Annotated in this window: 220 protein-coding genes, 1 tRNA gene, 1 other RNA gene and 1 riboswitch (2 of these 223 only partly in view); of the genes, 104 read left to right on the forward strand and 118 right to left on the reverse strand. The window is 59.4% G+C overall.

Annotation, left to right across the window (positions count from 1 at the left end; translation table 11 throughout):
* From ACP15S_RS14250 to ACP15S_RS14260, 3 genes are all read left to right on the forward strand, one after another.
* Positions 1–25, forward strand: the 3' portion of a protein-coding gene (locus tag ACP15S_RS14250; protein WP_425040305.1) for a VOC family protein. The gene continues 419 nt to the left of window position 1, outside the view; the window shows 25 of its 444 coding nt (coding positions 420–444); the start codon falls outside the window, past its left edge; its stop codon occupies positions 23–25.
* 122 nt (positions 26–147) lie between these two features.
* On the forward strand, positions 148–1,170 hold the full coding sequence (locus ACP15S_RS14255; protein WP_425040306.1) for a DMT family transporter: 1,023 nt from the start codon (positions 148–150) through the stop codon (positions 1,168–1,170).
* Between the two features lie 45 nt (positions 1,171–1,215).
* Positions 1,216–1,292: transfer RNA gene (locus ACP15S_RS14260), tRNA-Pro, on the forward strand.
* 256 nt (positions 1,293–1,548) lie between these two features.
* On the opposite strand, the gene ACP15S_RS14265 is transcribed toward ACP15S_RS14260, so the two are convergent.
* Positions 1,549–2,472, reverse strand: a complete 924-nt coding sequence (locus ACP15S_RS14265) for a LysR family transcriptional regulator (RefSeq protein WP_425040307.1) — start codon at positions 2,470–2,472, stop codon at positions 1,549–1,551.
* Between the two features lie 89 nt (positions 2,473–2,561).
* Between ACP15S_RS14265 and ACP15S_RS14270 the strand changes: the two genes are divergently transcribed.
* Together ACP15S_RS14270 and ACP15S_RS14275 are read left to right on the forward strand one after the other, a co-directional pair.
* Positions 2,562–3,035 carry an ester cyclase gene (locus ACP15S_RS14270; protein ID WP_425040308.1) on the forward strand — a complete coding sequence of 158 codons (474 nt, stop codon included), beginning with the start codon at positions 2,562–2,564 and terminating at the stop codon, positions 3,033–3,035.
* Between the two features lie 449 nt (positions 3,036–3,484).
* Complete coding sequence (locus ACP15S_RS14275) at positions 3,485–4,114, forward strand: LysE family translocator (RefSeq protein WP_425040309.1); 630 nt, start codon at positions 3,485–3,487, stop codon at positions 4,112–4,114.
* Here ACP15S_RS14275 and ACP15S_RS14280 read toward each other — a convergent pair.
* Genes ACP15S_RS14280 through ACP15S_RS14295 form a run of 4 tightly spaced genes read right to left on the reverse strand, consistent with a single transcriptional unit; the run spans position 4,106 to position 8,280 of the window.
* Positions 4,106–5,110: a glycosyltransferase gene (locus tag ACP15S_RS14280; RefSeq protein WP_425040310.1), complete on the reverse strand. Its 1,005-nt coding sequence runs from the start codon at positions 5,108–5,110 to the stop codon at positions 4,106–4,108. The genes ACP15S_RS14275 and ACP15S_RS14280 overlap by 9 nt on opposite strands.
* Positions 5,111–5,134: 24 nt before the next feature.
* Positions 5,135–6,109, reverse strand: coding sequence for a glycosyltransferase family 2 protein (locus ACP15S_RS14285; protein WP_425040311.1), 975 nt, complete (start codon positions 6,107–6,109; stop codon positions 5,135–5,137).
* Positions 6,110–6,133: 24 nt separating this feature from the next.
* The gene (locus ACP15S_RS14290) at positions 6,134–7,048 is read right to left on the reverse strand and encodes a glycosyltransferase family 2 protein (RefSeq protein WP_425040312.1); all 915 of its coding nucleotides are present in this window, start codon (positions 7,046–7,048) and stop codon (positions 6,134–6,136) included.
* Positions 7,048–8,280, reverse strand: a complete 1,233-nt coding sequence (locus ACP15S_RS14295) for an oligosaccharide flippase family protein (protein ID WP_425040313.1) — start codon at positions 8,278–8,280, stop codon at positions 7,048–7,050. The genes ACP15S_RS14290 and ACP15S_RS14295 overlap by 1 nt, the downstream gene beginning before the upstream one ends.
* Positions 8,281–8,479: 199 nt before the next feature.
* On the opposite strand from ACP15S_RS14295, the gene ACP15S_RS14300 reads away from it, so the two are divergent.
* Positions 8,480–9,739 carry a polysaccharide biosynthesis/export family protein gene (locus ACP15S_RS14300; protein WP_425040314.1) on the forward strand — a complete coding sequence of 420 codons (1,260 nt, stop codon included), beginning with the start codon at positions 8,480–8,482 and terminating at the stop codon, positions 9,737–9,739.
* A 9-nt stretch (positions 9,740–9,748) separates the two neighbouring features.
* Here ACP15S_RS14300 and ACP15S_RS14305 read toward each other — a convergent pair whose 3' ends face one another.
* The 4 genes from ACP15S_RS14305 to ACP15S_RS14320 form a co-directional block, all read right to left on the reverse strand.
* A complete protein-coding gene (locus tag ACP15S_RS14305) occupies positions 9,749–12,292 on the reverse strand; it encodes an ATP-binding protein (RefSeq protein WP_425040315.1) in 2,544 nt (847 codons plus the stop codon).
* 30 nt (positions 12,293–12,322) lie between these two features.
* On the reverse strand, positions 12,323–12,838 hold the full coding sequence (locus tag ACP15S_RS14310) for a molybdopterin-dependent oxidoreductase (protein WP_425040316.1): 516 nt from the start codon (positions 12,836–12,838) through the stop codon (positions 12,323–12,325).
* 98 nt (positions 12,839–12,936) lie between these two features.
* Complete coding sequence (locus ACP15S_RS14315) at positions 12,937–13,815, reverse strand: UTP--glucose-1-phosphate uridylyltransferase (RefSeq protein ID WP_425040317.1); 879 nt, start codon at positions 13,813–13,815, stop codon at positions 12,937–12,939.
* A 62-nt stretch (positions 13,816–13,877) separates the two neighbouring features.
* On the reverse strand, positions 13,878–15,269 hold the full coding sequence (locus ACP15S_RS14320; protein WP_425040318.1) for a WecB/TagA/CpsF family glycosyltransferase: 1,392 nt from the start codon (positions 15,267–15,269) through the stop codon (positions 13,878–13,880).
* A 254-nt stretch (positions 15,270–15,523) separates the two neighbouring features.
* On the opposite strand from ACP15S_RS14320, the gene ACP15S_RS14325 reads away from it, so the two are divergent.
* From ACP15S_RS14325 to ACP15S_RS14335, 3 genes are all read left to right on the forward strand, one after another.
* On the forward strand, positions 15,524–16,138 hold the full coding sequence (locus tag ACP15S_RS14325) for a response regulator (protein WP_425040319.1): 615 nt from the start codon (positions 15,524–15,526) through the stop codon (positions 16,136–16,138).
* Between the two features lie 129 nt (positions 16,139–16,267).
* Positions 16,268–17,761: a GumC family protein gene (locus ACP15S_RS14330; protein WP_425040320.1), complete on the forward strand. Its 1,494-nt coding sequence runs from the start codon at positions 16,268–16,270 to the stop codon at positions 17,759–17,761.
* A gap of 2 nt (positions 17,762–17,763) precedes the next feature.
* Positions 17,764–19,041: an O-antigen ligase domain-containing protein gene (locus ACP15S_RS14335; RefSeq protein ID WP_425040911.1), complete on the forward strand. Its 1,278-nt coding sequence runs from the start codon at positions 17,764–17,766 to the stop codon at positions 19,039–19,041.
* 3 nt (positions 19,042–19,044) lie between these two features.
* On the opposite strand, the gene ACP15S_RS14340 is transcribed toward ACP15S_RS14335, so the two are convergent.
* From ACP15S_RS14340 to ACP15S_RS14355, 4 genes are all read right to left on the reverse strand, one after another.
* Positions 19,045–19,905 carry a GNAT family N-acetyltransferase gene (locus tag ACP15S_RS14340; protein ID WP_425040321.1) on the reverse strand — a complete coding sequence of 287 codons (861 nt, stop codon included), beginning with the start codon at positions 19,903–19,905 and terminating at the stop codon, positions 19,045–19,047.
* Between the two features lie 16 nt (positions 19,906–19,921).
* Positions 19,922–21,766, reverse strand: coding sequence for a carbamoyltransferase family protein (locus ACP15S_RS14345; RefSeq protein WP_425040322.1), 1,845 nt, complete (start codon positions 21,764–21,766; stop codon positions 19,922–19,924).
* Positions 21,767–21,842: 76 nt separating this feature from the next.
* Complete coding sequence (locus tag ACP15S_RS14350; RefSeq protein ID WP_425040323.1) at positions 21,843–21,992, reverse strand: DUF5989 family protein; 150 nt, start codon at positions 21,990–21,992, stop codon at positions 21,843–21,845.
* Between the two features lie 30 nt (positions 21,993–22,022).
* Entirely contained in the window at positions 22,023–22,436 is a 414-nt protein-coding gene (locus ACP15S_RS14355) for an SxtJ family membrane protein (protein ID WP_425040324.1), read from the reverse strand.
* Between the two features lie 814 nt (positions 22,437–23,250).
* On the opposite strand from ACP15S_RS14355, the gene ACP15S_RS14360 reads away from it, so the two are divergent.
* A complete protein-coding gene (locus tag ACP15S_RS14360; protein WP_425040325.1) occupies positions 23,251–24,501 on the forward strand; it encodes an alginate O-acetyltransferase AlgX-related protein in 1,251 nt (416 codons plus the stop codon).
* 63 nt (positions 24,502–24,564) lie between these two features.
* Here the strand turns inward: ACP15S_RS14360 and ACP15S_RS14365 are convergent, their stop codons facing one another.
* Entirely contained in the window at positions 24,565–25,161 is a 597-nt protein-coding gene (locus ACP15S_RS14365; RefSeq protein WP_425040326.1) for a TetR/AcrR family transcriptional regulator, read from the reverse strand.
* Positions 25,162–25,263: 102 nt separating this feature from the next.
* Between ACP15S_RS14365 and ACP15S_RS14370 the strand changes: the two genes are divergently transcribed.
* Positions 25,264–25,689, forward strand: coding sequence for a VOC family protein (locus ACP15S_RS14370; protein ID WP_425040327.1), 426 nt, complete (start codon positions 25,264–25,266; stop codon positions 25,687–25,689).
* Positions 25,690–25,709: 20 nt separating this feature from the next.
* Here the strand turns inward: ACP15S_RS14370 and ACP15S_RS14375 are convergent, their stop codons facing one another.
* From ACP15S_RS14375 to ACP15S_RS14405, 7 genes are all read right to left on the reverse strand, one after another.
* Positions 25,710–26,087, reverse strand: coding sequence for a DUF4440 domain-containing protein (locus tag ACP15S_RS14375; RefSeq protein ID WP_425040328.1), 378 nt, complete (start codon positions 26,085–26,087; stop codon positions 25,710–25,712).
* Positions 26,088–26,095: 8 nt separating this feature from the next.
* Complete coding sequence (gene ugpC / locus ACP15S_RS14380) at positions 26,096–27,142, reverse strand: sn-glycerol-3-phosphate ABC transporter ATP-binding protein UgpC (RefSeq protein ID WP_425040329.1); 1,047 nt, start codon at positions 27,140–27,142, stop codon at positions 26,096–26,098.
* Positions 27,143–27,146: 4 nt separating this feature from the next.
* Positions 27,147–27,983, reverse strand: a complete 837-nt coding sequence (ugpE, locus tag ACP15S_RS14385; RefSeq protein ID WP_425040912.1) for a sn-glycerol-3-phosphate ABC transporter permease UgpE — start codon at positions 27,981–27,983, stop codon at positions 27,147–27,149.
* Between the two features lie 17 nt (positions 27,984–28,000).
* Entirely contained in the window at positions 28,001–28,882 is an 882-nt protein-coding gene (gene ugpA / locus ACP15S_RS14390; RefSeq protein WP_425040330.1) for a sn-glycerol-3-phosphate ABC transporter permease UgpA, read from the reverse strand.
* A gap of 10 nt (positions 28,883–28,892) precedes the next feature.
* Positions 28,893–29,297: a hypothetical protein gene (locus ACP15S_RS14395; protein ID WP_425040331.1), complete on the reverse strand. Its 405-nt coding sequence runs from the start codon at positions 29,295–29,297 to the stop codon at positions 28,893–28,895.
* 94 nt (positions 29,298–29,391) lie between these two features.
* Positions 29,392–30,702 carry a sn-glycerol-3-phosphate ABC transporter substrate-binding protein UgpB gene (gene ugpB, locus ACP15S_RS14400; RefSeq protein WP_425040332.1) on the reverse strand — a complete coding sequence of 437 codons (1,311 nt, stop codon included), beginning with the start codon at positions 30,700–30,702 and terminating at the stop codon, positions 29,392–29,394.
* A gap of 123 nt (positions 30,703–30,825) precedes the next feature.
* The gene (locus ACP15S_RS14405) at positions 30,826–31,824 is read right to left on the reverse strand and encodes an aldo/keto reductase (RefSeq protein WP_425040333.1); all 999 of its coding nucleotides are present in this window, start codon (positions 31,822–31,824) and stop codon (positions 30,826–30,828) included.
* A 138-nt stretch (positions 31,825–31,962) separates the two neighbouring features.
* On the opposite strand from ACP15S_RS14405, the gene ACP15S_RS14410 reads away from it, so the two are divergent.
* From ACP15S_RS14410 to ACP15S_RS14445, 8 genes are all read left to right on the forward strand, one after another.
* The gene (locus ACP15S_RS14410; RefSeq protein WP_425040334.1) at positions 31,963–32,382 is read left to right on the forward strand and encodes a GFA family protein; all 420 of its coding nucleotides are present in this window, start codon (positions 31,963–31,965) and stop codon (positions 32,380–32,382) included.
* A gap of 254 nt (positions 32,383–32,636) precedes the next feature.
* Positions 32,637–34,235: an alpha-amylase family glycosyl hydrolase gene (locus ACP15S_RS14415; protein WP_425040335.1), complete on the forward strand. Its 1,599-nt coding sequence runs from the start codon at positions 32,637–32,639 to the stop codon at positions 34,233–34,235.
* Between the two features lie 102 nt (positions 34,236–34,337).
* Positions 34,338–36,524: a 1,4-alpha-glucan branching protein GlgB gene (glgB, locus tag ACP15S_RS14420; RefSeq protein ID WP_425040336.1), complete on the forward strand. Its 2,187-nt coding sequence runs from the start codon at positions 34,338–34,340 to the stop codon at positions 36,522–36,524.
* 27 nt (positions 36,525–36,551) lie between these two features.
* Positions 36,552–37,811, forward strand: coding sequence for a glucose-1-phosphate adenylyltransferase (glgC, locus tag ACP15S_RS14425; RefSeq protein WP_425040337.1), 1,260 nt, complete (start codon positions 36,552–36,554; stop codon positions 37,809–37,811).
* Positions 37,808–39,253, forward strand: a complete 1,446-nt coding sequence (glgA, locus tag ACP15S_RS14430) for a glycogen synthase GlgA (protein ID WP_425040338.1) — start codon at positions 37,808–37,810, stop codon at positions 39,251–39,253. The genes glgC and glgA overlap by 4 nt, the downstream gene beginning before the upstream one ends.
* Positions 39,250–41,379, forward strand: a complete 2,130-nt coding sequence (gene glgX / locus ACP15S_RS14435; protein ID WP_425040339.1) for a glycogen debranching protein GlgX — start codon at positions 39,250–39,252, stop codon at positions 41,377–41,379. Before glgA ends, glgX begins: the two co-directional genes overlap by 4 nt.
* The gene (locus ACP15S_RS14440; protein ID WP_425040340.1) at positions 41,376–43,007 is read left to right on the forward strand and encodes an alpha-D-glucose phosphate-specific phosphoglucomutase; all 1,632 of its coding nucleotides are present in this window, start codon (positions 41,376–41,378) and stop codon (positions 43,005–43,007) included. The genes glgX and ACP15S_RS14440 overlap by 4 nt, the downstream gene beginning before the upstream one ends.
* Before the next feature lie 9 nt (positions 43,008–43,016).
* Positions 43,017–44,894, forward strand: coding sequence for an amylosucrase (locus ACP15S_RS14445; RefSeq protein WP_425040341.1), 1,878 nt, complete (start codon positions 43,017–43,019; stop codon positions 44,892–44,894).
* 131 nt (positions 44,895–45,025) lie between these two features.
* Here ACP15S_RS14445 and ACP15S_RS14450 read toward each other — a convergent pair whose 3' ends face one another.
* Genes ACP15S_RS14450 through hisD form a run of 7 tightly spaced genes read right to left on the reverse strand, consistent with a single transcriptional unit; the run spans position 45,026 to position 50,709 of the window.
* A complete protein-coding gene (locus ACP15S_RS14450; RefSeq protein ID WP_425040342.1) occupies positions 45,026–46,117 on the reverse strand; it encodes an alpha-hydroxy acid oxidase in 1,092 nt (363 codons plus the stop codon).
* A 3-nt stretch (positions 46,118–46,120) separates the two neighbouring features.
* Complete coding sequence (gene comE, locus ACP15S_RS14455; protein ID WP_425040343.1) at positions 46,121–46,675, reverse strand: sulfopyruvate decarboxylase subunit beta; 555 nt, start codon at positions 46,673–46,675, stop codon at positions 46,121–46,123.
* Positions 46,672–47,178: a sulfopyruvate decarboxylase subunit alpha gene (comD, locus tag ACP15S_RS14460; protein ID WP_425040344.1), complete on the reverse strand. Its 507-nt coding sequence runs from the start codon at positions 47,176–47,178 to the stop codon at positions 46,672–46,674. The genes comE and comD overlap by 4 nt, the downstream gene beginning before the upstream one ends.
* 53 nt (positions 47,179–47,231) lie before the next feature.
* Positions 47,232–47,642, reverse strand: coding sequence for a universal stress protein (locus ACP15S_RS14465; protein ID WP_425040345.1), 411 nt, complete (start codon positions 47,640–47,642; stop codon positions 47,232–47,234).
* A gap of 28 nt (positions 47,643–47,670) precedes the next feature.
* Positions 47,671–48,651, reverse strand: coding sequence for an alcohol dehydrogenase catalytic domain-containing protein (locus ACP15S_RS14470; protein WP_425040346.1), 981 nt, complete (start codon positions 48,649–48,651; stop codon positions 47,671–47,673).
* Positions 48,648–49,409, reverse strand: coding sequence for an SDR family NAD(P)-dependent oxidoreductase (locus ACP15S_RS14475; RefSeq protein ID WP_425040347.1), 762 nt, complete (start codon positions 49,407–49,409; stop codon positions 48,648–48,650). The genes ACP15S_RS14470 and ACP15S_RS14475 overlap by 4 nt, the downstream gene beginning before the upstream one ends.
* Entirely contained in the window at positions 49,402–50,709 is a 1,308-nt protein-coding gene (gene hisD / locus ACP15S_RS14480) for a histidinol dehydrogenase (RefSeq protein WP_425040348.1), read from the reverse strand. Before hisD ends, ACP15S_RS14475 begins: the two co-directional genes overlap by 8 nt.
* Before the next feature lie 130 nt (positions 50,710–50,839).
* On the opposite strand from hisD, the gene ACP15S_RS14485 reads away from it, so the two are divergent.
* Positions 50,840–51,865: a LacI family DNA-binding transcriptional regulator gene (locus tag ACP15S_RS14485; RefSeq protein WP_425040349.1), complete on the forward strand. Its 1,026-nt coding sequence runs from the start codon at positions 50,840–50,842 to the stop codon at positions 51,863–51,865.
* Positions 51,866–51,932: 67 nt separating this feature from the next.
* On the opposite strand, the gene ACP15S_RS14490 is transcribed toward ACP15S_RS14485, so the two are convergent.
* From ACP15S_RS14490 to ACP15S_RS14515, 6 genes are all read right to left on the reverse strand, one after another.
* Positions 51,933–52,265, reverse strand: a complete 333-nt coding sequence (locus ACP15S_RS14490; protein ID WP_425040350.1) for a nitrile hydratase accessory protein — start codon at positions 52,263–52,265, stop codon at positions 51,933–51,935.
* Complete coding sequence (nthB, locus tag ACP15S_RS14495; RefSeq protein ID WP_425040351.1) at positions 52,262–52,957, reverse strand: nitrile hydratase subunit beta; 696 nt, start codon at positions 52,955–52,957, stop codon at positions 52,262–52,264. Before nthB ends, ACP15S_RS14490 begins: the two co-directional genes overlap by 4 nt.
* Positions 52,954–53,574, reverse strand: a complete 621-nt coding sequence (gene nthA, locus ACP15S_RS14500) for a nitrile hydratase subunit alpha (protein WP_425040352.1) — start codon at positions 53,572–53,574, stop codon at positions 52,954–52,956. The genes nthB and nthA overlap by 4 nt, the downstream gene beginning before the upstream one ends.
* A 110-nt stretch (positions 53,575–53,684) precedes the next feature.
* Complete coding sequence (locus ACP15S_RS14505) at positions 53,685–55,163, reverse strand: heme biosynthesis protein HemY (protein WP_425040353.1); 1,479 nt, start codon at positions 55,161–55,163, stop codon at positions 53,685–53,687.
* A gap of 12 nt (positions 55,164–55,175) precedes the next feature.
* Complete coding sequence (locus ACP15S_RS14510; RefSeq protein ID WP_425040354.1) at positions 55,176–56,750, reverse strand: hypothetical protein; 1,575 nt, start codon at positions 56,748–56,750, stop codon at positions 55,176–55,178.
* Positions 56,751–56,797: 47 nt separating this feature from the next.
* Positions 56,798–57,520 carry a uroporphyrinogen-III synthase gene (locus tag ACP15S_RS14515; protein WP_425040355.1) on the reverse strand — a complete coding sequence of 241 codons (723 nt, stop codon included), beginning with the start codon at positions 57,518–57,520 and terminating at the stop codon, positions 56,798–56,800.
* 88 nt (positions 57,521–57,608) lie between these two features.
* Here ACP15S_RS14515 and tsaD point away from each other — a divergent pair, with 88 nt between their 5' ends.
* The 5 genes from tsaD (at position 57,609) to ACP15S_RS14540 (ending at position 60,792) form a co-directional block, all read left to right on the forward strand.
* Positions 57,609–58,694 carry a tRNA (adenosine(37)-N6)-threonylcarbamoyltransferase complex transferase subunit TsaD gene (gene tsaD, locus ACP15S_RS14520; RefSeq protein ID WP_425040356.1) on the forward strand — a complete coding sequence of 362 codons (1,086 nt, stop codon included), beginning with the start codon at positions 57,609–57,611 and terminating at the stop codon, positions 58,692–58,694.
* Positions 58,691–59,638 carry an NAD(P)H-dependent glycerol-3-phosphate dehydrogenase gene (locus ACP15S_RS14525; protein WP_425040357.1) on the forward strand — a complete coding sequence of 316 codons (948 nt, stop codon included), beginning with the start codon at positions 58,691–58,693 and terminating at the stop codon, positions 59,636–59,638. Before tsaD ends, ACP15S_RS14525 begins: the two co-directional genes overlap by 4 nt.
* Positions 59,639–59,911, forward strand: a complete 273-nt coding sequence (locus ACP15S_RS14530) for a YciI family protein (RefSeq protein ID WP_425040358.1) — start codon at positions 59,639–59,641, stop codon at positions 59,909–59,911. It abuts the gene before it with no gap.
* Positions 59,911–60,333 carry an EVE domain-containing protein gene (locus ACP15S_RS14535; RefSeq protein WP_425040359.1) on the forward strand — a complete coding sequence of 141 codons (423 nt, stop codon included), beginning with the start codon at positions 59,911–59,913 and terminating at the stop codon, positions 60,331–60,333. The genes ACP15S_RS14530 and ACP15S_RS14535 overlap by 1 nt, the downstream gene beginning before the upstream one ends.
* 63 nt (positions 60,334–60,396) lie before the next feature.
* Positions 60,397–60,792: a DUF1761 domain-containing protein gene (locus ACP15S_RS14540; RefSeq protein ID WP_425040360.1), complete on the forward strand. Its 396-nt coding sequence runs from the start codon at positions 60,397–60,399 to the stop codon at positions 60,790–60,792.
* A 314-nt stretch (positions 60,793–61,106) separates the two neighbouring features.
* On the opposite strand, the gene ACP15S_RS14545 is transcribed toward ACP15S_RS14540, so the two are convergent.
* A complete protein-coding gene (locus tag ACP15S_RS14545) occupies positions 61,107–61,448 on the reverse strand; it encodes a DUF2853 family protein (protein ID WP_425040361.1) in 342 nt (113 codons plus the stop codon).
* A 185-nt stretch (positions 61,449–61,633) separates the two neighbouring features.
* Positions 61,634–62,404 (reverse strand): transporter substrate-binding domain-containing protein, encoded by a 771-nt coding sequence (locus ACP15S_RS14550; RefSeq protein WP_425040362.1) that lies wholly within the window; start codon positions 62,402–62,404, stop codon positions 61,634–61,636.
* 116 nt (positions 62,405–62,520) lie between these two features.
* Here ACP15S_RS14550 and ACP15S_RS14555 point away from each other — a divergent pair, with 116 nt between their 5' ends.
* From ACP15S_RS14555 to ACP15S_RS14565, 3 genes are read left to right on the forward strand one after another with little or no spacing between them, the layout of a single operon-like run.
* Positions 62,521–63,249: an amino acid ABC transporter ATP-binding protein gene (locus ACP15S_RS14555; protein WP_425040363.1), complete on the forward strand. Its 729-nt coding sequence runs from the start codon at positions 62,521–62,523 to the stop codon at positions 63,247–63,249.
* Between the two features lie 8 nt (positions 63,250–63,257).
* Positions 63,258–64,016: an ABC transporter permease subunit gene (locus tag ACP15S_RS14560; RefSeq protein ID WP_425040364.1), complete on the forward strand. Its 759-nt coding sequence runs from the start codon at positions 63,258–63,260 to the stop codon at positions 64,014–64,016.
* Between the two features lie 5 nt (positions 64,017–64,021).
* Positions 64,022–64,360 (forward strand): carboxymuconolactone decarboxylase family protein, encoded by a 339-nt coding sequence (locus ACP15S_RS14565; protein ID WP_425040365.1) that lies wholly within the window; start codon positions 64,022–64,024, stop codon positions 64,358–64,360.
* 4 nt (positions 64,361–64,364) lie between these two features.
* Here ACP15S_RS14565 and ACP15S_RS14570 read toward each other — a convergent pair whose 3' ends face one another.
* The 6 genes from ACP15S_RS14570 to ACP15S_RS14595 form a co-directional block, all read right to left on the reverse strand.
* On the reverse strand, positions 64,365–66,026 hold the full coding sequence (locus ACP15S_RS14570) for a calcium-binding protein (RefSeq protein WP_425040366.1): 1,662 nt from the start codon (positions 66,024–66,026) through the stop codon (positions 64,365–64,367).
* 100 nt (positions 66,027–66,126) lie between these two features.
* Entirely contained in the window at positions 66,127–67,791 is a 1,665-nt protein-coding gene (locus tag ACP15S_RS14575) for a calcium-binding protein (protein WP_425040367.1), read from the reverse strand.
* A 325-nt stretch (positions 67,792–68,116) separates the two neighbouring features.
* Complete coding sequence (locus ACP15S_RS14580; protein ID WP_425040368.1) at positions 68,117–68,893, reverse strand: ATP-binding cassette domain-containing protein; 777 nt, start codon at positions 68,891–68,893, stop codon at positions 68,117–68,119.
* A gap of 198 nt (positions 68,894–69,091) precedes the next feature.
* Entirely contained in the window at positions 69,092–70,162 is a 1,071-nt protein-coding gene (locus tag ACP15S_RS14585; RefSeq protein ID WP_425040369.1) for an ABC transporter permease, read from the reverse strand.
* 154 nt (positions 70,163–70,316) lie between these two features.
* On the reverse strand, positions 70,317–71,336 hold the full coding sequence (locus ACP15S_RS14590) for a substrate-binding domain-containing protein (RefSeq protein ID WP_425040370.1): 1,020 nt from the start codon (positions 71,334–71,336) through the stop codon (positions 70,317–70,319).
* Between the two features lie 150 nt (positions 71,337–71,486).
* Positions 71,487–72,416 carry an SDR family oxidoreductase gene (locus ACP15S_RS14595; RefSeq protein WP_425040371.1) on the reverse strand — a complete coding sequence of 310 codons (930 nt, stop codon included), beginning with the start codon at positions 72,414–72,416 and terminating at the stop codon, positions 71,487–71,489.
* Here ACP15S_RS14595 and ACP15S_RS14600 point away from each other — a divergent pair.
* Complete coding sequence (locus tag ACP15S_RS14600) at positions 72,415–73,044, forward strand: class I SAM-dependent DNA methyltransferase (RefSeq protein ID WP_425040372.1); 630 nt, start codon at positions 72,415–72,417, stop codon at positions 73,042–73,044. The genes ACP15S_RS14595 and ACP15S_RS14600 overlap by 2 nt on opposite strands.
* Positions 73,045–73,050: 6 nt before the next feature.
* Here the strand turns inward: ACP15S_RS14600 and ACP15S_RS14605 are convergent, their stop codons facing one another.
* Complete coding sequence (locus ACP15S_RS14605) at positions 73,051–73,806, reverse strand: class II aldolase and adducin N-terminal domain-containing protein (protein WP_425040373.1); 756 nt, start codon at positions 73,804–73,806, stop codon at positions 73,051–73,053.
* Positions 73,803–74,249 (reverse strand): VOC family protein, encoded by a 447-nt coding sequence (locus ACP15S_RS14610; protein WP_425040374.1) that lies wholly within the window; start codon positions 74,247–74,249, stop codon positions 73,803–73,805. The genes ACP15S_RS14605 and ACP15S_RS14610 overlap by 4 nt, the downstream gene beginning before the upstream one ends.
* A gap of 62 nt (positions 74,250–74,311) precedes the next feature.
* On the opposite strand from ACP15S_RS14610, the gene ACP15S_RS14615 reads away from it, so the two are divergent.
* From ACP15S_RS14615 to ACP15S_RS14625, 3 genes are all read left to right on the forward strand, one after another.
* A complete protein-coding gene (locus ACP15S_RS14615; protein ID WP_425040375.1) occupies positions 74,312–75,793 on the forward strand; it encodes an AMP nucleosidase in 1,482 nt (493 codons plus the stop codon).
* A gap of 147 nt (positions 75,794–75,940) precedes the next feature.
* Positions 75,941–76,228, forward strand: coding sequence for an HU family DNA-binding protein (locus ACP15S_RS14620; protein WP_425040376.1), 288 nt, complete (start codon positions 75,941–75,943; stop codon positions 76,226–76,228).
* A 439-nt stretch (positions 76,229–76,667) separates the two neighbouring features.
* Positions 76,668–77,423, forward strand: a complete 756-nt coding sequence (locus tag ACP15S_RS14625) for a hypothetical protein (RefSeq protein ID WP_425040377.1) — start codon at positions 76,668–76,670, stop codon at positions 77,421–77,423.
* 98 nt (positions 77,424–77,521) lie between these two features.
* Here the strand turns inward: ACP15S_RS14625 and ACP15S_RS14630 are convergent, their stop codons facing one another.
* From ACP15S_RS14630 to accD, 6 genes are all read right to left on the reverse strand, one after another.
* Positions 77,522–77,677 carry a Trm112 family protein gene (locus ACP15S_RS14630; protein WP_425040913.1) on the reverse strand — a complete coding sequence of 52 codons (156 nt, stop codon included), beginning with the start codon at positions 77,675–77,677 and terminating at the stop codon, positions 77,522–77,524.
* Positions 77,678–77,700: 23 nt separating this feature from the next.
* Positions 77,701–78,342, reverse strand: coding sequence for an LON peptidase substrate-binding domain-containing protein (locus ACP15S_RS14635; RefSeq protein WP_425040378.1), 642 nt, complete (start codon positions 78,340–78,342; stop codon positions 77,701–77,703).
* 26 nt (positions 78,343–78,368) lie between these two features.
* On the reverse strand, positions 78,369–79,280 hold the full coding sequence (locus ACP15S_RS14640) for a tetratricopeptide repeat protein (RefSeq protein WP_425040379.1): 912 nt from the start codon (positions 79,278–79,280) through the stop codon (positions 78,369–78,371).
* A gap of 87 nt (positions 79,281–79,367) precedes the next feature.
* On the reverse strand, positions 79,368–80,156 hold the full coding sequence (locus tag ACP15S_RS14645; protein WP_425040380.1) for an exodeoxyribonuclease III: 789 nt from the start codon (positions 80,154–80,156) through the stop codon (positions 79,368–79,370).
* A 6-nt stretch (positions 80,157–80,162) separates the two neighbouring features.
* Positions 80,163–81,401 (reverse strand): bifunctional folylpolyglutamate synthase/dihydrofolate synthase, encoded by a 1,239-nt coding sequence (locus tag ACP15S_RS14650; protein ID WP_425040914.1) that lies wholly within the window; start codon positions 81,399–81,401, stop codon positions 80,163–80,165.
* A gap of 29 nt (positions 81,402–81,430) precedes the next feature.
* The gene (accD, locus tag ACP15S_RS14655; protein WP_425040381.1) at positions 81,431–82,399 is read right to left on the reverse strand and encodes an acetyl-CoA carboxylase, carboxyltransferase subunit beta; all 969 of its coding nucleotides are present in this window, start codon (positions 82,397–82,399) and stop codon (positions 81,431–81,433) included.
* A gap of 152 nt (positions 82,400–82,551) precedes the next feature.
* On the opposite strand from accD, the gene ilvD reads away from it, so the two are divergent.
* From ilvD to ACP15S_RS14685, 6 genes are all read left to right on the forward strand, one after another.
* Positions 82,552–84,315: a dihydroxy-acid dehydratase gene (gene ilvD, locus ACP15S_RS14660; protein ID WP_425040382.1), complete on the forward strand. Its 1,764-nt coding sequence runs from the start codon at positions 82,552–82,554 to the stop codon at positions 84,313–84,315.
* Positions 84,296–85,033: a hypothetical protein gene (locus tag ACP15S_RS14665; RefSeq protein WP_425040383.1), complete on the forward strand. Its 738-nt coding sequence runs from the start codon at positions 84,296–84,298 to the stop codon at positions 85,031–85,033. Before ilvD ends, ACP15S_RS14665 begins: the two co-directional genes overlap by 20 nt.
* A gap of 66 nt (positions 85,034–85,099) precedes the next feature.
* On the forward strand, positions 85,100–85,873 hold the full coding sequence (locus ACP15S_RS14670) for a DUF6478 family protein (RefSeq protein ID WP_425040384.1): 774 nt from the start codon (positions 85,100–85,102) through the stop codon (positions 85,871–85,873).
* Between the two features lie 10 nt (positions 85,874–85,883).
* Positions 85,884–86,252, forward strand: coding sequence for a hypothetical protein (locus tag ACP15S_RS14675; protein ID WP_425040385.1), 369 nt, complete (start codon positions 85,884–85,886; stop codon positions 86,250–86,252).
* Positions 86,253–86,263: 11 nt separating this feature from the next.
* On the forward strand, positions 86,264–86,983 hold the full coding sequence (gene arsH, locus ACP15S_RS14680; protein WP_425040386.1) for an arsenical resistance protein ArsH: 720 nt from the start codon (positions 86,264–86,266) through the stop codon (positions 86,981–86,983).
* A gap of 86 nt (positions 86,984–87,069) precedes the next feature.
* Positions 87,070–89,094 carry an FAD-dependent oxidoreductase gene (locus ACP15S_RS14685; RefSeq protein WP_425040387.1) on the forward strand — a complete coding sequence of 675 codons (2,025 nt, stop codon included), beginning with the start codon at positions 87,070–87,072 and terminating at the stop codon, positions 89,092–89,094.
* Here ACP15S_RS14685 and ACP15S_RS14690 read toward each other — a convergent pair.
* Positions 89,091–90,314 (reverse strand): sensor histidine kinase, encoded by a 1,224-nt coding sequence (locus tag ACP15S_RS14690; RefSeq protein ID WP_425040388.1) that lies wholly within the window; start codon positions 90,312–90,314, stop codon positions 89,091–89,093. The two genes, ACP15S_RS14685 and ACP15S_RS14690, sit on opposite strands and share 4 nt — an antisense overlap.
* Positions 90,315–90,505: 191 nt before the next feature.
* On the opposite strand from ACP15S_RS14690, the gene ACP15S_RS14695 reads away from it, so the two are divergent.
* Positions 90,506–91,414, forward strand: coding sequence for a LysR family transcriptional regulator (locus tag ACP15S_RS14695; RefSeq protein WP_425040389.1), 909 nt, complete (start codon positions 90,506–90,508; stop codon positions 91,412–91,414).
* Between the two features lie 59 nt (positions 91,415–91,473).
* Here the strand turns inward: ACP15S_RS14695 and ACP15S_RS14700 are convergent, their stop codons facing one another.
* Positions 91,474–91,854, reverse strand: coding sequence for an HIT domain-containing protein (locus ACP15S_RS14700; RefSeq protein ID WP_425040390.1), 381 nt, complete (start codon positions 91,852–91,854; stop codon positions 91,474–91,476).
* Between the two features lie 8 nt (positions 91,855–91,862).
* Complete coding sequence (locus ACP15S_RS14705) at positions 91,863–93,440, reverse strand: DUF5928 domain-containing protein (protein WP_425040391.1); 1,578 nt, start codon at positions 93,438–93,440, stop codon at positions 91,863–91,865.
* Between the two features lie 145 nt (positions 93,441–93,585).
* Here ACP15S_RS14705 and ACP15S_RS14710 point away from each other — a divergent pair, with 145 nt between their 5' ends.
* Both ACP15S_RS14710 and ACP15S_RS14715 read left to right on the forward strand, forming a co-directional pair.
* Entirely contained in the window at positions 93,586–94,404 is an 819-nt protein-coding gene (locus tag ACP15S_RS14710; RefSeq protein ID WP_425040392.1) for a sulfotransferase family protein, read from the forward strand.
* Between the two features lie 41 nt (positions 94,405–94,445).
* Complete coding sequence (locus ACP15S_RS14715; RefSeq protein WP_425040393.1) at positions 94,446–95,090, forward strand: pseudouridine synthase; 645 nt, start codon at positions 94,446–94,448, stop codon at positions 95,088–95,090.
* 33 nt (positions 95,091–95,123) lie between these two features.
* On the opposite strand, the gene ACP15S_RS14720 is transcribed toward ACP15S_RS14715, so the two are convergent.
* Positions 95,124–96,113, reverse strand: a complete 990-nt coding sequence (locus tag ACP15S_RS14720) for an adenosine kinase (RefSeq protein WP_425040394.1) — start codon at positions 96,111–96,113, stop codon at positions 95,124–95,126.
* A complete protein-coding gene (gene nth / locus ACP15S_RS14725) occupies positions 96,110–96,754 on the reverse strand; it encodes an endonuclease III (RefSeq protein WP_425040395.1) in 645 nt (214 codons plus the stop codon). Before nth ends, ACP15S_RS14720 begins: the two co-directional genes overlap by 4 nt.
* 162 nt (positions 96,755–96,916) lie before the next feature.
* Here nth and ACP15S_RS14730 point away from each other — a divergent pair, with 162 nt between their 5' ends.
* From ACP15S_RS14730 to ACP15S_RS14740, 3 genes are all read left to right on the forward strand, one after another.
* Complete coding sequence (locus ACP15S_RS14730; protein WP_425040396.1) at positions 96,917–97,756, forward strand: bifunctional helix-turn-helix domain-containing protein/methylated-DNA--[protein]-cysteine S-methyltransferase; 840 nt, start codon at positions 96,917–96,919, stop codon at positions 97,754–97,756.
* Positions 97,757–97,878: 122 nt separating this feature from the next.
* A complete protein-coding gene (locus tag ACP15S_RS14735) occupies positions 97,879–98,559 on the forward strand; it encodes an OmpA family protein (RefSeq protein WP_425040397.1) in 681 nt (226 codons plus the stop codon).
* 71 nt (positions 98,560–98,630) lie between these two features.
* Complete coding sequence (locus tag ACP15S_RS14740) at positions 98,631–99,182, forward strand: NADPH-dependent FMN reductase (protein ID WP_425040398.1); 552 nt, start codon at positions 98,631–98,633, stop codon at positions 99,180–99,182.
* Here the strand turns inward: ACP15S_RS14740 and ACP15S_RS14745 are convergent.
* Positions 99,179–99,571, reverse strand: coding sequence for a VOC family protein (locus tag ACP15S_RS14745; protein WP_425040399.1), 393 nt, complete (start codon positions 99,569–99,571; stop codon positions 99,179–99,181). The genes ACP15S_RS14740 and ACP15S_RS14745 overlap by 4 nt on opposite strands.
* Positions 99,572–99,638: 67 nt before the next feature.
* Positions 99,639–100,325: a sugar transferase gene (locus tag ACP15S_RS14750; protein ID WP_425040400.1), complete on the reverse strand. Its 687-nt coding sequence runs from the start codon at positions 100,323–100,325 to the stop codon at positions 99,639–99,641.
* Positions 100,326–101,121: 796 nt separating this feature from the next.
* On the opposite strand from ACP15S_RS14750, the gene ACP15S_RS14755 reads away from it, so the two are divergent.
* From ACP15S_RS14755 to ACP15S_RS14780, 6 genes are all read left to right on the forward strand, one after another.
* Positions 101,122–101,733, forward strand: a complete 612-nt coding sequence (locus ACP15S_RS14755) for a ribonuclease D (protein WP_425040401.1) — start codon at positions 101,122–101,124, stop codon at positions 101,731–101,733.
* A 120-nt stretch (positions 101,734–101,853) separates the two neighbouring features.
* Entirely contained in the window at positions 101,854–102,393 is a 540-nt protein-coding gene (gene lptC, locus ACP15S_RS14760) for an LPS export ABC transporter periplasmic protein LptC (protein WP_425040402.1), read from the forward strand.
* Between the two features lie 4 nt (positions 102,394–102,397).
* The gene (lptA, locus tag ACP15S_RS14765; RefSeq protein ID WP_425040403.1) at positions 102,398–102,898 is read left to right on the forward strand and encodes a lipopolysaccharide transport periplasmic protein LptA; all 501 of its coding nucleotides are present in this window, start codon (positions 102,398–102,400) and stop codon (positions 102,896–102,898) included.
* Positions 102,898–103,656 carry an LPS export ABC transporter ATP-binding protein gene (gene lptB / locus ACP15S_RS14770; RefSeq protein ID WP_425040404.1) on the forward strand — a complete coding sequence of 253 codons (759 nt, stop codon included), beginning with the start codon at positions 102,898–102,900 and terminating at the stop codon, positions 103,654–103,656. Before lptA ends, lptB begins: the two co-directional genes overlap by 1 nt.
* Positions 103,657–103,870: 214 nt before the next feature.
* The gene (gene hpf / locus ACP15S_RS14775) at positions 103,871–104,434 is read left to right on the forward strand and encodes a ribosome hibernation-promoting factor, HPF/YfiA family (RefSeq protein ID WP_425040405.1); all 564 of its coding nucleotides are present in this window, start codon (positions 103,871–103,873) and stop codon (positions 104,432–104,434) included.
* Between the two features lie 24 nt (positions 104,435–104,458).
* Positions 104,459–104,923, forward strand: coding sequence for a PTS sugar transporter subunit IIA (locus ACP15S_RS14780; RefSeq protein ID WP_425040406.1), 465 nt, complete (start codon positions 104,459–104,461; stop codon positions 104,921–104,923).
* 47 nt (positions 104,924–104,970) lie between these two features.
* Here ACP15S_RS14780 and ACP15S_RS14785 read toward each other — a convergent pair whose 3' ends face one another.
* The 7 genes from ACP15S_RS14785 to cysQ all read right to left on the reverse strand — a co-directional run bounded on the left by ACP15S_RS14785 (position 104,971) and on the right by cysQ (position 113,383).
* On the reverse strand, positions 104,971–106,401 hold the full coding sequence (locus ACP15S_RS14785) for a sulfotransferase family 2 domain-containing protein (RefSeq protein ID WP_425040407.1): 1,431 nt from the start codon (positions 106,399–106,401) through the stop codon (positions 104,971–104,973).
* Between the two features lie 3 nt (positions 106,402–106,404).
* The gene (locus ACP15S_RS14790; protein WP_425040408.1) at positions 106,405–108,105 is read right to left on the reverse strand and encodes a beta-1,6-N-acetylglucosaminyltransferase; all 1,701 of its coding nucleotides are present in this window, start codon (positions 108,103–108,105) and stop codon (positions 106,405–106,407) included.
* A complete protein-coding gene (locus ACP15S_RS14795) occupies positions 108,102–109,052 on the reverse strand; it encodes a glycosyltransferase family 2 protein (RefSeq protein ID WP_425040409.1) in 951 nt (316 codons plus the stop codon). The genes ACP15S_RS14790 and ACP15S_RS14795 overlap by 4 nt, the downstream gene beginning before the upstream one ends.
* Positions 109,053–109,154: 102 nt before the next feature.
* Positions 109,155–110,312: a glycosyltransferase family 4 protein gene (locus tag ACP15S_RS14800; RefSeq protein WP_425040410.1), complete on the reverse strand. Its 1,158-nt coding sequence runs from the start codon at positions 110,310–110,312 to the stop codon at positions 109,155–109,157.
* Between the two features lie 57 nt (positions 110,313–110,369).
* Positions 110,370–111,263, reverse strand: coding sequence for a UTP--glucose-1-phosphate uridylyltransferase GalU (gene galU, locus ACP15S_RS14805; protein ID WP_425040411.1), 894 nt, complete (start codon positions 111,261–111,263; stop codon positions 110,370–110,372).
* 121 nt (positions 111,264–111,384) lie between these two features.
* A complete protein-coding gene (locus tag ACP15S_RS14810) occupies positions 111,385–112,680 on the reverse strand; it encodes a glycosyltransferase family 2 protein (RefSeq protein ID WP_425040412.1) in 1,296 nt (431 codons plus the stop codon).
* On the reverse strand, positions 112,586–113,383 hold the full coding sequence (gene cysQ / locus ACP15S_RS14815) for a 3'(2'),5'-bisphosphate nucleotidase CysQ (RefSeq protein ID WP_425040413.1): 798 nt from the start codon (positions 113,381–113,383) through the stop codon (positions 112,586–112,588). Before cysQ ends, ACP15S_RS14810 begins: the two co-directional genes overlap by 95 nt.
* 127 nt (positions 113,384–113,510) lie before the next feature.
* Here cysQ and ACP15S_RS14820 point away from each other — a divergent pair, with 127 nt between their 5' ends.
* On the forward strand, positions 113,511–114,332 hold the full coding sequence (locus ACP15S_RS14820) for an ABC transporter permease (RefSeq protein WP_425040414.1): 822 nt from the start codon (positions 113,511–113,513) through the stop codon (positions 114,330–114,332).
* A gap of 82 nt (positions 114,333–114,414) precedes the next feature.
* Positions 114,415–115,680 (forward strand): lytic murein transglycosylase, encoded by a 1,266-nt coding sequence (locus ACP15S_RS14825; RefSeq protein ID WP_425040415.1) that lies wholly within the window; start codon positions 114,415–114,417, stop codon positions 115,678–115,680.
* Positions 115,681–115,684: 4 nt separating this feature from the next.
* On the opposite strand, the gene radC is transcribed toward ACP15S_RS14825, so the two are convergent.
* The 3 genes from radC to dnaK all read right to left on the reverse strand — a co-directional run bounded on the left by radC (position 115,685) and on the right by dnaK (position 119,659).
* Positions 115,685–116,431, reverse strand: a complete 747-nt coding sequence (radC, locus tag ACP15S_RS14830) for a RadC family protein (protein WP_425040416.1) — start codon at positions 116,429–116,431, stop codon at positions 115,685–115,687.
* A gap of 78 nt (positions 116,432–116,509) precedes the next feature.
* On the reverse strand, positions 116,510–117,661 hold the full coding sequence (dnaJ, locus tag ACP15S_RS14835) for a molecular chaperone DnaJ (protein ID WP_425040417.1): 1,152 nt from the start codon (positions 117,659–117,661) through the stop codon (positions 116,510–116,512).
* Between the two features lie 84 nt (positions 117,662–117,745).
* Positions 117,746–119,659, reverse strand: coding sequence for a molecular chaperone DnaK (gene dnaK, locus ACP15S_RS14840; RefSeq protein ID WP_425040418.1), 1,914 nt, complete (start codon positions 119,657–119,659; stop codon positions 117,746–117,748).
* A gap of 272 nt (positions 119,660–119,931) precedes the next feature.
* On the opposite strand from dnaK, the gene ACP15S_RS14845 reads away from it, so the two are divergent.
* Positions 119,932–120,531, forward strand: coding sequence for an alpha-ketoglutarate-dependent dioxygenase AlkB family protein (locus ACP15S_RS14845; RefSeq protein WP_425040915.1), 600 nt, complete (start codon positions 119,932–119,934; stop codon positions 120,529–120,531).
* Between the two features lie 23 nt (positions 120,532–120,554).
* Here ACP15S_RS14845 and rnr read toward each other — a convergent pair whose 3' ends face one another.
* From rnr to dapE, 3 genes are read right to left on the reverse strand one after another with little or no spacing between them, the layout of a single operon-like run.
* Entirely contained in the window at positions 120,555–122,813 is a 2,259-nt protein-coding gene (gene rnr, locus ACP15S_RS14850; protein WP_425040419.1) for a ribonuclease R, read from the reverse strand.
* Between the two features lie 41 nt (positions 122,814–122,854).
* A complete protein-coding gene (locus ACP15S_RS14855) occupies positions 122,855–123,424 on the reverse strand; it encodes a TIGR04282 family arsenosugar biosynthesis glycosyltransferase (protein ID WP_425040420.1) in 570 nt (189 codons plus the stop codon).
* 22 nt (positions 123,425–123,446) lie between these two features.
* Positions 123,447–124,607: a succinyl-diaminopimelate desuccinylase gene (gene dapE, locus ACP15S_RS14860; protein ID WP_425040421.1), complete on the reverse strand. Its 1,161-nt coding sequence runs from the start codon at positions 124,605–124,607 to the stop codon at positions 123,447–123,449.
* 268 nt (positions 124,608–124,875) lie between these two features.
* Between dapE and ACP15S_RS14865 the strand changes: the two genes are divergently transcribed.
* Both ACP15S_RS14865 and ACP15S_RS14870 read left to right on the forward strand, forming a co-directional pair.
* The gene (locus tag ACP15S_RS14865) at positions 124,876–126,453 is read left to right on the forward strand and encodes a Hint domain-containing protein (protein ID WP_425040422.1); all 1,578 of its coding nucleotides are present in this window, start codon (positions 124,876–124,878) and stop codon (positions 126,451–126,453) included.
* Between the two features lie 3 nt (positions 126,454–126,456).
* Positions 126,457–127,518, forward strand: a complete 1,062-nt coding sequence (locus ACP15S_RS14870; protein WP_425040423.1) for a Hint domain-containing protein — start codon at positions 126,457–126,459, stop codon at positions 127,516–127,518.
* A 6-nt stretch (positions 127,519–127,524) separates the two neighbouring features.
* Here the strand turns inward: ACP15S_RS14870 and ACP15S_RS14875 are convergent, their stop codons facing one another.
* From ACP15S_RS14875 to dapD, 3 genes are read right to left on the reverse strand one after another with little or no spacing between them, the layout of a single operon-like run.
* The gene (locus ACP15S_RS14875; protein WP_425040424.1) at positions 127,525–127,872 is read right to left on the reverse strand and encodes a hypothetical protein; all 348 of its coding nucleotides are present in this window, start codon (positions 127,870–127,872) and stop codon (positions 127,525–127,527) included.
* 3 nt (positions 127,873–127,875) lie between these two features.
* Complete coding sequence (locus ACP15S_RS14880) at positions 127,876–128,217, reverse strand: hypothetical protein (protein ID WP_425040425.1); 342 nt, start codon at positions 128,215–128,217, stop codon at positions 127,876–127,878.
* A complete protein-coding gene (dapD, locus tag ACP15S_RS14885; protein WP_425040426.1) occupies positions 128,217–129,044 on the reverse strand; it encodes a 2,3,4,5-tetrahydropyridine-2,6-dicarboxylate N-succinyltransferase in 828 nt (275 codons plus the stop codon). The genes ACP15S_RS14880 and dapD overlap by 1 nt, the downstream gene beginning before the upstream one ends.
* Positions 129,045–129,227: 183 nt before the next feature.
* On the opposite strand from dapD, the gene ACP15S_RS14890 reads away from it, so the two are divergent.
* Together ACP15S_RS14890 and ACP15S_RS14895 are read left to right on the forward strand one after the other, a co-directional pair.
* A complete protein-coding gene (locus tag ACP15S_RS14890; protein ID WP_425040427.1) occupies positions 129,228–129,671 on the forward strand; it encodes a DMT family transporter in 444 nt (147 codons plus the stop codon).
* A gap of 66 nt (positions 129,672–129,737) precedes the next feature.
* Positions 129,738–130,580 (forward strand): TIGR00730 family Rossman fold protein, encoded by an 843-nt coding sequence (locus ACP15S_RS14895; protein WP_425040428.1) that lies wholly within the window; start codon positions 129,738–129,740, stop codon positions 130,578–130,580.
* On the opposite strand, the gene ACP15S_RS14900 is transcribed toward ACP15S_RS14895, so the two are convergent.
* Both ACP15S_RS14900 and ACP15S_RS14905 read right to left on the reverse strand, forming a co-directional pair.
* Positions 130,577–130,792, reverse strand: coding sequence for a hypothetical protein (locus tag ACP15S_RS14900; RefSeq protein WP_425040429.1), 216 nt, complete (start codon positions 130,790–130,792; stop codon positions 130,577–130,579). The two genes, ACP15S_RS14895 and ACP15S_RS14900, sit on opposite strands and share 4 nt — an antisense overlap.
* Before the next feature lie 122 nt (positions 130,793–130,914).
* A complete protein-coding gene (locus tag ACP15S_RS14905) occupies positions 130,915–131,226 on the reverse strand; it encodes an HNH endonuclease (protein ID WP_425040430.1) in 312 nt (103 codons plus the stop codon).
* A gap of 48 nt (positions 131,227–131,274) precedes the next feature.
* Here ACP15S_RS14905 and ACP15S_RS14910 point away from each other — a divergent pair, with 48 nt between their 5' ends.
* From ACP15S_RS14910 to ACP15S_RS14930, 5 genes are all read left to right on the forward strand, one after another.
* Positions 131,275–132,606, forward strand: coding sequence for a mechanosensitive ion channel family protein (locus tag ACP15S_RS14910; RefSeq protein WP_425040431.1), 1,332 nt, complete (start codon positions 131,275–131,277; stop codon positions 132,604–132,606).
* Positions 132,603–133,793: a TIGR03862 family flavoprotein gene (locus ACP15S_RS14915; protein ID WP_425040432.1), complete on the forward strand. Its 1,191-nt coding sequence runs from the start codon at positions 132,603–132,605 to the stop codon at positions 133,791–133,793. Before ACP15S_RS14910 ends, ACP15S_RS14915 begins: the two co-directional genes overlap by 4 nt.
* Complete coding sequence (locus ACP15S_RS14920) at positions 133,784–134,959, forward strand: MFS transporter (protein ID WP_425040433.1); 1,176 nt, start codon at positions 133,784–133,786, stop codon at positions 134,957–134,959. The genes ACP15S_RS14915 and ACP15S_RS14920 overlap by 10 nt, the downstream gene beginning before the upstream one ends.
* Before the next feature lie 92 nt (positions 134,960–135,051).
* Complete coding sequence (locus ACP15S_RS14925) at positions 135,052–136,074, forward strand: aspartate-semialdehyde dehydrogenase (RefSeq protein ID WP_425040434.1); 1,023 nt, start codon at positions 135,052–135,054, stop codon at positions 136,072–136,074.
* A gap of 294 nt (positions 136,075–136,368) precedes the next feature.
* On the forward strand, positions 136,369–136,611 hold the full coding sequence (locus tag ACP15S_RS14930) for a hypothetical protein (RefSeq protein WP_425040435.1): 243 nt from the start codon (positions 136,369–136,371) through the stop codon (positions 136,609–136,611).
* A gap of 77 nt (positions 136,612–136,688) precedes the next feature.
* Here ACP15S_RS14930 and ACP15S_RS14935 read toward each other — a convergent pair whose 3' ends face one another.
* The 4 genes from ACP15S_RS14935 to ACP15S_RS14950 form a co-directional block, all read right to left on the reverse strand.
* On the reverse strand, positions 136,689–137,504 hold the full coding sequence (locus ACP15S_RS14935) for an NF038132 family protein (RefSeq protein ID WP_425040436.1): 816 nt from the start codon (positions 137,502–137,504) through the stop codon (positions 136,689–136,691).
* A gap of 127 nt (positions 137,505–137,631) precedes the next feature.
* Complete coding sequence (locus ACP15S_RS14940; protein ID WP_425040437.1) at positions 137,632–137,943, reverse strand: P-II family nitrogen regulator; 312 nt, start codon at positions 137,941–137,943, stop codon at positions 137,632–137,634.
* Positions 137,944–137,946: 3 nt separating this feature from the next.
* Positions 137,947–138,921, reverse strand: a complete 975-nt coding sequence (locus ACP15S_RS14945; protein WP_425040438.1) for a sodium-dependent bicarbonate transport family permease — start codon at positions 138,919–138,921, stop codon at positions 137,947–137,949.
* A 67-nt stretch (positions 138,922–138,988) separates the two neighbouring features.
* Positions 138,989–139,645, reverse strand: coding sequence for a carbonic anhydrase (locus tag ACP15S_RS14950; RefSeq protein WP_425040439.1), 657 nt, complete (start codon positions 139,643–139,645; stop codon positions 138,989–138,991).
* Between the two features lie 146 nt (positions 139,646–139,791).
* Here ACP15S_RS14950 and ACP15S_RS14955 point away from each other — a divergent pair, with 146 nt between their 5' ends.
* From ACP15S_RS14955 to speB, 4 genes are all read left to right on the forward strand, one after another.
* On the forward strand, positions 139,792–140,172 hold the full coding sequence (locus ACP15S_RS14955) for a hypothetical protein (RefSeq protein WP_425040440.1): 381 nt from the start codon (positions 139,792–139,794) through the stop codon (positions 140,170–140,172).
* A gap of 81 nt (positions 140,173–140,253) precedes the next feature.
* Positions 140,254–141,675: a leucyl aminopeptidase family protein gene (locus ACP15S_RS14960; protein WP_425040441.1), complete on the forward strand. Its 1,422-nt coding sequence runs from the start codon at positions 140,254–140,256 to the stop codon at positions 141,673–141,675.
* Complete coding sequence (locus ACP15S_RS14965; RefSeq protein ID WP_425040442.1) at positions 141,675–142,517, forward strand: C40 family peptidase; 843 nt, start codon at positions 141,675–141,677, stop codon at positions 142,515–142,517. The genes ACP15S_RS14960 and ACP15S_RS14965 overlap by 1 nt, the downstream gene beginning before the upstream one ends.
* Before the next feature lie 42 nt (positions 142,518–142,559).
* Positions 142,560–143,531: an agmatinase gene (speB, locus tag ACP15S_RS14970; protein ID WP_425040443.1), complete on the forward strand. Its 972-nt coding sequence runs from the start codon at positions 142,560–142,562 to the stop codon at positions 143,529–143,531.
* Here the strand turns inward: speB and ACP15S_RS14975 are convergent.
* Positions 143,528–144,019, reverse strand: a complete 492-nt coding sequence (locus ACP15S_RS14975; RefSeq protein WP_425040444.1) for a DUF3576 domain-containing protein — start codon at positions 144,017–144,019, stop codon at positions 143,528–143,530. The two genes, speB and ACP15S_RS14975, sit on opposite strands and share 4 nt — an antisense overlap.
* Before the next feature lie 256 nt (positions 144,020–144,275).
* Here ACP15S_RS14975 and ACP15S_RS14980 point away from each other — a divergent pair, with 256 nt between their 5' ends.
* The 3 genes from ACP15S_RS14980 (at position 144,276) to ACP15S_RS14990 (ending at position 147,552) form a co-directional block, all read left to right on the forward strand.
* On the forward strand, positions 144,276–145,373 hold the full coding sequence (locus tag ACP15S_RS14980) for a porin (protein ID WP_425040445.1): 1,098 nt from the start codon (positions 144,276–144,278) through the stop codon (positions 145,371–145,373).
* A 68-nt stretch (positions 145,374–145,441) separates the two neighbouring features.
* Positions 145,442–146,899 (forward strand): tetratricopeptide repeat-containing sulfotransferase family protein, encoded by a 1,458-nt coding sequence (locus ACP15S_RS14985; protein ID WP_425040446.1) that lies wholly within the window; start codon positions 145,442–145,444, stop codon positions 146,897–146,899.
* Positions 146,896–147,552, forward strand: coding sequence for a YggS family pyridoxal phosphate-dependent enzyme (locus tag ACP15S_RS14990; RefSeq protein ID WP_425040447.1), 657 nt, complete (start codon positions 146,896–146,898; stop codon positions 147,550–147,552). Before ACP15S_RS14985 ends, ACP15S_RS14990 begins: the two co-directional genes overlap by 4 nt.
* Here the strand turns inward: ACP15S_RS14990 and ACP15S_RS14995 are convergent.
* The 3 genes from ACP15S_RS14995 to xylA are packed head-to-tail and all read right to left on the reverse strand — an operon-like array spanning position 147,549 to position 150,509.
* On the reverse strand, positions 147,549–147,848 hold the full coding sequence (locus ACP15S_RS14995) for a DUF4387 family protein (RefSeq protein WP_425040448.1): 300 nt from the start codon (positions 147,846–147,848) through the stop codon (positions 147,549–147,551). The two genes, ACP15S_RS14990 and ACP15S_RS14995, sit on opposite strands and share 4 nt — an antisense overlap.
* Positions 147,845–149,209, reverse strand: coding sequence for an acyclic terpene utilization AtuA family protein (locus ACP15S_RS15000; RefSeq protein WP_425040449.1), 1,365 nt, complete (start codon positions 149,207–149,209; stop codon positions 147,845–147,847). The genes ACP15S_RS14995 and ACP15S_RS15000 overlap by 4 nt, the downstream gene beginning before the upstream one ends.
* Positions 149,202–150,509 (reverse strand): xylose isomerase, encoded by a 1,308-nt coding sequence (xylA, locus tag ACP15S_RS15005; protein WP_425040450.1) that lies wholly within the window; start codon positions 150,507–150,509, stop codon positions 149,202–149,204. Before xylA ends, ACP15S_RS15000 begins: the two co-directional genes overlap by 8 nt.
* A gap of 170 nt (positions 150,510–150,679) precedes the next feature.
* On the opposite strand from xylA, the gene ACP15S_RS15010 reads away from it, so the two are divergent.
* Positions 150,680–151,735, forward strand: coding sequence for a Gfo/Idh/MocA family protein (locus tag ACP15S_RS15010; RefSeq protein WP_425040451.1), 1,056 nt, complete (start codon positions 150,680–150,682; stop codon positions 151,733–151,735).
* On the opposite strand, the gene ACP15S_RS15015 is transcribed toward ACP15S_RS15010, so the two are convergent.
* Entirely contained in the window at positions 151,732–152,688 is a 957-nt protein-coding gene (locus ACP15S_RS15015) for a pirin family protein (protein WP_425040452.1), read from the reverse strand. The genes ACP15S_RS15010 and ACP15S_RS15015 overlap by 4 nt on opposite strands.
* 376 nt (positions 152,689–153,064) lie before the next feature.
* Between ACP15S_RS15015 and ACP15S_RS15020 the strand changes: the two genes are divergently transcribed.
* The 8 genes from ACP15S_RS15020 (at position 153,065) to ACP15S_RS15055 (ending at position 163,276) form a co-directional block, all read left to right on the forward strand.
* Positions 153,065–153,640 (forward strand): 2-oxoacid:acceptor oxidoreductase family protein, encoded by a 576-nt coding sequence (locus ACP15S_RS15020; RefSeq protein ID WP_425040453.1) that lies wholly within the window; start codon positions 153,065–153,067, stop codon positions 153,638–153,640.
* Positions 153,633–154,907, forward strand: coding sequence for a transketolase C-terminal domain-containing protein (locus ACP15S_RS15025; RefSeq protein WP_425040454.1), 1,275 nt, complete (start codon positions 153,633–153,635; stop codon positions 154,905–154,907). The genes ACP15S_RS15020 and ACP15S_RS15025 overlap by 8 nt, the downstream gene beginning before the upstream one ends.
* A gap of 12 nt (positions 154,908–154,919) precedes the next feature.
* Positions 154,920–155,969, forward strand: coding sequence for a thiamine pyrophosphate-dependent enzyme (locus ACP15S_RS15030; protein WP_425040455.1), 1,050 nt, complete (start codon positions 154,920–154,922; stop codon positions 155,967–155,969).
* Positions 155,966–157,609: an NAD(P)-binding protein gene (locus ACP15S_RS15035; protein ID WP_425040456.1), complete on the forward strand. Its 1,644-nt coding sequence runs from the start codon at positions 155,966–155,968 to the stop codon at positions 157,607–157,609. The genes ACP15S_RS15030 and ACP15S_RS15035 overlap by 4 nt, the downstream gene beginning before the upstream one ends.
* 81 nt (positions 157,610–157,690) lie before the next feature.
* Positions 157,691–158,860 (forward strand): alpha-hydroxy acid oxidase, encoded by a 1,170-nt coding sequence (locus tag ACP15S_RS15040; protein ID WP_425040457.1) that lies wholly within the window; start codon positions 157,691–157,693, stop codon positions 158,858–158,860.
* A 517-nt stretch (positions 158,861–159,377) separates the two neighbouring features.
* On the forward strand, positions 159,378–160,976 hold the full coding sequence (locus ACP15S_RS15045) for a cytochrome D1 domain-containing protein (RefSeq protein ID WP_425040458.1): 1,599 nt from the start codon (positions 159,378–159,380) through the stop codon (positions 160,974–160,976).
* A gap of 72 nt (positions 160,977–161,048) precedes the next feature.
* A complete protein-coding gene (locus tag ACP15S_RS15050; protein ID WP_425040459.1) occupies positions 161,049–162,863 on the forward strand; it encodes a NapC/NirT family cytochrome c in 1,815 nt (604 codons plus the stop codon).
* A complete protein-coding gene (locus tag ACP15S_RS15055) occupies positions 162,860–163,276 on the forward strand; it encodes a cupredoxin domain-containing protein (protein ID WP_425040460.1) in 417 nt (138 codons plus the stop codon). Before ACP15S_RS15050 ends, ACP15S_RS15055 begins: the two co-directional genes overlap by 4 nt.
* A gap of 1 nt (position 163,277) precedes the next feature.
* Here the strand turns inward: ACP15S_RS15055 and ACP15S_RS15060 are convergent, their stop codons facing one another.
* From ACP15S_RS15060 to ACP15S_RS15090, 7 genes are all read right to left on the reverse strand, one after another.
* Positions 163,278–163,523 (reverse strand): nitric oxide reductase F protein, encoded by a 246-nt coding sequence (locus ACP15S_RS15060; protein ID WP_425040461.1) that lies wholly within the window; start codon positions 163,521–163,523, stop codon positions 163,278–163,280.
* Positions 163,520–164,050 (reverse strand): cytochrome c oxidase subunit 3, encoded by a 531-nt coding sequence (locus ACP15S_RS15065; protein WP_425040462.1) that lies wholly within the window; start codon positions 164,048–164,050, stop codon positions 163,520–163,522. The genes ACP15S_RS15060 and ACP15S_RS15065 overlap by 4 nt, the downstream gene beginning before the upstream one ends.
* Complete coding sequence (locus ACP15S_RS15070) at positions 164,047–165,996, reverse strand: nitric oxide reductase activation protein NorD (RefSeq protein WP_425040463.1); 1,950 nt, start codon at positions 165,994–165,996, stop codon at positions 164,047–164,049. The genes ACP15S_RS15065 and ACP15S_RS15070 overlap by 4 nt, the downstream gene beginning before the upstream one ends.
* Positions 165,996–166,793: a CbbQ/NirQ/NorQ/GpvN family protein gene (locus tag ACP15S_RS15075; protein WP_425040464.1), complete on the reverse strand. Its 798-nt coding sequence runs from the start codon at positions 166,791–166,793 to the stop codon at positions 165,996–165,998. The genes ACP15S_RS15070 and ACP15S_RS15075 overlap by 1 nt, the downstream gene beginning before the upstream one ends.
* A gap of 11 nt (positions 166,794–166,804) precedes the next feature.
* Positions 166,805–168,175 carry a cbb3-type cytochrome c oxidase subunit I gene (locus tag ACP15S_RS15080; protein ID WP_425040465.1) on the reverse strand — a complete coding sequence of 457 codons (1,371 nt, stop codon included), beginning with the start codon at positions 168,173–168,175 and terminating at the stop codon, positions 166,805–166,807.
* Between the two features lie 13 nt (positions 168,176–168,188).
* Positions 168,189–168,641 (reverse strand): c-type cytochrome, encoded by a 453-nt coding sequence (locus ACP15S_RS15085; RefSeq protein WP_425040466.1) that lies wholly within the window; start codon positions 168,639–168,641, stop codon positions 168,189–168,191.
* Between the two features lie 118 nt (positions 168,642–168,759).
* Entirely contained in the window at positions 168,760–169,140 is a 381-nt protein-coding gene (locus tag ACP15S_RS15090) for a c-type cytochrome (protein WP_425040467.1), read from the reverse strand.
* A 381-nt stretch (positions 169,141–169,521) separates the two neighbouring features.
* Between ACP15S_RS15090 and cobA the strand changes: the two genes are divergently transcribed.
* The 10 genes from cobA (at position 169,522) to hemA (ending at position 178,021) form a co-directional block, all read left to right on the forward strand.
* Positions 169,522–170,322 carry a uroporphyrinogen-III C-methyltransferase gene (gene cobA / locus ACP15S_RS15095; RefSeq protein WP_425040468.1) on the forward strand — a complete coding sequence of 267 codons (801 nt, stop codon included), beginning with the start codon at positions 169,522–169,524 and terminating at the stop codon, positions 170,320–170,322.
* Positions 170,315–170,650, forward strand: coding sequence for a c-type cytochrome (locus tag ACP15S_RS15100; RefSeq protein WP_425040469.1), 336 nt, complete (start codon positions 170,315–170,317; stop codon positions 170,648–170,650). The genes cobA and ACP15S_RS15100 overlap by 8 nt, the downstream gene beginning before the upstream one ends.
* Positions 170,651–170,706: 56 nt before the next feature.
* Entirely contained in the window at positions 170,707–171,816 is a 1,110-nt protein-coding gene (locus ACP15S_RS15105; protein ID WP_425040916.1) for a cytochrome D1 domain-containing protein, read from the forward strand.
* Between the two features lie 11 nt (positions 171,817–171,827).
* Positions 171,828–172,811: an Lrp/AsnC family transcriptional regulator gene (locus tag ACP15S_RS15110; protein WP_425040470.1), complete on the forward strand. Its 984-nt coding sequence runs from the start codon at positions 171,828–171,830 to the stop codon at positions 172,809–172,811.
* Positions 172,808–173,257 carry an Lrp/AsnC family transcriptional regulator gene (locus ACP15S_RS15115; RefSeq protein ID WP_425040471.1) on the forward strand — a complete coding sequence of 150 codons (450 nt, stop codon included), beginning with the start codon at positions 172,808–172,810 and terminating at the stop codon, positions 173,255–173,257. Before ACP15S_RS15110 ends, ACP15S_RS15115 begins: the two co-directional genes overlap by 4 nt.
* Positions 173,254–173,742, forward strand: coding sequence for an Lrp/AsnC family transcriptional regulator (locus tag ACP15S_RS15120; RefSeq protein ID WP_425040472.1), 489 nt, complete (start codon positions 173,254–173,256; stop codon positions 173,740–173,742). Before ACP15S_RS15115 ends, ACP15S_RS15120 begins: the two co-directional genes overlap by 4 nt.
* Position 173,743: 1 nt before the next feature.
* A complete protein-coding gene (gene nirJ, locus ACP15S_RS15125; RefSeq protein ID WP_425040473.1) occupies positions 173,744–174,958 on the forward strand; it encodes a heme d1 biosynthesis radical SAM protein NirJ in 1,215 nt (404 codons plus the stop codon).
* Positions 174,933–176,477: a cytochrome D1 domain-containing protein gene (locus tag ACP15S_RS15130; protein ID WP_425040474.1), complete on the forward strand. Its 1,545-nt coding sequence runs from the start codon at positions 174,933–174,935 to the stop codon at positions 176,475–176,477. Before nirJ ends, ACP15S_RS15130 begins: the two co-directional genes overlap by 26 nt.
* 2 nt (positions 176,478–176,479) lie before the next feature.
* Complete coding sequence (locus ACP15S_RS15135; protein WP_425040475.1) at positions 176,480–176,737, forward strand: hypothetical protein; 258 nt, start codon at positions 176,480–176,482, stop codon at positions 176,735–176,737.
* A 69-nt stretch (positions 176,738–176,806) separates the two neighbouring features.
* Complete coding sequence (hemA, locus tag ACP15S_RS15140; RefSeq protein ID WP_425040476.1) at positions 176,807–178,021, forward strand: 5-aminolevulinate synthase; 1,215 nt, start codon at positions 176,807–176,809, stop codon at positions 178,019–178,021.
* A gap of 191 nt (positions 178,022–178,212) precedes the next feature.
* Here the strand turns inward: hemA and ACP15S_RS15145 are convergent, their stop codons facing one another.
* Positions 178,213–178,803, reverse strand: coding sequence for a DUF4202 domain-containing protein (locus ACP15S_RS15145; RefSeq protein WP_425040477.1), 591 nt, complete (start codon positions 178,801–178,803; stop codon positions 178,213–178,215).
* The gene (locus ACP15S_RS15150) at positions 178,800–179,477 is read right to left on the reverse strand and encodes a Crp/Fnr family transcriptional regulator (protein WP_425040478.1); all 678 of its coding nucleotides are present in this window, start codon (positions 179,475–179,477) and stop codon (positions 178,800–178,802) included. Before ACP15S_RS15150 ends, ACP15S_RS15145 begins: the two co-directional genes overlap by 4 nt.
* Positions 179,478–179,728: 251 nt before the next feature.
* Between ACP15S_RS15150 and ACP15S_RS15155 the strand changes: the two genes are divergently transcribed.
* On the forward strand, positions 179,729–180,421 hold the full coding sequence (locus ACP15S_RS15155; RefSeq protein WP_425040479.1) for a Crp/Fnr family transcriptional regulator: 693 nt from the start codon (positions 179,729–179,731) through the stop codon (positions 180,419–180,421).
* Between the two features lie 36 nt (positions 180,422–180,457).
* Here ACP15S_RS15155 and ACP15S_RS15160 read toward each other — a convergent pair whose 3' ends face one another.
* The 8 genes from ACP15S_RS15160 to ACP15S_RS15195 form a co-directional block, all read right to left on the reverse strand.
* Entirely contained in the window at positions 180,458–181,369 is a 912-nt protein-coding gene (locus tag ACP15S_RS15160) for an FAD:protein FMN transferase (protein WP_425040480.1), read from the reverse strand.
* Positions 181,366–181,881, reverse strand: coding sequence for a nitrous oxide reductase accessory protein NosL (locus tag ACP15S_RS15165; protein WP_425040481.1), 516 nt, complete (start codon positions 181,879–181,881; stop codon positions 181,366–181,368). The genes ACP15S_RS15160 and ACP15S_RS15165 overlap by 4 nt, the downstream gene beginning before the upstream one ends.
* Positions 181,878–182,699, reverse strand: coding sequence for an ABC transporter permease (locus ACP15S_RS15170; RefSeq protein ID WP_425040482.1), 822 nt, complete (start codon positions 182,697–182,699; stop codon positions 181,878–181,880). The genes ACP15S_RS15165 and ACP15S_RS15170 overlap by 4 nt, the downstream gene beginning before the upstream one ends.
* A complete protein-coding gene (locus ACP15S_RS15175) occupies positions 182,696–183,595 on the reverse strand; it encodes an ABC transporter ATP-binding protein (RefSeq protein WP_425040483.1) in 900 nt (299 codons plus the stop codon). Before ACP15S_RS15175 ends, ACP15S_RS15170 begins: the two co-directional genes overlap by 4 nt.
* The gene (locus ACP15S_RS15180) at positions 183,585–184,829 is read right to left on the reverse strand and encodes a nitrous oxide reductase family maturation protein NosD (protein WP_425040484.1); all 1,245 of its coding nucleotides are present in this window, start codon (positions 184,827–184,829) and stop codon (positions 183,585–183,587) included. Before ACP15S_RS15180 ends, ACP15S_RS15175 begins: the two co-directional genes overlap by 11 nt.
* 3 nt (positions 184,830–184,832) lie before the next feature.
* Positions 184,833–186,746, reverse strand: a complete 1,914-nt coding sequence (gene nosZ / locus ACP15S_RS15185) for a TAT-dependent nitrous-oxide reductase (protein WP_425040485.1) — start codon at positions 186,744–186,746, stop codon at positions 184,833–184,835.
* Positions 186,739–188,850, reverse strand: coding sequence for a 4Fe-4S binding protein (locus ACP15S_RS15190; RefSeq protein WP_425040486.1), 2,112 nt, complete (start codon positions 188,848–188,850; stop codon positions 186,739–186,741). The genes nosZ and ACP15S_RS15190 overlap by 8 nt, the downstream gene beginning before the upstream one ends.
* Before the next feature lie 203 nt (positions 188,851–189,053).
* Entirely contained in the window at positions 189,054–190,841 is a 1,788-nt protein-coding gene (locus ACP15S_RS15195; protein WP_425040487.1) for an L-lactate permease, read from the reverse strand.
* 530 nt (positions 190,842–191,371) lie between these two features.
* On the opposite strand from ACP15S_RS15195, the gene ACP15S_RS15200 reads away from it, so the two are divergent.
* A complete protein-coding gene (locus tag ACP15S_RS15200; RefSeq protein ID WP_425040488.1) occupies positions 191,372–191,974 on the forward strand; it encodes a FadR/GntR family transcriptional regulator in 603 nt (200 codons plus the stop codon).
* Here ACP15S_RS15200 and ACP15S_RS15205 read toward each other — a convergent pair.
* Entirely contained in the window at positions 191,971–192,396 is a 426-nt protein-coding gene (locus ACP15S_RS15205; protein ID WP_425040489.1) for a universal stress protein, read from the reverse strand. The two genes, ACP15S_RS15200 and ACP15S_RS15205, sit on opposite strands and share 4 nt — an antisense overlap.
* A gap of 12 nt (positions 192,397–192,408) precedes the next feature.
* Positions 192,409–195,027, reverse strand: coding sequence for a TRAP transporter permease (locus ACP15S_RS15210; RefSeq protein WP_425040490.1), 2,619 nt, complete (start codon positions 195,025–195,027; stop codon positions 192,409–192,411).
* A gap of 225 nt (positions 195,028–195,252) precedes the next feature.
* On the opposite strand from ACP15S_RS15210, the gene ypfJ reads away from it, so the two are divergent.
* A complete protein-coding gene (gene ypfJ, locus ACP15S_RS15215; RefSeq protein WP_425040491.1) occupies positions 195,253–196,092 on the forward strand; it encodes a KPN_02809 family neutral zinc metallopeptidase in 840 nt (279 codons plus the stop codon).
* A gap of 208 nt (positions 196,093–196,300) precedes the next feature.
* On the opposite strand, the gene ACP15S_RS15220 is transcribed toward ypfJ, so the two are convergent.
* The 3 genes from ACP15S_RS15220 to ffs all read right to left on the reverse strand — a co-directional run bounded on the left by ACP15S_RS15220 (position 196,301) and on the right by ffs (position 198,647).
* On the reverse strand, positions 196,301–196,975 hold the full coding sequence (locus ACP15S_RS15220) for a hypothetical protein (protein ID WP_425040492.1): 675 nt from the start codon (positions 196,973–196,975) through the stop codon (positions 196,301–196,303).
* A complete protein-coding gene (locus ACP15S_RS15225; protein WP_425040493.1) occupies positions 196,975–198,375 on the reverse strand; it encodes a selenium-binding protein SBP56-related protein in 1,401 nt (466 codons plus the stop codon). Before ACP15S_RS15225 ends, ACP15S_RS15220 begins: the two co-directional genes overlap by 1 nt.
* 173 nt (positions 198,376–198,548) lie before the next feature.
* Positions 198,549–198,647: signal recognition particle sRNA small type (ffs, locus tag ACP15S_RS15230), an RNA gene on the reverse strand.
* Between the two features lie 85 nt (positions 198,648–198,732).
* On the opposite strand from ffs, the gene nudC reads away from it, so the two are divergent.
* From nudC to ACP15S_RS15250, 4 genes are read left to right on the forward strand one after another with little or no spacing between them, the layout of a single operon-like run.
* Positions 198,733–199,680, forward strand: a complete 948-nt coding sequence (gene nudC / locus ACP15S_RS15235) for an NAD(+) diphosphatase (RefSeq protein ID WP_425040494.1) — start codon at positions 198,733–198,735, stop codon at positions 199,678–199,680.
* A gap of 49 nt (positions 199,681–199,729) precedes the next feature.
* A complete protein-coding gene (locus ACP15S_RS15240) occupies positions 199,730–200,197 on the forward strand; it encodes an SRPBCC family protein (protein ID WP_425040495.1) in 468 nt (155 codons plus the stop codon).
* A gap of 54 nt (positions 200,198–200,251) precedes the next feature.
* The gene (locus ACP15S_RS15245; RefSeq protein WP_425040496.1) at positions 200,252–201,043 is read left to right on the forward strand and encodes a DUF4198 domain-containing protein; all 792 of its coding nucleotides are present in this window, start codon (positions 200,252–200,254) and stop codon (positions 201,041–201,043) included.
* 31 nt (positions 201,044–201,074) lie between these two features.
* Entirely contained in the window at positions 201,075–202,481 is a 1,407-nt protein-coding gene (locus ACP15S_RS15250) for an FAD-binding oxidoreductase (RefSeq protein ID WP_425040497.1), read from the forward strand.
* Between the two features lie 17 nt (positions 202,482–202,498).
* Here the strand turns inward: ACP15S_RS15250 and ACP15S_RS15255 are convergent, their stop codons facing one another.
* From ACP15S_RS15255 to ACP15S_RS15270, 4 genes are all read right to left on the reverse strand, one after another.
* Positions 202,499–203,071, reverse strand: coding sequence for a cob(I)yrinic acid a,c-diamide adenosyltransferase (locus tag ACP15S_RS15255; RefSeq protein WP_425040498.1), 573 nt, complete (start codon positions 203,069–203,071; stop codon positions 202,499–202,501).
* 2 nt (positions 203,072–203,073) lie between these two features.
* Complete coding sequence (locus ACP15S_RS15260) at positions 203,074–203,277, reverse strand: twin transmembrane helix small protein (protein WP_425040499.1); 204 nt, start codon at positions 203,275–203,277, stop codon at positions 203,074–203,076.
* Between the two features lie 76 nt (positions 203,278–203,353).
* Positions 203,354–204,184 carry an SDR family NAD(P)-dependent oxidoreductase gene (locus tag ACP15S_RS15265; protein WP_425040500.1) on the reverse strand — a complete coding sequence of 277 codons (831 nt, stop codon included), beginning with the start codon at positions 204,182–204,184 and terminating at the stop codon, positions 203,354–203,356.
* A 37-nt stretch (positions 204,185–204,221) separates the two neighbouring features.
* On the reverse strand, positions 204,222–204,815 hold the full coding sequence (locus ACP15S_RS15270) for an SH3 domain-containing protein (protein ID WP_425040501.1): 594 nt from the start codon (positions 204,813–204,815) through the stop codon (positions 204,222–204,224).
* 163 nt (positions 204,816–204,978) lie between these two features.
* Between ACP15S_RS15270 and parC the strand changes: the two genes are divergently transcribed.
* The 7 genes from parC to ACP15S_RS15305 all read left to right on the forward strand — a co-directional run bounded on the left by parC (position 204,979) and on the right by ACP15S_RS15305 (position 213,296).
* A complete protein-coding gene (parC, locus tag ACP15S_RS15275; RefSeq protein ID WP_425040502.1) occupies positions 204,979–207,276 on the forward strand; it encodes a DNA topoisomerase IV subunit A in 2,298 nt (765 codons plus the stop codon).
* Between the two features lie 22 nt (positions 207,277–207,298).
* Positions 207,299–208,534 (forward strand): DUF898 family protein, encoded by a 1,236-nt coding sequence (locus ACP15S_RS15280; RefSeq protein WP_425040503.1) that lies wholly within the window; start codon positions 207,299–207,301, stop codon positions 208,532–208,534.
* Between the two features lie 4 nt (positions 208,535–208,538).
* Positions 208,539–209,672 (forward strand): M48 family metallopeptidase, encoded by a 1,134-nt coding sequence (locus tag ACP15S_RS15285; RefSeq protein ID WP_425040504.1) that lies wholly within the window; start codon positions 208,539–208,541, stop codon positions 209,670–209,672.
* A 75-nt stretch (positions 209,673–209,747) separates the two neighbouring features.
* A complete protein-coding gene (locus ACP15S_RS15290; protein ID WP_425040505.1) occupies positions 209,748–210,356 on the forward strand; it encodes a glutathione S-transferase in 609 nt (202 codons plus the stop codon).
* Positions 210,357–210,540: 184 nt separating this feature from the next.
* Complete coding sequence (gene petA / locus ACP15S_RS15295; protein WP_425040506.1) at positions 210,541–211,122, forward strand: ubiquinol-cytochrome c reductase iron-sulfur subunit; 582 nt, start codon at positions 210,541–210,543, stop codon at positions 211,120–211,122.
* A gap of 11 nt (positions 211,123–211,133) precedes the next feature.
* A complete protein-coding gene (locus tag ACP15S_RS15300) occupies positions 211,134–212,480 on the forward strand; it encodes a cytochrome b (protein ID WP_425040507.1) in 1,347 nt (448 codons plus the stop codon).
* A gap of 15 nt (positions 212,481–212,495) precedes the next feature.
* A complete protein-coding gene (locus tag ACP15S_RS15305; RefSeq protein ID WP_425040508.1) occupies positions 212,496–213,296 on the forward strand; it encodes a cytochrome c1 in 801 nt (266 codons plus the stop codon).
* A gap of 86 nt (positions 213,297–213,382) precedes the next feature.
* On the opposite strand, the gene ACP15S_RS15310 is transcribed toward ACP15S_RS15305, so the two are convergent.
* The 3 genes from ACP15S_RS15310 to ACP15S_RS15320 are packed head-to-tail and all read right to left on the reverse strand — an operon-like array spanning position 213,383 to position 216,520.
* Positions 213,383–214,081, reverse strand: a complete 699-nt coding sequence (locus ACP15S_RS15310; protein ID WP_425040509.1) for an ATP-binding cassette domain-containing protein — start codon at positions 214,079–214,081, stop codon at positions 213,383–213,385.
* Complete coding sequence (locus ACP15S_RS15315) at positions 214,068–215,564, reverse strand: thiamine/thiamine pyrophosphate ABC transporter permease ThiP (RefSeq protein WP_425040510.1); 1,497 nt, start codon at positions 215,562–215,564, stop codon at positions 214,068–214,070. The genes ACP15S_RS15310 and ACP15S_RS15315 overlap by 14 nt, the downstream gene beginning before the upstream one ends.
* Positions 215,540–216,520: a thiamine ABC transporter substrate-binding protein gene (locus tag ACP15S_RS15320; RefSeq protein ID WP_425040511.1), complete on the reverse strand. Its 981-nt coding sequence runs from the start codon at positions 216,518–216,520 to the stop codon at positions 215,540–215,542. The genes ACP15S_RS15315 and ACP15S_RS15320 overlap by 25 nt, the downstream gene beginning before the upstream one ends.
* A 41-nt stretch (positions 216,521–216,561) precedes the next feature.
* Positions 216,562–216,682: riboswitch (TPP riboswitch) on the reverse strand.
* A gap of 90 nt (positions 216,683–216,772) precedes the next feature.
* Between ACP15S_RS15320 and aroC the strand changes: the two genes are divergently transcribed.
* Entirely contained in the window at positions 216,773–217,876 is a 1,104-nt protein-coding gene (gene aroC / locus ACP15S_RS15325) for a chorismate synthase (RefSeq protein ID WP_425040512.1), read from the forward strand.
* 56 nt (positions 217,877–217,932) lie between these two features.
* On the opposite strand, the gene ACP15S_RS15330 is transcribed toward aroC, so the two are convergent.
* The 3 genes from ACP15S_RS15330 to ACP15S_RS15340 are packed head-to-tail and all read right to left on the reverse strand — an operon-like array spanning position 217,933 to position 220,011.
* Positions 217,933–218,352, reverse strand: coding sequence for a thioredoxin family protein (locus tag ACP15S_RS15330; protein ID WP_425040513.1), 420 nt, complete (start codon positions 218,350–218,352; stop codon positions 217,933–217,935).
* Between the two features lie 18 nt (positions 218,353–218,370).
* Entirely contained in the window at positions 218,371–219,084 is a 714-nt protein-coding gene (locus tag ACP15S_RS15335) for a cytochrome c biogenesis CcdA family protein (protein WP_425040514.1), read from the reverse strand.
* Positions 219,085–219,141: 57 nt separating this feature from the next.
* Positions 219,142–220,011: a DMT family transporter gene (locus ACP15S_RS15340; protein WP_425040515.1), complete on the reverse strand. Its 870-nt coding sequence runs from the start codon at positions 220,009–220,011 to the stop codon at positions 219,142–219,144.
* 238 nt (positions 220,012–220,249) lie between these two features.
* Here ACP15S_RS15340 and ACP15S_RS15345 point away from each other — a divergent pair, with 238 nt between their 5' ends.
* A complete protein-coding gene (locus ACP15S_RS15345; RefSeq protein ID WP_425040516.1) occupies positions 220,250–220,687 on the forward strand; it encodes a DUF4399 domain-containing protein in 438 nt (145 codons plus the stop codon).
* Between the two features lie 111 nt (positions 220,688–220,798).
* Here the strand turns inward: ACP15S_RS15345 and ACP15S_RS15350 are convergent, their stop codons facing one another.
* Both ACP15S_RS15350 and ACP15S_RS15355 read right to left on the reverse strand, forming a co-directional pair.
* On the reverse strand, positions 220,799–221,914 hold the full coding sequence (locus ACP15S_RS15350; RefSeq protein ID WP_425040517.1) for a site-specific DNA-methyltransferase: 1,116 nt from the start codon (positions 221,912–221,914) through the stop codon (positions 220,799–220,801).
* Positions 221,915–222,002: 88 nt separating this feature from the next.
* Positions 222,003–222,594, reverse strand: partial view of a ribonuclease HII gene (locus tag ACP15S_RS15355; RefSeq protein WP_425040518.1) — the 3' portion only. It continues 41 nt past the right edge of the window; the window shows 592 of its 633 coding nt (coding positions 42–633); its start codon lies beyond the right edge, outside the window; its stop codon occupies positions 222,003–222,005.

Here is a 222,594-nt window from a genome sequence, read left to right on the forward strand (position 1 = left end):
TGTGGAGCTGGAAGCGCGCGGGTGAGGCGGCCTGCCCCGCTCTGTGACCTTTTGGCCGGGCCTCGGGACGCAATTGTCAATTGCACGGTGCCCGCTTCTCGCTATGACAGGGGCATTCAAACCTCGCTACATTGATCAGGCCTTGCCATGAGCCAATCCACCCGTGCCATTCTCTGCGCCCTCGGGGCGTTTGCCATTTTCTCGCTGCATGATGTGATCGTGAAGGTGCTGGGGGCGTCGTACTCGCCCTTTCAGATCGTGTTCTTCAGCGTACTCTTTGGCTTTCCCCTGGTCACGCTCATGCTCCTGCGCGACACCAGCGCGGCGAACCTGATCCCGCGCCACCCCTGGTGGACCGCACTGCGCACGGCGGCGGCAGTCACGACGGGGGCGTCGGCGTTTTATGCCTTCTCGACCCTGCCGCTCACGCAGGTCTATGCGATCCTCTTTGCCTCGCCCTTGATCATCACGCTGCTGGCGATCCCGATCCTTGGCGAGAAAGTGCGCATCCGGCGGGGGCTGGCGGTTCTGGTCGGGCTCTCGGGCGTTCTGGTGGTCCTTCGCCCCGGTGCGGTGCCGCTGGAATTGGGGCATATCGCGGCGATGGTGGCGGCGGTGAGCTCGTCGCTGGCCTCGATCATCGTGCGCAAGATCGGCAAGGACGAGCGCTCCATCGTGCTCCTGATCTACCCGATGACGGCAAACTTCATCTTGATGGCCTGTCTCTTGCCCTTCGTCTACGTGCCGATGCCGCTGGCTGATCTGGGCGGGCTGGCGGCGATGTCGGCGCTGGCGCTGTTGGCGTCCTCGCTCGTGATCATGGCCTACAAGCTGGGCGAGGCGGTCATCGTGGCGCCGATGCAGTATTCGCAGATCCTCTGGGCCAGCCTCTTTGGCGCGCTGTTCTTTGATGAGTTTCCCGATGGTTGGACCGTGCTAGGCGCGAGCATCATCATCGCCAGCGGGCTTTACATCGTGCTGCGCGAGGGGCGCAGCGGCCAGTCGGAAAACACACCCGTTCTGCGCACCCGCTCGCGCTTTGCCACGCCGTCGGTGCCGCGCCTCGCGCCGCTTCTGCGGGCGCGCAAGGCCGCGCCCGACGTGCCGGAGGATCCGCCTGAGCAAAAGCCGCATCTGCGCGGCCTGCCCGGACGCCGCCCGCTCAAGTGAAGGCTTGCAAAGGCAGGCCATTTGGGTCTATCCCGCAGGCCAAGTCGGAGTGTAGCTCAGCCTGGTAGAGCACTGTCTTCGGGAGGCAGGGGCCGGAGGTTCGAATCCTCTCACTCCGACCATTTCTCGCATGTGAAACGCCAAGTGGTGACTGTCCCGTCATGACAGTGACCCAAGTGGCCCGTCAGAGGACAACAACCCTTCGCGCGCTACGCGGCGGAAGAGGAAAAAAGAGCCCATTTTGACCGATGCTGCGCTTTGGCGGAATGGCCGCGATGTATCGAGAGCGGGCGTTGCTTCGCTCCATGATCGATCCAGTGGAAACCAACTGGCGGACAAGGAGTCCTCAGTTTCACATCAAGTCAAAGGAAGTTTGATTTACGCAGGGTTATGTCCGAGCCAGTCAAGGATCAAGTGAATGAGCCCATGCTTTGGAGCGTTCGCTGGCCACTCTGCAAAGACATCTATAGATCCCAAACTCCAGTCTGGTAGGACGTGCTGGAGCACCCCATCCTCGATGTATTCGCGTGACAAGAATTCCGGCAGGATCGCAAGGCCGGTGTCGGAACATGCCATACGGCAAAGGGCTTGCGCATCATTGGCAAAGATGCGGGCTTCGGTTTTCAGGGTGATGGCCGTATGGCCCTTTTTGGCAAACCTCACGGGAATGTTCTGGACGGGTGCAAGCGCCATCCAATCCCACGTGAGCAATTCGCTCGGGTCGGAGATTGGTGTTTGCTTCGCGAGATAGTTGGTGGAGGCAACGAGTTGACGTTGCACGCTAAATAGCTTGCGCGATGTCGCTGAGTTTTTGGCATTGGGCTTCATTCGAATTGCGACATCGAACCCGTCGTCAATCAGTGAACGTCGCGTATCCGAGAAATCGAGGAAAAGCCTTATTCGGGGGTGTTTCAACGAAAACGCTGCGATCTGTTCAATCAAAGGTGACTGGGACAGGACTGAAGGCAGGGTCAGACGCAAATCGCCGCTCGGTGTCTTAGCCGAAACAGAAAGCTCGATAAGCTCGTTTTCAGCAGCAGCCATCATGTTACGCGCCGCGCTCAGCAAACGTCCTCCTTCAGACGTCAGCGTTAATTTGCGTGTGGATCGGTAGATCAGGGCAACCCCTAGAGTGTCTTCAAGCTGGGAGATGTGGTGGCTTACAACAGAGGGCGACAAGCGTAGCTCTCGCGCAGCTCCACGAAAGGACCCGTGGTCAATGACTTTTGCGAAGATTGCCATCTGACGCAGTTGATCAATCATTACATCAAAAATCCGAACAGTTATATCTATCTGTCCCATCTTATGCCCTTATATGTCTTTGTCCATATTGCAGGCATGGAAAGCGCAATCACGCGCTGTCTTCGAATTTCAAACCAGGAGAAAGACCCATGAATGCAATGCGCACCACGTTGGCAGCCGTCTCGCTTGCCGCCCTGTCCACTGCTGCTTTCGCAGACGACAAAGCAACTGTTCAAACCTTCTACGATCTCTTGAGCGACCCGGGCTCTTCGGAGCTGGCCGCGTCTTTTCTTGAAGTGACGTCCGAGGACTGGGAAAGCATTGGGAATTATTCTGGCGAAAACGAGTCCCGCGATGCGTTTGTCGGCCAGATGGGGTTCTTTGCACAGCTGATCCCTGATCTCGACTGGTCAGTCCAAGCGATGCACCAGGATGGAAACTTTGTCACTGTGCGCAGCCGTGCAACAGGCACGCCAACCGCTCCGTTCTTTGGTGTCGACGGTGAGGGCCGCAGCTTCGACATTATGACAATCGATATTCACGAGTTGGAAGAAGGGGTTATCGTTCGTACTTATCATGTAGAAGACTGGGCAAGCGCTCTGCAACAGCTTGGCGGGCGGTGAGTTCAATCCAGCAAAAAGTTAAAAGAGGTTTTGAGCGGCAGCATCACCATATGCTGCCGCTCGCAAGTGGTTGCAGCTGAGCAGCTTGTCAGGTTTAGCGCCTAGAGCGGTTATTCATGACCGGAAATTCCACGACAGCTTTATCCGAATACCGGTCATACGACCTGCTCTGCGGAATGGCTTGTCTAGCTCCAAAAAGCTTGATGGGTGGGCCCGTGTTTCGCGATGCGGCGGGCAGATCTAGGGCGGGAATCTTGGCGCATCGCGGCAAAGGTGCCCGACTTTCCGCATCGCCTTGAGACTGTCACATGGCGTAATCTACCCATCGCACCGTTGATCCAAAACCGAAGTGGGCTATTGGAGGCAATTGCGCCAAACGGGCGCACGTCTCCTTTGACAAATCACGGCGCTTGCCGAAAGCTCCAGGGAAAGACCTGTAAGGATCGCCAATGCCCGCAGAGATACATCTTCCCCTCATACTCCTTGCCGCGCTGGTCGCGTCCATCAGCCCCGGCCCTGCAACGCTGGCCCTTGCGGGCACGTCCATGGCGTCCGGGCGGAGATCCGGCTTGGCGCTGGCGGCGGGGATCACCACGGGCTCGCTGATGTGGTCCGTTGCGGCTGCTCTGGGTCTTGGGGCTGTGATGCTGGCCAATGCGTGGGTCTTTGAAGTGATCCGATACTGTGGTGCGGCCTATCTGATGTTTCTCGCCTGCAAGGCCGCGCGGTCTGCGCTGTCTGGCAAGGCGCTGGCCACGCGGTCTTTCACGGGCAGGACACGGTCGCTCTATGCCAAGGGTCTGGCTCTGCATCTGACGAACCCGAAAGCCATCCTGTTTTTCGGCTCATTGTTTTCGCTCGGCGTCCTTCCAGGGACCGGATTGGGGCAGCTCGGGATCGTCATCGCGGCTGTTGGGGTCCAGAGTTGTCTGGTGTTTCATGGCTATGCGCTTCTCTTCTCGTCCCGCGCCATGACGAAAACCTATCTCAAACTCAGGCGCTGGTTTGAAGGCGCGTTCGCCGTTGGATTTGGCGCGGCGAGCTTCAAGATACTGATGACGAAGCTGCAATCACCCTAGGTCCGATCCGTCCTGCGCGTCTTGAGCCAACAGTTTGGACCACCGCCGTGACCAGTCTTTGCGCGCTTTCCCGGGGTCATCAAACGGGTCGGTTTGCCGGATCGGCGCAGCGTCAGGCAACTCTCGGAAGAGCCGTGCCCATTCCGCAGGCGTGTTTTCCCTAACCTTTGACGTGATGCCCCGGCCTGCATCACGCAAGCCATCCACATCCGCGCAGATCACGGCGCGGCCGGCCGCATGCGCTTCGAAACAGACCAGACCAAATGCCTCCCACCGTGATGGCATGGCAATACATGAGACCGTCGACATGGCTTTTGCCGGATCCACGACATGCCCCTTGAACACGATCCGCGCATCCTCTGCGGCCAGCTCTTGCAATGCGCGGCGTTCGGCGCCGTCGCCATAAATGTACAAGCGCGCTTCCGCATCGGGCCAGGACCGGAAGCCTTTGATCAGAATGTCGAAGCCCTTCTGGCGCTCCAGCCGTCCAATTGCGCCGATGTGTTTGGGCGGGGCCACGACCGGTCTGACGGCCTCAAACGGGCTGACATCGACCATGGGCGGGATGACATGCAGGATCGCGGGCTTGACCAGTGCGTTCTTCAGCATCCAGTCGGCTTGCGTCTGGCTGACGGCAACCACGTGATCAAACATGGCATAGCCCAGGCGCAGCATCGCGAGGAAGCGGCCTGTGTGACGCACGTTCTCTTCCATGAAGGCGCCAGTGTAGCTGTGTTCCACATGGATCAGGCGCGCGGACGGGTTCTTTGCGCGCAGGGAGATGAGGCCAGGCAGCCCGCGCCAGCTCTGGGTCGTATGCGAGACGATGATCTCTGCCTTATGGCTGGTGGCGCTCCAGGCGCTTTTGCGGGTCTTCACAATCTTGTGCTGTGCCATGCGGGAGAGGTCTGGATATGTGGTGAGATAGTCCACCGCGCGCATCACGCCGCCTGCGGTTGCATCATCGATGAGGTGAACGACGTTTTGCCGGGTCATGGGAAGGCTCCAGAATGAGATGTGCTACTGCGCCTTGAGCGCACGCAGGGCTGTGATGGCCGTGAGGCTCAGACGGCTGGGCAATGAGGCCGCCAGCAGTGTTGACAGGGTCTTGAGCGGCTCTTCGATCAGCGGTTTCCGTGACGTGCGCAGCGCCTCCCGCATGAGCCCGCGCGCTCTGTCATTGTCCTGGCTGGAGACCGCGCGGCGCGCCAGATACCGCAGCTGATAGGCGCGCGCGGCAGGCTCTTCAGTGGCAAAGAAGGCGGGATCCAGCGGGCGCAGCTTGTCGATCACGCGCTCCCACGAGGCGTATTGCCGATCCAGCGCCGCCGAGAGGCCGCTGGCATTGATCCGGTAGCCGACGAGCAGGCCGTCAACGCCCTCGAATTGCCAATCCGTACTCAGCGCGAGACGCAGCCAGCATTCGATATCCTCCGATTGCCGGAAGGTCTCATCAAAGACCCAGTCGCGCTGGGTCTCAAATGCGGGTCGATAGGCGATCTCGCGCAGCGCCGCCTTGCGGAACACGCCCGCTGAGCCATTGCCAATCGGGTTGCGTTTGAGAATATCCTGCGCCGTGATGCCGGTCAGTTTGGGGCGCTGGCTCAGGCCAAGCGACGTGCCGTCATCTGCAATCAGCGCAGAGCCCGAATAGCTGACCCCAAGCGCCGGATTGGCCATCAGATGCGTCAGATGGCTTTGCAGCTTTTCCGGGCGCCAGACATCGTCGGCATCACAAAAGCCGATAAAGGCGCCCCGGGCCGCATCAATGCCGGTATTGCGGGCCCCGGCCAGGCCCCGGTTGGCTTGGCTGAGAATGTGGATCGGGCCGCGCCCTTCATAGCTTTGCGCAATGTCCAGCGTGGCGTCGGTCGAGCCGTCATTCACGATGATGATCTCGAAATCCTGTGCGGTCTGGCGCAGCAGCGCATCGAGGGTCTCAGCCAGTGTGTCGGCGACGTTGAAGGCGGGCACGATGAGAGAGGCAAGGGGCATGGGGATACCTTTGGGAGCTATGGATCAGGATTTGATGAGACGTGCCGCGCCGGGACAGCAGCGCACGCAAGCGGCAGCCGCAGCGGTTGCTGCGCCCCTTTTGAAGGGCTGCAAAAAGGCCAGAGGGTGCGCGCGCAGACCCGCGCGCGCATAGGCCCAGGCCTCGTGATGCGGAGATTGCAAGCGCAGGGCGCGACGCGCCAGATACCGCAGATAGACCGCTGTCGCAGCGCGCGTCGGGCGCACACCGTAACGGGCGGCGGCGTCGATGACGCGACGGCGGCTCTCCAGCATCGCCTCCATATCGGCAGACAGCCCATTGGCGCTCGTGCGGTACCAGGTCAGCAGGCGATCGAGCCCCACGACACGGTGGCCCTGGCCAATCACGCGGATGAGAAATTCCAGATCCTCGTTGTGCACAATGTCTCGGTCAAACCCCCCAAGCGCCCGAAAGACCGAGGCGCGGATGGTCAGATTGGACAATGTGCAGACCGGGTTTTCCGCAAGGAGATCGGCGATCTGCAAGGGCCGGTCCGGCACGGTGGACTGGGTCTGGCTATCGGACGGGGTGTCTTCAAAAAAGCCGATCCGGGCATAGAGCGCATCCGTTCTCCCGGTGGCAAAGGCCCGGGCCAAACAGCTGAGTTTGTCGGGCGTCCAGAGATCATCGGCATCGAGAAAGGCAAGATAGGTGCCCTGCGCATGGGCCGCGCCGAGATTGCGCGCGTCGCTGGGGCCGGTCCCGGTGTTGTCGCGCACAATGATGCGCGGATCCTGCGCGGCAAAGCGATCGGCAATGGCGCGCGATGGGTCGCCCCCGCCATCATCGATGCACAGCGCCTCCCAATCGTGAAAGCTCTGAGCCTGCAAGCTGTTCAATGTTGCGGCCAAAGTGTCTGCCGACCGGTGAAAGGGGAGAATGACGGAGAAGACTGGCATCAGGCGAGCGCTCCTTCGGGCGCGGATCTGGAGGACAGCAGGACAAACGCCGCGCCGAGCATGATCACGGTGCTGATCAGGGTGTAGCCGGTGGCAATGGCCGTGAGGCCAAAGGGCGCGAGGGCCATGGAATTGACGATCAGAGCGGCGGCAAGCGCACAGCTGATCGCCAGCTCTGCCCGGGGGCGGTTCTCGCTGCGCAGCCAGCCCGCAACGCCGGACCAGACCAGCGCAGGCAGAGCAGCCAGACACAGGATGGAGACGATATGCGCCTGCGCGGCCCAGTCTGGCCCGAGTAGAAACGGCACATAGAGAGGGGCGAGCAAGGCCTGTGCGAAGATCACCGGGCTGAGCAGGAGGGCCGCCATCACGAGGCTCTGGCGCAGCACAACCCGGCGGTTGCCCGAGGCGCAAAGATGCGGGAAGAGCACGACAGAGAAGGCCTGGGTGAACGAGGCCGCAAGACCGAGCCCGGCATTGAACGCCATGTAGTAGATGCCCAAAGCCTCCGCGCCCAGAAGCGCGCCAACCACGAGTTTGTCGGCTTGCAGACGGCAGGTCTTGACCAGTTCGGTGCCCAGCACGGGCCAGCCAAATTCAAAAAACGGACGCAGAGGCGCGTGGGACGTGCCCGGTGCGGGGTGCCAGGGATGCAGGCGACGCATGGCGATGAGCCAGATGGGCGCCGCCAACACGCGCGGCAGGACCAACGCCAACGGGGACGCCCAGAGAAGCGCCAGCACAATTGTCAGGGCATTGGCCCCGACCACCTGCGCTCCCGAAATTGCAGCCACGCCGCGCATCTTGCCATGGCGCATGGCCAGCGCGGCCTCGACGAGACCCGCAGGCATGAAAAGATATTCCAGCGCCAGCAGAGCGATCAGCCCCCCCAGCAGAGGCGCGCCCGCGAGATATGCCAGAGCGCCAATGGCCATCTGGAGCGCGCACAAGCCCAAACACCAGACGGAGAAAATACGGCGCGCGGTCTGCGCGCGTGCCTCGAGGTCTTTTTCTGGCGCTGAGATCAACCGCTGTCCGACGCCGTTCTCGGTCAGCGATTTCAGGATATCCCCGGCACCCAGGGCGGCGGCGGCCAGACCGATCATTTCGGCATCCAGGGTGCGCGCCACGGCAACAACGACGAACAGGCGAGACGCTTTCGCCGCCGCCTCAGAGGCGCCATAGGCGGCCAGCTGGGCCGCAAATCCGGATGGAACGTTCAGTGCAAACATGGGGTCAGCCTCGGGGCAAATCAGTGTGCCCCGGTTCTAGAAAGCCCGGCCCGGCCCTGTCATCCGCGCGGCAGGACAGGTCAGTGGCGCGTTGGGGGCATGGAGCTATCCCAAAGGACAGGAGGGCCATCCCGATGCCAGTCTTATGCCTGCGATGTCCGGTCTTTATGTCATGGCGCATCTGTTAGGAGGCTCCATTATGGCTCAAATCACTTTGAAACCCCGCGCGCTGCGTTCTGGTGCGCTGATTGCGGCCTGCGCTGGTCTCTCCGCCTGTGCATCCATGAAGGTGCCCGACAATATCGAAGCCGTAGACGCGGGCGGCGGGTATCAGGCGCAATACCGCGAACCTGCGCGTGTCAGTTCCAAGTCGCGCTATCTGCAATCGGCGCAGATCAATCAGGACAAATGCCTGCCCTATATTGGCGGCGAGGAAATGGCCTCTGTCGCCAAATGGAGCGGCCCCGATCTGGGGACCTTGCTGGGAGAGAAGCTCTCGCGCGGTGATATCGTGCAGATTGCCATTGATGAGGACGAGATGCTGAGCGGGACTTACGTGGTCTCGCGTGATGGCACGTTGAAGCTGCCCTATCTCGCGCCGGTCGCTGCTCAGGGGCGCTCCACAGATCAGGTCGAACGCGACCTCACTCAGGCGCTCATGATGGCTGATTTTTATGAGCAGCCGCCCCGCCTTACCGTGCGGATCAATGACTTTGCCTCCGTGACGGTTGGTGTCTCGGGCGCGGTGTTTGAGGCCCATGCCGTCCAGATTGGCGGCGTCTCGGGCGATGCCGTGGACCGCGAGCGGCAGACAAACATGGGCTCCTCCACAGAAGGGCGCAACCTTTCCGCGGCGCTGCGCGCGGCCGGTGGTGTGCGGCCGGATGCAGATCTCTCGGCGGTGGAGTTGCACCGCGCGGGGCGTCGCTACCAAATGGATTTGCGGGGCGTCTTTGAGGGCTCGGACCCCACCGACATCATGCTTTTGACGGGCGATGAGATCGTCGTGAAAAGCCGTCAGTGCTTTCAGGATGACCTCATGCGCCCCAGCCCGGTCAGCCCGCCCGGTGTGTCGCTGTTTCTCTCCAATCTGACGCAACCGGCCACGGGCAACGCGCTTTCCGCCATTGGCCGCGACGTGCGCGAAGTGCCTTACGGCACGCGCTATGTGCAGGCGGTGATTGATACCAACTGCGTGGGCGGCGCGAAGGTCAGCAATGCCAATCGCAGCGCCGTGCTTTATTCGCGCAACCCGGTGACGCAGGTGAGCGTGGTCATCGAGCGGAACATCGAAAAGCTGCTGCGGCGCGGGGATCGCGACGATTACGATCCCTATGTCCTGCCCGGCGATGCGATTGCCTGCTATGACAGCAAGGTCACCAATCTCGCCGAAGTTGGGCGTATCGTGGGCGGCGTTGCAGGGGGTGTTGCGGGGGCGGCCCTGATGCTCGGAAACTAGGCCGGGCGTCTACAGTTCAGCCAAAAGCGCAGGCCGCGTCCTGGACCACGCGGCCTCGCTTGCCTGTGCGGCGCTGCGGGCCTCTTCAATGCGCCCCTCCTTGAGATGCGTCTCGCAACTGACAAGCGCCGCGCGCAGCGCCTCCAAACCGAAGAGACCGGCGCTGCCCGCCAGTTTGTGACAGGCCTCCGCAAGGCCCTCTGCGTGCAAATCCTGCGTCTTCAGCCGCGCCATCACGTCATCGGCCTCCGCGATGAATTTACCCAGCAGACCGACGGTCTTATCCGCGCCCAGTTGTGCTTTGAGATCGTCCAGCGTCGATGTCTGTTGCGGGGGTGGGGCCAGGCTCTCGACGCTGCCATGCAGGATGGTTGAGAGCGCGTGCCGCAAGGATTCCACGGTCAGCGGCTTGCCCAGAAAGGCATTCATCCCGGCTTCGCGAAAGGATTCGGTTGCGCCGGGCAGCACGTTGGCGGAGACGGCGATGATCGGGGTCGCCCGGGATTTGCCGTCGCCTGCGCGGATCTGGCGGGTTGCGGTGGGCCCGTCCATCACGGGCATCGAGATGTCCATCAAGATCACGTCGAACCGATGGACCCGCGCGGCATCAACACCAGCCTGTCCGTTCTCGGCCAGGGTCACGGCATGGCCATCGAGCTCCAGCATGCGGCGCACGACTTCGGAGTTGATCTCATTGTCCTCCACGACGAGCACATCGAGGCGGCTGTCTACGGCGCGGGCATCCTGGGTGTCGGTCTTGACGGGTCCGGGCGCCGTTTCTTCCATAGGCAACCTGACCCAGAACACACTGCCTGCACCGGGCTCGCTTTCCACGCCAATCTCACCACCAAGGGCCGCGACAAAGCGCTTGGCGATGCCAAGGCCAAGCCCGGTCCCGCTGACATTGCGGCTGATCGAGGGATCACTTGTCTCAAAATCATCGAAAACGCGGGCCTGATCGGTCTCAGCGATGCCAATGCCGGTATCGATCACGCGAAATTCATACTCTGTTCGCTCGGGATCAGTGGTGGGGCTGCACTCGACTTCGAGCGAGATGCGGCCCTTGTCGGTGAACTTGATGGCGTTGCCCACGAGGTTGAGCAGGATCTGACGCAGGCGCTGTGCATCGCTCAACACCCAAGGCCGGGCCGGGCCGACCCATTGCCATTCAATCGCATTGCCCTTGGAGGCCGCGTTGCCGCTTTGACCATCCACGAGATCCTGCATCAGCGCGCTGAGATCAACCGCCTCCCGCGCGGCGCTCAGCTTGCCCGCCTCAAAGCGCGCAATATCGAGCACGGAATCGACATGGTTCATCAAGACCTGACCCGAGACCTGCATGTTATGGGTAAGCTGCTTTTGATCGCCGGTCAGTTTGGAATTCGTCAGCAGCGAGAGATTGCCCAGAAGCCCGTTCAACGGCGTGCGGATCTCATGGCTCATCACGGTGAGGAAGTTGTCCTTGGCCTTTTCCCCCGCCAGCGCCTCATCGCGCGCCGATATCAATTCCTCCTGGGCGGCCACGCGCTTGGAGATATCGCGGATGTAGCCAATGACGATCTCCTCGCTGCCGTCAAAGGCGGATTCGAGGGCCAACTCCACCGGGAAGACTTCGCCATTGGCGCGCACGGCCTCCAATTGAACCCGGCCTTTGCCCACCACGTGCCGCTCGCCGCCTTCCTTCATGCGCTCCATCCCCGCCGCATGGGCTGCGCGCATGTTCTGCGGGATGACAAGATCACCGACGGATTGGCCAAGCGCTTCGGCGCGGGTGCGGCCGAAAATCTGTTCGGCGGCTGGATTGAACTCAAGCACATGCCCGTCGGAATTCACGATGATGACGGCATCCAGCGAAGTGGCCATGACCGTGCGCACGCGGTTGTTGGCCTGTCGCAATGCGCGCCCGCGCTGCCGCATCTTGCGGTTGATGAAGAGCAGATAGCCTGCCAGCGTGACCAGCATGAACAACAGCGCTCCGGCCATCATCCCGAGCCGCGCGAGGGTCTGGGCGGTTTGCGTGCGGCGCGCGTCTGACAGGTTGGCAAAATAGGACAGGCCGCTGAGCGACAGGGCGCGAATGTCGTCCTGAATGGCTTCCGCGCCTTCGAGGAGCTCTCCGGAAATGACGTCTTGGGTCAGGCTCGCGCTATCGATCACGGGTACAGCAGATGTCAGATAGCCCCGCACGACAGCCAGCGGAATGCTGTAGGCTGGCGTGGCGCGCAGCTCTGCAAAGAGCGGCGAGGCGTGCAGCGTATCTACCCGGCTGTAGAAGACATCAAACCGCTTGCGCAGCTCATTTTGCGCCAGCGGGTTGCCGCCGTCAGCTTCATGGACAAGGTGATCCAGCGCATTGAGATAGGAAAGGTATTCCACCTCAACCTGCGTCAGCGTCCATTGCACATTGTCCGAGCTTGCAGTGCGTTGCCGCTCCAGGTCTTCAAAGACGTCGCGGCCCAGAATGAATGCGGCGACCAGCACGACGACAAAAGGGGCGACGAAAAGGATCGCCGCCCAGGTCTGTCTTTTGATCTTGGGTAATTTTGCCAGCATTTGCGTTGCCCGGTAAAGCTGTGCGCGACGCTACTGTGCGAATTCAAGCCTGTCGAGTTGCCAGATACTGCGCGAATAGATGACTTCCGTGCGAAACTCCGGAGCGCGATCGTAGGGGTATACAATCCAGAGCGGTCCCTTTTGACGGCGCGACATTTCTTCGCCGTTTTGCGCGAAGGCCACGATCGGTACGGTCTCGGTGAGGCTGTCGGCAGGGATCTCGACGGTGTAGTCGTTGATGGCGCTGGCCAGAATGACCGAGCCCGTGGCGCCCAGCATGTCCATGACAGCCTTGAGCGGCACCCCCTCAAACACCTGCTCGCCTTCGGTCCAGATCGTGGTGGTCGTGATCGTTTCAACCGGCATGGCGCGCAGCATGTCCATATCGAAGACGGCAAGCCCTTCGGCGTTGGTCTGGGCAATGTCCCCTGAGACGGACAAGACGATGTCTGCCTCAGGGGTCTTGAGCGCCTCAGCCATTGCTGCAACGCTGCTCCAAGCCATAACGACGAGTATTACCGTGAGTGGTGGGATTATGGCTCGCATGGGATTCTCCATAGACGTTGTCTTGAATATGGCGTGCGGAGGTGTCGTCTCGCAATTGGGCAAGGGGATAGGGATATATCCTTTCGGATAGGTTTGCCTCACGCCGCCTTGTAAACATGGTCTTTGGCGGCCTGCGCGAGCTTAGGGGCAATATCAGCCCTTGCCTGGGCAAAGGCCACAGTGGCATCGACAAAACCCGGAACCGAGCCGCAATCATACCGCGTGCCCTCAAAGGCGAAACCGGCCACGCCTGTTTGTGCCAGATCCGCGGCGATGGCATCCGTGAGCTGGATTTCACCGCCAGAGCCGCGCGTGCCTTTGCGCAGGTGCGCGAAGACCGACGGCTGCAGAATGTAGCGCCCGACAATGCCAAAGGCCGATGGGGCCTCATGGGCAGCGGGCTTTTCCACAAGCCCCCGCACGCGCTGCACGGATCCGTAGGCCTGTTCGATATCAACCACGCCATAGGCGCTGATCCGATCTGCGGGGACATGTTCCGTCGCCACCATATGACAGCCTAGCCTGCGATGCGCTTCAACCATCTGCGCCAGGGCCGGGGTCTCGCTCAGCACCACATCATCGGGCAGGATGACCGCGAAGGCGTCGTCGCCAACCCAGCGCTCCGCCAGGGCAATTGCATGGCCCAGCCCCAGCGGGCTGTCCTGGCGGATGAAACTGGCGCAGCCTTCGGGCAGACGCGCCATGGCCAGCGTTTCCAGCGCCGACGCCTTGCCCGCTTGCGCGAGCTGATGCTCCAACAGAGGCACGGCGCCGAAATAGCTCTCAAGCGCGGCCTTGCCCGGGGAGGTGATGAAGAGAAACTCTTCGATCCCCGCCGCGCGCGCCTCATCCACCGCATATTGGATCAGCGGGCGGTCCACGAGCGGGAGCATTTCCTTGGGAATGGATTTGGTGGCGGGCAGAAAACGGGTGCCGAGACCCGCGACGGGGAAGACGGCTTTGCGAACTTTGGTCATGACAGGTGTCCTTTGGTGATATGGGTTCAATGTGAGGAAGGGAGGGTCAGGCAGCGCCGCGCTCAGTACGCGCCGCGCCCGGAGAGGACGGCGCGGAACGTGAGCGCGATCAGCAGCATGTCGAGCCAGACAGAACGGTTGCGCACATAGGCGAGATCGAGATCGACCATCTTGTCAAAACCGATTGTGGCCCGGCCAGACACTTGCCAGAGCCCTGTGATCCCGGGTTTGACCTTCAGGCGTTGCAGCGCGCGGGCGGGATATTGGGCCACTTCTTCCGGCAAGGCCGGGCGCGGCCCCACGATGGACATGTCGCCCTTCAGGACATTGATCAACTGCGGCAACTCATCAAGCGACAGGCGGCGCAAGACCTTGCCAATGCGAGTCACTCTTGGGTCGGTGCGCGATTTGAAGCAGAGGCCTTCGCGGTCTGACGTGGCAAGCAGAGCCGCGCGGCGGGCTTCCGCATCCGTGACCATGGAGCGGAATTTGAGCACCTTGAACGTCCTGCCGTCCTTGCCGGTCCGTGTCTGGGCAAACAAGGCTGGTCCCTTGCTATCGAGGCGGATTGCCATGGCAATGGCACCCATGGGCAGAGCCAGACCAAGAAGGGCTGCACCGGAGATCGCGATATCGAGGACGCGCTGCGCAGACATCGCCTCGGCCCGGCGCGCGGCCCGCTCCGGAGACTGCCACGCAAAGAGTGCAGCGCGGGCCAGGAAGGTGGCGTTGCCAACAAGATAGCGTTTGGCCATGCGCCGTGGCTCCATCGCCAGACGCCAGGCCCATTCCATGCGAGCCCGACGTACGAGCCCAGGTGCCCGGCGCACGTTTCCGGCAAGAAAGTCAAAGAGCGCCCCGACGCCCAGAACCACGTCTGCGTCAATGGCGTGGCGGTTTGCGTCGATCCAGAGCTCCTGCAGCGGCACGCCCAACGCCACGAGCACGATATCCGCGCCGCTCTCGTTGATCTCATCGATCGTGTCCTGCCGACGTTTGATCCCGCCATAGCCATCACGCATCCCCACCACGCGCAGACCTGGAATGTCCATGCAGAGCCTTTGCGCGGCCGCTTGTGCTGTGCCGGGCCTGCCGCCCAGCAAGAAAACCGACCTGCCCGCTTTGGCCGCGCGGGCCAGAAGCGCGGGCACAAAATCTGTGCCGTTGAGGTTTTCTGCCAATGCCCGGCCGTCCAGTCTGGCGGCGAGCTCGATACCGATCCCATCGGGCAAAACAAACTCCGCGCGCCGCAACGCGCGGGCATAGGCCGGGGTTCTGGCCCGTTCATTGGCGCAATGGGCATTGAAGAAGGCCACTGTTTTGCGCCCAGGCGCCAGGATGGCCTGCGCGACTTCGTGTGTTTTTGCGTTGACCAGCGGCAGGCCCAGCACAGGTGTTACCGGCAGGGCGGGGCTGTCAAAGGCGATGAATTGGGACTGATCGGTATGTTTCATGACAAGGGGCTCCATCGGGACGTTGCGGTCGATGTGCCTGATTTGCCTGACATAAAGCGCGTCGTGGAGACGGGCGAAGGGATGGATTGGCGTGCAAGCGGAGCGCTCTGTGCGCGTTTGGTTAATCAATCCTGAACGGACGCGCGGCCGAGGTATCCAATGGGATAGGCCGCCCCTCCCGATGCGCGTCTTTATTGTGACGCGCTGCTTGCGTTAAAAGACTGTTAATGAAGATACGGGCCGGAGTTTGCCGCATGAAAGTTCTTATTGCCGACGACCATGAGCTGGTGCTCGACACGCTCGTGGCTTTCATCGAGGCGTCGGGCAATATGAGTGTGGTCACCGCTCCCGATTTCCCGAGCGCCAAGGCGCGGATTGCGGCAGACGGCCCCTTTGATCTCGTCCTGCTCGATCTCAACATGCCGGGGATGAACGGCATGACCGGTCTCAAAGAGGCCATCGCGCTGGAGGGCGCGAAGCATGTGGCCCTCATCACGGGCGATGCCTCCAAGGCGCTGGCCGAGCAGGCGATTGAGCTGGGCGCGTCAGGCTTTGTGCCCAAAACCCTGCCCGCCAAATCACTGGTCAACGCGATCCAGTTCATGGCGATGGGGGAGCAATATATGCCCGTAGGACTGATGACGGCAGACGATGACGCGACGGATCACCCTCTGGCCAAGAAACTGACCGGGCGGGAACAGCAGGTGCTCAAAGGGCTCACCGAAGGCAAATCCAACAAGGAGATTGCCCGGGATCTGGACCTATCCGAGCCCACCATCAAGCTGCATGTCAAAACGCTTTACCGCAAGGTGGGCGCCGCAAACCGCACCCAAGCCGCGTTGATCGCCAAGGAAGCAGGGCTGTTCTGAAGGCGGCGTCTGCCATGACCTATCCCACCGGATAGGGTGGCCCTCCAAACGCCCCGCAGCTTACCCGCTCGCGTCCGAGACGGGGCGGGGCCGCATCGCATAGCACTCTCTTAATCGAGAGGATACGCCATGCTCCAGTCCCAGACATCTGCCCACGCCAAAGACCCGTCAAAACCGCTCGACGTTTTGCGCGTCATTCGCCAGCCCCTCCGTGGTATCGGCATCAAGCGGCTCTTGTCGGGCGGGCGCGTCGGCGATCTGGGGCGCTTGCCGCGGTATGTGGCGATGTTTGGCCTGTCGGCCGCTCTGCTCTGGGCGCCGATCAGCGGGTATTTGATGTCAACGCCGCCCAAATACTCCTCGCATGCCTCGCTGATCCTGCCGGGCTCGGGCGCGTCGGCCTCGGTTAACCTCAACAATATCGGTCAGGCCTCGTCCTATGCGAATTCCGCCTTTGCCAATGGGTCCATCAGCCCCACCCAGACCTACAAGCGCCTGATCGGGGCGGATCGCATTCTCGCGGCGGCGGCGGAAACCCTCGGGGCATCAAAGGAGGCGCTTCCAAAACCGCGCATCAAACTGGTGGACCAGACGAGCCTTATTCACATCGAGGTCAAAAGCGGCTCACCAGGGGAGGCGCAAGCCTATGGTGACGCGCTTCTGGCGGCCTTTTTTGCGGAAATCGATGCGCTGCGGGCTGATGAGATTGCCACCCGTGAACGCAGCGGCACTCAGGCCATCGAGGAGTACAACCGTTCTGTCGAAGAGACGCGCGCGCGCATCAACCGCTTGCAAAAAAGCAGCGGGCTGACCTCTGTCGATCAATACACGCAACAAGTCGCGGCCAATGACGCGCTCAAGACCCGGATCACGACGCTGGCCGCGGCGCGGGATCTACAGGCGCAGAAGGTCGCGGCGTTTGAGGCCTCGCTTGGCCTGTCTGCGCATACGGCTGCGGCGACGCTCAAGCTCTATGCCGATGCAACCTACCTGACGCTTCTGAGTGACATTGCCCTGCAATCCGGCGCGTTGGCGCAAGCGCAGAGCAAGTTCGGACCCAGGCACCCCGCGCGTCAAAAGGCCCAAGCCAGGTTCGAGGCGGCGCGTCAGGCGCTCATGGATCGCGCCTGGGAGGTAACGGGCCTGAAAGCCGAGGAGCTTACCGGGCTGGATCGTGCGCCTGATGGTCAGCGGGCCCAGCTTCTGGGCGAGTTGGTGCGGGAAGCCTCGATCCTATCCGGGCTGGAGGAACAGTCCGCGTCCTTGGAGCGGGATCACACAACCGAAGCTCAAAGGCTCATGCGTCTGGCGCCGATCGCAGCGCAGCTCGAGGATATGCAGCGCGATTTCAACGTGGCCGAAGCCGTCTTCGCCTCGGCCATTGCGCGCAGTGAGGCCAAAAAGACCGATGTTTATGCCTCCTATCCGCTCGTGCAGGTGCTGGAAAACCCGTCACTGCCGGAGCGTCCATCTTCGCCAAACCGCAAATTGTCCATCGCTGCGGGGATTGCGGGCACGCTCATGCTGATGATCGGCTTTCTCCTTGCCTGGATCCGCCGTCCGATCATCAACAAGGTGATCTCGCGCAGCTTCGCAGCCCCTGCGCCGAGCAGTGCCGCATGACCATGGGCCCTGAAACTCTGGCCGAGCGCATTGTCTGGCGGGCCCTCATCTGGACCTGGCCCTTCTATGCCTTGGGCGCGCTTTACGTGGTGGGGCCGGTTCTGGCGTGGATCCTGGCAGGCCTTGCGGCCTTTGCGCTCTATTTTGACGACGCGCTCCGGACGGAGTTGCGCCCGACCGGGCCGATCCCCGCGCTTGTCTGGCTGTGGATCCTCGGCATGGCAGTGATGCTCTTCGCGCTTTGGGTGGGACATCTGGATTGGGGGCTGGGCGTCAAGAAGACGATCAAATCCTCCATCGGGTGGGCCAAGGGCTGGGCTCTGCTGGCGCTGTTCATTCTCGCCGGATCTGTGCTCCCCATCCGCCGCGAGGTCTTGATCCGCGCGCAAGGATATGTGGCGCTGTGCACCTTGATCCTCGCGCCGCTGTTGTTGGCTGCGCCCTATATCGGCCTGCCCGAACGGATCTTCACCTCGCCGCTCAAGGCCGTGGGCGGTCCGGGACCGGAATACTTTACGCTCTATCTCTTCACCTTCGATCCTGCGAGCTGGACACCGCGTTGGCAGTTCTATGCGCCATGGTCCCCCTTTGCGGCGCTTCTGGGCGTCCTGACGGTCCTGTTTGCGCTGGAAGAGCGGCACAGGGGGTGGCTGGCTGTTGGTGTGGCGGCGGGGGTGTTGATGATCCTGGCGTCGAAGTCGCGGATGGGGTTGGTGGGACTAGTGGCCTGCACGTTGGGCCCACGCCTGATTGCTTTGATCGTGCATTCCTGGGCCTGGGCTGCGGTGAGCGCGCTGGCGTCTGCTTTTGCGATCTGGGGCAATATGGTGATCCATGCCGCGCAGGCCGGTGTGGAGGGGTTCAAATCGGCGCGCGCCGACAGCACGCGGGTGCGCGAAACCTTGCAGCGAATCGCCTACGAGCGCTGGCAGAACGACGCGTTCTGGTTTGGCCATGGCACGGTGCGGCCGGGCGCACATCTGGTGGAATATATGCCCATTGGCAGCCATCACACCTGGTATGGATTGCTCTTCGTCAAGGGACTGGTGGGGTTTTTCGCGTTCCTTGTGCCCTTCGTGGCGACATTGGTCTTCACGATGTTCGATGCGGCGCGCCATCCGCGTGGGCGTTTGCCGATGGGCATCTGCATGACGCTCCTGCTGCTCAGTTTTGGTGAGAATATCGAGATCGAAGCCTATCTGCTTTGGCCTGCGCTGCTCATTCTTGGAATTCATATCCGGGAGGTGGAACTGGCGAAGACTGGGCCCAGTGTCCGGTGAGACCTACCTGCCTTGCGCAAATGACAGGAGTTGATGGTTACTCACGAAGCCCGCTTTCTCAAGCGTGGCTTTTGAGGCGGTATTGCGGGCGCCACATCCGCAGATCGGGCGGAGCCCCTCAGCCTCAACGCGATCGGCCATCGCGCAGACGATAAATGTCCCCAAACCTTTCCGCCGGACGTTTGGCGCGACCATCATCCCGATATCCACGGCGTCGCGATCTGCGATGACCCGCTGGAACACACCGCAGCCTGCAATTTCCCTGTCCATCGTCACAGTCAAAAGACGGCCTCTATCCGCCAGCGCGCGGACCTCGTCCTCGGTTTCAAAGAAATCATCGTTGATGTGCCAATGGGACTGCACGTCATCCTGCGTTGCAGGGCGGATTTGTGCGGCGGCGATGTCCGTGCGGTCGTATGCGCTTCTTTTCCTGAAGAGATGCCCTCCGACAGACGCGGCCCAGCCAAGCTGTTTCAGCGATTGCACAAAGGGCCGATCAAAGGACTTGGCGAGCGCCATTGAGAAGCTGGTCTGATCGTGAAGCGCGCTGAGCAGTTCTCCGGCATGCGCCGCATCAGCGCTGAAATACTCGACAAGTGTTTGCCCATGCAGAACGCCATAGGACCCGTCTTCATGCGTCCAGAACTGCCCCGCCTCTACAAGCTCTTCAAGAAACCATTCCTGAGGTTCCGGGAGCGATGACAGGTAGGCCTGTCGCAGGTCGTGCGTTGGCTGGGAGGACTGGGCGAATGCAGACATGGACGCGTTATACCCGACAAGCGCGGCTATCGCTCCAAAAAGATCACGGCTGCGCGCGTTGCCCAAGACGATGAAGGCAACAGGCGCGCGGGTCCGTGGCGTCACGATGTTTTGGAGCGCTTCAGTCCAGCTCGTATTTGTTCTTGTAGTCTTCTTTCAGGCTTGGATCCTGATTGTCTTTCCGCAGCACCGCGCGGCCGACGACCAGCATATCCATATCGGTCCCCATGAAACAGCGGAAGGCATCCTCCGGCGTGCAGACGATGGGCTCGCCGCGCACGTTGAACGAAGTGTTTACGACGACGGGGCAGCCCGTCTTGGCCTTAAACGCTGAAATCACCTTGTGATACAGGGGGTTGGTATCCTCATGTACCGTCTGGATCCGTGCTGAATAATCAACATGGGTGATCGCGGGGATCTCCGAGCGCGCCACATTGAGTTTCTCGATCCCGAAGAGGTTTTCTTCCTCGGCCGTCATCTTCCGTTGCTTGGCGTCCTGCACACGGTCCACGAGCAGCATGTAGGGGCTGTCGTAATCCAGATCGAACCATTCGGCCATATCCTCGCGCAGGACAGATGGGGCGAAGGGGCGGAAACTCTCGCGAAACTTGACCTTGAGATTGAGCGTCTTCTGCATGCTCTCGGAGCGTGGATCACCGAGGATCGAGCGCCCGCCGAGCGCGCGCGGCCCAAACTCCATGCGACCATTAAACCAGCCGACGGCTTGTTCATCGGCCAGCGCCGTGGCCGTGGCCTCGATCATGTCTTCCTCGGACAGGGATTCAAAAACCGCGCCCGCCGCGCTGAGACGGTGCTCGATGTCGGATTGCTTATAAACCGGACCCAGATAGGCGCCCTTCATCCCGTCCCGTTTGCCTGCAGGCAAATGGCGCGGATGGCCCAGTTCTTGATGCCAGGCGGCCTGCGCTGCGCCCAAAGCGCCACCGGCATCGCCCGCGGCGGGTTGCACCCAGATGTCCTTGAAGGCCCCGTCCTTGAGAAGCTTGCCATTGGCCACGCAATTCAGCGCCACGCCGCCCGCCATGCACAGGTTGGGGATTTTGAATTCCTGGGCCAGCGCACGCACCATGGTCAGGATAATTTCTTCCGTCACAGCTTGCACGGAGGCGGCCATATCCATGTGGAATTGATCCAGCTGCTCGCTCTCTGGCGCGCGCACGGGGCGGCCAAAGAGATCGGCGAACTTCTGGTTCGTCATGGTCAAACCCGTGGCGTAGTTGAAATACTCCTGATTGAGCCGGAAGGAGCCGTCTGGCTTCAGATCGACCAGCTTGTCGAGCATGAGATCCTTGAAGCGCGGCTCGCCGTATGGAGCGAGGCCCATGACCTTGTACTCGCCGCTGTTGACCTTGAAACCCGTGTAATAGGTGACAGCCGAGTAGAGCAGGCCCAGCGAATGGGGGAAGTGTATTTCCTTGACCATCTCGAGCTTTTTGCCCCGTCCGATGGCGACCGTGGTCGTGGCCCATTCGCCCACACCGTCCAGCGTCAGCACGACGGCTTCCTCGAAAGGCGAGGGATAGTAGGCGCTGGCCGCATGGCTCATATGGTGCTCGGCAAACATCAGCTTGTCGCGCAGATCAGCTGTTTCGCTTATCTGTTTGAGCTCTTTGAGGAGCATGGATTTCTGGAAAAGCTTTTCCTTGATCCAGACCGGGATCGCGATCTTGAAGGAGCGAAAGCCGCGCGGCGCATTGGCGACATAGGTCTCGAGCAAGCGCTCGAACTTCAAAAAGGGCTTGTCGTAGAAGGCGACGGCCTCGACATCGTCGAGTTTGAGCCCGGCTTCGGAGAGCACATATTCGATGGCATGGCGCGGAAAGCTCGCATCGTGCTTTTTGCGCGTGAACCGTTCTTCCTGTGCGGCGGCGATCACCTGTCCGTCGACAATAAGCGCTGCTGCGCTGTCATGGTAGAACGCCGAAATTCCCAAGATGGCTGACACAGGACAATCCTTCAAATCGTTACGCACAGGCCCGCCGCGCTTGTGCAAGGCGCGGCAGGTCGCTGGAGTGGGGGTACTAGAAGAGGGTGTAGATGAACGGCGCGATCGCGGAGCCCTGCGTCAGAACAATAAGGCCCCCCAGAACCACCATTAAAAACAGGATCGGGAGCATCCAGAACTTTTTCCGGACCTTCACGAATTCCCACAATTCACTGACAAATGTCATGCCGTCTCACTCCTGGTGTATCGATTGACTTTAAAACTGTTTGGTCATGGAACTGGGCGGATCGTCTTTTGATCGTGTCACCCAATATGTCTCGGCGTCCGGGTCAAAGCGTTGCTTCAAAGGGTCGGGGTTTTTCATCCGCCGGACGTACCCGATAGGGATGACGGTCAGGACGAAAATCAAGCCCATGACGAGGGGCGCCATGATCGCGCCGAGCAGCAGGCCAAATTTGAACCAGACTTTGTTGAGCGGTGCCAAGAGGCGCGGCGCAATGAAGGCAATGGCCGCAAAACCCAGCGCAATAATCAGCGCCCAGAGCCGCACGGACCCGCCCGACATGACCACAGGCCAAAACGCAATGATTGCGAACACGGCTGCGAATACGAGGCCGAACGAGCGCTCCGAGCCGATTTTGACTTCACTATGCGATGCAACGTCTGACATCTGTACCCCTTCACTCCCGGTTGTAACAAAACCGGCCACCAATTACTCGCGAAAACAAGTGCCCAATTTCGGAATGGCTTGTCAATAATTCTTCAGGTGATGCGCTGGCGATCCGCCTTGGAAAAAGGAGCCCTGCCTACCAGACAGGCGCATGCAGGGCCGTTTGCTTGATCGTCTGCGAAATGGACAGGGGCGGGCGCATGACACTTGGCACCGCGCGCTGCGGTCGACTTGCGCGTCACTCCGTTGAGATCGCTTTCACGGCTCAGGCGGGCGCGAGGCACGGGCATAGGCTGTCCGCTCTGTTGTCTGCGGAGCGTTGCAAAGGGATATTGCAGCATGATGGTTGGAGGATGTCTAAGATTTTGCGAATATTTGATAAATCAGTGCAAACGTTGTCCTGACGCCATGCGTCCCACGTCCGAATGTGCGGGACTTGTCGCAAGGGCGGCGCGTCGCACGCGGCGGGGGTTGCGCCCGGCGGACGGCCTGTCATGTCACGCTGGCGCGCATCGCCATGCTGGGGGTCACGCGGTTTCTTGCCTGCACGCGCGTTCGGTTGTAATCAAGATGCCGTATTACGAGTGCAGGGACGTTTAACTATGTCACCAGATTTTTGTGAACGCTTTTCGCGACATTCGGGCCATTCGTTGGCTGGAGCGCGACAATCAGAACCGATGATGGCATTTGTTTCTTTGGCCCTCGATGGGGCGATATCGGGCCAATTCGGGCCAACGCCTCCTGCCTTCTTGCAAGACACTCACCCCACGACCCGTGACGGGACCTTTCGGAGCGGTTCCGCGAAGGAGGCCACATGACAGATGCCCGGACCAACCGCTGGATCCTGATCCTCGCCGCGCTGGGGTTCTTCGCCGCAGGCGCCGCTTCGCTTTATGTCAGCGCGGCAGATCCGCAAAGCCCGGACTTCCTGTTTGGCGCCTGGCGGCTGCGAAACGTGGCCCTGGCGAGTGTGCTCTTTGTCCTTGCGGCGGCTTTCTTCGCGGCGTGGATCAGCCGTTCGGCGGCGATTGCGTTCTGGGCCAGCCTTTTGCCTGTGCTTTTGGTGCTTGTTCTGCTGGAAGGGGTTGGCCGGATGGGGCTGGTTGACTGGTCCGGGCTCTTGTCGCCAGAACGCGCGACCGCCGAGGGGCCGGGCTGGAGTTTGCAGCCCAACGCATCCGTTGCGGGCGAGACCTATCAGGATGCCGCGACGCGCTACGGCGTGCCGCATGATCCGATCCCCTTTGCGTTCGAGACCGATTCCTACGGTTTCCGCAACGACGGCACGGATGTGGCCGATATCATCATTCTGGGCGATTCCATTGTTCTGGGCGCGCTGGTGCCCAAGAGCCAGACTGTGGACAGCGTCGTGTCGGAGGCACTGGCCAGACCAGTTTCGCAAGCTGCACTGCTGGGCATTTCCATCCAGCGCCAGCATGACATGCTGCGGGATGCCGGGATTTCGCTGGAGGGGCGGCGCGTCGTGCAGTTCTTCTTTGAAGGCAACGATCTGTTGGATTCCCATAGCTATCGCAACCCCGCCCCTGCGGATGCGTTTGTCTACAAGGAACGCTCACTTCTCAAGCTGCTCTGGGCGCCGCTCGTGCGGCTGACCAGCAATCCGGGGGACTTTGCGTCCTGCCGGATCGGCGAGCAGGCGCATTACTTCATCTGGACCAGAAACAGCTTTGAGGGCCGTATGGAGGAGTTCGGTCCGATCTCGGAGGCGATTTTGGCGTTCAAGCAAATGGTGGAAGACGCGGGCGGAACCTATGCTCTGGTTTTCGTGCCGACCAAGTATCGGGTTCTGCATGATCTGTGCGCCTTTCCGGAGCGCAGCCTGATCAGTGATCCCGCTGAACAGCTCTCGGATATCCCCCAGATCGTCGCTGGTTGGGCCGACGGCGCGGGCATTGCGTTTCTGGACCTGACAGAGCCTTTGCAGAGCCGCGCTGCGGAAGGTGTGTCGCCTTGGTTCTGGGGAGATACCCATTGGAACACCGAGGGGCATAAGGTTGCGGGCGAGACTATTGCGCGTTGGCTTGAGGCCGATCTCGCGCAGTGAGGTAAGGGGCGTAAAGCGCCCGAGAGGTTACCTCGCCGAGGTCTGACTTTACGCCCGGGACGCCTACGCGTCTTGGCCAAGCACTTGGGCAACCAAATGATGCATAGCGCCTTTGTAGGTCTCAGCGTCGCCGCCATATGCGATTTCGAGCGCCGCGCGATCAAATGCGGCGGACAGCAGGTTGGTCAGAGCAGTGATCTGCGCCTCCGTATGCGCAGGCAGTGCTTTTGAGAGCCCATCATGCAATTCTTCCGTGCCGTTGGCCCGCGTGAGAGCGACAGCTGCATTATGTCCCAAAACCGCTGGGGCTTCTTCCATCAGCAGCTTGACCCGTCCGGGAACCAGCATTGCCTCAAAGAAGGCATTGGACCCGGCGATCATGGCCTGTTCGGGATCGCTCACCTGCCGTGTTTCGGCGTCAATGTGATCTGAGATCGCCTTGGCCTCGTCTTCGGCAAGGGCGCGAAAGAGCTCCGACTTGTCGTTGAAGTGATGGTAGAGCGCGCCGCGCGTCACGCCTGCCTTGCGCACGATTTCCGGCGTCGCGGTTTCCGCGAATCCCAGTTCGACAAATAACGCACGCGCCGCGACCAAAAGCTTGGCCCGGGTTTCCGCGCGCCGGTCGGCCTGGCTGCGTCGGGCTGGTTTTTCCTGGGTCATGCCTGCGGCTCCGATCGATAACAGATTTTATTTTACATACATCTTGCATGTATCTGCAATTTGATGTTACATACACAATGCATGTAAATGAAGGAGATCAAAATGCGTGTGACCCAATACTACCCCGTGATCCAGTCCGATGCCGTTGCGGAGACGGCGGAATTCTACAAAAGGCACTTTGGCTTTCGTGCCGCTTTCGAGGCGGATTGGTATGTGCATCTGCAAAGCGAAGCTGATCCATCGGTCAATCTTGCGGTTTTGAAATCAGATCACGAGACCATCCCTGAAGAGGCGCGCGGCGCGTCTCGCGGCATGATCCTCAATTTTGAGGTTGAGGATATTGATGCGGTGGATCAGCGGCTCCGGTCTGAGGGTGTGCCCCTCGCGAAGCCATTGGTCAGTGAACCTTTTGGCCAGCGTCATGCCATCTACAGGGATCCGAACGGGGTCCTGATCGATGTCATTACACCGATCCCGCCCTCGGCGGAGTTCCTCGCACAATATGCCGCTGATGCGGTGCCGGCCTGATGGCAGGCCGCTGGATTGATCTAGCCGGTGGCAGGGGTGTCCTGACTGACGAGGTTGATCCAGCCGCTCCCGTCTCGTTCCCAGATGGAGCTCACATACATCGTCTCAGATGTGTCCCGACCGATCCGCTGGAATGTCGCGCGGTACATAAACACTACGTGTTGGGGCCCCAAACGGCGGATTTGGCAGGCGTCCAATGAAAACCGCGCCAATGTGGGGCCATGGGAGAGCTGTCCCACGTGATCGGCTTTTCCGGCGAAACCTGTCTCATAGATGCCAATGAAATCGGGGTGCAGCGCAGCAGCGTCTGCTTGTGCGTCACCCCGTACAAGCGCGTCCCAGACGCGGGTTTCGCAGGCCTTTATCTCAGCCAGCAGTGAAGCGTCTTCCTGGGCCATGGGCATCGCTAGCAGCGCAACCCCGTCTGAGCGTCAAACACATGGGCTGCGTCCGGTGCGAAGGAGAACCGCATCGTGCGTTCATCGCCAAGGACATGCACGCCGGGGAGGCTGACCGTAAAGGTCTCTTGCGTGTCGGGTTGCGTACCATGCAGCAGCGTATTGGCCCCAAGGGGTTCCGCCATTTTCACTTCAAGCGCCAGCGGGCCTGCCGCATCAAGCGCCATGTGTTCCGGGCGAATGCCCAGTTTGACGGGGCCGTCGGGCGCATCTGTCGGAGCGACAGCAGTCTCACCCAAGAGCACCTGACCGGCGCGCGCCTGTGCGTCCATGATATTCATGGCGGGGCTGCCGATGAATTGCGCGGCAAAGAGGGTGCGCGGCGTCTCGTAGACTTCCAGAGGTGTGCCAATCTGCTCGGCCACGCCGCCATTCATGACGATCATGCGGTCGGCCATGGTCATGGCTTCAACCTGATCATGGGTCACGTAGAGCGATGTGATGCCCAGTTTGGATTGCAGCTCCTTGATCTCCAGCCGCATCTGCACGCGCAGCTTCGCGTCGAGATTGGAGAGCGGCTCATCAAAGAGGAACACGGCTGGTTCGCGCACGATGGCGCGCCCCATGGCCACACGCTGGCGTTGGCCGCCGGAGAGCTGTTTGGGCTTGCGATCAAGGAGCGGCTCCAGCTGCAAGAGCTTTGCCGCGGCAACAACCTTCGCCTCAATTTGATCTTTGGGCAGGCCCGCGATCTTGAGCCCGTAGCCCATATTCTGGCGCACCGACATATGCGGATAGAGCGCATAGTTCTGAAAGACCATGGCGATATCGCGATCCATCGGCTCCTTGTCATTGGCGCGGCTCTCGCCAATCAGAATGTCACCGGATGTCACGGTCTCGAGCCCGGCCACCATGCGCAGCAGCGTGGACTTGCCGCAGCCGGACGGGCCCACGATGACGATGAACTCGCCATCCGCGATGTCCGTTGAGATGCCGTGGATGACATCTGTCTGCCCGAAGCTCTTTGTGATGTTTTTGAGGGAGACTGTCGCCATGGGATTATTTCTCGCTATCGACAAGGCCGCGGACAAAGAGCTTTTGCATCGACACCACGACGATCACCGGCGGGATCATCGCAAGGATCGACGTGGCCATGATCACCGGCCAATCCGCCACATCATCGCCAGAGGGGAACATCTGTTTGATGCCCATGACGATGGTGTTCATCTCGGGATCGGTGGTGATGAGGAGCGGCCAGAGATATTGGTTCCAGCCATAGATAAAGAGGATCACGAAGAGCGCAGCAATATTGGTGCGGCTCATGGGAACCACGATATCAATGAAAAAGCGCATCGGGCGCGCTCCATCGACACGCGCGGCCTCGGCCAGCTCATCGGGGATGGTCAGGAAGAATTGCCGGAAGAGGAACGTCGCTGTGGCGGATGCGATCAGTGGAAAGATCAGGCCGGAATAGCTGTTGAGCATGCCAAAACCCGCCACGACCTCGAAGGTCGGCACAATGCGCACTTCCACGGGCAACATCAGCGTGATGAAGATCATCCAGAAGAAGGTCTGACGGCCCGGAAAGCGAAAGTAGACAATGGCAAAGGCCGACAGGAGCGAGATCACGATCTTGCCCACTGCAATGCCAATCGCCATGATCAGCGAGTTGAACAGCATCGTGGCTACGGGCACGTTCACTCCCGAAAAGAGTGCGGCCGAGTAGTTTTCCCAAAACTGATCTCCGGGCAGGAGCGGCATGGGCGGCGAGACGATCTCGGGCTGCGTGACGGTCGAGGCCACAAAAGCCAGCCAGATCGGAAAGAAGATCACCAAAACGCCCAGGATCATCATCACATGGGTGAGCCAGATCCCAAGTCCGCGTTTTTCGACCATGCCGTTTTGCTGGGCCATCAGTAATGCACCCGCTTTTCGACGTATTTGAACTGGATCACCGTCAAAAGCCCCACGACGAAGAGCAGGATGACCGACTGTGCCGAGGATGATCCGAGGTCCTGACCCACGAAGCCATCGGAGAAGACCTTGTAGACCAGAATGGTTGTGGATTGCTGCGGCCCGCCCGCGGTGATCGTGTGGATGACCCCGAAGGTTTCAAAGAAGGCGTAAACGACGTTCACAACCAGCAGGAAGAAGGCAGTGGGCGTGATCAAGGGCAGGACGATTGTAAAGAAACGCCGCCAGAAATGCGCCCCGTCAATCGCCGCCGCCTCAATGACAGAGCGGGGCACGGATTGCAGAGCGGCAAAGAAGAAGAGGAAGTTGTAGCTGATGCGGCCCCAGGCAGAGGCCACGACGACGAGGCCCATGGCCTCCCCCCCGTTCAATACATGGTTCCAATCATAGCCCAGCTGGCCCAGATACCATGAGATCACTCCCACACGGGTGTTGAACATGAAGAGCCACAAGACACCGGCCACCGCTGGTGCGACGGCATAGGGCCAGATCAGCATGGTCCGATAGACGCCCGAACCTTTGATGAGCCGGTCCGCGATGACCGCGAGAAAGAGCGCGGGGATCATGGAGCACAGGGTGACGAGAATCGAGAAGACAGCCGTGGTCAGAAAGGACGCGCGGTAGAAGGGATCGGAGAGCAAGAACTCGAAATTACCCAAGCCCACAAATTTGGACGACAGGCCAAACGGGTCCGGGATGAAGAGCGATTGCCAAACGGCTTGAGCGGCGGGGTAGAAGAAAAACACCGCCGAGATCAGCACTTGTGGTGCGATCAATGCGAGGGGCAACATCCAGCCGCGAAAGGTGACACGTTTTTCCATCTCATCGCCCTCAGATCATGGCGAGCACAAAGGCGAGAAGGGCAAGGCCCGCGAGACCTGCGGCGATGCGCCAGGGCGTCTTTACCCCGGTGACGTTTTCCGTCTCGCGCCCGGCCAGTGCGATACCGCCACCTGCGATACTCGTGGCCAGAACGATGGCGATTTTGCCCCAGGTTACATCGAGGCGCACAACAAAGATGGCCAAGGCGGCAATCAACAGGCTCAGCGCCACCAGTGCCACGCCGAGACAACGGTAATGTGCTTTCATGATTTGCAGAGCGGTCGGGCTCAGGGTCTCCGCTTTGAGCATCTCCGCATGATACTCCATCAAAGGGGACGCTGTGAGGTATTTCGCCGCCATGGCCAGAACCCCCAGAGCGGTCAGCAGGTTGAGAATAACTGCGAACATCAGCATGGATTGTCCCCCAAAATGCAGCGCTGAAAACACCCCTCTTGAGGGGACCCACCCCGGCGCGCGCCGGGATGGGCTTTGTCAGACGGTGATGGGCCTAGCGATTGGCGGATTCGAACCGGCGCAGGAGTGCGTCGCCGCGCTCTTTGGCGCTGTCCATTGCTTCCTGAGCGGTCTTGTCGCCCGCCCAGATCGCTTCGAGCTCTTCGTCAATGATCCCCCGGATCTGGTCGAAGGAGCCAAGACGCAGGCCTTTGGAATTGGCGGTGGGCTCTTTCGCCGTCATCTGGATCACAGCGATGTCGGTGCCCGGGTTGGCATCATAGAACCCGGCTGCGCGTGTCGCGTCACCCGCCTCGGCGGTGATCGGCAGATAGCCCGTATCCTGGTGCCATTGCGCCTGCACGTCGGAGGAGGACAGGAAGCTCATGAACTCGCCAACGCCCTTGTATTCCTCCGCTTCATGGCCTGCCATGATCCAGAGCGACGCCCCGCCGATGATCGTGTTTTGCGGCTCATCGGTGACGGCTTTCCAATAGGGCAGAGGGCGCACTTCGAAATCGAACTCCGCCTCTGCCTTGATGCCGGCATACCCCGCAGAGCTCTCGGTAAAGAGCGCGCATTCGCCCGCCCGGAAATTCGCGCCGCCCTCGTTGCGGCGGCCCGTGTAGATGAACTTGCCGTCCTGCGCCCATTCCTGCATGGCCGACAGATGCGCAACCTGCGCCGGGCCATTGAGCATCAATTCCGTGTCGAGCCCGGCAAAGCCGTTGTCTTTGCTGGCGAAGGGCACGTTGTGATAGGCGGAGAAGTTCTCAAGGTGGATCCAGCTTTGCCACGCTGTCACAAGCGGGCAATCCTCGCCGCCTGCTTTGAGTGCGTCCAGCGCAGAGCCCACATTCTCCCACGTGGAGAGATCCATGTCGGGATCGACGCCCGCGGCCTCAAACGCATCGCGATTGACCCAGAGCACAGGCGTGGACGAGTTGAACGGCAGGGACAGCATGTCGCCATCTGTGGTGGTGTAGTAGCCTTTAACAGAGCCGATATAGGCATCGGGATCAAAGGTCGCTCCGCTCTCGGCCATCACCTCATAGACCGGGCGCACAGCACCTGCGGCGGACATCATCGTGGCGGTGCCGACTTCGAAGACCATCAGGATATGAGGCTGCTCCTGCGCGCGAAACGCGGCGATCCCTGCGTTGAGTGTCTCGGAGTAGTTGCCCTTGTGGCTTTGCACGACCTTGTAGTCGCTTTGGCCCGCGTTGAAGGCATCGACCTGTGCTGCCACAAGCTCGCCCAGACGGCCCGTAAAGGCATGCCAGAATTGTATTTCCGTTTGAGCGCTTGCCGCCACAGGCGACAGGATTGTGGACGCGGCGAGCGCGCCGATCAGTGTCTTTTTCATATTTCCTCCCATGCACCGGCTTGGTGCTTTGTCATGAAACACATGACGCGTCTTTACTGCGCATCTTGTGATGGTTGTGTGACACTCGAACGATACACCCTGACGGATCGTTGGCAAGACATCTCAGCAATACCGTTCGGGCCCGATCCATTGCGCCTCGGAATAGCGATCGCCATGGGCCCAGCCCACGGGCAGGATCGCATCGATCCGCGCCAGATCATTTGCGCTGAGCGAAAGATCGGCGCCGTCCATGCATTCGTGGAAATGCGAGACATGACGGGTGCCGGGGATCGGGATGACATGCTCGCCCCGCGTCAGAAGCCACGCGATGGAGAGCGCTGCTGCGGAGGTGCCCATCTCGGCGGCCAATGCGCGGAAACCGGCCATGATCTCCAGATTGGCTTCGTAATTGGGCGTCATGAAGCGCGGGTTGTTCACGAGGAAAGGCAGGTCGGGCAACCGCTCGGCGGGGATCGGGTGATCGGTCAAAAGCGACCGGCCAACCGGTGAGAAGGCGACCATGGCGACGCCCAGCTCCGCGCAGGTCTGGACGAGGCCCAGATCGGGGAAGCGCGTGGACAGGGAGTATTCAGATTGCACGGCGGCAATGGGATAGGCGGCATTGGCCCGGCGCAGGGTTGAGGGGGCCACTTCCGAGAGGCCAATGGCGCGCGCCTTGCCCTTCTCTACCAAACGGCCGAGATGCTCGGCGGTCTCTTCTGGCGTAAAACGTGGATCGCGGCGGTGGGCGTAGAAGAGGTCCACACAGTCGATCCCCATCCGCTGCAGCGATGTGTCGAGTTCCGCCTCAAGATATTCGGGCGCATTGTTGAACACCCGCTCGCCGTCTTCGTCGCGCGCGATTGAGGCCTTGGTCGCAATGATGAAGCCCTCCCGCGCACCGGGATTGGCTTTGAGATAGGTGCCGATAGCCGTTTCCGATTTGCCCATGCCGTAGACATTGGCAGTGTCGAGATGGGTCACGCCGCGCTCGCGGCAGGCATTCAGGATGGCATGGCTCGCCGCCTCATCGGTGGGGCCATACATGTCCGAGAACGACATGGCGCCATAGCCGACGCATCCAATCTCCGGGCCGTTTGCCCCCAGTGTACGTGTCTTCATCTGATGTCCTGCGCTGTGTTGTGTTCCGCGTCTGGCCATCGTGCCTGCCTGCGCGCGGATTGTCGACGCCCGGCATGGGGCCTTGTCTTGGCGCAAGACAGGCGGTCAGATGTGATCTGGTGCACTGGAGGGCATGAGATGCAAAATGAGGCTTCAAAAGAGGTCACGGGCGGGTGCCTGTGCGGAGCGTTGCGGTTTGTGGTGGGGGGGCAGCCCTACCGCGTGGGCCTGTGCCATTGCCTTGCGTGCCGCAAGCATCACGGCGCGCCGTTTCATGCCTCCGCTGTTTTCCCTCAGCAGGCCGTTACACTGACGCAGGGAAAACCGGGCGAGCACGAGGGCTGGGCTTTTTGCACGTTGTGCGGCGGCTCGGTCTTTGCGCAAAGTTGCGATGAGATCGAAGTGCATCTGGGCGCTTTGGACGCGCCGGACCAGTTTCAACCGACCTATGAGCTCTGGACCTGCCGCCGCGAGGCATGGCTTTCGCCCGTTCCCGGCGCCCGGCAATATGAGCGCAACCGGACTTCGTCGGGCCGCTCTGAGGCGCCCACGCTCTGACGGTTCGGCCCAGAGTGTGGGAGCTTTCACCGGGAGTGCCGATTCTCCCGGGTCTGAACAGCGAGGCTGCTTGCTGCGTATGCAAGCGCCCGGTTTCGCGAAAAAAGTGCAAAACATGTGCTGCATGGTGCTCACTTGCGCCGCAGCGCGTATTTAACGCGTCAAAGGACTTGCGGAAGGGGCACAGGGTCAGGCAATGGGGGCTTGATGTTAGGGCTAACACGGCCTGCCAAAGCGATTTGAGGAGAAGACGGATGGCGAAAAATGCGGATTGGTGGCGCGGGTCTGTAACCTATCAGATCTATCCCCGCTCCTTCATGGATTCCGATGGCACGGGCGTGGGCGATCTCAAAGGGATCACCGAGCGGCTGGACCATGTGGCCTCACTGGGTGTGGATGCGATCTGGCTCTCGCCGGTCTTTCCCTCGCCGATGAAGGACATGGGCTACGATGTCTCGGATTACAAAGACATTGACCCAAGCTTTGGCACGATGGCCGATTTCGATGCCATGGTCGCGCGCGCCCATGAGCTGGGCCTGAAGGTGATCATCGATCAAGTGCTCTCACATGCCTCCGACCAGCATCCCTATTTCGAAGAAAGCCGCCAGAGCCGCGACAATCCGAAAGCGGATTGGTTCGTCTGGGCCGATCCCAACCCCGACGGCACGCCGCCCAACAACTGGTTGGCGATCTTTGGCGGCTCATCCTGGGAATGGGATGCGCGGCGCAAGCAATATTACTTCCACAACTTCCTCAAGGATCAGCCGGACTGGAATTTCCACAATCCCGAGGTGCAGGACTATTTGCTGGACTGCATGCGCTTTTGGCTGGATCGTGGCGTGGATGGCTTCCGGCTCGATACCGTGAATTTCTATTTCCACGACAAGCTCTTGCGTGACAATGCCGCCAACCACCTTCCCTGGGCGCAGGAGGCCGTGCGGCCTTTCGAGATGCAATACACGCTCTTTTCCAAGAACCAGCCGGAGAACATCCCGTTCCTCGAGCGGATGCGGGCGCTGCTGGATGAATATGAGGGTCGCACAATGGTGGGCGAGGTGGGCGACACGCACCACTCGATTGATCTGATGGGGCAATATACCTCCGGCAATCGCCTGCACATGGCCTATAGCTTCGAGATGCTGGGGCCCGATTTCTCGCCTCGCCATTTCCGCGAGCGGATCGAGGCGTTTTTCAAAGGCGCGCCCGAGGGCTGGCCCTGCTGGGCGTTTTCCAACCATGATGTGCCGCGTCACGTGGGCCGCTGGCTGGAGCATGCCAAGGATCAGGATGCGCTGGCCAAGCAGGCGGCGGCGATGCTGTTGAGTTTCGAGGGCTCGGTCTGTCTCTATCAGGGCGAAGAACTGGGGCAGATCGATACCGAGCTGCGTTTTGACGAGCTGACGGACCCCGAGGGCATCAACTTCTGGCCTGAGAAGAAGGGCCGCGACGGCTGCCGGACTCCCATGGTGTGGGACGATGCTCAGGCCAATGGCGGTTTCTCCACGGCAAATCGCACGTGGTTGCCCGTCAAGGAGCCCCAACGCGCGCGGGCCGTATCGACGCAGACAGAGGACACGTCGGTCCTGGCGTTCTACCGTGAGATGCTGGCCCTGCGTAAATCCGAGAACAGCCTGCGGCTGGGGGATCAAACCTTCCTCGATCTGCCGGAACCGATCCTTGCCTACCTGCGGGGGACGGATATCCTGTGTCTGTTCAACCTGTCTGCTGAGGATGTGACCTGTGATCCGGGCTTCAAGGTCACGCCCCTTGTCGCGCAGGCGGTGGAGATTGACGGAGATACGCTGCGCCTCGGTGCAAATGCATTTCTTATCGCGCGTAAAGTTTCGGTTTGACCCAAGGGTAGATTACTTTATGGTCCGCTGAGGGTTGAGTGGTCATGGCGCGGCTGAAAAACGTCCGTGTGATGCACTGCTTTGGAGGAGGGAATTGGAAGCATGACAGCGACTGATCTACCACCGCATATGACGCGCGAGGATGTGGGCAGGCTCTTGTCCGTGCGCCATGCGGCGCCGTTTTCGGTGCTTGGGGTGCACAAGACAGGCCGGGAACGCTGGCTAGTTGCCATTCTGCCCGATGCCGTAACGCTTGAAGCGTCCTTTGGAAAAAAGACGATCTCCATCGCGCGGCTGGAGGGGCCGATCTTTGCGGCCAAGGTGCCCAATTCGAAATTTACGTACAGCCTCCGCGCGACATTTGAGAACGGCGATAGCTGGTCGTTTGAGGACCCGTATCGCTTTGGCCCGGTGCTGGGCGAGATGGATCAATACCTGATCGGAGAGGGCACGCACCGGCGGCTCTGGGACGCGCTGGGCGCGCATCCGATGGAGCACGAGGGCGTCGCTGGCACCCATTTTGCGGTCTGGGCGCCCAATGCGGCGCGGGTCTCCGTCGTGGGAGACTTCAACGTCTGGGACGGACGTCGCCACCCGATGCGCGCGGTGGGCCATACCGGCGTGTGGGAGATATTCCTGCCCGGCATTGCTGAAGGCGAGACCTATAAATACGAGATCGCGCCCCATGAGGGCGCGCCGTTTGAGAAGGCGGATCCTGTGGGCTTCGGCTCCCAGCATCCGCCCGAGACGGCCTCTGTTGTGCGCGATATCACCGGCTATGGCTGGGAGGATGACACGTGGATGCAGACCCGCGCTGAGGCGCATCAGCGCGACAAGCCCATCTCGATCTATGAGGTGCACCTGGGTTCCTGGCGGCGCGCGCCTGACGGACGCATGCTGAGCTACAAAGAGCTTGCCACGGAGCTTATCGACTACGCCAAGTTCATGGGCTTCACCCATCTGGAATTCATGCCAGTGAGCGAGTTTCCCTTCGATGGCTCCTGGGGCTATCAGCCAGTGGGGATGTACGCGCCCACGATCCGCTTTGGCCCGCCCCATGAGTTCCGCGATCTGGTCGAGGCCGCGCATAAAGCAGGCTTGGGCGTGATACTTGATTGGGTGCCCGGCCATTTCCCGACCGATGCCCATGGGCTGGCCACCTTCGACGGTACACACCTTTACGAGCATGCCGATCCGCGCGAGGGGTTCCATCAGGACTGGAACACGCTGATCTACAACTATGGTCGTACGGAGGTGCGCAATTTCCTCACGGCCAACGCGGTTTATTGGCTGAAGGAATACCATGTGGACGGGCTGCGCGTAGATGCGGTAGCCTCCATGCTCTACCGCGATTATTCGCGCGAGGGGGATCAATGGATCCCCAACAAGGACGGCGGGCGCGAGAATTACGAGGCCATCGATTTCCTCAAGGAAATGAACACGGTCGCCTATGCCGACGTGCCCGGCATCATGACGGTTGCCGAGGAAAGCACGGCCTTTCCGGGCGTGTCCACGCCTGTGGATGCGGGCGGTCTTGGCTTCGGGTTCAAGTGGAACATGGGCTGGATGAACGACACGCTGCGGTATATCGAAAAGGACCCGATCTACCGGCAATATGATCATCACCTGATGACTTTCCCGATTGATTATTCCTTCTCGGAGAATTTCATCCTGCCGATCAGCCATGACGAGGTCGTGCACGGCAAAGGCTCAATGATTGCCAAGATGCCGGGCAATGAGTGGGAGAAATTTGCCAATCTGCGCGCCTATTACGGGTTCATGTGGGCCCATCCGGGCAAGAAGCTGCTCTTTATGGGCTGCGAATTCGCGCAATGGGAAGAATGGAACCACGACGTGAGCCTGGATTGGGACGCCTTGCACGGTCCGGGTCAGCAGGGGATCCAGAGCCTCGTGCGGGATCTCAACCACCTCTACCGCGCGACGCCTGCGCTCTATAGGCGCGATTGTGAGCCGAGCGGGTTCCGGTGGATCGCCAATGATCCCGAGCGCTCGCTGACCGCCTTTGCGCGGTATGGCGAGGCGGAGGACGCGCCTGTGCTGGTGGTGTGTAACTTCACGCCCGTGCTGCGCGAGGGTGTCCGGATCGGCGCCCCGGAACCGGGCACCTGGACGGAAGTTATCAATACAGATGCCGCGGCCTATGGTGGCGGCGATCGGGGCAATGGCGGTGCCGTGACAAGCACCGAGGGAGAGTGGGACGGCCTGCCGCAACATATCGAGATCACCGTGCCGCCGCTGGCGGTTCTGGTGTTCCAGTTGCAGCAGTAAACAAAAGACCAAGGGGAGGAGATCGGAATGACACAGACATCACGACTATCGCAGCGGACCATGGCTTTCGTTTTGGCCGGGGGCCGGGGTTCGCGCTTGCAGGAGCTGACGGACCGGCGGGTCAAACCTGCGGTCTTTTTTGGCGGCAAGACGCGGATCATTGATTTCGCGCTCTCCAATGCGCTCAATTCCGGCATTCGCAAGATGGCGATTGCCACGCAATACAAGGCCCATTCGCTCATCCGCCATTGCCAGCGCGGCTGGAATTTCTTTCGCGCAGAGCGCAATGAATTTCTTGACATCCTGCCGGCGTCGCAGCGGGTCTCGGAAAACATGTGGTATCGCGGGACGGCGGATGCCGTGACGCAGAACATCGATATCGTCGACAGCTATGGCATTGATTACGTGATCATTCTGGCCGGTGACCACATCTACAAGATGGATTACGAGGTCATGCTGCGCCAGCATGTGGAGAGCGCGGCGGATGTGACCGTGGGTTGTCTGACGGTCCCGCGTGAGGAGGCGTCTGCCTTTGGCGTGATGGCCGTCGATGCGCAGAGCACGATCACCTCCTTCCTCGAAAAGCCCGCCGATCCGCCCGGCACGCCGGAGGACCCGGACAAGGCGCTGGCTTCCATGGGGATCTACGTCTTCAACTGGAAATTCCTGCGTGAGCTGCTGCTGAGTGATGCGGAGGATCCCAATTCCTCACATGATTTTGGCCACGACATGATCCCTGAGATCGTCAAGAACGGCAAAGCCGTGGCCCACCGCTTTGATGACAGTTGCGTGCGGGCCGAGGGCGCGCCCAGCTATTGGCGCGACGTGGGTACGGTCGATGCCTTTTGGGAGGCCAATATTGACCTGACGGACTTCACGCCCGAGCTGGATCTGTGGGACACGCAATGGCCGATCTGGACCTATTCCGAGAGCGTGCCGCCCGCCAAGTTCATTCATGATGAGAAAGACCGGCGCGGCATGGCGATTTCCTCCATGGTCTCGGGCGGGTGCATCATTTCGGGAACGGAAGTGCGCAATTCGCTGCTCTTCACCAATGTGCACACCAATTCCTTCGCCGTGCTCGATCAATCCGTTGTGCTGCCCCATGTGGTTGTCAATCGGTCGGCCCGGCTGCGCAAATGTGTGATTGATCGCGGCGTTGAGATCCCGGCAGGGCTCATTGTTGGGGAGGATCCCACGGACGACGCGAAGTTCTTCCGCGTGACGGACAAGGGCACAACGCTGATCACCGCTGACATGATTGACAAGTGGACCGCTGCACAGTGAGCCAATCAGAAACTCAAGTGTTGTCCGTCGCGTCCGAATGCGTCCCGCTGGTCAAGACCGGTGGTCTTGCGGATGTGGCCGGTGCGTTGCCCGGTGCTCTGGCGCGCCATGGCGTGCGGATGCGTACGCTCCTGCCGGGCTATCCGGCGGTCATGGCTGCGCTGGCAGACGCGGAGGCTGTGCTTGAGATCGAGGCCTGTTTCGGCGGACCTGCGCGGGTTTTGGCGGCGGAGGTAGACGGGCTTGATCTGCTTGTGCTCGATGCGCCGCATCTGTTTGATCGACCTGCTGGGATCTACCTTGGCCATGACGGGCGCGATTGGCATGACAACCCCCAGCGCTTCGCAGCTCTGTGCCGCGTGGCCGCGGACATCGCCGGTGGCGCACTGGCCGGATGGCGGCCCGACGTCGTGCATTGCCACGATTGGCAGGCGGGCCTTGCGCCTTACTACATCGCGCGCAACCCGGACGCGGCAGGTGTCAAGACCGTGCTCACGATCCACAATATCGCCTTTCAAGGCCTCGCCAATGCGGCGCTCTGCGGCTCTTTGGGCATCGATATCGCGGATTTTACGCCCGATGGGGTCGAGTACTTTGGCCAGATTTCGACGCTCAAGGCCGGGCTCCAGTTCGCCCACAAACTGACCACGGTCTCGCCCACCTACGCCGCCGAGTTGATGACGCCGGAGTTCGGCATGGGGCTCGACGGCGTCCTGCGTGCACGGTCAGCGGATCTGGTGGGGATCCTGAACGGGATCGACGAGGACGTCTGGTCGCCCGAGGGCGATGGCGAGATCACGCCCTTCAAAACACCGCGCGGCAAAGGGGCCAACAAGGACGCGCTACGGACGGAATTTGGGCTGGGCGAGGCGGACGGGCCGCTCTGCATTGTCGTGTCCCGGCTTACAGAACAGAAGGGCCTCGATCTGCTTCTGGGCGCGCTGCCCGCGCTTCTGGAGCGCGGTGGGCAACTGGCGCTGCTGGGTTCTGGCGCGCCGGAGTTGGAAGAGGCATTTCGGCGCGCGGCGGATCACCCGAACGTCGGCGTGCGCGTCGGCTATGACGAGGCGCTCTCGCACCGGATGATGGCGGGCGGGGATGCGATCCTCGTGCCCTCGCGCTTTGAGCCTTGCGGGCTGACCCAGCTTTACGGTCTGCGCTATGGCACCTTGCCCGTGGTCGCGCTGACGGGTGGGCTCGCGGATACGGTGATCCCGGCGACGCCGGCCACCATGGCGCGCAATGTCGCCACCGGGCTGCAGTTTCATCCCGTGACCCAAGGCGCGCTCGCCCATGCGCTGAGCCGTCTCTGTGATCTCCATGCCGATCCCAAGACATGGGGCAAGATGCAGCGCAATGCCATGGCCCATCCCGTCGGATGGGACGTCTCGGCCAAAGACTATGCCGCGCTTTATGCGGGCCTTCTCGGACAGACAGAATGACAACACCACAGCTCTCCGCCGGGCGCCCCTTCCCCTTGGGCGCGACCTTCGATGGCGAGGGCGTCAACTTTGCCGTCTTCTCGCAACACGCGACCCGCGTGACGCTGAGCCTGTTCAACGCGGCGGGGGAGGAAGAGATCCTCATTCCCCTGCTCGAGCGCGATGGCCATGTCTGGCACGGCTACATCTCGGGCCTGCAACCGGGCCAACAATATGGCTACCGCGTGCATGGGCCATACGCGCCGGAAGAGGGGCATCGGTTCAATCCGCACAAGCTCCTGATCGACCCCTATGCCAAAAAGCTGACCGGCCATCCGATCTGGAACGATGCGCTCTATGGCTACCAGATTGGCCACAAGGACGCCGATCTGAGCTTTGACAGGCGTGACAGCGCGCCTTTCATACCGCGCTCCGTCGTGGTGGACCCTGCCTTCAGCTGGGCGGAGCCTGCGGGCACTATTGACAGGCCATGGTCAGAGACGGTGATCTACGAGGCCCATGTCAAAGGGCTGACTGCCGGGCGCAGAGATGTGCCCCAGCGCGGCACCTTTCTAGGCATGTCATCGGACCCGATGTTGGAGCATCTGACCAATCTCGGGATTACGGCGATTGAGCTTCTGCCCGTGCATGCCTTTGTCGATGACCGGTTTCTCATTGACCGGGGGCTCACGAATTACTGGGGCTACATGAGCTACGGCTTCTTCGCGCCTGAGCCACGGTACATGTCGCGTGGGGATATTGCCGAGTTCCAGCAGATGGTCGCGCGCTTTCATGCGGCGGGGATCGAGGTCATTCTCGACGTGGTCTACAACCACACCGCCGAGGGCGACCATCGCGGGCCGATGCTGAGCCTCAAGGGGTTCGACAATGCGAGCTACTACCGGCTGACCGATGGCGGGCGGCACTATGTGAATGATACCGGGTGCGGCAACGCGCTCAACATGGATCACCCGTTCACGCTGCGGCTGGTGATGGACAGCCTGCGCTATTGGGTCGAGGTCATGCATGTGGACGGGTTCCGCTTTGATCTTGCGACGACATTGGCACGCACGGGCGGCATGTTTGATCGCGACGGGCCGTTTCTGCGCGCGGTGCGGCAGGACCCGGTGCTCAACAAGGTCAAACTGATTGCCGAGCCCTGGGATGTGGGCATGGGGGGCTATCAGCTGGGCGCCTATCCTTCGCCCTTCACGGAATGGAACGACAAGTACCGCGATCAGGTGCGCAGCTTCTGGCGCGGTGATGATACGATGGTGCGTAAGCTGGCGCGGCGGGTCTCCGGTTCTGCGGTGCATTTTGACCATGACGGGCGGCGCGCGAATTCCTCCATCAATTTCCTGACGTCGCACGACGGGTTCACGTTGATGGATACCGTCAGCTATTCGCGCAAGGACAACCATGCCAATGGCGAGGACAATCGCGATGGCCATGATCACAATTTCTCGGACAATTGCGGGGTGGAAGGGCCGACCGAGGATGCGGAAATCCTCGCACGCCGGGCCCGCCGCCGCCGGAACATGATCGCGACGCTGATGCTGAGCCAGGGCACGCCCATGCTGCTTGCGGGCGATGAGCTCGGCAATTCTCAGAGCGGCAACAACAACGCCTATTGTCAGGACAACGAGATTGGCTGGGTCAATTGGGATGAGGCTGATCCCGAGTTTCTCACGTTCGTGCGCCAGGCCATTGCCTTCCGCGCCAAGACGCCGATCCTCCGCCAGGGCCGGTTCCTGCATGCGCGCGCGCGGTACGTGGATGGTGTGCCGGATCTCTTCTGGCGCCGGGCCGATGGGAAGCCGATGACGGATGCGGATTGGATTGATCCAACCCTGCGTTTGCTGGGCGCGGAGATGCGCATGGCGCGGGGCACACCAGCCTATGAGCCCCGGCTTGGCGCGATCTTTGTTGTCTTCAATGCAGGTTCCGCGCAAAAAGTCACGCTGCCGGAAGCGGCTGCTGGCCAGTATTGGGCGCGCACTTTTGATACCAGCGGCGCGCCGGTGAACGACTTGCCGCAAATCAATGTCCGTGTGGCAGCTGAGTCTGTTGCCGCCTTCACCCTGAAGACGCGCACGGGCAACGCGCAAAATTCAACACAATCATTCATACGGGAGGACGCCTCGTGAGCATTCAAGAAGTTCCAACCCAACCCATCGCAGGCCAGAAACCCGGCACCAGCGGTTTGCGCAAGAAGACCCGCGTCTTCATGGAGCCGGGCTATCTCGAAAACTTCGTTCAAGCAGTTTTTGATGGTATCGGCGGCATCAAGGGTCAGACGCTCGTCGTGGGCGGAGATGGCCGCTATTTCAACGACAAGGCTATTGGAACGATCCTGCGCATGGCAGCGGCCAATGGAGCGGCGCGCGCAATTGTGGGGCAGGGCGGTATCCTGTCGACACCTGCCGCGTCCAATCTGATCCGTACCAAGCCTGCCGACGGCGGGTTGATCCTGTCTGCCAGCCACAATCCGGGCGGGCCTGACGAGGATTTTGGGCTGAAATACAATGGCTCCAACGGCGGGCCTGCCAGTGAGGGTGTGACGGCGAAAATCCACGACCGGACCCTCGAGATGGATCGTTACCTCATCGTGGACAGCGCTGCGCCGGATCTCTCCGCGCTTGGCGCGTTTGAGCTTGAGGGCATGGTCGTCGAGATCATTGACCCGGTCGCCGATTATGCGGCGATGATGGAGAAGCTTTTTGACTTTGACGCGATCCGCGCCCTCTTCAAACGCGGGTTCCGGATGAAATTCGATGCGATGCATGCGGTGACTGGACCATATGCGCAGGAAATCCTGGAGACGCGACTTGGCGCGCCTGCTGGCACTGTCATGAACGGAACGCCGTCGCCCGATTTTGGCGGCGGGCATCCTGATCCCAATCCGATCTGGGCCAAATCGCTCATGGATGTGATGTATGGCAGCGATGCGCCAGATTTTGGCGCGGCCTCCGATGGGGACGGTGATCGCAACATGATCGTGGGCCGGCGTTGCTACGTCAGCCCCTCTGACAGCCTCGCCGTGCTGGCCGATCTGGCGCATCTCGCGCCGGGGTATTCCAAGGGCCTTGCCGGTGTTGCGCGGTCGATGCCAACTTCCGGTGCGGTCGACCGGGTGGCCGAGGCCAAAGGGATCGAAAGCTTTGAGACGCCCACCGGCTGGAAGTTCTTCGGCAATCTGCTCGATGCAGGTCGGGTCACACTCTGCGGTGAAGAGAGCGCGGGCACGGGCTCTGATCATGTGCGCGAGAAGGACGGGCTCTGGGCCGTGCTGCTCTGGCTGAACATTTTGGCGCACAAAGATCTGTCCGTAGCCGATCTTATGGCCGATCACTGGGCGCGCTATGGGCGCAATTACTATTCCCGCCATGATTATGAGGCGGTGGACAGTCAGGCCGCCAATGGCTTGATGGATGCGGTGCGCGGGCAGCTTAAGGATCTGGCGGGCAAAAGCGTCGGCACGCTGACCGTCGCGCAGGCTGATGAGTTCGCCTATGACGATCCGATCGACCAGTCGCATTCCGCGGGACAAGGCATTCGCATTTTCTTTGAGGGCGGCGGGCGCGTCGTCTTCCGCCTGTCGGGTACGGGCACCGAAGGGGCCACCTTGCGTGTGTACCTTGAGCAACTGGAGACCGATCCGGCACGGCTTCAGATCGACCCGCAGACGGCGCTGGCCGAGATCATTGCCGCCGCGGATGCGCTTGCCGGGATCACGGAGCGGACCGGGCGCGACGCACCGGATGTCATCACCTGAACCGGTACCATGGCAAATCTGACAGCAACCCAAGTGTTCGAGATGCGTCTGGCGCGCAGCGCCGGCGACCTCTGGCCGTTCCTTGATCGGCTCTACGGCCATCGCGAGGATTATGACGCGTTCCGCGCTGCGCTCCTGAAGGCGTTGCAACAGGGTTGGCGCGCGCGGCCTGCGGAGCTCAAGACACTCGATCTCAGACGTGATCTGGAGCCCGACTGGTTCCAACGGTCCGATATGGTGGGCTATGCCTGCTACACAGGTCGCTTTGCTGGTACGCTGCAGGGCGTGCAGGAGCGGATCGGCTATCTGCGTGATCTTGGCGTGACCTATCTGCACCTCATGCCCTGTCTCGCGCCGCGCCCGCGTCCCAATGATGGCGGCTATTCGGTGATGGACTACCGCCGGATCAATCCTGAGCTTGGAACCATGGACGATCTGGAAGCGCTCGCGGGAGCGCTGCGCCGCGAGGGCATGTCGCTCTGCATTGATCTGGTGCTCAACCATACCGCCCGCGAGCATGACTGGGCGCGGCGCGCCATGGCGGGCGACCCGTTTTATCAGGATTTCTACCTGTTCTTTGACGATGACAGCCAGCCGCGCGCCTATGAGCGGACGTTGATCGAGATCTTTCCCAATGATGCGCCGGGCAGTTTCACCTTTGTCCCCGAGATGGGCAAATGGGTCTGGACGACGTTCAATGATCATCAATGGGATCTGAACTGGGCCAACCCTTGGGTCTTTCTCGAGATCGTCAAGGTCATGCTCTATTTGGCCAACAAGGGCGTGGATGTGCTTCGGCTCGATGCCGTGGCTTTCATGTGGAAGCGCATGGGCACGCGGTGTCAGTCCGAGCCGGAGGTGCATATGCTCCTGCGCGCGCTACGGGCCTGTTCGCGGATTGCTTCGGCGGCGGTGATCCATCTGGAGGAGGCGATCACCGGTCCGGCCGAGATGCTGACCTATCTCGGGCGCGGTGAACATGACGGGCGGGAAGGCAACCTCGCTTATCACAACAACCTCATGGTGCATTTCTGGGGGGCATTGGCCACGCGCGACACGCGGCTGATGCGCCATGTCCTGCGTGAGAACTTCCCCGAAGTGCTCACCAATGCCACCTACATGACCTATCTGCGCTGCCATGATGATATTGGCTGGGCGATTACCGATGAAGATGCCGGTTCGCTTGGCCTTTCCGGCCCTTTGCATCGCGCCTATCTGTCGGATTTCTACCACGGGACCTTCCCGGGCTCCTTTGCCGAGGGCGCGCTTTTTCAGGTCAATGAAGAGACGGGCGACAAACGCATCTCCGGCACGCTGGCCTCTCTTGCAGGGATCGAGCGCGGTCTGGATCGGGGCGATCCGCGCGCGGTGGAGCTCGCCGTGCATCGTATCCTGATGGGCAAGGCGCTGATCGCAGCCTTTGGCGGTGTGCCGCTGATCTACATGGGCGATGAGATCGCTCTGCTCAATGACGACAGCTACCTTGATGATCCGCTGCGCGCCGATGACAGCCGTTGGCTGCACCGTCCCGTGATGGATTGGGAGGATGTCGCGGCGGCAGAGCGCGGTGAGGGCCCCGCAGCACAGGTTCTGGCGGGTACGAAGGCGATCATGGTAAGGCGTGCGGCCCTGCCACAGTTGCATGGGGCTGTGCCGACGCGGATCGTCGATATTGGGCCGAAGGAGGTTTTCGCGTTCCTGCGGCTTGCGCCGACGGGGCCTGTGTTGTGTTTGTTCAATTTCTCTGAAGAGACAGTGATGCTGTCAGCCGAGGATATGGGGGCGCAAGGCGTGAGCCAGTTTGTCGATCTGCTCTCGGATGCGTCGCTGTCGCTGCAAGACGGTGCCTTTGCGCTGTTGCCCTATGGGCGCGTTTGGGTGGTTTAGGGTCGCTGGCCAGCTCCAAAGAGCTTTCTGCAGAACAAAGGACGGCCCACGAGCCTGGGTGGGGGCGATAGCCCCCTCCCGTGGGGAGGGTCGGGGGCTGTCCGGCGGTGCCGGACATGTGCAAGGCGCGTCTACCGCAGTGACGTCATCCCCGTCTGCGCCATTGCAATGCTGAGCTCATCGCTCAACACATCCCAAAGCTGGTCCAGCCCATCGCGCCCAGCCGCGGCCATCGCGAATTGCAAAATCCTACCAAAGAAGACGAAATCCGCGCCCGCATCCATCGCCTTGAGCGCATCCTCGCCGGAGCGCAAACCGCTGTCGTAGAAAATGGGAAAGTCCGGCCCCAAAGCCTCGCGCATCGCTGGCAGCATCGCGAAGGGTGACGGCGCGCTTTCCAGCTGGCGCGCACCGTGGCTGGAGACCTGCACCGCATCGACGCCCGCCGCCTTGAGCTTGCGCGCGTCGTTCACATCCAGAACGCCTTTGACAACGAGTTTGCCCGGCCAAGCGTCACGCACCCGGTGCAGCGTGCTCCAATCGGCTTTGGCGCGGCTCTCGGTGCGGTCAAACTCAAAGCCGTCCATCTCGAAATTGGCCATCTGCGGACGGCCATTGGCGAGCGTGGAGAGCGACCATCGGGGGTGCAGCGCGAAATCGACGAACTGCCGGGGGCCGATCTTGAAGGGCATCTTGAAGCCATGACGCAGCTCACGCGGGCGACGCCCGACCTCAGGCACATCGACCGTCAGGACCAGAACCTCATAGCCTGCGCCGCGCGCCCGTTCGATGAGCTTGAAGCTGCCCGTGCCGTCGCCGCTGAAATAGAGCTGGAACCACGCGTTGCCTTCGGCGAGCTCCAGTATTCGCTCCATAGGCGTTGAGGCCACGGTAGAGACGCCATGGGGGATGTTATAACGCGCGGCCAAACTGGCCAGCATTTCGTCTGCGGCGGGGCAGGCAAGATTGCACATGCCCATGGGCGCGATACCGAAGGGGCGCTGCGCGGTTTTGCCAAAAAGCGGTATGTCCAGTGTTCGGGCGCTGACATCACGCAGGATCCGCGGCTTCAGCAGATGCGCATCCAACGCGGCCCGGTTGCGCGCGGCACCCGTCTCAGACCCGGCGGCGCCATCGATATAGTCAAAGACCATCCAGGGCAGCCGCCGTTTGGCCAGCCGCCGCGCATCCTCGGCTGAGTGAATATGCGCGGCAGCCCCCATTACTCAGGCCTCAATCGCTTTCATAAAGCGATCCTTGATGACGACCGGGTCCATCGTGATGACGGGCATCTTGGCGTTGCCGCTGTCACATTTCACGACCATCACGGTGCCGACTTGTGCATCAATCGCCTCTTGCAGCGCCTTGCCGGTATCGACATCCATGACTTCCACGACATTCTCGCACCCCGCGGCGCGCGCCATGCCCGCCAGATCGGTTTTCTGGCCGGTATAGGTCGGCTGATCCCCTGTGGAGCCGTAGGAGCCGTTGTCGATGATCATCAGGATGTAATTGGGGGGCATGTTGTTGCCAATCGTCGGCAGGGTACCGAGATTGGTCAGGACAGAGCCGTCCCCATCGATGGAGATCACCGTCTTGGGTTGAGCCAGAGCCAGCCCCAGACCAATGGAGGAGGCAAGGCCCATCGTGCCCAGCATGTAGAAGTTGGTCGGCTGATCATCGATGGCATGCAGCTCCTGGGAGGGGATGCCGATGTTGCAGACAATGAGCTGGTCGCGCAGGATCGGGGCGATTTCCTTGAGAATTTCAGAACGGATCATTGGTCGCCGTAGCCTCCCCAGAAATTGGCATCGGTCAGTATCGCGACCGGTTTGTTGCACATGAAGGTGTACTTCAGGATCATGTCGAGCTCTTCGACATCCGATTGGTTGTGGAAGTGATAGGTCGGGATGTTCATCTGCGCCAGAAGCGCCTTGGTATGCACCGCCATCTCCACCTGACAGGCCACCGGCTCGCGCAGCTCACCGCGATAGGAAATGATCATCGGCAGCGGCATCCGGTAGTACTGGATCAGCGTGGCCAACGTGTTGATCGTGACGCCGATCGCCGTGTTCTGCATGATGATTGCCGGGCGCTTGCCGCCCATGAAGGCCCCCGCACAAAGCCCCATGCCCTCGTCTTCCTTGTTGGACGGGATATGGAAAATCTTCTCATGCTTGTCGATCTCGTCGATCACGCCCGCGAGCTGCTTGCAGGGCACAGTGGTCACAAAGGAGATGTCATTGGCGACAAGATCATCGGTGATCTTCTTGTCGATGTTCATTGCGGTTTGCCTTTCGGGTTGCGCGCAGATGGTCTGCGCAAGGGTCTGGGATCTCAGTAGCTGCGGTGGACATGAACCGCGCAGGGCGCGTGTTGCACGACGCGCGCGGCGGTGGAGCCAATCAGGTAGTCGCGCAGGTCCGGGCGGTGAGAGCCCATGACAATGCAATCGACGTTGCGCTCGTTTGCGAAATCGATGATCGCGCGGTGGGTGTGGCCATTGATGAGATGCGCCTCAACGCCCTCGATGCCGGCGGTCTTCTCCTCCAGAAGGGCTCGCGCCCGCTCAAGAGCTTTTCTGGAGATCGCGTCATCAATGAAGGCGGCGGCGGCGCCAGAGGGGGCCTCAAAAACATGCAGCGCGTGGATTTCACCTGTCCCGCCGGTCAGGGCACGCGCGATCTCAAGAGTTTGGGCGGAAATGCCATGGTCCAGTGCCATGGGAACCAGAATTTTACGATACATGAGACGTCCTTTCAAAATGCGAGGGAGACTAGCTCCAAGGGTCAAGTACAATCTTGGGGGAGGCAACGTGGCCCGCGCGGAGGTCCTGAAAGGCCTGCCAGCCATCGCTGAGCGGTCTGCGCAGGGTCCAGTCGAGCGGTCCGAGGCGTCCGTCAAACAGCGCCTCGGCCGTGTCGCGAAAGTCTTGCATTGTGTAGGTGTAGGTGCCGATGAAGCTGATTTCCTGCAGCGTCAAGCGGCGGGTATCGAGGCCATCGGCATTGTCTCCCAACCCCACATGCGCGATGACGCCGCCCGGCGCGGCCAGAGCGCAAGCCGCAGCACGGGTTGCCGCAAAGCCCACCGCGTCAATGACGACAGGAAAGAGCCCGTCTGCCTGCGGCGTCACCTCTTGCCCGCAGTGTTCCTCCAGAAAGGCGCGGCGCGCGTCATGGGGTTCCACGACCAGCACATCCCTGACGCCCATGGCCTTCAGCGCGAGGGCGGCTGCAAGGCCAATGGCGCCGCCCCCCAACACAACCGCCTTGCGCTCCATGCCGGGATGCAGAGCAGCCAGTGCGAGTTTGGCTGTGTGCCAGCTTACGGCGAGAGGTTCCGCGAGGGCGGCCTTTTCCAGCGGCACATGGTCGGGCACCTGCACGAGATTGCGCTCCGGCATGCAGACATATTGCGCAAACGCCCCCTCTCGCGGCGGCATCGAGATGATCTCGCGGTTGGGGCAAATGTTTTCGCGCCCCGCCTTGCAGGCCGGGCATGTCCCGCAGGAGACAAGCGGGTTGATCGTGACGCGTGCCCCGTCCAGTGGGCCGCCCTGCACAACGCCCGCAGCCTCGTGGCCAAGGATCAATGGCGCGGGGCGGCGCTCATCATGGCCGAGATAGGCGTGCATGTCCGAGCCGCAAATGCCGACAGCGTCGATCCGGATGAGATGCTCATCCGCGCGTGCGTCAGGCGTGGCCACATCGCGATACCCGAGCGTTTCCACGCCATCGTAAACGAGTGCTTTCATTTTGCGGTAAACCCCCCGTCGACCATGAGGACCTGACCCGTCACATAGCTTGACGCCTCCGAGCACAGGAAAAGCAGCGGGCCGTCCAGATCTTCAAGCTTGCCATTGCGACCCAGACAGGTCTGCGCGGCATTGCGTGCGGCGCGGGCTTCGTCGTCAAACACCGCTTGTGTGAGCTCTGTCGGGAAAAATCCGGGGCCAATGGCATTGGCGGTGATACCGTGGGCCGACCAGGCTTCGGCCATGGCGCGCGTGAGCTGGCCTATGGCGGCCTTGGTTGCACCGTACGCGATACCACCGGGAAAGGCGCGCGTGGTCTGCAACGAGGCAAAATTCACGATCCGACCCCAGCCCTTGGCCCGCATCGCAGGCACGAAGGCGCGGCTGACAAAAAACGGGGCAGAGAGGTTGAGCGCCAGCGTCGTGTCCCAGCCATCATCGGTGACATCATCTGCCGCCTCGCGCATGTTGACCCCTGCGGCATGCACAACGATGTCAGGCGGGCCAAAAGGAGCGGCGCAGTCTTCCGCCAGAGCGTTCACCCGGTCGCGCTGCGCAATATCTGCGGGCACGGCTGCGGCGGACGCGCCCAGCTCACCCACGAGGGACGCAAGCGCCTCTTGTCTGCGCGCCACCCCCACGACTTTTGCGCCAGCACCTGCCAAAGCCACGGCTGCGCGGCGCCCCAATCCGGAGCTTGCCCCGGTAATGACGGCGACGCGACCCGTAAGGTCAAACAGGTGGCGCGGATCAGCCATTGACCGACAGATCGAAGTTCTCGCCGGGGAAGTATTTGGCGAGCCGGACATCTGCGGCGCGCGCATGCCCTTCCATGCCTTCCAGACGAGAGATGCGGGCCGTGGCTTGAGCGATCTGTTTGGAGCCTTCACGCGTGGCGCGCTGCCACGTGACGATCTTCATGTATTTGTGCACGCTCAAACCGCCCGTATAATTCGCAGCGCCCGATGTCGGCAGAACGTGGTTCGTGCCGGTGGCCTTGTCCCCGTAGGAGACGGTTGTTTCCTCGCCAAGGAAGAGCGAGCCATAGCACGTCAGCCGCTCAAGCCACCAATCGAGATCTTCGGCCTGAACGGTCAGATGCTCCGGCGCATATGCGTCTGACGTGGCGGCCATTTCTTCGCGGTCGGCACAGAGGATCACCTCCGCATAATCGCGCCACGCGGCGGTGGCGTTTTCGCGGTTCAACTCAGGCAAATCGGCGATCAGGCCCGGAACCATGTCCATGACCTTCTCCGCCAGAGCCCGATCATCCGTGACCAGCCAGACCGGTGAATTGTAGCCATGCTCGGCCTGGCTCACGAGGTCGGTCGCAACGATATGGGCGTCGGCTGTCTTGTCCGCGAGGATGAGGCTGTCGGTCGGGCCTGCGATCATATCGATGCCCACACGGCCAAAGAGAATACGCTTGGCTTCGGCCACGAATTGATTGCCCGGGCCCACGAGGATGTTGGCCTTGGGCAGGCCAAAGAGGCCAAACGTCATCGCAGCAACGCCCTGAACGCCGCCCATGGCCATGATCTTGTCCGCGCCGCAGATATGGGCCGCATAGATGATCGCAGGCGCCACGCCGACACCGGGGCGGGGCGGCGAACAGGCCGTGATGTGGCGGCACCCGGCGACCTTGGCGGTCGTGACCGTCATGATCGCGCTGGCGATGTGGCTGTAGCGTCCGCCGGGCACGTAGCAGCCCGCCGCATCCACCGGGATCGCTTTTTGACCGGCGATCATGCCCGGCACGATCTCAACTTCGACATCCGAGACAGTCGCCTTCTGCGCTTCAGCAAAGCGGCGCACGTTGTCATGGGCAAACCGAATGTCTTCTTTCAGCTTTTCGGGCACCAATTCGCACGCGGCCTCAATCTCTTCAGCCGTGAGCAAGACGTTGCCCTCGTATTGATCAAACTTTGCCGCATATTCCATCGCCTTGGCGTCGCCGCCCGCTTCGATATCATCCAGAATACCCGTGACGATCTCATGGGTTTTCGAGGCATCAGACTTGGCTGTGAGCTCAGCCTTCTTGAGATATTCGCGGGGCATATCGTGCGTCCTGTCGTTGTGGGTGGTCTTGGCCGTGCGATTCTGACGCGGCGTTCTGCGAATATGTAAGCGCTTGCAAGATGCAAATGCAAGCGCTTACATTGGGGGTGTCACAAATGTCGAGCGAGCAATGTCGCGCAGCGATTCCGTCCCCACGTTAGAAGATGTTGCCCGCGCCGCAGGTGTGTCCACGGCGACGGTATCGCGGTGTTTGAACAAGCCTGACAAGGTCGTGGCCACCACGCGTGAACGGGTCCTGGCGGCGGTGGAACAGCTGGGCTACACGCCTCATTTCGGCGCGCGCATCATGGCGGCCCGGCAGACTTTCACGATTGGCGCCATCATTCCCACGATGGAAAACGCGATCTTTGCGCAAGGGTTGCAGGCGTTTCAGGAAGCGGTGCATGCGCGGGGCTATACGCTTTTGGTGTCCTCATCGGCCTACCAGCCGGAACGGGAAGCCGAACAAATCCGCACGTTGCTGTCGCGGGGGGCGGATGGGCTTCTTCTGATCGGGTATGATCGCGATCCCGAAACCTACAAGATGCTCGCCCAGAAGCGGACGCCCGTTTTGGCCACCTGGGCCTATGACGCGACACAGGCCATCCCGGCGGTCGGGTTTGATAATCACGCGGCGATGTTTGCCTTGGCCCAGCATGTTCTGTCACTTGGTCACGCCCATATTGGCGTGATTTCAGGGATGACACGTGGCAATGATCGCGCCGCAGAGCGGCTGACAGCGATCCGTCTTGCGGCGGCCGGGGCGGGCTTGGGCGCCGAGGCGCTGCCCGTGATCGAGACGCCTTACAGCATTGAAAATGGTGCGGAGGCCTTTGCAGAGCTCATGCGTCGCACACTGAGGCCCAGTGTGGTTCTGTGCGGCAATGATGTTCTTGCAGCAGGGGCGGTGCGGCAGGCCGCGGCGATGGGGCTGCGGGTGCCGGAAGATGTGTCGATCACAGGATTTGACGACATTGAGCTCGCCCGCGTCGTCACGCCTGCGTTGACGACTGTCCATGTCCCGCATCGGGCCATGGGCGCGAAAGCTGCTGAAGTCTTGATCAATATGGTTGAAGGGGGCACGAACGCGCCCTCGATCGCCTTGGAGACGACGCTCAAATTGCGCGCGTCCCTTGGTCCTCCAAAACTCCCCTGACATCGGCGCATTGCACGGCCGAGGCCAGGGCTGCGCCGCCAAATGCGGTGTGATGTGACCGCCGGGTCTAGCCTTCCCGCATAGGTTCGGGGTGGACCGGTGCGCCATGCGGTGTCGAGAGATAGGCGCTTTCCCAATTGGCCTTCATTTCCTGCAATTGCCCCTGCGTGGCCAGTTTGCGGGAGATCAGCATGTGCTCCAGCGCCCTAACCCAGGCTGTGAAGTAGTCCGACCCACCGTCGAGCGCCCGTGTCGCCCCATCGGTCTTGAGCTGGGCGCCAAAGACATCGACCCAGTCCGGCCACGAAAAGTGACCCGCTTCTTGCAAGGCCACCGTTACGGCAAAGACCTCGGCATGCCAGGGCTCTTCAAAGGGCGGTGGATTTGGCGCAGCGCTCATTCTGTCGCGGGCAGGAGATAGCTCTCCCACAGATCAAGCACCATGACATCGTCCGGGGCCTCGGCCACATCTCCCCAAAGTTCCCGCGCGGTGAACGCCACCGCGTAGAGCGGTTCTGGCGCTTCACCCAATCCGTGCGCATTGCTGTCGGGGAGGACATGGGTGCCATGGTGCAGAACGATCTTGCCGCGCCGCCCCATGGCGTATTGCGGCAGGCGGGTATGGCCGCCGGGCACGGCCGTATTGGGGCTATGGGCGCGTGTCTGCACGATGTCGCCCACAGCAAAGCGCGGCGCGCGGTCGCTGTCGCGGGTATAGGGCGTGAGGCGGCGTTGGGAGGCCGAGACGTCTTCGGCGCGCAGGGCTTTTTCATGCAACGCCCCCGCCACTGCGGCCGGTTTGCCTTCTGCGGCGTCGGTAAAGTCCTGCGGCGTCGCGATGCCTTTGGCGACCAACAGATTGGCCATGCCCGCCATCCACTTCTCGTAGTAACTGAAGCGGGCGTAGTCCTTTGGCGGGAGGCTTTCGCGGGCATGACGGCTTGTATCAATGCTCCAGGCGCCAATGCTGCCGCTGGCCACTGTGATGGCCATGGCGCGGCCATGCCAATCAGCGTGAAACACGCGGTCGTCCTCTGTGCCGGTGACTGGCCCATCGCCGTAGCGTCCGCCCATATCGTGGATGCGGCTCATGTTGTCCGCTCCGCTGTGGCGGCAAGGCCCGTGCCGATCATGGCGTTGCGCGACACAAGATCGGCCAGCGCGTCTTCGCTCAACTGTTCCGTGCCTTCTGGTCGCATCGGGATAACAAGGTAGCGGACCTCGGCCGTACTGTCCCAAACACGCACGGACTGGCCGGGCAGAAGCGATACGCCAAAATCCTCAAGAACCGCACGGGGCTCACGGACAGCGCGCGCGCGGTAAGCGTCGGATTTATACCATCCCGGTGGAATGCCCAGAACGGCCCAGGGGTAGCAACTGCACAAGGTGCAAACGACGAGATTGTGGGTCTCCGGCGTATTCTCGACGGCGACCATGTGTTCGCTCTGACGTCCCTGGAAGCCAAGTTCGGCAATGGCGCTCGTGGCATCTTCCATAAGCCGGGCCTTGAACGCCGGATCCGTCCAGGCGCGGGCGACGACACGCGCGCCGTTTCGCGGGCCGATCTCGTTTTCATAGAGATCAATCAGCGCATCAACCGCCTCGGGATCGATGAGCCCCTTGCTGACCAGCACGCTTTCGAGCGCTTTGACACGCAAGGCGGGGTCTGAGGGCAGATGGCTGTAGGGATGGTCACTATCATGCGGCATGGCAATCCTTTCGAGTGGATGTCATTTCCGCATTTTGCCGCCCAGCTGTCAATTCGCGCAGCAGGTCGGGTTGGTGTGGCGCAACGCTCAGGGCTGCGCCACACGAAAGCTCAGGATGCTGCGGCCTTCGGGGCGTCGCCTGTTCCGGTGCTACCGTCGACAACTTCCGCATCCTCGACGATCGTCACGGCATTCTCGCGCGCATCGTCATTGGTTGCTCCAACAATCAGAGGCAGCATGGCCGCGCCCGAGGAGGCCGAGATGTCCGCCGCAGGCGGTGTGGTCCATGACAGCGTATCGAGGCCACCGCAATTCGAGCAGGTGGCAGTCCATTCGCTCTCGATATTGTGGCAATTCTCGCAGACCCACTGCGGACCGCGCGGCGCAGTGACGGCACGTGCGAGCCAGCCGCGGACGATATCGTCCGAGGCGCCCTCACCGCGCTCAATGGCGGCCATGATCGTCAGGGCGCGCACGTCCGGATCGGTCTCCGCAAGATTGCCAAGCGCACGGCGGGCGGCGGGGAAATCCTCAGCCGCAATGTTGAGCTCTGCCTTCAGAAGCATCGTCTCACGGTGATCCTGATGCGTGCTTGTCAGGGTCTGGAAGCGCTTGAGCCGTGCCGCCGGTGTCTCATCGGGAGCAATCTGCGCGAAGGCAGCGGCCAGTTCGGGATGTGGTTTCACATCCCATGCCTTTTTCAGGACGCGCGTTGCGTATTTCGGCTTGCCCTTTTGAATGTGTCCCTGCGCGGCAAGAACGGCGGCGGGCACGAGATCGGGCGAAAGTTTGTTGGCCTGAATGGCCGCTTCCTGCGCCTCGATTGTGGCCCCGTCTTCGAAGACACCCTTGGCCTGTGACAGCGCCAGAACGGCATCCCGACGACGATGCACTTCGCGCGGCATGGTGCCATGCTTGAGCTTGGCGTTCAGGGTCTGACGTGCGCCAGCCCAGTCCTCGTTTTGCGCCTGCAATTGCAGCAGAATATTCTGCGTCTCGTCATGCTTGGGTTTGATGGCGAAGGCGCGTTCGGCCAGTTTGAGGGCCGTGTCTGTCTCGCCGGCGGCCAGTTTCTGCTTGAGAATGCCGCGCACACCGACAAAGCGCGTGCGTTCGTCTTGCACGAGCTTCTTGTAGGTTTCTTCGGCCTTGCTCCGATCCCCTGCGATTTCTGCGGCTTGCGCGGTCAGGAGGTTCGTCAGCTCCGGCTTGCCGAGATATTTCTCCGCTTTGGCGGCTTTCGACATGGCCAGTTTGCCCTCGCCCGAGGCCAGCGCCATCATGCCTTCGCTCAGTGCTGTGAAGCCTTTGCGCTCGCGATTGCGATCAAAGTAGCGCGAAAGCGCTGTTTCATCGCCGTTCACAAAGCGCAGCAGCGCGACGAGAAGCGACACCAGTTTGAGCAAGATCCACAGCGCAACCATAAGAACCAGCACGCCCAGAACCGATTGCAGCGGTCCGAAGGTATACTCCGTCCCCGCAACCGTGATCTGCACGCCGCCGGAGCTTTCCAGCAGCCAACCCGCGCCAAGCGCCAGCGCGCTGACGATAATGACAAAAACGATAATCTTTGTTAGCGACCAAAGCATGATCCGCCCCCCTTAACTTCCGCTCAGGCGCTGCGAGAGCGCCTCAGCTGCAGAGACTGCGTTCTGGCGGGTCACTGCGATTTCCAACCACGACGACAGCGCATTCTTGGCTGCATCGGGAAGCGTGTCTATCTCGGCGATGGCATCGCCCAATTGTCCGTTGCGCACAGCAGCTTCCGCACGGCTGAGCACTGCGTCGGGATCATCGCCTTCCCGTGGCGTGACGGAGCGCGCGCCAAGTTGCCGGGCGAAGAACGTCCCCAAACCACCGGCGCCATCGCTGCTGTCTGCGCCGCGGGCTGCGCTGAGTGCGCTGCGGGCAGCATCCGGGAAATCACCCTGCAGGCTCGCGAGCGTGGCAACACCGTTTTCCGCCACGGCGCTGAGCGCATCGGGAACGTCCGTGCCATCTGCGGCTTCGAAGTCCGCCAGGTCCGCTGCGAAAGGATCGCCACTGTCCAGCGCGCTGATGATGCGCGCGACGGCGGCGCGGGCTTGGCTGGCTTGCGCCATGGCCGCGGCTTCGGCTTCCTTGGCCGCAGCATCTGCGTCTTTGGCAGCGGCCTCCGCCGCGATGGTTTCGATCTCGGCGCGTTGGGTCGCAATGCTTTCCTGAAGCGAGGCCAGCTCGCGCTCATACGCGGCAATGGCCGCTTCGCTCACGCCTTCGGAAATGGGCTGCTTTTCCACTTCGGTCAGTCGCGCATCCAGAGCGTTCAGGGTGTCCTCCAACGTGCTGAGGTTCGCCTGAAGGCCTGCGAGAGCCTCAGATGATGCGGCCTGCACTGTCCCGATTTCATTTTGAACGGCAGCAATGTCATCTGAGGTCGGGACGTTTTCCGGCATGGCGGCCTGAAGGGCTGCGAGGGCCTCTTGCTGGGACGCGATGCTCTCGGATTGTGCGGACAATGCCGCGCGTGTTTCTGTCTCGAATGCGGATTCGCTGCCAATGGGCCAGCCATCAGGGATGACAAACCGCGCCAGCGCGAAACCGATCCCCGCCGCGACCACACCGCCCGCGAGCATCGGCATGAAGACGCTCGGCGCTTGCTGAGGCGGAGGCGGTGGTGCCGGACTTGGTTCGGGCACGACACGGTCGATATCGGCCACCTCGTCTCGGGCGGCCTCTGCGGCCTGCTCGTCAGCGGATGTGTCATCTGGGGTCAGCGTGTCGTCGGCGGTCTCGCTGGCGAGGCTGTCGTCTGCGGCGACGCTTTCATCTGTTGTTTCGCTGGCGGCATCGTCAGATGTGCCATCTGTTGTCTCGTCAGTGTCTTTCGGAGCGTCATCATCTTGCGCCGTAGGGTCTTCGAGAAGTGTCGCGTCCTCGGTGTCAGCACCCGTTTCGGAGACAGGCTCCTCTTCCGCCGGGGCATCTGTTTGCTTGCCTGCGTCGGCCTGCTCAGTCTCCGCGCCCGCGGCGGCGGATGCCTCTTCGCTCGAAGTGTCCGGGGTTTGTGTGCCCTGGTCCTCGGAGATGGTCTCGTCAGATGTGGCGGTCGTGGCGCTTTCGGCGTCTGTGACGGTCGCGTCTGCCGTATCGTTTTTGGCTTTCGAGACCGTGTTTCTGTTGCGTTTTTTCGCCACCGTGATGTCCTCTTCGAATCTATTTGCCGCAACGCGACACGCCAAGACTAAGGCAGCGACCGCCTGCTCTCAAGCAACTGCACCTTTTCTGCGGCCATACGCACCTCTGCGAGCATCGCCTTCGCGTCGGGACGGGCCGCAATTCGTATATCTGTGCCCGCGCATTGGGCAGTCCACTTTTGCGCAACAGCCGCGCTCATCGCGATGATTGTGAGCACGGCCCCTGCCGGGCACGCGCTTAGCTGCTCCACAAGTATCGCAGCACTGCGGGGAGAAAAGAGGGGAAGAATGACATTTTCTTCCCGCTCCAGTGCGGCGCGCGCATCTTGGGAAAGGGCCCGGGCCTCCTGCGTATAGACGCACCAGGTGTCACATCGCAGGCCAGCCTCGGTCAGGCGCTCCGCCACAGGAACGGCCACATGGCGGCCACAGACATGCAGAAGCGGCACGTCGGGACGATGCTGCAACATCCAATTGGCCAGCGCCTCGCCGTTCAGCGCCACATGACGGACCTCGCCGCCACGAGCCTCCACAGCAGCAGCCGTTGTGCGACCGACAACGTAGCTGGGCAGACGAATTGCCTCTTGAAACTGCGTGACTGCATTGGCGGAGGAGAAGATCAGACCTTGATGCGCGCCTGCGGGTCTCGGAGAGGATACAGGCGTGATCCCCAAAACGGGCGAAATAATGATGTTCAGCTTTGGGTCGGCAATCTGCGCGGCGAACCTGAGAGAGGCCTCTTCGGGCCGGGTAAGGAGCAAGGTCGCCATTGGGCCGCCGGGATTGTTTTCAATTGCGCCAAGTGTTACCCGCAGCTGCCCGCGCCCGCAATGATTGGCGCCCTTCGGATGGAAGCCCATGCCCGTTATTCTGGGACTTGAAAGCAGTTGCGATGATACGGCCGCCGCAGTCATCGAAGGGACGAGCGGGCAGGCGACCGTTCTGTCCTCCATCGTGGAGGGCCAGACGTCCCTGCATGCCGATTTCGGCGGCGTTGTGCCCGAGATTGCCGCGCGCGCCCATGCGGAAAGACTGGATGGTTGCGTCGAGCAGGCGTTGCAGGCTGCAGGTATGACGTTAGCCGATATGGACGCCATTGCAGTGACAGCTGGCCCGGGCCTCATCGGCGGCGTTGTGTCTGGCGTGATGTGTGCCAAAGGCTTGGCCATTGGGGGTGGCAGGCCTTTGATCGGGGTCAATCATCTCGCGGGCCATGCCTTGACGCCGCGTCTGACGGATGGCGTGGCCTATCCCTTCCTGATGCTTCTGGTGTCTGGCGGGCATTGCCAATTCCTGATTGCGCGGGGCACCGACAGTTTTGAACGGCTTGGCGGGACCATTGACGATGCGCCTGGAGAAGCTTTTGACAAGACCGCCAAGTTGCTGGGCCTGCCGCAGCCCGGTGGGCCGTCCGTGGAGCGCGAGGCGCGCAATGGCGATCCCGCAGGGTATGATTTCCCGCGTCCGCTGATGAACCGACCGGGATGTGACATGTCTTTTTCCGGCCTGAAAACAGCCTTGCTGCGCGCCCGGGACGACGTGGTCGCTGCAAAATCAGGGCTGACCTCGCAGGACCGCGCTGATCTCTGCGCCAGCTTTCAGTCGGCCGTCGTGGATGTGCTGCGGGCCAAGACGGAACGGGCGTTGGATCAATACATGGCGCTCGCTCCTGACCTGCCGCTTTTGGCCGTCGCAGGTGGCGTTGCGGCGAATACACCTATTCGCGCGGCGCTCGAAGCGCTTTGCGCGGCGCGCGGTGTGGCCTTTACGGCGCCGCCGCTTGCGCTGTGTACGGACAATGCCGCGATGATCGCTTATGCCGGGTTGGAGCGATTTGAAGCCGGTTTGCTCGATGATTATACTCTCGCGGCCCGTCCGCGGTGGCCCTTGGATGCGCAAGCCGCGCCGATGCTGGGCTCTGGCAAGAAAGGTGCCAAGGCATGAGAATTGCCGTATTGGGTGCGGGCGCATTTGGCACGGCATTGGCCATCTCTTTCGTGCGCTCCGGCTGTGATGTCACTTTGTGGGGCCGGGATGCGCAAGCACTGGCCGCACTACGCGAAACCCGGGAAACACCACGCCTGCCGGGCGTTGTCTTGCCGGACGCGCTGAAAATCAGTGACGCGGTGCCGGAGATGGACATCGGTTTGATCGCGGTGCCGATGCAACAGGTCGCCGGGCTCGTGGAGCGCTATTGCGCGGCGCTCAGGGATCGCTCGCTTGTAGCCTGCTGCAAAGGGTTGTCTCTGACGAGCGGGGCAGGGCCGACATCCGCGCTGGAGGAAATCACGGCGCATCCAGCCATCCTGACAGGCCCCAGTTTCGCGGTTGATATTGCCCGCGGGCTGCCCACTGCGTTGACGCTCGCCTGCGCGTCGGAGCGCTTGGGCGCGACGCTGCAAACGGCGCTCGTGGCGGATAACCTGCGCCTTTACCGGACGACGGATGTCGTCGGTGCGGAAGTGGGCGGTGCGCTCAAGAATGTTGTCGCCATTGGCTGTGGCGCGGTCATGGGTGCGGGGCTTGGCGCCTCTGCCCGTGCCGCGCTGATGACCCGCGGCTTTGCGGAAATGATGCGGTTTGCCAAGGCCGTGGGCGCGCGCTCTGAGACGCTACATGGGCTGTCCGGGCTGGGCGATCTGACCTTGACCTGCACATCCGACCTGTCGCGCAACTACCGGTTGGGACATGCGCTGGGCGCGGGATCGGGCTTTGACCCGACCACAACCGTCGAAGGCGCATCAACCGCGCGGGCTTTGGCTGCCCGTGCTGCCCGTGACGGGATTTCCATGCCAATTACCGATGCGATTGTTGCGCTTTTGGACGGGCGCAGCGATGTTGCCTCGGCCATGGCGGAGCTTTTCGCCCGCCCCATGAAGGAGGAATGAATGCTTATCGCCCTGATCGCTCGTGACAAAGACGGCGCCTTGCAGACCCGGCTCGACAACCGCGCCGCTCACCTTGCCTATATCGAAGACACCGGTGTTGTCGCCCACGCCGGTCCGCTCCTGAATGATGCAGGCGATATGTGCGGCTCGCTTGTTGTCCTCGACGTGGCGGACATGGCAGCCGCAGAAACATGGGCCGCCAATGACCCCTATGCCAAAGCCGGACTTTTCTCGGATGTTGAATTGATCGTCTGGAAAAAGGTGATCGGCTGATGGCGTATTGGCTGTTCAAATCCGAGCCCTCGACATGGTCCTGGGACCAGCAGGTCGCCCGGGGCGACGCGGGCGAGGAATGGGACGGTGTGCGCAACTATCAGGCGCGCAATTTCATGCGTGAGATGAAAACCGGGGATCGCGGCTTCTTTTACCATTCGCAGAAAGAGAAATCCGTCGTGGGGATTGTTGAGGTTATCACCGAGGCCCACCCCGACAGTACGACCGAGGATGCCCGCTGGGAATGTGTGGACATCAAAGCCATTGCCCCTTTGACGCGGCCTGTTTCGCTCGATGAGATCAAACAGGACCCAGCGCTGGCGGATATGGTTCTCGTGCGGAATTCCCGCCTGTCCGTGCAGCCTGTGAGCGCGGAGGAGTACCGGCGCATCTGTGCCATGGGCGGTGTGTCTGACGCGTAACGCTTGCTCCCGAGAGGGGTTTGGCGGCAACATCTCCCCAAAACAAAAAAGGGAGAGGGATACATGGACGTTATCAATGTGATTGTTGCGGGGCTTGCGAGCTTTGCTTTCGGCGCGGTTTGGTATTCGGTTTTTGCGACTGCATGGAAGGACGCCTCGGGCGTGGCGCTTGATGCGGAGGCAAATCCCGCCAATCAGAAGAGCCCGGTGCCCTATGTCACGGCTGTTGTCGCCTCAATCATCGTGGCTGGCATGATGCGGCATGTTTTTGAACTCAGCGCGATTGATACCGTGGGCAAGTCCATTCAATCCGGTCTTGGCATTGGTGCGTTTCTGGCGGCACCCTGGCTGGCCACGAATTACGGCTTTGCCGGGCGGCCCTTCAAGCTTTTGCTGATCGACGGCGGTTATGCCACGTTCGGCTGCGGGATCATCGGCTTGGTGCTTGCTCTGTTTTAAGGTGCTGCACACACCTCACTACGAAAAAATCAGAGGGTCCCGGACAATACGACCGGAACCCTCTGTCACCCCACGTGCTCCCACAACTCACTGCACGTGATCTCGAAAAAGGGTCCAGCCGTCCTAGCCAGACAATTGGACATTAAGCCATGGGGTGTGTCCGCTCAAGGATATTGCCCGTCGAATGCGGTGTAGTTTGGTAACGTCCGCTTAAGAGGCTCGGACAACTGGCTTCCCGGATTGCGAAAACCTTTGGCAGCCACGAATGCAAAAGAGGCCCGCGCAGGCGAGCCCCTCATCATGCGGCAAGGCGTTTAGCCGTAAACGCTCTCTTTGCCGAAATGCTTTGTCAGCATGTAGTACACGACCGCGCGATACTTGTTGCGCTCGGATTTGCCATAGGTCTCGATCACTTTGTTGATCGCATCCATCAGCTCAGGCCCGTCGGACAGGCCGAGTTTCTTGATGAGGAAATTCTCTTTCACCGTCTCCAGCTCGGACGGCTGGCTGCCGGCCACTGTCGAGGCGTCGGCATTGTAGATGGCCGGGCCACAGCCGATTGTGACTTTTGTCAGCAGATCCATGTCTGGCGTCATGCCGCATTTGTTCTTCAGATCATCGGCATACTGCGCGATCAGTTCGTCTCTCTTACCCATGTGTCACTCCCTGTGATTGGTCCCAAAACGGGGGCCTGTGTTGTATGGGGCAAAGATTAACCGCTGCGGCGCTTGATACAATGGCGAATATCCGACGCCTTTTCCCCCTCGTGCTTTCTTGCCGATGCGCACAAAAAAAGGGCCGCGCCTTGGCGCAGCCCTTTCGCGTCATGTTGCAGATGTCTTTACAGACCCCATTTGGCCTTCGTGGCTTCAAAGAACCCTTTGGCTTGCTTCAGCTTCACCCAGTTGTTCATGTAGTTGATCCAGACCTGATCGTCCTGAGGCAACAGCATGGCAATAGGCGTCGGGGAGCGCGGCTCAGTGCCGGGCACCTGAACAACGCCGTGCTTCTCCTTAAGGGTCGAGCCTTCGATATTGGATGTGATGAAGACATCCGCGCGGCCTGCCAGAACCTCCTGAAATCCGCGCGCCGGTGCTTCAACGACCTTGATGTCGGAGTTCGGGAACCATTCGCGGACCATGCCCTCGAAGCTTGTGCCAAGTGTGGTGGCGACTTTGACCTCAGGTTGGTTCACACTGTCGTACCCATCAAAACGGTCTGCTTTGTCAGGTGTCGTGAAGGGCAGGATTTCGACGGAGATGTAGGTTTCGGAATAGCCTGCGGCTTTCATCCGCGCCGGGCTGATCGAAGCGGAGCCCGAGACATGGTACTGCCCGGCGACGACGCCATTCACCAGCGTTTTCCAGTCCGTCGGCACAAATTCGACCTCGACGCCGAGGTCCTTGGCAAGTTCAGTGGCGACGTCAATGTCAAAGCCCTTGAAGCTGTTTGTCGCGGGGTCGCGCACGGACATCGGGTTCCAGTCGCCGGTCGTGCCGAACTTCAGAACGCCGCTGTCGAGAATGTCGTTGAGGGCCGATTGCGCTTGTGCGGAGGCGGCGAGACCGAGGCTCAGCACTCCTGCGGCAACTGCGGTCATCCAATGTTTCATAGTCTAACTCCCTGATCTCCCACGCCACGCGCGCGGGTATTGGTGCTTGAATTAACCGTAATCCCAGCCATAACAACAAATAAATTCTTGCCACTCTGGCGAGACCGGGGGTCAGAATGTCCGATATCGCCATCGAAATGCGCAATGTGAACAAGTGGTTCGGCGATTTTCAGGTCCTCAAGGAGATCAACCTCACGGTTTCGCGAGGAGAGCGCGTGGTGATTTGCGGCCCCTCTGGCTCGGGCAAATCAACTGTTGTGCGTTGCATTTCCGAGCTTGAGGCGCATCAGGAAGGCACCATTGAGCTGGATGGGATCGATATCGGCCAAGGCGCGGGTACGCCGGGCGATGTCGGCATGGTCTTTCAGCAATTCAACCTCTTTCCGCATCTGACGGTCATGCAAAACCTGACGCTGGGGCCGATGAAGGCGCGGGGGTTGAGCCGAACCGAGGCCGAGGACCGGGCGCGCACCTATCTGGACCGTGTGCGCATTCCCGAACAGGCGGAGAAGCGCCCCGGCCAATTGTCTGGCGGTCAACAACAGCGCGTAGCCATCGCGCGCTCGCTCTGCATGGAGCCCAAGGTCATGCTCTTTGACGAGCCGACCTCCGCGCTGGATCCTGAAATGATCTCAGAGGTGCTCGATGTCATGGTGGAGCTGGCCGAGGACGGCATGACGATGGTGGTCGTGACCCATGAGATGGGGTTTGCCCGCAAGGTGGCCGACAAGATGGTCTTCATGGATGCGGGCGAGATTGTCGAGGCGGGACCTCCGGGGCCGTTCTTCGAGGCGCCAAAATCCCGGCGCTGCCAGAAATTCCTGAGCCAGATCCTGCAGCATTGAGACAGCCCATGCGTATCGTCTTCCTTCTCGCCGCCTGCCTTTTGCTTACGGGATGTGCCTCCAACAGCACCTGGGGCTGGTATGTCATTGATCCGACAACGCCCACCGGCTGGACCAATATCAAGTTCCTCGTGGGCGGAATGTGGAGCACGATCCAGATTTCCGTCATTGCTGCCGTGATCTCGATCACGCTGGGGCTCCTCGTAGCGCTGCCCGCTTTGTCGGACCGCTGGTACGTGCGTATCTTCAACCGGGTCTATGTGGAGTTCATCCGCTCGATCCCGCTGCTGCCGATGCTCTTTTGGGTCTTCTATGGCTTGCCGATCGTGTTCAAATCCATGGGGGTGGACATCCCGATTGATCCCTTCTGGGGCGCGATCATTACGCTGGCGATCTCTGACAGTGCCTTTACGGCGGAAATCTATCGCGGCGGTATCCAGTCGATTGCCAAGGGGCAGGCAGAGGCCGCGCGCACCATCGGGCTGAATTACCGCCAGACCATGCGCTACGTGATCCTGCCGCAGGCCATCCGGCGCATTCTGCCGCCGTTGGCCAATCAATTCATATATATCGTCAAGATGTCTGCCTTTGCCTCCGTGATTGGTATGCAGGAGCTCACACGGCGGGCCAATGAGCTTGTGGTCACCGAATACCGCCCGCTCGAAATCTACACGCTTCTGATCCTCGAATACCTCGTGCTGGTGCTGATCATCAGCGCAGGTGTCCGGTGGTTGGAGCGCAAAATGGGATCGGATGAAAGAGGATGAGTGACATGGACTGGAACGACTTCATGGACGAGACCGTCGCCAATATCACGGCGCTGTCGCGGGAGATGCCGGAGACGGTCAAAGGCTTCAACCAGATGGGCGGCGCTGCGAAAAAGAGCGGAGCGCTTGATGAGAAGACCAAGGAGCTGATGGCGCTTGGCATCGCTATTGCCACGCGCTGTGACAGCTGCATCGGCTTTCACGTCAAGGCGCTGATCCGGTTGGGGATCACCCGTGATGAGCTTTGCGAAGCGCTTGCCATGGCGACCTATATGGGCGGCGGCCCGTCTTATGCCTACAGCGCCAAGGCGCTGAAGGCGTTTGAGGTGTTCTCCGCAGAGTAGGGCTTTACAGGATCAGGTCATCCTCGGTGAGCCCCGCTCCGGCACCGACGTTCAGCGTGAACTCGGAGGCGGCGTCGGTATCGGTGCTGATATAGAGCCGGCCGATGAAATCGTTGTAGCGGACCTCGTTGCCCGCACCGGTATAGCTCGACACGAACGTCAGCGTGCCCGCGAAGCCAGACAGATCAATAATGTCCTCGCCTGCGGTAAAGTCAGTGATCGTGTCGCGTGTGGAGCTGTTGGGGCTGTCGCCAGCTGAATTGAAAACAAAGACATCCGCGCCATTGCCGCCCGAGATCGTGTCGCGGCCCGAGCCGCTGTCGATCGTGTCGTCTCCCGAGCCGCCGCGAATGCTGTCACTGCCCGAACCGGCGTCGATGAAATCATCTCCCAGCGAGCCGGAAATCACGTCATTGTTCGCGCCGCCGAAGATCCGGTCATTGCCCGAGCCCGCGTCTATGGTGTCATCACCGGTGGAGCCGGAAAGCGTGTCATCCCCCGCGCCGCCGCGCAGCTCATCAGAGCCGCCCTCGCCGCGAATGAGATCGTCGCCCGAGCCGCCCGCCACTTCATCGTCATTGGCACCGCCATTGAGCGTATCGTCCCCCGAGCCGCCATTGATCGTATCAAGCGCGACATCGCCGAAGATCACATCATCGCCGCTGTTGCCGTTGAGGATATCGGAGCCATTGCCGCCTTCAATGTAATCATCGCCGGAGCCGCCGTGGATCTCGTCGCGGTCATCGCCGCCATAAAGATCGTCATTGCCCGCGCCGCCGCGCATCGTATCGTTGCCCGCCTCGCCCTGCATTGTGTCATCGCCATCGCGACCCACGAGAGAATCCGCGCCCGCGCCGCCAAAGACATTGTCATCGACATTGCCCGCGAGGACCGTGTCATTGCCGTCAAGCATCTGGATCGAGCGGGCCGAGCCATCGCCGGTGGCGGTGTAGCTGTCCCCCTGATTACTCAGGATCACATCGCCGGTGATCGTGCCTGAGTTGGCGACTGTGATGGGGCTGCCAGTATCGGATAGAACATCACCTTGGATCAGTCCGGAATTGGTCACGCTAGACGTAGAATCTACATATACCGCAATGCCCTCACGCCCGATAATCGTGCCGCTGTTTTGAATATCCACGTTTTGGCCAAGAACACCGGCTGTAATGAATGAACTACCGATGCCGACAATTGTGCCGGTGTTGATGATTGGGATCAGGTCAGCGACACCAATTGCATAGACGCCAGAGTGGGTCTGAGATGAAATATAGCCATGGTTCTCAATATAGCTGCCAGTGGTTCCCTCAAAATAAATGCCGGATACGTCTGCAAAAATCTCGCCATAATTTGTAATTCGCTGATTTGCCCCATCCTGGGTAACGATAGCTTCATTACTGCTTAAAATCTTGGCAGTTCTGGCGATGTTGATCGTCAAGTTGGTCAAGCCGCCCGCACTGATCCCAACGAAAAAGTCAAAGGCGTCACCCTCCGACACGATTGTGCCTAGGATATTTAGGGTGACGTTGTTGAGCGTTGGGATCGAGTCCCGTGGAACGAAAGCGTCGGCGTTTGTCGCAAGCGTGACACCCTCGAGCAGCGTGACGGTATCGTTACTGTCGATTTCATATTGCGCAAAACGATTGGTGGATAAAATTTCAAATGCCATGGTGTGTCCCTATCCAAGTGCGGCTCTTGGTTTGAGCGCTGTTTGTTTGGCCCCCCGGGCGCGCTCAAGCCCGCGCCCGGAGGGAGGGTTATGTCTGAGCTCAGAGGATCAGATCGTCCTCGGTCAGGCCCGAGAAGGCACCAATATCGAGAGAGAATTCTGAAGCGGCATCGGTGTCTGTGGTGATATACAGCCGCCCGATCGTATCATTGTAGCGCACTTCATTGCCCGCGCCGGTGTAGCTTTCGACGAAGGTCAAACCGTCGGCGATTTCAGACAGGTCGATTTGATCAATCGTCGCGACGAAGTCGATGATCGTGTCGCGCTGGTTGCTGTTGGCGCTCTCGGCGGCGCTGGTGAATACGAAGATGTCATTGCCTTCGCCGCCCGAGAGCGTATCGCGCCCGGTGCCGCCTTTGATCGTGTCATTGTCAGATCCGCCGCGGATGCTGTCATTGCCAGAGCCGCCATCGAGGAAATCATTGCCAAGTGTGCCCTCCAGCGTGTCGTTGTTGCTGCCTCCGAACAAACGATCATCGCCGGAGCCGCCGTCCATCTCGTCATTGCCGCTTGAGCCGGACATGGCATCATTGCCGGAGCCTCCGCGCATGACATCCGAGCCGCTTTCGCCCCGGATCGTGTCGTTGCCGGAGCCGCCGCCTATTTCATCGGCGTTGTTCCCGCCGCGCAGATCATCGTCGCCGGAGCCGCCAGAGATCGTATCGTTTGCCGTGCCGCCGAGGATCGTATCATCGCCACTGTTGCCGTAGAGCTCATCCGTGCCGCTGTCGCCGTTGATGATGTCGTCGCCGGAGCCGCCGGAGATCCGGTCTGCGCTGTTGCCACCGAAGAGATCGTCATTGCCGCCGCCACCATTGATCGTGTCCGTGCCACCATCGCCGGAAAGCAGGTCGTCGCCATCGCGGCCAAACAACAGATCGCTGTTCTCACCGCCCGTCATGTTGTCCGTTTGAGCGCCGCCAATGAGCGTGTCGTTGCCATTTTCGCCTTGGATGAAGCCTGTCACAAGACCACCGCGTCCGTCGTAGCGATCGTTCTCGTTGCCCAAAAAGACACTGCCATCGACGCTACCGAAGTTCGTTATGCTGTCTTCGCCACCCAGCAGCAGGACATCCCCGATCACGATGCCTCCATTGGTGAACTGCATCTCGATCATCGTATCAGGGTTCAAGAAACGCGGTGCGTCAAAGGAGAAGCTCGCGTTGGAAACAGCGGTGTTGAACCCGGTGAGCGCAGCTTCTGTTCCCATGATCGTGCCGTAGTTTTCGAGGATCGTCGTTGTGCCGGTTGACCCTGACATACCGACGGCCGCGCTGAAGCCATTGGAATCGCGGTCTGACGCGACCTGCACAACGCCGGTTGTCGTGATGGTCACGCGATCTGTCTCATCGCTGGCGCCGCCGAAACTGAAGATCGGGATGTCAGCCGCCTCGACAAACCCACTCACAGTCGCGATAGTATTCCCCCCTCCCAAAAAGATGCCTTCGCTGCCGTTTGCCGTTCCCAAAATCTGGCCCGTTTGCGTGATCGTCACGATATCATTTTCGCCCGCGCGGATGGCGGTGCCGTTTTCGGAGGCGACGATGCCCGAGACAATCAGATTTGAGGTGGCCGCACCGGTGCCGATGGAAATGGCGTTGGCCAGATTTTCGAGCGACACAACGGCCGTGCTGACAACAAGAGTTGTGCTGCCATCGCTGACGCTTTGCGTGGTGGTAAGTGTTCCGGTGATAAGATCGGTCATGAATAGGCCCTTGGACTTGATTTAATTCAGCGTGATGCCGGTGAACAGGATTGCTTTTGCAATAGGTGCTCGGCGCTACGCAGGTCTGTTAATCAAATCACACATGATGGGGCCGCAGGGATTTATTTGATCAAAAACAAGGATCGCAATGCGTTTTTTCTGCCTGCGATTTGTCACGACGCCTTGGGTGCCGCCACGCGGTTGCAGGGGCAGGCGTTGCTCGCCCTAAGGGGGGAGAACGGGGCATGTCACGCAGCGGTGTGGCGCGCGGGCGCACGTGCTCAGATCGCCAAGTTGTGCAAGTGTGACCCAGCGCCAGCAGGTATCACGCCATCTCGGCGTTTTCCGGTACCGCAGCACCCGTCATGTACGCCACAGCGTCAGACATGGAGTGCTCTTTGGGATCAATAACGCAGAGCCGCTTGCCCAGACGGTGGATATGAATCCTGTCGGCCACTTCAAAAACATGCGGCATGTTGTGGCTGATCAGGATGATCGGAATGCCACGCGCCTTCACGTCCTGGATCAGTTCGAGGACCCGGCGGCTTTCCTTGACGCCAAGCGCGGCGGTGGGTTCGTCCAGAATGATGACCTTTGAGCCAAAGGCCGCCGCGCGGGCCACGGCCACGCCCTGACGCTGACCGCCTGACAGGGTTTCTACGGCCTGATTGATGTTCTGGATCGTCATGAGACCCAGCTCCGAGAGCTTCTCTCGGGCGAATTTCTCCATCGCGGCCCGGTCCAGCTTTCGAAACCATTTGCCCATGATCCCGGGTTTGCGCAATTCGCGCCCCATGAACATGTTGTCTGTGATCGAAAGGGCAGGGGACATCGCGAGCGTCTGGTAGACCGTCTCGATGCCCGCATTGCGCGCTTCGATCGGTGAGGAAAACGCAACCTTCTTGCCCTCAAGATAGACCTCGCCTTCATCCGGGATCACGGCGCCAGAGACTGCTTTGATCAAGGAGGATTTACCGGCGCCATTGTCGCCGATGACCGCGAGGATCTCGCTCGGGTAGAGCTCGAAATCACAATGATCGAGGGCCGTCACCTTGCCATATCGTTTCACGAGGTTCTTTGCACTGAGGATGGGCGCGGTCATGTCTCGACCTTTCTATTCCATTTGTCCAACGCGGCTTTACCGTGGACCCGGCAAGTGATGCTTGCATCACTGAGAGGGTGGACCTTGCTGTGCGTCTTCATGATGCGACCTTCCGGATCCATTGGTCCAACGCGGCCCTGCCGCGGACCCGGCAAGTGATGCTTGCATCACTGAGAGGGTGGACCTTGCCATGCGTCTTCATGATGCGACCTTCCGGATCCATTGGTCCACGGCGACCGCTGCAATAATCAGCAAGCCGATCAGCAGGAATGTCCATTGCGCATCGGCGCCGAGCAGCCTGAGGCCCAGCGTAAAGACGCCCACAATCAGCGCTCCGAAGAGTGCGCCAAGGATAGAGCCACGCCCGCCAAAGAGTGAGATGCCACCAATCACCACGGCGGTGATGCTTTCGATGTTGGCGAGTTGTCCGACGGTGGGCGAGATGGAGCCGATCCGCCCCACCATGGCCCAACCGGCAAAGGCGCAGATGAGGCCAGAGAGCAGATAGACGGAGATCAATGTCTTTTTGACATTCACACCCGCAAGCTCGGCTGCATCCGGGTCATCCCCTACAGCATAAACATGCCGCCCCCAGGCCGTGTGTTTGAGCGCATAGGCCAGTGTGAAGATCAGGATCAGCATGAAGATGACCCCGAGTGTGAGCGTTGCGCCGCCTACCTGAAACTTTGTGCCGAAGATTTGCAGAAGCGGTGCGACCTCTTCGATATCCGCGCTGCGAATGGTCTCGTTGGCGGAATACAGGAAATTCGCGGCCAGCACGATCTGCCACATGCCAAGCGTCACGATGAACGGGGGCAGCTTCATGTAGGCCACCAGCCAGCCATTGATGAGCCCGCAGATCATTCCGACCGACAGCCCCGCGAGGATCGCCACCTCCACGGGCATGCCATAGCGGAAGACGAATTGACCCATCACAACGGACGAGAGCACCATGATGGCGCCGACGCTGAGATCGATGCCCGCCGTCAGGATGACAAGCGATTGCGCCGCAGCCACGATGCCCACGATCTGCACCTGTTGCAGGATCAAAGTCATGGCGAAAGGCGAGAAGAACCGTTGCCCGATCAGCATGCCAAACAGGACAATCGAGGTCACAAGAACGATGAGCGGCACAAGGGCGGGATTGACATGCAAAGCGTGTTGCAGACGCCCGACCAGGCCTTTGTGCGGATCGTCAAACTCGGCGACTTTTTCTTCCGTGCCTTTCAGGCCGTCTTCGAATTCCTTGCCAGATGAACTGGTTGACATGATGTCCTCCCCGCGCGGTTCGCGCCGCACCCTGCTCCATCAGAAGTCGCTTGCGCTGCGACGCGGGTCGCGCCGGCCCAGAAAGGCCGTGCAGCGCTTGCAAAACGGTGAGGGGCGCATCATGCGCGCCCCTCGAGGTCTTGTTGTGTTCAGCTCAACCCCAGCAGAGTTCGAGACCTTCGGCCGAAGAAATGGACGGAACGCCATCAACGGGGTTGTCGGTCACGAGGGCCACGCCTGTGTCAAAGAAGTCTTTGCCGGGCGTGTTCTCGGGCTTGGCGCCTGTGTCCGCCCATGTCTTGACGGCTTCAACACCCAACGCTGCCATCAGGAGCGGGTATTGCTGGGACGTCGCGCCAAGCGCGCCATCTGCAACCGCTTGGACACCCGGGCAACCGCCGTCGACCGAGACCACGACGACGTCATCAACCTTGCCGAAGTCTTTCAGCGTCTCATGAGCGCCGGCGGCGGCGGGCTCGTTGATCGTGTAGAGTACGTTCACGCCGTCATCCATGGTCAGAAGGTTTTCCATGGACTTGCGCCCGCCTTCTTCGTTGGCGTTTGTGACTTCGTTGTTGATGATACGAGGATCGCTTTCATCACCCCATTTGTTGGGGTCACCCAGCTCGACGCCGAATCCCGTCAGGAAGCCCTGGTTGCGCAGCACGCCCACGGTGGGTTGTGAGACGTTGATGTTCATCATGCCGATCTTGGCGGAGGATGTATCGCCCACAGTGCCCGCAGCCCATTTGCCGATGAGCTCGCCGGCGAGGAAATTGTCCGTCGCGAAGGTCGCGTCAGCGGCGTCAATGGGGGTCAGCGGTGTGTCGAGCGCAATGACGAGAATGCCTGCATCGCGCGCCTGCCGGACCGCAGGAACGATGGAGGATGTGTCTGATGCGGTGATCAGGATCCCTTTGGCGCCATCGAGGATGCAGGTTTCAATCGCCTGAACCTGTGTCTCATGGTCGCCATCGATCTTGCCCGCAAAGGATTTCAGCGTCATGCCGAGCTCTTCTGCTTTGGCTTCCGCACCTTCTTTCATTTTGACGAAGAAGGGGTTCGTGTCGGTTTTGGTAATCAAACAAACCGTTGTGCCATGGCCTGCGGCCAAGGCGGCGGAGCCACTAAGAGATGCGAGTGCGATCGCTGTGCCAGCGAGTAGTTTTTTCATGATTTCCTCCCGTTAAGCGAGCCTTTGCGACTCGTCAGACCTAACCCTGCACCTCTGGTGCCGTAAGGTCAACAAGCCAAGAGAATCCGATACTTGCACATCCGAGCGTGCGGTGCGTGGCGTCAAAAAAGGGGTGGCCTGCGTGGGCGTCTACGGTGCGCTTGTCTCCAGCGCGAGAAGGGCGCGCAAGCCTGCGCGGTAGTCTGGATAGAGGAGCTCTACGCCCAACTCATCTTTGATCCGATCATTCCGCACGCGCTTGTTTTCGGCATAAAAACTGCGCGCCATGGGGGATAGGTCAGCAGTCTCAAACGCTGTTTCAGGAGGCGGCGGCATATCCAGAAGCTCCGCGGCATAGGCGAGCACGTCTTGCGGCGGTGCGGGATCATCGTCGCAGACGTTGTAGGCCTGCCCCGGATTGGGTTTGGCAATGGAGGCGGCCAGCACCTGCGCGATATCTTCGACATGAATGCGCGAGAAGACCTGACCGGCTTTTATGATGCGCCGAGCCGTCCCGTTGCGCACTTTGGCAAAGGGTCCGCGCCCAGGGCCGTAAATGCCAGCGAGCCGGAAGATGTGGACGGGCAAGCCCGGGATGCCGGACCAATCCTGCTCAGCCGCCAGCCGCATTTGACCGCGCTTGGTGCTGGGCGACAGCGGCGTTGTTTCGTCAACCCAATCGCCGCCGTAGTCGCCGTAAACACCCGTGGTTGAGAGATAGCCCACCCATTCGAGATGCTGTGCTTCGGCGAGCTGCGCGCCGATATCACTGACCACGGGATCACCCTCCTCCGTTGCGCCAGCGGAGCTCAGGACATGGCTGGCCTGGGCCAGAAGAGGTGTCAGATCGCTGCCCGGATAGACATGCATCTCGACATGGTCGGATGTCAGCGCCTGAGCGCGCTCAGGATCCCGCGTGGTCCCGATGATGCGCCAGCCGTCTGGCAACAAGCGGCGCGCCAGAGCTTGTGCGGTATAGCCATGGCCAATGGAAAGCAGAGTTTTCTGGGTCATGCCGCAAGTTTGATGCCTGGCCGCGCAGGTTGCAAGAGCGCAGCAAAGCCGTTTCAATGCCTCCATGGACAAGACGCCCGGCCTGAAAAACGCATATGCGCTGCAAACCCCAGAGGATTCAAAACGCCTCTATGCGGATTGGGCCGAGACCTATGATGCGGATTTTGCCGATGCCTCGGATTACCGCCTGCCGGAGGCCGTTGCGCGGCAATACGCAGCCCGTGGCGGCGCGGGGCCTGTGCTTGATCTCGGCGCCGGGACCGGGCTTGTGGGGCAGTGGTTGAAGGCGCTCGGCGTAGAGGCCGTCGATGGGACAGACATTTCCCGCGAGATGCTGGATGTTGCCGCGGCGCGCGGATGCTACCGGCGTCTTTTTGAAAGCGATCTCACGCAAGCGCTGAACGTGCCGGATGCCGCATATGCCGGTGCTGTCAGCGCAGGGACCTTCACAAATGGTCATGTGGGCCCGGATGCTTTGGAAGAGGTGCTGCGCGTCATTGCACCGGGCGGCCATGTGGTTTTCTCGGTCAATGCCGTACATTGGGAGGCCCAGGGATTTGGCGCCACATTGGACCGTTTGGGAACACGTATTGCGGCCACGGAAAAAGAAGACATCGCGATCTACGGCCCACAGGCCAGCGGCGCGCATGCCGCAGATCGGGCATGGCTCGTGTGTTTGACCCGCGCGGGCTAGTGCTGCTCAGCTGGCGTAGTCAGAGCCTTCCGCATCCAAAACGGCCTTCAGTTCCGAGAGATGACGAATGTCCTGCTCGGGATAGTTCTGGATTTCATCGGCGGTTTTTGCAGCGATCTCATGGGGCAGGATCGACAGGGGTTGCCCGGTCTGCAAAGCCCGGATGTAGACCTCGCAGGCGCGCTCGAAGAAGTACATCCGGTTGAATGTCTGCGCGACGGTATCGCCAATAACCATGATGCCATGATTGCCCATAACCATGACGAAGTGTTTTGGGTCTGCCAGAAGCGCGGCGCAGCGCGCGCCTTCTTCTTCAAAGGCCAAGCCGCCATAGCTGTCATCAACGACCTGACGTTCATAAAACATTGCCGCGTTCTGATCGAGCGGCGGCAGCAATTTGTCCTGTAGACAGGCGAGCACTGTCGCGTGAACAGAATGCACATGCATCGCGCAACGTGCGTGGCGGCAATGGCGATGAATGCCGCCGTGCAGACCCCATGCGGTCGGGTCTGGCGCATCGGGGCCTTCAAGCGAAGCCGGGTCATTGGCATCGACGATGATCAGGTCAGAAGCCTTGATGCGGCTGAAATGCACCTGATTGGGGTTCATCAGGAATTGCGTACCGTCCTCGTTGATCGAGAGCGAGAAGTGATTGGAGACGCCCTCGTGCATATTGAGCCGTTCGGTCCAGCGGAAGGCTGCGGCCAGATCAACGCGTTCGGCCCAATGCTCCATATTCGGCTGCAGCTGTGTAACACTCATGACAGGGCCTTTCGTTCTTCATCTGTTAGGGGGCGGCTGGGCAGCCAGGCATAGCCCATGGGGCTCAGAAGGCAGGCCTCGCGCAGCCCGTGCGGCTTGTTCGTCGCGCTTTGCAAAACCATCCCGCCCGCGGCCTCTGCCTGTGCTTCTGCCTCATCGGGGTCAGTTTCGAAAGCATGCAGCGACGCGCCTGCGCCACGCGGCGGCACCTCGGGCAACACATCGTGTAATGGATGGCTGGCATAGGTCGGATCAGCGTGCAGCTGCATGAGGTCTGAGCCGTAGGCCAGTATGGCGAAATCAGCGCTCACGCGATGGGCCTTCATGCCCAAGACCTGCGTCAGAAAGGTGACCTCGCGCGCCACATCGCGCACCAGCAGGTTCAAGCCAAGACCGCGCAGGCTGGCGCCAAAATCCTCGGCGGAGATCGTCTCATAATCCATGCGTCATATGGTTGAACTCCCCGCAGCAAGCTGTCAACGTCTCAGGCAAAAGGACACAATAGATGACACCGCACGCCCCGCGCATGGCCGTACAAACCCCTGAACTCGCCCCGGAAGAGTTCTTTACCGATCCGGCGGCGGCCGTGGCGCGTTTGTGTGAGCTCTATGATGGCGCCACCCGGTTTTTGTGTGATCATTTCCAGAAGGCCCTGCGGGACGGCGCGCCGGGAACACGCATCCGTGCCTTCTATCCTGAAATCCGGCTGACCACCGCTACCTTCGCACAGGTCGATAGCCGCTTGAGCTTCGGTCATGTCTCCGCGCCGGGCACGCATGCGACAACGGTCACGCATCCGAAGCTGTTTGAGAACTACCTGATCCAGCAGCTCACGCTGTTGATGGAGAACCATAAGGTGCCCGTGCGCATTGGCGTCTCTGATACGCCTATCCCTGTGCACTTTGCCGTGGCTTCGCAGAATATTTCGGTGCCACAGGAGGGCGCCGGGCATTTCACGTTGCGCGATGTCTTCGACGTACCGGATCTTTCGACAACGAATGATGACATCGTCAATGGCACGCGCCCCCATGAGCTGGAGGGCTACGAACCGCTTGCGCCGTTTACAGCCCAGCGGGTCGATTATTCGCTCGCGCGCCTGTCGCATTACACGGCAACAGATCCGGGGCATTTTCAGAACCATGTTCTGTTTACCAACTACCAGTTCTACGTGTCCGAATTCGAGGCCTATGCGCGCGAGGTTCTGGCGGATCCCGAGAGCGGCTACACCAGCTTTGTGAGCACCGGTAATGTCGAAATCACGACCCCGGATGCGCCGCTGCCCGCGAGCGAGAAACAGCCACAGATGCCGACCTATCATCTCAAGCGCGCGGATGGGTCCGGGATTACGCTCGTCAATATCGGTGTCGGGCCGTCAAATGCCAAAACAGCGACGGATCATATCGCTGTGCTGCGGCCCCATGCCTGGGTGATGGTGGGCCATTGTGCAGGGTTGCGCAATTCGCAGTCTTTGGGTGATTTCGTGCTCGCTCATGCCTACTTGCGAGAAGACCGCGTTCTGGATGACGATCTGCCCGCCTGGGTTCCAATTCCGGCTCTGGCGGAAATTCAGATCGCCCTTGAGCAGGCCGTTGCATCCGTCACGCAGTTGGAAGGGTATGATCTGAAACGTATCATGCGCACAGGCACGGTCGCCTCTGTCGACAATCGCAATTGGGAGCTGCGTGATCAGCACGGTCCTGTGCAACGTCTGAGCCAATCGCGTGCCGTGGCACTTGATATGGAAAGCGCCACGATTGCGGCGAACGGCTTTCGGTTTCGTGTGCCCTATGGCACGCTGCTCTGTGTGTCCGACAAACCCCTGCATGGGGAGTTGAAGTTGCCGGGTATGGCCAGCGATTTCTACAAGACCCAGGTGGCCCGACATCTTATGATAGGCATCCGCGCAATGGAGCGTTTGAGGGAGATGCCGCTCGAGCGCATTCACAGCCGAAAACTCCGCGCCTTCGACGAAACAGCCTTCCTTTAGGAGATTTCGGGGCGAAACATGCGATTTCCTGCGGGAAAACGCATGTATGACGCTTGTCAGCAGCTACAATTTGTTGTGTAGATATCCCACATAGCGTTAAATTACGTGCATGAGGCCCAAGGGTTGGGCAGTAAACAGGAGACACCCATGTCGAAACCAATGACCAAGACCCAACTTGTCGCCGCTCTGGCAGAGGAAATGGGCACGGACAAAAAAGCCGCTGGCGGCGCGCTGGACGCCATCTGCGGCCTGATCACACGCGAAGTGTCGGGCGGTGGCGCAGTGACACTTCCCGGTGTTGGCAAATTCTACCTCCGCGAGCGCCCCGAGCGCATGGTGCGCAACCCCGCGACAGGCGAGCAATTCAAGAAAGAAGCCGACAAGGTTGTGAAGGTCACAATCGCCAAGGCGCTGAAAGACAGCGCAAACGGCTGAAGACGGTATCGTCTTCCAAAGTGTAAAAGGGTCGCTTTTCTAGCGGCCCTTTTTTGTTGTGCGCGCCGCTGGCGCGCGCTGGATGCTTTGAGGGGCTGTGTCCCCGGCCCTGACGGGCCGTCCCCGGGACATTTGAGGCAAGAGGAAGGGGTTGTCAGGAGCCATGGAGACGTGCGCCAGGCATTTTCGAAGATGCATGCGCAGGCTTTCTCACGCCAATGCATTTTGAATGCTGCCGTTTGGCTCCGAAAATCAGGCCCTGAGAAAAGGCCCGCCGCAGGGCAAGGCTTGTTGACGGACTCGCATTCTCCCCGCTATATATCGCGTTAATTCATGCGTAGCTCCCCTATATGAGACGGGTTTGTCTAGATGCGGGACGGATGAAGTTGGGGGAAAACATGAAACAAATGCGCGCGATGGCGACGGTAGGAGATCGATCATGATCCGCTCGTTGCTTCTGGCTTCTGCTTTCTTGGTTGTCACAATCGTTTTGTTGGCCATGCAGCCGTCCGATCGGCCTGCGGGCTTTGCGAGCGATCCTATCCCCGCTCAGAGCGTGACGCGAACCGATAGTGGCGTGTCCGCCAGCTTGGCACCGCTGGGTGCACGCACAGTGCCCGTCGAAACGCCGTCCGTTGCACGAGAGGGCGCATCTGAGATCCTCGCCGACCCGCAAGACAAAGTTGCTGCGATGACGGCAAAGATCTTGCAGGAATTGCGCCAGGCCCCAACCGATGCGCAGCCTGCGCAGCAAGAGGCATCTGTTCCGGCTCCTGTTTCCGCTGCTGCGCCAGTTGCCGCGCCTGTGCGCCCAACGCCTGTCACTTTCCAGGACCGGCTGGCAGAAGCCGCGCGCAGCGGGCTGTCGGACATCGATTTGGCGCGCTTAGTGCAAGACGGTATGGAGACTGGGGAAGTCTCGCTGGGCGCTGAGGTCTACACGGCTGCGGGCACGCTGGATGTGAACGCGGTTTTGGCATCTTTGATCCCGGAACGCGCCAATTCAGATCGCGTGCGCCCTATCACGCAAAGCTTCATCTACCGCATTCAACCCACGGATTCACTGGCCGGTCTGGCTGTCTTGTTCTACGGCGATGCAAGTGCGCATCGCGCCATTCTGGCAGAGAATGCGCAAAGCCTGACGACACCGGAGGATCTATCCGCAGGAATGCTCATTACGATCCCGGCCCTCTGACTTAACAAAAGCAAGAACATATCGAGCAAAAACTTTTGGGGGTCCCTCGGGGCCCCTTATTTTATCGCTGCGGTGTAGATTGGCATTGCCGGGAAGGATCAATCGTCCAACGGGCGGGCTTCATCCAGAAGCATCAAAGGGATGCCATCGCGGATAGGAAAGGCAAGGCCCGCCGCCTCAGAGACAAGTTCCTGTTTCTCGGCGTCATACTGAAGCGTCGCGTGGGTTTTGGGGCAAATGAGCGCTTCGAGCATTTGGGGGTCAAAGGTATGCGTGCTCACTGTATGATTTCCTCGGTGTCGCCGCCGCGCAGGCTGAATTCTATCAGTGTGACAAGGGTTTCGCGGCGTGTCGAGAGGGACGGCGCTTCGAGCAGGGCCTGTTTGTCTTCCGGCTCAAACTCCAGGAGCATCGACAGCGAATTGACCAGTAATTCATCATCCGCGGATTGCAGCGTTTCCCAATCGGCGGACAATTCGCGCGCTTCGAAATAGCGACCGAGCAGCTTCATGAAGCTTTCGCGGTTAAAGACCTTGTCAGTCTCCGTTGCGCCCAGATCGCGCTCGAACGCGTCCCACGTCACATTGCAGCGACGGTAGGGCGTAAAGCCTTCGATCTCTTGCGAAATCCGAAATCGGGAGACCCCCCCGAGCGTGACCATGTAGCGTCCGTCTTCCGTTTCGGAAAACTGTGTCAGACGTCCTGCGCAGCCAATGGCATGCAGAGCTTTTTCGTTGTTGGGCCGCGGGTTAGGCTGCACCATCCCGATCAGGCGCTCCGGCGTTTTCAGGCAATCCTCGATCATCGCCAAATAGCGCGGCTCAAAAATATGCAGTGGCAAGCGGGCGCGCGGCAAAAGCAGCGCTCCGGGCAGCGGAAACACGGGAAGCGTGTCAGGCAGATCGACCATCTTGTTCATGCGCTACAAGTAGCTTGCCGAGAGTGTCAGGCAAATATCATTGAACTTAATTTGCGCCGCCCGTTGAGCACCAAGGGATCATTTGGTTTGAGCGCGTCAAAAATCGTGAAGAGTTCGGCGCGCGCGGCACCGTCATTCCATTCACGATCCCTGCGAAACAGTTCGAGCAAGTGATTGATGGCCGCCTCGCCCTCACCAGCCGCATAGAGCGCTTGAGCAAGGTCGAACCGCGCTTGGTGGTTGTCTGGATCAGCCTCCACGGCCGCCGTCAGATCAGCGACGGGGCCGGCGTCCGCCGCTTTCTTGGCCAGATCCAGCTGTGCGAAAGCGGCTTCGATTTCACGAGCGCCGCTGATCTCGGCGGGAGCGCCATTGAGGATCGCCTCGGCCTGCTCCAGATCCCCAAGAGCCATATGCGCCTGGGCCATGCCCCCGTAGGCGCGGGCATTGTTCGGATCCTCGCCAAGGATAGCAGCGAATGTTTGAGCAGCATCGGCAACGGCGCCAGCTTCCAGCATTTCCTCGGCAGCTTCCAACGCCTCATCAAGGCCGCCCGAAGCATCGCCCCCCGCGGTTTGCACAACACGGTCAACGAAGGAGTTGATCTCGGATTGCGGAACAGCGCCTTGAAAGCCATCGATGGGCTGGCCTTGCCAGAACGCATAGACCATGGGGATTGATTGCACGCGCAACTGACCGGCGATCATCTGCGCCTCATCCACATTGACCTTCGCCATTTTCACGGCGCCCTTGGCCTTTTTGACGGCGTCTTCGAGCATGGGGCCCAGCGTTTTGCAGGGGCCGCACCAGGGGGCCCAGAAATCCACGATCACTGGCGTCTGCATTGACGCATCCACGACATCGGCCATGAACTGCGCTTCTGAAACATCTTTGATCAGGTCATCTGCGGCCGGGCCGGAGTTCAGGTTGAGGTCCATATCAGGTTCCTCCTTCATGAATGAGTTGATGCTTATATGACCCGTGCGGCCCCCGGTTTAAAGGGGCCGTTGGCCGCGCGGCATGTGTCAAAGATCAAAACTTGCGAAGACCGGGGCATGATCTGAGGGTTGCTCCCATCCGCGGACGGGGCGCAAAATGCGCGAGCCGTGGGCGGCGTTGGAGATGTCCTGAGTGGCCCAGATGTGGTCAAGCCTGCGGCCTTTGTCTGCCGTGTCCCAATCGGGAGAGCGGTAGGACCACCATGAATAGAGGTTGCCTTCGGGAATGTCCTGCCGCGTGACATCGACCCAGCCGCCAGCGTCTTGTGTCTGTGCCAGATGGTCGACCTCGATGGGAGTATGGGAGACAACTTTGAGCAGTTGCTTGTGGTTCCATACGTCATCTTCGCGCGGCGCGATATTGAGATCGCCCACAAGGATGGATTTTTGCGGCGCCTCTGCGTGAAACCAGTCGCGCATCTCTGTCAGGTAGTCGAGCTTCTGGCCGAACTTCTCATTGATTGTGCGATCAGGCTTGTCGCCACCTGCGGGCACGTAGAAATTGTGAATGGTGATGCCGTTTTCCAATTGCCCGGCCACATGGCGGGCATGGCCTAGGGAAGCGAAGTCACGGTCCCCTGCGTCCTGCATTGGTAATTTGGACAGGATGGCCACGCCGTTGTAGCCCTTCTGCCCACGCGCAACCATATGCGTATAGCCCAGAGCTTTGAATTGCTCCGTCGGGATTTTCTCCACCGGGCTTTTGCATTCCTGCAAACACAGAACATCGGGGGCTTCTTCAGACAGCAAGCGTGCAACAAGCGCCTCGCGCAAGCGGACGGAGTTGATGTTCCAGGTGGCAAGCGTGAAGGGCATGGGTGTTTATCCGTTTGAACGAAGGATGTGACCGGCAAGATAGAGCGAACCGCAGATGAGAACACGGGCATGCGGATCCTCGGCAAGGATCGTGGCCAGCGCGGCCTCGACGCTTTGTGCAGGCTCTGCCGAAAGGCCTCCGGTTTCCGCGAAAGCCACCGTTTGTTCGGCGGAGAGTGTGTTGGCTTCGCCTGGGATTGAGACGCCGAACAGCTTGCGTACCTGACCGGCGAAAGGGCGCATATAGCCCGTGGCGTCCTTGGTATTGAGCATGCCGCAGATCATGTAGGTTGGTCTCTCCGGCAGGGTGGCCAAGTGCCAGGCCAGCGCTTTGCCCGCCGCCGGGTTGTGGCCGCCATCGAGCCAGAGCTCTGCTGCGCCGGCGGCCTCGATCAAAGGCCCTTCCTTGAGCTTCTGCATCCGTGCGGGCCAATAGGCATTGCGGACTGCTCCCTCAAAAGCTGCGTCGCCCTCTCCCAAGGCGCGCAAGACGGCCAAAGCCGCGCCTGCATTCTCGATCTGATGGCGTCCGGGCAAATTGGGCAGCGGCAAATCCAGCAAGCCGGATTCATCCTGATAGACCAGTCGACCGTTTTCTTCTGTCACGTGCCAATGCTGACCGTAGGCTATGACCGGCGCGTTGAGCCGTGCTGCGCGGTCTTCGATCACGTCCATCGCGGCATCGTCCTGCGGGCCAACGATACAAGGCACGCCGCGTTTGAGGATGCCCGCTTTTTCGCCCGCAATCTTGGGCAATGTGTCGCCCAGAAACTGCTCATGATCCATCGAGACAGGCGTGATGACGGTCATCGCGGGCTGCTCGACGACATTTGTGCAATCCAGACGCCCGCCGAGTCCAACTTCCAGCAGCAGATAATCCGCTGGCGTGCGCGAGAAGGCGAGCAGGGCGGCACAGGTTGTGATCTCGAAATAAGTGATCGGCTCCCCGCCGTTGGCGGCGTAGCATTCATCCAGCACGGCCGTCAGGTCGTCCTCGGTAATCAGGACGCCCGCGAGGCGGATCCGCTCGTGAAACCGGGCCAGATGCGGAGAGGTGTAGGCATGCACCTTGTGACCGGCGGCTTCCAGACCGGCGCGCAGCATGGCCTGGGTGGATCCCTTGCCGTTGGTGCCCGCGATATGGATTACAGGCGGCAAAGCCTCTTGGGGATTGCCCAACAACTCTAGCAAGCGCCACACCCGGTCGAGCGTGAGGTCAATGATCTTGGGGTGCAGGGCCATCATCCGCTCCAGGATGACGTCGGATGTTGTGCTCACGTTTGATCCTCTGGGGAGGTCTCCGTCGTCTTTGTGGCTCTGGCCTCCGCCTGAGCCTCTGCGGCAGCTTCCAGTTCTTCGGCTGTCGGCCGGGGCAGGTCGCCCTTCACCGCGGGCGGCAGCTTCATCAACATGCGTGTGATCGTGATCAGCTCGTCGCGCATCTCAGCGCGGGGTGTCACGCGATCCAGCATGCCATGCTCCAAAAGGTACTCGGCGCGCTGGAAGCCTTCGGGCAATTTCTCGCGGATCGTTTGTTCGATAACCCGCGCGCCCGCAAAGCCAATGAGCGCATTGGGCTCGGCAATCTGTACATCGCCCAGCATCGCATAAGAGGCCGTGACGCCACCGGTCGTGGGGTGCGTCAGCACAACGATGTAGGGCAGCCCTGCCTCCTTGAGCATCTGCACGGCGACAGTTGTCCGGGGCATTTGCATCAGGCTCAAAATGCCTTCCTGCATGCGCGCGCCGCCTGCGGCAGAAAACAGGATGAACGGGCAGCCCCGATCAATCGCGCGGCCTGCGCCCGCGATGATTGCGTTGCCAACATACATGCCCATGGAGCCACCCATGAAGCTGAAGTCCTGCGCGGCGCAGACAACAGGCGCGCGGCCCAGGTCGCCCTCGGCCACGAGCATGGCCTCTTCTTCGCCGGTGTTTTTCTGGGCTGTTTTCATCCGGTCCGGATATTTCTTCTGATCCCGAAACTGGAGAGGATCGTGCACAGGGGCCGGAACATCGACTTCGCGGAACACACCACCGTCAAACAATGTGATGAAGCGATCACGCGGCGAGATGCCCATATGGTGGCCGCAGCTGGTGCACACATTCAGGCTGTCTTTCAATTCGCGGTGAAAGAGCATCGTGCCGCAATCGGTGCATTTGCTCCACAGGTTTTCGGGCGTCTCGCGACGCGAAAAGATGGAGTTGATGCGCGGGCGCACATAGTTGCTGATCCAGTTCATCGGGGCCTCCGGTGCAAAGCTGATTTGAGATAAGCCGCGCGCGCGGGGATTGCAATCAGCGGGAGACGCGCAGCGCGCCCATTAGCGCTTGTTTCACTGCGGGCGCAGAGCTATGCCGATAAACAAAGTTAAAACTCCGGGAGGACGCCTTCGTGCTCAAGCGCAAGTTCGACAAATCCAAATTGCCCAGCCGTCATGTCACCGAAGGACCCGAGCGCGCGCCGCATCGGTCCTACTACTACGCCATGGGCATGACCGAGGATGAAATCCACCAGCCTCTCGTTGGCGTGGCCACTTGCTGGAACGAGGCGGCACCCTGCAACATCGCGCTAAACCGTCAGGCGCAAGCAGTGAAGATGGGGGTGAAGCAAGCCTTCGGCACGCCGCGCGAGTTTACCACCATTACCGTGACCGACGGGATCGCCATGGGCCATGAAGGCATGCGCTCCTCGCTGGCCTCCCGTGAGGCGATTGCCGACACGGTTGAGTTGACGATGCGCGGCCATTGCTATGACGCCATCGTGGGGCTTGCGGGTTGTGACAAATCCCTGCCCGGCATGATGATGGCGATGGTGCGGCTCAATGTGCCGTCGGTCTTTATCTATGGCGGCTCGATCCTTCCGGGCAAAGCGCCTCAGGTTGAGGAAATCCCCGAGGAATTCCGCACGCGTGATCTGACCGTGCAGGACATGTTCGAAGCGGTCGGCAAGCACCAGAACAACGAGCTCAGCGATGCCGCGCTCGATATGCTTGAGCGGGTGGCCTGTCCCTCCGCCGGGGCCTGCGGCGGTCAGTTCACAGCCAACACAATGGCCTGTGTCTCGGAGGCGATTGGCCTTGCGCTGTTCAACTCGTCCGGCGCGCCTGCTCCTTACGAGAGCCGCGATCAATATGGCGAAGCTTCCGGCCAAGCGGTCATGGATCTCATCGAGCAGAACATCCGCGCGCGCGACATCGTCACGCGGCAATCGCTTGAGAACGCAGCCCGCGTTGTGGCCTGCACCGGCGGGTCGACCAATGCCGGTCTGCACCTGCCTGCGATTGCGCACGAGGCCGGCATCGAGTTCTACCTTGAAGACGTCTGCGAGATTTTCCGCGACACGCCGTATTTCGTCGATCTCAAGCCCGGCGGGCAATACGTGGCGAAAGACCTCTATGACGCGGGTGGTCTGCCCGTTGTCATGAAAGAGCTGCGCAAGGCGGGGCTGATCCATGAGGATTGCGTGACGGCCTCGACCCGCTCCATCGGCGAAGAGCTCGACATGATCGCGCGTGAAGCGGATGGTCAGGTCATTTACCCCATTGAGAACCCGATCACGAAAACCGGTGGTGTTGTGGGCCTCAAAGGCAATCTCGCGACCGAGGGCGCTATCGTGAAGGTCGCGGGCATCCCCTCGCAGCATCAGCGTTTCGTGGGCCCGGCCCGAGTTTTCGAATGTGAGCAAGACGCGTTCGAGGCCGTGCAGAAGCGCGAGTACAAAGAGGGCGAAGTCATCGTCATCCGCAACGAGGGCCCCGCAGGCGGCCCCGGCATGCGCGAGATGCTGGCCACCACGGCCGCTCTCTCAGGGCAGGGCATGGGCAAAAAGGTTGCGCTGATTACAGACGGGCGCTTCTCCGGCGCTACGCGCGGCTTCTGTGTGGGCCACGTGGGTCCCGAGGCCTATCATTGCGGCCCGATTGCGCTGCTCAAAGATGGCGATGTGATCACGATTGACGCGATCACGGGCGAGCTTTCTGTGGACCTCTCCGATGAGGATCTGGCCGCGCGCAAGGAGGCCTGGCCCGGCCCGCGCGAGACGATCTATGCCTCCGGCGCGCTGTGGAAATATGCGCAGCTCGTGGGAGATATCTACAAAGGCGCGGTGACCCATCCCGGCGGCAAAGCGGATAAACATGACTACATGTCGCTTTAAGTTGCGTGCGGGCCTCGCGGCCTGCGTATTTGTCTTGGCCGGTTGCTCGGATCAGGCGCCGCTTGCGTTTCTGGCACCGGTCGGGGCGGCACCGCCCGCGTCGGCCAAGGCCTTGTCCGAAGCCAAGCTCAGCGCAGGTGCTGTGACGTTGCGCGGGCCCGAAGGCTGGTGCATCGAGCCGCGTTCCTTGCGCAACTCCGCACGAGACAGCTTTGCGCTCTTGGCGGGCTGTCATGAGTTGACGGGAGGGCGCGTGGGCCAACCCATGCCTCGCGGGTATATCAGCGTGTCCATCGGTGCGGCGCAGATCTCGCCAGCCGCTGCCGATGCGCTCTTGGCGGATATCACATCCGCCGAAAGCCCGACGAGTTCGAGCCTGCAAGACGGTATCGCACTTGCGCAACTGCCCCATGATGGCTCGGAAGACGCAGCCCCTGTCTGGCGCGCCGTTAGCGCCTTGGGTCAGCGTCCGAGCCTCGTCACGGTTTACGCGCTGGAAGACAGTCTGTTGAGCGGGGATACCGGGCGGCGCCTTGCGACAGAGATCAGCGAGAGCCTGCGGTCGAGTTTTGTTGTTGAGGAGGTTGTGGCCAATGTGGCGCAGGCGCCAAGCGACGCAGAGGCCACAGAGGCATCAGCGGAACCCACCACAACCAACGCGGGACTTGACGTGACCGGTTTCTTGGGGCGTTTGTTAAATCGAAACGCTTCTGAGTAAAACTCCCGCAGGGATGGCACTTGGACGTTGTGCAGACGAGACGCTTTGGACGGGTAGAAGACAGCCATGTCAGAACAGCCATCAGGTCTGTTGAATGGGTTAAGCAATCGCTTGTCGCTCCGGCGCTGGGCGCGGGCGGCGCGGCATGCCCGCAGTATGGATCTGGCCAGTTTGCGCGAACAGCGCAGCTGGGCGCGCCGTTTCCGCCACCACCTCGATCAATTCATACATATCGCAGATGATCGGTTGCATATCCCCCTTGAAGGCTCCAGCGCGATGCAAGCGCCCCACAATGCGGATTGGACATGGCGGCCTGAGCTTTGGCGCGGGCGTTTGGATCGCCCGGGCCGTGCAGCCGTCCCGTCCAAAACAATGCTGGGCTCGGAAATCACCCTGTTTCATGATTGTGAGATTTCCGAACTGACGCTCCGCCAGATGCGCAATACACGTGAGGCGGATCTCGCGCCCTATGGTTTGCGCATGGATGTGTTTCGGTTTGACGGCTCATACCTGTCGCTTGTGGTGGATCTTCCGGCTTCGGCTGTGCAGGGGTTGCAAAAGCGCCATCTGGTCCGCGTGGCCACGGTGGTTGAGACGGAAAAGCCCCTTGAAATCTTCGCGCGCCTCAATGTCAAAAACGGCCCCAATACCGAGCAAATCGTGAGGGAGCTGCCTGTGACGTCCGGCGAAGTCGCGGTCGAATTCGACTTGGCCTACACCAAGCTGAACGAGAAGCGCGTCGAGAAACTCTGGCTGGATCTCATTTTCGAAGGGCCGGAAATGAATCAGGTGCATCTGCGCGATCTGACGATGTCTCGCCGTCCGCGGGCGGATCTGTGAGGGAGAGATGATGAGCGCTCTGGATTGGACAACAACACGCTTGATCGACGGTGTCTGGGAAGGCGTGATCGCGGGCATGTCACAGCCACCGACACTTGAGGCGCAGCATCTGGGAAAACCGCTTTCCGATGCGGTCGATGTGCAACCGCATGGCGAGGGGGCATGGGTGGTCCGTGTGACGCTGCCTTCTGACGTGTTGTCCGATGGCGCGCACACGGTCTTGCTGCAGAATGTTGAAGGAGGTGAAACGCTTGATGCGATCCATGTGATTGCGGGCGCGCCTCTGGACCATGAGCTGCGCGCAGAAGTGCAATTGCTGCGCGAAGAGCTCGATATGCTCAAACGCGCCTTTCGCCGCCATTGTATCGAGACAAGCTAAGGTGTGAGCGTATGAATGATACGCCACATCTGCGCGAAGATTGCTTTCGCCTGCCTGACCCATCGGAGCTCTTTCCCGAGACGCGGTCGCCCCATCCGCCGCGGATTTTACTGCTCTACGGCTCCCTGCGTTCCACATCCTATTCGCGCCTCTTGTGCGAAGAGGCTGCGCGGATATTAGCCAGACTTGGCTGTGAAACGCGGCTGTTTGATCCGTCAGGCCTGCCTTTGCCAGATGATGAACGGGCCAATCTCGCCTTGGAGAACCATCCCAAAGTCGCTGAACTTCGCGATTTGGTGATGTGGTCCGAGGGTATGGTCTGGTGCTCGCCGGAGCGCCATGGCGCGATGACGGGTATCATGAAGGCGCAAATCGACTGGATCCCTCTCGCTCCCATCGGCGGCGTGCGGCCCACGCAGGGCAAAACGCTTGCGGTCATGCAGGTCTGCGGCGGATCGCAATCGTTCAACACGGTTAATCAATTGCGCATTCTGGGCCGCTGGATGCGACTCTTGACGATCCCGAACCAGTCCTCGGTCCCAAAGGCTTTTCTCGAATTTGACAGCACGCGCATGAAGGATAGCCCGTATTACATGCGCGTTGTGGATGTGATGGAAGAGCTGGCCAAGTTCACCTTGCTGACACGGGACATCAAGGACCATCTTGTCGATCGTTATTCCGAACGTGCCGAAAGCCGTGAGGCCTTGTCCAAGCGCGTGAATAGAAAGTGACGTCCGCGTCAGGCAAATGACGTGGCGTTTGGGGCTGACAAGCCGGGCGCTTAAGGGAATTGTGGCCTTGTCCAAGGAGGCCCGCCATGACCGATTACCCCCACTTGCTCGCCCCGCTTGATCTGGGTTTCACGTCTTTGAAGAACCGGGTGCTGATGGGCTCCATGCACACGGGCCTCGAAGAGACCAAGGATTGGAACCGTGTGGCGGAGTTCTATGCAGAACGCGCCCGCGGCGGTGTCGGCCTGATGGTGACCGGAGGCATGGCGCCCAACCGAGAGGGTGGGGTCTTTCCCGGCGCTGCGGGTTTGTTCACGGATGAGGACATTGACAACCACCGTATTGTGACGGATCGGGTCCATGCGGCGGATGGCAAAATCGCGATGCAGATCCTGCATGCGGGCCGCTATGCCTATAGCCCTGAGTGCGTTGGGCCATCTGCGATCAAGTCCCCGATTTCACCCTTCCCGCCCAGAGAGCTCGATGAAGCCGATATCGAGAAGCAGATTGCGGATATTGCGACGGCCGCGGCGCGCGCCAAAGCTGCAGGCTATGACGGCGTAGAAGTGATGGGATCCGAAGGGTATTTCCTGAACCAGTTTCTCGTCACGCATACAAACAAGCGCGAAGATCGCTGGGGCGGGTCTTATGAAAACCGCATGCGCTTGCCCATTGAAGTTGTCAAACGCGTGCGGGCATCGGTCGGGCCGGAATTCATCGTGATCTATCGGCTCTCCATGATCGACCTGATCCCCGGCGGGTCGACCCATGATGAAGTGGTGCAACTTGCCCGCGAGATCGAGGCTGCGGGTGCAACGTTGATCAATACCGGGATCGGCTGGCATGAAGCGCGCATTCCAACGATCGCAACATCCGTGCCGCGGCGCGCGTTTGCCTGGGTTACGCAGAAGCTGATGGGGAAGGTGTCAATTCCTGTCATTACGTCCAACCGGATCAACACACCCGACGTCGCTGAGGCGGTTTTGGCGGAAGGCTGCGCGGATATGGTCTCGATGGCGCGGCCCTTTCTGGCGGATGCCTATTTTGTCGAGAAAGCGAAGTCAGGTCGTTCTCGGGAGATTGCCCCTTGCATCGCGTGTAACCAAGCGTGTCTTGATCACACGTTTTCAGGCAAAATCAGCTCCTGCCTCGTCAATCCGCGTGCGTGTTTTGAGACCGAAATAGACATTCAGCCCGCAGTTTTGCCCAAACGCGTCGCGGTTGTTGGCGCGGGGCCAGCCGGTTTGGCGACGGCAATTACCGCGGCCGAGCGCGGTCATGATGTGACGCTTTTCGACAAGGCCGATGAGATTGGTGGGCAGTTGAACCTGGCCAAACAGGTGCCGGGCAAAGAGGAGTTCTTTGGGCTTGTCGATTGGTTCGACACAATGGTGAAAACGCACAAGGTTAACCTCCGGCTGGGCGAAACGGTGTGTGCTGCAGATCTGGAAGGGTTTGACGAAGTCATTGTGGCGACTGGAGTGACACCGCGCGATCCCGGGATTGAGGGGCAGAACAGTCCAAAGGTTCTGGGTTATGTTGATGTTTTGCGCGGTGCGCCGGTGGGGGACCGCGTGGCGATCGTCGGGGCTGGTGGCATCGGGTTTGATGTAGCGGAATTTCTTGTCCATGCGGGCGAAAGCCCAACGGAAAACCTGCCTGAATGGATGAAAGAATGGGGCGTGAGCGATCCGGACACCCACCGGGGCGGCCTTGCGCCAGATGGCCCCAAGCCTGGAGCGCCCGCGCGGGACGTGACGCTGCTTCAGCGCAAGGCAGAAAAACCTGGCAAACGTCTTGGTAAAACAACCGGCTGGATTCACCGCGCTGCTCTTGCCATGAAAGGCGTCAAGATGCTCAGCGGGGTCAACTACGAGCGCATCACGAGCGAGGGGCTCATAGTCTCGAAAGGGGAGGAGCGCTTGGATCCTCAGCTTATCGAGGCAGATACAATCGTTCTGTGTGCGGGCCAACTCAGCGAGCGCTCACTCGCAGACGCTCTGGCGTCAAAGGGTGTGCAGGCCCATGTCATCGGTGGGGCTGACGTTGCCGCGGAATTGGATGCCAAGCGCGCGATTGATCAGGGGGTCCGTCTGGCGGCGGCTCTTTAAGCTGCGCTGACCTCAGCACTCTCGATGCGGTAGTGGGGGATTTTCAAGACGACGAGGAGCCCTTCTTCATCGGACTTGAGATCAATTTCCCCGCCATGCAGTTCAATGATCCTGCGTGTCAGTGGCAGGCCGAGGCCGATCCCATCTGCATCGCGGGTCCGGATCTCCTGGCCAACTGTAAAGGCTTCCCAGATGTCATCTGCTTTGTCACTGGCAATGCCCGGGCCGTTGTCGAAGATGACAAGCTCTGCTGAACCATCCTCCATTTTGCGTAGTGTGACCTCGGTCTGAGCACCGCCATGGGCGATGCAATTGTCGACCAGACAAGAGAGCGCGAGATCCATTTTGACTGCGTCACCTTGCATCAGGACGTCATCCGGCAGGCTGTGCAATTTGATTTTCTTGCCTCGCAAAGCGGCCAGTTTCTGGAACAAGGCCAGCGATGACTTCAGTGTTCTACCCAGATCGAGTTGGGATTCCTCAAGAACGATCTCGCCTGTTGAGAGTTCAGTGAAGGCCAGATTGTTTTCGACAATTCGATGCAGATGTTCAGAGCTTTGTACGATCGCATCTCGTATTTCGCGCGTTTCGTCATCCCGGTCGTCGAGGATTTGTGCCATGCCATGGATGCCGTTCAGAGGGGTGCGCAGCTCATGTCCGATGAGCGCGAGAAATTCAGCTTTCGCGTCTTCTGCAATTTTTTCCATGCGCGAGATATGTTCTGCATCCTGCACCGTGGCTGTCTCGTAAAAACGGGCCACCATGGCTGCAAGGGTCTCAATCTGTGCGATGGTGTCAGCATGAGGCGTATCGTGCGGGACAAAGTCGATACCGCAGACCGAACCTACGCAAAATCCATTGGACAGGATGACCGGCGCGCTCACAGAAAAACGCAATCCGAAATCGGCGACCGATGGATGACGCGCACTGCGCTCATCTCGGAGCGTGTCCGGGAACACGGTCGTCTTTTTGCGTGCAATGGTGAAGGAGCAGATTGAATGCGTGCGGGGCGTCCCTTCCAGATCGATACCTTCGATTGCCAGAAAGTCCTGATTGTCCTGCGTGATCTGGGCCACGAAGGCGACCGGGACATTCAGAATAGACTTAACGAGACCCGTTACATGCGTGAGAAATCCGTCGTTTCGAAAACGCGCTAAATCCATTTCCGTCGTCGTCAGGTGTCTGGCGGTTTCGTTGCTCGGCACGGGATACGGGCGCATCACTCTCCCCTCTCAAAGGAATGCATAAACAAGGATATGCGGACGAAGTCCCAAAATTCCCTTAACGTCATCCGCTGTTTCCGGACGCAAAACGATCTAGACAAAACCCAGATATTGTCTGTCTCCTGCCCCTGTTTTGTCGCAATCCAGGATCAAAACGATCTAGAACAGTGACGACTTGAGGGAAACAGATGGACCGTTTGACCGAAATGGAGGCCTTCGCCACGGTTGTGGATCAAGGGGGCTTTACGGATGCCGCCAAGAAGATGGGCATTTCCAAATCCGCTGTGTCCAAGCATGTCTCGTCGCTGGAAGCACGCTTAGGCGCACGATTGCTCAACCGCACGACGCGGCGTGTTTCACCGACTGAGATCGGCCTGGCATATTATGATCGCGCGCGGCGCGTGCTGAATGACGCGGGAGAGGCGGATGCGCTCGTTACGTCCATGCAATCCGCGCCGTCAGGGCTTTTGAGGATTTCTGTTGCGACGGATTTCGGCGTGAACCACATGTCTCCCATTCTGGGCGAATTCCTCGCAGAATTCCCGGACATCACGGTTAACATGGTCCTCAACAATCGCTATGTCGAGCTGATTTCAGAAGGGTTCGACATGGCCGTGCGTATTGGGGAGCTCGAAGACAGCTCTCTACGTGCGCGGAAATTGACAGAGACGACAAAGCGCATGATTGCGGCCCCGGCCTATTTTGAGAAATACGGTCGCCCTCAGAAGATCGATGATCTCAACGAACATAAGCTGTTGCATTATTCGAACCAATCCAGCGGGAACGTCTGGCGTGTGACGTCACCATCCGGTGAGAAGCGGCAGGTGCGCACAGCGGGTTGGTTAAGCGTGAATGACGGGCAATCCCTATTGAACGCGGCAATTGCCGGGCTCGGCATCGCGTATTTGCCGTCCTTTTTGTATGCCGATGCGATGGATCAGGGCTTGATTGAGGATGCTATTCCGGATTTGCCGATGGAAACGCAAGGCATCTATGCGGTGTATCCTCCGGGACGGTTTACGCAGCCTAAGGTACGCGCCTTCATCGACTTTCTCGTGCATGAATTTGCGGATAAAGGCCCGACGGACTGGGGCTGAGGCGCGTCAAAACGCAAGTTTGAAGCGCACTGTTCTCGGGGCGCTTTTTTGCCCTGCGTTCAGGCCTTTTGCAGCATGCGCCCCAGCGGGCGTCCACCCAGGATATGGACATGCAGGTGCGGGACCTCCTGAACGGCGTCTTCGCCGGCGTTGGAGATTGCGCGAAAGCCGTTGCCCCCCTCGCCGGGTTGTACGCCCATTTTGCGGCAGACTTCGCCAATTGCGCGTGTGAAATCGACGATCTCTGCATCACTCGCTTCCAGGGCGAAGTGATCATAGCAAACATACTTGCCCTTTGGGATCACCAGAACATGCACGGGCGCCTGGGCATAAATATCCTCAAACGCCAGCGAATGCTCGGTTTCCAGAACAGTTTTGTTGGGGATGTCTCCGCGCAGAATTTTGGCAAAGATGTTTTCGTCGTCATAGGCGTAGGGCATGTGTGATCTCAATCTGCAAAGAGGTGGTGCGTCTGGGCAAGCTCATGCGCGGTCTCAGGTGGGACGCTCAAAAACTGCGAAATGGCTTGCGCATTTTCGTCCGGCAAAGCGGTTTCGCGAATGCGCGTATGATAGGGGAGGTTGGCGTCTCGGATGCGATCACTTTCAAAGAGCATGTCATTGCGGATCGTCGGCAACAAGCGCTGCAAAGTCTGTGCAGATGTCGCTTCGCCAGCAAGGCCCACGCGCTTGGCATGTCCAATCAGGTAATCCTCGCTGAACTTGCATTCGACCTCGAGCAGTTTGGTCACCGACCTGTCACCATAAAAATCCTGGATCAAATCCAGATTGGCGGGGTCCATGCAAATCACGAGTTTGTCGGTCTCGTAATACTCGAACAGCATGCGCATCAAGGCCCGCCTGTGCCTGTGGCGTTTGCTCATGGTTGACTGGATTCCGCCCAGATCGGGAAGCTCGCAGCTTTCCTCGTTAAACAGGTATTCGATTGCCGGCACGTTGGTGAGCTGGCGCATACGGGCCAACAGCCGCTTGGCCACGTGCCACTTTTTGCACACGATGATCAACATCTCGCGGTCGCGGCCCAGAGAGCCTTCGTTTTCCCAAAAGCGCGGCGCAAAGCGCCGACCTTCACGACCCCGCCCCGTCAGGAATGTGAACAGCGAGCGGCCTTCGTTGGAAATCTGGAAATCCGTGCCTTCGGACGCGTAGAGAACACCCAACCGTCGCTTCAGCTCTGTCGCCTCCGGGCTTATTTTGCGGGCGAAGAGAAAATCCTGCGCGAGCAGGAGCTCGTAATGGTCGTTGTAAAAGTTCACGGGCATGCCGTAGTCCGTGAACATCAGGAAAGTCAGCGTGCGATTTTCGATTTCCTGCTCGGGAACCAGATGACGCACAAGAGTCTGAAAGAAGGTCTCGTCGGGAATCCATGTGGTGCGGAAGAAGCGCAGGACGTCCGGGCGATCCTTGCAGAATTGCAGGATCCATTCGATGGTCCGCCGCCGCAGACACCACCACTGGCTGCCAATCTGGACCTGCAAATCCTCTGGAATTGGCCGCTCCAACCCGAGCCGCTTTTGCAAGTTCATGGCAGCGTAGAAGAGGGTCTTGTTTTGGCGTTCATTGAAGTAGTGTCTGTAAATCAGACGCTCTTTCTGAATGCCTGTCTTGATCCAGCCGCTTTCGAAAAAGTCGAAGCTTTCGATGAAATCCACGTCACGATTATCGAGGAATTCATGGGTGTATTCCGCTGATTTTATGGCCATGCAATCGCCTGAGAGCATGTAGAAATGCGTGGCATCAGGGAAAGCGGCCACAGCGGCTTTCACGGCATTGAGCGAGGCTTCCACGAGCGACCATTCCCCCCAGCCGCACTTCAGTCGTTTCTTGGCGAAGGTGACGTGGTCATTGTCTTTGAGAGCGTCCGTGATCCTGCGAAAATCTGTGCTGTCAGAGCGGGCGTCGAAATGAATCGACATGTAATCGCCAGCCGCCGTCAGCCGCTGCGCCTGCTTGATAATGGCGTCGGGGTCTTTATGACACAGAAGAATAAAGGCGATTTTTGCCATTCAGGACACAACTTGCTCAGCTTTGCCTCGATTGTTTACCTTGATAAAGGTGAACGCGCCTTGAATAAACAGACTTTCTTAGGAATTTCCTTTCAGGATATAGTCACAAAAAAGCTTTTTGAGCAGGCATCGGAGGCAATGGAATATGGGCTTTCCCGGCACATGGATGACGGAGAGCGAAAGCGTGGTCTATCGCGTGGTGCCAAAGTGTGCCTGCTCGACCATTGGCCAGATCCTGTATTATTCAGATCACGGTACGTTTTTTGACGGGGATATTCACGATGCGACCTCTGGTTTGCACAAGTGGGCACGCGAAGAGAGCCAGCCGATCATCAAGGCCAATGTCAAAACCCATGGTGCCTATGCCTTCACATGCGTGCGCAATCCCTACACGCGGATCCTGAGCTCTTTTTTCGACAAGATTTGTGGCATTCAGCGCAATGGGCGGCGGTATCGCGGCAATCTTGTCCCGATGTTGATCCAGAAATACGGCATTGAGGTTGGCGGCGAGGATGGCAAACAGGAGTTTGATCAGATCCGGGCCTTCCGCCGGTTCTTGTTGTTTGCGCGCGATACGATCCGTTGGCGCAGGCCCATGGAGCCTGACATTCACTGGTCTGCCACATCCGGTCATGTCAGCACGTTCATTGTGAACGGCGGGCGCTACGATCAGATTTTCTGGACGGAAACCTTCAACGAAGGCATGCAGCAGGTTCTCGATAATATCGATGTCTCGCATGAAGTCGATCTCGCAGGCATCCCGCGCTTCAATGAAAGCGAAGGACATGGACCCAAGCGGGCGCATCCCGTGGAAGACTATTTCGACGATCTGTCGATGCATCTGATCTATGAGATCTACAAACGGGATTTCGACCTTTTCAAATACGATTTCGAGAACCCGGCCAACAAATTCCCGATTGGAGAGATCGATCTGGACGAGGTGCACGCAAAGCTCGGCGAGTAGCAGGGCCTTGCCCCCAAGGCTGGCATTTGCCAAGTGGTCCTATGGATGAATATTGCCCGCCTCAAACCCCGCTGGATGTTTTGCATGAAGATCACGAGCTGCTCGTGGTCAACAAGCCCAGCGGTTTGCTGTCAGTGCCGGGGAAAGGCGCGCATCTGGCTGATTGCCTGATCACGCGCGTGCAGCGTGCCTTTCCGACGGCTTTGCTGGTGCATCGGCTGGATCGGGATACGTCTGGCGTAATGGTGTTTGGACTGACACCACATGCGCAGCGCCACCTCGGACTGCAATTCGAAAAGCGGCAGATGAAGAAAGCCTATGTGGCGCGTCTTTGGGGGACATTGTCCGAACGAACGGGCCTCGTCGATCTGCCGTTGATCGTGGACTGGCCCAATCGCCCGCTGCAGAAGGTCTGCCCTGAGACAGGCAAGGCCGCACAAACCGAATGGAAAGTGCTGCGGTATGAGGAGGGCACGACGCGTGTGCGGTTTTTCCCCAAGACGGGCCGATCACACCAGTTGCGTGTACATGCGCTGGCCCTGGGCCATCCCATCCTCGGGGACCCTTTCTATGCCACCGGCGCTGCTTTGGCCTTTCCCCGGCTGATGTTGCATGCAGAAGAGCTGCGGCTGCGTCATCCTGATGGCGGGCAGGGGCAAAGGTTTTATTGCAAAGCGCCGTTTTGAACGCCGACCGGCGCTTTGCTCCAAGACTTGTCGCTAGAACGATATGCCAGCTTCTTCCAAAACCATTTTGAGATCGCCCTCGGCGCGAGGGCCGACATGCCGGATGACTTCACCGGCGACAGCGCAGCCCATGCGTCCGCAGGTTTCCATGTCGCGGTCCCGGGCGAGTCCGAACAAAAACCCTGCGGCGAAACCATCTCCCGCGCCTGTCGCATCTACGGGTACGATCTTCTGCACACCGACATCTGTGCGCGCGCCATGCGCCAGGATCGAGACACCGTCCCCTGACCGGGTGCAGGCAACAAGCGAGCAGATTGCAGCCGTTTTGGCCAGACCTTCTTCAAGATCATCGGTTTGCCAGAGTGATTTGATCTCGTCTTCGTTTCCAATGACGTAATCGAGCTCGTCTTTGATCAAAGTGAGAAAATCGTCTCGGTGCCGCTCGACGCAGAAGGGATCGGAAATGGCAATACCGGCCTTGCCGCCAGCCGCACGGCAGGCGCGCGCCATGGCCTTGAAAGCCTCTTTGCCTTTGTCTTTGTCGAAGAGGTAGCCCTCGAGAAAAACGATGCTGGCATCAGCGGCGACGGTAACGTCAACATCGTCAGGCCCAAGCTCGGCGGAGACGCCGAGGTAGGTGTTCATGGAGCGCTCCCCATCGGGCGAGACGAAGATCATCGACCGGGATGTTGGCAAATCGCCGGAAACGGGGGGGTTGGGGAAAGCCGTCCCGTCGGCGGCAAGAGCGTCGGCATAAAAATGCCCCAGCGCGTCATCGGCGACGCGGCCCACAAAGGCCGTCTTCAAGCCAAGGTTGCCTGCGCCTGCGATTGTGTTGGCAACGGAGCCGCCCGCCGCTTGCGTGCGATCAGCCATTGAGCCAAACAGCAGCTCCGCCCGCTCGCGTTCGACGAGTTGCATAATGCCTTTTGTGATGCCCATGTGACCCAGGAAACTATCGTCAGCATGCGTGATTACATCGACAACGGCATTGCCGATGCCCACGACGTCATAGGTTTTCAAAGTGTTTTCTCCTCAAAGCGACACAGGTCGCGGATAATACAGGTCGTGCAGGCGGGCTTTCGCGCCTTGCAGTGATAGCGCCCGTGCAGGATCATCCAGTGATGGGCGTGTTGCTGAAAATCGACCGGTATGTGGTCTTCAATGGCGCGCTCAACCGCGTCGACGTCCTTGCCCGGAGCAATGCCCGTGCGATTGCCCACACGAAAGATATGAGTGTCCACCGCCTGCGCGGGATGGCTCCACCACATGTTGAGAACAACGTTGGCCGTCTTGCGTCCGACGCCCGGGAGACCATAAAGCGCTGCGCGTGAATTCGGGACCTCTCCGCCATAATCCTCAACGAGGATGCGGGAGAGTTTGATGACGTTCTTGGCCTTGTTGCGATAAAGCCCGATTGTCTTGATGTACTCGATGAGCTTCTCTTCGCCCAAATCGAGCATCTTCTGGGGCGTGTCGGCAACTTTGAAAAGATCCTTCGTTGCCCTGTTCACACCTGCATCTGTGGCTTGCGCCGAAAGCGCAACCGCGACCACGAGGGTATAGGCGTTGACGTGATCAAGCTCCCCCTTTGGCTCCGCGTCGTGGGCTTGGAAGCGCGTGAAAATCTCACGGATGGTATGGTAGTCGAGCTGTTTTGCCATAGACGCCTTATTGCCCAGCAATAGCTCTGGCCGCAATGGGCAAGCTGTGTGGCTGTTTCTGTTTCGTGGCGCGCTGACGCAAGGGCGCGCCGGTAAGCGCATCATTCGGGTCGAGACCTGATCGCGATTTCGCTACATCTTGGGCAAGACAGGGAGATCGCTATGACAGACCTTGAGCAAAGCTACCATTATGGTGTGGTGCGCCGCGCCATCGAGTTGATCGATGAAAAAGGTGCGGGCCTTTCTCTGGATGCGCTGGCGAGTGAGATGGGCATGAGCCCGGCGCATTTTCAACGCCTGTTTTCACAATGGGTGGGCGTTTCTCCCAAAAGGTATCAACAATATCTGGCCTTGGGCCATGCCAAGACGCTCTTGAAGGAACGTTTCACCACCTTGGCCGCAGCTCATGGCGCCGGGCTCTCGGGCGGATCGCGCCTGCATGATCTCTTTGTGCGTTGGGAAGCCATGAGCCCCGGAGATTTTGCCAAGGGAGGGGCGGGGCTGACGATCTTTTGGGGGTGGTTCGAGAGCCCGTTTGGCCCGGCGCTGGTCATGGGAACGGACAAGGGTATTTGCGGTATCGGGTTCAGCGCAGAAACGGGGGCAGAGCCTGCGATGGCCGATCTCAAGAGCCGTTGGCCCAAAGCACAATACGTCGAAGACCCGATGCGACTTGCGCCTTGGGTCAATGCGGCGTTCGGAACAGAACCTGCGACGGAAGCGCCATTGTATCTGATCGGTGCGCCGTTTCAGATCAAGGTTTGGGAAGCCTTGCTGACAATCCCCACGGGCCATGTGACAACGTATTCCGAGATTGCAGATCACATTGGCCATCCCAAGGCCGTGCGTGCTGTGGGGACCGCTGTCGGGCGCAATCCGATTTCATGGCTTATCCCATGCCACAGGGCTCTGCGGAAATCAGGCGGATTGGGCGGCTATCATTGGGGCTTGCCTGTCAAACGCGCCATGTTGGCATATGAGGCGGGGCGCACGGGGATGTGACGTCTTGTGCGGCGAAACTTCGCCGATTCCCCTTACGATCGTATTTGGCCTCCGCTAGCGTGAAGCTATAAGAACATGAACGACATGGCACACAAGACCGTGGCAACCCTACGAGGCAAGATATGACCCTGATACGCAAACCTTTTTTGTTGTTGAGCGCAGCTGTGATCGCGCTGACGGCCTGCACCCATTCCGGCCCTATTGATACGTCGAATGGCCCCAATGAAAACCGCAACGCCAAAACTGGCGCAGCCATCGGTGCGGCGGCGGGTGCTTTGGCAGGCCTTTTGACCGCCGGGGATGATCCTGATGAGAAGCGCCGCGCGGCCGCGACAGGCGCTGTCGTCGGTGCTTTGGGCGGGGCCGCCATCGGCAATGCCCTGGACCGGCAGGAAGAAGACCTGCGCCGCGATCTGGGCGAAACAAATGCGACCATCACAAACACCGGCGACCGCTTGATTGTCACGCTCCCGCAGGACATCCTGTTTGCCACAGACAGCACCGCCGTGCGCTCGGATCTGCAGCGCGATCTGAGAGCGGTTGCGGGCAATCTGCAGGCCTATCCGAACTCGACCGTTCAAGTCATCGGCCACACCGACAGTGATGGCGATGCCGGGTATAACCTTGATCTCTCTGATCGGCGCGCCTCTGCGGTCGCGTCGGTCCTGATCGGAGCGGGCGTTAATCCGGGTCGCATCCAGACGATTGGCCGGGGCGAGGATCAGCCCGTCGCGTCCAACCTGACGCCGGAGGGCAAAGCGCAAAACCGCCGGGTCGAAATCGTCATTCTCCCCAACGCCTGAGGCAGTCAGGCCTTGCGCTTGATCTCCAGTGACATAGCTTCTGCCTCAACAACATGAGGCAGGAGTTTTTTATGGCGCAATATTCTCTTTTAGGCATCTCGGGCGCTCTGCGCAGCGGTTCAACAAACACCATGTTGGTGAAAGAGGCTGCGCGCGTATTTGAGCCAGCGTCCTTCACTCTCGCGGATCTGCGCCTCCCGCTCTACGATGGTGATCTTGAGGCCAGTGGTGGCATCCCGGCTTCCGTACAAACACTCGCGGATCAAATCGCGGCGGCAGATGCCGTCGTTATCTCTGGCCCGGAATACAACAAGGGCATCAGTGGCGTGTTGAAGAATGCGTTGGATTGGGTCTCCCGAACCGAAGGCGCGCCTTGGGTGGGCAAGCCCGTCGCGGTTTTGTCCGCTGCCGCGGGGCGTGCTGGTGGCGAGCGAACCCAAGTCATGTTGCGCAATTGTCTCGTCGCTTTCCAACCTCGTTTGCTGCAAGGTCCAGAAGTCATGATCGCAGGCTCGGGTTCGGCCTTTGATGACTCTGGTCAGCTTACAAATGAACGCTCGGTTGAAGGGTTGCGCAAGTTGATGTCTGCCTTGCGTGATGAGGTTGCGCGCAGCCAGGCCTAGGTTGGAAACGAAATCTCAATGAGGTTTTGATCCGGGTCGCGTATGTAGAAAGACAGAATGGGTCCGGTCGCGCCAGTGCGACAGACCGGGCCTTCTTCAATAGCAACAGCATGCTTCTTCAAATGCGCCTGCCAGTCTTCGACGGAACTTGACGCGAGAAAACAGAGATCGGCGCTTCCTGCTGTCGGGCGGTCTGCCTTCGGTTCGAACTCACGTCCGGCCTCATGCAGGTTGATCTTTTGTTCACCGAAGTGCAGCGCCCAGCGAGATGGGCCTGACGCGGGCTGAAAAGCGCTCGCTCGCATGCCCAAAACATCTTCGTAAAACGCACATGTTGTCGGGATATCAGCAACTGTCAGAACAAGGTGATCCAGTGACAAGACACGCATCGAGATCTCCCAACAATAAAGCAGCGCCAGTGCGGCGCCGCTTCACCTGCTAAAAAAGCGCTTGTTCTCAGCAGCCGGTGCCACGCAGCACAACATGTACTGTGCGCCACAATACCTTAAGGTCCGTGAAGAACGAAAGGTCGCAAAAATAGGCTGTATCGTAGAAAGCTCTCTCGGAAAAACCACACTCGTTACGCACTGAAATCTGCCAGTAGCCTGTGATGCCCGGGCGCATCGCATAGTATGCAGTCCCCGGGTAGAGGCTGCGCTGCGACGTCATCATCGGGCGAGGCCCAACGATCGACATGTCGCCGCGGAAAACATTGAACAATTGCGGCAATTCGTCAAAAGACGATTTTCGCAAAAATTGACCTATCGGGGTGACCCGGGGATCGACGCGCAGTTTCTGGGAATGCTCCCATTCTGCGCGTGCGTCGGCGTTGCCAGCAAGATAGCCTTGAAGCTCTTTGTCTGCATTGGGCACCATGGAGCGGAGTTTCCACATCCAAAAATGCTCACCATTCAAGCCGATGCGCTTTTGGCGGTAAAACGGATTCGCACCGTCGCGGGCCAGGACAAGAAGAGCGCAGATCAAAACCACTGTCATCACCGGCAAAGCGAGCAGAGCCACAATGGCAAGATCGAAGGCTCTCTTGAACACACTCCGATACACCCCATTGGGCGCTCTCGCATCACGCGCGAGATCAAACTCATAATCACCAGCCGAATATGGCTGACGCAATTGCATGGTCATTCCAACGCCCCTCCAGAGGCACGGGTGACGAGGCAAGAGACAGCAGATGGTCACGCGAATGGCACGCCCGTTCCAGTCAAGGCAGTGCAGCTTACAGCGCGGGATGTTCCCCTAACTAACCTTCCGAAGTACCCTTCACACTCACAGTGAAAGCACCAACCCCCAAGTGCCGATAATATGTGAAATCGACTTGAGCCAAATTTCACTCGACTTGTAGACAAAACCCCAGATGCTGCTTTGCGTCAAGTTCAGGTGCTGCGTCAAAAGCCTTGATAGGTTGGGGAAAACGCCACTAACCATGTCAATTTTTCGTCGAATCATGGCGTGTTTGCATGCGAGACGTGAGAATTGACGCCAAGTAGAGTCAGTCGAGAGCCGCAACGCGTTTACCCGTACTTTTCCAATTTGGAAACAATGCAGGTTAGTTTTGGCTGTTTGACACATCGCCGCGCAATTTTCTGAAAAGCAGCGCCCTTTGATCGGAAACAATCTGCCACAGAGATGCCATACTTCTTACGGTGTCATAATCCTTGACAGGTGTCTTTGAGACCTTCCGGCGCGGACCCGTTTCGGGCGGAAATGCGGTCGCAGCATTTTCTTCACTTTTTGGAGACAGACTGTTTCTTAACCAACGTACTGTGGAAAAGACACGCTATGGTTGTGCTTTCTTTGAATGCTGGGGCTTGTTGCTGGCGATTACGATTCGCGGAGCGGCTAAGGGCTGCCGACCCTTCGGCGTCAATTGGTTGCCAAGGCGGTCCGGCAGGGCTAATGCGCTTGGCCAGCGGAGGTTGCCATGTCCCATCACGTTTACCAAAATGATCTTCCCGACGATCTCGATCTTGGTCCCAGCGTCGCCATCGATTGTGAGACCATGGGGCTGAACCCGCATCGGGATCGCCTGTGCGTGGTGCAATTGTCCAGCGGTGATGGGGTGGCCCATCTGGTTCAGATTGCCAAAGGGCAGACACGCGCGCCCAATCTTGAAAAGTTGCTAGTCGATCCTGAGGTCGTGAAGATTTTTCACTTTGGCCGATTTGACATCGCCGCCATGCTGAATGCGTTTGGCGTTCTGACGGCCCCGGTCTTTTGCACAAAAATCGCCAGCAAAATGGTTCGGACATACACCGACCGGCATGGGTTGAAGTACCTGCTCCAGGAGCTGCTGTCCGTCGATATTTCGAAACAACAGCAATCAAGCGATTGGGGTGCACAAGATCTCAGCGCGGCTCAGATCGAGTACGCGGCGTCGGACGTGCTGTATCTGCATCGATTGCGTGATGTTTTGGTTGAGCGATTGAAGCGGGAAGGGCGTTTGGAGATAGCGCAGTCCTGTTTTGATTTCTTGCCAACCCGCGCGCAGCTTGATTTGGCGGGCTGGCCGGAGCAGGACATCTTTTCGCATTGAGCAAATGCGCCTACATAGGGGCTGTGCCGCCTATGTAGGACAATCGCCTTGGCTCTTTTTTCTTACTCATCTTTCATAAACGGCTTGAAAGTGCTTTTGCCGTTGGGCGCTCTCGCCTTGTTGGCGACGTTATTTCTTTTTGCGCGCACGAGCCCGGAGGACGGCCAATTGCCCTATCTCGAGGATCTGCGCCAACGCGTGGCGGGCGCGGACGGCATGCGATCCCCCTTTTATACCGGCAGCACAGAAGCAGGCGACGCCATCACTGTTGAGGCGGAGAGTGCGCGGCCCGATCCTGAAGATCCGGCCCGAACTCTTGCGCAAGAGCTGCGCGCGCATATCGGCTATTCTGACGGATCGGATTTGACGATCACTTCCCGAGATGCCGTGTACAGCGACGCGACTGATCTCCTGCGACTGTCGGGGGATGTCACCCTGATAAGTTCCAACGGATATCAGGTGCGCACGGAGCTCTTGGAAGCCCATATTGAGGAAGCTTTCGCCGAGAGCCCCGGCCCCGTTGAGGCGATTGGACCGGCCGGGCGTATTACGTCCGGTGGCATGGTTGTCGAGCGGACGGGCCGCCAATCTGATGAGGTGCAATTGGTTTTCACAAAGGGTGTGAAGCTGGTATACAAACGCGAAACGGCCAACGAGTAACGTCATGCGCGCATTTTTGATATCGCTCTTTTTACTTTTCTCCGCAGGGGGGCTCACGGCGCAGGAAGCCAATGTCGGCTTTGGCACGGTGCAGGCCGATCCCGATGCCCCTGTCGAAGTCACGGCGGAGCAACTGAACGTCAGCCAGGAAAACGGCGATGCCATTTTTACCGGCAATGTTGTGGTTGGTCAGGGCGAAATGCGGCTCAATGCGCCCAAGGTGCGCATCATATACGATGAGCAAGACGGCTCCGTTTCTCGTATGGAGGCCACCGGCGGTGTAACATTGGTGTCTGGTGCCGAGGCCGCGGAAGCGGAGCGTGCGGATTATAACGTGGGAAGTGGCATCATTGTCATGACAGGCAGTGTTTTGCTGACCCAGGGAAAGAATGCGCTCACGTCAGACCGTATGGAAGTGGATCTCAATGACAACACGGCTCGGATGACGGGCCGCGTCAAAACGGTTCTGTATCAAGGCGATACGACGAATGAGCAACAAAACTGATGGCCCGCGCCAAGCTTGTGGTCGCTGAGGGCAAAGTGGGGTTGCGCATTTCGAATTTGCGCAAGAGCTATCGCAAGCGCCTTGTGATCCGCGATGTCAGCATGGAGTTGAACCGCGGTGAGGTGGTTGCTCTTCTGGGCCCCAATGGGTCTGGCAAGACAACAACATTTTACGCAATCGCCGGTTTGGTCACCGCAGAGGGCGGTACGGTGTCCATCGACGGGCAGGATGTCACGTCACTGCCGATGTACCGACGCGCGAAGCTCGGAATTGGCTATTTGCCGCAAGAGATGTCGATCTTTCGCGGCCTGAGCGTCGAAAACAATATCTCAGCCATTCTCGATATCTCCTTGCGTGATCGGCACAAACGCCGCGAACGGCTTGAGGAGTTGCTCTCTGAATTCAGTATCGAACACCTTCGCCGAGCCCCGGCTTTGGCCTTGTCCGGCGGGGAGCGCAGGCGCGTTGAAATTGCGCGCTGTCTTGCCGCAGACCCTGCCTATCTTCTTCTGGACGAACCCTTTGCAGGCGTCGATCCTATCTCGGTTGGTGATATCCGCGCGCTTGTTTCGGATTTGAAGAAACGGGGCATCGGCGTCTTGATCACAGACCATAACGTTCGGGAAACATTGGAAATTGTGGATCGAGCCTACATTTTGCACGACGGCAAGGTCTTGATGTCCGGGACGCCTGACGACGTTGTTCAAAATGAGAATGTACGCCGGGTCTACCTGGGTGACAGCTTTCGGATATCTTGACTGTTAATCATTGTTTGATTGACAGGTAGAGCGCTTTTTCGTCCAATGTCGACATGGCAAAGTACGACGCCCTGCTTCAACTGCACCTACTCCTCCGCAAGGGGACAATGGAATTGAAGCGATGGTCCACTGCGCCAAACTCCATCAGACATACGTGACTGTTGACGACCCGTGCGCCGTCGCAGGCTGTCTGACTCAAATGAAAGGAGACCCCATGCGCTACCAGATTTCCGGAAAGCAGATCGATATTGGCGAAGCGTTACAGATCCATGTCAAAAACGAGCTGGGCGCGATTGTGCAAAAATACGCAGAGCGGCCGACGGACGCGACGATCATCTTCTCGAAAGCGGCTCATGAATTCATCTGCGAGGCAACGGTTCACTTATCGACCGGGCTGACGGCCTCCGCGAAGGCGCATGCAACGGAAATCTATGCGGCATTCGACAGTTGCGGCGAGAAAATGGAAAAGCAGCTGAGGCGTTACAAACGCAGGTTGAAAGATCATCATCGGGAACGGGCAGAACCTGTTGAACTATCGGGCGGTTCTTCTTATATCCTCGCCGGTGACGAAGGTGATATCGAGTCGGAACCCGATACGCTCACGCCGGTAATCGTCGCGGAAATGGAGACCAAAATCCCGTCACTGACCGTAGGCGAAGCGGTTATGCAAATGGAATTGGCGGGTGCACCGGTTTTGGTTTTTAGAAATGAGAAAAACAACGTGAACGTCGTCTATCGCCGGGATGATGGGAATGTTGGATGGATCGAGCCGGAATAGGCTGGGTCTTGAGAGGTTGACCAGATGGATCTATCGAGTTTGCTTCCTGCACGCGGTGTGAAGGTCATGTCGATGCCATCGAGCAAAAAGCGCTTGATGAACGAGATCGCCGAACTTGCGGCATCGACCTACGATCTGGACGCGTCTGTCGTACTTGAAGCACTTTTGGACAGAGAAAGTCTGGGGCCAACGGGTGTGGGGCAGGGCGTCGCACTGCCACATGCGCGTCTGCCTGATCTGGAGCGTTGCGTGGGTGTGTTCATTCTCTTGGAGACGCCAATTGATTTTGATGCCGTCGATCGTCAGCCCGTTGATATCCTGTTTGGATTGTTCGCGCCGGAAGACGCCGGGGTGGAACATCTGAAAGCGCTGGCACTGGTGTCAAGAACACTGCGGGAAACAGCTTTTTGCACGAAGCTACGTGCAAATTCGGACCCGGCGACGTTGCACGCCATTCTGACAGAAGGCGAAGACGTCAAGGCGGCCTAACGCGCTCGGATGTATCAAGGAAAGCCCTGCAAAAGTGCGGGGCTTTTTTATGCGAAATCCCTGAATCCAAACGAGATATAGTCACGCTGATAGGCAGCGCGTGTCAGCGCTTCAATCTCTTCGTCATAGATATCCGTCAACGTGTAGGGCGCCACGTCTTGCGCAGCCATAAAAGGTACATGGCGTTCACAGCCCGCGGCTTGGGCCAGGGCTGGCAGGGCTTGTTCCAGTTCCGTCTCTCTCAAGACGACATCTGGCGTTGCGAAATCCGCCATGCCTTGGAGGGCCGCGGTTTGCGTGCACCAATGTGCATCAACGCGGATTGCCGTTTGGCCATTAAGATTTTGTTGGAGAAACGCAAGAAAGCTCTTGAAAGCTGTGCGATGCGCGTCCGCATCGTAGCCAGACATGTCGCACTGCTCATCCGGCAAGTTCACCCCAAACCGATTAACGAGTTTGCGGCGCAGCTGTTTGTAAGAGCCTTGGCCGGTGTTCAAAATCTTGTCGCAAAACGCGGTGTGGGCGCGCAAGACAGGATGGCGTAGCACGCAAAAGCGCCGGTGGCCCGGATGCGCGCGCATCCATTGTCTGAGTGTCTTTTGGTTGAAGTCAGAGAGTAAAGCAGCCACACCCGTTTCATCCAGTGACGCGAGCCAAGCGCAAACAGCTTTTTCCGGCCCGCTTCGAATGGGCATGTACATCACCGACGCCTTCGCAGCGGCGACGTATCCGGGCACAACGGGTCCGCGTCTGGGCTCGAAATTGGGTGTCCGCGTGAGGTCAAACCGATCAAACCGCGACAAAGCCTGTTCCATCGCGTCGAAGTTTTCGACCTTCTGGGAGAGCGGAGCAGGGTTTTGCCGCTTCATTTTGGAATCGAGGCTGTACAGATGTGCGTCGATCCCGAGCCAAAGGGCCAGGCCATTCATGACATCCAGTGAGTTCAGATCATCATAGCCCACGTAAAATGGTGTCTGTCCGCGCGTTTGCAGGGCGTTGAGCAGGGTGATCTGGAATGTTTGAAGTGCAGCGACATGCGTTTCAAATTCCTTGGCGTCAAAGCGGGCTTTGGCGTCTTTGCGCTTGGCTACATCAGTGAGCTTCCATTGATCTGTGGCTTGGGCGATCTTCCAGCTCACGTAGCTGTCGATCGGATTGCGCGTCAAAACGATCTTGGCACACCGTGGATCATCCAGCATCGGCTGCAGGATGCGCGGATCATGGTCGTGGAAATACCGAAAACCGGCGAGCTGGCCGAATTGAGACTTGATGCGCTCTAACAGTGATACGGGATCTCTGTCACGCTCAGCTTGCGTCATCCCCAGAACTTCAGTGCGATTTGGATAGGCAATGAAGTAGGGGTTGAATACCTCACCCAAACAACTGATGCCGTCAAACAGGTTCAGGTTCGCCTCAAGGAAATTTGAGCCCGTGCGCATCTCGGCGAAGACGACGAAGTAGTCGAACGGCGCAGTCATCTGTTACTTCACCAGATAGGGTTTGCGTGGTTGGGGTGTCCGGCCTTGATGGGGCAACGGATCAACGGGGAAATCGCCCATGAGATAGGGATGCATGCCCTGATTTTTAAGATTTTGCAGGAATTGGCCGAAGCCTGCGAGATCAATCATGCGGGGGACTTCCGCCAAACGACGCGTGGGCCGCACGGTGATTTCATCGATAATGCTCTGCAATGGTTCCATCGGGCTTTCGATGAACTCCGCCATGGTCCAGATGCGCACCCGCGCCTTGGCATAGGGCGAGCGGTAGGCGTCGAGGGCTTTTGCCTCGATGCGTTGCAGGTGCGCCGCCTGCTGCCGCAGTTCCGCGAAGTCGGAGTTGGATTTGAAAAGCGGAACGGCCCAGGCCCCTGAAATCACGGCGATTTGGGCATTTGGATCTTTCGCAACATCCCAGACGATGTCCTGATTATCGGCGGGGCCATACTGAAAGCACTGCCGTTCGCCGCGTGTGTTCCAAATCAGGTTGGTCAGGAACGCGCGGGGATTGGCGTCCCGGAGCATCGCGGTATCACAAAGAGCACCGTTCATCACGCTTTGCTGGTCTGCAAATTCCGCACGATCCGGGCCATAAAGATGTCCATGAACCCGTGCGCCAGTTGCTTTGGCAAGCCAAGGTTCGAAATCCTCAAACAGTTCGGTAAACCCTTGGAATAGCGAGTATTCTCCCGCGGTCACGCCGTTTTCCCAATCTTCGTTGGGAAAGCGCGAATGCATGTAGAGGCCGGGGCGGCCTCTGGTGCGTCTCTCGACGGCTTTGGCAAAGATGCGATCAATCTTGCCGGGGTTTGGTTCCGTGCTTTTCATGGCACCATCGGGATCGGTCAGAAAAGCGCGATAGAGGCCCTCGGCATGCGGCCAGATTTTCCGGGCGACAAAGCAATCGGAGCGCCGCAGCAGCTGCAAGTGATCATCATAGAAAATGTGGGGTTTGCCCTGAAAATCGAATTTGGAAAGGGTCAGCGACCGGCTTTCTATTTGCGTGCTGTAGAGGCGGGCGAGGGTTTGGTAATAGCTTTCATCGGGAATCCAGACGCGTTTGAAATATGCGTCATAGCGTGGCCGATCCGGGTCTTGTAAAATGGCGCTCAGGGTTTGGCGCGTGAGACACCACCATTGGCTGCCCATATGGGGGACAAGGTCATTGGGAATACGCCGCGCATAGCCAAGCCGTCTTTGGATAGAAACGAATTTATCGAACAAATACCTATGCTTACGCCAACTGAACGGGAAGCGAAGGGTGAAGCGTTCGGCATCCAAGCCCCCAACTGTCCAAGGCACATCGGCCGTCGTCGCGCTTTCTATGAAATCAACGCGAGGACGGGCGGCTAGATAGTCAACGAGCTCTTCTACGGGGCGTAATGGCAGGCAGGACCCGGAGGCCAAGTAGACGTGCCGCACATCTGAAAACTCCCGCAGCAATTGCTCGCTTGCAGCCTGCGATGCGGCGACGATGCCCCATGTGCCCCATTCACAGCGGAAGCGCCGCGAAAACTGGATATGCGGAATGTCTGACAAGGCCTGGACAAATGCGCGATAGGCCTCTCGCCGCACGTTTTTATCAACATGGATCACGACGGGGCACCCGGCCTGCGCCCAGTGCCGCGCGACTTGTTCCGCGCGGCCCAGTGCCGTGTGGCACAACATGACGACCCCGAGGCTCACGCCCAGTTCCCTTTTGACATAAGGCCCAATATCTCCAACTGTCGCCAGTTGATGTATTTCTCAGACCATTTGCACCACAAGTCAGGGTTATCCTGCACCGTCGCGGCATAGGCCTTGTATTCAACCGAACCGGCGTAGTGCTGTTTGCGTTCAAGCTCTTCGAGGGCTTTTTCAGAGAACGTATCGAGGAACTTGGTATGTAGCAAAACCCCGGATGCTTTTTCGCCGCCCCATTCGTCATAGACGAGGTTCAACCCCCGTGGCAGCAGCATATGTGTTGAGCTGACATAGGCGTAGCGGCTATTCCATTTGACCAACGGAATCTTGTTGAGCGCCGGCGCTTTCTTAGGGCTTTCTTTGAAGAAAACGCGGGCGCGTGGGCCGCCCTGTATCCAAAGATTGCCAAATCGGGAGTTGCGTTCAATCGTGTAGTTCCCGGGATCAAACCAATTGGCGATCTCGAGGGGGTTCTGTCCGGTTTGGTAAGGCTGCGCGTTGATCGGGCCTTTGGGGTACATGTCCAGCAACATTGCTGAAAAAGACTTGATGGATGATGCATCCAACCAATCGGTCAATGCACGCAGCGGCCGGGTATCGCAAAAAGGATAGAGGAAAAACTCGTCGGGATCCACGGTCAGCACCCAGTGTCCATGAGCATATTTCATGCACAGCCAGTTGAGCCAATCGACACCAAATCGCGCGCGCTTGTAGCTGGCATTGGTTTGCCAGACTGACACATCGCTTTGCTCGGCAAGGTAATCCAATGAGCCATCATCGCTGCCGTTGTCGACAAAGAAGAAATGGTTCACGCCTTGATCGCGATAATACTTGAGGAAGTAAGGCAGGCGCCGGAATTCATTGCGCTGTGTGCACATCACGAAAATATCGCCGGGGCGGATTTGATCCGTCCGGTCTGCGACGCAGCGCAGCTCGCGCGATTTGCGCATGGCGCGCAATCGCCAGCGTTTACGCTGCAGCCGAAGGCGATATGACTGCCATAGGCCCACCTGCCAATGTCTCCTTGGCGACACTCAATGGCGTTGTGGCTATCAAGTCAACATTAAGACAATGTTGAAATGCTCCGCCCAGGATGGCGGCACAAACGCCTTGGGTTTATATCGCTGCTCTGCCAGTTCTTCTATTTTCTGGCGCCAACGATAAGGCTCTGAGACTGTTTCGTAAATGGGGATGTCGCCCAAGACTTCCTTCAGAACCGGCAGATCATTGGCAAGCACAGGGACACCAAGGGCCGCTGCTTCAACCGGAGGCAATCCAAAGCCCTCCAAATGAGACGGGAAGAGCAGAGCTTGAGACCCTTCAAGCAGTGTCGTCATGCTGCCATCCGAGAGACCTGCGATCTCCTTGACCTGATCGGGTTTGGCATCCAGCTTGCGAAAAACCTCTTCGTTGTTCCAGCCACGGGTGCCCGCGATAGCCAGTAAAGGCGCGTTTGGCCCCATTTCGGCCCAAAGGTCCAGAAGAAAGCCATGGTTTTTGCGTGGTTCAATCGTGCTCAGGCAGACGAAATAGGGGGCATCAATCCGAAATTGAGGTGGGAGCGGCTCGGGCTCTGTCAGAGTGACGCCGAGATGTGCGACAACGCAATCGTGGGTTTTTGACAGAAAGCGCTCGCTGCGATCACGCGTGTCGGCGGAATTGTAGATGATTAGGTCAGCATGGGCATCAACCCGACGTAAAAACCGTTTGAAGGCCTCTGCGGCGCCTGAACGCTGCCATTGGGGCGCTTCCAGTGGAATAACGTCGTGCACCAAAACACTGACCTTTGCCTTGCAATGTACCAAGGCAGACAGGACGCGATCGGTGAAGTTCGAGTGGCCCACATTGATGTAGCGGACGCCGTCCGGCAGGTGGCGCGTCAGCATGCGCCGCAAGCGCTGTGGCAGGCATCTTGCGATGGCATGGCGCCGCGCTGTCGCTTCTGCGCGCCGTATGCGCATGTCCCGGTGGGGTGCGGCGCGCCCCAATGCGTCCAGCGGATCAAAAGACCCTGTCTTAAAGGCCGAGGCCATGGCCTGAGCGCCTTGCTTATCGAGGAGGACATAGCCGAGACGCGTGCGCGCGAAGGCGAACATTTCGCCATCGCGTTTGGTCAACTCCGTCAAATACGCAAATTCAACGCGGTCGATGCCGGTCATTGTCCGACCTGCGCGCCGCAAGAGACGTGTGATGTCTAAAAGACGCGTCACGGTTGGGCAGCTCGCGTTGCGCGGCGCGTGTCGCACCCACGCCGCCCGGTGACGGGATTACTGAGCAGCTTGGTCCACGTGCATGATTTCCTTGAGGAAGTCCTGCAACGCATCCCGCAGATCGTCGCGCGCCAACCCGAAGGCAACTGTTGCCTGCAAAAAGCCCGCTTTTGAACCACAGTCAAACCGTTGGCCCGTGAAGCGAACGCCATGCACAGGACGACCGTCTTCGATTTCCTGCGCAATGGCATCGGTCAGTTGGATTTCACCGCCCGCTCCTTGCTTCATCTTGTTGAGGTTTCGCAAGACATCAGGCGTGAGAATATAGCGCCCAATGACGGCCAGGTTGGAAGGCGCTTCCCCGGCCGCGGGTTTTTCAACCATGCCCTGCACGTTCACGATGCGTCCGTGATCCTCGGCAACATCCAGCATCCCGTAGGAGCTGGTCTGGGCGACGGGCACTTCCATCGCCGCAACCATGGAACCTCCGGTTTCCTCGTAGGCTTCAACCATTTGCTGCAAACAAGGCGTTTCAGCGGCAATCACGTCATCAGGGAGAATAACGGCAAAAGGCTCGTTTGCGATGAGCCTGCGGGCACACCAGACCGCGTGACCCAGCCCCAAAGCACGATGCTGGCGAATGTAGGCGATAGCGCCACTTTCCATATTCGTGCTCTTGAGGGCTTCAAGAAGATCGTCTTTGCCTTTCTTGCGCAACTCAGCTTCAAGCTGCGGAGAATGGTCAAAGTAATCTTCTAAAGCGCCTTTGCCGCGCGACGTTACAAAGATGAACTCTTTGATGCCTGCGGCCCGGGCTTCATCGATTGCGTATTGGATCAGAGGCCTGTCAACCAGCGTCATGATCTCTTTCGGGACAGATTTGGTCGCGGGAAGGAAACGTGTCCCCAGACCGGCGACGGGAAAAATCGCCTTGGTTACTTTGTTCCGCATGTGTCAGCCCCTAAACAATCGTTCAATTTACGCGTCACTATACACGAATGCATGTGCCCTTGGCACGACATCACCTTGGCATTTTCATGACTTTTGGGTTGTTTATCAATGGAGGTTTTCCTCACCCAATTCCCCGTAAAGGCCCTATACGCGCGGTTTCTCGCTCAATCCGCTCATCTAGCGAGCAGAACTGAAAAAAAGGTTCATGCCTTTCCGCTTTGCCAAATTGCCCACCCTCGTGCAGCCACACACCGGGTGCGACATATTTCACCTGCATATAACGTATGTCGCGCGAAAACAGAATGACAGTTGGTCGCGTCCCATCATCGAGGGCCTTTTTTGCCTGTGCAAGAAGCAGCGCCTTTTGCGCGCGATGGCCTGCAAAGATCCGTGCCGTATTTGGTTGCGCGCGTCGAAAGGCCAAAAATGCAGGTGGTTGCGGAAAGTGCGGCTGGCTCTCTTGGCGCGTGGAGGCCTGCAATATGCCGTCCTCCAGACTTTGCAGGATCGTCCTGATGTCGCGCGGTTCCAGGCGTCCTGCAACCATATGGCGCAACAAACGTGCGCGTTGTTCGCGACGCACTTCGTCAAGACGGGTTTGCATCTCCGCCGGAGCATGCTTGGCGAGAAACAGCGCTGTGCTGGCGCCAATCTCCTGCAGGTCCGTCGGGACACGGTCTGATCTGCGGCGCACGCTGGCCAAAAAGCCGTGATGGACCTGTGCTTCCGGGACAATGACGGTGCGGGCAGCAAGGCGGCGGTTCAGGTCGGTTTCTTCCAGGAAAAAGTGAAACCGTTCGTCGAACCCTCCGGCATCTACCAAAAGGCTGCGACGGAACGCCATGTTGGTGCCTTCGGTGCGCCAGACATGACTCTCCGGCACATCCTGTTGCGGTTGGGCCATATAGCTGCGACCCGCTTGATCGACGGTGGACGCCTTCCACTGAAACGAAATGCCATTGCGCCCGCGCACGAAGCCACCAGTGGCATCTGCACGGTTTTGGACGATGGGCGCTGTCAAAGTGGTCAGCCAGGTGGGCTCAGGCACCGCATCGTCATCGATAAATGCAACGATGTCTCCCGCAGCCCGGGCAAGCCCCAGGTTGCGTGCACGGGAGATATTGGGTTCATCGAAAGCGACAATCTTCGTGCAATCCGAGAACGGACCGTGCCGCAGGGTTTGAGCTGCATTTTGTTCGCAGACAACCACCACTTCGAACGCGTCTTGCAGGAGCTGAGACAGCCCAAGCAAACAGCGCTGCAACGCGACAGGTCGGTGGCGCGAGACAACGACAACCGATGTTGTGCGATCAGCGATACAACTAGCCCTTCTGCAACGTAATGCCCGGCGCGTAGGCAATGAAGAACGGGTTGGCGTAGTCCGATTTGCCGTAAGTGAGGGGGCTATGATCGTCAAAACGCACGACGTGGCCGCCCGCGCCTTGCAAAACGGCATGGCCAGCCGCGGTGTCCCATTCCATCGTGCGGCCCAGACGCGGGTAGAAATCGGCCTCCCCTGTGGCCACGAGGCAGAACTTGAGCGATGATCCAGCGCTCTTCATATCGGCCACACTATACTGTGCGATATAGTCATCGGTCGCTTGATCGCGATGGGATTTGGAGGCCACGACAAGGAGCGCATCCGTATCGGGCTGACGCACTTTGATGGCTTCGGTGGTCCCGGCAGTGTGGGTTTCGAAGGGGCCAATTTCCTCAACAGATTGCCCTGCGGCGTCCGTGTAGAACAACCGGTTCTTGGCAGGGGCATAGACGACGCCTCGAATTGGAACGCCATGCTCCACATATGCAATGTTGACTGTGAAATCGCCTCGCCTGTTGATGAATTCTTTAGTTCCGTCCAAAGGATCCACGATCAGGAAGCTGTCGGCGTGATCAGAATGTGTGGCAGATTGTTCTTCCGTCACGAGGGTGACATCGGGAAATGCCGCGCGCAATCCTTTGGAAATCAGGGCGTCTGCCGCTTCGTCTGCCGCTGTGACAGGGCTGTCATCTGATTTGACTTTCACATCGAAATCATCCGCCTCGTATATTTCCATGATCGCGTCGCCAGCCTCAAGCGCGAGCGCCCGCATCACTTGAGTGAGTTTTTCATGTTCCACTATTCTGTCCTCATTCGGCATTTCCCGAAATTTTCTATTATTTGACGATGGCTTCGTTATGCTCGCACGCTAACGGAACAGCAAGAATTCCGTGCCATTGAGATCAGAGAGCTGGAGCAGGAAGGCCATGTTTCAACAACGCCAGACCCAGACGAAACTTGCTTCTGCGGTTGTAACTGCGGAATTGATCTACCACGGGGCCGTGCGCCACGTGCGTAAGATGCATGGCAACCCCCTGATGTCGATCTTGATGAACATGCTGCAATCGATCATGTTCGTGGCCGTCTTTTTCGTGATGTTCTCTGTTCTGGGTTTGCGCGGGATCGCACTGCGGGGCGACTTCCTCGTTTATATCATGACGGGAATTTTCCTGTATCTGACCCATACCAAAGCCATGGGAGCTGTCGTCGGGTCTGAAGGGCCGGCATCGCCGATGATGCAGCACGCGCCGATGAACACGATCATCGCGATTTGCTCAGCCCTGTTGAGTGTTCTGTATATACAGGTCCTCTCGGCCATCCTGATCTTGTATATTTACCACGTCGCGTGGAACCCGATCGAAATCTACGATCCTATCGGTTGTCTCGCGATGCTCCTGCTGGCCTGGTTTACAGGGGCTGCCATCGGCATGATTTTCCTGGCGATCAAACCTTGGGCGCCAACACCGATCAGCATCCTGTCAACGGTTTACCAGCGCGCGAATATGATCGCATCGGGCAAGATGTTCGTCGCCAATACGTTGCCAACTTACATGCTTGTCATGTTTGACTGGAACCCGCTCTTCCACGCCATTGACCAATCCCGGGGCTATGCGTTTGTGAACTATTTTCCGCGCAATTCCTCGATCGAGTATCCTTTGCTTGTCGGGGTGATCCTGCTTTGCGTCGGGCTCATGGGTGAGTTTTTCACACGCAAGCACGCTTCGGCGAGTTGGAATGCGCGTCGGTAATTTGTTGCCGATCAGCTTGGCCTGACTTTCACTCCTCCACATGGCTGATAGACTCTCCCAAAGCTCGAGCGGGAGGCCAGCCATGCTGTATCGATTTTTGTGCTTGGGAATAGTGATCGCTCTGATGCCGTTTGCGTCTGCCCGCGCGCAGGGCCTGGACACCTCACCTCGCCCTTTCGCAAGAGTTCTAGAGGCCAGCCAGAGCGTCGCTGACGAGCTGAGCAAAGCTGATGGGCTCGCGGCCTGGGTCGAAGACTTCGTGCCGCGGGCTGAACGTGCCGGAATTGCGCCGGAATTTGCACGGCAGATGTTGTCAGATGTGACCTATGATCCGGACATTATCCGCCGCGATCGCAATCAATCCGAGTTTACAAAGACCATTTGGGACTATCTGGATACCGCCGTGTCCGACGCGCGCATTCGAAATGGCAAGAGTGCCCTCGAACGTCATGCAGCGACCCTTGGCGAGCTCGAAAAAAGCTATGGTGTGGAACAGGAAATTATCGTGGCCATCTGGGGTCTGGAGAGTGCCTATGGGGCGGTGCGGGGCAAGACCACCATTCTTGATGCATTGGCGACTTTGGCCTACGACGGTCGTCGTGGTGCGTTTTTCGAAGGCGAGTTAATCGCAGCGCTGACAATTCTGCAGGCTGGTGATACCGGACCAGATCAAATGCGCGGCAGCTGGGCGGGTGCCATGGGGCATACGCAATTCATGCCGAGCTCTTACCTCGCATACGCTGTCGATCATGATCAGGATGGTCGTCGCGACATCTGGTCTGATGATCCGACAGACGCCCTTGCATCAACTGCCGCATATCTGAAGCATTTCGGATGGGTGTCTGGTCAGCCTTGGGGCGTGGAGGTGCAACTGCCAGAGGGCTTCGATTACACTTTGGCGCGGCGGGACAATATGCAATTGCCGTCATTGTGGGCCGAAAGCGGTGTGGTCGGTTGGGACGGCCGTCCCGTGCCGGATCATGGTCAGGCCTCTGTTTTGCTACCGGCGGGGGCGCAAGGTGCGGCTTTCCTCGTGTTCGACAATTTCGAGGTGCTGGAGCGCTACAATACCGCAGATGCCTATGTCATCGGTGTCGGTCATTTGGCGGACCGGATTGCTGGCGGTTCGGCTATTCAGGCAAGCTGGCCGCGCGACGACCGTGCGCTCACGCTCGAAGAGCGTTTGGAGCTCCAGAGGCGGCTGACCTCTGCGGGTTTTGACACCCAGGGCATCGACGGAAAGATTGGTCCTCTGACCATTCAGGCGGTACGGGACTACCAACGCAGCATTGGTGTAGTTCCAGACGGCTATGCATCCTTGCGTATTTTGAAGCAATTGAGATCCTGAAGCGCTACAAGAGCCCTTCGGAGCGGAAGCTGAGCTCCCTCGATTTCCCAACGATTATGTGATCGTGAAGGGTCAGGCTGAGCGCATGCGCCGCTGCTTCGACCTGTTGGGTCATCGCGATGTCTTCTTTGCTGGGGGTCGGATCGCCGGATGGATGATTGTGCACCAAAATCAGCGCGGATGCGTTCAATTCCAATGCGCGTTTCACAACCTCTCGTGGGTAGACCGGGACGTGATCCACTGTTCCCTCTCCCTGCGCTTCATCCGCGATGAGGACGTTCTTGCGATCCAGATAGAGCACCCGAAACTGTTCTGTTTCACGATGCGCCATGGTCGTGTGGCAGTAGTCGATGAGTTGACCCCAGCTTGACACCACATGCCGCTGCATGACCCGGGCCCGGGCCAGTCTCTGGGCTGCGGCCTCAACGATCTTCAATTCCTGCACGACCGCCTCGCCGACCCCGTGCTGTTCGCGCAGACGCATGGCGGGCGCTGATATCACGCCATTGAAGTCTCCGAAGCGGTCGAGGAGTCGCCGCGCAAGGGGCTTTACATCCTGCCGCGGGATTGCCCGGAAGAGAACCAGTTCGAGCATCTCATAATCCGGCATTGCATCGGCTCCGCCGCGCATAAAGCGCTCGCGTAAACGTTTGCGATGGTCGGTGATGTAGGATGGCATACGGCCCTTTTGCCCCGGAATGGCGCGGGCGGAGGCCTCGTCGGCATCAAATAGGTTTGGCGCTTCTCTCATGCACCCGATCATCTGTGATTCTCGGTGAAAAAAGAGTTAACAAGCACAACCCTGTAAAGTGGCCAAGGCGCGGACGCCTTAGCCTTTCATCGAGTCCCAGAAACTCTTGACCGAGCTGAAAAAGCTTTTGCTTTCCGGGTTGTTGTCTTCCGACAGGGTGTCAAATTCCTGCAGGATCTCACGTTGTCGCGCCGTCAGATTGACAGGTGTTTCCACGGCAAGCTCGATGAACATGTCGCCATGTCCACCGCCGCGCAGCGCGGGCATACCTTTGGCGCGCAGGCGCATCTGCCGACCGGATTGGCTCCCTTCCGGAATTTTGACCCGGCTGCGTCCGCCGTCAATCGTCGGGACCTCAATGTCACCGCCGAGCGCAGCTTTCGCCAGTGGCACGGGCACGCGACAAAACAGGTTGTTGGCTTCTCGTTCGAACAACTCGTGGCGCGCAACTTCGATGAAGATGTAAAGATCACCGGGGGGACCGCCCCGCATACCGGCCTCACCTTCACCGGACAGCCTGATCCGCGTGCCTGTCTCGACGCCAGCGGGGATGTTGACGCTCAACGCGCGGTCTTTTTCCACGCGCCCGGCGCCACTACAGGTGTTGCAGGGGTTCTTGATAATCTGGCCCAGGCCCGCACAGGTCGGACAGCCGCGTTCGACTGTGAAGAAGCCTTGTTGCGCGCGTACTTTGCCCATGCCTGAGCAGGTTGGGCAGGTCGTGGGTTCTACGCCACCTTCGGCTCCTGAACCATTGCAGGACGCGCAAGCAACAGATGTCGGAACATTGATGGTTTTTTGCAGGCCGGAGTACGCTTCTTCCAGCGAAACACCGAGATTGTAACGCAGATCCGAGCCGCGCGAGGCACGTTGCCGCCCGCCCCCACGATTGCCGCCCATGAAGTCGCCGAAGAGATCGTCGAACACATCGGAAAAGGCACTGGCGAAATCGCCCTGATTGCCGCCGAAGCCGCCGCCGGGGCGGCCACCGCCACCCATGCCACCTTCAAATGCCGCATGGCCATACCGGTCGTACGCGGCTTTCTTTTCAGCGTCCTTCAGGACGTCATAGGCTTCATTGACTTCCTTGAACTGGTTTTCCGCGTTCGGGTTGTCCGAGTTGCGGTCCGGGTGCAGTTCCTTGGCCTTGCGACGATAGGCTTTTTTGATCTCATCGGCTGGGGCGCCTTTGGCCACGCCAAGCACATCATAAAAATCACGTTTGGACATTACAGCCCTCCTTCCCGGAAATGACTAGGGCCGGCCCGTCTATTGGACCGGCCCCTGTTTTCATTTCCGAACAGGCGCTCAAACTTATGAGCGCTTGTTGTCGTCAAGATCCTCGAAATCCGCATCCACGATGTCATCATCGCTTGCTGCGGGGCCATCTGCCTCTTCAGGCGCTTCCTCGCCGGCCTCTTCCTGGCTGGCTTTGTAGATGGCTTCGCCCAGTTTCATCGAAGCTTCCATGACGTTCTGGATGCCCGATTTGATCTTGTCGGCGTTTTCGGTCTCAAGCTCGTCTTTCAGAGCGGCAACAGCCAATTCGATGGCTTCCACGGTGGTTGGGTCCACCTTGTCGCCATGCTCTTCAAGCGATTTCTCGGTCGAGTGGATCAGGCTCTCGGCCTGGTTTTTGGCTTCGACCAGTTCCTTGCGCTCTTTATCTGCCTCGGCATTGGCCTCGGCATCCTTGACCATTTGCTCGATGTCCTCATCGGAGAGACCACCGGACGCCTGGATCGTGATCGCCTGCTCTTTGCCGGTGCCTTTGTCTTTGGCGCCGACCTTCACGATGCCATTGGCGTCGATATCGAAGGTGACCTCAATCTGAGGCATGCCGCGAGGCGCGGGCGGGATATCTTCGAGGTTGAACTGGCCCAACATCTTGTTGTCCGCAGCCATTTCCCGCTCACCCTGAAACACCCGCAGCGTCACGGCGTTCTGGTTGTCCTCCGCCGTCGAGAAGATCTGGCTCTTCTTGGTGGGGATCGTCGTGTTGCGGTCGATCAAGCGCGTGAAAACACCGCCAAGCGTCTCGATGCCGAGCGACAAGGGGGTCACGTCGAGCAGGACCACGTCTTTCACGTCGCCTTGCAGAACACCCGCTTGGATCGCGGCGCCCATGGCCACGACTTCGTCGGGGTTAACACCCTTGTGCGGCTCTTTGCCGAAGAACTTGGTGACTTCCTCAATCACGCGCGGCATGCGGGTCATACCGCCGACCAGAACAACCTCATCCACGTCAGATGTGGTGAAGCCTGCATCCTTCAGTGCAGCTTTGCACGGATCGAGCGAGCGCTTGATCAGATCGGACACCAGGCTTTCCAGTTTCGCACGCGTCAGCTTCATGACCATGTGCAGCGGCTGACCGTTGGAGCCCATGGAAATGAACGGCTGGTTGATCTCGGTCTGGCTTGCCGAAGACAGCTCGATCTTCGCCTTTTCTGCCGCCTCTTTGAGACGCTGCAGGGCCATCTTGTCCTGCGTCAGGTCAACACCATTCTCTTTTTTGAACTCTTCGGCCAGGTAGGACACGATCCGCATGTCGAAGTCTTCACCGCCGAGGAAGGTATCCCCGTTGGTGGATTTGACTTCAAACAGACCGTCATCGATTTCGAGGATCGTCACGTCGAACGTACCGCCGCCGAGGTCGTAAACAGCGATCGTCTGCGTGTCGGCTTTGTCTAGGCCATAAGCCAGCGCAGCCGCCGTCGGTTCGTTGATGATCCGCAGCACTTCGAGACCCGCAATCTTGCCGGCGTCTTTGGTCGCCTGGCGTTGCGCATCGTTGAAATAGGCAGGGACCGTGATCACGGCCTGTGTCACGTCTTCGCCAAGATAGCTCTCGGCGGTTTCCTTCATCTTGCCGAGAATGAATGCGGAGATTTGTGAGGGAGAGTATTTCTCGCCCCGGCTCTCCACCCATGCATCCCCGTTGCCACCGTCGATGACATTGAAGGGCAGGTTCTTTTTGTCTTTCTTGAGATGCTCGTCATCCGCACGACGACCGATCAGGCGCTTGACGCCAAAAATCGTGTTGTCGGGGTTTGTGACGGCTTGGCGTTTCGCGGGCTGGCCCACGAGACGCTCGTCTTCTGTGAAAGCTACGATAGAGGGCGTTGTACGCGCTCCTTCAGCGTTTTCAATCACGCGTGGCTGAGAGCCGTCCATGATTGCGACGCAGGAGTTTGTTGTCCCAAGGTCAATACCAATGACTTTTGCCATGTGTCGATCCCTTTCTTATAGGCGATTGAAGCGGCGCGAGCCTCCATGAATGAAGCACCCGGCCCATGGTTGATGTTAGAAAGCGGTGCAGGTCACCGCCGATCCGAGGTGTATATAGGAGGGGGGGTGGGAGGCTGCAAGCACGGGAAACGCCTAGTTTGCGAGAAATTACCTCGCTTTTTGTGTGCATCGGTACAATTTTCAGCCGGGGATGGCACGATGCGGCTATCGCAACATGGGCAGAACTTGTGGAGCGTGGCGAAGAGGCAGGCATGGAAATCGATCTACGCGGCGTGCGCATTATCAAGGGCGCGCTCGGCTTGGCCGCGCAGGAGGCGCTTTTGGAAGACGTGCGCGCCATTGCGCGCGCGGCGCCGATGGTTCAGCCGACAACGCCGGGGGGCCGCAAGATGTCTGTTCGCATGACGGCGGCAGGCGCTTTTGGTTGGGTTAGCGATGCAAGCGGATACCGCTACGCCGAGCGGCACCCCGAAGGACATGCCTGGCCGCCGATCCCGCCGGCTCTTCTCGCATTATGGAATGCGTATTGCCCGAGTGCGCGGGCGCCGGAGTGTTGCCTCATCAACTTCTACGGGGAAGGGGCGCGGATGGGGTTGCATCAGGATTGCGATGAAGCGGATTTTACGCAGCCCGTCCTCTCGGTCTCGCTGGGCGACGATGGAATGTTTCGCGTGGGCTCTGTCACAAAGGGCGGCAAAACGGCGAGCCATTGGATGCAATCGGGTGATATTGCTGTGCTCGGGGGCGAGGCGCGCCTGGTGCATCATGGCGTGGATCGCATCCGGTTTGGCTCCTCTCGGCTATTGCCCAAAGGAGGACGGATCAACGTGACCATGCGGGTCGTCACGTAACGAAGTAACGACCGAGCCAGGCGTCAACGACGCGTGCGTTTGACTTTTGTGGCCTTTTTGCGCGCGACCTTGGCCGCCCGGGTCACGCGTCGCTTGGCGGGTTTGCCGCGCCTCTGAGTGCCGCGGCCCTGTTTCGGGGGCTTGCCGTTGATCTCGAGCAGCTCAAAGGCGATCCCGCCGGTCACAGGCGCGGCTTCCGAGAGGCGCACGAGCACGCGCATGCCCAGACCAATCACCTGCCCCGTGTCCGCGCCCATGAGCGTGCCGCTGTCCTGATCAAAATGAAAATACTCACTGCCCAGATTTCGCATGGGGATCAATCCGTCCGCCCCTGTTTCGTCGAGCTTCGCAAAGACGCCGAACTTGGCGATGCCGCTGATACGCCCTTCAAATTCATCGCCCACCCGTTCTGACAGGAAGGCCGCGAGATAGCGATCGGTTGTGTCGCGCTCAGCCAACATGGACCGCCGCTCGGTCTCGGATATATGAGATGCCGTCTGTTCCAGACGATCTTCGTCATCACGGGTCAGCCCGTCATCGCCCCAACCATGGGCCGTGATCAATGCGCGGTGCACGATAAGATCGGAATACCGCCGGATCGGTGATGTGAAATGGGCGTAGTTCTGAAGGGCGAGGCCGAAGTGGCCAAAGTTCTTGGGCGAATAATACGCCTGTGTCATTGACCGCAACGTGGCGATGTTGATCAATTCCGCCTCGTCGCTTCCCGCCGCGTCATTAAGCAGCTTGTTGAGATGCCACGTCTTGAGAACCTGACCCTTGGCGAGCGTGAAGCCTGCGGCATCGGCGGTATCGCGCAGGCTTTCGAGTTTGTCTTGCGGTGGTTCTTCATGAACGCGGAAGAGAAGCGGCTGTTTCTTGGCGATCAGGACTTCCGCTGCCGCCACATTGGCCAGGATCATGCATTCTTCGATCAGTTTGTGCGCATCAAGCCTGTCGCGAAAGGCGATGGAGGTCACCTTGCCGTCTTCATCCAACACGACGCGTCGCTCCGGCAGCTCGAGATCCAGAGGCTGGCGCTCGGCGCGCCCACGTTTCAGGGCGTCATAGGCGGCATAGAGCGGTTTGAGGACATCATCGAGGAGCGGGGCGGTCTTGTCATTGGGCGCACCATCAATGGCGGCCTGAACTTCTTCGTAATTCAGCGCGGCGGGTGAGCGCATCAACCCGCGCACGAAGCGTTTGCCAATCAGAGCGCCGCTCTCGGAAATACGCATTTCAACTGCGATACAGGCCCGCGGCACACCTTCATGCAAGGAACACAAATCGCCTGATAACCGGTCGGGCAGCATGGGCACGACACGGTCCGGGAAGTAGCTGGAATTGCCACGTTTGCGCGCTTCGCGGTCCAGCGCCGTCCCGGACCGCACATAATGGGCAACATCTGCAATCGCGACCCAGATGATATGGCCGCCCGCATTCTGCGGATCCGGATCGGGCTGCGCATAGACTGCGTCGTCATGGTCGCGGGCGTCGGAGGGGTCGATGGTGATGAGTGGCAGGTCCCGCAGGTCGGTTCGCCCCTTGAGCCCCGCGGGTTTGAAGCTGTCGGCTTCTTCCATGACCTTGTCTGGAAAGTCGTCTGGTATGCCATGCTGATGAATGGCGATGAGAGAGACGGCGCGCGGCGCGCTGGGATCGCCCAAACGTGTGACGATGCGGGCCCGTTGCAGGCCCATACGCGCTTTGGGTCCCGCTTGCTCCGCTTCGACCAGTTCGCCGTCCTTTGCGCCATGATCCGCGCCCGCGTCAACCAGCCACTCTTTGTCAGAGCCCTTGTCGATGGGAACGATCCGGCCTCCTTCCGACCCTTTCCGGAACACACCCAGAATGCGGCGCGGGTTGCTCCCGATACGGCGGATGAGACGCGCCTCATAGGCGTGATCGCCCGCATCTACGGCGGTCAGTCGGGCAAGAATGCGATCCCCTTCGCCCAGAGCCGGATCCGCCGCGCGCAGGATGAGCAGCACGACAGGTTCCGTGCCTTCGCCTTGCCACTCCAGCGGTTTGGCAAAGAGATCGCCGTTTTCATCGGGCGCTTGCACTTGAAGCACCGAGACAGGCGGCAAACGGTCAGGATCGCGGTAGGCTTTCTTGCGCTTTTGCAGGTTTCCCTCGGCCTCCAACTCCTTGAGGAGGCGCTTGAGATCAATGCGCGCGGCGCCCTTGATGCCGAAGGCTTTTGCGATGTCACGCTTTGCGGTGAGGGTTGGGTTGGCCGTGATCCAATCGAGAATCTCGGCTTTGCTGGGAAATCTGCTCATACCAACGCCCTATCACGCTCCTGTAGCCGCGTCATGGGCCTTTACGATGGTGTGGCGCTCGCGACCAGATCATCGATTGTATCCACATCGCGCAAGGTTGCGATATGAGCTATGCGCGCGCCTGCAAGGGACGTTTGGGTGTCTTGCAGGGCATGCGGGCTCGACCAACGGACATTTTGAAAAAGCGATGCCGGCACCGCTGCTCGGCGTTTGAGCCCGATAAGCCAGTAGCCACCGTCCGGGGCAGGCCCAAACACGGCGTCCTGTGCGCCCAGAGCGTGAAAAGCCTGTACGATATGTGTCTTTGAGATGCTGGGGATATCTGCGCCAATGATGCACATGGGGCCCGGTGGCAGGCTGCGAAAGATCCGCCCCATGCGGGCACCCAGATCACCCGTGCCTTGCGGCACTTTTGGCAGATGCGCAGGCCACACGCGGCTTTGAAGCCCTTCGTGATCCGGCGCAACGGCAAGGATCAAGTCCCAGCGGGGATCTTCAAGGCGTCTCAGTAAAGCTCTCACCTGATGGCGAAACCACCATGCAGCCCCGACCATGCCGATGGACCGTCCAAGCCGTGTTTTGACCCGACCGGGGTGGGGTTCTTTTAGCATGACGACGAGGCGGGGCCGGGCCTTAGGTGTTATTCGAGGCAAAATAGTCTCGCAGGATCTGGCTGTAGATCTCTTTCAGCTGGTGGATCTGTTGCACCTCGACACGCTCATCCACCTGATGCATCGTCTTGCCCACCAGACCGAACTCGACGACCGGGCAATGGTTCTTCACAAATCGTGCATCTGACGTGCCACCTGTGGTCGACAGCTCCGGCACCACACCCGTTTTCGCCTCAACCGCGCGAGCCACAAGCTCAGAGAGCGGCCCCGGCGGCGTGATGAAACTCTCGCCGGAGATTTTCACGTCCATGTCGATCTGCACGCCGAATTGCTGCGCCACAACCTTGGCTTCCTTGTCGAGCCATTCGGTGATCGACGCGCCGGAATGGGCATCGTTGAAGCGAATATTGACCGTGGCTTTGGTCTGCGCCGGGATCACATTGGTGGCCGGATTGCCTGTGTCAATCGTCACAACGGCCAGCGTCGAGGCGTCAAAATGTTCCGTCCCGGTATCGAGCTCGTGGGAGGCCAGCCGGTCCATCAGCCGCGCCATGGCAGGCAGGGGGTTATTGGCGCGGTGCGGATAGGCGGAATGGCCTTGCTCGCCCGTCACAGTAAACCACGCCGTGAGCGATCCGCGCCGCCCGATTTTCATCATCTGACCCATATGGTCAGGGCTCGTGGGCTCGCCCACCAGACAAACGGACATGCGCTCGCCCTCGGTCGCCATGTAATCGAGAAGCGCGGTGGTGCCATCCAGCGCGTCTCCTTCCTCATCGCCTGTAATGGTCAGGATCACAGCGCCGTCGGGCGGCGTCTCGCGCACGAAATCCACGGCGGCTGCGGCAAAGGCCGCCACACCGGATTTCATATCTGTTGCCCCGCGCCCATAGAGAAAGCCGTCATGGATCTCGGCACCAAAGGGCGGCTTGCTCCAGTCTTCGGGATTTCCCAGAGGAACGACATCGGTATGGCCGTTGAAGCCAAAGGTGCGGGGGTGTTCTTTGTCGCCCCAGCGCGCGAAGAGGTTGCAGACGCCGCCTCGATCAACGCGGGCGCACACAAATCCCGCGCTTTCCAGTAGATCTTGGAGCAAGACCAAGGCGCCGCCTTCTTCGGGTGTAATCGACGGGCATTTGACCAAGGCCGCGGTCAGTTTTGCAGGATCGGTGGGGCTTGTCATGTTGCTTCTCTGTCTGTTCGTCTCAAGGCGTAGCGCAATGCGCGGATGCGCGCAAATGTGGCGAAAATGCTGCGGGCGGGTTGGCCTGTGATCGAGGTGCGATGACAGGCGCGGTAGTGCCATGATACCACTGAGGAAAATCAAAGACCCGAGGCAGGGCACCGGCCATCGCAACAGATGGCCAAGAGCAGTTTACTTCGACAAACGGGCCATGCGCGCCCGGCTGTTTGCGTTGCCATGGATACGGGTTTGCACGTGAGGTGAAACCATGCCTGGCACAGGTGAGCTGACCTATGACACGAGCGCCGATGCGCGCACGATGGCAGAAACGATCTTCGGCAAAGGTGTAACGGTTGTCGATGCCACCTACACAGGTGATGCGCGCTCAGCCGGTCTCTACAGCAATGGCGACAGCATCGCGCCCGGAGCCACGCCGGGGGATGAAGGCGTCATCTTTTCGACCGGTCGGGTCGAAGACTACACCAATGAGACGGGTGATCGAAACACGCTCGATTGGACATCGACCAACACCGAAGGCGAAGACGACAACACCGATTTCAACGATGCCGCAGGCACGCGGACGTATGACGCCTCCTACATCGACGTGGATTTCATTCCCACCGGCGACGTGATGACGATGCAGTTCGTCTTTGGCTCCGAGGAATATCCGGAGTTTGTAAACTCGGTCTTTCAGGATTTCGTCGGGGTCTGGATCAACGGCAAACAGGTCGAATTGTCAATAGGCAACGGGGACATCGACCCGGGCAATGTAAACGAGGCTGACAACACCAATCTCTATGTCGATAATGCTGACGGTGTCGTGAATTCCGAGATGGATGGGCTTACGATCACCATGACGCTGACGATCCCGGTGATGCGTGACGAGGTGAACTCGATCCGCATCGGCGTCGCGGATGTGGCGGATGCGAGCTACGATTCCAATCTCTTGATCAAAGCGGGCTCCGTTCAGACGGAACTCGTTGCGCAGGATGATGTCGAGACCATCCGCCCCGACGAGACCACAACGATTGATGTGCTGGGCAATGATATCGTTGCCGATGGCGGCTTTCTCAAGATCACGCATATCAACGGGATCGCCGTTGATGCCGGGGACTCGGTCACCCTCGCGACCGGTCAAGTCATCACGCTGAACGAGGACGGGACGCTCGACGTCGAGGCCGATAGTGACGAAGAGCTCTTCACCTTCACCTACGCAATTGAAGATGGCCTGGGCAACGACGACACCGGCTTTGTCACGCTGGATTCCGTTCCCTGCTTTGTGGCCGGGACACGGATCGAGACGGCTCTGGGCCCGCGCCGTGTTGAAGATCTCCAGCCCGGTGATCTCATTTTGACGCGCGATGAGGGGCATCGACCCCTGCGTTGGATCGGCCAGCGCACCGTGCAGGCCGAAGGCGCTTTCGCGCCGGTGCGCATCGAGGCCAATACGCTGGGGGCGCATGATGAGCTTTGGCTCTCCCCCGAGCATCGCGTTTTGATCACGGATCATACGGCTGAATTGTTGTTCGGAGAGGCCGAAGTGCTCGTCGCGGCAAAAGAGCTTGTCCATCGCCGGGGCGTCTCCCGTCAGTTGGGGGGAGACGTGACATACGTGCATCTTCTGATGGATCGCCACCAGGTCATTTGGTCCGAGGGCTTGGCAACGGAAACATTTTTGCCGGGTCCGCAGGTACGCGACAGTTTCGAGCAAAGCGTTTTGGACGAAATCTGTTCCCTGTTTCCGGAGCTCGATCCGGAAACGGGCGCGGGCTATGGGCCTGCGGCGCGGCGCTTGTTGCGCTCCTACGAGGCGCAGGCTCTTTTGCAAACAGCCGGGGTTGCGTAGCGCGTGGCCTGGAAAGCAATCGTTCATCGCGATGGTTTGATCTCGCCAACGCAGTTGTCGCGTTTTGGCAGCGCATCGCCCAAAGGGTCGCTTGTCGTGGAAACGCGCCTGGCCGCGACCCAGAAGCCGCAAACGATTTTAGCCCTGTCTCTCAGCCATCCCGAATTGGCCACCTTGTCGCTCAAGGTCGTGCCCGGAGGGGGGATCGTGTTGGTCGTTGCGCGTCGGGGCGCGGTCTATCATGCAACGGTCAGCCTCGCCACGGAGGCGCGCGCCGACTTCCTGCGCATCACCTATTCCTGGGATGTGCCCGCCGCGAGGGGGCGGCTTGCCATCGAATGGCCCGAACGCCGGATCACGCGCTGGGCCCATACGGGGCCAGCGGTGCCGATTGCCGCATCGGACATCCAGCGCCTTGGGGGGTTTTTCGATCTGAAGGATGCACATCCTGATTTGATCTTTGCGGCTTTGTCAGACGAGATCGAACCTCTTGGGCCGATGCCAAGCCTCGCCGCAGGCACGCCGCTGATGAGCGTATGCGGCCCGTTGCCTGTCAAGGATTTGCGCCGGGGCGCGCTGCTGGCAGCTACAGATGGGGAAGACGCGCAAATGGTCTTGTCACAGGTGTCGCGCACGGTGCCTGCCTTCGGCAGTTTCGCTCCGATCCGGTTGCGCGCGCCGTATTTCGGTTTGCGGCGCGATATCGTCGTGGCCCCGGAGCAGCGCCTTTTGATCGGAGGATCTGAAGTCGAATACACCTATGGATGCGAGCATGTGCTTGTGCCCGCGCGCCACCTGGTCAACGGGACAGCGGCTGTCTGGGATGCCTGCGGTCCCCTCGCCCATTATGTGCATGTGGTCTTGCCAGAAAACGCTCCGGTTGTGGCGGCAGGTGCCTCGCTGGAAAGCCTCTACATCGGGCGCATCCGACGGCATGAGGACGCGCTGGCGCAATCGCTTTTAGCGGATGTCGACAAGGCGTTCCTGCCCGAACACGCGCCCGGACCTTACCGCACCTTGAGCCCTTTCGAGGCGATTACGCTGGCTGAGATGCGCGCGGCCTGACGGGACCTACGTGTCGTCTTTGTCGAAAAACGGCGTCATCTGCGCGACGATCACGGCATTCTCCACGCGTGCACGCTCCATGAGCTCGACCTCTTCCTCGCCAATCTCTTCGCCCAATGCGCGGCGTTCTGCCAAGGTGCCATGCCCTGTGACATCCAGCGGGGCCAGATCGGCTTGTTTGAGAATGGCCACCGTTTCGCGGACGGCCTCTGCTTCGTCGACGCCTGAGGCGTAGCAGACGAGGCCTGCGCCCGTCGCCTCTTCGGGCAACCCGTCGCCCGGTTTGCGGCCAACCTGAACCACGAGCGTGTAGACCTCATGTGGGCGTTTGGGCTTCTTTTTCTTATCTGTCATGGGTCACTCGCACCGGGCAAACCGGGCAATACTGCCGTCACGGATCAGGGCGACGCCCTGCGGTGTCCGCATAACCATGGCGCGTTCGGCCGATGTCGTGCCCTCGCCGGTGCATCGCATGTTATAGAGGATGGCGTCCATCTCACGCACATTGACCGGATTGGCGAGCAGGCATTCGGTCTCGACGCCTTTGAAGATGTCGTCCTCGAATTGTAGCGCGCCGCCATCCATGCCGATATCAAGGCAGTTCCAGTCCGGCGACCCGGCGGGCCTGTAAAGCCCATCCCACGGGCCGGCCGAAACCGGCACCGCGAGACAGATCAAAATGGCGGACAGCCCGCGCATCAATCCCGCAGCAGCTCGTTGATGCCGGTTTTGGAGCGTGTCCGCTCATCCACCCGTTTCACGATGACGGCGCAGTAGAGGTTGATCCCGTTCTTGGAGGGCATCGAGCCTGCCACGACAACGGAATAGGGCGGCACTTCGCCATACATGACCTCGCCGGTCTCGCGGTCGACGATCTTCGTGGATTGCCCGATAAAGACGCCCATGCCCAGAACGGACCCTTCCCGGACGATGCATCCCTCCACGACCTCCGAGCGGGCGCCAATGAAGCAATTGTCCTCAATGATGGTGGGGCCAGCTTGCATGGGCTCCAGAACGCCGCCAATCCCGACACCGCCCGAGAGGTGTACGTTCTTGCCGATCTGCGCGCAGGAGCCAACCGTGGCCCAGGTATCGACCATCGTGCCCTCGTCGACATAGGCTCCAAGGTTCACGAAAGAGGGCATGAGAACAACGCCGGGCGCGATGAAGGCTGATTTGCGCACCACACAATTGGGCACGGCGCGGAAGCCTGCGGTTTTCCACTGGTCATCGCCCCAGCCTTTGAACTTGCTGTCGACCTTGTCCCACCAGCCGCCGGCTTGTGGCCCGCCGTCATGTTGTTCCATGTCCTTGATGCGAAAGCCCAACAGAACGGCCTTCTTGGCCCATTGGTTCACATGCCAGCTGCCGTTGTCCTGACGCTCCGCGACGCGCAAGGTGCCGCTGTCCAGAGCGTTCAAGGTATCTTCGATCGCGTCGCGTGTCTCGCCCGTGGTCTGCGGCGTTATGGTGTCGCGCGCGTCCCAGGCGGCTTCGATGGCTGTTTCAAGCTGAGCGTTGGACATGAAGGCCCCCTGTTGATGGTGTCTTTGGTGAAGTTGCTGGCGGTCCTATAGGCGCAGGGCCCGTCCATTGCAATCATGGCAGGTATTCCTGACTTGTGTGCGTTCCGGAGGCAGAGCACGGTGGACGTACCCGGCGCCCTTTTTATTTCAGGCGACTGATCCGTTTTTGAGAAAGCTGTTTTTATGACACAGACCTTATTGCCTTTGGCCGTGATTGTTTTCGCGGGCTCGCTGGCGGCGCTGCAGGCGCCTTTGAATGCTGCGTTGGGAGCAAGCCTGAATTCCGGTGTTGCCGCCGCCACGAATTCCTTTGGCGTTGGCTTTGCGGCCTTGCTCGGGATTGCGCTTTATTCGGGAGATTTTGCGCATTTGTCCAAGATCGGCGCGGTCAACCGCTGGCTCTTGCTCGGCGGTCTCTTGGGAGCTTTCTACGTTTGGGCGATTCTCTGGACAATTCCGGCGCTTGGCATCGTGACCGCAATTTCCGCGATGATCCTCGGCCAGTTGATTGTCTCGTTGACGCTGGATGCGTTTGGTCCTTTCGGGTTGCCCGTGCATGACGTGTCGTTCAACCGGGTCGCGGGGGTTGCGCTCGTGGCCGGTGGGCTGGTCCTGTCCAAACTCTGATCTGTCTGCGCGTGGACAAAGGATGGGTGAGATGCCACTAACGAGGGCACGAACACAGGAGATCTCATGAACGATCAACGCCGCAGCCCCTTCCGTGACGCGCGTACGGACCGAACCCAAGCCGATCATACGCCAGATACAGCGCAGACGCGCGCTCCGGCTTATCGACTGGCATTTGCGGATGAGGATTTTCTGTGTCGTGAAGAATTGCGGCCCGTGCGGTTGCAGCTGGAACTTCTCAAGCCGCAATTGCTCCTAGATGAAGCAGGTATTGAAAGTACGATTGTACTCTTTGGTGGCGCGCGTATCCCGTCCCCGGCGGAGAAAGCAGGCGCACGCACGAAAACGCTGGAAAACCTGTCGGCCTTTTATGACGAGGCGCGGCGCTTTTCCCAACTCATGACGGAGCGCTCTCTCGCCGAGGGATCAAAGCAAAACGTGATTGTCACAGGCGGTGGCCCTGGTGTCATGGAAGCTGGCAATCGAGGTGCACAGGATGCGGGCGGCGTCTCGATTGGCCTCAACATCGTGCTGCCGCATGAGCAGGCGCCCAACGAATACGTGACGCCGGATTTCAGCTTCAACTTCCACTATTTCGCGATCCGGAAAATGCACTTCCTGATGCGCGCCCGCGCCATATGCGTTTTCCCGGGAGGGTTCGGGACGCTCGACGAGTTGTTTGAGACGCTGACGCTTATTCAGACCGGACGCATGCAGCGCGTTCCTGTCCTTCTGTTCGGACGTGACTTCTGGGATCGCATCGTCAATTGGGATGCGCTGTCAGATGCGGGGACCATTTCGCCCGAAGACCTCGACCTGTTCCGCTTTGTGGAAACGGCCGATGAGGCGATGCGCATTATCGACAACTGGGAACCAGCGCCGGCCCGCGCGGATATCCCGGGGCGTTAGACCGAGCGGAGATCTGCAGGCAGGATGGCTACATCACTGCCGCCGATAAGGTCGGTCAGATAAGCACCATGCGCTGTTTCTTTGACACCATACCCGTAGCCTGCGAGGCGGTGGCGCCATTCGCGAGTGCTTAAGGCGCGGCGGCGTTCCTCAACGGCGAGTTTGATCGCTTGCGCGGCAAAACTGTTGCTATGTCTTTGTGCGAAACTCATTGTCTTTCCTCCAATCGCTACGCGGCCAGCTTCCGTAAGACATTGGGCAGCATTGGTTCTCAATTGAGGAAAATTTGGGACAAATCGTTTTGATTGTGGCGCGAAGCGAGATGCAGAAGGTTTTATCTTTTGCGTCGCCCGCCCTTGGAGCGTGATGAAAACTCCGGTGGCCTTTTGGCGACCCAGGCCGCAAATTTGGCCAGACGTGGATGGGCGCGCAGCGCTTCAGGCGTGTCGTACTCCCGTGCCAGCTCGGTTTCCGTCAACGTGGCATGGATTTCCTTGTGGCAGATGTGATGCATAAGAACGGTTGGGCCGCCTTTGCCGCCCTTCAACTTCGGAACAAGGTGATGCTTCGATTGCGGCACGCCCTTGGGAATGGGGCGGCCACACAATGGGCAGACCGGGTCAGTGTCTTGTGCGTCATCACTCATCTGTGCACAAAGGTGGTGTTACGGGGCTGAATTCAAGAGGATGCGCTTATGGAGTTCGACTTGGCGAGCCAGCCTGAGATCGTGCAGCAAGCTGCGCAATACGTGTTGCAGGGTTGGGATTTGGCCAAGGGCTGGTTGTTGAGCCCGGCGGCATGGTCGCAATTTGGCCTGTTGCTTGTCGCGTGGTTTCTTGCGGTGCTTGCCAACCGCAAGCTCCTGCCGCTGCTCAATAAGCTTCTGAGCCCGGAAGAGGGCAATCTCGGGCTTCTTGCCAAAGCTCGGCTCTTTGTGCGCCAATTCCTGCCCTTGCTCCTGCCGCTGCTGGCATTTGCCTTTACGGCGATTGGCGAACAGGTCGTGCGCTCGATCTTTGAGAGCGGCGCGGTCATTGCCTTTGGCAAACGCGTGTTCCTGTTCATCGCCGTGCGCGCGCTGGTGCGCGACATCATAACCGACGGTTTCCTCAAGCTGTTGGGGAAGTTTGTTTTCGTGCCCATGGCGGGCCTCTATGCGCTCGGCCTGCTCGATACGGTGATGGAGCAGCTGGAGGCGATTGTTGTCCCTCTGGGCAACCTGTCCTTTGATTTGCTGGATGTGATCCGGTTTGCCGTCGTTGGCGGTATCATCTTCTGGCTCGGGCGGTGGTCCAACGATCAATCCGCCAGCCTCATCAAGAAGCAGGAAGACATGCGCCCTGCGACGCGGCAGCTTGCGGAAAAGGCCGCAGAGATCGCGATCTTTGGGGCGGCCTTCCTCGTCTTCATGAATATCATGGGCATCCCGCTCACCTCACTGGCCGTCCTCACGGGTGCGCTTGGTGTTGGCATTGGTTTTGGCCTGCAAAAGATCGCCTCGAACTTCATCTCGGGCATTATCCTGCTGCTGGAGGGCCAAGCGACTGTCGGGGATTACGTTGAGCTGGATGGCGGCGAAGCGGGCACCATTGTGCGCATGACGGCCCGCGCGATCATTCTGGAGACCTTCGATGGCCGTTGGATTGTCGTTCCCAATGAGGACTTCATTGTAACACGTGTTGTGAATTTCTCCGACCAAGGCTCGGCCAATCGCTACGAGGCGGAATTCTCTGTAAGCTACGACACGGATATCAACAAGGTGCCAGACATCATCACAGCGGCGGTGTCCACGCACCCCCGCGTTCTGCAGGCGCCGGAGCCTCCCGATTGTGAGTTGCGCGGCTTTGGCGATAGTGGCGTGGATTTTGCCGTGGAATTCTGGGTCAATGGCCTGGACGACGGGCCCAACAAGTTCACATCCGATGTGCTCTTTCTGATCTGGAATGCGCTCAAAGAGCATGACATTGAGATTCCTTATCCGCAGCGTGTGGTCGAGCTGAAGGGCGCGGACATTCAAGTCTCATGACTGCTCTGGTCATTGGCGCAGGGCCTGCGGGGTTGATGGCGGCGGATGTTCTGTCTGCCGCGGGCCAAAGTGTCTTGCTCGTGGATCAAAAGCCGTCCTTTGGGCGGAAATTTCTCATGGCGGGAAAATCAGGGCTGAATGTCACGAAGGCCGAAGATCTTAAGGTCTTTCTGTCGCGCTATGACGGCCATTGGCTGACGCCAATGATCAAAGCTTTCGGGCCGGAGGAGGTTCAAGCCTGGGTCCGTGATCTGGGGCAAGTGGTCTTTACAGGGACCACGGGCCGCGTCTTTCCCAAAGCGATGAAGGCCTCGCCGCTGCTCCGCGCGTGGCTGGCGCGGCTTGCAGCGCAAGGCGTTGCCACGCAGACGCGGTGGCAGTTTCTGGGCTGGGACGGGCCGTCTGCCGTATTCACTACACCGGAGGGACAACGGGAGATTGACGCTAAGGTCACGATCATGGCCTTGGGTGGCGGTTCCTGGGCGCGGCTTGGCTCCGATGGCGCATGGGCCGGCATCCCTGAACTTGCGCCGATGACGTCACCTTTTTTGCCCTCCAACACAGGGCTGCGTATGGATTGGAGCGAGTACATGCGGCCGCATTTCGGCAAACCGATCAAGGCGGTACGCTGGTCGGCTGTGCGCGCGGGTGAAGAGGTCGCCAGCTCGCGCGGGGAAGCCGTTTTGTCCGAACGCGGCTTGGAGGGCGGCGGGATCTATCCGTTGATCCCAGCCTTACGGGCACCCTCACATCTTGTTGTCGATTTTGCGCCAGACCTGACAGTCGAGCGACTCGCGGCGCGTCTACCCGCCAATCCCAAAGGCGGGCTCAAACGCATATTGCGAAACACGTTGCGCTGGCCGCCGGAGAAGATCGCCTTGTTCAATGAAATGGCGAAAGGGTTGGCCATTCCGCTGAACGGGCCGCGCCTTGCCAAGGTTCTTAAAGCAATGAATCTGCGCCATCAGGGGCTACGCCCGCTGGACGAAGCTATCTCGACCGCGGGCGGGCTGCACCGCGACGCGCTGGACGAGGGGCTCATGCTCAAGAACCGTCCCGGCGTTTTTGCCTGCGGGGAGATGCTCGATTGGGATGCGCCTACAGGCGGCTATCTGATCACGGCGTGCCTTGCCACGGGACGATGGGCGGGGCGGCATGCGTTGAAAAGGCTCGAAAAATGCGCCTAGGTTTGGTCCTGCTGTCTGTGGCTTACATCCTGAGCCAGTTTTACCGGTCTTTTCTGGCGGTATTGTCGGATGTCTTGCAAAGCGACGTGGGCGCCACACCGGACGCGCTCGCCACGGCATCAGGCGTCTGGTTTCTCGTCTTTGCGCTGTGCCAGATACCAGTGGGCTATGCGCTGGACACCATTGGGCCACGCAGGCTGGCCTCGGTGGTTTTGGCATTGGGCGGAGCCGGGGGCGCGGCTGTCTTTGCCATGGCTCAGAGCGCGACGGGTGTGACATTGGCCATGGGCTTGATCGGCTTCGGCTGTTCTCCGGTGCTTATGGCATCTTACTACATTTTCGCGCGGCAATACTCGGCCAAGATGTTTGCGACACTGGCGGCCACCGTAATCGGTGTTGGGACACTGGGCAATCTGGCGGGTACCTTGCCGCTTACATGGTTGGCTGAAGTGATTGGCTGGCGGGAAGTGCTCTGGGGGTTGGCCGCGTTGACGGGTGTCATCGCGCTTGGGTTGTGGCTCACGGTCGAGGATCCACCCAAGATCGAAAGTGATCAGCGCGGCTCTGTTCTTGATCTGCTCCGTATCCCGGCGCTTTGGCTTGTGTTCCCGGTTATGTTTGTGAACTACGCGGCCTCAGGCGGGCTGCGCGCGGTTTGGATCGGGCCCTATATGCGCGATGTTGTCGGGCTTGAGGCGCAGGCAGTGGGCACGGCGACGCTGATCATGGGCCTCGCGATGATCGCGGGCACATTCCTCTATGCGCCGCTTGATCGGTGGCTGGGCACACGCAAATGGGTGATAATTCCCGGCAATGCGCTGACCGCTGTGGCCTGCTTTGTTCTTTGGGCCGTAGATGCGCCGGGTGTTGTTCTGGCAACGGCGCTCTTTTGTCTGGCGGGTGCGGCGGGCATGTCATTTCCTCTGATCATCGCGCATGGGCGCGCTTTTGCACCGCCCCATCTGGTCGGGCGGGCGGTGACCTTGATGAACCTCTTTGGCATCGGCGGCACCGGCTTTTTCCAATTGCTTTCCGGCCGGCTGCAAGCCTCTGTTGCTGAACGTGCGTCGCTCGCGGCATCGTATGAGGCGGTGTTTTTGCTATTTGCCTGCATCACCGTTCTGGGGCTCTTGCCCTATCTCTTTGCGCGCGACCGTACGGACTAAAGCTCGGGCTGTGACAAACGAGCTCTTTCCTTGACCTGCGCGCGCGTATAAGCAGCACCCGTTTGAAACGCCTGACAAGAGGATCCTAGCAAATGGGCTATCGAATCGTCGTCGTTGGCGCCACGGGAAACGTGGGCCGCGAAATGCTCAACATCCTCGCCGAACGGGAATTCCCGGTTGACGAGATCGCAGCACTGGCATCGCGCCGGTCGCTGGGCACGGAAGTGAGCTTTGGCGAGACGACACTCAAGACGAAGGATCTCGACACGTTTGATTTCGCAGGTTGGGACATGGCGCTCTTTGCCATCGGCTCGTCGGCGACCAGGGAATATGCGCCCAAAGCGGCGGCTGCGGGTTGCGTCGTGATCGATAACTCGTCGCTCTATCGCTATGACCCCGACATCCCGCTCATTGTGCCCGAGGTGAACCCGCAGGCCGTGCACGGATATGCGAAGAAAAACATCATCGCGAACCCGAATTGCTCGACCGCTCAGATGGTCGTGGCGCTCAAGCCCTTGCACGATCGCGCGCGCATCAAGCGTGTGGTGGTCTCGACCTATCAGTCTGTCTCCGGCGCGGGCAAGGATGGGATGGATGAGCTCTGGGATCAGACCAAAGCGGTCTACAACCCAACAGACGACAAACCAGCTAGCAAGTTCACCAAGCAGATCGCCTTCAACGTGATCCCGCATATCGACGTCTTCATGGATGACGGCTCCACCAAGGAAGAGTGGAAGATGGTGGCGGAAACCAAAAAGATCGTGGACACCAGCATCAAGGTCACGGCGACCTGTGTGCGGGTGCCCGTCTTTGTGGGTCACTCCGAAGCGATCAATATCGAGTTCGAGGACTTCCTCGATGAGGACGAAGCACGCGACATCCTGCGCGAAGCGCCGGGCATCATGGTCATCGATAAGCGCGAAGATGGCGGCTACGTGACGCCCATCGAATGCGTCGGCGATTTCGCAACGTTTATCAGCCGCATCCGTCAGGACAGCACAATCGAAAACGGGCTGAACCTGTGGTGTGTCTCTGACAATCTGCGCAAGGGCGCGGCTTTGAATGCGGTCCAGATTGCCGAGCTGCTCGGGCGCGAAGTGCTCAAGAAGGGCTAACAGCCGCGTTTCTGCGCGAAAGTGACAAGGAAAGAGGTCCCATTCGGGGCCTCTTTTTGCGTCTGTGGATCACAATGTGTTGCAAACGGTGAAGTAAACGAAATTAAATTACAATTTCTGCCTGATTTACGCCTAGATTGTTTGAGACTGTTGGGTTCCGAAAACCGGGATAGTGATATGTTACAAGTTCACGGGTTTAAGCCAGATACCGAGGAATTGCCGCAACCGACCATTTGGTCCCTGCGGCGACACGGGAACAGACTGGATTGTGAAACCGGCGCTCTCTTGCGCCAGGTGACCGCCTCGCTGTTTTCCGAGGCCACAACATGGCTGGAATTGCGCAACGGGCTTGTCGCCCAGGGGCTGGACCTGAAGTTCGAAGCCGGGCGGTTGATCTTGGTCGAGACGTCGTTTGGGACGAAAATCTGCTCATGCCGGTATCTGGGCTATTCGCTGGCTGTTTTGTCGCGCAGGTTGGGCCGCTTGCGGTTGCGTGCCTCGGGATCTGACGATTTTCAAATTACCAACTGGTCCTGACGGAGCGTGTTGGACCAACAAAAAGGGCCAGCCGTTAAGCTGACCCCTGGTATCTCTTTGGGACAATCCCGGTGTTGTTATGCTTTTTTGCGTGTCGCCCGACGCGCCGCGGCAAGACCGCCCAGACCTGCAATCATCAGCCAGCCTGCTGCGGGAAGCGGGACGGGTGCGGTCGGTGGATCAATCGCAACACCGCCGATGTTTGCCCCGGCAACTGCCATGCCGGACGCAAATTGGCTGTCGTTCCAGTTTGTGACGCCGAATTGAAGGGAATAGGAACCGCCATCTGCAATTTCGAATACCGACTGCACCCAGCCTGTGTTGCCGCATCCGGTCGAAAAACAACTGCCGGAGTCACCACCCAACGCGGACCATTCCGTCGCACCGTCCACAATTGAGACAAGTCCAGGCGTCAGCGTTGCTTCGGGGTCCGGCATGGAGAAGCCAGGGACCGTGTTGCCACCGGGAGTCGTCCTTGCTGTGAAAAGAAGGGCAACCTGATCCCCGCCATCATCCAGCAACCGCGCCCAGGCGTAGTCTGCAAAACCGCCACCATCTGACGTCATGTAGTTAAAGAAGAACTCGAGCTCGTCGCCGGCATCTGCATCAAACATGGATGTGGTCAGTGTCGATCCATTCTCTGGATCACCGTCCCCGCCGACCCCATCAAGCGCGCCAACCCCGTCCAGGCCGCCAGTTGTTGTGACATAGCGGTAGCTGCCATCATCGACGGGCGCGGCTACGATATCGCCATCGGCTGTTCCGCTGCCAAAGCCGCCTTGACCGACCCAGCCTGACGGAACAACGCCTTGTGTTGTCGCCGCGTGCAATGAGGTGCCCGCCAAAGCGGCGAGCGCTGCGGTTAAGAAAGTTGTTTTGAGTAAGGTCTTCATGTGTCCAGTCTCCATCCACGAGCGACAGCCAGTCGCCCTCACAATAATGGGAAACAGGAGAGGTTTTCCTTAACCTATTGTCAACGAAGTCTGGTAGAATTCGCCTTATTTCGGCCTTATTTGCACGTCAAAAGCGTTCCGCGCGAAGGACTTTACAATCACTGATTGTTACGACCCCGATGTGGCTGTCAACGACAGAGAAGGCGGCATCCAGCAACTCGTCCAGACGATCTGGCCGCACAATGCAAATCACCTGAACCATTCCGCCGCCTCGCGTGAAGGTATCGTCCCGGCTCCAGGCGCCCGAACGTCCGGATCCTCCAAGCACGGGCAGGACGCTGTAGCCGGTCACGCCTGCCGTCTCCAAAGCCTGCCGCAGACGGCTCTCCATGATGGCTTCGATTATGATGGCCACCCGTTTTGCATCATGTTGTTGCATGTATCAGCCTCCTGTCGCAGCCGTGGCAATCGCGAGGTAGAGCGGAATGCCAAGGGTCAGATTAAAGGGGAAGGTGACGCCGAGAGACAGGGTCAAATACACCGACGGGTTGGCCTCCGGCAGGGCCACGCGCATGGCTGCGGGCACAGCAATGTAGCTCGCCGAAGCAGATAGGACCATCAGGAGCAGAACGCCCCCGGTCGACAGTCCAATCAGAAGCCCGGCCACCAGCCCGAAGAGCGATCCAACGACAGGCATCAGCACACCAAATGCCAGCGGTCCGGGGCGCAAGACAGCGCGCCCTTGCTTGAGGCCGCGCCCTGCGACAAGCCCCATATCCAGCAGGAACAAACACAAGACCCCTTTGAAGGGCGCCACAATGAAGCTCTCGATCTCTTTGAGACCTTCCTCGCCCGTGAGCCAGCCAATCGCGAAGCTGCCGACCAGCAACACGATGGACCCGTTGAGCAAGATTTCCCGCAAAAGCGCGCTGTCCATGCGGCCCTTGCCGCCAGCGGACACGAGCCAAAGCGCGGATAGAATGGCAGGAGCTTCCATCGCGGCGGCCACCGCAACCATATAGCCCTCTGACACAACGCCCGCACTTTCCAGAACAGACGTCGCCGCGACGAAGGTCACAATCGAAATCGAGCCGTAATGACCGGCGACCGCTGCCGCGTCTGTTCGGCTCAGCGCCGACATCAGGCGCAAAAGGAAAAAGGCGATGAATGGGAGCAGGGCGGACAGGATCACCCCGGCCAACAGCGTTAACCCAAGCGTCGCATCAATCCCATGCGCCGCAACCGAGACGCCACCTTTGAAGCCGATGGCAAAGAGAAGGTAGATCGACATGCCCTTGGCAACCGCTTCCGGCACGGTCAAATCGGAGCGCGCCAGAGCTGCTGCGACACCGAGGGCAAAGAAAAGCACAATGGGTGACAACAGGTTCTGCGCTGCCAGTTGGAGCATAGCGTCCATGAACTATCCCTCGTCCTGTGGTCTTCGCCGCACACATAGCATGCGTGCCCGGAGAGGGAAGTGGCAATCAGATGGGGCGGAAGTCATCCGTTGGCGGGTGATATTCTTCCAATGAGCCTGTCCCGATGTCATTCCAAACGCCGTGCAGCGACAAGGTTCCAGCTTCCACCGCATCGATGACAAACGGGAAAGTCAGTAAATTGGCGAGGGACACACGCACCGAGTATTTTTCAAGCGCTTTGGCCTGTTCTTCCGGCGTGCCGCCGGGGGGCAGGCCTTCGAAGGCCGGGCGCAGCATGTCCAGCCAGCGACCTGTGAAACTGTCTGCTTCAGTGAGCTCAGGCGCTTCGCCATTGCACATATCAACGCAGCCACGCACTCCGCCGCATTGTGAATGCCCCATCACAATCAGATGGGCGACTTTCAAAACCTTGACCGCGTATTCGATGGCAGCGGACGTGCCGTGGTGATCGCCGCTGGGCGCGCAAGGCGGGATCAGGTTTGCGATGTTTCTGTGAATGAACAGCTCGCCATGATCCGCCCCGAAGATGGAGGCGACATGCACGCGACTGTCGCAGCACGAGACCACCATCGCGCGCGGACGTTGTCCTTCATCGGCGAGCTTACGATACCACGCCGCATCCTCGGCGTATGAAGTGGCTTTCCAGCCGTGATAGCGGTGCACCATGAACTGTGGCAGCGGTTTTGCGCGCTTGTTTGGCATTGTCCCAATCCGTCTTCTTTTCATGAGCTTTAAGGTTTTTTCGATGCAAATTCGAGGGATAAGTCGTCACGCCTTAAACCTTTTGGGAACTTCGCTCTGGCATTTCTTTCCGCAACCGTGGGGGTTTGAGAAAGAAGGTATTGAAGGTGGAACAGGTTAGACTTCTGGCACCAAGCGAAGGTGTGCGACTGGATCAGGATCGACTGCAGGCCCTTTATGAAGAATTGGGCGATGTGGGCGCGGAGGACGTCGTCTGCCGCGCGATGGAAGAGCTCGCTGTACGTTTGTCCTATGCTGAGAAGCTTTTCCGGCAAGGTGACTTTCAGGATATGCACAAGGTCGTGCGCTCGCTGGTGGCTATTTCGGAGCAGATCGGGATGAATACGCTCGTGCGCGTCGCCGGGGATGTGTGCACCTGCATTGAGGCAGGCGATCACGTGGCCCTGGGCGCGACCCTGTCGCGGCTGGTGCGCATTGGGGAGAGATCTCTCAGCGCAATTTGGGATCTCGATGATTTTTGCCCGTGACATAATCTGAGTGGCGGATGCCCCTTGCAGCGGCTGAGTGAGGTATTAGGCTCGCGGCCGGTTCTGTTTCAGGAGACGCCCATGCCTTCAGCCATCGCTGTACCCGCCACACATGATGCTTTGACGTTTGCTGATCCTGGGCCAGAGGCCATTCCGCTCACGTTGCTGACGTCTGAGGCCTTGGATGCATGGAAACTTGCGCAGGATGAAGCGGGACGGAACTGGGCCACGGCGTCCGGATTCAAAGCAGGTATTGGCCAAGTCTTGGTATTTCCGGACGAAACTGGCCGACCGGCAGCGGCTGTGGGGGGTGTCGGGGATGCAAAAGCGCGGAAACGCACGCGGTTCCCTCTGGCGGCTTTGGCGGCGAAACTGCCGGAGGGCAGCTATGTGATCGAGAGCGGCTTGCCGGAGGCGCGTGAGGATATCGAGGCTGAGTGCCTCGGCTGGTTGCTCTCAGCTTATGCTTTTGATCGCTATGCCAGTAAATCCGGAGCGCGCGCCCGGCTCGTGGCTCCTGATGGCATAGATCGTGCCCGCGTCGAAGCGCAGGCGCGTGGCGAAGCGTTGACGCGGGATTTGATCAACACACCCGCATCCGACATGGGGCCTGCCGCATTGCAAGGCGAGATGGAAGCGCTGGCGGATCAATTTGGCGCCGCGCTCCAGATCACAACCGATACGGCGCTTCTCGATGAGAATTTCCCAATGGTTCATGCCGTGGGGCGTGCGTCAGATCAGGCGCCGCGTTTGCTGGATATGCGCTGGGGACAGGAAGGCCCAAAACTCACACTCGTGGGCAAGGGCGTGTGTTTCGATACTGGCGGTCTGAACCTCAAGCCAGGAGCCTCGATGGCCCTGATGAAAAAAGACATGGGCGGCGCGGCAACCGTCATGGGGCTTGCGCATATGATCATGTCGCTGAACCTGCCATTGCAATTGCGCGTTCTGGTGCCTGCCGTGGAGAATTCCGTTTCTGCAGGTGCGTTCCGACCGGGAGACATTCTGACCTCCCGCAAGGGATTGACGGTAGAGATCAATAACACCGACGCGGAAGGACGGCTCGTGCTCGCGGACGCGTTGACTTACGCCGCGGAGGACACACCGGAATTGGTGATTTCAATGGCAACGCTGACTGGTGCCGCGCGTGTGGCCGTGGGGCCAGATTTGGCTCCCTTCTACGCGGAGGACGACGATGCCGCGATGCTCAGCGCTGCCGGTCAACAAGCCCATGATCCTCTGTGGAGGATGCCGTTTTGGGACCCTTACGAAAAAATGATCGAGCCGGGTGTCGCGGATCTCGACAATGCGCCGGCGGGTGGATTTGGCGGCTCGATCACTGCGGCCCTTTTCCTGCGCCGCTTTGTCTCTGAGCAGACGCGATACGTGCATTTTGATATCTACGGTTGGCAGCCAACGGCAGCGCCCGCACGGCCAAAGGGGGGCGCGGGGCAAGGGGCGCGGGCTATTCTCGCCGCATTGCCAGACTTATTGGGCTTTTGATGGACCGACGTCGCAGGCCCGCCAATGATCGCGTGGTCGAGCATCAGTGTGCGCATCTTTTTCCAGATCTCCAGCCAGTCGCGCTGCGCGCGGGACGTGTGATGTGGCCCGTCGTGGACCTTGCGTTGGACTTTGGCGGCGCACGTGACAGGCAATTGCTCTTTGGACAGGATTTTGCGGTCCTAGAGGAGCGCGAGGGGCTGTACTTCGGGATATCCGACCAAGCTGATTACGCGGGCTGGGTCGACAAGGAGGCGATCAGCCTTGATATGCCTGTCCCCCGCGCGCGCTGTTGGGTGCATGTCAGGCAAACGCACGCCTATGCGGCCCCGGATTTCAAGTCTCCTGACCTTATCGCACTTTCGTTGGGCAGCAGTTTTGCACCCGGGGCGCAAAAGGGCAGCTTCGTCGAGACACCGTCGGGTTGGGTCCCTGCGCAACATGTTGGGATGGAACCAGAAAGCGACCCGGTTGCCGTTGCTGAACGTCTGCTAGGCACCCCGTATCTCTGGGGCGGCAACTCGGCTTTTGGTATCGATTGCTCGGGCTTGGTGCAGTTGGCGTTCCAGATCTGTGGGCAGCCCTGTCCCGGGGACAGTGATCTGCAAGCAGAAGAACTTGGAGAGACGCTTCCCCCCGGCTCCGCTTTTCAGCGCAATGACGTGCTCTTTTGGAAGGGACATGTGGCTTTGGTTGCTGATGCGCACACGATTTTGCATGCCAACGCGTTTCACATGGCTGTCGCATATGAACGACTGGAGGCCGCGGTGGAGAGAATTCAAAAGCAAGGCGATGGCCCTCTGTTGCGGCATGCGCGGCTGAAACGGTTTGAGCATATCTGATGCGCGGTTGAGTAATGCAGGTCATCAGCGCATGCTGACGCCATGACAGAACATACTTTTTTCGAGCCGGTCTCCGGCATGACCTTACCGCGCTTCGCCGGCGTGCCAACCTTTATGCGCTTGCCATTCGTCCCGCCGGGCCATGAGAGGTTTGAGCAAGTCGATGTTGGATTGATCGGCGTCCCATGGGATGGCGGGACAACCAACCGACCGGGCCCCCGTCACGGGCCGCGCCAGTTGCGGGATGCCTCAACCATGATCCGGGCTGAGAATGCCGCGACGCGCATTCGCCCGTTTGAGCGGATGAATTGCGCGGATCTGGGTGATGTGGCTCCGAATCCTGCCGATCTGATGGATACGATGCAGCGGGTGACGCAGGCGATTGAAGAGCTGCGGGCCCATAATATCCGGCCTTTGACAGCTGGCGGAGATCATCTTGTTTCCTTGCCAGTGTTACGTGCTCTGGCGCAGGACGCGCCCCTGGGTATGGTGCACTTTGACAGCCATACGGACCTCTTCAAATCCTACTTCGGCGGCAGTCAATACACCCATGGGACCCCGTTTCGGCGCGCGATTGAGGAGGGATTGCTCGATCCCAAGCGCGTGGTTCAGATAGGGATCCGCGGGACGGCGTATGACTTCGAGGATCGCGATTTTGCCAAAGCGGTCGGGGTTCGGGTGATTGCCATCGAAGAGTTTTTTGAGCGTGGACTTGAAGATGTCATGGCGGAGGCGCGAGAGATCGTTGGCTCTGCTCCGACCTATGTGTCCTATGACATCGATTTCGTGGATCCCGCTTTCGCACCCGGAACAGGCACGCCGGAGGTCGGCGGGCCCAACAGCTTTGATGCCCTGCGCGTCGTTCGCGCCCTGTCCGGGCTCAATATCGCGGGCGCGGACCTCGTAGAGGTGTCGCCCCCTTTCGATGCCACTGGCGCGACGGCCTATCTTGGGGCGACTCTGCTCTTCGAGCTCTTGTGTGTGATGGCGCCGTCAGGCGCGGAACGCGGCTAGAGACGCGAATCTTCGCGGCGCAACTGACGGGCTCGTGTGAGAATCGCATCCTCAACGGCGCGCACGGTATCGACGCTGGCCGCGCCCGAGCGTGTCATGATCGCAAGCTTCAATGAACGCGCATCAAGTGCAGGGTCATCGATCAGAACGGTTGCCCGATAGGCTCTGCCGCCGCCGGGCGGTGTGCCGAATCCCGTGACGATGACACCGGTAAACGGATCCACGGACTGAACGGGCAGGAAGGACAGAACTTCCAGGGACGCATTCCAGATATACTTGTTGACCGAACCGATCTCATCTGGCGCGTCTGCGCCGCGGAAGATATCCCAGATCGTCGAACGCGGGCGGCCGCGATCACCATAGATTTCCTGATCAATGATCTCATCGGCGCTGCGCGTCTGAACCGGTGTCCCATCGGGATTCGTACAGGCTGTCAGGCCCAGAATAATAACGGCACTCAGCGCCAACTTGTGCAGATTCGGTGTCATTTTCCTGTGCTCCTGCCCGGCATTTTTCCTTCAATACCCCCGCGCGCCCGTGACGACAAGCATTGCGCGTGCACGGGGAAGGATATCGCTTTACTTGGGGTGGCAAAGCTTGTGGCAAATGCGCATCACTCATGTGCTTGTTGGGCATGCGCCGCCGCACCCGCTTGCAACCGCCCATCCAAAGGGTGCACACCAAGCTCATCAAGACCGGGCAGCCGGTTTGGTACGTGCCTTACGAACACATGAGGAAATTAAGATGAAAAAGCTTCTTCTTGCATCCACCGCGCTGGTTGCAACAGCGGGCTTCGCAGCAGCAGACGTTGCTCTGACAGGCTCCGCAGAAATGGGCATCAAGCGTGAAGCTGGTAATGATGTCACTGAGTTCCACACAGACGTTGACGTCCGCTTCACCATGTCCGGTGAATCCGACAACGGCATCTCCTTCGGTGCAGTCGTTGATCTGGAAGACGCCGCTCAAATGGGTGGTACAAACACAGACACGAACGTTGACTACAACGTCTTCATCTCCGCTGGTGCAGCAACGCTGACCATGGGTGACACAGACGGCGCGTTTGACGCGGCTCTGGACGAAGTTAACGTTGCAGGCGGTTCCATCGCTGACGACGAAACAGCACACGCTGGTTTCTCCGGTAACGGTGGCCCTGTTGCTATCACTGCAGGTGCAGCAGCTGTTGGTCTCGACCTGAACGGCGACGGCGACATCACAGACGCTGGCGAAACACTCGCAGCAGCTGTTCCCTTCGCGATCTCCACATCGATGGGTCTCGACGGCGGCCAAGACGGTCAAGTCGCACGCTTCGACTACGCCTTCTCCGGCGCGACAGCATCGCTCTCCGTTGAAGTTCCTGACACAGACGACGGTTCCGACCCTGTTTGGGGTATCGGTGTGAACTGGTCCGGTGATCTCTCCGGCCTGACACTCGGCGTTGGTGTTGGTTACCAAGCACAGAACGACGTAGGCAATGTTGCAGGTCTCTCCCTGAAAACAACATTCTCCAACGGCATCGTGGCAGCGGTTAACTTCTCCCGCTACAACGACGACGGTGGTGCACTGCCTGATCACTCCCACGCCGCAATCGGCCTCGGCTACTCCGCCGGCGCTCTGGCGATTGGTGTGAACTACGGTGTCTACACGCTGAACGAAGACTTCGGTGCCATGGACAGCGGCGAAACACTTTCGTCCGGTTTCGGTCTGGCCGCATCCTATGACCTCGGTGGCGGTCTCTCCGCACACCTCGGCTACGGTTCGTCCTCGATCAACGACGACGCGACACCTGCTGGCTTCGACGATGACTTCGACAGCATCTCGCTGGGTCTCGCAATGGCATTCTAATCGCAACCAGCGATTAGTTTAGGGAAGAGCGGGCTTGTGCCCGCTCTTTTCGTTTTCTAGGACAAGTCATGCTTCCCTTGTCCAATGCTCAGATCACTCAGATTTTTCAGCGCGCGCAGAGTGATTTCAAACGCTCTGACTATTTCGCGGCGTTGGCCGCGTTTGAGCAATTGCGGCAAGCCTTGCCCAAAGCCCCTGAACCTCTTTTTCACCTTGGTCGCACGTATTTCGCGCTCGGGCGCCTTCAGCGGGCCCGGAGTGTTTTTGAGCAGGCGCGCGCTCTTGCACCAGGCGAGGAGCAAGTCCTGATCCAATTGGCACGCACTTACGCTCGTTTGGGTGAACGCGAAGCCGCCTTGGACGCCCATGACGATCGTATCAAGAAAACCTCGGGCTCACTTGCCGCCTACATGGACAAAGCACTGACACTTCAGCAGTTTGGCGCGTTTGAAGAGGCGGAACAGATCTTTCGCAAAGTCTATGGCCAAGCGCGAAAGAGCGGCGAGTTTTTCCGGATCTGGTTTGCTGGCCGCAAGTTCACCTCGTCTCAGGATAAAGCGCTCAAAGCCGCTTTGTCTCTTTGGAAGAGCCCTGCGTTGGCGCCCAAGGAGCGGCTCAATCTCGGTTTTGCATTGGCCAAAGCCATGGAAGATCTTCAACAATACGATGCTGTCTTTCGCTATCTGGATCGTGCCAACGCGGACCAACGCACACTTGCGCCTTTTGATCCCGAAGAGCATCGCGCGCGCCTTCAGGATATGGTCAACTCCGCACCGGAGGAGAAGATCGCGAGACGTGGCACTTCAGATTTTGCACCCATCATCGTAACTGGAATGCCGCGCTCCGGCACCACATTGATAGAGCAAATTCTGGCGGCGCACCCACAGGTGCGTGCGTCTGGCGAATTGGCGAAGGCGCGGCTGCTGACGTATCTGACCTTTGGCCCTGCGGGGCACGTGCCACCGATCTCGACAGCGGATGTGGAAACACTGGATCTCTTCGCTGAACGATATGCCGCGGCGTCCCGGGAAACTGCGCAAGGCGATGCGCCGCGCATAACGGACAAGTCTATTGGAAACTACCTTGTGCTGGGTCATATCGCGGCGGCCATGCCCAAAGCGCATGTGATTGTCGTCCGACGGGATCCCCGGGATGTGGCGCTGTCGATTTACAAGAATCACTTTGCGCTTGGCACACATCGCTACGCAAACAGCTTGGATACGATCGCGGCGCAAATGGCGGGGTTTGAAGAGGCGGTCCGCTTCTGGAAGGGCAGGGTTCCCCTGACCGAAGTGAGCTATGATGATCTGACCGCAAATCCTGAGGGCCAAACCCGCGCACTTATTCAAGCAGCGGGCCTTGACTGGGACGATGCCTGCCTAGATCACACGGCAGGTCAAAGCGCGGTCACGACGCTCTCCATTGCGCAGGTGCGGGAACCGATCCACCGCAGGTCGACGGGGGGGTGGCGTCGCTACGAGGCACAAATGCAGCCATTTATCGAGGCCTGGGAGGCAGGACCATGAGTTTGAGCGAGATCACATCCCGCATCGCCAAGTGCGAAGCAGAGGCTGGCCGGGCGGCAGGCAGCACGACATTGATCGCAGTGTCCAAGGTGCAGCCCAACGCGCGCGTAGATGCTGTTTTGCAGGAGGGCCATCGCGTCTTTGGCGAAAACCGTGTGCAAGAGGCGGCGGGCAAGTGGCCCCAGTTTCGCGAACGATATCAGGGGATTGAGCTGCATATCATCGGGCCTCTGCAAACCAACAAAGCACGTCAGGCGATGGAGCTTGGCGATGTGATTCATACACTGGACCGCCCGAAACTCGCCAACACCCTCGCGCGGCTGGCGCAGGAATTGGGCCGCTGCCCTGATCTGTTTATTCAGGTCAACACGGGCGAAGAGCCCCAGAAAGCAGGCATTGCGCCAAGCGACACCGACGCTTTCGTCAAAGACTGTCAGGCCCTTGATCTGCCCGTCGCGGGCTTGATGTGCATCCCGCCGGTCGACGAAGAGCCGAGTCTGCACTTTGCTCTGCTGGCCAAGCTGGCGGCGCGCAATGGGCTGACGGGTCTGTCGATGGGCATGTCGGGCGATTTTGAGCGCGCCATTGCTCTCGGCGCGACCCATGTCAGGGTTGGCTCCGCCATTTTCGGCGCGCGCGTGCCTGTGACCTAGATCTCGAGTTCAGCCAAAACATGGGTGAATGACGCGCCATGCATGTCTCTATCCGCCGCGGTCCCTTGAATCGCCGGGCGGGGCAGCGAAAACTTGATCACATGCAGATCTACGATATCGAACCGCTTCAATGATGCCTCGGAGGTCTGTAGTCTCTGGGCCACGTCTGCCGTGATCAACTGCGCCGAGACCGTCTCAAAGGCCTCGCGGGACCCACAAAAGATATCAATCGTGAGCCAGAACGGCCCTGCATTTTTTGATCGCAGGCTTTGAACGTGGTCTTTCAAGGCGCTCATTGGCCAATCTCCTCAACGCGCAAGTCAAAGGCGTCCATCGGGTCGGACAAAGCCATGACATGGTTGAGGCAAAACTCGTAGACAGCTCCGCGCGGCATTTCGGGCGGCGAGAAGGGGAAGGCAAACGTCGGCATTTCTTCTTCTTCCGTGAGCGGATGATGCAGCAGATAGGGGTTCAGAACCTTGGCGACATCACGGCTCAAGGCTTCGCTTTCCGCGGTGACAATGCCCATGACGCCAACCTCGACCGCGCCTGAGGGGTTCTCCTCCAAAGCGCCGAGCGTCGCGTCTGCGCCAATCACGCGAAGTTCGATCTCGAACGCGCCCCCGATGCGTTCGGCGGCCTTGGCGCTGGCCTTTTCGCGAATGTCTGCGCACCATTCGTGAATATGGGCCACGTAGCGGGGGCTGCGCACCAATACGAGAGAGACGGTTTGAAACCCTGCGCGGCGCGCACCTTCAAGTTTGACGGTGTATGCGTCGGACGGGATCCATTGGCTGCCCTCAACCCGCACGGAGCGTTCATCAATCGCCGTGTATTGCGACTGTGTCACGTCCAGATGCCCGCCGGGTTCATGGAGAATATAGGGGTCCGAATTCTCATAGAGCATATGGGCCGAGACAGTATGCGGGGTGGCGCGGGCGTCTTTCCCCATGGGCGTGATTGTAAAACCGATGCCATCAAATTGGATGAGAATGGTTCCAGAATTGGGCTGGGTCGTCGCCAAAGCACCGCATTCACCAATCTTTGCGCCATGCCATGCCGCGCCTGTATGGCAACCGCGCTGGAGCGGGAGCGCGGAGATAATGGCCGTGTCTGTTGCGCGCCCAGCAATCACGATATCGGCCTCGGTCGCCAAGGCGGCCTGAATTTGTTCTGCGCCAGCCAGAGCCACGATGTTGGTGCATGACGCAATCACATCGGATGTGATCTGCGGTGCTGCGGGCAGGGGCGCAATTGCGCCGCTGGCAAATTTCTGAGCAATATGTGTGGGCGACTGGCCAGATTTCAGAACGGCCACTTTTAAGCGCGCGCCAGTCTCGGCGGCAATCTCCTTTGTGATGTCAAGAAGCCAGTCTACCGCGCTATCCGCGCCGCAGGTGCCAGCGGTGCCCACGAGCAAGGGCACGCCTGCCTGTGCTCGCGCGGCCATCAGTTCGCGCCATTCCGCCTTGGTCGAGTTTCGCGAGTATTTTGACGTCCCGGTCCCGAGATAGTGGGGGCCGCTGTCTGTGGATCCGCCATCAATCGCGATCAAGTCCGGCTTCTCGGCAATGCCCCGGGCCAAGGCTTCGCGATCGTACCCCAGGCCCAGAGCGCCGGAAGGGATGAGGATTTTTACACTCCTGTTTTCAGACAAATCGGTTCACCATGTTTTCAAGGATCTCTTGCCGGCCGGAACGCGGCTTGGGATTGATGTCGTCTGCGAGCACCCGCGCTGCAATACTGTCCAGGTCGCTTTCCAGCATCGCGCGCGCCTCGGGCGTGTCCCAACCTGCGTAGCGCTCGCGCAGCGCGTCTTCGAGTCCGCCATCTTCCAACATCGCCGCAGCTGCTTTCAAGCCACGTGCACATACGTCCATCGCGCCCACATGGGCGGCCAAAAGGTCTTCCGCGTCCAGCGATTGACGTCGCAGCTTAGCGTCGAAATTCGTGCCGCCTGTGAGGAAGCCACCTGCTTTGAGGATGTGATAATAGGCAAGCGCCACTTCGGGCACGTTGTTGGGGAACTGGTCCGTATCCCAGCCGGATTGGTAGTCATTCCGGTTCATGTCGATGGAGCCCAGCATTCCTTCGGCGGTCGCGACAGCAATCTCATGTTCGAAGCTATGGCCTGCCAGAATCGCATGGCCCTGTTCAAGATTGAGCTTTACCTCATCTTCCAAGCCATATTTGCGCAAAAACCCGATACAGGTCGCCGCGTCGAAATCGTATTGATGCTTTGAGGGCTCTTGTGGCTTGGGCTCGACGAGGATCGTGCCTTTGAAGCCGATCTTGTGTTTGTATTCGACAACCATGTTGAGAAAACGCCCCATATGGTCAAGTTCCTGACCCATGTCGGTATTGAGTAAGGTCTCATAGCCCTCGCGTCCGCCCCACAGGACATAGTTTTCACCGCCGAGTTTGTGTGTCGCGTCGATACAGGACTTGACGGTTGCTGCGGCAAACGCAAAGACATCGGGATCAGGGTTGGTCGACGCGCCGGCCATCCACCGACGGTGTGAGAACATGTTCGCGGTGCCCCAGAGGCAGCGCGTCCCAGACTGCTCCATTTTCGTGCCGATATAGTCGGTGATCTCTTCGAGTGTGGCGAGGTTGTCGCGGAAATTGCCTTGTTCCGGGCGTATGTCAGCATCGTGCCAGCAGAAATACGGCTGGCCCAGCAGCGCAAACATCTCGAAGGCGACATCGACCTTGAGCTTGGCGCGACCCATGTCGTCCTGAGGATGCCAGGGGCGTTCGAATGTTTGGCCACCAAAAGGATCCTGCCCTTCCCAGGCAAAGGAATGCCACCACGCCACAGCAAAGCGCAGGTGGTCTTCCATGCGCTTGCCGAGGATAAGCTCATCGGGGTTGTAATGCCGAAAGGACAGCGCAGCGTCGCTTTCTGATCCGCCGTAGGTGATCTTGTCGATCCCATCAAAAAAACCAGATGTCATGCGTGTCTCCTCCGAACTCTGCTGCATGCGCGTTTTAGCGACAAATTCGCGTTAGCGGTATCGCGAAGTTGCCGGGCTGCGTATCTTCAGAGCCGCCCTTGTGTTGTGCTCGCGTCATGGGCATTGCTAAGCATGTTTGTATAACGAAGTGCGGTATGGGAGCATCCGTCATGACACAGGACTGCCGAATAGCGGTGGTGGGCTATGGGCTTGTCGGGCGGCGTCATGCAGATGTGGTGCGCCGCACGCCGGGCTTGTCTCTCGCGGGCATTGTGGAACCCGGTGATGTTGCGCGGAAAGAGGCTGCACGCTCGGGCACGCCTGTGTTTGCGGAACTGGAAGCGATGCTCGAAGACCTGCGCCCAGAAGGCGTGGTGCTGGCAACGCCAACGCCATTGCACCGCGTGCAAGCGCTACAGTGCATCTCGCGGAGCATCCCCGTTCTGATCGAAAAACCCATTGCCGTGAGCGTGGTCGAGGCGTTGGACATTGTGCAGGCGAGCAATGCTGCGGATATTCCCGTTCTTGTGGGTCATCACAGGCGATACAATGGCATGGTGAGCGCTGCGAAAGCGGCGGTTGTCCGAGGGGATCTGGGAGCGGTCCGAGCGGTTCAGGCCACGTGCTGGTTTTACAAACCCGACAGTTATTTTGACGAGGCACCGTGGCGCAAGCAGCCCGGAGCTGGTCCGATCTCGGTCAACCTCGTGCACGACATAGATTTGTTGCAACATCTTTGCGGAAAAGTTGCGCAGGTCTATGCCGTGGCCGTTCCGGCCCGGCGGGGCTATGCCAATGAAGATCTCGCGACAGCTGTATTGACCTTTGCGTCCGGAGCAGTGGGAAGCATCACGGTCTCTGATGCGGTGGTCAGCCCATGGAGTTGGGAACTGACAGCAGGGGAGAACCCAGTTTACCCGGCGACGCTGGAGAGCTGCTACCAGATCGGAGGATCGGAGGGCGGGCTCTCGCTTCCGGATTTGCGCATCTGGCGGCATCAGGACACGTCTGATTGGTGGCGCCCGATCTCTGCAACCTCGCTGACGGCCGAGCGGCCTGACCCTTTGGTGGCGCAGATGGTGCATTTTGCCGATGTGATCGCAGGGCGCGCCACGCCGCTCGTTTCGGCACAAGACGGCATGGACGCGCTGCAGGTCGTTGAGGCGATCGCCACATCTGCGGCGAAGGGCTGTAGCGTCGAGATCCCGGGCGTTGGCGCGGCTTAGCCGCGAGACCTCGGGCTTGTCCGCGCGAGATCATCGGTGATCGGGATATGCTCGTCCTCATCGCCGGGCGGCAGGGTGAAGGGCCCATTTTCCCAATCAGCAGCGCGCCAGGCCTGCTTTGCTTCTTCGATCCGATCTTTTGACGAGGAAACGAAGTTCCACCAGATATAACGCTGTTCCGTCATCGTGGCGCCGCCCAAGACCATGAGGCGCGCGCCGCGCTCGCCGGCACGGATGGCGATTTTTTCCCCGGGGCGGAAGATCATCATGCGGCCTTCCTCAAAGACATCGCCCGCGACTTCGATAGAGCCTTGGGTCACATAGATCCCGCGATCTTCATGGTTGTCGGGCAGGGGGAACACTTTGCCTGCTTCCAGAACGACGTCGACATAGAACGTCTCGCTGTGCATCGTAACGGGGCTTTTCTCGCCGTAGGCATCCCCCAGGATCAGCCGCGCTGTAATGCCGGTATCGGTCAGGACAGGCAGAGCCGCCTGCTTGTGGTGCTCGAAATCCGGCGCCATGTCCTCGCGGTCTTCGGGAAGGGCAATCCATGTCTGGATGCCAAAAAGGCTGTGGCGCCCGGCGCGTGTCTCGGGACTGGTGCGTTCCGAATGGGTGACGCCCTTGCCAGCCACCATCCAGTTGACCTCGCCGGGGTAGATCATCTGATGTGTGCCGAGGCTGTCGCGGTGTTCGAACTCGCCTTGATAAAGGTATGTTACTGTCCCCAGACCAATATGTGGGTGTGGGCGGACGTCGATCCCTCCGTCCGTGATGAATTCCGCGGGGCCCATTTGGTCGAAGAAGATAAAGGGCCCGACCATCTGGCGTTCCGGGGAGGGCAAAGCCCGACGGACCTCGAACCCGCCCAGATCGCGCGCGCGCGGCACGATCAGCGTCTCCAGCGCATCCAGTGATCCTTCCGGGTGTTGTGACGGGTTCCAACTCATGGCGCTGTCCTTCCAAATGCGGCGTGTTAGGCAATCTAGGGCGCACACTCCCTTTCGTCATTGCCAATACGTGCACAGAGTTCGTGCGCGAATGCGCGCAAAACGGCAAAAGCGCTTCCAGGATGCGTCTGTTTTGACCTGTGCCATGGCGAAACGAATCGTCGGGATTCCCAGGGTTTCAGAGGTTCACCTGAATTACCAATATTGGAATGGCGCCTTTTTCATGGATGTAAAGATAACTTAAAACAATGGGTTAATTCGTATTGACTTAGGTCAAATCATAGACCTCCGCCCCGTGATACCTCCAAAGGCACTCAAGAAGATCCCAGTCGCCGCAGAGCCTACTGCGGTATAGCCAGGCGGAGGAGACCCCCTAATGTTCCAAGTCAGACTTCACGGAAGGGGAGGGCAAGGGGTTGTGACAGCCGCCGAAATGCTCTCTATCGCCGGCTTCAGCGAGGGCAAGCACGCGCAGGCTTTCCCGTCATTTGGGTCCGAACGCACAGGTGCGCCTGTGGTGAGCTTTTGTCGGCTGGATGACAAGGAAGTGCGCCGCCGTGAACCTATTCTCGAGCCTGATTGCCTGATTATTCAGGACCCCACGCTCTTTCACGCGCTGGACGTCTTTCAGGGGCTTAAACCTGACGGATATGTCCTGATCAATTCGACCAAGGATTGGCATGAGTTGGGCATCGCCGACAAGGTGGACCATCTTCCTGACGGTCATGTTGTGGGCATCAACGCATCGGCTTTGGCCAAGGAGCATGTAGGGCGCCCAGTGCCCAATGCGGCCTTGCTGGGCGGCTTCGCCGCGATCACCGAGGAAATTCACATCGGCGCGGTTGAGAAAGCGATCAACACGAAATTCGGCGGCAAGATTGCAGCTGGCAATGTGGCCGCCGCGCGCGCCGCATACGAGGCAGCGCTCGAAGGGATGGTAGAACATGCTTAAACAACTCGAAGGGAGCCACGCGGTCGCAGAAGCGATTGCGCTGTGTCGGCCCGAGGTCATCTGCGCTTATCCCATTTCGCCACAGACCCATATCGTCGAGCATTGCGGCGAATTGGTGCGCGAAGGCAAGATGGGCAATTGCGAATACATGAACGTGGAGAGCGAGTTTGCAGCGCTCTCAGCTTGCATCGGCTCGTCGGCCTGCGGTGCGCGGACCTACACCGCGACGGCCTCGCAGGGCCTGCTCTTTATGGCGGAAGCGGTCTACAACGCCTCTGGCCTTGGCCTGCCCATCGTCATGACGGTGGCGAACCGCGCCATTGGCGCACCGATCAATATCTGGAACGACCATACCGACAGCATGTCGATGCGCGATGCCGGTTGGATCCAGCTCTTTGCCGAAACCAATCAGGAAGCGCTTGATCTGCACATTCAGGCCTTCAAGATCGCTGAGCGGCTGAGCCAGCCGGTCATGGTCTGCATGGATGGCTTCATCCTGACCCATGCCTATGAGCGGGTCGATATGCCGAGCCAGGAGCAGGTCGATCAGTTCCTGCCGCCGTTTACTCCGCAGCAGGTCCTCGACCCGTCGAACCCTTATTCCATCGGTGCCATGGTGGGCCCCGAGGCGTTCACGGAAGTGCGCTATCTCGCCCATGAGAAGCAACTGCAAGCGCTCGATGTGATCCCTGAGATCGCCGCGGAGTTCAAAGATATCTTTGGGCGCGACAGCGGAGGGCTCATCCGCGAATACGAGACAGAGGACGCCGAGACCATCGTTGTGACCCTGGGCTCTGTCGCGGGCACCGTCAAAGACGTCGTCGATGAGATGCGCGCAGATGGCGAGACTGTCGGCGTTGTGACGATCGGCTCCTTCCGGCCTTTCCCGACCGAAGCCCTGCGTCATGCGCTCAAAGGCGCAAAGCGGGTCGTGGTTCTTGAGAAGAGTTTTGCTGTGGGCTTTGGCGGCATGGTTGCCAACAACGTGCAGCATGCGCTCATGAACACGGATGTGCAGGTGCATACAGTTGTCGCGGGTCTCGGTGGTCGCCCGATCACCATGCCTTCGCTGCACAAGCTTTTTGCCAAAGCCGTAGCCGGTGATCTCGAAGAGATTCAATTCCTCGATCTGCAATGGAACGTCGTCAATGCAGAGCTTGCGCGGCAGCGGGCACAGATCGCCTCGGGCCCCACAGCTGAGAGCATCCTGAAAAACATCCAGACCGACACTGCCTTTGGCGGCGCGGCCAACCATGCCGCCGAATAGGAGGGCACTGAGATGAAAGATATTCCTAACCTCCGCACAGCGGATGACATCCCCGCCGATCAAAAGGTGAAGTTCTACCAGAAGGGGACCTTCACCGTTGGCAACCGGCTTGTGGATGCGGATGAGCGCAATGTTCAGGCCTCCATGAACCGCTCCAACGCGATCACGTCCGGGCACCGCGCGTGTCAGGGCTGTGGCGAGGCGCTTGGTGCTCGCTACGCGCTGGATACAGCGATGCGGGCTACAGGCGGCAATATGATTGCCTCCAATGCGACGGGCTGTTTGGAAGTGTTTACCACGCCTTACCCCGAAACCTCCTGGCAGATGCCCTGGATGCACTCGCTCTTTGGCAATGCGCCCGCCGTGGCCTCCGGCATGCAGGCCGCCATGAAGGCCAAGGGCCGCGACACGCGCATCATTGCCCAGGGTGGTGATGGCGGGACCGTCGATATCGGTTTTGGCTGCCTCTCGGGCATGTTCGAGCGCAACGATGATGTGCTCTACATTTGCTACGACAACGAGGCCTATATGAACACCGGTGTGCAGCGCTCCGGTGCGACACCGGGCGGCGCGCGCACCGCGACCACCATGCCCGCAGGCGATGCCTATCCCGGCAACGTCTTCGGGACGGGCAAGAACCTGCCGCGCATCGCCATGGCGCACAATATCCCCTACGTGGCCACCGCCTCGGTGGCTTACCTGCAGGATCTTGAGGCCAAGGTGGAGCGCGCCATGAGCTTCCGTGGCGCGCGTTACATCCACGTCTACGTGCCCTGTCCGCTGGGTTGGGGCTGTGCGTCAAATGCCACGATCAACCTCGCGCGGCTCGTGGTCGAGACCGGCATGTTCCCGCTTTATGAGGCTGAGCATGGCCACATTGTCCAAACTCGGCCGATCCGGCAACGGGTGCCTGTGGAGGACTATCTCAAGCCCCAACGCCGCTTTGCCCATTTGTTCAAGACCGAGAGCGGCAAGGCTGCAATCGAGAAACTTCAGGCCATGTGCGACTACAATATCGCCGAATATGACCTGCTGCGTGCCGAAGAGGAGACGCTGGCATGACACTCCCGACAACAGCCCCCTTCGCCATCACCGTCGATGTCGGCACCTCGCTTGACAACCATACGGGTACCTGGCGCACCGAGCGGCCGGTCTATCTCGACCGTCTGCCGCCCTGCAACAATGCCTGCCCCGCGGGCGAGAACATCCAGGCCTGGCTCGCGCTTGCCGAGGAGGGCAAATACGAGGATGCCTGGCAGGAGATCATGGTCAACAACCCGCTGCCCGGGATTATGGGCCGCGCCTGTTATCACCCCTGCGAGAACGCCTGTAACCGTAAGGATATCGACAGCCCCGTGAGCATTCACGCAGTTGAGCGCTTCCTTGATGATCAGGCGCGCAAGGAGGGTTGGACACCGCGGGTTCCGTCGGAATTGTCGGGCAAGAAGATCCTCGTTGTGGGCTCAGGCCCGTCCGGCTTGTCCGCGGCCTATCACCTGCGCCGCCTTGGCCATTCGGTCACGATCTATGAGGCCGGGCCAGTTGCGGGCGGCATGATGCGCTTCGGTATTCCTGCCTATCGCCTGCCGCGCGACGTCGTGGAGGAAAACATCCAGCGTATCGCGAATATGGGTGTTGATTTTGTGCTCAACAAAAAGGTCGATGACATCGCCGCTGAAAAAGAGGCGGGCGGCTTTGACGCGGTCTTCCTGGCTATCGGCGCGCATCTGGCCAACCGGGTCAATATCCCAACGGTCGATGCGGGCCGCATGCTCGATGCGGTCGGCGTTCTGCGCGACATGGAAACAGCAGAAGACAAACCCATGCTGGGCCGTCGCGTCGTGGTCTATGGCGGCGGCAACACAGCCGTTGACGTGGCGCGCACCGCCAAGCGCATGGGTGCGGAGGAGGCGATCATCGTCTATCGCCGCAACCGCGATCAGATGCCTGCCCATGATTTTGAGATGGATGAGGCGCTGGAAGAAGGTGTCCTCGTCAACTGGCTCACCACGATCAAGGAAGTCGGAGACGGCGGCAAGATCATGGTCGAGAAGATGGCGCTGGATGAAAACGGTCGGCCGCAGCCCACGGGCGAGCTCGATGAACTGGAAGCCGACACAGTGGTCATGGCTCTGGGTCAAAACGTCGATACGAGCTTTGTCGAGAAGCTGGACGGGGTTGAGATCAAGGACAAGACAATCCAGGTCAATGACCAGTTCATGACTGGCGAGCCAGGGGTTTTCGCGGGCGGCGATATGGTGCCCTCCGAGCGCACGGTTACAGTCGCAGTTGGGCACGGCAAACATGCGGCCCGCGCGATCCACGCCTGGCTGCATCTGGAGCGCTACGAGAAACCGGAGAAAAACGAGGTCGCCGACTTCTCCAAGCTCAACCCGTGGTACTACACCGACGCACCTGAGACCGTGCAGAACATGCTCGATATCGAGCGTCGCAAGGCGACCTTCGGCGAGGTTCTCAGCGGGCTGGACGAGACCAATGCGCTCTACGAGGCGCGGCGCTGCCTGTCCTGCGGCAATTGTTTTGAGTGTGACAATTGCTACGGCGTCTGCCCGGACAATGCTGTGATCAAGCTTGGGCCCGGCAAACGGTTCGAGTTCGACTATGAGTATTGCAAGGGCTGCGGCATCTGCGAGGCGGAATGCCCTTGCGGTGCGATCAAGATGGTTCCCGAAGAGATCTGAGACCAAGACCCCGGGCGCGATACTGCGCCCGGATTTTCTTTTTGGCCAAGCGCAAGAGCGCGGCTTCTGGAGGACCTACGAATGCGCCTGTCTCAATGCCATAACTTCGCTGATTTCCGTGAACTTGCCCGACGCAGGCTGCCTGGCCCCATCTTCAACTACATTGATGGCGGTGCGGACGATGAGGTCACCTATCGCAACAACACCAGTGCCTTTGAGGCCTGTGATCTGGTGCCGTCCGTTTTGCGCGGTGTCGGCGAGGTCGATATGTCGGTGCAGATCATGGGGCAAACGCTCGATATGCCGGTCTATTGCTCGCCCACGGCATTGCAGCGGCTCTTTCACCATCAAGGCGAACGCGCGGTTGCGGCAGCGGCAGAGAAGTACGGTACGATGTTCGGGGTGTCGTCGCTGGGCACTGTGAGCCTTGAGGAGCTGCGCGCCAGGCACAAGACGCCGCAATGCTATCAATTCTATTTCCACCGTGACCGCGGCTTGAACCGTGCGATGATGACACGCGCCAAGGAGGCGGGTGTAGAAGTCATGATGCTCACCGTGGACAGTATCACCGGGGGCAATCGGGAACGCGATCTGCGCACCGGGTTTTCGATCCCGTTCCGTTTGACAATTGCGGGGATGATCCAGTTTGCGATCAAGCCCATGTGGGGGATCAACTACGTCACACATGAAAGCTTCCGCCTGCCGCAGCTGGAGGATCATGTCGATATGAGCGGTGGCGCGTCATCCATTGGCGGCTATTTCACAGAGATGCTGGACCCGACCATGAATTGGGATGATGTTGCCGAGATGGTGAAGGAGTGGGACGGTCAGTTCTGCCTCAAAGGCATCATGTCCGTCGCCGATGCCAAACGCGCGGTCGAGATTGGCTGCACTGGGATCGTGCTGTCCAACCATGGCGGCCGCCAGCTTGATGGCTCGAGAACGCCCTTTGATCAGCTGGCCGAGGTCGTGGATGCGGTGGGTGACAAAATCGACGTTATGATGGACAGCGGTGTGCAGCGTGGGACGCATGTGCTAAAGGCCTTGTCCATGGGCGCGAAGGCTGTGGGCGTCGGGCGGCATTATCTCTACGCGCTGGCCGCTGCAGGCCAGCCCGGGGTAGAGCGCGCGCTGGAATTGATGCGCAACGAGATTGAGCGCGACTTGAAGCTGATGGGCGCGCGAAACGTGGCGGATCTGTCTCCTGACAACATTCGCATGCTGGACGCGTACCTGGCCCGCGTGGCCTGACGTCCCACGCGCAACGTCTTGCGTGAGAGGGTCTCGCCCTTGTGGGCGGGACCCTCTTCGCGGCGTGCCAGGCGCTATCACAGGGCCCTTGCATTCGCGGTGGACAGAGATTTTCCAACGCTGAATCGCATGTGTTTGGCAGCTTGTTTGAGCGCGGCAGCACAACGCAAAGTGGCGCGTTTAAAAAGCAGGATAAGCCGGTCGGTTGCTGCTCAAAACAGCGGCAAAATCGCTGTTTGAGATGCATATTTAGGCGTCGCGATAGGCAAACTTAATTCTTAAATACAGTTGCTTATGCCCGTTCGACTCATGGTGTTCGACGCTGCTTGAGATTTCTCAATGCGACAGCTCGGCACAGCCTCTCCTAACAAAAGTCAAGGATGTTTGATGCCGGGACGGGCCTGATAGACAGCGTTCCATCCAACCCAGGAGAGTGATGATGTCACTTGCAAAAACACCACCGAACAGAAGGTTTGGTTACGGTCTGGGCGCTGTTTTCTTGGCGTCCAGCCTAGCCATGCCAGCGTTCGCCGAAACACCCACTTTGAGTGAGGAAGCCTTCGAGGCATCCAAGACACTGTACTTCCAGCAATGTGCGGGCTGCCATGGCGTGTTGCGCAAAGGCGCGACGGGCAAGAATCTCGAGCCACATTGGAAGAAGACGGCCAAGGATGGCAAAGTGACCGAAGGCGGTACACTCAAGCTCGGCCAGGAGCGTCTCGAAAAGATTATTGCCTGGGGCACCGAAGGTGGCATGAACAACTTCTCGGACATTATGACCGAGCAGGAAATCAAGGACATGGCGACCTACATCATGATGGAGCCGCCCAAGCCTCCAGAGATGTCGCTGACGCAGATGGCCGAGACCCGCAAGGTCTACGTCGAGCCTGAAGACTACCCGACCGAGCCGCTTCATGGCCGGAACTGGGAGAATTTCTTCGTCGTGATCGAACGCGACGTGGGTAAGGTGGCCGTGATTGACGGCGATACCAAAGAGGTCCTTGCGCATATCCCAACAGGCTATGCTGTGCACGTCCTCAAGGCGTCCGAGCACCATAAGATCGAAGAGCCCGAAACTCCCGGCCGCTTCTGGTATACCATGGGCCGCGACGGCAAGATGACCAAGATCGACCTGTGGCAGAACCCTGAGAACATGCTCGTGGCCGAGGTCAAAATTGCTTATGATGCCCGCGATGTGGCTGTGTCTGGTGACGGTAAATATGTCATCGGTGGGGGCTACTGGCCGCCGCACTTCGCCATTGTCGATGCTGTGACCATGGAGCCCAAGAAGGTCGTTTCCACCCGCGGTGTGAACGTCGACGGGGATTATGTGGAAGAGGCCCGCGTGGCTGCGATCTACACCACACCCAACGAGACATCCTGGATCGTCGCGGTCAAGGAACTGGGCCAGCTCTGGCAGGTGGATTACACTGATCTCGACAATCTGCGGATCGACAAGATCAACTCCGCCAAGTTCCTGCATGACGGCTTCTTTGATCCGACAGGACGTTACTTCCAGATTGCGGCCAACGCGTCGAACAAGATGGTTGTCGTCGATACCAAGACCCACAAGCTGGAAGCGATGATCGATACCGATGCGCTGCCGCACCCGGGTCCTGGCGCGAACTGGATTGACCCGAATTGTGGGCCAGTTGCAGGCACAACGCACCTCGGTGTGGGCCTTGTCACTGTCTGGGGCAATGATCCGGAAAATCATCCCGATAACGCCTGGAAGATCTGCTACGAGGTCGAAACCGATGGCGCCGGGCTCTTTATCCGGACCCATGAGACATCGGACTACATCTGGGCTGACCAGACCAAGCACCCCGAGCCGGAAATCCAGCAATCCATCCAGGTCATCTCGAAAGAGACCGGTGAGATCGTGAAAACGATCCAGATCACCGAAGAGGAAGGCAACGCAGCCGTCCACTTCGAGTTCAACCAGGACGGTTCTGAGGTTTGGGTTTCCAAGTGGAACCTGGCCAACTCGCTGGAGCCTGATGGAGAGATCGTGATCTTCGACGCCAAGACGCTGGAAGAGAAGACCCGGATCAAGGGCCTCTACGCGCCGACCGGCAAGTTCAACGTCTACAACCGGTCGAACCACAAAACCTGATCTGAGTGATCACGGAAGGGGCGGCGCTGTCGCCCCTTTTCCTCTATTGTCCGCCATCGCAGGAGCAGACCCATGTCAGCCAACGACGCCTCCGAGAACACCACGCGCACACCACTTTGGAAACGCTCACTTTTCTGGGGCATGCCAATCGCTGGTGTGTTGGGCGCTTTCGCCGCCGGGATCATATTCTGGGGCGGTTTCAATACGGCGATGGAAGCCACGAATACCAAGGAATTCTGCGTCTCCTGCCACGAGATGGGCGATTATGTTTTTTCGGAATACGAGGGCACAATCCATGACGTAAACCGCTCCGGTGTTGGAGCCGTTTGTTCGGATTGCCACGTCCCCAAGGACTGGACGCACAAGATGATCCGCAAGATCAAGGCTTCGCGGGAGCTTTATGGCAAGGTCGTGGGCACGATCAGCACGCCCGAGAAGTTTGACGAAAAACGCCTGCATCTTGCTATGAATGAATGGGAGCGGATGAAGGCCACAGACAGCCGCGAATGCCGCAACTGCCACCACTTTGATGCGATGCTGCCGGAGTTCCAGAAACCCCGCGCGCGTCAGCAGCACTTGAACGCCATGGAAAACGGCCAGACCTGCATCGATTGCCACAAAGGCATCGCGCATTTGGATCTGCGCGACCGGGCGGATGAAGAATACCTCGAAGCGCTTGAGGCGCCCAACCCTGCGTATGCCCGTGAGGTGCCCGAGAAGTATCTCGCGAGCCTTGCCAAGATCGAGGCGCAAGAGGCCGAAGAAGCGGCCGCGCGCAAGACAGCTGCCAAGGAAGAGCGTGAAGCCCATCAGGCGCAGATTGCTGCGGCCGTTGAAGCGGCCCGAGCCGATGAGCGCGCCAAGTTCGAGGCGGCACAATCCGAGGCAGACACCCAGGTGGCCGACGCGTCAGGCGATGGTGCAGGCACAGTCGCACCAAGCATTGACTGGAGTGCTGTGGCAGAGGTTGACATGACGCTCTTCTACCCTGGTCAGGCCTCCTTTGAATGGGTGCAAAACGGGAAAACCCATGGTGGTGCCCGTCCGCTCACCAAAGGCGGTGATCAATGCACCACTTGTCACGCAGCCGAGCTTGAGACCATTGGCGACAAGATCGTTGCGGGGGGCGAGACAGAGCCCACGCCGATCCCCGGCAAGCGCGGCTTCATCAATGCGACCGTGCAAGCGACCCATGATGCGGAGCAAGTCTACTTCCGTATTTCCTGGCCCGATGCCGGTCACAATCCCGCGCCCTTCGTGGAAGGTGGCAAGATGGACCCTGACAACCGTATCAAGGTCGCCATGATGATTGCCGGCAATGATATTGATATGGGCGATCAGGTGGGCTGCTGGGCGTCGTGCCACGCGGACAACACCTACATGCCCTTTGATCCCGGTGCGGAAGGCATCGCTGCCAACCCCGAAATTGCCGAGGCTCTGCATGCAACTGGCAGCGTGAGCAAGTATCTCTCCGAGACACGCACCAAGATCGAGATCAAGGGCCGTCGCGGCAAGGCGCAAGGGGGCTGGGACAAGCTCAAGACCGCAGAAGAGTTGCAGGCCTATCTCGACAATGGCACCTTCCTTGACCTGATGCGGGTCTATGAAGATGGTTCTTCTGAGAATGGCTATCTTCTCGAGCGTCGGATCCAGAACGACGGTGAGATGGCGGCCAGCGCGACCCTTGAGGCGGGCATGTGGACCGTGGTCTTCTCCCGCTCCTTGCAAGGTGGCATCGGCGATGTGCCGCTGGCGGTGGGCAAAACCTATACAGTGGGCTTTGCGATCCACGACGACTATACCGCCGCACGCTTCCACCATGTGACGCTGAACACGAGCCTTGCGCTCGACGATGACAGCGCCACAATCAACGTGGTTGGTCAATGATCGGCAAACGACAAGCGGCGCAGGCTCTGACCTGCGCCATTTTCCTGTCTCTCGTGGGCGGCGTGTCCTTTGCCGAGGACGACGCCGCGCTGTGCATGGAGGCTGAAGAGCGCTATCAGGAAATGTTTGGCGCGCCGTCGTCCGAGATCTCGGAGGCGCGTGTCGTTCTGATGTATGAATACCGGTTTTGCCCTGCGCAGATCACTGTGCCCGTGGGTACGACCGTGCGCTGGGTCAACGTGGACAAGCGCACGAGCCATTCGGTGATTGTTCCAAATGAGCCGGAGTCTGATCGGGCATTCCCGGAGGAATGGGTCGAGTTCACCTTCGAGATACCGGGCCCTGTGGATTACCTCTGCGGTCCCCATTGGGAGCGCCGCGAGATGATTGGATCGATCACCGTCGAGCCGTGAGCTACCTCAAGAGATAGAGCCCAAAGAGCAGCGCCATGAAGAGCGCGAGCCCAAAGAGGATCCCCTGGCGCCAGCCTTCCACAGGCGCAAGCCCCAGATACCACAGGAAGATCAGGCGCGCTTTGGCCCAGGCCGCGGCCAGGATCAGAACGCCTGCCAGCGGGGCGGAGAGCCCAAAGAGCGCCACCAGCGTTGTGGCCGCGGAGAGCAGGGCCAAGCCGCCCCATGCCAGAACCAGCGCTCTCATAACAAATACAGCACTGGAAAGAGCAGGACCCAAACCAGATCGACCATATGCCAGAAGGCGGCGCCTGCTTCAATGTGAGCGGGCTCTTTCGTCCAGGCGACGAGCAGCAGGATCACGACCCCCGCCACAACATGGGCGGCGTGAAATCCCGTCAGCAGATAGTAGAACATGAAGAAATCATGGGTCTCAAAGGTAATGCCGAGGCTCGCTTTGTGGTAAAACTCCATTCCCTTCAGGATGAGAAATCCCACCCCGAGGAGGGCTGCAATGACCAGAAGCAACCGCGCCTTTGACAGGCGCAGGAGCGCCATGGCCGCAAGGAACCCTGACGTGATCAGGAGCACTGTGTTGATGCCAGCAAGCCCGGGCAGCAGTGCTGTTTGTGCCTCGGAGAAGCCCGCCGGGTCCGTCAGCCACAGCGCCATGAAAACGACGATACCAGCGCCAAAGACCGCCAGCTCCGAGAAAATCAGGACCCAGATCAGCAGCTCGCCGGGCAATGTGCGAACGACCGTACCCGTGCTCATCCGCCCTGACCGACGAGATGCCGGTAGATCTGGGGCAGCGCGCTCGTCAGCTTGTCGGGATCAGTGATGACCGCAAAATGCCCTTGTCCGAAGAGACGCGGGAACCAGCTCTGGCCCTGTTTGTCCACGGCAATCCCGAAGACCGATTGCCCGAGCATCCGCGCTTCCAGTACCGCTTTGCGGGTGTCCTCGATCCCGTGGCGGCCTTCGTAGTGATCAAGGTCGTTGGGTTTGCCATCGGTCAGAACGAGGAGCAGGCGGCGGCTGGACGTGCGGTTCTGCAGATCGGCAGAGACATGGCGGATTGCAGCGCCAAGCCGGGTATAGAAGCCGGGCCGGAGGCTCGCCAGACGCCGCTCCACATCAACGCTCATGGGCGTGGCAAAATCCTTGCAACGCTGGACATAAACCCGGTCGCGGCGCAGAGAGGAAAACCCGTGGATGGCCAGCGGATCCCCGCAGGCGTCCATCCCCCAGGCCAAGGCTGTCAGTGCTTCGCGGGCAATATCAATCACGGCGCGTCCGGTCACTGCGCTCTCGGTAGAGCGTGACGTATCCAGCAGGAGCGAGACAGACAGGTCCCGCGCCTGCGCAGATGTCCGGCACCAAAGCGCATCGCGCGCATCGCCTGTTGCGGCGAGATCGGCTCGCGCGCGCAACACGGCCTCTAGATCAAGCGTATCGCCATCGACTTGCCCATGCAGGGTCAAGGGGCGCGGCCGGAAGCTCTCGAATTGCCGCCGTACCCTGTTGATGCGACGGCGTGCGGCCGCATCCATCGGTGCGGGTTCTGCTTCCATCTCCGCCTCTGTCGCCAGCACACAGGTGTGATCCGGCATGTAGCGTTTTTGGCGCGCATCCCATTCGGGATAGGTCAGTTTGCCCGCGACCGCTTCGCGATTCACGTCTTCTGCGGCCAGGTCGAGATCGAGTTTGAACTTCGTCGCGGGCGCTTTGGAGACGTCCGTGAGCGCCAGCTCATCGAGATCATCCATGGCTTTCTTGGCGGCCTCGGGATCATCGTCATCGACGCGGCGATTGAGGTTGAGAAATTCTGCAAAACTCAGGATCGCTTCGAACTTGTGCAGGATCAGACTGTCGCGCGCTTCGGCGCGATCGGCTTGCTGACGCTTGCCTTTGAAGCGCTTCTCGAGGCTTTCGGAAGGTTTCGATGCGCCGGCTGCGTCGGGCTCGTCTGTGCAGCGCGCGATGGTTTTCTCGGGTTGCGTCAAACGGAGCCAAAGCGGCACGGGCCGCATGGGCTTGTAGCGGCGCGGGGCAGCGGCCTCATCGATCACGGCGCCACCATGCTGAAGCGCGCTGGCCAAGGCCAGAACTGCGGGGCTGTCAGGCGCGTCATCGCCCATGAGCGTCCGGGTGGCGGCCTCCAGAGTTGCTTCGGCGCGCGGCAGGCGGGTCACAGGACGGCGCGGGAGATATGCGCTGCACAGCCGGTGATAGAGCGGGGTCAGGCCGGGATAGGTCTCAAGCGTGCGCGAGACGGCCTGTTGCATGTGATAGAGTGTGTGAATGTCCTGGCGCAGTGTATCTTCGGGCGTGTTCGCTTCGGTGGCATCCACGCAAGCGGCCTGCGCTATGAGCCAGGAATACAGACCGGCATTCAGGGCCGGATCGTCGAATGTGGAGATCTTGGCGGGCAGACGCAGGATTTCTCCATCAAAATGGGCTTGTTCGACTTCTTCAATGATTGTGCCCAACTTCCGGCGCAGGCTCAGCCGATGGTGGGAATGCTCGCGCAGGACAGGGCGGATTTCGACAGACGGATCGCCGCCCAACCCGCGAAAGAGAACTGCAAGGCGCCCGATCTCGTCTTCCAGAGTAACGGCGGCCTCAGGCGCTGTGGGCGGCGCGTCAAAGCCCGCCGCCCAAGCATGCCAAAGCTTGCCAACCGTTTCTTCCGGTTCCCAAGGCTCCAGCCCGTCCATCAGCCAAACACCGCTGTCACGATGTCGCGCAGACCCTGTTTGACGTCGTCGTCATCGGTCAGAGGCTCGATCATCGCGGTCTCAATGGCCTGAGGCAAGGAGACGCCTCGGGTGATGAGCGTTGCGGCGTATATCACGAGACGGGTGGACACCCCTTCCTCGAGATCCTGGCCTTTCAGGGCACGCAGCTTGCCCGCCAGACGGACGAGCGAGGCTGTGCGGCTGGCATCCAGCCCGCTTTCGCGCATCACGACTTCCGCTTCCTGATCCGGCGCCGGGAAGTCGAAGCTGATCGAGAGGAACCGCTGGCGCGTTGATGGCTTCAGGGTCTTGAGAATGTTCTGGTAGCCGGGATTGTAGCTGGCTACCAACATGAAGCCTGGACCCGCTTCCAGCGTCTCGCCGGTGCGATCAATCGGCAGAATGCGTCGATCGTCGGTGAGCGGATGCAGAACAACCGTCACGTCCTTGCGGGCTTCCACCACCTCGTCGAGATAGCAGATCGCGCCTTCGCGGACGGCACGGGTCAGCGGACCATCGGCCCAGACCGTATCGCCGCCTTTCAGGAGATAGCGCCCGATCAGATCGGATGCTGTCAGATCATCGTGGCAGGCCACGGTATAGAGCGGACGGCCCAGCTTGGCGGCCATATGGGCCACAAACCGTGTCTTGCCGCAGCCCGTCGGGCCTTTGAGCAAGAGTGGCATTTGTGCGTTATACGCCGTCTCGAAGAGGGCGCGTTCGGGCCCTTGCTCCATGTAGAAAGGGGCAGCTTGTGCCCCTTCCGATTGTGTCATGCGCGGCGCGTTCATTCTGCGGCCACGGTTGTATCGGCGTCGGTTGAGATCACTTCACGACGCGGCACCATGACAGCGTAGATGAAGAGAAGCGCACCAAGCACCACGACGACGCCAGAGCCAAACCGCATCCAGTAGAAGATGGCGAGTTGGTCTTGCACATCCATGAAGTAATCCCCCTGAACCCGCTGCAGGTGTGTTTGCACGGTGCCTGCGAAGGTCAGAACGAAGGTCATGAAGGTCATGCCACCGGCCATCATCCAGAAGCTGGCCATGTTGATCACCTGATTGTAGGGATCGCGCTGGCGCAGGATTGGCATGGCATAGGTGAAGATCGCGAGGTTCAGCGAGACATATGCCCCGAAGAAGGCCAGGTGACCGTGTGCTGCGGTGATCTGCGTGCCGTGGGTGTAGTAGTTCACACCGTGCAGCGTATGCAGGAAGCCCCAGACACCGGCGCCAAAGAAGGCCAATGTCGCACATCCCAGCGCCCACAGGAGCGCCGCTTTGTTGGGATGATCCCTACGGCCTTTCCAGACCATCACAAAGGCGAAGGCCATCATGCCAAAGAAGGGAATGATCTCAAGGCTGGAGAAGATCGAGCCGATCCACTGCCAGTAAGCCGGTGTGCCGATCCAGTAGTAGTGGTGCCCGGTGCCCAGAATGCCCGAGAAGAGTGCTGTGGCCACGATCACGTAGAGCCATTTCTCCACGATCTCACGGTCGACACCTGTCAGTTTGAGCATCAGGAAGGCCAGAATGGACGCCATGATCAGTTCCCACACGCCCTCGACCCAGAGGTGCACGATGTACCACCAGTATTGCTTGTCGAGTGCGAGGTTGCCGGGGTTGTAGAAAGAGAAGAGGAACAGAAGCGCCAGACCCCAAAGTCCAAGAAGCAGGATATTGGTGATCGCGGTTTTCTTGCCCTTCAGCGACGTCATCGTGACGTTGTAGAGGAAGATCAATGCAGCCACGACGATGCCCACCTTGACCCAGACGGGCTGTTCGATGAACTCGCGCCCCTCCTTGCCCAAGAGCCAGTGGCCGTTGAACAGATCAAAGAGATAGGTCACGACGACGCCCAGCGTCCCCAAAACGAGAATACCCAGTTGCAGGTAAGCCAGATTGACCGAGTGAATTTCCTGCTCCGATTCTTCCGGCAGGATGAAGTAGGTCGCCCCCATGAAGCCCAGCAGGAGCCAAACGATGAGCGAGTTGGTGTGCAGCATCCGCACCGTATGGAACGGCAGGAGCTCTGATAGCGTATTGGGCAGGACATAGATCAGCCCTGCCAGCAAACCGCCCAGAACCTGAACGGCAAAGAGCGCCATGGCGACTACGAAGTAAAGCAGCGCGATTTTTTGTGTCTCATATTTCATGGCTCAGGCCTCCTCACCCTGCGTCATTCGGTGGCCAGTCCTGCGTTTTGATCTGGTTGGTCCAGCGCAGGAATTCGGACAATTGGCGAATCTCGGTTTCGGACAGATCGAAGTTCGGCATCTGGCGACGGCCTTCGATTCCGGAGGGCTGTGCGGCCATCCATCCCGAGAGTGTCTCATAGGCGGCTTCCGGATCATCAAGAACGCCCCACCGCTCCATCACATTGCCGACTTCGGGTGCGAAGTAGGCGCCCTCGCCGAGGATGCTGTGACAGTTCACACAGGCGTGCTTTTCCCAGATATGCTTGCCCGCGACGACCTCTTCGGTCAGCTCCGCGTCAGCCGTCGAGACATTCACGATGTAGTAGTGGGAATGAGCCGAGAGGCCCACGAAAATGGCGATGAAACACAACGATCCTCCATAGAAGATGTTGCGCGCCATGGATTTGGTTAGGACTTCACTCATCCTGACCTCCTTTGGGTTGCGGCTTTTGGTAGGGCCGGGTGAGTGCAATGATGCGGAGCGGCGCGCGCGCAGGCCTTAACGAAAGTCAAGATTGTGGCTGCGGCGCGCTGTCCCACGTTCACTCAAATGTCGCGAGATAGGCGATGACATTCGCGATATCGGCGTCTTTCTTGAGGCCCGGGAAGCTCATCTTGGTCTTTGCGACGACGTCCTTGGGCTTGGCCAGAAACGCGCCAAGTGTCGCATCGTCCCAGACAAGGCCGTCGGCTGCACTGGCCTTTAGTGAGTCGGAATATTTGAAATCCGGATTCGCGCCTGCGGCTTGGCCGACGATCCCGTTGAGATGAGGGCCGACCTTGTTCTTGGCACCATCGCCGACGGCGTGGCAGGCCTTGCATTTGCGAAACACCTTTTCGCCTTTGGCGGGATCGCCTTCTGCATGCAGCGGCAAAGTGACCAGCATGACGCCAAGAGTGGCGGCAAAGCGTTTGAGTAACATCGGCATTCTCCTTGGAAACAGCGGCACATAGCCATGCCCGCGCATGTCGTTATGGCAAACGGTGCCCTGCGCTCTCTTGACGAAAGTCAAGGAACGAGCGGGGCCTTCCACGGCTAGCTTGAGATCGACTGCTTTCCAGCCAAAAGGAGTGCCTCCCATGCAAACGAACAGCGCCCTTGCGGTCCGTTGCCTCAAGTCACTTCGATCCACTGCACATCGCGTGATGTACGGTCTGCATGCGGGTCTTGGCTTCGGGACAGGCAGTCACAGCAAACAGCGTCAGGCCCTGATGCCGGTATTTGCCCATAGTGCAAATCGGGATGCATCGCGGAGCGAAGGCGCACGCAGGGCGGGTCACCTCAAACGTGTAAGGAAGAGCCAATGTCGATGACAAATTTCCCCGGTCAGGTTGTGCTTGTCGGTGCGGGCCCTGGCGATCCGGATCTGCTGACGCTGGCGGCTGTGAAAGCGCTGCGCAATGCCGATGTCATTGTGCATGATCGATTGGTCTCCGATGAAGTGATGGCGATGATCCCCAATGGCGTTGCTCTGATCAACGTCGGCAAAGCCCCGCACAGCCATCCCGTCCCGCAACATGACATCAATGACATGCTGGTGCGTCTCGCACGCCGCCACCGCGCGGTTGTGCGGTTGAAAGGGGGCGATCCCTATATGTTCGCGCGCGGCTCGGAAGAGGCTGAGGTTTTGCGCGCGGCGGGTGTGCCGGTCACGGCAATTCCGGGTATCTCCGCGGCACAGGGTGTGGCGGCAGCGACAGGCGCGCCTTTGACCCATCGGGGGCTCGCCACTGGCGTACGTTTCGTCACAGGGCATTGCCGTGCCGGCGCGACGCTCGATCTTGATTGGACAGGCCTGACCGATCCCCAGACCACGCTCGTGTTCTACATGGGGCGGGGGCATGCCAAGGAGATTGCTGACAATCTCATGGCCGCAGGAATGGCCGGCGAAATGCCTGCCATGCTCGTCGCAGATGGCACACGGCCCACGCAAGTCACGCGCTTTACCACGATGTCCGATCTCGCGCGCTCTGCCGAGGCAATGCCGAGCGCTGCGCCTGTGCTCATGGTGATTGGCCGTGTGGTGGACCTGGCGGAGCGGGCCGCGGAAAATGGCGCCTTGGGCGAGATGGAGCCGATCATGGCGCGTGCTGGCCATGGATAAATCAATCGTCATTCTGGGACTTGTCCTGACCGTCTTCGGTACGGCTGGCGCTGCTGAGGCGAACGACATCTCGTCCGAGCGCGCAAGTGATCTGGAACGATTGGTCATTCAGGATTGTGGCTCTTGCCACGGGCTTACGCTCAAGGGGGGCTTGGGGCGTCCGATCACACAGGATCTGATGATGCATTGGGATCGCGGCGCGCTGCGCGATGTGATCCTCGACGGCATCCCCGGGACCGCCATGCCGCCCTGGCGTCTGCTGCTGAGCGAGGCAGAAGCCCTTTGGATTGCAGATTTTCTACGCGGTGAGACAGGAGACGGCACATGAAATACGCCCTGAAAGCCCTGGCATGTGTGATTGCGACGAGCTTGCCCCTTACAACAATGGCAGAAACAGCAGCGCCAAAGATTGTAGCGACCGGTGATCTGGGCGTCGTGGTCGAACGCGCGACGGGGTCCTTGCTGATCATTGATCAATCCGAGCTCGGTGCGATTGCCCGCGTTGAAGGCCTGGGGGATCTGTCCCACGCCAGCGTCGTCTTCTCGCCAGACCAAAGGTTTGCCTATGTCTTCGGGCGTGATGGTGGGCTGACGAAGGTCGACATCACGCAAAAAAGCATCGCGCATCGGATCGTGCAGGGTGGAAATGCCATCGGAGGTGCGATCTCTGACGATGGGCGCCTTGTTGCGGTCTCCAATTATGAGCCGGGCGGTGTCCGTGTTTTTGATGCCGATACGCTGGAGCTTGTCGCGGATTTCCCGACCGGGTCCAAGACCATCGGATTGGTCGATGCGCCGGGTCGGCAATTTGTCTTTTCCCTCTGGGATGCAGGCGAGACGTGGCGCGTGGACTTGTCTGGCACGACGCCGGACATCACGAAGGTCGAGAATGTTGGGATCAATCCCTATGATGCACTGATCACAGCGGATGGCCGCCGCTATATCGTTGGTCTGTTCGGCGAAGACGGTTTGGCTGCGTTTGACCTGTGGTCCGAGCCCTTGCGACCCGTGCGTGTTCTGGATGGCTACGGGCGCGGTGAAACCCCGCTGCCGGTCTACAAAATGCCCCATCTTGAGGGTTGGGCGCTTGCAGGGGACCGTTTCGCGCTTCCCGCTGTTGGACGCCATGAGGTCCTATGGATCGATGCGCAAAGCCTTGAAGAGGTCGGGCGCACAAAGACCCATGGTCAGCCCATCTTCGCGGTGGCCCGCCCGGATGGACGGCATGTCTGGGTCAATTATGCGCATCCGCGCAATGACACCGTTGAGGTTATCGATACGCGGAGCGGCGAGGTCATCCGAACGCTGACGCCGGGACCCGCGGTTCTGCATATGGAATTCACGCCGCGTGGCCATCAACTCTGGCTCTCCGTGCGCGATGAAAACCGTGTTGAAATCTACGATACGCAAACCTTCGAGAAGATCGGAGCCTTTGAGGCAGACACGCCGTCAGGGATATTTTTCACCGCCCGTGCGCATCGTTCTGGGCTTTAGGGGGTCACCTCATGGTACTCGACGATCTGGACTGGCGCTTGATGAACGATTGGCAGCGGGGCCTGCCGCTCGTGTCGCATCCTTTCGAAGTCATTGCCGACGGGTTTGGCGTTGAGGAGAGCGATATCATATCGCGCCTCAAAGGCCTGCTGACGTCAGGCGCGATCAGCCGCATCGGCGCCACGTGCCGGCCCAATACGCTTGCGGCGAGCACGCTTGCGGCCATCAGCGTGCCGGAGCATCGCCTCGAAGACATCGCCGCGCTGATCAATGAAGAAGAAGGCGTCAACCACAGCTACTTGCGTGAAGACGCGTGGAATATCTGGTTTGTAGCCACCGGTCCGACGCGGGCCTTTGTGGACGAAACCCTTGCGCGAATTTCGCGGCGCTCGGGGTTGCAGGTCCTCGATCTGCGTTTGATCCAACCGTTCAACGTGGATCTGGGTTTCTCGCTCGATGGCGCGGGCACAAGGCCTGAACCCAAAGAAGTGCAGGACGACATTGTCCTCGAGGACGGGGATATCGAAATCGTGCAGGCGCTCTCCAACGGGCTAAAACCTGAAGAGACCCCTTTTGCGACGCTGGCGCATTCCATGGGGCGCTCGGAAGAGGATGTGCTTGGGCGTATCCGCGAATTGGCGCAGGCAGGCATGCTGTCGCGCATTGGCCTGATCGTCCGGCATCGCTCGCTGGGCTGGCGCTCAAATGCCATGTGCGTTTTCAACATCCCGAAAGAGGAGATCACCGCGCGGGGCCGGGCTTTGACGGATGTGCCTGGGGTCACGCTTTGCTACGAACGCCGCCCCATTGAGGGCATTTGGCCTTACACACTCTATTGCATGATCCACGGACGCAGCCGCTCTGAAGCGCTCGATGTTTTGAGCTTCGCGCGCGTCCACGCACAGCTCACAGGCTATGACTACAAGGTTTTGTTCAGCACCCGCTGTTTCAAACAGAAGGGCGCGTTGATTGCACGGGAGGGTGCTGCATCGTGATACTCAAGGAAATTGATCGAGAGATACTCAATAAGTTGCAGGGCGGCTTCCCGCTCACATCCACGCCTTACGCCGATGCCGCCGCCTGGCTTGGCATCGACGAAGAAGAACTGATCGCACGCCTCAATCGCATGAAGGAAAGCGGTGTCATCACGCGGTTTGGGCCTTTTTTCGATGTGGCTGAAATGGGCGGTGCGTTTTGCCTGTGTGCGATGGCGGTGCCGGAGGATGGGTTCGATACAATCTGCGAGCAGGTCAACAGCTTTGAAGAAGTCGCCCACAACTACAAACGCACGCATCGTTTGAATATGTGGTTTGTGTTGGCTACGGAAACGGAAGAAGGCATCGCGCAGACGGCGCAGGCGATTGAAGCCAAGACGGGCCTCACGGTTTGGCAGTTTCCAAAACTCAAGGAGTTCTTCGTGGGCTTCCGGGTGGCGGCATGAATTTGTCTTCGATTGAGCGCGATGTCGTGACCGCCTGCCAGGCAGGCTTGCCGTTTGTCCCGCGCCCCTATGAGGCGATTGCAGAGAAGCTGGGCATGGACGAACAGGCCGTGATTGACTTGATGGCCAAGATGATGTCGCGCGGTGCCATCCGCCGTATTGGCATCGCCCCCAACCATTACAAGCTTGGCATGACATCAAACGGTATGTCGGTCTGGGACGTCGACGATGCGCATGTCCATGAGCTCGGGCCCCTCGTCGGCGCCATGGAGGCTGTGACGCATTGCTACATTCGCCCCCGCGCCCTGCCGGATTGGCGGTTTAACCTTTTTGCCATGGTGCATGGCAGTAGCCGGGACGAGGTGGAGGAAAAGCGCGGCAGGATTGCAGACCTTTTGGGCGATGCCTGCGCGGCTTCTGACATCCTCTATTCCACAGCGATCCTGAAAAAGACCGGGTTGCGTCTGCGAAAAACGGAGAAGTGATATGTTTCGACTGAGCCAGTACATGGAGCAATTGCAGACGCCGACACCCGTACGCCAACGGCGTGGTAGTGTCAGACCTGTTGTCATCTGGAATCTCACGCGGCGCTGCAACCTGCAATGCCGCCATTGCTACACGACGTCGGCGGATGTGCCCTTCCCGGGAGAATTGTCTACCGAACAGGCGCTGGGCGTGATCGATGATCTCGCGGGATTTGGCATTCCGGCCTTGATCCTGTCGGGCGGTGAGCCCCTGTCGCGGCCCGATTTCTTTGAGCTCGCAGCCTATGCGCGCAAGAAGGTCCGCTATCTGGCGCTCTCGACCAATGGCACGCGCATCGAGGGAGATATGGCGCGCAAAGTGGCCGAGATCGGGTTCAACTATGTCGGCATTTCCATTGATGGCGTGGGCAAGACGAACGACTGGTTTCGCGGCAAGGAAGGCGCGTTTGATGAGGCGCTGCGCGGTGTGCAGGTTTGCAAGGAGCTGGGCATCAAGGTGGGCCTGCGGTTCACGCCCACGGATGAAAATGCGGAGCAATTGCGCGACATCCTCGATCTCTGTGAGGCAGAGGGAATTGACAAGTTTTACATGTCGCATCTCGTCTATGCCGGGCGCGGCAACAAGAACCGTGGCGACGATGCCGGCCACCGTCGGGCGCGCACCTGTGTGAATTTGCTGCTTGATCGCGCCTGGGCCGCATTGCAGGCCGGTCGGCATTTTGAAGTTGTGACAGGCAACAACGATGCGGATGCCGTGCTCTTTCTGAATTGGGTTCGCGCCAACTTCGCGGAAGAAAAGGCCACCCATGTGGAGGCGCATCTGGCGGCCTGGGGCGGAAATTCCTCAGGTGTCGGCGTGGCCAATATCGACCCCACAGGAAAGGTCCACCCCGACACCTATTGGTCTGACTACACGATCGGCAATGTCAAACAGACCCCGTTCACCGAGCTTTGGACCGGCGATGACAAGATGCTGGAGCTCTTGCGCACGCGGCCCCGACCCTTGGAAGGGCGCTGCGGCGCGTGCCAGCATCAGGCTGTCTGCGGCGGCAACACCCGCATTCGCGCCTTGCAACTGACGGGCAATCCCTGGGCCGAGGACCCGGCCTGTTATCTCGATGACAGTGAGATTGGTCTCGTGGCACCGGAAGGGCCGCGTTTGGAAGTCACAACATTCCGAGGGAAGCGCCATGATCCGGCCCATCGTTTTTACTAGTCTGCTGGCCTGTCTCGCCGGCGCTCTTGCCGCCGAAGACACAAGTCCGCCCGAAGTGCTCTTTGCAACGCATTGTGCCGTGTGCCATGGCGATGATCGGCTTGGCGCGCTGGGGCCTGCGCTTATTCCCGAAGCTCTGAGACGCCTCAAGGGTGACCGGCTGGAAGCCGTGATCGCCCATGGGCGCGATGCCACGCAAATGCCTGGCTTTGCGGATCAATTGAGCGCGCAGGAGATTGCCGTGCTGGCGGCCTATGTGCATGAACCATTGCCGGAGATCCCGGTTTGGGACATCGCAAAAATCGACAGCACCCGCGATCTCAATCCCGAATATGTGGCGCCGGAGAGCCCGCAACATAGCGCGGATCCCATGAACCTTTTCGTGGTTGTAGAGACCGGAGACCACCATATTTCCGTGCTTGATGGCGACAAGATGGAAGTCATGGCGCGCCTGGAGACGCCCCTCGCGGTCCATGGCGGCCCCAAGTTTACGCCCGATGGTCGCTTTGTCTTCATCATGTCCCGGGACGGATGGGTTCAAAAGGTCGATCTGTGGAACATGCAAGAGGTTGGCCGTGTGCGCGCGGGCATCAACAGCCGCAACATCGCCATGAGCGCGGATGGCAAATGGCTTGCTGTTGCGAACTACCTGCCCATGACGCTGACGTTGCTCTCGACCGAGGATCTCAGCGTTGTCGAGGTCAAGCAAGTGCGCGGCAAGGACGGTACGCCGAGCCGCGTCTCTGCCGTCTATCAAGCGCCGCCGCGCGACAGCTTTGTGCTGGCCTTGAAAGATGTGCCCGAAATTTGGGAAGTGTTCTACGGAGAAGATCCGCCGTTCTACGGCTTCGTACATGATCACCGCGACGAAGGACCGCTGGGCTACGATGAGCCGTTCCCTGTGCGTGTGGTCACAGTGCCTGAAATCCTAGACGATTTCTTCTTCAGCCAGAATTATGAATATGTCATGGGCGCCTGGCGCGACGGGCAGGGCGGCCATGTCATCGATATGGTCATCGGCCAGAAGGTTGCCGATCTCGAGCTGCCCGGCATGCCGCATTTGGGCTCAGGCATTACATGGCAACATGACGGTCGTCAGGTCATGGCCACACCGCATCTGCGCGAAGGTGTCTTGTCTGTGATCGACATGAACAATTGGGAAACGGTGCAACAGATCAAAACTGAAGGGCCGGGCTTCTTTCTGCGCAGCCACGAGGCGACGCCCTATGTCTGGGCGGATGTCTTCTTCGGGCCAAACCGGGATTTGATGCATGTGATCGACAAGGACAGTCTCGAGATCGTCAAAACGCTGAAGCCCGCGGAGGGCAAGACCGTCGCCCATGTTGAGTTTGATCGCTATGGTAAACACGCGCTCGTCTCGATCTGGGAGCGCGATGGCGCTGTGATCGTCTATGACGCAGCGACACTGAAAGAGGTCAAACGCCTGCCGATGTCCAAGCCCTCGGGCAAGTACAACGTCCACAACAAGATCACGTTTTCCAGCGGAACGAGCCATTGATCATGAACGAGATGCCTCTCCAACCTACGCAGGAAGAAGACGGCCGCTGGCCCATCTGGAAACTTGCGATCCTGCTGTATCCTTTTGCCGCAGGGGCTGTTGCCATCAACCTTTTCATGCTGTTTCTCATGCTGCAAGTCTTGGGCTTTGAGGCAATTTCTCCCGAAAGTTCAGTCGTTTGGGGGATTTTTCTGGGTGTGCCCGCGGCCTGGGCCTTTGCCAGATGGGCGCGGCGCCTGATGGACGAGGCGGATGCTTGACTATGGTCAAGGGCAAGCGCGGCACGAGCGTGTCTGGTGGTGTTCAACACGTCTGCAATGGAGCGCGCCATGAATTACGAAGCCTATTTCGAGACCGCCCTTGATGCGTTGCGCGATGAGGGCAATTACCGCGTCTTTGCCGAACTGGAGCGTCCTGTTGAACAGGCCCCACAAGCGGTTCAGCTGACGGAAGGCGCCCGCAGACCGGTGACGGTTTGGTGCTCCAACGACTACCTTGGCATGGGCAAATCCGCGCGCGTCCGCGAAGCCGTTGCACGCACTGCTCTCGCGGATGGTGCCGGTGCCGGTGGGACGCGTAACATCTCGGGAACGGCGCATTTGCATGTCGAACTGGAACGCACGCTTGCGCGCTTGCACGGCAAGGAAGCCGGGCTGCTCTTTACATCAGGCTATGTGTCCAATTGGGCCTCGCTGAGCACGCTTGGTGCGAAGCTGCCGGATTGCACCATCCTGTCGGACGCCAAGAACCACGCCTCCATGATCGAGGGGATTCGTCACTCCAAGGCCAACAAGGTCATCTGGAAGCACAACGATCCTGAAGATCTTGACCGGAAACTGGCCGCATTGCCGGCGCATGGGGCAAAGATCGTCGCCTTTGAATCCGTCTACTCGATGGATGGCGATATCTCTCCCATGGCCGAAATTGTCGAAGTGGCCGAGAAGCACGGCGCCATGACGTATCTCGATGAGGTCCACGCTGTTGGGCTCTACGGCGAGCGTGGGGGCGGAATTTCGCAGCGCGAAGGCCTTGCTGATCGCATCACGGTGATTGAAGGCACGCTCGCCAAGGCCTTTGGGGTCATGGGCGGATACATCGCGGCCTCGGCCGCTCTGTGTGACTTTGTGCGCTCCTTTGCCAGCGGGTTCATCTTCACCACAGCGCTGCCGCCTGCTTTGGCGGAAGGCGCGCGTGTGTCTGTGGAACACCTGATGGCCTCCAATGCCGAGCGCGAGGCGCAACAACGCAATGTGGCGCGTCTGCGGGCACAGCTCGACCATTTCCGCATCCCACATATGGAGAACCCGAGCCATATTGTGCCCGTCGTTGTCGGGGATCCGTTCAAAGCAAAGTTTCTGAGCGATACACTCCTTGAGCATTATGGCATCTACGTTCAGCCCATCAATTATCCCACGGTTGCCAAGGGAACGGAGCGCTTGCGCATTACACCGTCCCCTCTGCACACCGAGGCTGACATCATGCATCTGAGCCGGGCTCTGTCTGATCTGTGGTCTCAATGCGCCCTGAGCCGCGCGGTGGCCTGATAGGCCGCCCGCGCGCCTGCATTGAAAAGTGGCCTCACTCGTCCCAGTGAGGCCGCTTTTGGTTGCGCGTTAGAGCATTTCGACGGAAACCTGAGACATCGCGCATCACAAAAATCACGGGAAAGCATTTGCTTGGCAGTGTATTCGTGATCCAGGTTTTTTGCGAAGCGCTGAAAATGGAAACTTGAGGGTCAGGCGGCTTTCCGAACAGCGTTGACCAAAGGCTCGGGCAGTTCGAATTCCGCCAGGACCCGAGCGCGGCTTTCGCCAGACATCTTGCGTGCGGTTTTCGCGACAATATCGAGCACTTTGTCCTCCGCATGCTTTGCCGCGAAATCAGCAAAATACCATTTGAGAAAAACAAAGCAGATCACATCTTCCAGCATCTGTACTTCATGATCGCGTTTGATGCCTTCCTTGCGCAGCAAAACACCCACGCGCGCGCAGGATTGTGCATCGTAGCCTGCGTCTTGCATCAATCCCGCCAGCCTGTCGCCATGCGCGCGACCCTGATCGCGACGCCAGGCCAAATATCCGGCACGACCCTCGGGATAATCCGAGCGCAAAAGCGTCCAACGCTCTATGTGCTGGCCGCGGGCGGCAATCTGCAAAACATCAGACACCGTCTGCCCGAACAGGCGCTCCAACTCGGAACTCATACGTTCGCCATATAGAAGCGCCTCGGGTTTCGCCTCGCCCGCTTCATCCACCTCCGTTTTTGGATCAGCGGCATTCGCCTTGTCGATGGCGTCCAAAACGCGCGCAAGTTTTGCTTCGCTCATAGGCGCGCGCTCCATGCTTCGGCCGGGTCTTCCTCGGCGTAGTGGCTGAGCTCTTCCACGGATTCGATAACGGCGTGATTTTTGCGGATCGTGACACCGTGGCCTTTCAAGCGACGGAAAGCGCGTGAAAGTGACTCGGGTTTCATCCCCAACCATGCTGCGATCAGCACCTTGTCATAAGGCAGGACGACCGTGCATGTGCTGGAATTGTCTGGGCATAGGGTCAAAAGGAAATCGGCAATGCGCTGTGCTGCCGTGTGAGATTTCAGCTGTTCCACATGTGTGATCAGATCATTGCGTTGCCGCATCGCACCTTTGAGAAGCGCGAGACAAAGATTTAAGTCTTCATCAATTGCCTTTTGCAGCACGCAGCCATCCAGTTGGGCGACAAGCGCGTCTGTGACGGCCTCCGCACCAGTTGTGTAATTGGCGTTTCGCAATGCGGTTTCTTCGCCAAAGCAACCTGCCTTGGAAAAAATTCCGACAACTGCTTCGCTGCCGCATGAAGACAAGCGGTAGGTTTTGATCCAACCATCTAAAATAATAAACATACTGTGGGCGCTTTCGCCCTGGAGATAAATTGAGGCGCCCCGGTCCAGAGGTCTCAGAACGGAACGCTCGAGAAGATGTTCAACATCTTGCTGTTTCAGGTTGCGGAAAATCGGTGACCGCATCGCAACGGCGTGTAGGTTTTCGATGATCGTCGTCCTTCGTGGCTAGTGAAGACTCGCTTCGACGTACGTTATTTCAGATTCGCTTCCCGACTCCTTTGGTAGCACTGCGATGGGAATGGCATCTTTGAGCTACCTCAATTAAATCAAACCTTTGTTCATTTTTATTTTGACGAGTGCGGCGATAAGGCTAATTGGTTTTTTCCCGCTGGTATGATCCAAGTGGCTGCGGACGACATCGGAGGCGCACGCACATGCAAGTTGCAGTCCTATCGATCGAAGACCGTGAAGCGCTGAGATCCTCAGATATTTGTAGAAATATGAATGATGCGATGTTGGAAAACATCGTCGCTCATGGCTCGATTATCGAACGCGAGAAGTCAGCCTTTTTGTTTGAGCAGGGCGCTCAGGCGGATCGGGTTTTCATTGTTCTGAATGGATGGATTCAGATAAAACGCGTTGAGCGTGATGGCTCCGATACGATGATCGCTGTTTTCCAGAAAGGTCAGAGCCTGGCAGAGATAGCAGCGCTCCTCGAACGGCCCTATCCCGTGTCAGCGCAAGCCATGACCGCCGTGCGCCTCTTCGCTATTCGCAGCAGTGAACTGATCGAACTTCTGCAACAAGACAGTGGTGTCCTGTCCAGCGTTCTGGGCTCGCTCTATCAAAAGCTGCACGTGCTCGTGAATGAGGTCGAAGCCCTCAAATCGCGCACGTTGAAAGAGCGTTTGGCGATGTTCCTGTTGGAAAACATTGCAAAGGACGGCAATTCAAAAGTTCTGACCTTGCCCTATGACAAGTCGCTCATCGCCGCGCGCATTGGTACGAGCCCGGAGCAGTTGTCTCGCACGTTCAAAGGCCTGAAAGAGTTCGGCGTCACTATCGAGGGCCGTATCGCGCAGGTCGAAGACCCGGAGATTTTGCGCCAGATGCTGTTGAAAACGTAGGCATCACACTACGCCCACACATCACTTCACGCCAGGTCAGGTTGAGCTGCGCACAAGCAGTTCCGCATCCGGGAAGTTTTGGAGCATCGTCTGAATGTCCACCCGCGACAGACAGCTCGCAGCGGTCGACAGGCCGTCTGCGAGTGTTGCCGTTGGGGCTGCTATGCTGATGACGCGATAGCCCGTCAGCGGCTGCCCGTTGCGCGCATCGATCAGATGACTTTGCCCATCGGGAAGGAGGGTCCCTCTGGAGGCAGATGTCGCAATGGCCCGATCGTTCAGGACATGCCGTGCAAGGAGGCGCCCGTTGGGGTCTGCCACGCCCACATGCCAACCCGCGCGCGATGCATCCGGACGGCCCAACGCACGCGTTTCGCCTGCATTGACTGCGACGTTTTTGAGCCCCTGACGTGCGAGCAGCCGTGTCACCTGATCAGTGATGTAGCCTTGCGCAATGCCATTCAGTGTCAGGCCCATGCCGGCCTGTGCGAGAATGATGCGACTGCCGTCCTGCGTGACGTCTGACAGCGAATGGCTGTGGCGCACCAAAGACGGGTCTTGCTCTGAGAAACGCGCCTGCAGGATCGGTTGGACGCTCGGGTCAAAGGCGCCTTGCGAGGCGGACCAAATCTGACGAGACAGGGAGAGGACTTCCAGCAATTCAAATTCAGGCGCGGCCAATGCGCCGTCCCGGTTGAGCCGGCTGAGGTCGGATCCCGGGTCATACAGGCTGAAGATGCGTTCCAGCCGTGTGATCTCATCGCTCACTTGAGCAAATACCTCGTCTGCCTCACTTTGAGGCAGCCCAGCGATTGAGATGGAAGAGGCCGCACCAAGCGCCGCGCCGGACCACCGCGCTGTTGGAGCCTGCGCGCGCGCGCGCGTGGACAACCCGGCAAGTGAAGCAGCAGCACTGATTTGGAGGAAGCGCCTGCGGGATTGGGTCATGAGCCTTGCTCCTCCTCGAGCACGTATTCCACCGGTGCCAAATAGGCGTCGGAGGGGACATCGGTCTTTTGGTAGATCTCACCTCCAAAGCTTTCCGCAAAGCTCTGAGCCGCGGATTGCGAGGCGAACGGAACGATTTCCGGCACGCCCATACCGCCCATGCGCTCGGAGCCCACAACGTACCAGGCCCCGCCTGACAGCATCCAGTTGTCCGCGCCGGGTGTGCTCCAGGGCACATCAGCCATATTACTTACGTAGACCGCCGCGATATAGCCGTCCTGCTCGGCACTGGCGAGATATGTGAATGCGTCACGGACCTGCGCAAAGAAGATCGGATCGGGAAAGCCATCGAGGAAAATCTGCGCCTTGGGGCCGGGGTGCTCGGCGATATTCATCATGCAATAATGCGCGATGGCGTCCTCAGTCATCGAGACAGGTTCGGGCAGGGTGGCGATCTCTTCCTTGCAAGCGCAAAGCACCACAAGGGCCAGACAAACAAGTTTCTGTTTCATTCGATCCTCCGACCAAAAGCGACACGGGCGATAGCCAGACCGATGAGAGGCCAGGCCAAAAGCGAGGTGAGGGCGACCCAACCGGGCAAGAGATCCGAGGCGGTATGAATGCCGGTGGCCAAAGCCTGGTCCGGGGAGGCGGTCACGGTGAAGAGACGCAGGGCATCCGCCGGGTTGGCGGCCAGCAGCCATGGGAACACCTCACGGCTGAACGTCCCGCCATTGTCCCAGACAACGACGACCAGCAGGATCAGATCGAACAGAACGACGAGGATCAGCCAGACAAACCCTGCCGCCCCCGCAGATGCCGCTACAGAGCGGCTCAGGGCCGAGATCACGTAGCCAAATGCCAGAAAGCTTGCGCCAAGCAGGATGGCGCCGCACATGAGGCGCGCCAGTGAGAGCAAGCTTTCGGGGCCAACTTCGCCCAACACGAAAGCCAAAGCGCCAGCTGATCCGAACCCGATGATCACGGCAATCGCCAGACCGGTCAGATGGGCCAGAAACTTCCCGATCAGCAATGTGCCGCGCGAGACAGGGTAGCTCAGCATGAGCGATAGCGCGCCACGCTCGGAGTCGCCCGAGATCGTCTCAAAGGCCATCAGCAGAGCGACGAGCGGCACGAGATAGACCGCGAGCGTCGTCATCGAGGCCACCGAAATGGTCAAGAGATCGACGCGCAACGCGCCGGAATTTGTTGTCCCGGCCAGGGTAAGTGCGAGAGCAAAGACGCTCAACAGGATCGTGGAGATCATCAGCCATCGGTTGCGCCGCAAGATGCGGAATTCCGTATCGGCCAGGGCTGCGACGGCGTTCATGTGCGTCCCCCCGTTGAATAGTAGCGGTAGAGATCTTCGAGAGACGGCGGCGTGATATCAACGTCGCGCACAGCGGATCCCAGGGCCGCGATTTCGCCCAGCCTGTCCATCTTTTGCGAAGCTTGGCAGTCAAACTCCACCCGGCTGCCATTGATCCGTTTGCCGCCAAAGCGATCGTGCAGCGGACCGGCATCAGCCTCAGCTGTCAGGCGAATGCGTGTGGGCAGGGCGGCTTGCGCGGTCAATTGCTCCAAAGGCGCATCGGCCACAAGCTGGCCTGCGCGCAAAATGGCAATCCGATCAGTGCGCGCTTCAATTTCCGTCAGAGCGTGGGACGCAATGATAACAGCAGCGCCCGTTGCGCTCAGATCATCGACAAGTGCGTAGAGATCCTGCCGGGCAATCGGATCGAGGCCGCTTGTGGGTTCATCCAACAGGGCCAGCATGGGCTGACCCAGAAAGACCTGAGCCATGCCGAGGCGCTGGCGCATGCCCTTGGAATAGGTGCGAATGCGCCGTCCGGCGGCATCGCTGAGCCCAACGCGCTCCAGAAGCGCGTCCGCCTGCGCGCGGGGCACATCGGCCAGCTTGGCAAAGAGGTACAGTTGCTCACGCCCGGTCAGGGACGGATGAAAGGCCACGGATTCCGGCAAGTAGGATACGGCCTTGCGCGCAGGCTTGCTGCCCGGCGAATGGCCCGCGATTGAAATTGATCCCGTCTCAAGAGGCAAAAGCCCCAGAATGGTCTTCATCAAGGTGGATTTGCCCGCGCCATTATGCCCGAGCAGCGCGAGACGTTCGCCAGCGCGCACGTCAAGTGAGATGTCCCGAATGCCGTTTTGCCCGCTGAACTGGCGGGTAATCTGCTCAATGGCAAGAACGTGGTTAGCCTTCATGCTGCTCTCCCCAACGTGGCGGCTCCAGCGTGATGGGAGACATCAGGGGCCGTGTGTCCATGACGCCACCTGCGGTCAGCGCGGGAAATTCCGATTGCGCCCATTGCACCAGCTGCACAGCGGGCGAGCCCAGCAGGAGCCGCGCCGCAGGTTGGCTCCAGAGCACCTGATCGATGCTGTCGTTCGGGCGATACGTTCCGTCCGCAATGCCATCTGCATTCAGATCAGTTGCCGCAAAGTCCGACCAGTAATTTCCAACGCCATCTTCTGCCCAGTCCAGCCATTTGGTCGAGACGTATTTGACCTGGGTGCGATTGCCGATGAAAGCATTGCCAGTGAGCTTGTTGCGCTCGGAGCCTGCGGTGAAATGCACGCCGATGCCACAGCGCTCGAACCGGTTGTTGGTGATCGTATTTTTGTGGGCATTGTAGACGAAGAGGCATTTGGTGGCGCCGTCTTTGACATAATTGTCGCGAACCTCTGAGCGGTTGGCGAAATTGAGCATCACGCCATGCTCCCGGTCCCCGATTGAGGCATTACCGATCACGCGCACATTACGCGAATACATGATGGCAAACCCTAGATGGTTGCCGATGGAGATATTACCCGACACCTCGCTGTCATTGGCATACATGTAGTGCACAGCAAATCGCAAATCGCGGAAGCGATTGTTTTTAAATAGGTTCCGCTTGGAGGTATTGACGAATATCCCGTCGCGCCCCCAACGGACATCATTGCCCACTACTTCTGTGCCTGCGGCGTTCCAGAGGTAAATCCCGTTGCCGCGCCGGTTCATGCGGTGGTCCTGCCGGCCTTCAATCACATTGCCTTCGACGCGTGCGTTTTGCGCGCCATGCACGTCGATGCCGTAGAGATTGCCTTGCAGAACAGTGTTCGTCACGCGCGCGCCCTTGGCCTTTTTGGTCAGGGTGATGCCTGCGTCCTTCGTCTCATGGCTGTCGCCAGAGCCGGTGATATGGAGTGCGTGCACATGCACGTTTGGCGCGGACACTGTCAACACGGAGCCTTCCCCATTGCCGATGATCGACACGCCCTCCTGCCCCTTGAGGGTCAGGGTCTTCTCGATAATCCCCGGGCCAGCATACTGGCCGGGTTGGAGCAGCAGAACCGAGCCCGGTTCTGCTGCGTCCAGGAGAGGCTGTAGCTGCGTGCCAGCCGCGGCCACAGGGCCGGACAGACACACAAGCAGACTTAATTTCAGCCACAGCCTCATTTCTCAGGTCGCCCGCGGCTCGACGAACATCCGGCCGCGCATCTCCATATGGAGCGCGTGGCAGAACCACTGGCAGTAGTACCAATGCACGCCGGGGCGATCTGCCGTGAAGGTGATGGACGCGGTCTGTTGCGGTCCGACCTCCATGGCGACGCCATGGTTGGACAGGCAGAAGCCGTGGGTCACATCGTCGATGTCATCAAGGTTGGTGACATAGATCGTGACCTCATCGCCCTGTTGCACTGTGAACTTCTCGAGGCTGAATTCCGGCGCGATGGAATACATGTAGACCCGCACCTTGTTGCCGTCCCGAATTGGTTCGGGATGACCATCCTCAAGATCAACACCATCCGCGGCCGCTTGTTGGCGCGCATCCTCCCACGAGGGGTCATCTCGGCTGTAGACGTTCACCGGATTCACCTTGGAGGCATGCACGATGATGCTGTCATGGGGTTCGGCAAATGTTGGGCCATCATGCACGACCTTCATCTCATCGCTGGAGATGTCGATGAGCTGCTCGTTCTCGGGCTTGAGTGGTCCGGTGTTGAGGAACCGGTCCTTGGAGAACTTGTTCATCGAAATCAGCCACTTGCCATCCGCTTCAGCGGTCTCGCCCATGGAGGTCGAATTGTGGCCCGGCTGATAATGCACATCGACCTTGGAGATGATCGGGTCCACATCGGCGCCGTTATAGGCCTCAATCGCCTTGTCCATGTTCCACTTGGCCACCTGCGAATCCAGGAACAGCGTGGTGAAGCAATTGCCCTTCCCGTCAAACGCGGTGTGAAGCGGACCAAGGCCCAACTCGGGCTCGGCGACAATGGCGGAGCGCGGGTCGGCATTGTCGGAGAACAGCGCATCGACTTTCGTTACATCGATGACGGAGACTGTCGGAGACAGTTTGCCATTGATCACGATGTGCTTTTTGTCCGGCGCTGCGTTGCACCCATGCGGGCTGTTGGGGATCGGGATGTAGCGCGTGAGCTGTGAATTGGCAGTCTTGCGCCCATCGAGCACCCGCACACCGTTGAGGATCTGGCCTTCTCCCGCAGCCACGGCTGCTTCAATCGCCGCAATGTTGAAGACGACGCAATGGTCCGTCTCATTTGCGGTCATCTCGGCAAGGTTCATGCCCATCTCGGAATTGTAGGATGTGGCAAAGGCATATTTGCCCTGATAATCCGCATCGCAGTTATCAAGGTTGCCCGACACGATCACCTGCCAGGCGACCTTCATCTCATCGCCGTCGATGGCGGTGAAGATGTTGACGTATTCCTCAGGCTTGTCGAGCACAGAGCCGTCATTCACGAGCGGCGCTTCGTGTTCGCCATTGGCGAAGACATAGCCTGTGCGGGGATATTTCTGCGGACGCATACCATGGATATCCGCGGCATTGGGGATCTCGATGATCTTGTCGCACTTCATGACATCGCAGCGGATCCGGGCCACGCGGGTGTTGGCCTTGTCATTGGCGAAGATGTAACGCCCGTCATAGGTCCCGTCGGTGAAGGACATGTGCGGGTGGTGCAAATCGCCGTTGTCGTAGGTTTTCATGCCGCGCTTGGCGAGCATTTCCTTCGTTTCGGGCAGGAGGCCTTCAGTGAGGACCTTGAGGCTCTCATTGGTCTGGCCCCAACCTGTAGCGGAGCAACGGTTGAAGACGGGGATCCGCATCAGCTCGCGCATGGACGGGAAGCCCAGAATCCGCACTTCGCCCGTCTGGCCGGAGGACCAGAAGCCGTAGTATTCGTCCAACTCACCCGGTGCGAGGTTGAAATGGCCCTCTGCCGCCCGCGCAGGCGTGGCGGAGCCCAGCCATGCGGTTCCCGTGGCGGCAGCAGTGGCACCCACGGCACCAGCGCTCATCAATTGCCGGCGGTTTAACCGCATCCGGGCTTTTTTCTCTTCTTCAGACATGTTCAGCCTCCTTTTTGAGGGTTCCGGGATGCGCTGCGAATGTCGCGAGCGGATCTCCCGAGGCGGCCACCTTGGCGCGCCGTTTCACTTGTTTGATGATGACCGGGCACTTGGCCTCGGATTGGTAGAGCACCTGGCAATGCATGCAGTTGATGCATTCATTGGGGTTGATCTCACCGGTGGGATGAATGGCCTCGACGGGGCACTCGTTGGCGCAGGTGTGGCAAGGGTTGCCGCACTCACGGTAGCGTTTGAGCCAGTCAAACATGCGGATGCGCGCGGGGATCGCGAGTGCGGCGCCGAGCGGGCACATGTAGCGGCAATAGAACCGCTCGATGAACAGCCCGGCGATGAGGATCGCCAAGGCGAAGACCACAAAGGGCCAGTCGCGCACGAATTTCAGTATGATGGCTGTCTTGAAAGGCTCGACCTCCGCCAATTGCTCCGCCTGGCCCAGCGAGCCCAGCGAGACGGCGAACAGCGTCAGGAAGATCATGTATTTCAGAGGCCAAAGCCGCTCATGCAGGCCCCAGGGCAGCTGCACCTGCGGGACGCGGGCGAAACGCGCCAGCTTGTTGGTCAATTCCTGCAACGCGCCAAAGGGGCAGAGCCAGCCACAATAGGCGCCACGCCCCCAGAAGAGCAGGGCGGCGGCAATGGCGAACCATTGGATGAAGACCAGCGGATCCAGCAGGAAGGCTTCCCAAGTAAATCCAGTCTTGAGCGATCCCGCCAATGCAAGGAGGTTGACCACCGAGAGTTGTGCATTGGTCATCCACCCCAGAAAGACGAGCGAGACCGTCAGGAAACCGATGCGGAACCAATAGAAGGCGCGCGCATTGCGCGTCACTTGCTTCTGGAAGAAGAACACGCCCGTGAGCGTCAGGAGCATCGCGCCAAGCACACCGATCTCGACCGTCTTGTCGCGCCAGATTCGCTGCCACAGCTCGGTCTTGGCTGTGGCCTCATCTTCCACGGCAGCGTGGACCACCGGCGCGGCTTTGATGAAGCGTGCGGGCAATTGGTAGCCCAGATCGAAGGTCAGAAAGGCTTTCTCGACAGGCCCGGTGGCGCGTTGCACCAGCAATTGCAGGCGCCAGGGCTCAGCCGGGTCAAACTCGGCATCCGCCGGGATCTTGAACAGATCAAGCTCCGTAAATGCCGGTGCGTCGGGGGCCGCGATCCGGCCCAGACGTTTGTGATCCCGGTCAAAGAACCGCAAGCCGCGATCGCCCTGAATGAGCTGAATGCGGTCGAAAATCCCGCCACGGACATAGCCTGAGCCTTTGAAGGAATAAGGGCCGCGTCCCACGACGAGAATGGCCTCCTCGCCCTCTTCCAACCAATCCTGAAGATTGGCGTATTCCGCATCGCCCAGCAGCGTCCGGCCAATCGTCGGCATGGAGACAAGGGCGGCGCTCATCTCGATAAAGGTGTCGCCGGGATCGCCTGGCTCAGGGCGCTCGGCGGCTTTGGGATCGCCCGATTGGGTAAAGGCCTGATTGACCTGCCCAATGTCGAGGGAGAGCTGCCTGATCGAGCCATCTCCCAGAAGGGTGAACCAATCGCTGACGCTTTCGTCGCTCCGGTCCACCTCGCGGCGCGGTGCGGCCACTTGCGCTTCCAGCCCGCCAAGCCCCAGCATCCGGGCTACCTTGATCCCGGCACGGACAAGGGAATCGTCGATGACCATGATCGTGACCGTGGCGCCCGAGATGATGTCGAGCTCATGGGCGGAGCCGCCCGAGGCCGCCTCGGCTTTGAGGTCCAGCCCGCGGTACCCTTCGGTGAGCGCTTTCACCTTCCGGTCAGGAATGCCAATAAGCACAATGGGCTCGGAGTGTTTGACGAGATATGCGGCTGTGAGCACCGCGTCGGCATCAATACCTGCAACCACATGGATGGGCTTGCCGGAATACCCCGTGGTGCCCACGAAATCTGAGGTCAGAAAAACATGCGCGACCGTGTCACCGCCTTTGAGCACGGGAGCGGTCTTGCTCTCGGGATCAATCGCGCCAAAACCGTCGGCATCCGCGACAAAGTCTTGCGCTGTAAGGTCTGGCAGGAATTTTGCGAGCGTATCAGCCTGCACTGAAGATGCCATCGCGCAAAACGCCATAAGGCACAGGCTCGCCAATATTTGAGTAGCAGCAAGTCTTCGCATGGGCCGTGTGTCCTCCGGCCCCGATTGTCAAAATCTGGCCGGAAACCACCTTGACTTTGGTTAGGTTTGACCACTGCTGGCGTTCACAAAAAAGCGCCGCGCGAGAGGCGCGACGCTTGGGTTTGTGTTGCGTTATGAGAGCCTTACTCAGCCGGCACGCCTACAGCCTCAGTGCTCTTGGGCGTGCGTTTCCACGCCATAGCCCCAATGACCAGAGCAGGCCATGCCACTACGGCAATCCACCAGCCATTGAGCCCGCCCGCTATCAGCGCGGTGCCAATCAGGCCCGCTTGCACGAGGTAGTAGCTCAGGGGCAGCAGGACTTTGCGGATGATCTCACCCTCGCGGTTGATCAGGCCCACGGTCGCGGAGGCTGCCACCACATTATGCACGCAGATCATATTGCCCGCAGCACCGCCCACAGCTTGCAAGGCCACAACGATGGCCGCACCAGCTGCACCCAGACCAATTTGATCAGCCGTTGAGAACTGGAAGAGCGAGAACATCATGTTGCTGATCGTGTTCGACCCGGCAACAAAGGCGCCCATGGCCCCGATTGTCGGTGCAAACAGTGACCAGCTTTCGCCCGCAGCCGCCGCAATGCTTTCGGCCAGAACGATGGGCATGCTCGCCATGCTTTCGGAAGCCGAATTCAGGAAGACCTTGACCATGGGCACGGCCAGCAAAAGTGCGGGCGCGGCCTTGATCATGGTCCGCACCGCGGCGCGGAACGCGTGGCTATAAGTCTTGATCGGCATCTTGTGCAACGGGATCGTGAGCAGCGAAGCTGCAATCAGGATCGAGCCTGGCAGGTAGAGCGGCGTGACTTTCACACCAATGCCCGAGCCAAAGAGATCACTCATGGCCAGCGTCACGGAAGGCGAGACAAGCAGAGCCTTGATCTCGGGGATCGTGCGCGTCAGCACCAGCAGCACCACGACGACACCGTAGGGCGCCCAGGCGCGCATGGTGTGCATCACACGGCCATGGATAGGGGGGTCTTCGTGCTGTTCCTGGTGGTGATCACCGCTCCAGTTGGCTTCCCATTCCGCGCGGGGTGGGAATTGGAAGTCATCTTTCGGCAGGAACCAGCCTTTGCGCGCGGCAGGCACAACAATCAGCAGAGCAATGATGCCACCCACGAGCGAGGGGAATTCCGGGCCCAGAAGGGCTGCGATGATGTAGTAGGGCACCGTAAAGGCAAAACCTGCAAAGAGCGCGAATTTCCAGGCGCGCAGACCTTCGCGGAAGGAGCGTTTTTCACCGAAGAAGCGTGTGAGCATGGCCACCATGAGAAGCGGGATCAGCACGCCGATCATCGCATGCACCATCGCAACATTTGTTGCGATATGCATCAAGTAGTCCATGAAGCCCATGGGTGCGATCGCGCCTTCGACCAGTGGTTGGTCAACAAGCCCGGTCTTTACACCAACCAGAATGGGCGTGCCCACAGCGCCGAAAGAGACCGGCGTCGATTGGATGATCAAGGCGATCATCACCGCGCCCATGGCAGGAAAACCCATAGCGACGAGAAGCGGAGCAGCAATGGCCGCGGGTGTCCCGAAACCGGATGCGCCTTCGATCAGCGCGCCAAAAAGCCATGCAATGATAATGGCTTGTACGCGACGGTCTGGCGAGATCCGGGCGAAGCCAAGCCGGATTGACCGGATGCCGCCGCTTTCTTCCAAGGTATAAAGCAGCAAGATCGCGCCAAACACGATGAATAGCAGGCTGACTGCGGTCACGACGCCATTCACAGACGCGCCGGCCACGACTTCGGGGGCTGTCCCCCACAAAAACAAGGCCGTCAAGGCCGTCACACCATAGGCGACAGCCATGGAAAACTTGGCGGAACGGGCCAGGACGACGAGTAGCAGAAACACCGTCGCAATTGGCAGCAACGCCAACAAAAAGCTGAGTACTGGGGACATATCTTCCTCCATCCCAAACGGGCTTGGGCGAACCTTGCCGCCCAGTTCACGATCCGGTGGCGTATCGCCTTGCCGGATCAATTCGGTTTCACCCTGTTTGCGGCTGATCACGTCCAGATCAGTCGGCGTGTCTGATGGTTTGTTGACCTGCGACACGCATGCCCGGTGAACTGCCGTGCACGTCCGGCTGCCGGGATCGTTCGTGTGAAATAGCCTCTGCAGTGCATGTGCCGGTCATCGCGGCACGAGTCTATTTGTGCGGAGCGGGATTTCACTTGGTATACAATGGTAAACTAAATTTACCTTTTGAGTCGATGCGTCAAAAGGCCTTGGCGAAAAACTGGAGATTTTGAGGATTTTGCTCTAGTGTGCACATCGCGAGATGTTCCTTATTTTAAAGGCTTTAATGCAATGTCGAGTGTGCGAGTTGTGTGTTCAGGTCTGATGTCGTTCACACGACATTCATCAGAAGTTGATCACAATGCACGCCGATTCTTGTTATGCGCGACTCATCCCGAGTGCGGAAAGACGTGGGCCTTTTGACACAAGCGAAACCTCCCCTTGATAAGACCAGCCCCGGTTCAACACGGGAGGTTGCCGATCAGATCGCCGCGCTCGATGTGGATGAATTCAAGGACACGCTGGAGCTGCGGGCGACGCTGGATTACATGGCGGTCAAGATGGCGGCGGACCAACGGAGCGACGCGGATTGCGACAAGCTCCGTGTCTGTGCTGTGTCGATTGAGGCCGTTTGTGGCGTGGTGGATATCGAGGCGGCAATTGCAAGCGAAGTTGCGCTCTATGCTGCCATCTACAGTGCCACCCAAAATGACATGTTGTGCCAGCTGGCCGATGGATTTGGGGAACGGATTCAGGAGAATATACGGCAAAACAGGCTGCGCCTGAACGGCTCGGAAGTCACACGGCGCATTTTGCGCGATCAGCAGGGTGATATTATCGATGCCATTCTGCGCAAGGATGGGGTTGCGGCGGGCGACGCGTTGCTATTGCATTTGGCATTTATCCGCGAAGCGCTTGTTGAACTGGAGGCGGTCGAGCTGCGCCTTGCTCAAATTCAGAAGAATCTGGACAACGCGAAGCTCTGCATGGACCCTGAAGGCGCGCCCAGCTAGCGGATCACAAAGACCGATTGGGTCGCATGCCGTGCAACGCGCGCCGCGTTGGGTCCAATGAGATAATCCTTGAGTTCGGGGCGATGGGCCCCCACGAAAATCCCGTCTGCATTCAAGGAATTCGCCATCTTGATGATCTGATCATAGACGGTGCCATGGGTGATATGCAGCTCTGTATCAATCGCTTCAGGGATCGCAGCCTTCGCCCAATCCGCGAGAGCGGTCCTGACTTTGGCAGTAACGTCCTTGGAGATTTGTTGATTGAGAGACGCCCCGACAATGGCCATGCCAGCATCCGGGATCACGTTGAGAATGTGGAGCTTGGCGTTCTCAGCCTTGGCCATTGTTGCCGCCGCATGCGCCGCACGCGCCCCGCCTTCAGGATCATTGATATCGACGGTCAGGAGAAGTGTCTTGAACATGTTTCGCCCTCCTTAGAAAGCAGGCTGCGTAGCGCGCCCACGCTGGATCAGGACAAGCCCCGCCAGCAGCAGCAGCGCAGGAATGAAGAAGAGTTCCTTCGGCATACGATCATTTTCTATCTCGACCTTCACGATCTCGACTGGAGAATCGCCGTAGTAGTCAAACTCCTGCCCCGATATGGGTTGAATGGCGTCGCTGCCGCCGAAGGGTTCGTCGATCAGAAGCTTGTCGCCCTCTTCCAGCACCAGCAATCCTTCCGCATCAAGCGTACCTGCGCCCGCAGAGGGCAAGACAATCGTCACGGGCCTTACTTTGGCGGTATCGAAATCAGGGCCCTGAACGGTAATGCGGACTTCTTTGCCTTCGGGGGTGGCTTCCATCAGCGCCAGGGCGGCGGGCCCTTGGGCGGTAGTGTAGCGCTCTGAGATCTGATCGAGGAAGAAGTCCGGTCGGAAGAGCATAAAGGCGATAAACAAGAGTGCCGCGCTCTCCCATTTTCGCGATTTCGATATGAAATAGCCTTGGGTTGCGGCGGCAAATAAGAGCATCGCAATCAGGGATATGAAGAAGACGAGGATGGCTTTCGCAAAGCCCACGTCAATCAACAGCAAATCCGTGTTGAAGATGAACAGGAAGGGCAGGAGCGCCGTGCGGATATCATAGGCGAAGCCCTGCACCCCGGTCTTGATCGGATCGCCGCGTGAGATGGCCGCCGCCGCATAGGCGGCAAGCCCGACCGGTGGCGTGTCATCCGCGAGGATCCCAAAATAAAAGACGAAAAGATGAACTGCAATGAGCGGGAAGATATACCCGGCTTGCGCACCAACGCTGAGAATTACGGGCGCCATCAGGGACGAAACAACGATGTAGTTCGCAGTCGTGGGCAGGCCCATCCCGAGGATCAGTGACATGACGGCAACGAGGATCAGCAGGATCCAGATATTGCCGCCTGCAACCAGCTCGACAACCTGTCCGATCACCTGATGCGCGCCGGTGAGGCTGATCGTGCCGACGATGATTCCGGCGGCCCCTGTGGCCACACCGATGCCGATCATGTTGCGCGCGCCAAGGATCAGCCCGTCAATGAAATCACGCCAGCCCTGGGTTGTGGCGGCACTGATCCCGCCACCGCGGAAGAAGGCTTTGAGGGGCCGGTGGGTCAAGGCGACGATGATCATAAAAATCGTGGCCCAGAAGGCCGACAGCGATGGAGACAGCCGATCGAGGTTGTCCGTCCGCACCATCAGGTTCCAGACCAGAATGAAGATCGGCAGCGAGAAATAGGCCCCCCCGATCAACGTGGGTGTAAGCCGGGGGGCTTCCAGAGGACCGTCGTTTTCGTCCATCGACACATCCGGATAGCGCGAGGCAAAGTAGACCAGAACAAGATAGAGCACGGCGACAATGACCAGAGCGCCATACACGCTCTCAGCCATGAACCCGTCGAGCAAGGCTCTGAGCAGGATCATCGCATAGGTGCACACGCCCAAGAAAATGAAGCCAGAGAGGAACAAGATCAGGATCAGCGCGGGGCCAATGTGACGCCCGGCCTTCTTGAGGCCCTGCATCTGCATTTTGAGCGCTTCAAGATGCACGATGTAGAGCAGCGCGATGTAGGAGATCACCGCGGGCAGAAACGCGTGTTTGACCACGTCGATATAGGGAATGTTGACGTATTCGACCATGAGAAAGGCCGCCGCGCCCATGACAGGCGGCGTCAGCTGACCGTTCGTGGATGAGGCAACCTCAACCGCGCCCGCTTTTTCCGCAGGAAAGCCGATGCGTTTCATCAAGGGGATGGTGAAGGTCCCCGTCGTCACCGTGTTGGAAATCGAGGAGCCTGAGATCATGCCGGTCAGCATGGATGACAGGACAGACGCCTTGGCCGGACCGCCCCGCAAAGCGCCCAACAGCGCGATGGCCACCTTGATGAACCAACCGCCACCCCCGGCCCGATCCAGCAATGCGCCGAAGAGCACGAAGAGGAAGATCATCGAGGTCGAGACTCCCAACGCCACACCAAAGACGCCTTCTGTCTGCATCCAATAGTGCCCAAGGGCCTTGGAGAGCGAGGCGCCGCCATAGTTTGTGATCTCTCGCGCCCATTCCGAGTAGCCGCCAAAGAAGGCAAAGGCCACGAATGTACTTGCAATGATGACAAGCGGCAGGCCGAGGGATCTGTAGACCGCGATCATCAGGACCATCATCCCGATCGATGACATCACAATGTCAGATGTGCTCCACAGGCCCGGCCTGTCCGCGATTTGAAACCGGAACACAACGAGATAGAGGCAAGAAGCCACGCCCAGGATGACCAGCGCCCAATCATAGGCGGGAATGCGATCCTTGGGCGACGTTTTGAACAGCGGAAATGCAAGCGTTGCCAGCATGATAGCGAAGGCGAGGTGCACGAAACGGGCTTGCGCCACGATATTGGCGAAGATGTTCATGCCGGTGGCTTGTGCGAGAACACCGGGCACCTTGGAGGCGATATAGAGCTGGAACAAAGACCAGACGATGCAGGTGCCGATGATGAGGTTGGCTTGCCATCTCGATGACGGGTTGCGCGCGCCGGTGTCGGCTTCTGCAACCATATCGTCGGCGGAACGCGCGTCGGTGTCTTGTGCCATTCTGGCCCCCTGTCCTTTTTCTCAAGGCTGCGTGTGAAGGCGGCCAGTGGCAAGCAAAATCTTACCGGATGCCTTGAAAGACCTGCGCTGCATCGGTTGAGCAGGCGCATTTTCCGGCATTGCATGACGCGTGATGGCATACTGGTCGATAGACGCTGACCTCGGGCTTTTTTCTTGCAACACGGGGGCCCAGGCCGCAGTGTTTTGACAAAAGCGAGGTGTGTCATGCGATTGCGCGGGGTGCGGGGGAGCCGCAATGTTGAAGACCGACGTGGCCAAAGGCGTCGGGGTGGTGGGATCCAGATCGGTGGACTGGGCCTCGTGGCGCTTCTGGCCATCGGGTATTTCACAGGCATTGATGTCACGCCTTTGTTGCAACAGCAGGGCGGGGGGCAGGTCAATGCGCCACAAGAGATCAGCGCCGAAGAGCAGCGCGCGGCAGAGTTCTCCTCGCGCGTTCTGGCGACGACTGAAGACGTTTGGTCCAAGGTCTTTCCGCAGCAAGTGGGCCAGCCCTACAGGCCACCCGTTCTTGTGCTCTATTCGGGGGTAACGCAATCGCCATGCGGTGGCGCGTCTGGCGCCACGGGGCCGTTTTACTGTCCCGCAGACAACAAGGCTTATCTCGACACGCAGTTTTTTGAGACGCTCTCGCGCGGGCTCGGGGCGCGCGGCGATTTTGCTGCGGCCTATGTCATCGCACACGAAGTTGCCCATCACGTGCAAAATGAGCTGGGCATCCTGCCGCGCGTTAATCAAATGCGCCAAAGGGTCAGCCGGGAGGAGAGCAATGCGCTCACCGTACGCCTTGAGTTGCAGGCAGATTGCCTCTCTGGCGTCTGGGCGCGGGCAGTGCAGGGGTTGTTGGAGCCGGGCGATCTCAGGGAAGCGCTCAATGCCGCGCGCATGATCGGCGATGATCACCTCCAGCGCCGCGCAGGCCGTGTGCCCCAGCCGCACACGTTCACGCATGGCACTTCTGATCAAAGAGAGCGCTGGTTTGAGCGCGGCTACAGCAGTGGTGACATGAACCGCTGTGACACGTTCGGCGCGCGCCAGCTGTAGGCGTTCCAAGTCCGCACAATGGAAGAAAGAAAGCCTCCGTTCTATGTGACAGGGGCTGAGGAAGTCACACGGATCGAAGGCTTCAGAGGACGGTGTCCGTCGTATCAGAGGTTATCTGGGTATTGCCTCTGCGTGTCCGTAAGATCGCATGTCCCGGGCTGCCATTCACAGGGAATAACCGCAGGCTATTCCCCGCAAGGCCGGGGCCTCAGGATTGCGTCAGCGTCATCAGGGGATGAGCCAAGCCAAACGTGCCCACGATCACCAGCGAGGCCGCCCAGGCGACATCAAGATTGAACCATGTCTTGCGCACGGCTTGCAGGCCAAACTTGATGTAGATGGCAACGGCAAGCATGCCGCCGGCAAGCGTCATCGCCAATGTGTGCACAATTGCAACGCTCAGAGCCGTGATAACGGAATTGCCCATCAGAGCCTGTGCCGCCGCATGCCCAGTGTCCTCAACACCGCAGAGGCCCAGATAAATCGGCACAAGCATCAAGCCTGCCCCATGGGCCAGCGCTGCGAGGAAGGACCAGAGTGCCAGTTTCGTGGGTGGCACGCGGGCAAGAAACCGGGGGTGTCGTCTGTTGATCATGAGGTAAATGCCCATGGCCACGACGATGAGCCCTGCGCCCACGCGAATGTGGGCCTCGAAATCGACGAGGAAGGCCACGATCGAGAAGGGCAGAAGGATCGCCATCATGGCGAAGAAGTGCCCGGCGGCCAAGGCAACGAGCGCTTTGGGCAGGGCTTTTCCGCGTCCTTCCATCAGCGCTGAAGATACGGCAAGTGGCCATCCCATGCCCGGGTTCACGCCGTGGTAAAACCCCGAGAGAATGACGGCCCACCACAGGGCCGTCACTGTCAGATCTTCGATCCCCATCAGACGTTGGGGTAGCAGAAGCTGTCAGTGGAGCAATCGCCCCCTTCCAGCCGGATCTGGTGGCTGCGATAGCCTTTGGGAAAGTCGATGTAGAAGTTCGGATCCAGCTCCAGACCGCCGTTTTCTCCAACATTTGCCATGACCATCTGGCCCCCTTCGTCATTGGGGTAGAACTGTTCATCCCATGTGGAATAGAGCGAGTTTGTCCAATAGACGCGTTTGCCGTCGCGGCTGACCTCGACCATCTGCGGCCCGTAGACATGGGGTTTGCCATTGGGATGGGGCGTGCCGCGGGCGATGCCGCCCGCTTCGACCTTGCCCACGAGCTTGGGGTTCCACGGGTCGGAGACGTCATATTGGTGCATCTCGCCCAAGCCCCAACAAGACACGTAGAGGAAGCGGTCATCGAGGCTGAGGTCGATATCCGTGACCAGCGGCGGCACGGCGGCAAAGCCTTGCAGCAGGGGCGGCAAGTTCTCGGGGTCCTCGGGGCGTGGGTCGATGGTGATGACTTTCTTGGCTTGCCACGTACCGTCGTCGCCCTTCCACCACGTGAAGATCGCGCCTTGCAGGTTGGTTGTGTCCACCACGACGCCGCAAAAACCGTAGGACTTCTTGGGATCATGGGCGGGCCTGATCTCCAAGGCCATCTGATGGTTTTCGCCCAGATCGATGGTCTGGACATTCTTGCGCTTGCGCAGGTCCCAGAAATGGATCGAGTGGCCGTATTTGTTGCTGAGCAGGTCTTCTGCCACGACGCCGTTTTCAAACTGCGGCGGCAGGCCCCATTCGGAGGAGACCATGTAATCCTGCGGCAGATTCCACCAGAAATCGTAGTGCTTGTCCTGGGGGCCGCGATCCATCTCGTACTGACCGATGATCTCGAAAGTTTCGCAATCCATGATGAAGATGCCGGGTGGGCCGTCGGTCCCGTCCTCGCCGCCGCCGCCGAGTGTGGAGACATAGATGCCTTCGGGGCCGCAATGGATCGTATGCGGGCGGGAATAGCCGGTCTTGGCAAAGACCTCCTCTGGCTCGATGATCTTGTGAATTTTCGCCTCTAGGGGCTCTTTCACATCGATGACATAGATCCGGCTGGAGCGGATGCCCGGCACAATCAGATAGCGGCGCTCCAGAAAGGCATGGCCTGTCAGTGGGCTGAGCGACGATGAGCACGCGTTCCATCCAAAGTGATGAAATTCATCGCCCTTATAGGGCATGATCACTTGATGGACGATCTGGCCATAGGTCTCCGAGTTCGGGTTCAGATCGACAACCGCAAGCCCGTCGGGCTGTGATCCATCCGGGCTTAGCATCACGGTGAAACCGAAGTTTTCAACGGGCGCCTGCATGGCGAGCTGAGCTGTCGGGTGAAATGTCGGATCGGGTCTTAAGTTCATTCGGTCGTCCTCCCGTTGACCATAAAAAAGAAGGACGGCAGTGCTCGTTGTGCGGCGTTGCGCATCCTTCGCAACACCAGCGTGTTGTGATTCCCGCATTCGATCAACGAAATTCTCGAAAATCCGCAAAATGGAGAACGCGTGTTCTCCCGGGTGGTGCTGGAGGTGTGTGAAGGTGAGAGGTTGGACAACGACCCAAGCGGGGCTCGTTACGGCTGCTTCCTTCCGGACCTGACCGGGTTGGCGAGGCGCTCGCCCGCGCCAACCTCTCACGCGCTACTTAGTCAACTCGCCGCTTGCTTGCAAGACGCCAGGTGTCATGCCAAGCCTGCGGTTAAAGAAATGACGAGGCAGATCATGCGACACGCAGAAACCGTGACATTCGGAGGATCCGGCCTGGATCGGGCCGCGCAGTTGCGCAGCGACGTCGCAGCTGTGGCTGCGAATCCAACCAGCGTGACGATCCTCTTGTGGCGCGGCAAGCCATTGATCTGTCACGACGCGCTCGTTCGGCTCACCATGGATCATCCTGTCCTCGCGGAGGCAGGCGCACCGATCTTGCTGGGATGCGACGACACTGGCGCGATCTTGGCCCATGAGCTGGCCCATTGGGTACCAGAGGAGCTCGACGAAGCGCAGCTCAACCAGTTTCTGGACCCGACGCTGCAGGTCCATCCTGACCTCCCGGAGGATCATGTCTTCGCCGAATTGCGCAGCATCATGACCCAGCTGACCCCCCGCGATGCCGAGCTGGCCGCTACCGCCAAGGCTATCTTCGGCTGGCACGAGAGCCACAGGTTTTGCGCCAAGTGTGGCGCGGCGTCGGACATGATCATGGCGGGTTGGGAGCGGCAATGCCCAGTCTGTTCCGCCAAACACTTTCCGCGCACGGACCCTGTCGTCATCATGTTGATCACTCATGGCAACGCGGTCCTGATGGGGCGTTCGCCGGGCTGGCCTGATGGCATGTATTCGCTGCTGGCGGGTTTCGTGGAGCCTGGCGAAACGCTGGAGGCCGCAGTGCGTCGCGAAACGTTTGAGGAGACAGGCGTTGAGGTGGGTGCCGTGTCGTATCTTGCATCACAACCCTGGCCCTTCCCGGCGTCTTTGATGTTTGGGTGCCGGGGCGAGGCCGCCAGTCGTGCGATCAAGATCGATCCCAACGAGATCGAAGATGCGTTTTGGGTCTCGCGGGAGGAAATGGCGGAGGCTTTCGCAGGCACACATCCCAAACTCAAGCCGGCGCGAAAAGGTGCAATTGCGCATTTTCTCTTGCGCAACTGGCTTGCAGACACCCTTGATTGACGCGAAGGTGCCCCCAATTACCACGCATGGTTGAGCAGGGAAGCAGGCGATGGAATTCACCACCAAGGAAGATATCAACGCGACGATCGACGAGGTTTTCGCGGTGCTCTCTGATGTGGACGCTATCGAAAAGAGAGCCTTGAGGCGCGGGATCGAAGTGCGGCGCACCACGGCGCATGTAACGCCCACGCCGGGCATGGGATGGCAAGCGGTGTTTCAGTTTCGCGGGCGCAAGCGCACCTCCGATATCACGCTTGTGGAATACGATGCGCCTCAGCGTATGGTGTTTGAATCCGTGACCGGGGGCCTTGCCACGCGCTTTTCTGTCGATTTGGTTCAGATGTCCAAAGCGCACACACGGGTGACAACCAATGCCATGCTGAAAGCCAATACATTGTCCGCGCGATTGCTCGTGCAGTCCATGAAACTGGCCAAAAGCAAGATCAATCGAAAGTTCGCGGTCAGGATGACCCAATTCGCCCGCGATATTGAAGAGCGCGCCGCGCGATTGGCCTGAAACACCTGCGTGAGGGTGCTTGTTGTCGCGCGCGGATGCGCTAGGCTAACGAGCATGATGAAAAACGTTCTTGCTGCCCTTCTGATGCTGGCCGCGCCCGCCTCAGCCCATGAATTCTGGATCGAACCGCATGACTTTCAGGTGCCCGGCGGTGCGCCGGTGGTCGCTGACGTGCGTGTGGGTGAGGCTTTCGGCGGATCCGCGTTTACGTTCAATCCCCGCAACTTCCGACGGTTTGACCTTGTCATGGGGCCAAATGCCATGCCGGTGGAAGGGCGGATAGGAGACAGGCCTGCCCTGTCCATGCCTGCGCCGTCAGATGGTCTAGCCGTGATCGTTCATGAAACGAGCGATATGTACATCAAGTATTCCATGGAAGGTCAGTTCGAGAATTTTCTGACGCACAAGGATTGGTTGCCCTTGCTGGATGTGCACAAATCGCGTGGTTTGCCGGAGATTGGATTTGTCGAGCGCTATTCCCGTTACGGAAAGAGCCTTGTTGCCGTCGGTGACGGCGCAGGCGCGGATCGTGTCGTCGGGTTGACGACAGAGATCGTCGCACTGGCCAACCCCTATACCGAGGACCTCTCGGAAATGCCGGTGCAGGTCTTTTATGAGGACGCGCCGCGACCGGAGGCTCAGGTCGAGCTTTTTGAGAAAGCGCCGGATGGCGAAGTCGCCGTCACCTATCATCGCACCGATGCTGATGGGATTGCGCGCTTGCCTGTCAAAGCGGGCCATGCCTATCTTGTCGACGCCGTGGTCATCCGGGAGATGAAGGCTTTGGAAGAGGACGATCCTGTCTGGGAATCCCTCTGGGCCTCGCTGACATTTGCCCTGCCTTGAGCCGGGGCCAGGATTTGCACCAGGAGTTGGAATGCTTGACGATCTGACAACGCTTCTTGGAGCCGGTCATGTCCTGACCGGAAACGATGCCTCGCGATATGGCAAGGAATGGACCGGTGACTACCCGTCGCATCCGCGGGCGGTCCTCAGGCCCGGGAGCGCGCAGGATGTCGCCGCTATCCTCAAATACGCGAATGCAACTGGCACACCGGTAGTTCCGGTCTCCGGGAATACAGGACTTACCGGCGGGACCCATGCCGAAGGCGCGTTGATGCTGTCTTTGGAGCGACTCAACAAGATCCGGGACATCCGGCCCGCCGCGCGCGTCGCCGTGGTCGAGGCGGGTGTTGTTTTGTCGAGCTTGCATGACGCGGCCGCCGAGCATGACCTGATCTTTCCAATGACGTTCGGCGCCCGTGGGTCCTGCATGATCGGGGGGATGCTCTCGACCAATGCGGGCGGCTCAAATGTCCTGCGCTATGGGTCCACCCGGGATCTGTGTCTGGGCTTGGAAGTTGTCACGCCGCAGGGCGAGGTCATGGATTTGATGACCCAGCTTCACAAGAACAACTCCGGCTATGATTTGCGACATTTGATGATCGGTGCCGAGGGCACCCTGGGCATTATCACGGCGGCGGTCGTTAAGCTGTTCCCAGCGCCCAAGGTGCGCGCAACCGCGTTTGTCGGGATGGGCTCGCTGCGCGATGCCTTGCAGTTGCTCAACATCCTGCAAGAAGAGAGCGGTGGCGCAGTCGACGCCTTTGAGTTCATGCCCGCGGTTTATAACCGGCGCTATGACGCCGTGCACCCGGGCGCGGCGCTTCCCTTCGAGCGCGAATATCCGGTGACCATCATGCTGGAGCTTGCAAGCACAGCGCCACGCGATGCGGAGGCAGGGCCCGATGGCAGCCCGCATCTGGCGGAACTTTTGCAGCGCGTCTTGATGCAACGTCTGGAAGAAGGCCTGATTTCCGAGGCCGTCGTGGCCCAGAATGAGGCGCAAAGAACAGCGTTCTGGAAGCGGCGGGAAGCGGCGGGCGAAATCACGTTTGACGGCAATCCGCTGGTCAATACGGATATTGCGCTGCCATTGGATGCAGTCGCGGATTTCATGGAGGCCATGGAAGCTAGATTGCCTTCGTTCAATGCAGGCGCGAGCAGTTTTTCATGCGCCCATCTCGGCGATGGCAATATCCACTATACCGTCAGCCTCAACAGGGATGATCCAGTGCTCAAGGATAGCGTCGTCGAAGCCATTGAAAGTGAAGCCATGGCGCGCGGCGGTTCCTTTTCCGCCGAGCACGGCGTTGGATTGTCCAAGCTCTCAACCATGGCGCGCCGCAAGGACCCCGTGGCGTTGGAGATGATGCGCGCGCTCAAGACGACTTTGGATCCAAACAACATTCTCAACCCGGGCAAGGTTTTGCCCAGGTCGTAAGCACGGCTGGACCTCAATTAGCGGTTGGCGCCGGGGACCCACAAGACATCGTCTTTGCCATCATTATTGGCGATCCGGCCTGCGACGAAGAACCAATCTGACAGGCGGTTGAGGTATTTGACCGCGTCGGGATTGACGGATTCCATCGTGGCCAACTCCACCGCAAGCCGCTCCGCGCGTCGCGCCACGGTCCGACAGATGTGCAATTGCGCAGCCAAAGGCGATCCGCCTGGCAGGATGAAGCTGCGCAAGGGCTCGAGTTTGGCATTCATGGCATCGATCTCGTTTTCCAGCCGGGTGACCTGTTCGGCGGCCATGCGCAGGGGCGGGTATTCCTTCTCGGCATCTTTCTCCATGTCGGGGGTGCACATGTCGGCGCCGAGATCAAAGAGATCATTCTGGATCATGGCAAGTTGAGCATCCATCTCGCCATCGGCATGCAGACGCGCGACGCCAACGGTGCTGTTGAGTTCATCTGACGTCCCATAGGCGGTCACGCGCATGGAATGCTTGGCCACCCGCGCACCGTTTCCAAGCGCGGTTTCGCCTGCGTCACCGGTCTTTGTGTAGATCTTGTTCAGAACAACCATGCTCAGCCCTCTCCGCGCAGCCAGACAAACAACAGGATCAAGGCCACGGCCACGAATTGTGCAATGATCCGCCAGCGCATCGCTTTGTTGGCGTATTTCTTGTTGAATTCGCCGCCTTTGGCGAAACTACCGATGCCAAAAAGCAAAATGCCAACAACGGCCAGCATCACAACGGCTATGACAATAAAGAGTGGGTCGTCGCGCATATCTTTCCCTCTGCGTGGTTTTGCTCATGTAGCGGCGGCGCTGGCAAAAGCGAACCCGAATTTCAGCAATGCCACATCAGATTTTGCGCAGTAGCCAATCCATGGCCCGCGTCGGGAGAAGCCGTTTGGCTGTACCCATGACATAGGTCGGCGTCGTCACATAGTAGCGCGGTTTGGGGCGCGCGCTTTCGAGAGCATGGCGCAGTTTTCCCGTGACGGCGGAGGCTGGAAGCTCAAAGGGATCCGGGCCGCTGTCTTTGTAGAGGCGTTGCAGCAGGCTCTCTTCATATTGGGCCCTGCGTGGCGAGGCTTTCCAATCGATCCAGCGTTCAAAATGCGGGATCGAGTTTTGCCGGATTTTCGCAGTGATGGGCCCGGGCTCAATGGTAATGATCTTTATGTTGGTGTCCGCCATCTCGACCCGCAGTGTATCGGTCAGCCCCTCAAGGGCGAACTTCGTGGCATTATACGCACCGCGCCACCGCAGCGTGACGAAACCAAGTACAGAGGAGTTCTGGACAATCCGCCCATGATCCTGAGCGCGCATGACGGGGATCACCTGGCGTGTGAGTTCATGCCAGCCAAAGAAATTGCTTTCGAAAATCTCGCGCAGGGCCTGTGTGGGGAGGTCTTCTACGGCGCCGGGTGTGCCGTGAGCGCCATTGTTGAACAGCGCATCAAGGCGCCCCCCAGTTTCGTTCAGGACTTCTCCAAGGCCCGCTTCGATGCTGGCGGGGTCTTCATAGTCAATTCTGGGCGCGTCAAAGCCTTCGCTGCGCAAGCGGGCGCAATCCGTTTCCTTGCGGCAGGAGGCAAAGATGCGCCAGCCCGCAGCGCGCATGCCATGGGCCGCGTCATATCCAATGCCCGAAGAGCATCCCGTGATCAGAAGTGTCTTTTGCGTCATGGCCGCGCAGCTAGCCCGTCATGCAGGTGCAGACAAGCTATTGAGTGGCGGCCGTGACCAGCCAATCCGCCATATATCCCTCGACGCCCGTTTCCAGCGTGCGGATGTTCAGCCACCCATCGCCCTCATCGGACAGGACCTCAACCTCTGTCCCCTTCAGAAGTTTTTCGACGACGGAAAAGCTCGTTCCGGGGCCTGAACGCATATTGACCCGGTTTCCGGTGATCTGGCGCAGGTCCTTTGGTGCCTGCACCGGCAGCACGACGCTTTCACGCGACGCCGCCACGCGCTCTGCAAACGTTGCGGGGGCCGGACGGACATCCGTCTCTGTCACAACAGACGCTTTGACAGGCTCAACGAGCGCTTCGGTCGTGTCTGCGACGCTGTCAGGCTGGAACGCAATCGGCACGATCTTGGCCGTCGCCGGCTTTGCGGCTGTGACGATTTCCTCTGGCGTGACTTGGGCAGAGGAGGCGTCAGCGACCGTGTCCAAGGGAGAGGCGGACACACGGGCCACAACAGGTGCGAAAACGGTGTCAGCGCGCTCTGCGGGTTCATAATCCGCGCCGCCCGAGAGTTCATAGAATGACCAGCCCAGGAAGATGAAAGACAAAATGACAAAGCGCGACACGACGCATCTCCCTGAGACAAACACCAATATGAACCGCATGTTGTTGGCAGCCATGCGTTGTACGTTAACGAATAACCGATTCGTCCCCACATCGCATGTTTTTTTGGCCTCAGAATTCCCCCTGTTGCTTTACCGTTCCAAACGAGCGCGATAGACGAGTCCCATGAGCGACACGTCCGATAATACATCCATGAGCCTCTCTGAGCCGTTGCGCCGTGCGCTGGGCGAGCGGTATCTGACCTATGCCCTCTCGACCATCATGCATCGCGCCCTTCCGGACGCCCGTGATGGCCTCAAGCCCGTGCACCGTCGCATTCTCTATGCCATGCACAGGCTTCGTTTGGCGTCTGGCGGCAAATTCCTGAAGTCTGCCAAGATCTCCGGCGATACCATGGGCGATTTCCACCCCCATGGCGACGCGGCGATCTATGACGCCATGGCGCGCCTCGCGCAGGACTTCAACGTCCGCTACCCGCTCGTGGATGGGCAGGGGAATTTCGGCAATATCGATGGCGATAATCCGGCGGCGTCCCGATATACCGAGGCGCGGATGACCTTTGTCGCTGAAGCGCTTTTGAATGGCCTTGATGAAAACGCGGTTGATTTTCGGGACAATTACGACGGGCGGCTGACAGAACCTGCGGTCTTGCCTGCCGAGTTTCCAAACCTGCTTGCCAATGGAGCGTCGGGGATTGCCGTTGGCATGGCCACGAATATCCCGCCGCATAATATCGCCGAATTGGTAGAGGCCTGTCTGCATCTCATCCGAACACCGGATGCGCGCGATGATACGTTGCTCAACTACGTGCCGGGCCCTGATTTTCCCACTGGCGGTGTGATCGTCGAGCCGAAGGATAACATCGCGGAGGCTTATCGGACCGGGCGCGGCTCGTTCCGGCTGCGTTGCAAGTGGGAGGTTGAAGATCTGGGACGCGGTCAATGGCAGATTGTCGTGACCGAGATCCCCTATCAGGTGCAGAAATCCAAGCTGATCGAGAAGATTGCCGAGCTGATCCAGACCAAGAAGATCCCCATTCTGGCGGATATTCGTGATGAGAGCGCCGATGACATCCGGATGGTGTTGGAGCCGCGTTCTAAAAACGTCGATCCTGAGGTCTTGATGGGCATGATGTACCGCAATTCTGATCTGGAAGTGCGGTTTTCGCTCAACATGAACGTCCTGATCGACGGGGTCACGCCCAAGGTCTGCTCGATGAAGGAAGTGCTGCGCGCCTTCCTCGATTTCCGCCGCGAGGTCTTGCAGCGTCGATCTCTGCACCGGATGGAGAAAATCGATCATCGTCTGGAAGTCCTTGAGGGGCTGATCGTGGCCTTCCTCAATCTGGACCGTGTGATTGATATCATCCGCTATGATGACGAGCCCAAGGCCGCCTTGATGCGGGAAGATTGGGGCCGTGAGTTTGTTCGGGCGACAGATGAGAGCGACTATGTTTCGCCGCCCGCCAGCGGCGGAGACGGGCTGACGGAAGTGCAGGCCGAAGCCATTCTCAACATGCGGCTGCGCTCGTTGCGGCGCCTCGAAGAGATGGAGCTTGTGCGTGAGCAGGAAGCGCTCATGGAGGAGCGTGCTGGCCTCGAAGACCTTTTGGAAAACGAGAGCCTTCAATGGGCGGCCATTTCCGATCAGTTGAAAGAAGCCAAGAAGCTCTTTGGCAAGGATTACGTGGCCGGTGCCCGGCGCACGGTCTTTGCAGATGCGGGCGATTTCGAGGAGGTCCCCATCGAGGCCATGATCGATCGTGAGCCAATCACGGTCGTCTGTTCTCAGATGGGTTGGATCCGCGCTATGACGGGCCATATCGCGCTGGATCGCGAGCTGAAGTTCAAGGATGGAGATGGGCCGCGTTTCATCTTCCATGCCGAAACGACAGACAGGCTTCTGCTGTTCGGCTCGAATGGTCGGTTTTACACCATATCAGCGGCCAACCTGCCCGGTGGGCGCGGCATGGGCGAGCCAGTGCGGCTGATGGTTGATTTGCCCAATGAAGCAGAGATCATCGGGCTCTTTATCCACGTGGCTGACCGCAAACTGCTGGTCGCATCTACTGCTGGCGATGGCTTTGTGGTGCCTGAGGGAGAGGTCGTGGCGCAGACGCGGGCAGGCAAACAGGTCCTGAATGTGCGCGGTGAAACGCGCGCGGCGCTGTGCAAACCCGTTCAGGGCGATCATGTGGCTGTGGTTGGTGAAAACCGCAAAGTACTGGTCTTCCCGCTAGAGGAATTGCCCGAAATGGGGCGCGGCAAGGGCGTGCGCCTGCAAAAGTACAAGGACGGCGGTTTGAGCGATGCCACGACCTTTACGCGTGTGGAAGGTCTGTCCTGGCAGGACCCGGCCGGGCGCACGCGAACAGAAGCTGACCTGACCGAATGGACCGCCAAACGCGCCAGCGCCGGCCGAATGGCGCCGCGCGGCTTCCCGAGAGATAACAAGTTCACCTGAGACCAGTTGCGAGGATTTTACGATGTCCCAAATGATTGAACGCGCTCTGGGCGCGGCCCGAGGTGAAACACCTCCGAGCAAAGCGGAGGGACGCTACCATGGCGACGGCGCCTCGATGTTCAGGCTCGCGCTGAAGACGGGAGCGCTTACGCTCATCACATTAGGCATCTATCGGTTTTGGGCAAAAACGCGCATCCGCAAATACATCTGGTCGAGCACCGAGCTCGATGGTGCGCGATTTGAATACACCGGGACCGGGCTTGAGAAGTTTCTGGGCTTTCTGATCGCGATTGTGATCCTCGCCGTGTATCTCGGGGTCATTCAGATGCTTCTGTTTTTCTTCGGACTGACCGTTTTCGTCGAACCTCAGAACAATCAACAGGCCATTGCACAGGTTACGGCAATCAATCTGTCCTTCCTTGCCGTTGTGCCGCTGCTTTATTTTGCGGTCTATCGCGCCCGGCGCTACAAGTTGGCCCGCACGCGCTGGCGCAGTATTCGCTTTGGCATGGAAAAAGGCGCCTGGGGCTACGCCTTTCGCGCCTTGGGCTATGGGTTGCTGACTGCCTTGACGCTTGGCGCGCTCTTGCCGCTTTCGACCTTCCGGCTTGAGACCTACATGACCGAGCGCAGTTGGTTCGGTGATGCGAGGTTTGAGCAACAAGGCCGCTGGCAAGAGCTCTATCCCGCGATGAAACACCTCTTCATTGGCGCGGCGGTGCTGGTGCTCAGCATCATCATGATGTCGACCGAGGCCTTTGGGCTGGGCATTGCTCTGGGCGTGGTTGCCTATATCTGGCTGATCATTGGCGGGGTCTACTACACAGTGCATTCCTTCCGTTACCTGACGGATCACAAGGTGCTGAATGGTGAGATCACCTTTTCCGCCGTGCCGCGTACGGGAACCGTGATTGGCACCTATGTGATTGGCGCGATTGCGATATCGGTGCTGACGTCCATCTTTTTCGGGATACTGGCTGCCGTTATGGGTCTAGGGGCCGTTTTCGCCGGCCAACAACCTTCGTTGGAGGTTGGTGTCGCCGGTGTTGTGTTCGGCGCATTGGGTTATTTTGCGATTTTCGTTGCTGCGGGGGCAGGCTGGCTCGCGCTCGTCGTGCAGCCCATTATTGGCCATTATGTGAATACCCTGACCGTCCATAACCCCGACGCCTTCGGCGAGATCGCCCAGCGTGTGTCGGACAAGGGCGCGGACGCAGAAGGCTTTGCGGATGCGCTCGATATCGGGGGTGCGATTTAGGGCGATGCAAGGTCGTGGCGTCTTCTTCGACGGGAAGTCGGCGGCGCGCCACGAGGTGCGCGTTGCGCTGAGTGAGGATCGGATGGCTCTGGTCATTGCGGCGCAGAGCTTGCCTGCGGACGCGATCTGGGCGCTCAGTGATTTGCGCGCGACCCATGATCATGCTGCTTCCGAACAGATCATTCTCACGCGTCATCAAGACACGGATGATGAAGCGCCGCGCGATCCGGCCCGTCTGTTGCTGGATGATCCCGAGATGGTGGCGTGGCTTGAGAAAACCCGGCCCAATCTGTACCGCCGCGACGTGCCCAAAGGCACCGGCAAACGGTTGGTGCGCAACGCGCTCCTTTCGGTCAGTGCCGTGCTTGTCATGCTGTTTGTGTTGCTGCCCGCCATGGCCAATACCCTGGCGGGTTTGATCCCGCTCGAGCGTGAGATCGCGTTTGGCAAATCGGTTACGGGCCAGATGGAACGGTTTCTCGGGGGCTCGGAATTGGGGGATTTGCGATGTGAGGGAGCCGAAGGGCGCGCCGCCCTCGACAGCATGCTCGAGCGCCTGACGCAGGGAAAAGAGTTCGACTATGACGTCGAGGTCATGGTCTTTGACCATGCGATGGTCAACGCGTTCGCCGCGCCCGGTGGTCAGGTTGTCTTGATGCGTGGATTGCTCGAAGAGGCTCCGGGGCCGGATGCGGTTGCCGCGGTCTTGGCGCATGAAATCGGGCATGTCATGAACCGCGACCCAACCCGCGCCGCGCTTCGCAGTGTGGGTTCAGCGGGTTTGCTTTCGCTTCTGCTGGGCGACGTATCCGGCGGAGCGGTCCTGGTGGCGATGGGGGAGCATCTGATGAATACCTCGTACTCGCGAGAGGCGGAGACCGGCGCGGATACTTTTGCGCTGACCATGTTGAACGAGGCGGGCATCAGCAGCGAGGGTCTGGGAGCCTTTTTTGCCCAGATCGCGCATGACCATGAGAGTTTTCGAGTGCCTGAATATCTCATGTCTCATCCTGAGCCGGGCGGGCGAGCGGAGCGGGCTCGCCAAAACGCGGCGATGCAGGACGGCACGACACCTGCGCTCGTTGAGCCGCTCTGGACCGACCTGAAGACCATCTGTGCCAATCGCGAAGCGCTCTGACGCCGCAATCTGGCTGCGCTTGCAGGGATGAAGGCCGACCCTAAACTGGCCGAAAACTCAGCGGGGAGCACCCAGATGATTCTCTATTCCAGCACGACATCGCCCTATGTGCGAAAAATTCTCGTCCTTTTGCACGAAACCGATCAACTGGATGCCGTCCAGCAAGTCACTTCAAGCACAGCGCCCAACAATCCCACGGCGGGGCTGCAGGCAAAGAACCCCTTGATGAAGATCCCTGCTCTTGAACGCCCCGAGGGTGCAACGCTCTACGATAGCCGTGTCATTTGCCAATTTCTGGATGCACGAGGCGGCGGTCGGCTCTATCCCGAAGGTCCCCGGCGCTGGGAGACGCTCACACTGGAGGCCACGGCAGATGGGATGCTCGATGCCGCGCTGCTGATGACCTATGAAAGTCGGCTGCGGCCCGAGGACAAACGCTGGGAGACGTGGGTTGAGGCGCAATGGTCAAAAATCGAGGCCAGTTGTGATGCCTTGAACACGCGCTGGATCAGTCATTTGTCTGGCCCAATGGACATGGGCCAAATCGCGGTGGGCTGCGCACTGGGCTACGTTGATTTTCGTCACGGCGCGCGCAATTGGCGGGCCGGGCGTGATGCTCTGGCCCGGTGGTACGACGGCTTTGCTGCGCGCGCGTCCATGCAGGCGACTGTACCTGCTGACTGACACCGAAAGGGCAATTGTGCGACATTCTGGCGCAATTTGCACTGCGCGCTTTTGCGCGGTGGAAAGTTGGAGACCCGGGCGCTAGTTAGCAGCGCGGAATATAGTGCACGTTCAGTGCGCCTTTACTCTTGTGGCCTAGGTGGAGGTCGCAAGTCATGGTTAGACAACAAATGGAGAGACGCTCGTGTCCCACGCAGACGATCACGAAGGCACTCGCAGAGACTTTCTCTACTATGCCACTGCAGGCGCAGGTGCGGTTGCCACGGGCGCCGCAGTTTGGCCGCTCGTAGACCAGATGAACCCTTCGGCTGATGTTCTGGCTCTCAGCAGCATCCGCGTTGATGTGGCTGACATCGAAGTCGGTACGCAGATTACGGTTCTCTGGCTGGGTAAACCGGTTTTCATCCGTCGTCGGACGGAAGAAGAAATCACAGAAGCCCGTGAGGTGGACGTGAGCGCGCTGGTAGACCCAATCGCACGCAATCCGAACTTGTCTGGCGATGATGCGCCAGCGACAGATGAAAACCGCTCCATGGCGGATTTCTCGGGCACCAATACGGGTGAATGGCTCGTACAAATGGGTGTTTGCACGCATTTTGGTTGCGTTCCGCTCGGTGATGGCGCCGGGGATTACCACGGTTGGTTCTGCCCCTGCCACGGATCGCATTACGACACCTCGGGCCGCATCCGGAAAGGGCCCGCACCGGAGAATCTTCCTGTGCCACCGGCGCAATTCGTGGACGAAACCACGATCCTTTTGGGTTAAGGAGGCAAAAAATGGCTGGAATTCCTCACGACCATTACGAACCGCAGTCTTCGGGCGAAAAGTGGCTGCATCGCCGCCTGCCCGTTGTCGGTTTGCTGTACGACACAATCATGATCCCCACACCGAAGAACCTGAACTGGATGTGGATTTGGGGTATCGTCCTGACGTTCTGTCTCGCGTTGCAAATCATCACCGGGGTGATCCTGGCGATGCATTACACACCGCATGTGGATTACGCCTTTGCATCCGTTGAGCATATCATGCGCAACGTGAACGGCGGCCACTTCATCCGCTATCTGCACATGAACGGCGCCTCGCTCTTCTTCGTGGCGGTTTATGCCCATATTTTCCGCGGTCTCTACTACGGTTCCTACAAGGCGCCGCGTGAGGTCACATGGATCATCGGCATGCTGATCTACCTGCTGATGATGGGCACGGCCTTCATGGGCTACGTGCTGCCATGGGGTCAGATGTCCTTCTGGGGCGCGACCGTGATCACCGGCCTGTTTGGCGCGATCCCGTTCATCGGTGAAGGCATCCAGACATGGTTGCTTGGCGGACCTGCGGTGGACAATGCCACGCTGAACCGCTTCTTCTCGCTGCACTATCTGCTGCCCTTCGTGATTGCTGGTCTTGTGATCGTGCATATCTGGGCCTTCCACACCACGGGCAACAACAACCCGACCGGTGTTGAAGTGCGCCGCACGTCGAAAGCAGATGCCGAGAAAGACACGGTGCCGTTCTGGCCCTACTTCGTGATCAAGGATCTTTTCGCTCTGGCGATTATCCTCGCGGTGTTCTTCGCGGTTGTGGGCTTCATGCCGAACTATCTTGGCCACCCTGACAACTACATCGAGGCAAACGCCCTCGCGACGCCGGCACATATCGTCCCTGAATGGTACTTCCTGCCCTTCTACGCGATCCTGCGCGCCTTCGACACTGAAGTGTGGCTTGTGATCCTCGTCGACTGGGTGACCTTCGGTATCGTTGATGCGAAGTTCTTCGGCGTGCTTGCGATGTTTGGCGCGATTGCCGTGATGGCGCTGGCACCCTGGCTGGATACCTCCTCGGTGCGTTCGGGCCGCTATCGCCCCATGTTCAAGTGGTGGTTCTGGCTCTTTGTCGTGAACTTCGTTGTTCTGACATGGGTTGGTGCGATGCCTGCTGAAGGGATTTACCCCTACATCGCTCTGATTGGCTCCACGTACTGGTTTGCCTACTTCCTTGTCATCCTCCCGCTTCTGGGCGTCATCGAAAAGCCGCTGACACCACCGGAAACAATCGAGGACGATTTCAACGGTAAAATGGCGGCGTCTGCGGGTGCATCTGGTGCCCCAGCACAGCAACCCGCTGAATAAGAGGACGGGATAATCATGTTAAAGAACCTTACCCTCTCCGTTATTGCAGCACTCGGCCTCACGGCCGGGGCTGCCTCCGCGGCGGGTGCTTACGATACGCATATCGAGGACTTCGACTTCTCGTTCGAAGGCCCCTTTGGTTCCTATGACCAGATGCAGCTGCAGCGCGGCTTGCAGGTCTACACGGAAGTCTGCGCGTCCTGCCATGGCCTGCAATACGTGCCGCTGCGGACGCTGGGTGACGCGGGTGGACCGGCACTGCCGGAAGACCAGGTGCGCGCTTACGCGGAGCAAAACTTCGAGGTCTATGACGAGGTGCTGGAAGACTTCCGTGCTGCTCGCCCCACAGACAACTTTCCTGCCAACAACGGCGCCGGAGCCCCTGACCTGTCTATGATGGCCAAGGCACGTGCTGGTTTCCACGGACCATACGGTCTGGGCATCAACCAATTCTTCAAAGGTATGGGCGGCGCGGAATACATCGCCTCCCTGCTGACCGGGTATACTGGTGAGGAAAAAGAGGAAGCCGGCATCATTCTCTATGAGAACAAGGCCTTCCCCGGTGGTTGGATTTCTATGGCGCCGCCGCTCTATGGTGATGATGTCGAATATGCCGACGGTCACTCAACGGATTTGCACCATGTCAGTCAAGATGTTGCAGCCTTCCTGATGTGGACCGCTGAGCCGAAGATGATGGCGCGTAAGGAGGCAGGCTTTGTGGGCTTCCTCTTCCTGACGGTTCTCTCTGTGCTCCTGTACTTGACCAACAAGCGCATCTGGGCACCTATCAAAAAGAAAGCCAAGCAAAGCGCGTAATGCGCTGAGCGATGCTTTGTAGAATTGGAACGCTCCGCACGGAAATCCGTGCGGGGCGTTTGCGTTTCCGGGTTCGCTCTGGGACCTCAGGACGGCGCCTGCCCGAGATATTCCGCGAGATCAGGGGGTGGGTTTGAGAGTAGGTCTTTCGTTGGCTTGGGTTCTGACAGCACGCCGCGCGAGACAACGCTCGTCTGATGCGCAATGCGTGCTGCATCTGCTGGATCATGTGTGACCATCAGGCAGGTGAGGTCCTGTTGCGCCGCGATGTGTGCAACGAGGTCAAGCATGTCTTTCTTCAGCGCCGGACCCAGCGCCGCAAATGGCTCATCAAGCAAAAGAACAGGCCTGTTTTGCAGCAGCACACGGGCCAATGCGACGCGGCTTTGCTGACCGCCAGATAGCTCACGCGGCTTGCGCTTCTCCAGGCCATTGAGGGCGACTTTCGACAAAGCGGCACTGATTTGATCAAGGTGGTGACTGGTTGGGCGCTTGGGCGTCAGGGCCAGCGCAAGATTTTCCGTAACGGTCAGATGTGGAAACAGGTTGTTATCCTGAAACAGCATCGCAACTGGACGCCGCGCTGGGGATAGGCGCAAGAGAGAAATTCCGTGCCAGGTTATGTCGCCTGAAAATGGTGTCAGGAAACCTGCAATCGCACTCAAAACAGTTGATTTTCCGGCCCCTGACGGGCCGAGTATGGCTGTTACGCCGGGACCAAACTGAACGTCGGCTGCGAGGGAAAAGCTGCCCTGTTTGAGTGTGATGTTTTCAAGCTTCAACACCGGCGCGCCCTCCGCGATCAAACACCCAAAACAGAAGCAGGCTCAGCGCAAGAAGCAGCAAGGCCGCACCTTGTGCCGCTTCCATCTGGTAGCTTCCCATCAACCGATAGATCTGGAGTGGAAGCGTCGCGCTGTCGCCATCGGCGAAAAGCGTGATTACCCCAAGATCGCCCATGGACAGGGCTGCTGTGAGGCCGGCCGCAAAGCCCAAGGGGCGACGCAGCCGCGGCAGGTAGATGATACGCCAACGCGCATAGACCGAAAGCCCCAAGGCGTCGGCCAAACGTCCGAAGTCGGCCCGGGCCGCATCGACTTCCGGTTTCAGGATGCGCAACGCGAAGGGCAGCGCCATCAGCACGTTGACAAGCATGGTGACGGGTAGGGCCACGTCGCCTGGGCGGACATATGGCCGAAGCAACAGAAACAGCCCGGTGCCTAAGACAAGTCCGGAGACTGATATTCCGAGAAGCGACGCCATTTCGCCTGCGCGGCTGACCAGCGCCAAAGCGAAGCAAATTGTCAAAGCTGTCGCGCCTAGCGCAAGCACTACAGACCGAAGCGTGGCGTCCCAAACTGACGAAGGCAGGAGCGCGAGCCCGGGCGCGCCGGAGAGGACCACTGCGGCAAGGGGGAGGAGCAGAAAGGCAGATGCCAGCGCGATCCAGATCGCATCGACCCCGGCGTGCCCGTCCCATCGCTGCACCACGCGATCAAAACCGGCGCCGAAGCCTTCGGTCCGCGCAAGCCGGAGTGCCAGCGCCCCTGCCGTGAGGCCCAGCCCGAGCTGCACCATTGCCAGCGTTGCCGCGCGAGAGAGGTCAAAATCGAATTTGAAGGCTTGATAGATTGCGAGCTCTACCGTCGTTGCCCGGGGGCCGCCGCCCAGCGTCAGCGCGACAGCGAAAGACCCGGTGCATATCACAAAAATGATCGCAAACGCCCCCGGACAGACTTGCCACAGCATGGGGCGCTCCAACACACGCCCAACGGGCGCGCCGAGGCTTGCGGCCACGTGAAGACGTTCGGCTGGAATGGCCAGCCATCCCTGCAAGATCATGCGGACGGCCAACGGCAGGTTGAAGAAAACATGCGCAAGGATGACGCCATGGTAGCCGTAGATATCAATGCGCGGCGCACCAACCGCACCCAAAATGGCGTTTACCCAACCATTGCCTCCAAAAACCGCCAGAAGCCCAAGGATGGCCACGATGACCGGGAGAATAAAGGGGGCGCCCATGATCGAGATCAAGAGGCCACGCCCGGGAAAATGACGCCGGGCGAGGGCGCGGGCCACAGGGATGGCGAAGCAGACAGACAGGGCCGCAGACAGAGCGGCTTGCCATATCGTGAAGCGCAGCGCTGCCCAATCACCCACGGTCAGGGCGGCAAGACTGCCGCCCGTATGCAGAACCTTCGCCACGGGGCCAATGACCAGCCCCGCAACGATCAGCGCTGCGATTATTGCGAGAGCGCGCTGCGCCATGCCTCGATCGCCTCATCACGAAGCGCTGCCGCTTCGTCCTCGGTGTAGAACAAGACCTTGTCTGGCAAGGGCAGGGTTTGGAACCCTTCCGGCCATTTGTCTTGCGGCAGGGCCGCGGGGAGAGACCAGTTCGACGTCGGGATCATGGACTGGAATTCTTCCGTCAGGATGAAGGCCATGAACTGATCGGCGAGTTCGGAATTGTCCGTGCCCTTGAGCTTGGCGGCCAGCTCGACCATGAAGTAGTGGCCTTCAGGGAAAATCGCGGCGGATTTCGTCAGGTCTTCCTCTGCGATTATGTGGTAGGCGGGGGACGTGGTGTAGCTGAGGACCATGTCGGCCTCACCATCTGTGAAAAGGCCATAACTCTCGGACCAGCCTTTGGTCACCGTCACGATCTTGGGTGCCAGCTTCGCCCAGGCCGCTTCCGCGTCGTCGCCATAAACAGCCTTGACCCACAGCACGAGGGCAAGCCCGGAAATCGAACTACGCGGATCCTGAATGACGAGCCGGAGATCATCCGGCGCTTCAAGCAAATCTGCAAAAGAGCTTGGCGGCTCGGACACCAGCGTGTTGTTGTAGATGAAAGCCGTATGCCCGTAGTTGAAGGGCAGGAACGTGTCGTCTGACCAATCCAGAGGAAGCGTCAGGGAAGAGGTGTCGAGGCCATGCGGCGCAAAGAGGCCACTCTCGCGGGCCCGTTTGGTCACATCGGTGTTGAAGCCAATGGCGACATCAGCCTCCGTTTGCGGCCCTTCAAGCAGCAGGCGGGGCAGAAGTTCGCCCGTTTTGTAAACGAGATCACAGCCGCACCGTGCCTCAAAGGCGGCCTCGATGCCGGGGCCAGGGCCCCATTCAGAGGCGAAGTAATCGGGTGCGTAGACAGTGAGAACGGGGGTCTCCGCGAAGCTTTGCGTCGCAAGAAACAGTCCCGCAACGAGGGGAAGGGCCTTCATGAGGGCAACTCCATCATTGGGGGCGGGGGTGTTGGGGGGCGCTTTGATGCGCCGACCTTCCCTCCGCCGGTTCTAGCCGGTTCAGGTTCTACGGGTTCGCTTGCGCATCTCAGCTTTGCTTGGGTCAATCAGACCGTGAGCAAAGCACCCCGAGGTATCTTCAGACGTAGACCGATCTCCTGACCGCATCAAGGACAAACCGCTTGAGGCTCTGTGGCCACGCGATTATCTCAGACGGAAAGGAGCCAACCCATGTCGTTCAACACTTTTGGCCATATCTTCCGCGTGACCACTTGGGGCGAAAGCCACGGGCCGGCTTTGGGCGCAACGGTAGACGGCTGCCCGCCCGGCATCGAGATTGATGCGGGCTTTCTCCAGCATTGGCTCGACAAGCGCAAACCAGGCCAGAACAAGAACACGACCCAGCGCAAGGAGCCCGATGCGGTCGAGATCCTCTCAGGTGTTTTTGAGGGCAAATCCACGGGGCACCCCATCCAGCTTCTGATCCGCAATACCGATCAGCGCTCCAAGGATTATGGTGATATCGTCGAAAAGTTCCGGCCCGGCCATGCAGATATCACCTACTGGCAGAAATACGGCATTCGCGACTATCGCGGCGGCGGGCGCTCTTCGGCCCGCGAGACAGCCGCACGTGTGGCGGCGGGGGGTATTGCCCGGGCCGCGCTGGCACAGCTTGCGCCCGATCTCAGCATTACGGGTTACATGACACAAATGGGCGAGAAGCACATCGATCGCGCCCGGTTTGACTGGGATGAGATTGCCCGAAATGACTTCTGGATCCCCGATGCGGCGGCTGTATCGGAGTGGGAGGCGTATCTGACCCATCTGCGCAAGGATGCGCATAATTCTGTGGGCGCTGTCATTGAAGTTGTGGCGCAAGGTGCGCCCGCTGGTCTGGGCGCGCCGATTTACGGCAAGCTCGACACGGATCTTGCCGCTGCCATGATGAGCATCAACGCGGTCAAAGGTGTTGAGATTGGTGAGGGTATGGCAGCTGCGGGGCTCACCGGAACCGAGAACGCGGATGAGATCACCATGGGGCCGGATGGGCCTGTCTACAATTCCAATCATGCTGGTGGCATTCTGGGCGGTATCTCAACAGGGCAGGATATCGTGGTGCGCTTCGCGGTGAAGCCGACCTCATCCATCCTGTCGACCAGAAAGACGATCACCAAAGCGGGCGAGGACACCGAGATCATCACCAAGGGCCGCCATGACCCTTGTGTTGGTATCCGCGCTGTTCCGGTTGGGGAGGCGATGATGGCCTGTGTGATCCTAGATCACATGTTGCTCCACCGGGGGCATGTCGGTGAGAACCAGGGCCGGATCGGATGATGTTCCGAGGCGCACCCCTGAAGCGGGGTGCGCTTTGATCATGAGTGCCTTTGGGTTCAGGCGCTGGCCGCGTTCAGGGCGGTATCCATCAGGGACTTGATCCGTTCCTTGCGCGTTTCCGCGACGATCCGGCCAAGCTCTTCATCGCCTTTCATGACAACCAGTGTCGACCGCCGCGGGATCTTGAGCCGCTTGGCCATTTCGCTGCTGCCATAGGTGTCCCAATCCACATTGATAAAGGTAATGCGCTCGCCATAGGCGGCGTTTTCCTTCTTCAGCGCTTCAATGGCACGACCCTGCGCCCGGCATGTGCCACACCAGCTTGCCTTGAAATCGAGCAGAACGGTGTCGCCCGCGTCGAGCCGCTCTTTCAGAAGGCCGGGGCGATAGTCCAGTGCGGCAGCTGACGCAACTTGCGGAAGGGTCATTGCCGCAGCGCCAGCGCTGGCGGTGATCATGAATGTTCTACGGTCCATCAGGTCCTCTTTGGTTGGTTATATGGAAACGGATAAATCGACGAGCCAGGGCGGCAGGTTATCCAACGCCCAGATTTCGATCACGTGATGCAAGCCAAAGTAGAGCGAGAGGCCCACGACGACAAAGGTGACGCCCAGCAATGGGCGGGACGCGTTTGCGATGCGCTGGAATGCCTCGCGGTTGCGTTGCAAAATGCCCTTCGCACCATAGCCCAGAGCGAGGATCAGGGTCGCGACGCCGGCCGCGAAAAAGGCCATGATACTGCCCGCGCGTAGCAGGCTTTCGCCTTGGGATGCCAAGGCTATGGCACTGCCCAGCGTCGGCCCGATGCAGGGCGACCAAACCGCGCCAAGCAAGGCGCCCCCTGCCAATTGCCCCGCGGGTGACGTGCCCTCCATGCGGGACATGGTGCTGTCTGCGCTGGCGGCGACACCTGCTGTGGCCGTTGAAAAAGCCGTTGACAGTTTGGGAACCAGCAGGATCGCTCCGAACGCGATCATCACGAGCGCACCGGCGCGAGCAAGGCTATCTGCGTCCAGACCAATCAAATGCCCGAAGGCGGTGACGCTCAGGCCCAGTACGACAAAGCTCGCGGCCATCCCTAGCGCCAGATAGGCGGGGCCCCCACGTCCCGCTTGTGCGGCAGAGGCCAGCACGATGGGCAAGACGGGGACAACGCAGGGATTGATCAGCGTGAGCAAACCGGCGGCATAGGCGAGCAAAAATTCCATGCGGGCAAACTGTCGCAGGGCTTTTGAAATGTCACATGAAATCCGCGTGAGCCCGCGTTATCGCTGCGCCTTGGACAATTGCACAGCCAGAATGCCGCCCATGATGATGGCGACGCCTAGGAAGTCTAGCGGGCCTATGGCCTCGCCCAACACCAACGCCGCGATGGCGACGCCAAGGAACGGGTTGAGGAAGTGAAAGGTTGCCGCACGAATGGCACCGATCATGCCCACCAGTTTGAACCAGACAAACGTCGCCAGCAGGCCCGGCACCAGTGTTGTGTAGACGAAAGCGGCAATGAGCGAGGGTGTGACCGCTACGACATAGGGGCGTTCCAAAACCAGTGAGGCCAGCGCGAGCGCCGCAGCACCCACAAGCATCTGGGCGCCCACCACCATCAGGACATTTCCGCCCGAAGAGGCCCCCGTGACGGACAACGTGGCCACCGTCAAAGCCAGAACACCGGCCACGCAGAGACCCAGCCCAAAGAGATCCACGCCTGACGAGAGGCGCGCGCCCATGATCAGAGCGACGCCGATCATGCCCGCAACCAGCCCGGCAATGGCCATGGGGGTCAGACGTTCGCGAAAGAGTATCCAGCCCGCAAGCCCAACCCAAAGCGGCATCGAGGAGGCGATGATGGAGGCCAGTGACGCCTCCACCGACTGCATGGCAATAAAGTTCAGCCCCAGATACAGCGCATTCTGACACAGACCGAAGATGACGATGGCGCGCCATTGCGCGGGTGTAAAGCGCAGCCGCTCGCCCAAAAGATAGGCGAGGCCCATACCGATCAGGCCGGAAATGATGAAACGAACCGCAAGGGTGCCCATGGGCGGCGCTTGCGCCACGATAATGCGCGCGGAGGTAAAAGCCGAGGACCACATCACAACAAAGGCGAGGCCCATAAGGATTGCACGCAAGTTCATAGCGGCGACGTTATGTTGTGCTGGCGGCGAAAGAAAGGGCTGTTCTGCCGCGAGGGCTGTGCCTGCGTGTGGGCTCGATTTGCCTGAACGTGCAGGCGATTTCGGCGCGCCCAAAAGTACGGCCATTCATGATGTTATCCGAGGACGTTTCCGTGTGCACAAGAAGCGATAGGTCCGCTTGAGCGGGACGTTTTGACTTCGCGACCTAGGTCTTGGGGCCTATAGGGAGGATTGAAAAGTGAAAAAACTCATTTTGGCCGCTGGCTTTGCTCTGTCCGCGAGCGCTGCATTGGCGCAGGAAACACCTTCGGCGGAAGGCGCCGAGGTCTATTTTGTAGGATTGGCCGACGGTGCCACGGTTGCCTCGCCTGTGACGTTGCACTTTGGGCTGAAGGGCATGGGTGTTGCTCCGGCCGGGATCGAGCAGGAGAACACCGGCCACCATCACTTACTCATCAACCGTCCGGCATTGGGGCAGGGCGAAGATGGGGCAGATGAATTGATCTACTCCATGCCCGCGACGGAAAATCTGCGGCATTTCGGTGGGGGACAGACTGAGGTGACGCTCGATCTGCCAGCAGGGACGCATACGCTCCAGCTTGTCCTGGGCGATGCTGCTCATGTGCCGCATGTTCCGCCGGTCATGTCAGACGTGATCACCATCGTGGTCGAGTAAAGCTCAGACGTCTTCAGGGCGGTTTGACAAAAAAACCCCGCCGGAATCGGCGGGGTGAGGTGTGGTGCGCACGCGCTTGGGGGGCGTGGCACCGGCGGTGTTCAAGAAACCTTAGTGTTCGCGTTCGCCCATCTCTGCGCGGATTTGCTGGCGGAAAAGATCAATCGGGATCGTTTTGCCATCGCGGCGAATATGCCAATAGGTCCAGCCGTTGCAGGAAGGTGCCCCTTCCAGCGCGGCACCCACTTGATGGATAGAGCCCTTGATATCGTCTCCGATCAAAGTGCCGTCGGCGCGAACCTTTGCTTTGTGTCGGTTGTTGACGGAGTAGAGCTCTTCTCCCGGACGCAGCATGCCTCGTTCCACCAATTGGCCGAACGGCACACGGGGTGCGGCCCGTTTGGAGGCGGAGACGATCAGTGCTTCGCGATCGAATTTGCGCACTTTGCTGATCCGTTTCATTGCGACGTCACGATAGGCTGCTTCGCGCTCGATACCGATCCAGTCGCGCCCCAGCATCTTGGCCACTGCGCCGGTTGTCCCGGTGCCGAAGAAGGGATCGAGCACGATATCGCCGGGGTTCGTGGAACCAACGAGAATGCGATGCAGGAGGCTTTCGGGCTTCTGCGTGGGATGGGCTTTGTTGCCCTCGTCGTCCTTGAGACGCTCGCCACCGTTGCAAATCGGCAGAACCCAATCGGAGCGCATCTGGATGCCCTCGTTGAGCGCTTTTAGCGCCTCATAATTAAACGTGTACTTGGCGCCTTCGGCCTTGGATGCCCAGATCATGGTTTCATGAGCATTGGTAAAGCGCTTGCCGCGGAAATTGGGCATGGGGTTGGACTTGCGCCAGACCACATCATTCAAGATCCAGTAACCCGCATCCTGAAGTGCTGCGCCAACCCTGTAGATATTGTGGTACGAGCCGATGACCCAGATCGCACCATTGGGCTTGAGAATGCGGCGCGCCTCTTTCAGCCAAGCCTTGGTGAAGGTGTCATAGGCTTTGAAAGAAGAAAACTGATCCCATTCATCGTCCACCGCATCCACCTTGGAATTGTCGGGGCGATGCAGCTCACCTTTCAGCTGAAGGTTATAGGGCGGATCTGCGAAGATCAGATCGACGCTGTCCGCAGGGAGAGAGGCCATTGCTTCGATGCAATCGCCGCTCAGAATCGTGTTGAGAGGGAGCGCGTCTGCGCTCTTGAGCTTGGTCATCTTCGTCATTTTCTGCCTCAGTCCCCGGCGCTTTTGCGCTCGTTTGGTTGAGGACAGAATGAGTCACAGCTGATTCGTGGTCAAATTCTTTTTTGAATCAAGAGGTTATGTTTTTCTCTCGACACAATATATTGTGGACCGGTTTGAAGCTCCGTCTATGGTGTGGGGTGACCCCAAGATTTTCCATGGCCTGTTTGTGACATTTTGTTGGATATCCGGCGTTGGTTTCCCAGCCATAGCCGGGATGGTGTTGCGCCAATGTCTGCATGACATGATCTCGCCTGATTTTGGCCACAATTGAAGCCGCTGCGATGGAGATTGAACGGCTGTCACCTTTCACGAGGGCAGACGACGGCAGGTTCAAGCCACGGGGTATCATATTGCCGTCGATCAGGACATAATCGGGCGCCTCCGGCAGGGCACGAATAGCGCGCATCATGGCGATGTGAGAGGCGCGCAGAATGTTATGCGTGTCGATTTCCTCAACGCTCGCCTCGCCAATCCCGACGTCGGCATGGGCTGAGATATGTTCCAAAAGCGCATTGCGCCGTTTGGCGGAGAGCTTTTTGCTGTCGTTGAGGCCATCGGGAAGGTGGTTGGGGTCGAGGATGACCGCAGCAGCCATGACAGGGCCTGCCAATGGCCCCCTGCCGACCTCATCGACACCCGCAATGCGGTCATAACCATGT

This window comes from Primorskyibacter sp. S187A, assembly GCF_049800955.1.
Classification (GTDB): Bacteria; Pseudomonadota; Alphaproteobacteria; order Rhodobacterales; family Rhodobacteraceae; genus JAKVBH01.

Excerpts from the sequence above, each read along its gene's own strand:
- ACP15S_RS14255 (WP_425040306.1), top strand. The coding sequence starts at position 148 with ATGAGCCAATCCACCCGTGCCATTCTCTGCGCCCTCGGGGCGTTTGCC.
- ACP15S_RS14265 (WP_425040307.1), bottom strand. The coding sequence starts at position 2,472 with ATGGGACAGATAGATATAACTGTTCGGATTTTTGATGTAATGATTGAT.
- ACP15S_RS14270 (WP_425040308.1), top strand. The coding sequence starts at position 2,562 with ATGAATGCAATGCGCACCACGTTGGCAGCCGTCTCGCTTGCCGCCCTG.
- ACP15S_RS14275 (WP_425040309.1), top strand. The coding sequence starts at position 3,485 with ATGCCCGCAGAGATACATCTTCCCCTCATACTCCTTGCCGCGCTGGTC.
- ACP15S_RS14280 (WP_425040310.1), bottom strand. The coding sequence starts at position 5,110 with ATGACCCGGCAAAACGTCGTTCACCTCATCGATGATGCAACCGCAGGC.
- ACP15S_RS14285 (WP_425040311.1), bottom strand. The coding sequence starts at position 6,109 with ATGCCCCTTGCCTCTCTCATCGTGCCCGCCTTCAACGTCGCCGACACA.
- ACP15S_RS14290 (WP_425040312.1), bottom strand. The coding sequence starts at position 7,048 with ATGCCAGTCTTCTCCGTCATTCTCCCCTTTCACCGGTCGGCAGACACT.
- ACP15S_RS14295 (WP_425040313.1), bottom strand. The coding sequence starts at position 8,280 with ATGTTTGCACTGAACGTTCCATCCGGATTTGCGGCCCAGCTGGCCGCC.
- ACP15S_RS14300 (WP_425040314.1), top strand. The coding sequence starts at position 8,480 with ATGGCTCAAATCACTTTGAAACCCCGCGCGCTGCGTTCTGGTGCGCTG.
- ACP15S_RS14305 (WP_425040315.1), bottom strand. The coding sequence starts at position 12,292 with ATGCTGGCAAAATTACCCAAGATCAAAAGACAGACCTGGGCGGCGATC.
- ACP15S_RS14310 (WP_425040316.1), bottom strand. The coding sequence starts at position 12,838 with ATGCGAGCCATAATCCCACCACTCACGGTAATACTCGTCGTTATGGCT.
- ACP15S_RS14315 (WP_425040317.1), bottom strand. The coding sequence starts at position 13,815 with ATGACCAAAGTTCGCAAAGCCGTCTTCCCCGTCGCGGGTCTCGGCACC.
- ACP15S_RS14320 (WP_425040318.1), bottom strand. The coding sequence starts at position 15,269 with ATGAAACATACCGATCAGTCCCAATTCATCGCCTTTGACAGCCCCGCC.
- ACP15S_RS14325 (WP_425040319.1), top strand. The coding sequence starts at position 15,524 with ATGAAAGTTCTTATTGCCGACGACCATGAGCTGGTGCTCGACACGCTC.
- ACP15S_RS14330 (WP_425040320.1), top strand. The coding sequence starts at position 16,268 with ATGCTCCAGTCCCAGACATCTGCCCACGCCAAAGACCCGTCAAAACCG.
- ACP15S_RS14335 (WP_425040911.1), top strand. The coding sequence starts at position 17,764 with ATGGGCCCTGAAACTCTGGCCGAGCGCATTGTCTGGCGGGCCCTCATC.
- ACP15S_RS14350 (WP_425040323.1), bottom strand. The coding sequence starts at position 21,992 with ATGACATTTGTCAGTGAATTGTGGGAATTCGTGAAGGTCCGGAAAAAG.
- ACP15S_RS14355 (WP_425040324.1), bottom strand. The coding sequence starts at position 22,436 with ATGTCAGACGTTGCATCGCATAGTGAAGTCAAAATCGGCTCGGAGCGC.
- ACP15S_RS14360 (WP_425040325.1), top strand. The coding sequence starts at position 23,251 with ATGACAGATGCCCGGACCAACCGCTGGATCCTGATCCTCGCCGCGCTG.
- ACP15S_RS14365 (WP_425040326.1), bottom strand. The coding sequence starts at position 25,161 with ATGACCCAGGAAAAACCAGCCCGACGCAGCCAGGCCGACCGGCGCGCG.
- ACP15S_RS14370 (WP_425040327.1), top strand. The coding sequence starts at position 25,264 with ATGCGTGTGACCCAATACTACCCCGTGATCCAGTCCGATGCCGTTGCG.
- ACP15S_RS14375 (WP_425040328.1), bottom strand. The coding sequence starts at position 26,087 with ATGGCCCAGGAAGACGCTTCACTGCTGGCTGAGATAAAGGCCTGCGAA.
- ugpC (WP_425040329.1), bottom strand. The coding sequence starts at position 27,142 with ATGGCGACAGTCTCCCTCAAAAACATCACAAAGAGCTTCGGGCAGACA.
- ugpE (WP_425040912.1), bottom strand. The coding sequence starts at position 27,983 with ATGGTCGAAAAACGCGGACTTGGGATCTGGCTCACCCATGTGATGATG.
- ugpA (WP_425040330.1), bottom strand. The coding sequence starts at position 28,882 with ATGGAAAAACGTGTCACCTTTCGCGGCTGGATGTTGCCCCTCGCATTG.
- ACP15S_RS14395 (WP_425040331.1), bottom strand. The coding sequence starts at position 29,297 with ATGCTGATGTTCGCAGTTATTCTCAACCTGCTGACCGCTCTGGGGGTT.
- ugpB (WP_425040332.1), bottom strand. The coding sequence starts at position 30,702 with ATGAAAAAGACACTGATCGGCGCGCTCGCCGCGTCCACAATCCTGTCG.
- ACP15S_RS14405 (WP_425040333.1), bottom strand. The coding sequence starts at position 31,824 with ATGAAGACACGTACACTGGGGGCAAACGGCCCGGAGATTGGATGCGTC.
- ACP15S_RS14410 (WP_425040334.1), top strand. The coding sequence starts at position 31,963 with ATGCAAAATGAGGCTTCAAAAGAGGTCACGGGCGGGTGCCTGTGCGGA.
- ACP15S_RS14415 (WP_425040335.1), top strand. The coding sequence starts at position 32,637 with ATGGCGAAAAATGCGGATTGGTGGCGCGGGTCTGTAACCTATCAGATC.
- glgB (WP_425040336.1), top strand. The coding sequence starts at position 34,338 with ATGACAGCGACTGATCTACCACCGCATATGACGCGCGAGGATGTGGGC.
- glgC (WP_425040337.1), top strand. The coding sequence starts at position 36,552 with ATGACACAGACATCACGACTATCGCAGCGGACCATGGCTTTCGTTTTG.
- glgX (WP_425040339.1), top strand. The coding sequence starts at position 39,250 with ATGACAACACCACAGCTCTCCGCCGGGCGCCCCTTCCCCTTGGGCGCG.
- ACP15S_RS14445 (WP_425040341.1), top strand. The coding sequence starts at position 43,017 with ATGGCAAATCTGACAGCAACCCAAGTGTTCGAGATGCGTCTGGCGCGC.
- ACP15S_RS14450 (WP_425040342.1), bottom strand. The coding sequence starts at position 46,117 with ATGGGGGCTGCCGCGCATATTCACTCAGCCGAGGATGCGCGGCGGCTG.
- comE (WP_425040343.1), bottom strand. The coding sequence starts at position 46,675 with ATGATCCGTTCTGAAATTCTCAAGGAAATCGCCCCGATCCTGCGCGAC.
- comD (WP_425040344.1), bottom strand. The coding sequence starts at position 47,178 with ATGAACATCGACAAGAAGATCACCGATGATCTTGTCGCCAATGACATC.
- ACP15S_RS14465 (WP_425040345.1), bottom strand. The coding sequence starts at position 47,642 with ATGTATCGTAAAATTCTGGTTCCCATGGCACTGGACCATGGCATTTCC.
- ACP15S_RS14470 (WP_425040346.1), bottom strand. The coding sequence starts at position 48,651 with ATGAAAGCACTCGTTTACGATGGCGTGGAAACGCTCGGGTATCGCGAT.
- ACP15S_RS14475 (WP_425040347.1), bottom strand. The coding sequence starts at position 49,409 with ATGGCTGATCCGCGCCACCTGTTTGACCTTACGGGTCGCGTCGCCGTC.
- hisD (WP_425040348.1), bottom strand. The coding sequence starts at position 50,709 with ATGCCCCGCGAATATCTCAAGAAGGCTGAGCTCACAGCCAAGTCTGAT.
- ACP15S_RS14485 (WP_425040349.1), top strand. The coding sequence starts at position 50,840 with ATGTCGCGCAGCGATTCCGTCCCCACGTTAGAAGATGTTGCCCGCGCC.
- ACP15S_RS14490 (WP_425040350.1), bottom strand. The coding sequence starts at position 52,265 with ATGAGCGCTGCGCCAAATCCACCGCCCTTTGAAGAGCCCTGGCATGCC.
- nthB (WP_425040351.1), bottom strand. The coding sequence starts at position 52,957 with ATGAGCCGCATCCACGATATGGGCGGACGCTACGGCGATGGGCCAGTC.
- nthA (WP_425040352.1), bottom strand. The coding sequence starts at position 53,574 with ATGCCGCATGATAGTGACCATCCCTACAGCCATCTGCCCTCAGACCCC.
- ACP15S_RS14505 (WP_425040353.1), bottom strand. The coding sequence starts at position 55,163 with ATGCTTTGGTCGCTAACAAAGATTATCGTTTTTGTCATTATCGTCAGC.
- ACP15S_RS14515 (WP_425040355.1), bottom strand. The coding sequence starts at position 57,520 with ATGGCGACCTTGCTCCTTACCCGGCCCGAAGAGGCCTCTCTCAGGTTC.
- tsaD (WP_425040356.1), top strand. The coding sequence starts at position 57,609 with ATGCCCGTTATTCTGGGACTTGAAAGCAGTTGCGATGATACGGCCGCC.
- ACP15S_RS14525 (WP_425040357.1), top strand. The coding sequence starts at position 58,691 with ATGAGAATTGCCGTATTGGGTGCGGGCGCATTTGGCACGGCATTGGCC.
- ACP15S_RS14530 (WP_425040358.1), top strand. The coding sequence starts at position 59,639 with ATGCTTATCGCCCTGATCGCTCGTGACAAAGACGGCGCCTTGCAGACC.
- ACP15S_RS14535 (WP_425040359.1), top strand. The coding sequence starts at position 59,911 with ATGGCGTATTGGCTGTTCAAATCCGAGCCCTCGACATGGTCCTGGGAC.
- ACP15S_RS14540 (WP_425040360.1), top strand. The coding sequence starts at position 60,397 with ATGGACGTTATCAATGTGATTGTTGCGGGGCTTGCGAGCTTTGCTTTC.
- ACP15S_RS14545 (WP_425040361.1), bottom strand. The coding sequence starts at position 61,448 with ATGGGTAAGAGAGACGAACTGATCGCGCAGTATGCCGATGATCTGAAG.
- ACP15S_RS14550 (WP_425040362.1), bottom strand. The coding sequence starts at position 62,404 with ATGAAACATTGGATGACCGCAGTTGCCGCAGGAGTGCTGAGCCTCGGT.
- ACP15S_RS14555 (WP_425040363.1), top strand. The coding sequence starts at position 62,521 with ATGTCCGATATCGCCATCGAAATGCGCAATGTGAACAAGTGGTTCGGC.
- ACP15S_RS14560 (WP_425040364.1), top strand. The coding sequence starts at position 63,258 with ATGCGTATCGTCTTCCTTCTCGCCGCCTGCCTTTTGCTTACGGGATGT.
- ACP15S_RS14565 (WP_425040365.1), top strand. The coding sequence starts at position 64,022 with ATGGACTGGAACGACTTCATGGACGAGACCGTCGCCAATATCACGGCG.
- ACP15S_RS14570 (WP_425040366.1), bottom strand. The coding sequence starts at position 66,026 with ATGGCATTTGAAATTTTATCCACCAATCGTTTTGCGCAATATGAAATC.
- ACP15S_RS14575 (WP_425040367.1), bottom strand. The coding sequence starts at position 67,791 with ATGACCGATCTTATCACCGGAACACTTACCACCACGCAAAGCGTCAGC.
- ACP15S_RS14580 (WP_425040368.1), bottom strand. The coding sequence starts at position 68,893 with ATGACCGCGCCCATCCTCAGTGCAAAGAACCTCGTGAAACGATATGGC.
- ACP15S_RS14585 (WP_425040369.1), bottom strand. The coding sequence starts at position 70,162 with ATGTCAACCAGTTCATCTGGCAAGGAATTCGAAGACGGCCTGAAAGGC.
- ACP15S_RS14590 (WP_425040370.1), bottom strand. The coding sequence starts at position 71,336 with ATGAAAAAACTACTCGCTGGCACAGCGATCGCACTCGCATCTCTTAGT.
- ACP15S_RS14600 (WP_425040372.1), top strand. The coding sequence starts at position 72,415 with ATGGACAAGACGCCCGGCCTGAAAAACGCATATGCGCTGCAAACCCCA.
- ACP15S_RS14595 (WP_425040371.1), bottom strand. The coding sequence starts at position 72,416 with ATGGAGGCATTGAAACGGCTTTGCTGCGCTCTTGCAACCTGCGCGGCC.
- ACP15S_RS14605 (WP_425040373.1), bottom strand. The coding sequence starts at position 73,806 with ATGAGTGTTACACAGCTGCAGCCGAATATGGAGCATTGGGCCGAACGC.
- ACP15S_RS14610 (WP_425040374.1), bottom strand. The coding sequence starts at position 74,249 with ATGGATTATGAGACGATCTCCGCCGAGGATTTTGGCGCCAGCCTGCGC.
- ACP15S_RS14615 (WP_425040375.1), top strand. The coding sequence starts at position 74,312 with ATGACACCGCACGCCCCGCGCATGGCCGTACAAACCCCTGAACTCGCC.
- ACP15S_RS14620 (WP_425040376.1), top strand. The coding sequence starts at position 75,941 with ATGTCGAAACCAATGACCAAGACCCAACTTGTCGCCGCTCTGGCAGAG.
- ACP15S_RS14625 (WP_425040377.1), top strand. The coding sequence starts at position 76,668 with ATGATCCGCTCGTTGCTTCTGGCTTCTGCTTTCTTGGTTGTCACAATC.
- ACP15S_RS14630 (WP_425040913.1), bottom strand. The coding sequence starts at position 77,677 with ATGCTCGAAGCGCTCATTTGCCCCAAAACCCACGCGACGCTTCAGTAT.
- ACP15S_RS14635 (WP_425040378.1), bottom strand. The coding sequence starts at position 78,342 with ATGAACAAGATGGTCGATCTGCCTGACACGCTTCCCGTGTTTCCGCTG.
- ACP15S_RS14640 (WP_425040379.1), bottom strand. The coding sequence starts at position 79,280 with ATGGACCTCAACCTGAACTCCGGCCCGGCCGCAGATGACCTGATCAAA.
- ACP15S_RS14645 (WP_425040380.1), bottom strand. The coding sequence starts at position 80,156 with ATGCCCTTCACGCTTGCCACCTGGAACATCAACTCCGTCCGCTTGCGC.
- ACP15S_RS14650 (WP_425040914.1), bottom strand. The coding sequence starts at position 81,401 with ATGATGGCCCTGCACCCCAAGATCATTGACCTCACGCTCGACCGGGTG.
- accD (WP_425040381.1), bottom strand. The coding sequence starts at position 82,399 with ATGAACTGGATCAGCAACTATGTGCGCCCGCGCATCAACTCCATCTTT.
- ACP15S_RS14665 (WP_425040383.1), top strand. The coding sequence starts at position 84,296 with ATGACTACATGTCGCTTTAAGTTGCGTGCGGGCCTCGCGGCCTGCGTA.
- ACP15S_RS14670 (WP_425040384.1), top strand. The coding sequence starts at position 85,100 with ATGTCAGAACAGCCATCAGGTCTGTTGAATGGGTTAAGCAATCGCTTG.
- ACP15S_RS14675 (WP_425040385.1), top strand. The coding sequence starts at position 85,884 with ATGAGCGCTCTGGATTGGACAACAACACGCTTGATCGACGGTGTCTGG.
- arsH (WP_425040386.1), top strand. The coding sequence starts at position 86,264 with ATGAATGATACGCCACATCTGCGCGAAGATTGCTTTCGCCTGCCTGAC.
- ACP15S_RS14685 (WP_425040387.1), top strand. The coding sequence starts at position 87,070 with ATGACCGATTACCCCCACTTGCTCGCCCCGCTTGATCTGGGTTTCACG.
- ACP15S_RS14690 (WP_425040388.1), bottom strand. The coding sequence starts at position 90,314 with ATGCGCCCGTATCCCGTGCCGAGCAACGAAACCGCCAGACACCTGACG.
- ACP15S_RS14695 (WP_425040389.1), top strand. The coding sequence starts at position 90,506 with ATGGACCGTTTGACCGAAATGGAGGCCTTCGCCACGGTTGTGGATCAA.
- ACP15S_RS14700 (WP_425040390.1), bottom strand. The coding sequence starts at position 91,854 with ATGCCCTACGCCTATGACGACGAAAACATCTTTGCCAAAATTCTGCGC.
- ACP15S_RS14705 (WP_425040391.1), bottom strand. The coding sequence starts at position 93,440 with ATGGCAAAAATCGCCTTTATTCTTCTGTGTCATAAAGACCCCGACGCC.
- ACP15S_RS14710 (WP_425040392.1), top strand. The coding sequence starts at position 93,586 with ATGGGCTTTCCCGGCACATGGATGACGGAGAGCGAAAGCGTGGTCTAT.
- ACP15S_RS14715 (WP_425040393.1), top strand. The coding sequence starts at position 94,446 with ATGGATGAATATTGCCCGCCTCAAACCCCGCTGGATGTTTTGCATGAA.
- nth (WP_425040395.1), bottom strand. The coding sequence starts at position 96,754 with ATGGCAAAACAGCTCGACTACCATACCATCCGTGAGATTTTCACGCGC.
- ACP15S_RS14730 (WP_425040396.1), top strand. The coding sequence starts at position 96,917 with ATGACAGACCTTGAGCAAAGCTACCATTATGGTGTGGTGCGCCGCGCC.
- ACP15S_RS14735 (WP_425040397.1), top strand. The coding sequence starts at position 97,879 with ATGACCCTGATACGCAAACCTTTTTTGTTGTTGAGCGCAGCTGTGATC.
- ACP15S_RS14740 (WP_425040398.1), top strand. The coding sequence starts at position 98,631 with ATGGCGCAATATTCTCTTTTAGGCATCTCGGGCGCTCTGCGCAGCGGT.
- ACP15S_RS14745 (WP_425040399.1), bottom strand. The coding sequence starts at position 99,571 with ATGCGTGTCTTGTCACTGGATCACCTTGTTCTGACAGTTGCTGATATC.
- ACP15S_RS14750 (WP_425040400.1), bottom strand. The coding sequence starts at position 100,325 with ATGACCATGCAATTGCGTCAGCCATATTCGGCTGGTGATTATGAGTTT.
- ACP15S_RS14755 (WP_425040401.1), top strand. The coding sequence starts at position 101,122 with ATGTCCCATCACGTTTACCAAAATGATCTTCCCGACGATCTCGATCTT.
- lptA (WP_425040403.1), top strand. The coding sequence starts at position 102,398 with ATGCGCGCATTTTTGATATCGCTCTTTTTACTTTTCTCCGCAGGGGGG.
- lptB (WP_425040404.1), top strand. The coding sequence starts at position 102,898 with ATGGCCCGCGCCAAGCTTGTGGTCGCTGAGGGCAAAGTGGGGTTGCGC.
- hpf (WP_425040405.1), top strand. The coding sequence starts at position 103,871 with ATGCGCTACCAGATTTCCGGAAAGCAGATCGATATTGGCGAAGCGTTA.
- ACP15S_RS14780 (WP_425040406.1), top strand. The coding sequence starts at position 104,459 with ATGGATCTATCGAGTTTGCTTCCTGCACGCGGTGTGAAGGTCATGTCG.
- ACP15S_RS14785 (WP_425040407.1), bottom strand. The coding sequence starts at position 106,401 with ATGACTGCGCCGTTCGACTACTTCGTCGTCTTCGCCGAGATGCGCACG.
- ACP15S_RS14795 (WP_425040409.1), bottom strand. The coding sequence starts at position 109,052 with ATGCGCAAATCGCGCGAGCTGCGCTGCGTCGCAGACCGGACGGATCAA.
- galU (WP_425040411.1), bottom strand. The coding sequence starts at position 111,263 with ATGCGGAACAAAGTAACCAAGGCGATTTTTCCCGTCGCCGGTCTGGGG.
- ACP15S_RS14820 (WP_425040414.1), top strand. The coding sequence starts at position 113,511 with ATGTTTCAACAACGCCAGACCCAGACGAAACTTGCTTCTGCGGTTGTA.
- ACP15S_RS14825 (WP_425040415.1), top strand. The coding sequence starts at position 114,415 with ATGCTGTATCGATTTTTGTGCTTGGGAATAGTGATCGCTCTGATGCCG.
- radC (WP_425040416.1), bottom strand. The coding sequence starts at position 116,431 with ATGAGAGAAGCGCCAAACCTATTTGATGCCGACGAGGCCTCCGCCCGC.
- dnaJ (WP_425040417.1), bottom strand. The coding sequence starts at position 117,661 with ATGTCCAAACGTGATTTTTATGATGTGCTTGGCGTGGCCAAAGGCGCC.
- dnaK (WP_425040418.1), bottom strand. The coding sequence starts at position 119,659 with ATGGCAAAAGTCATTGGTATTGACCTTGGGACAACAAACTCCTGCGTC.
- ACP15S_RS14845 (WP_425040915.1), top strand. The coding sequence starts at position 119,932 with ATGGAAATCGATCTACGCGGCGTGCGCATTATCAAGGGCGCGCTCGGC.
- rnr (WP_425040419.1), bottom strand. The coding sequence starts at position 122,813 with ATGAGCAGATTTCCCAGCAAAGCCGAGATTCTCGATTGGATCACGGCC.
- ACP15S_RS14855 (WP_425040420.1), bottom strand. The coding sequence starts at position 123,424 with ATGCTAAAAGAACCCCACCCCGGTCGGGTCAAAACACGGCTTGGACGG.
- dapE (WP_425040421.1), bottom strand. The coding sequence starts at position 124,607 with ATGACAAGCCCCACCGATCCTGCAAAACTGACCGCGGCCTTGGTCAAA.
- ACP15S_RS14865 (WP_425040422.1), top strand. The coding sequence starts at position 124,876 with ATGCCTGGCACAGGTGAGCTGACCTATGACACGAGCGCCGATGCGCGC.
- ACP15S_RS14875 (WP_425040424.1), bottom strand. The coding sequence starts at position 127,872 with ATGACAGATAAGAAAAAGAAGCCCAAACGCCCACATGAGGTCTACACG.
- ACP15S_RS14880 (WP_425040425.1), bottom strand. The coding sequence starts at position 128,217 with ATGCGCGGGCTGTCCGCCATTTTGATCTGTCTCGCGGTGCCGGTTTCG.
- dapD (WP_425040426.1), bottom strand. The coding sequence starts at position 129,044 with ATGTCCAACGCTCAGCTTGAAACAGCCATCGAAGCCGCCTGGGACGCG.
- ACP15S_RS14890 (WP_425040427.1), top strand. The coding sequence starts at position 129,228 with ATGACACAGACCTTATTGCCTTTGGCCGTGATTGTTTTCGCGGGCTCG.
- ACP15S_RS14895 (WP_425040428.1), top strand. The coding sequence starts at position 129,738 with ATGAACGATCAACGCCGCAGCCCCTTCCGTGACGCGCGTACGGACCGA.
- ACP15S_RS14900 (WP_425040429.1), bottom strand. The coding sequence starts at position 130,792 with ATGAGTTTCGCACAAAGACATAGCAACAGTTTTGCCGCGCAAGCGATC.
- ACP15S_RS14905 (WP_425040430.1), bottom strand. The coding sequence starts at position 131,226 with ATGAGTGATGACGCACAAGACACTGACCCGGTCTGCCCATTGTGTGGC.
- ACP15S_RS14910 (WP_425040431.1), top strand. The coding sequence starts at position 131,275 with ATGGAGTTCGACTTGGCGAGCCAGCCTGAGATCGTGCAGCAAGCTGCG.
- ACP15S_RS14915 (WP_425040432.1), top strand. The coding sequence starts at position 132,603 with ATGACTGCTCTGGTCATTGGCGCAGGGCCTGCGGGGTTGATGGCGGCG.
- ACP15S_RS14920 (WP_425040433.1), top strand. The coding sequence starts at position 133,784 with ATGCGCCTAGGTTTGGTCCTGCTGTCTGTGGCTTACATCCTGAGCCAG.
- ACP15S_RS14925 (WP_425040434.1), top strand. The coding sequence starts at position 135,052 with ATGGGCTATCGAATCGTCGTCGTTGGCGCCACGGGAAACGTGGGCCGC.
- ACP15S_RS14935 (WP_425040436.1), bottom strand. The coding sequence starts at position 137,504 with ATGAAGACCTTACTCAAAACAACTTTCTTAACCGCAGCGCTCGCCGCT.
- ACP15S_RS14940 (WP_425040437.1), bottom strand. The coding sequence starts at position 137,943 with ATGCAACAACATGATGCAAAACGGGTGGCCATCATAATCGAAGCCATC.
- ACP15S_RS14945 (WP_425040438.1), bottom strand. The coding sequence starts at position 138,921 with ATGGACGCTATGCTCCAACTGGCAGCGCAGAACCTGTTGTCACCCATT.
- ACP15S_RS14950 (WP_425040439.1), bottom strand. The coding sequence starts at position 139,645 with ATGCCAAACAAGCGCGCAAAACCGCTGCCACAGTTCATGGTGCACCGC.
- ACP15S_RS14960 (WP_425040441.1), top strand. The coding sequence starts at position 140,254 with ATGCCTTCAGCCATCGCTGTACCCGCCACACATGATGCTTTGACGTTT.
- ACP15S_RS14965 (WP_425040442.1), top strand. The coding sequence starts at position 141,675 with ATGGACCGACGTCGCAGGCCCGCCAATGATCGCGTGGTCGAGCATCAG.
- speB (WP_425040443.1), top strand. The coding sequence starts at position 142,560 with ATGACAGAACATACTTTTTTCGAGCCGGTCTCCGGCATGACCTTACCG.
- ACP15S_RS14975 (WP_425040444.1), bottom strand. The coding sequence starts at position 144,019 with ATGACACCGAATCTGCACAAGTTGGCGCTGAGTGCCGTTATTATTCTG.
- ACP15S_RS14980 (WP_425040445.1), top strand. The coding sequence starts at position 144,276 with ATGAAAAAGCTTCTTCTTGCATCCACCGCGCTGGTTGCAACAGCGGGC.
- ACP15S_RS14985 (WP_425040446.1), top strand. The coding sequence starts at position 145,442 with ATGCTTCCCTTGTCCAATGCTCAGATCACTCAGATTTTTCAGCGCGCG.
- ACP15S_RS14990 (WP_425040447.1), top strand. The coding sequence starts at position 146,896 with ATGAGTTTGAGCGAGATCACATCCCGCATCGCCAAGTGCGAAGCAGAG.
- ACP15S_RS14995 (WP_425040448.1), bottom strand. The coding sequence starts at position 147,848 with ATGAGCGCCTTGAAAGACCACGTTCAAAGCCTGCGATCAAAAAATGCA.
- xylA (WP_425040450.1), bottom strand. The coding sequence starts at position 150,509 with ATGACATCTGGTTTTTTTGATGGGATCGACAAGATCACCTACGGCGGA.
- ACP15S_RS15010 (WP_425040451.1), top strand. The coding sequence starts at position 150,680 with ATGACACAGGACTGCCGAATAGCGGTGGTGGGCTATGGGCTTGTCGGG.
- ACP15S_RS15015 (WP_425040452.1), bottom strand. The coding sequence starts at position 152,688 with ATGAGTTGGAACCCGTCACAACACCCGGAAGGATCACTGGATGCGCTG.
- ACP15S_RS15020 (WP_425040453.1), top strand. The coding sequence starts at position 153,065 with ATGTTCCAAGTCAGACTTCACGGAAGGGGAGGGCAAGGGGTTGTGACA.
- ACP15S_RS15025 (WP_425040454.1), top strand. The coding sequence starts at position 153,633 with ATGCTTAAACAACTCGAAGGGAGCCACGCGGTCGCAGAAGCGATTGCG.
- ACP15S_RS15030 (WP_425040455.1), top strand. The coding sequence starts at position 154,920 with ATGAAAGATATTCCTAACCTCCGCACAGCGGATGACATCCCCGCCGAT.
- ACP15S_RS15035 (WP_425040456.1), top strand. The coding sequence starts at position 155,966 with ATGACACTCCCGACAACAGCCCCCTTCGCCATCACCGTCGATGTCGGC.
- ACP15S_RS15040 (WP_425040457.1), top strand. The coding sequence starts at position 157,691 with ATGCGCCTGTCTCAATGCCATAACTTCGCTGATTTCCGTGAACTTGCC.
- ACP15S_RS15045 (WP_425040458.1), top strand. The coding sequence starts at position 159,378 with ATGCCAGCGTTCGCCGAAACACCCACTTTGAGTGAGGAAGCCTTCGAG.
- ACP15S_RS15050 (WP_425040459.1), top strand. The coding sequence starts at position 161,049 with ATGTCAGCCAACGACGCCTCCGAGAACACCACGCGCACACCACTTTGG.
- ACP15S_RS15055 (WP_425040460.1), top strand. The coding sequence starts at position 162,860 with ATGATCGGCAAACGACAAGCGGCGCAGGCTCTGACCTGCGCCATTTTC.
- ACP15S_RS15060 (WP_425040461.1), bottom strand. The coding sequence starts at position 163,523 with ATGAGAGCGCTGGTTCTGGCATGGGGCGGCTTGGCCCTGCTCTCCGCG.
- ACP15S_RS15065 (WP_425040462.1), bottom strand. The coding sequence starts at position 164,050 with ATGAGCACGGGTACGGTCGTTCGCACATTGCCCGGCGAGCTGCTGATC.
- ACP15S_RS15070 (WP_425040463.1), bottom strand. The coding sequence starts at position 165,996 with ATGGACGGGCTGGAGCCTTGGGAACCGGAAGAAACGGTTGGCAAGCTT.
- ACP15S_RS15075 (WP_425040464.1), bottom strand. The coding sequence starts at position 166,793 with ATGACACAATCGGAAGGGGCACAAGCTGCCCCTTTCTACATGGAGCAA.
- ACP15S_RS15080 (WP_425040465.1), bottom strand. The coding sequence starts at position 168,175 with ATGAAATATGAGACACAAAAAATCGCGCTGCTTTACTTCGTAGTCGCC.
- ACP15S_RS15085 (WP_425040466.1), bottom strand. The coding sequence starts at position 168,641 with ATGAGTGAAGTCCTAACCAAATCCATGGCGCGCAACATCTTCTATGGA.
- ACP15S_RS15090 (WP_425040467.1), bottom strand. The coding sequence starts at position 169,140 with ATGTTACTCAAACGCTTTGCCGCCACTCTTGGCGTCATGCTGGTCACT.
- cobA (WP_425040468.1), top strand. The coding sequence starts at position 169,522 with ATGTCGATGACAAATTTCCCCGGTCAGGTTGTGCTTGTCGGTGCGGGC.
- ACP15S_RS15100 (WP_425040469.1), top strand. The coding sequence starts at position 170,315 with ATGGATAAATCAATCGTCATTCTGGGACTTGTCCTGACCGTCTTCGGT.
- ACP15S_RS15105 (WP_425040916.1), top strand. The coding sequence starts at position 170,707 with ATGGCAGAAACAGCAGCGCCAAAGATTGTAGCGACCGGTGATCTGGGC.
- ACP15S_RS15110 (WP_425040470.1), top strand. The coding sequence starts at position 171,828 with ATGGTACTCGACGATCTGGACTGGCGCTTGATGAACGATTGGCAGCGG.
- ACP15S_RS15120 (WP_425040472.1), top strand. The coding sequence starts at position 173,254 with ATGAATTTGTCTTCGATTGAGCGCGATGTCGTGACCGCCTGCCAGGCA.
- nirJ (WP_425040473.1), top strand. The coding sequence starts at position 173,744 with ATGTTTCGACTGAGCCAGTACATGGAGCAATTGCAGACGCCGACACCC.
- ACP15S_RS15130 (WP_425040474.1), top strand. The coding sequence starts at position 174,933 with ATGATCCGGCCCATCGTTTTTACTAGTCTGCTGGCCTGTCTCGCCGGC.
- ACP15S_RS15135 (WP_425040475.1), top strand. The coding sequence starts at position 176,480 with ATGAACGAGATGCCTCTCCAACCTACGCAGGAAGAAGACGGCCGCTGG.
- hemA (WP_425040476.1), top strand. The coding sequence starts at position 176,807 with ATGAATTACGAAGCCTATTTCGAGACCGCCCTTGATGCGTTGCGCGAT.
- ACP15S_RS15145 (WP_425040477.1), bottom strand. The coding sequence starts at position 178,803 with ATGAGCGAAGCAAAACTTGCGCGCGTTTTGGACGCCATCGACAAGGCG.
- ACP15S_RS15150 (WP_425040478.1), bottom strand. The coding sequence starts at position 179,477 with ATGCGGTCACCGATTTTCCGCAACCTGAAACAGCAAGATGTTGAACAT.
- ACP15S_RS15155 (WP_425040479.1), top strand. The coding sequence starts at position 179,729 with ATGCAAGTTGCAGTCCTATCGATCGAAGACCGTGAAGCGCTGAGATCC.
- ACP15S_RS15160 (WP_425040480.1), bottom strand. The coding sequence starts at position 181,369 with ATGACCCAATCCCGCAGGCGCTTCCTCCAAATCAGTGCTGCTGCTTCA.
- ACP15S_RS15165 (WP_425040481.1), bottom strand. The coding sequence starts at position 181,881 with ATGAAACAGAAACTTGTTTGTCTGGCCCTTGTGGTGCTTTGCGCTTGC.
- ACP15S_RS15170 (WP_425040482.1), bottom strand. The coding sequence starts at position 182,699 with ATGAACGCCGTCGCAGCCCTGGCCGATACGGAATTCCGCATCTTGCGG.
- ACP15S_RS15175 (WP_425040483.1), bottom strand. The coding sequence starts at position 183,595 with ATGAAGGCTAACCACGTTCTTGCCATTGAGCAGATTACCCGCCAGTTC.
- ACP15S_RS15180 (WP_425040484.1), bottom strand. The coding sequence starts at position 184,829 with ATGAGGCTGTGGCTGAAATTAAGTCTGCTTGTGTGTCTGTCCGGCCCT.
- nosZ (WP_425040485.1), bottom strand. The coding sequence starts at position 186,746 with ATGTCTGAAGAAGAGAAAAAAGCCCGGATGCGGTTAAACCGCCGGCAA.
- ACP15S_RS15190 (WP_425040486.1), bottom strand. The coding sequence starts at position 188,850 with ATGGCATCTTCAGTGCAGGCTGATACGCTCGCAAAATTCCTGCCAGAC.
- ACP15S_RS15195 (WP_425040487.1), bottom strand. The coding sequence starts at position 190,841 with ATGTCCCCAGTACTCAGCTTTTTGTTGGCGTTGCTGCCAATTGCGACG.
- ACP15S_RS15205 (WP_425040489.1), bottom strand. The coding sequence starts at position 192,396 with ATGTTCAAGACACTTCTCCTGACCGTCGATATCAATGATCCTGAAGGC.
- ACP15S_RS15210 (WP_425040490.1), bottom strand. The coding sequence starts at position 195,027 with ATGGCACAAGACACCGACGCGCGTTCCGCCGACGATATGGTTGCAGAA.
- ypfJ (WP_425040491.1), top strand. The coding sequence starts at position 195,253 with ATGCGATTGCGCGGGGTGCGGGGGAGCCGCAATGTTGAAGACCGACGT.
- ACP15S_RS15220 (WP_425040492.1), bottom strand. The coding sequence starts at position 196,975 with ATGGGGATCGAAGATCTGACAGTGACGGCCCTGTGGTGGGCCGTCATT.
- ACP15S_RS15225 (WP_425040493.1), bottom strand. The coding sequence starts at position 198,375 with ATGAACTTAAGACCCGATCCGACATTTCACCCGACAGCTCAGCTCGCC.
- nudC (WP_425040494.1), top strand. The coding sequence starts at position 198,733 with ATGCGACACGCAGAAACCGTGACATTCGGAGGATCCGGCCTGGATCGG.
- ACP15S_RS15240 (WP_425040495.1), top strand. The coding sequence starts at position 199,730 with ATGGAATTCACCACCAAGGAAGATATCAACGCGACGATCGACGAGGTT.
- ACP15S_RS15245 (WP_425040496.1), top strand. The coding sequence starts at position 200,252 with ATGATGAAAAACGTTCTTGCTGCCCTTCTGATGCTGGCCGCGCCCGCC.
- ACP15S_RS15250 (WP_425040497.1), top strand. The coding sequence starts at position 201,075 with ATGCTTGACGATCTGACAACGCTTCTTGGAGCCGGTCATGTCCTGACC.
- ACP15S_RS15255 (WP_425040498.1), bottom strand. The coding sequence starts at position 203,071 with ATGGTTGTTCTGAACAAGATCTACACAAAGACCGGTGACGCAGGCGAA.
- ACP15S_RS15260 (WP_425040499.1), bottom strand. The coding sequence starts at position 203,277 with ATGCGCGACGACCCACTCTTTATTGTCATAGCCGTTGTGATGCTGGCC.
- ACP15S_RS15265 (WP_425040500.1), bottom strand. The coding sequence starts at position 204,184 with ATGACGCAAAAGACACTTCTGATCACGGGATGCTCTTCGGGCATTGGA.
- parC (WP_425040502.1), top strand. The coding sequence starts at position 204,979 with ATGAGCGACACGTCCGATAATACATCCATGAGCCTCTCTGAGCCGTTG.
- ACP15S_RS15280 (WP_425040503.1), top strand. The coding sequence starts at position 207,299 with ATGTCCCAAATGATTGAACGCGCTCTGGGCGCGGCCCGAGGTGAAACA.
- ACP15S_RS15285 (WP_425040504.1), top strand. The coding sequence starts at position 208,539 with ATGCAAGGTCGTGGCGTCTTCTTCGACGGGAAGTCGGCGGCGCGCCAC.
- ACP15S_RS15290 (WP_425040505.1), top strand. The coding sequence starts at position 209,748 with ATGATTCTCTATTCCAGCACGACATCGCCCTATGTGCGAAAAATTCTC.
- ACP15S_RS15300 (WP_425040507.1), top strand. The coding sequence starts at position 211,134 with ATGGCTGGAATTCCTCACGACCATTACGAACCGCAGTCTTCGGGCGAA.
- ACP15S_RS15305 (WP_425040508.1), top strand. The coding sequence starts at position 212,496 with ATGTTAAAGAACCTTACCCTCTCCGTTATTGCAGCACTCGGCCTCACG.
- ACP15S_RS15315 (WP_425040510.1), bottom strand. The coding sequence starts at position 215,564 with ATGGCGCAGCGCGCTCTCGCAATAATCGCAGCGCTGATCGTTGCGGGG.
- ACP15S_RS15320 (WP_425040511.1), bottom strand. The coding sequence starts at position 216,520 with ATGAAGGCCCTTCCCCTCGTTGCGGGACTGTTTCTTGCGACGCAAAGC.
- aroC (WP_425040512.1), top strand. The coding sequence starts at position 216,773 with ATGTCGTTCAACACTTTTGGCCATATCTTCCGCGTGACCACTTGGGGC.
- ACP15S_RS15330 (WP_425040513.1), bottom strand. The coding sequence starts at position 218,352 with ATGGACCGTAGAACATTCATGATCACCGCCAGCGCTGGCGCTGCGGCA.
- ACP15S_RS15335 (WP_425040514.1), bottom strand. The coding sequence starts at position 219,084 with ATGGAATTTTTGCTCGCCTATGCCGCCGGTTTGCTCACGCTGATCAAT.
- ACP15S_RS15340 (WP_425040515.1), bottom strand. The coding sequence starts at position 220,011 with ATGAACTTGCGTGCAATCCTTATGGGCCTCGCCTTTGTTGTGATGTGG.
- ACP15S_RS15350 (WP_425040517.1), bottom strand. The coding sequence starts at position 221,914 with ATGACGAAGATGACCAAGCTCAAGAGCGCAGACGCGCTCCCTCTCAAC.